The 227,926-nt window shown below is 60.1% G+C and carries 215 protein-coding genes, 1 pseudogene and 2 riboswitches (2 of these 218 cut by a window edge); of the genes and pseudogenes, 92 read left to right on the forward strand and 124 right to left on the reverse strand.

Translation table 11 applies throughout. The annotated features are described in order from the left end of the window. The 5 genes from FHT84_RS04035 to FHT84_RS04055 form a co-directional block, all read right to left on the reverse strand. On the reverse strand, positions 1 to 151 hold the start of the coding sequence (locus tag FHT84_RS04035) for a hypothetical protein (RefSeq protein WP_112343138.1). The gene continues 320 nt to the left of window position 1, outside the view; the window shows 151 of its 471 coding nt (coding positions 1-151); the start codon lies at positions 149 to 151; its stop codon lies beyond the left edge, outside the window. A gap of 69 nt (positions 152 to 220) precedes the next feature. Further along, positions 221 to 1,006, reverse strand: a complete 786-nt coding sequence (locus FHT84_RS04040; RefSeq protein ID WP_112343139.1) for an ATP12 family chaperone protein — start codon at positions 1,004 to 1,006, stop codon at positions 221 to 223. A 9-nt stretch (positions 1,007 to 1,015) separates the two neighbouring features. Further along, entirely contained in the window at positions 1,016 to 1,669 is a 654-nt protein-coding gene (locus tag FHT84_RS04045) for an HAD-IA family hydrolase (protein ID WP_112343140.1), read from the reverse strand. Then, positions 1,666 to 2,664, reverse strand: a complete 999-nt coding sequence (locus FHT84_RS04050; protein WP_113251575.1) for an RluA family pseudouridine synthase — start codon at positions 2,662 to 2,664, stop codon at positions 1,666 to 1,668. Before FHT84_RS04050 ends, FHT84_RS04045 begins: the two co-directional genes overlap by 4 nt. A gap of 186 nt (positions 2,665 to 2,850) precedes the next feature. After that, entirely contained in the window at positions 2,851 to 3,384 is a 534-nt protein-coding gene (locus tag FHT84_RS04055; RefSeq protein WP_112343142.1) for a copper chaperone PCu(A)C, read from the reverse strand. A 168-nt stretch (positions 3,385 to 3,552) separates the two neighbouring features. After that, positions 3,553 to 3,636: riboswitch (glycine riboswitch) on the forward strand. A 3-nt stretch (positions 3,637 to 3,639) separates the two neighbouring features. Beyond that, positions 3,640 to 3,717: riboswitch (glycine riboswitch) on the forward strand. Positions 3,718 to 3,788: 71 nt separating this feature from the next. Between FHT84_RS04055 and gcvT the strand changes: the two genes are divergently transcribed. The 5 genes from gcvT to FHT84_RS04080 all read left to right on the forward strand — a co-directional run bounded on the left by gcvT (position 3,789) and on the right by FHT84_RS04080 (position 9,172). Next, a complete protein-coding gene (gene gcvT / locus FHT84_RS04060) occupies positions 3,789 to 4,925 on the forward strand; it encodes a glycine cleavage system aminomethyltransferase GcvT (RefSeq protein ID WP_112343143.1) in 1,137 nt (378 codons plus the stop codon). A 25-nt stretch (positions 4,926 to 4,950) separates the two neighbouring features. After that, positions 4,951 to 5,313 (forward strand): glycine cleavage system protein GcvH, encoded by a 363-nt coding sequence (gene gcvH, locus FHT84_RS04065; RefSeq protein WP_112334775.1) that lies wholly within the window; start codon positions 4,951 to 4,953, stop codon positions 5,311 to 5,313. Beyond that, positions 5,313 to 8,177 carry an aminomethyl-transferring glycine dehydrogenase gene (gene gcvP, locus FHT84_RS04070; protein ID WP_113251574.1) on the forward strand — a complete coding sequence of 955 codons (2,865 nt, stop codon included), beginning with the start codon at positions 5,313 to 5,315 and terminating at the stop codon, positions 8,175 to 8,177. The genes gcvH and gcvP overlap by 1 nt, the downstream gene beginning before the upstream one ends. Positions 8,178 to 8,325: 148 nt before the next feature. Beyond that, positions 8,326 to 8,607, forward strand: coding sequence for an addiction module antidote protein (locus FHT84_RS04075; protein WP_112343145.1), 282 nt, complete (start codon positions 8,326 to 8,328; stop codon positions 8,605 to 8,607). A gap of 169 nt (positions 8,608 to 8,776) precedes the next feature. Continuing rightward, positions 8,777 to 9,172: a hypothetical protein gene (locus FHT84_RS04080; RefSeq protein ID WP_162737072.1), complete on the forward strand. Its 396-nt coding sequence runs from the start codon at positions 8,777 to 8,779 to the stop codon at positions 9,170 to 9,172. Positions 9,173 to 9,327: 155 nt separating this feature from the next. Here FHT84_RS04080 and sufA read toward each other — a convergent pair whose 3' ends face one another. From sufA to FHT84_RS04115, 7 genes are all read right to left on the reverse strand, one after another. Further along, on the reverse strand, positions 9,328 to 9,717 hold the full coding sequence (sufA, locus tag FHT84_RS04085; RefSeq protein ID WP_112343146.1) for a Fe-S cluster assembly scaffold SufA: 390 nt from the start codon (positions 9,715 to 9,717) through the stop codon (positions 9,328 to 9,330). Positions 9,718 to 9,846: 129 nt separating this feature from the next. After that, entirely contained in the window at positions 9,847 to 10,227 is a 381-nt protein-coding gene (locus FHT84_RS04090) for an SUF system Fe-S cluster assembly protein (RefSeq protein WP_183761385.1), read from the reverse strand. An 11-nt stretch (positions 10,228 to 10,238) separates the two neighbouring features. Beyond that, a complete protein-coding gene (locus FHT84_RS04095; RefSeq protein WP_112343181.1) occupies positions 10,239 to 11,480 on the reverse strand; it encodes a cysteine desulfurase in 1,242 nt (413 codons plus the stop codon). 15 nt (positions 11,481 to 11,495) lie between these two features. Next, positions 11,496 to 12,770 (reverse strand): Fe-S cluster assembly protein SufD, encoded by a 1,275-nt coding sequence (sufD, locus tag FHT84_RS04100; RefSeq protein WP_112343147.1) that lies wholly within the window; start codon positions 12,768 to 12,770, stop codon positions 11,496 to 11,498. A gap of 22 nt (positions 12,771 to 12,792) precedes the next feature. Further along, positions 12,793 to 13,548 (reverse strand): Fe-S cluster assembly ATPase SufC, encoded by a 756-nt coding sequence (gene sufC / locus FHT84_RS04105; protein WP_092716448.1) that lies wholly within the window; start codon positions 13,546 to 13,548, stop codon positions 12,793 to 12,795. A 71-nt stretch (positions 13,549 to 13,619) separates the two neighbouring features. After that, positions 13,620 to 15,089: a Fe-S cluster assembly protein SufB gene (sufB, locus tag FHT84_RS04110; protein WP_112343148.1), complete on the reverse strand. Its 1,470-nt coding sequence runs from the start codon at positions 15,087 to 15,089 to the stop codon at positions 13,620 to 13,622. Positions 15,090 to 15,235: 146 nt separating this feature from the next. Beyond that, positions 15,236 to 16,402, reverse strand: coding sequence for a cysteine desulfurase family protein (locus tag FHT84_RS04115; protein ID WP_112343149.1), 1,167 nt, complete (start codon positions 16,400 to 16,402; stop codon positions 15,236 to 15,238). A 233-nt stretch (positions 16,403 to 16,635) separates the two neighbouring features. Between FHT84_RS04115 and FHT84_RS04120 the strand changes: the two genes are divergently transcribed. Then, positions 16,636 to 17,313 (forward strand): alpha/beta hydrolase, encoded by a 678-nt coding sequence (locus FHT84_RS04120; protein ID WP_112343151.1) that lies wholly within the window; start codon positions 16,636 to 16,638, stop codon positions 17,311 to 17,313. A 114-nt stretch (positions 17,314 to 17,427) separates the two neighbouring features. On the opposite strand, the gene FHT84_RS04125 is transcribed toward FHT84_RS04120, so the two are convergent. Both FHT84_RS04125 and FHT84_RS04130 read right to left on the reverse strand, forming a co-directional pair. Then, complete coding sequence (locus FHT84_RS04125; protein WP_112343152.1) at positions 17,428 to 17,943, reverse strand: GNAT family N-acetyltransferase; 516 nt, start codon at positions 17,941 to 17,943, stop codon at positions 17,428 to 17,430. A 176-nt stretch (positions 17,944 to 18,119) separates the two neighbouring features. Continuing rightward, positions 18,120 to 20,444, reverse strand: a complete 2,325-nt coding sequence (locus FHT84_RS04130) for a caspase domain-containing protein (protein WP_183761382.1) — start codon at positions 20,442 to 20,444, stop codon at positions 18,120 to 18,122. A gap of 285 nt (positions 20,445 to 20,729) precedes the next feature. Between FHT84_RS04130 and tyrS the strand changes: the two genes are divergently transcribed. Next, entirely contained in the window at positions 20,730 to 21,986 is a 1,257-nt protein-coding gene (tyrS, locus tag FHT84_RS04135) for a tyrosine--tRNA ligase (RefSeq protein ID WP_183761379.1), read from the forward strand. 98 nt (positions 21,987 to 22,084) lie between these two features. Here tyrS and FHT84_RS04140 read toward each other — a convergent pair whose 3' ends face one another. Further along, on the reverse strand, positions 22,085 to 25,504 hold the full coding sequence (locus FHT84_RS04140; protein ID WP_112343155.1) for a DUF3971 domain-containing protein: 3,420 nt from the start codon (positions 25,502 to 25,504) through the stop codon (positions 22,085 to 22,087). A gap of 129 nt (positions 25,505 to 25,633) precedes the next feature. Here FHT84_RS04140 and FHT84_RS04145 point away from each other — a divergent pair, with 129 nt between their 5' ends. The 6 genes from FHT84_RS04145 (at position 25,634) to FHT84_RS04170 (ending at position 31,293) form a co-directional block, all read left to right on the forward strand. After that, the gene (locus FHT84_RS04145; RefSeq protein WP_112343156.1) at positions 25,634 to 26,116 is read left to right on the forward strand and encodes a peroxiredoxin; all 483 of its coding nucleotides are present in this window, start codon (positions 25,634 to 25,636) and stop codon (positions 26,114 to 26,116) included. Positions 26,117 to 26,120: 4 nt separating this feature from the next. Then, a complete protein-coding gene (locus tag FHT84_RS04150) occupies positions 26,121 to 26,951 on the forward strand; it encodes a ferritin-like domain-containing protein (protein WP_112343157.1) in 831 nt (276 codons plus the stop codon). 115 nt (positions 26,952 to 27,066) lie between these two features. Further along, a complete protein-coding gene (locus FHT84_RS04155; RefSeq protein WP_112343158.1) occupies positions 27,067 to 28,383 on the forward strand; it encodes a M23 family metallopeptidase in 1,317 nt (438 codons plus the stop codon). A 197-nt stretch (positions 28,384 to 28,580) separates the two neighbouring features. Continuing rightward, positions 28,581 to 30,101: a DEAD/DEAH box helicase gene (locus tag FHT84_RS04160; protein WP_112343159.1), complete on the forward strand. Its 1,521-nt coding sequence runs from the start codon at positions 28,581 to 28,583 to the stop codon at positions 30,099 to 30,101. A gap of 67 nt (positions 30,102 to 30,168) precedes the next feature. Beyond that, entirely contained in the window at positions 30,169 to 30,591 is a 423-nt protein-coding gene (locus tag FHT84_RS04165; protein ID WP_112343160.1) for an NUDIX domain-containing protein, read from the forward strand. Positions 30,592 to 30,660: 69 nt separating this feature from the next. Continuing rightward, positions 30,661 to 31,293, forward strand: coding sequence for a DapH/DapD/GlmU-related protein (locus FHT84_RS04170; RefSeq protein WP_112343161.1), 633 nt, complete (start codon positions 30,661 to 30,663; stop codon positions 31,291 to 31,293). Between the two features lie 27 nt (positions 31,294 to 31,320). Here FHT84_RS04170 and FHT84_RS04175 read toward each other — a convergent pair whose 3' ends face one another. The 7 genes from FHT84_RS04175 to FHT84_RS04205 are packed head-to-tail and all read right to left on the reverse strand — an operon-like array spanning position 31,321 to position 37,014. After that, positions 31,321 to 31,641, reverse strand: a complete 321-nt coding sequence (locus FHT84_RS04175) for a TfoX/Sxy family protein (RefSeq protein ID WP_112343162.1) — start codon at positions 31,639 to 31,641, stop codon at positions 31,321 to 31,323. Positions 31,642 to 31,644: 3 nt separating this feature from the next. Beyond that, on the reverse strand, positions 31,645 to 33,279 hold the full coding sequence (locus tag FHT84_RS04180) for a molybdopterin-binding/glycosyltransferase family 2 protein (protein ID WP_112343163.1): 1,635 nt from the start codon (positions 33,277 to 33,279) through the stop codon (positions 31,645 to 31,647). Continuing rightward, entirely contained in the window at positions 33,276 to 33,983 is a 708-nt protein-coding gene (locus tag FHT84_RS04185; RefSeq protein WP_112343164.1) for an XdhC family protein, read from the reverse strand. The genes FHT84_RS04180 and FHT84_RS04185 overlap by 4 nt, the downstream gene beginning before the upstream one ends. After that, entirely contained in the window at positions 33,983 to 34,312 is a 330-nt protein-coding gene (locus FHT84_RS04190) for an XdhC family protein (RefSeq protein WP_112343165.1), read from the reverse strand. Before FHT84_RS04190 ends, FHT84_RS04185 begins: the two co-directional genes overlap by 1 nt. Positions 34,313 to 34,319: 7 nt before the next feature. Continuing rightward, positions 34,320 to 35,567, reverse strand: coding sequence for a VWA domain-containing protein (locus FHT84_RS04195; protein ID WP_112343166.1), 1,248 nt, complete (start codon positions 35,565 to 35,567; stop codon positions 34,320 to 34,322). A gap of 3 nt (positions 35,568 to 35,570) precedes the next feature. Next, complete coding sequence (locus tag FHT84_RS04200) at positions 35,571 to 36,500, reverse strand: MoxR family ATPase (protein ID WP_183761376.1); 930 nt, start codon at positions 36,498 to 36,500, stop codon at positions 35,571 to 35,573. A 19-nt stretch (positions 36,501 to 36,519) separates the two neighbouring features. Next, positions 36,520 to 37,014, reverse strand: a complete 495-nt coding sequence (locus FHT84_RS04205) for a flavin reductase family protein (protein WP_169646110.1) — start codon at positions 37,012 to 37,014, stop codon at positions 36,520 to 36,522. 168 nt (positions 37,015 to 37,182) lie between these two features. On the opposite strand from FHT84_RS04205, the gene FHT84_RS04210 reads away from it, so the two are divergent. The 4 genes from FHT84_RS04210 to purB all read left to right on the forward strand — a co-directional run bounded on the left by FHT84_RS04210 (position 37,183) and on the right by purB (position 41,022). Further along, the gene (locus tag FHT84_RS04210; RefSeq protein WP_169646111.1) at positions 37,183 to 38,265 is read left to right on the forward strand and encodes an ABC transporter substrate-binding protein; all 1,083 of its coding nucleotides are present in this window, start codon (positions 37,183 to 37,185) and stop codon (positions 38,263 to 38,265) included. Positions 38,266 to 38,409: 144 nt separating this feature from the next. After that, entirely contained in the window at positions 38,410 to 39,096 is a 687-nt protein-coding gene (gene rpe / locus FHT84_RS04215; RefSeq protein WP_112343170.1) for a ribulose-phosphate 3-epimerase, read from the forward strand. Positions 39,097 to 39,193: 97 nt separating this feature from the next. Then, positions 39,194 to 39,607, forward strand: coding sequence for a hypothetical protein (locus FHT84_RS04220; RefSeq protein WP_246698477.1), 414 nt, complete (start codon positions 39,194 to 39,196; stop codon positions 39,605 to 39,607). 113 nt (positions 39,608 to 39,720) lie between these two features. Then, positions 39,721 to 41,022 carry an adenylosuccinate lyase gene (gene purB, locus FHT84_RS04225; RefSeq protein WP_112343171.1) on the forward strand — a complete coding sequence of 434 codons (1,302 nt, stop codon included), beginning with the start codon at positions 39,721 to 39,723 and terminating at the stop codon, positions 41,020 to 41,022. On the opposite strand, the gene FHT84_RS04230 is transcribed toward purB, so the two are convergent. Next, a protein-coding gene (locus tag FHT84_RS04230; protein ID WP_112343172.1) for an IS5 family transposase occupies positions 41,019 to 41,788 on the reverse strand; the annotation gives its coding sequence in 2 pieces (ribosomal slippage) (positions 41,019 to 41,474 and positions 41,477 to 41,788; 768 coding nt in all). The two genes, purB and FHT84_RS04230, sit on opposite strands and share 4 nt — an antisense overlap. Positions 41,789 to 41,907: 119 nt before the next feature. Here FHT84_RS04230 and FHT84_RS04235 point away from each other — a divergent pair. Further along, a complete protein-coding gene (locus FHT84_RS04235) occupies positions 41,908 to 42,489 on the forward strand; it encodes a hypothetical protein (protein WP_246698470.1) in 582 nt (193 codons plus the stop codon). 11 nt (positions 42,490 to 42,500) lie between these two features. Here FHT84_RS04235 and FHT84_RS04240 read toward each other — a convergent pair whose 3' ends face one another. Together FHT84_RS04240 and FHT84_RS04245 are read right to left on the reverse strand one after the other, a co-directional pair. Continuing rightward, the gene (locus FHT84_RS04240) at positions 42,501 to 42,941 is read right to left on the reverse strand and encodes a low affinity iron permease family protein (protein ID WP_112340017.1); all 441 of its coding nucleotides are present in this window, start codon (positions 42,939 to 42,941) and stop codon (positions 42,501 to 42,503) included. Positions 42,942 to 43,068: 127 nt separating this feature from the next. Then, the gene (locus FHT84_RS04245) at positions 43,069 to 43,875 is read right to left on the reverse strand and encodes a DUF2189 domain-containing protein (RefSeq protein ID WP_112340018.1); all 807 of its coding nucleotides are present in this window, start codon (positions 43,873 to 43,875) and stop codon (positions 43,069 to 43,071) included. 170 nt (positions 43,876 to 44,045) lie between these two features. Between FHT84_RS04245 and FHT84_RS04250 the strand changes: the two genes are divergently transcribed. The 6 genes from FHT84_RS04250 (at position 44,046) to FHT84_RS04275 (ending at position 47,811) form a co-directional block, all read left to right on the forward strand. Further along, the gene (locus tag FHT84_RS04250) at positions 44,046 to 44,600 is read left to right on the forward strand and encodes an alpha/beta hydrolase (protein ID WP_112339944.1); all 555 of its coding nucleotides are present in this window, start codon (positions 44,046 to 44,048) and stop codon (positions 44,598 to 44,600) included. 265 nt (positions 44,601 to 44,865) lie between these two features. Beyond that, positions 44,866 to 45,630: a phosphoribosylaminoimidazolesuccinocarboxamide synthase gene (purC, locus tag FHT84_RS04255; RefSeq protein WP_112339945.1), complete on the forward strand. Its 765-nt coding sequence runs from the start codon at positions 44,866 to 44,868 to the stop codon at positions 45,628 to 45,630. 17 nt (positions 45,631 to 45,647) lie between these two features. Then, positions 45,648 to 45,890 carry a phosphoribosylformylglycinamidine synthase subunit PurS gene (purS, locus tag FHT84_RS04260; protein ID WP_112339946.1) on the forward strand — a complete coding sequence of 81 codons (243 nt, stop codon included), beginning with the start codon at positions 45,648 to 45,650 and terminating at the stop codon, positions 45,888 to 45,890. A gap of 103 nt (positions 45,891 to 45,993) precedes the next feature. Beyond that, positions 45,994 to 46,665 carry a phosphoribosylformylglycinamidine synthase subunit PurQ gene (gene purQ, locus FHT84_RS04265; protein WP_113251374.1) on the forward strand — a complete coding sequence of 224 codons (672 nt, stop codon included), beginning with the start codon at positions 45,994 to 45,996 and terminating at the stop codon, positions 46,663 to 46,665. 123 nt (positions 46,666 to 46,788) lie between these two features. Then, positions 46,789 to 47,196: a hypothetical protein gene (locus FHT84_RS04270; RefSeq protein WP_113251373.1), complete on the forward strand. Its 408-nt coding sequence runs from the start codon at positions 46,789 to 46,791 to the stop codon at positions 47,194 to 47,196. Between the two features lie 81 nt (positions 47,197 to 47,277). Then, positions 47,278 to 47,811, forward strand: a complete 534-nt coding sequence (locus tag FHT84_RS04275) for an AAA family ATPase (RefSeq protein ID WP_113251372.1) — start codon at positions 47,278 to 47,280, stop codon at positions 47,809 to 47,811. Between the two features lie 39 nt (positions 47,812 to 47,850). Here FHT84_RS04275 and FHT84_RS04280 read toward each other — a convergent pair whose 3' ends face one another. Continuing rightward, positions 47,851 to 48,096: a DUF1127 domain-containing protein gene (locus FHT84_RS04280; protein WP_113251371.1), complete on the reverse strand. Its 246-nt coding sequence runs from the start codon at positions 48,094 to 48,096 to the stop codon at positions 47,851 to 47,853. 105 nt (positions 48,097 to 48,201) lie between these two features. On the opposite strand from FHT84_RS04280, the gene FHT84_RS04285 reads away from it, so the two are divergent. The 4 genes from FHT84_RS04285 to FHT84_RS04300 all read left to right on the forward strand — a co-directional run bounded on the left by FHT84_RS04285 (position 48,202) and on the right by FHT84_RS04300 (position 52,994). Next, positions 48,202 to 49,620: a PLP-dependent aminotransferase family protein gene (locus tag FHT84_RS04285; RefSeq protein ID WP_169645096.1), complete on the forward strand. Its 1,419-nt coding sequence runs from the start codon at positions 48,202 to 48,204 to the stop codon at positions 49,618 to 49,620. 120 nt (positions 49,621 to 49,740) lie between these two features. Then, positions 49,741 to 50,343, forward strand: coding sequence for an acyloxyacyl hydrolase (locus tag FHT84_RS04290; RefSeq protein WP_112339949.1), 603 nt, complete (start codon positions 49,741 to 49,743; stop codon positions 50,341 to 50,343). Positions 50,344 to 50,513: 170 nt separating this feature from the next. Beyond that, positions 50,514 to 52,745, forward strand: a complete 2,232-nt coding sequence (gene purL / locus FHT84_RS04295) for a phosphoribosylformylglycinamidine synthase subunit PurL (protein ID WP_113251369.1) — start codon at positions 50,514 to 50,516, stop codon at positions 52,743 to 52,745. A 15-nt stretch (positions 52,746 to 52,760) separates the two neighbouring features. Then, positions 52,761 to 52,994 (forward strand): BolA family transcriptional regulator, encoded by a 234-nt coding sequence (locus FHT84_RS04300; RefSeq protein WP_004108912.1) that lies wholly within the window; start codon positions 52,761 to 52,763, stop codon positions 52,992 to 52,994. On the opposite strand, the gene FHT84_RS04305 is transcribed toward FHT84_RS04300, so the two are convergent. Together FHT84_RS04305 and FHT84_RS04310 are read right to left on the reverse strand one after the other, a co-directional pair. Next, positions 52,980 to 54,179 (reverse strand): hypothetical protein, encoded by a 1,200-nt coding sequence (locus tag FHT84_RS04305; protein ID WP_113251368.1) that lies wholly within the window; start codon positions 54,177 to 54,179, stop codon positions 52,980 to 52,982. The genes FHT84_RS04300 and FHT84_RS04305 overlap by 15 nt on opposite strands. Positions 54,180 to 54,395: 216 nt before the next feature. Further along, positions 54,396 to 54,698: a hypothetical protein gene (locus FHT84_RS04310; protein WP_112339952.1), complete on the reverse strand. Its 303-nt coding sequence runs from the start codon at positions 54,696 to 54,698 to the stop codon at positions 54,396 to 54,398. A 384-nt stretch (positions 54,699 to 55,082) separates the two neighbouring features. On the opposite strand from FHT84_RS04310, the gene grxD reads away from it, so the two are divergent. The 3 genes from grxD to FHT84_RS04325 all read left to right on the forward strand — a co-directional run bounded on the left by grxD (position 55,083) and on the right by FHT84_RS04325 (position 58,088). Further along, positions 55,083 to 55,418, forward strand: coding sequence for a Grx4 family monothiol glutaredoxin (gene grxD, locus FHT84_RS04315; RefSeq protein WP_112334744.1), 336 nt, complete (start codon positions 55,083 to 55,085; stop codon positions 55,416 to 55,418). A 140-nt stretch (positions 55,419 to 55,558) separates the two neighbouring features. After that, positions 55,559 to 56,791, forward strand: coding sequence for a multidrug effflux MFS transporter (locus tag FHT84_RS04320; protein WP_169645105.1), 1,233 nt, complete (start codon positions 55,559 to 55,561; stop codon positions 56,789 to 56,791). Positions 56,792 to 56,804: 13 nt separating this feature from the next. Further along, positions 56,805 to 58,088 (forward strand): multidrug effflux MFS transporter, encoded by a 1,284-nt coding sequence (locus FHT84_RS04325; protein WP_183761373.1) that lies wholly within the window; start codon positions 56,805 to 56,807, stop codon positions 58,086 to 58,088. A gap of 117 nt (positions 58,089 to 58,205) precedes the next feature. On the opposite strand, the gene FHT84_RS04330 is transcribed toward FHT84_RS04325, so the two are convergent. From FHT84_RS04330 to rpsD, 6 genes are all read right to left on the reverse strand, one after another. Next, the gene (locus FHT84_RS04330; protein ID WP_113251366.1) at positions 58,206 to 59,135 is read right to left on the reverse strand and encodes an adenylate/guanylate cyclase domain-containing protein; all 930 of its coding nucleotides are present in this window, start codon (positions 59,133 to 59,135) and stop codon (positions 58,206 to 58,208) included. A 118-nt stretch (positions 59,136 to 59,253) separates the two neighbouring features. Then, positions 59,254 to 60,078 carry an inositol monophosphatase family protein gene (locus FHT84_RS04335; RefSeq protein ID WP_112339956.1) on the reverse strand — a complete coding sequence of 275 codons (825 nt, stop codon included), beginning with the start codon at positions 60,076 to 60,078 and terminating at the stop codon, positions 59,254 to 59,256. Positions 60,079 to 60,094: 16 nt separating this feature from the next. Then, positions 60,095 to 60,922 carry an inositol monophosphatase family protein gene (locus FHT84_RS04340; protein WP_113251365.1) on the reverse strand — a complete coding sequence of 276 codons (828 nt, stop codon included), beginning with the start codon at positions 60,920 to 60,922 and terminating at the stop codon, positions 60,095 to 60,097. Positions 60,923 to 60,995: 73 nt separating this feature from the next. Beyond that, positions 60,996 to 61,883 (reverse strand): tRNA 2-thiocytidine(32) synthetase TtcA, encoded by an 888-nt coding sequence (gene ttcA, locus FHT84_RS04345; protein ID WP_113251364.1) that lies wholly within the window; start codon positions 61,881 to 61,883, stop codon positions 60,996 to 60,998. 60 nt (positions 61,884 to 61,943) lie between these two features. After that, positions 61,944 to 62,873 (reverse strand): glutaminase, encoded by a 930-nt coding sequence (locus FHT84_RS04350; protein ID WP_112339959.1) that lies wholly within the window; start codon positions 62,871 to 62,873, stop codon positions 61,944 to 61,946. Between the two features lie 71 nt (positions 62,874 to 62,944). Beyond that, complete coding sequence (rpsD, locus tag FHT84_RS04355) at positions 62,945 to 63,562, reverse strand: 30S ribosomal protein S4 (protein ID WP_112339960.1); 618 nt, start codon at positions 63,560 to 63,562, stop codon at positions 62,945 to 62,947. A 281-nt stretch (positions 63,563 to 63,843) separates the two neighbouring features. Between rpsD and FHT84_RS04360 the strand changes: the two genes are divergently transcribed. Further along, positions 63,844 to 64,071, forward strand: coding sequence for a CopG family transcriptional regulator (locus tag FHT84_RS04360; protein WP_112340020.1), 228 nt, complete (start codon positions 63,844 to 63,846; stop codon positions 64,069 to 64,071). After that, the gene (locus FHT84_RS04365) at positions 64,068 to 64,508 is read left to right on the forward strand and encodes a TA system VapC family ribonuclease toxin (RefSeq protein WP_112339961.1); all 441 of its coding nucleotides are present in this window, start codon (positions 64,068 to 64,070) and stop codon (positions 64,506 to 64,508) included. Before FHT84_RS04360 ends, FHT84_RS04365 begins: the two co-directional genes overlap by 4 nt. A 7-nt stretch (positions 64,509 to 64,515) precedes the next feature. Here FHT84_RS04365 and FHT84_RS04370 read toward each other — a convergent pair whose 3' ends face one another. From FHT84_RS04370 to FHT84_RS04395, 6 genes are all read right to left on the reverse strand, one after another. After that, positions 64,516 to 66,033, reverse strand: a complete 1,518-nt coding sequence (locus tag FHT84_RS04370) for an ATP-binding protein (protein WP_113251363.1) — start codon at positions 66,031 to 66,033, stop codon at positions 64,516 to 64,518. A gap of 130 nt (positions 66,034 to 66,163) precedes the next feature. Next, on the reverse strand, positions 66,164 to 67,309 hold the full coding sequence (locus tag FHT84_RS04375) for an alpha-hydroxy acid oxidase (protein WP_113251362.1): 1,146 nt from the start codon (positions 67,307 to 67,309) through the stop codon (positions 66,164 to 66,166). A gap of 85 nt (positions 67,310 to 67,394) precedes the next feature. Continuing rightward, positions 67,395 to 67,859 carry a GNAT family N-acetyltransferase gene (locus FHT84_RS04380; protein ID WP_113251361.1) on the reverse strand — a complete coding sequence of 155 codons (465 nt, stop codon included), beginning with the start codon at positions 67,857 to 67,859 and terminating at the stop codon, positions 67,395 to 67,397. A 2-nt stretch (positions 67,860 to 67,861) separates the two neighbouring features. Further along, positions 67,862 to 68,662, reverse strand: coding sequence for a glutamate racemase (murI, locus tag FHT84_RS04385; protein WP_113251360.1), 801 nt, complete (start codon positions 68,660 to 68,662; stop codon positions 67,862 to 67,864). After that, complete coding sequence (locus FHT84_RS04390) at positions 68,643 to 69,485, reverse strand: RNA methyltransferase (RefSeq protein WP_112339965.1); 843 nt, start codon at positions 69,483 to 69,485, stop codon at positions 68,643 to 68,645. Before FHT84_RS04390 ends, murI begins: the two co-directional genes overlap by 20 nt. A gap of 176 nt (positions 69,486 to 69,661) precedes the next feature. Beyond that, the gene (locus FHT84_RS04395; protein ID WP_183761370.1) at positions 69,662 to 70,267 is read right to left on the reverse strand and encodes a hypothetical protein; all 606 of its coding nucleotides are present in this window, start codon (positions 70,265 to 70,267) and stop codon (positions 69,662 to 69,664) included. Positions 70,268 to 70,489: 222 nt separating this feature from the next. Here FHT84_RS04395 and FHT84_RS04400 point away from each other — a divergent pair, with 222 nt between their 5' ends. Together FHT84_RS04400 and FHT84_RS04405 are read left to right on the forward strand one after the other, a co-directional pair. Next, on the forward strand, positions 70,490 to 71,704 hold the full coding sequence (locus FHT84_RS04400; protein ID WP_113251358.1) for an NADP-dependent isocitrate dehydrogenase: 1,215 nt from the start codon (positions 70,490 to 70,492) through the stop codon (positions 71,702 to 71,704). 119 nt (positions 71,705 to 71,823) lie between these two features. Beyond that, the gene (locus FHT84_RS04405; protein WP_113251357.1) at positions 71,824 to 72,450 is read left to right on the forward strand and encodes a glutathione S-transferase family protein; all 627 of its coding nucleotides are present in this window, start codon (positions 71,824 to 71,826) and stop codon (positions 72,448 to 72,450) included. 46 nt (positions 72,451 to 72,496) lie between these two features. On the opposite strand, the gene FHT84_RS04410 is transcribed toward FHT84_RS04405, so the two are convergent. From FHT84_RS04410 to recA, 3 genes are all read right to left on the reverse strand, one after another. Beyond that, positions 72,497 to 73,336 (reverse strand): AraC family transcriptional regulator, encoded by an 840-nt coding sequence (locus FHT84_RS04410; RefSeq protein ID WP_113251356.1) that lies wholly within the window; start codon positions 73,334 to 73,336, stop codon positions 72,497 to 72,499. Between the two features lie 137 nt (positions 73,337 to 73,473). Further along, a complete protein-coding gene (alaS, locus tag FHT84_RS04415; RefSeq protein WP_113251355.1) occupies positions 73,474 to 76,134 on the reverse strand; it encodes an alanine--tRNA ligase in 2,661 nt (886 codons plus the stop codon). Positions 76,135 to 76,307: 173 nt separating this feature from the next. Continuing rightward, positions 76,308 to 77,393 (reverse strand): recombinase RecA, encoded by a 1,086-nt coding sequence (gene recA, locus FHT84_RS04420; RefSeq protein WP_095435028.1) that lies wholly within the window; start codon positions 77,391 to 77,393, stop codon positions 76,308 to 76,310. Between the two features lie 239 nt (positions 77,394 to 77,632). On the opposite strand from recA, the gene FHT84_RS04425 reads away from it, so the two are divergent. Both FHT84_RS04425 and FHT84_RS04430 read left to right on the forward strand, forming a co-directional pair. Beyond that, positions 77,633 to 78,577: a carbohydrate kinase family protein gene (locus tag FHT84_RS04425; protein WP_169645095.1), complete on the forward strand. Its 945-nt coding sequence runs from the start codon at positions 77,633 to 77,635 to the stop codon at positions 78,575 to 78,577. A 46-nt stretch (positions 78,578 to 78,623) separates the two neighbouring features. After that, positions 78,624 to 79,550: a pseudouridine-5'-phosphate glycosidase gene (locus tag FHT84_RS04430; protein ID WP_169645094.1), complete on the forward strand. Its 927-nt coding sequence runs from the start codon at positions 78,624 to 78,626 to the stop codon at positions 79,548 to 79,550. 60 nt (positions 79,551 to 79,610) lie between these two features. Here FHT84_RS04430 and trpS read toward each other — a convergent pair whose 3' ends face one another. Next, a complete protein-coding gene (trpS, locus tag FHT84_RS04435) occupies positions 79,611 to 80,630 on the reverse strand; it encodes a tryptophan--tRNA ligase (RefSeq protein WP_169645093.1) in 1,020 nt (339 codons plus the stop codon). 214 nt (positions 80,631 to 80,844) lie between these two features. After that, a complete protein-coding gene (locus FHT84_RS04440) occupies positions 80,845 to 83,463 on the reverse strand; it encodes a PAS domain-containing sensor histidine kinase (RefSeq protein WP_169645092.1) in 2,619 nt (872 codons plus the stop codon). 291 nt (positions 83,464 to 83,754) lie between these two features. On the opposite strand from FHT84_RS04440, the gene FHT84_RS04445 reads away from it, so the two are divergent. Continuing rightward, on the forward strand, positions 83,755 to 84,708 hold the full coding sequence (locus FHT84_RS04445; protein ID WP_169645091.1) for a flagellar biosynthetic protein FliO: 954 nt from the start codon (positions 83,755 to 83,757) through the stop codon (positions 84,706 to 84,708). Between the two features lie 87 nt (positions 84,709 to 84,795). On the opposite strand, the gene dksA is transcribed toward FHT84_RS04445, so the two are convergent. Next, the gene (gene dksA / locus FHT84_RS04450) at positions 84,796 to 85,215 is read right to left on the reverse strand and encodes an RNA polymerase-binding protein DksA (RefSeq protein ID WP_004109001.1); all 420 of its coding nucleotides are present in this window, start codon (positions 85,213 to 85,215) and stop codon (positions 84,796 to 84,798) included. A gap of 281 nt (positions 85,216 to 85,496) precedes the next feature. On the opposite strand from dksA, the gene FHT84_RS04455 reads away from it, so the two are divergent. The 4 genes from FHT84_RS04455 (at position 85,497) to FHT84_RS04470 (ending at position 89,345) form a co-directional block, all read left to right on the forward strand. Beyond that, positions 85,497 to 85,988, forward strand: a complete 492-nt coding sequence (locus FHT84_RS04455; protein WP_112339975.1) for a histidine phosphatase family protein — start codon at positions 85,497 to 85,499, stop codon at positions 85,986 to 85,988. 137 nt (positions 85,989 to 86,125) lie between these two features. Then, positions 86,126 to 87,601 carry a YcjX family protein gene (locus tag FHT84_RS04460; protein WP_169645090.1) on the forward strand — a complete coding sequence of 492 codons (1,476 nt, stop codon included), beginning with the start codon at positions 86,126 to 86,128 and terminating at the stop codon, positions 87,599 to 87,601. After that, complete coding sequence (locus FHT84_RS04465; RefSeq protein ID WP_169645089.1) at positions 87,598 to 88,689, forward strand: TIGR01620 family protein; 1,092 nt, start codon at positions 87,598 to 87,600, stop codon at positions 88,687 to 88,689. The genes FHT84_RS04460 and FHT84_RS04465 overlap by 4 nt, the downstream gene beginning before the upstream one ends. Positions 88,690 to 88,793: 104 nt before the next feature. Beyond that, entirely contained in the window at positions 88,794 to 89,345 is a 552-nt protein-coding gene (locus FHT84_RS04470; protein ID WP_183761367.1) for a hypothetical protein, read from the forward strand. Positions 89,346 to 89,417: 72 nt separating this feature from the next. On the opposite strand, the gene folK is transcribed toward FHT84_RS04470, so the two are convergent. From folK to folP, 3 genes are read right to left on the reverse strand one after another with little or no spacing between them, the layout of a single operon-like run. Beyond that, positions 89,418 to 89,936: a 2-amino-4-hydroxy-6-hydroxymethyldihydropteridine diphosphokinase gene (gene folK / locus FHT84_RS04475; protein WP_181592266.1), complete on the reverse strand. Its 519-nt coding sequence runs from the start codon at positions 89,934 to 89,936 to the stop codon at positions 89,418 to 89,420. Beyond that, positions 89,929 to 90,300, reverse strand: a complete 372-nt coding sequence (folB, locus tag FHT84_RS04480; RefSeq protein WP_112339979.1) for a dihydroneopterin aldolase — start codon at positions 90,298 to 90,300, stop codon at positions 89,929 to 89,931. Before folB ends, folK begins: the two co-directional genes overlap by 8 nt. Before the next feature lie 54 nt (positions 90,301 to 90,354). After that, positions 90,355 to 91,143, reverse strand: coding sequence for a dihydropteroate synthase (gene folP / locus FHT84_RS04485; RefSeq protein WP_245430229.1), 789 nt, complete (start codon positions 91,141 to 91,143; stop codon positions 90,355 to 90,357). A gap of 179 nt (positions 91,144 to 91,322) precedes the next feature. On the opposite strand from folP, the gene FHT84_RS04490 reads away from it, so the two are divergent. After that, positions 91,323 to 91,946, forward strand: a complete 624-nt coding sequence (locus tag FHT84_RS04490; protein WP_112340024.1) for a DUF922 domain-containing protein — start codon at positions 91,323 to 91,325, stop codon at positions 91,944 to 91,946. Positions 91,947 to 92,397: 451 nt separating this feature from the next. On the opposite strand, the gene FHT84_RS04495 is transcribed toward FHT84_RS04490, so the two are convergent. Both FHT84_RS04495 and FHT84_RS04500 read right to left on the reverse strand, forming a co-directional pair. Then, positions 92,398 to 92,718, reverse strand: a complete 321-nt coding sequence (locus FHT84_RS04495) for a 2Fe-2S iron-sulfur cluster-binding protein (RefSeq protein ID WP_112339981.1) — start codon at positions 92,716 to 92,718, stop codon at positions 92,398 to 92,400. A 148-nt stretch (positions 92,719 to 92,866) separates the two neighbouring features. Then, entirely contained in the window at positions 92,867 to 93,235 is a 369-nt protein-coding gene (locus FHT84_RS04500) for an Hpt domain-containing protein (RefSeq protein WP_112339982.1), read from the reverse strand. A 492-nt stretch (positions 93,236 to 93,727) separates the two neighbouring features. Here FHT84_RS04500 and FHT84_RS04505 point away from each other — a divergent pair, with 492 nt between their 5' ends. Next, on the forward strand, positions 93,728 to 100,474 hold the full coding sequence (locus FHT84_RS04505; RefSeq protein WP_183761364.1) for a hypothetical protein: 6,747 nt from the start codon (positions 93,728 to 93,730) through the stop codon (positions 100,472 to 100,474). Positions 100,475 to 100,613: 139 nt separating this feature from the next. Here the strand turns inward: FHT84_RS04505 and FHT84_RS04510 are convergent, their stop codons facing one another. The 10 genes from FHT84_RS04510 to FHT84_RS04555 form a co-directional block, all read right to left on the reverse strand. Next, the gene (locus tag FHT84_RS04510; protein WP_112339984.1) at positions 100,614 to 100,940 is read right to left on the reverse strand and encodes an RcnB family protein; all 327 of its coding nucleotides are present in this window, start codon (positions 100,938 to 100,940) and stop codon (positions 100,614 to 100,616) included. Between the two features lie 137 nt (positions 100,941 to 101,077). Beyond that, positions 101,078 to 102,688, reverse strand: coding sequence for a glycoside hydrolase family 43 protein (locus tag FHT84_RS04515; protein WP_183761361.1), 1,611 nt, complete (start codon positions 102,686 to 102,688; stop codon positions 101,078 to 101,080). Positions 102,689 to 102,769: 81 nt separating this feature from the next. After that, positions 102,770 to 103,801: an L-glyceraldehyde 3-phosphate reductase gene (gene mgrA, locus FHT84_RS04520; RefSeq protein ID WP_112339986.1), complete on the reverse strand. Its 1,032-nt coding sequence runs from the start codon at positions 103,799 to 103,801 to the stop codon at positions 102,770 to 102,772. A gap of 70 nt (positions 103,802 to 103,871) precedes the next feature. After that, positions 103,872 to 105,005 carry a Gfo/Idh/MocA family oxidoreductase gene (locus FHT84_RS04525; RefSeq protein WP_112339987.1) on the reverse strand — a complete coding sequence of 378 codons (1,134 nt, stop codon included), beginning with the start codon at positions 105,003 to 105,005 and terminating at the stop codon, positions 103,872 to 103,874. Between the two features lie 11 nt (positions 105,006 to 105,016). Next, entirely contained in the window at positions 105,017 to 105,778 is a 762-nt protein-coding gene (locus FHT84_RS04530; RefSeq protein WP_169645082.1) for a sugar phosphate isomerase/epimerase, read from the reverse strand. A 79-nt stretch (positions 105,779 to 105,857) separates the two neighbouring features. Next, positions 105,858 to 108,320: a glycoside hydrolase family 2 protein gene (locus FHT84_RS04535; RefSeq protein ID WP_169645081.1), complete on the reverse strand. Its 2,463-nt coding sequence runs from the start codon at positions 108,318 to 108,320 to the stop codon at positions 105,858 to 105,860. Between the two features lie 57 nt (positions 108,321 to 108,377). Further along, positions 108,378 to 109,469, reverse strand: a complete 1,092-nt coding sequence (locus FHT84_RS04540; protein WP_169645080.1) for an ABC transporter ATP-binding protein — start codon at positions 109,467 to 109,469, stop codon at positions 108,378 to 108,380. 3 nt (positions 109,470 to 109,472) lie between these two features. Beyond that, positions 109,473 to 110,402 carry a carbohydrate ABC transporter permease gene (locus FHT84_RS04545; protein ID WP_245430230.1) on the reverse strand — a complete coding sequence of 310 codons (930 nt, stop codon included), beginning with the start codon at positions 110,400 to 110,402 and terminating at the stop codon, positions 109,473 to 109,475. Positions 110,403 to 110,406: 4 nt separating this feature from the next. Then, on the reverse strand, positions 110,407 to 111,312 hold the full coding sequence (locus FHT84_RS04550; protein ID WP_112339992.1) for a sugar ABC transporter permease: 906 nt from the start codon (positions 111,310 to 111,312) through the stop codon (positions 110,407 to 110,409). A gap of 212 nt (positions 111,313 to 111,524) precedes the next feature. Beyond that, positions 111,525 to 112,760, reverse strand: a complete 1,236-nt coding sequence (locus tag FHT84_RS04555; RefSeq protein ID WP_169645079.1) for an ABC transporter substrate-binding protein — start codon at positions 112,758 to 112,760, stop codon at positions 111,525 to 111,527. Positions 112,761 to 113,220: 460 nt separating this feature from the next. Here FHT84_RS04555 and FHT84_RS04560 point away from each other — a divergent pair, with 460 nt between their 5' ends. After that, positions 113,221 to 114,252 (forward strand): LacI family transcriptional regulator, encoded by a 1,032-nt coding sequence (locus FHT84_RS04560; RefSeq protein WP_169645078.1) that lies wholly within the window; start codon positions 113,221 to 113,223, stop codon positions 114,250 to 114,252. Positions 114,253 to 114,313: 61 nt separating this feature from the next. Here the strand turns inward: FHT84_RS04560 and gndA are convergent, their stop codons facing one another. After that, complete coding sequence (gene gndA, locus FHT84_RS04565; protein WP_169645077.1) at positions 114,314 to 115,741, reverse strand: NADP-dependent phosphogluconate dehydrogenase; 1,428 nt, start codon at positions 115,739 to 115,741, stop codon at positions 114,314 to 114,316. Positions 115,742 to 116,014: 273 nt separating this feature from the next. On the opposite strand from gndA, the gene FHT84_RS04570 reads away from it, so the two are divergent. Further along, positions 116,015 to 116,413 carry an SRPBCC family protein gene (locus FHT84_RS04570; protein WP_169645076.1) on the forward strand — a complete coding sequence of 133 codons (399 nt, stop codon included), beginning with the start codon at positions 116,015 to 116,017 and terminating at the stop codon, positions 116,411 to 116,413. A 124-nt stretch (positions 116,414 to 116,537) separates the two neighbouring features. Here FHT84_RS04570 and FHT84_RS04575 read toward each other — a convergent pair whose 3' ends face one another. The 7 genes from FHT84_RS04575 to FHT84_RS04605 all read right to left on the reverse strand — a co-directional run bounded on the left by FHT84_RS04575 (position 116,538) and on the right by FHT84_RS04605 (position 123,817). After that, positions 116,538 to 117,152 (reverse strand): ABC-type transport auxiliary lipoprotein family protein, encoded by a 615-nt coding sequence (locus tag FHT84_RS04575; protein ID WP_112339997.1) that lies wholly within the window; start codon positions 117,150 to 117,152, stop codon positions 116,538 to 116,540. 38 nt (positions 117,153 to 117,190) lie between these two features. After that, positions 117,191 to 118,561 carry an MlaD family protein gene (locus FHT84_RS04580; RefSeq protein WP_112339998.1) on the reverse strand — a complete coding sequence of 457 codons (1,371 nt, stop codon included), beginning with the start codon at positions 118,559 to 118,561 and terminating at the stop codon, positions 117,191 to 117,193. Positions 118,562 to 118,570: 9 nt separating this feature from the next. After that, entirely contained in the window at positions 118,571 to 119,434 is an 864-nt protein-coding gene (locus FHT84_RS04585) for an ATP-binding cassette domain-containing protein (protein WP_112339999.1), read from the reverse strand. A 12-nt stretch (positions 119,435 to 119,446) separates the two neighbouring features. After that, positions 119,447 to 120,607, reverse strand: a complete 1,161-nt coding sequence (locus FHT84_RS04590; RefSeq protein WP_112340000.1) for an MlaE family lipid ABC transporter permease subunit — start codon at positions 120,605 to 120,607, stop codon at positions 119,447 to 119,449. 150 nt (positions 120,608 to 120,757) lie between these two features. Then, positions 120,758 to 121,975 (reverse strand): MFS transporter, encoded by a 1,218-nt coding sequence (locus FHT84_RS04595; protein WP_113251352.1) that lies wholly within the window; start codon positions 121,973 to 121,975, stop codon positions 120,758 to 120,760. Between the two features lie 166 nt (positions 121,976 to 122,141). Next, positions 122,142 to 122,948, reverse strand: coding sequence for a UDP-2,3-diacylglucosamine diphosphatase (locus tag FHT84_RS04600; RefSeq protein ID WP_112340002.1), 807 nt, complete (start codon positions 122,946 to 122,948; stop codon positions 122,142 to 122,144). A 113-nt stretch (positions 122,949 to 123,061) separates the two neighbouring features. Then, a complete protein-coding gene (locus FHT84_RS04605) occupies positions 123,062 to 123,817 on the reverse strand; it encodes a glycerophosphodiester phosphodiesterase family protein (RefSeq protein WP_169645075.1) in 756 nt (251 codons plus the stop codon). 192 nt (positions 123,818 to 124,009) lie between these two features. On the opposite strand from FHT84_RS04605, the gene FHT84_RS04610 reads away from it, so the two are divergent. Then, positions 124,010 to 126,322: an NADP-dependent malic enzyme gene (locus tag FHT84_RS04610; RefSeq protein ID WP_162737060.1), complete on the forward strand. Its 2,313-nt coding sequence runs from the start codon at positions 124,010 to 124,012 to the stop codon at positions 126,320 to 126,322. Between the two features lie 160 nt (positions 126,323 to 126,482). Further along, positions 126,483 to 127,235 (forward strand): hypothetical protein, encoded by a 753-nt coding sequence (locus FHT84_RS04615; RefSeq protein ID WP_169645074.1) that lies wholly within the window; start codon positions 126,483 to 126,485, stop codon positions 127,233 to 127,235. Positions 127,236 to 127,274: 39 nt separating this feature from the next. Here the strand turns inward: FHT84_RS04615 and FHT84_RS04620 are convergent, their stop codons facing one another. The 3 genes from FHT84_RS04620 to FHT84_RS04630 all read right to left on the reverse strand — a co-directional run bounded on the left by FHT84_RS04620 (position 127,275) and on the right by FHT84_RS04630 (position 131,725). Further along, complete coding sequence (locus tag FHT84_RS04620) at positions 127,275 to 129,026, reverse strand: ankyrin repeat domain-containing protein (protein ID WP_169645073.1); 1,752 nt, start codon at positions 129,024 to 129,026, stop codon at positions 127,275 to 127,277. 164 nt (positions 129,027 to 129,190) lie between these two features. Further along, positions 129,191 to 130,018 carry a PD40 domain-containing protein gene (locus FHT84_RS04625; protein WP_169645072.1) on the reverse strand — a complete coding sequence of 276 codons (828 nt, stop codon included), beginning with the start codon at positions 130,016 to 130,018 and terminating at the stop codon, positions 129,191 to 129,193. Positions 130,019 to 130,045: 27 nt separating this feature from the next. Then, positions 130,046 to 131,725 (reverse strand): NAD+ synthase, encoded by a 1,680-nt coding sequence (locus FHT84_RS04630; RefSeq protein WP_169645103.1) that lies wholly within the window; start codon positions 131,723 to 131,725, stop codon positions 130,046 to 130,048. A gap of 246 nt (positions 131,726 to 131,971) precedes the next feature. Here FHT84_RS04630 and FHT84_RS04635 point away from each other — a divergent pair. Both FHT84_RS04635 and FHT84_RS04640 read left to right on the forward strand, forming a co-directional pair. After that, positions 131,972 to 133,829: pseudogene (locus tag FHT84_RS04635) on the forward strand (LTA synthase family protein). Positions 133,830 to 133,921: 92 nt separating this feature from the next. Beyond that, entirely contained in the window at positions 133,922 to 134,458 is a 537-nt protein-coding gene (locus FHT84_RS04640; RefSeq protein ID WP_112340027.1) for a DUF1003 domain-containing protein, read from the forward strand. Between the two features lie 2 nt (positions 134,459 to 134,460). Here FHT84_RS04640 and FHT84_RS04645 read toward each other — a convergent pair whose 3' ends face one another. The 5 genes from FHT84_RS04645 to rpiA all read right to left on the reverse strand — a co-directional run bounded on the left by FHT84_RS04645 (position 134,461) and on the right by rpiA (position 139,410). Beyond that, positions 134,461 to 134,886 (reverse strand): GFA family protein, encoded by a 426-nt coding sequence (locus FHT84_RS04645; protein WP_112340008.1) that lies wholly within the window; start codon positions 134,884 to 134,886, stop codon positions 134,461 to 134,463. A 156-nt stretch (positions 134,887 to 135,042) separates the two neighbouring features. Beyond that, the gene (locus tag FHT84_RS04650; protein WP_169645071.1) at positions 135,043 to 136,416 is read right to left on the reverse strand and encodes a 3-deoxy-7-phosphoheptulonate synthase class II; all 1,374 of its coding nucleotides are present in this window, start codon (positions 136,414 to 136,416) and stop codon (positions 135,043 to 135,045) included. A 154-nt stretch (positions 136,417 to 136,570) separates the two neighbouring features. After that, complete coding sequence (gor, locus tag FHT84_RS04655; protein WP_169645070.1) at positions 136,571 to 137,956, reverse strand: glutathione-disulfide reductase; 1,386 nt, start codon at positions 137,954 to 137,956, stop codon at positions 136,571 to 136,573. Positions 137,957 to 138,137: 181 nt separating this feature from the next. Further along, positions 138,138 to 138,695 carry a DUF2059 domain-containing protein gene (locus tag FHT84_RS04660; protein WP_112340011.1) on the reverse strand — a complete coding sequence of 186 codons (558 nt, stop codon included), beginning with the start codon at positions 138,693 to 138,695 and terminating at the stop codon, positions 138,138 to 138,140. 13 nt (positions 138,696 to 138,708) lie between these two features. Continuing rightward, positions 138,709 to 139,410 carry a ribose-5-phosphate isomerase RpiA gene (rpiA, locus tag FHT84_RS04665; RefSeq protein WP_169645069.1) on the reverse strand — a complete coding sequence of 234 codons (702 nt, stop codon included), beginning with the start codon at positions 139,408 to 139,410 and terminating at the stop codon, positions 138,709 to 138,711. A 196-nt stretch (positions 139,411 to 139,606) separates the two neighbouring features. Here rpiA and FHT84_RS04670 point away from each other — a divergent pair, with 196 nt between their 5' ends. Together FHT84_RS04670 and FHT84_RS04675 are read left to right on the forward strand one after the other, a co-directional pair. Beyond that, positions 139,607 to 140,281 (forward strand): HAD family hydrolase, encoded by a 675-nt coding sequence (locus tag FHT84_RS04670; protein WP_112340013.1) that lies wholly within the window; start codon positions 139,607 to 139,609, stop codon positions 140,279 to 140,281. Between the two features lie 435 nt (positions 140,282 to 140,716). Further along, on the forward strand, positions 140,717 to 141,634 hold the full coding sequence (locus FHT84_RS04675) for a TIGR02281 family clan AA aspartic protease (protein WP_169645068.1): 918 nt from the start codon (positions 140,717 to 140,719) through the stop codon (positions 141,632 to 141,634). Positions 141,635 to 141,737: 103 nt separating this feature from the next. Here FHT84_RS04675 and FHT84_RS04680 read toward each other — a convergent pair whose 3' ends face one another. Beyond that, positions 141,738 to 143,636, reverse strand: a complete 1,899-nt coding sequence (locus tag FHT84_RS04680) for a L,D-transpeptidase family protein (protein WP_113249243.1) — start codon at positions 143,634 to 143,636, stop codon at positions 141,738 to 141,740. Between the two features lie 405 nt (positions 143,637 to 144,041). Here FHT84_RS04680 and fumC point away from each other — a divergent pair, with 405 nt between their 5' ends. From fumC to FHT84_RS04695, 3 genes are all read left to right on the forward strand, one after another. Further along, on the forward strand, positions 144,042 to 145,433 hold the full coding sequence (gene fumC / locus FHT84_RS04685; protein ID WP_113249244.1) for a class II fumarate hydratase: 1,392 nt from the start codon (positions 144,042 to 144,044) through the stop codon (positions 145,431 to 145,433). A 352-nt stretch (positions 145,434 to 145,785) separates the two neighbouring features. Further along, entirely contained in the window at positions 145,786 to 147,393 is a 1,608-nt protein-coding gene (locus tag FHT84_RS04690; RefSeq protein WP_113249245.1) for a fumarate hydratase, read from the forward strand. 199 nt (positions 147,394 to 147,592) lie between these two features. Then, a complete protein-coding gene (locus tag FHT84_RS04695) occupies positions 147,593 to 148,660 on the forward strand; it encodes a GGDEF domain-containing protein (RefSeq protein WP_113249246.1) in 1,068 nt (355 codons plus the stop codon). A 91-nt stretch (positions 148,661 to 148,751) separates the two neighbouring features. Here FHT84_RS04695 and FHT84_RS04700 read toward each other — a convergent pair whose 3' ends face one another. Together FHT84_RS04700 and FHT84_RS04705 are read right to left on the reverse strand one after the other, a co-directional pair. After that, a complete protein-coding gene (locus tag FHT84_RS04700; RefSeq protein ID WP_113249247.1) occupies positions 148,752 to 149,360 on the reverse strand; it encodes a pyridoxamine 5'-phosphate oxidase family protein in 609 nt (202 codons plus the stop codon). Positions 149,361 to 149,414: 54 nt separating this feature from the next. Further along, positions 149,415 to 150,380, reverse strand: coding sequence for an alpha/beta fold hydrolase (locus FHT84_RS04705; protein ID WP_113249248.1), 966 nt, complete (start codon positions 150,378 to 150,380; stop codon positions 149,415 to 149,417). A gap of 45 nt (positions 150,381 to 150,425) precedes the next feature. Between FHT84_RS04705 and FHT84_RS04710 the strand changes: the two genes are divergently transcribed. Beyond that, on the forward strand, positions 150,426 to 150,911 hold the full coding sequence (locus FHT84_RS04710) for a MarR family winged helix-turn-helix transcriptional regulator (RefSeq protein WP_113249249.1): 486 nt from the start codon (positions 150,426 to 150,428) through the stop codon (positions 150,909 to 150,911). Here FHT84_RS04710 and FHT84_RS04715 read toward each other — a convergent pair. Next, a complete protein-coding gene (locus tag FHT84_RS04715; RefSeq protein WP_113249250.1) occupies positions 150,905 to 152,104 on the reverse strand; it encodes a low temperature requirement protein A in 1,200 nt (399 codons plus the stop codon). The genes FHT84_RS04710 and FHT84_RS04715 overlap by 7 nt on opposite strands. A 34-nt stretch (positions 152,105 to 152,138) precedes the next feature. Then, the gene (locus tag FHT84_RS04720; protein ID WP_112344045.1) at positions 152,139 to 152,513 is read right to left on the reverse strand and encodes a DUF971 domain-containing protein; all 375 of its coding nucleotides are present in this window, start codon (positions 152,511 to 152,513) and stop codon (positions 152,139 to 152,141) included. Between the two features lie 133 nt (positions 152,514 to 152,646). On the opposite strand from FHT84_RS04720, the gene moaA reads away from it, so the two are divergent. Continuing rightward, entirely contained in the window at positions 152,647 to 153,696 is a 1,050-nt protein-coding gene (gene moaA / locus FHT84_RS04725) for a GTP 3',8-cyclase MoaA (protein ID WP_113249251.1), read from the forward strand. A gap of 55 nt (positions 153,697 to 153,751) precedes the next feature. Here the strand turns inward: moaA and FHT84_RS04730 are convergent, their stop codons facing one another. Further along, a complete protein-coding gene (locus FHT84_RS04730; RefSeq protein ID WP_112344043.1) occupies positions 153,752 to 154,150 on the reverse strand; it encodes a VOC family protein in 399 nt (132 codons plus the stop codon). 100 nt (positions 154,151 to 154,250) lie between these two features. Between FHT84_RS04730 and FHT84_RS04735 the strand changes: the two genes are divergently transcribed. Further along, positions 154,251 to 154,958 (forward strand): YafY family protein, encoded by a 708-nt coding sequence (locus FHT84_RS04735; RefSeq protein WP_113249252.1) that lies wholly within the window; start codon positions 154,251 to 154,253, stop codon positions 154,956 to 154,958. A 68-nt stretch (positions 154,959 to 155,026) separates the two neighbouring features. Here FHT84_RS04735 and FHT84_RS04740 read toward each other — a convergent pair whose 3' ends face one another. Next, the gene (locus tag FHT84_RS04740) at positions 155,027 to 157,576 is read right to left on the reverse strand and encodes a methyl-accepting chemotaxis protein (RefSeq protein WP_169645066.1); all 2,550 of its coding nucleotides are present in this window, start codon (positions 157,574 to 157,576) and stop codon (positions 155,027 to 155,029) included. A gap of 334 nt (positions 157,577 to 157,910) precedes the next feature. Here FHT84_RS04740 and FHT84_RS04745 point away from each other — a divergent pair, with 334 nt between their 5' ends. Genes FHT84_RS04745 through mobB form a run of 3 tightly spaced genes read left to right on the forward strand, consistent with a single transcriptional unit; the run spans position 157,911 to position 160,010 of the window. Next, positions 157,911 to 158,822 (forward strand): DMT family transporter, encoded by a 912-nt coding sequence (locus FHT84_RS04745; RefSeq protein WP_113249253.1) that lies wholly within the window; start codon positions 157,911 to 157,913, stop codon positions 158,820 to 158,822. 10 nt (positions 158,823 to 158,832) lie between these two features. Further along, positions 158,833 to 159,483: a molybdenum cofactor guanylyltransferase MobA gene (gene mobA, locus FHT84_RS04750; protein ID WP_112344039.1), complete on the forward strand. Its 651-nt coding sequence runs from the start codon at positions 158,833 to 158,835 to the stop codon at positions 159,481 to 159,483. Beyond that, positions 159,480 to 160,010 carry a molybdopterin-guanine dinucleotide biosynthesis protein B gene (gene mobB, locus FHT84_RS04755; RefSeq protein ID WP_112344038.1) on the forward strand — a complete coding sequence of 177 codons (531 nt, stop codon included), beginning with the start codon at positions 159,480 to 159,482 and terminating at the stop codon, positions 160,008 to 160,010. Before mobA ends, mobB begins: the two co-directional genes overlap by 4 nt. Before the next feature lie 48 nt (positions 160,011 to 160,058). On the opposite strand, the gene FHT84_RS04760 is transcribed toward mobB, so the two are convergent. Next, on the reverse strand, positions 160,059 to 162,536 hold the full coding sequence (locus tag FHT84_RS04760) for an OmpA family protein (protein WP_113249254.1): 2,478 nt from the start codon (positions 162,534 to 162,536) through the stop codon (positions 160,059 to 160,061). A gap of 480 nt (positions 162,537 to 163,016) precedes the next feature. On the opposite strand from FHT84_RS04760, the gene FHT84_RS04765 reads away from it, so the two are divergent. From FHT84_RS04765 to FHT84_RS04780, 4 genes are all read left to right on the forward strand, one after another. Further along, positions 163,017 to 163,799, forward strand: a complete 783-nt coding sequence (locus FHT84_RS04765; RefSeq protein WP_112344036.1) for a lysine/arginine/ornithine ABC transporter substrate-binding protein — start codon at positions 163,017 to 163,019, stop codon at positions 163,797 to 163,799. 118 nt (positions 163,800 to 163,917) lie between these two features. Beyond that, the gene (locus FHT84_RS04770) at positions 163,918 to 164,721 is read left to right on the forward strand and encodes an ABC transporter permease (RefSeq protein WP_095435085.1); all 804 of its coding nucleotides are present in this window, start codon (positions 163,918 to 163,920) and stop codon (positions 164,719 to 164,721) included. Further along, positions 164,718 to 165,548: an ABC transporter permease gene (locus FHT84_RS04775; RefSeq protein ID WP_112334674.1), complete on the forward strand. Its 831-nt coding sequence runs from the start codon at positions 164,718 to 164,720 to the stop codon at positions 165,546 to 165,548. Before FHT84_RS04770 ends, FHT84_RS04775 begins: the two co-directional genes overlap by 4 nt. A gap of 185 nt (positions 165,549 to 165,733) precedes the next feature. Next, complete coding sequence (locus FHT84_RS04780) at positions 165,734 to 166,000, forward strand: aspartate-semialdehyde dehydrogenase (protein WP_112344034.1); 267 nt, start codon at positions 165,734 to 165,736, stop codon at positions 165,998 to 166,000. A gap of 45 nt (positions 166,001 to 166,045) precedes the next feature. On the opposite strand, the gene FHT84_RS04785 is transcribed toward FHT84_RS04780, so the two are convergent. After that, positions 166,046 to 166,708, reverse strand: a complete 663-nt coding sequence (locus tag FHT84_RS04785) for a DUF2270 domain-containing protein (protein ID WP_245430435.1) — start codon at positions 166,706 to 166,708, stop codon at positions 166,046 to 166,048. A 208-nt stretch (positions 166,709 to 166,916) separates the two neighbouring features. Between FHT84_RS04785 and FHT84_RS04790 the strand changes: the two genes are divergently transcribed. The 4 genes from FHT84_RS04790 to FHT84_RS04805 all read left to right on the forward strand — a co-directional run bounded on the left by FHT84_RS04790 (position 166,917) and on the right by FHT84_RS04805 (position 169,360). After that, positions 166,917 to 167,741 (forward strand): methyltransferase domain-containing protein, encoded by an 825-nt coding sequence (locus FHT84_RS04790; RefSeq protein ID WP_112344032.1) that lies wholly within the window; start codon positions 166,917 to 166,919, stop codon positions 167,739 to 167,741. 116 nt (positions 167,742 to 167,857) lie between these two features. Next, positions 167,858 to 168,550, forward strand: coding sequence for a glutathione S-transferase family protein (locus FHT84_RS04795; protein WP_113249256.1), 693 nt, complete (start codon positions 167,858 to 167,860; stop codon positions 168,548 to 168,550). Next, positions 168,543 to 168,887: a metalloregulator ArsR/SmtB family transcription factor gene (locus FHT84_RS04800; protein ID WP_113249257.1), complete on the forward strand. Its 345-nt coding sequence runs from the start codon at positions 168,543 to 168,545 to the stop codon at positions 168,885 to 168,887. Before FHT84_RS04795 ends, FHT84_RS04800 begins: the two co-directional genes overlap by 8 nt. Then, positions 168,884 to 169,360, forward strand: coding sequence for an SRPBCC family protein (locus tag FHT84_RS04805; RefSeq protein WP_113249258.1), 477 nt, complete (start codon positions 168,884 to 168,886; stop codon positions 169,358 to 169,360). The genes FHT84_RS04800 and FHT84_RS04805 overlap by 4 nt, the downstream gene beginning before the upstream one ends. A 27-nt stretch (positions 169,361 to 169,387) precedes the next feature. On the opposite strand, the gene FHT84_RS04810 is transcribed toward FHT84_RS04805, so the two are convergent. The 4 genes from FHT84_RS04810 to FHT84_RS04825 form a co-directional block, all read right to left on the reverse strand. Further along, a complete protein-coding gene (locus FHT84_RS04810; RefSeq protein WP_113249259.1) occupies positions 169,388 to 170,188 on the reverse strand; it encodes an ATP-binding cassette domain-containing protein in 801 nt (266 codons plus the stop codon). Between the two features lie 10 nt (positions 170,189 to 170,198). Beyond that, a complete protein-coding gene (gene ssuC / locus FHT84_RS04815; RefSeq protein ID WP_112344027.1) occupies positions 170,199 to 171,035 on the reverse strand; it encodes an aliphatic sulfonate ABC transporter permease SsuC in 837 nt (278 codons plus the stop codon). 24 nt (positions 171,036 to 171,059) lie between these two features. After that, the gene (gene ssuD / locus FHT84_RS04820) at positions 171,060 to 172,235 is read right to left on the reverse strand and encodes an FMNH2-dependent alkanesulfonate monooxygenase (RefSeq protein WP_112344026.1); all 1,176 of its coding nucleotides are present in this window, start codon (positions 172,233 to 172,235) and stop codon (positions 171,060 to 171,062) included. Positions 172,236 to 172,431: 196 nt separating this feature from the next. Next, positions 172,432 to 173,400 (reverse strand): sulfonate ABC transporter substrate-binding protein, encoded by a 969-nt coding sequence (locus FHT84_RS04825; RefSeq protein WP_112344025.1) that lies wholly within the window; start codon positions 173,398 to 173,400, stop codon positions 172,432 to 172,434. 247 nt (positions 173,401 to 173,647) lie between these two features. Here FHT84_RS04825 and FHT84_RS04830 point away from each other — a divergent pair, with 247 nt between their 5' ends. Beyond that, positions 173,648 to 174,541, forward strand: a complete 894-nt coding sequence (locus FHT84_RS04830) for an NAD(P)-dependent oxidoreductase (RefSeq protein ID WP_348628025.1) — start codon at positions 173,648 to 173,650, stop codon at positions 174,539 to 174,541. Between the two features lie 58 nt (positions 174,542 to 174,599). On the opposite strand, the gene FHT84_RS04835 is transcribed toward FHT84_RS04830, so the two are convergent. From FHT84_RS04835 to FHT84_RS04845, 3 genes are all read right to left on the reverse strand, one after another. Continuing rightward, on the reverse strand, positions 174,600 to 175,088 hold the full coding sequence (locus FHT84_RS04835; RefSeq protein ID WP_069613098.1) for an Lrp/AsnC family transcriptional regulator: 489 nt from the start codon (positions 175,086 to 175,088) through the stop codon (positions 174,600 to 174,602). A 66-nt stretch (positions 175,089 to 175,154) separates the two neighbouring features. Continuing rightward, positions 175,155 to 175,787, reverse strand: a complete 633-nt coding sequence (locus tag FHT84_RS04840; RefSeq protein WP_112344068.1) for a uracil-DNA glycosylase family protein — start codon at positions 175,785 to 175,787, stop codon at positions 175,155 to 175,157. Further along, entirely contained in the window at positions 175,784 to 176,356 is a 573-nt protein-coding gene (locus FHT84_RS04845) for a thermonuclease family protein (RefSeq protein ID WP_210260608.1), read from the reverse strand. Before FHT84_RS04845 ends, FHT84_RS04840 begins: the two co-directional genes overlap by 4 nt. 126 nt (positions 176,357 to 176,482) lie before the next feature. On the opposite strand from FHT84_RS04845, the gene FHT84_RS04850 reads away from it, so the two are divergent. Beyond that, positions 176,483 to 178,012, forward strand: a complete 1,530-nt coding sequence (locus FHT84_RS04850; protein ID WP_112344022.1) for a HAMP domain-containing sensor histidine kinase — start codon at positions 176,483 to 176,485, stop codon at positions 178,010 to 178,012. A gap of 21 nt (positions 178,013 to 178,033) precedes the next feature. Here the strand turns inward: FHT84_RS04850 and FHT84_RS04855 are convergent, their stop codons facing one another. Both FHT84_RS04855 and cobT read right to left on the reverse strand, forming a co-directional pair. Continuing rightward, on the reverse strand, positions 178,034 to 178,426 hold the full coding sequence (locus tag FHT84_RS04855; protein ID WP_112344021.1) for a diacylglycerol kinase: 393 nt from the start codon (positions 178,424 to 178,426) through the stop codon (positions 178,034 to 178,036). A 183-nt stretch (positions 178,427 to 178,609) separates the two neighbouring features. After that, on the reverse strand, positions 178,610 to 179,626 hold the full coding sequence (gene cobT, locus FHT84_RS04860) for a nicotinate-nucleotide--dimethylbenzimidazole phosphoribosyltransferase (RefSeq protein ID WP_095435100.1): 1,017 nt from the start codon (positions 179,624 to 179,626) through the stop codon (positions 178,610 to 178,612). A gap of 127 nt (positions 179,627 to 179,753) precedes the next feature. Here cobT and FHT84_RS04865 point away from each other — a divergent pair, with 127 nt between their 5' ends. The 4 genes from FHT84_RS04865 to FHT84_RS04880 all read left to right on the forward strand — a co-directional run bounded on the left by FHT84_RS04865 (position 179,754) and on the right by FHT84_RS04880 (position 182,479). Next, positions 179,754 to 180,530, forward strand: coding sequence for an adenosylcobinamide-GDP ribazoletransferase (locus tag FHT84_RS04865; RefSeq protein ID WP_113249261.1), 777 nt, complete (start codon positions 179,754 to 179,756; stop codon positions 180,528 to 180,530). 19 nt (positions 180,531 to 180,549) lie between these two features. Then, positions 180,550 to 180,771 carry a DUF1289 domain-containing protein gene (locus FHT84_RS04870; protein ID WP_112344019.1) on the forward strand — a complete coding sequence of 74 codons (222 nt, stop codon included), beginning with the start codon at positions 180,550 to 180,552 and terminating at the stop codon, positions 180,769 to 180,771. After that, positions 180,768 to 181,469, forward strand: a complete 702-nt coding sequence (locus FHT84_RS04875; protein WP_112344018.1) for a TIGR02281 family clan AA aspartic protease — start codon at positions 180,768 to 180,770, stop codon at positions 181,467 to 181,469. The genes FHT84_RS04870 and FHT84_RS04875 overlap by 4 nt, the downstream gene beginning before the upstream one ends. Before the next feature lie 104 nt (positions 181,470 to 181,573). Next, positions 181,574 to 182,479, forward strand: coding sequence for an EamA family transporter (locus FHT84_RS04880; protein WP_169645063.1), 906 nt, complete (start codon positions 181,574 to 181,576; stop codon positions 182,477 to 182,479). A gap of 30 nt (positions 182,480 to 182,509) precedes the next feature. Here FHT84_RS04880 and FHT84_RS04885 read toward each other — a convergent pair whose 3' ends face one another. The 6 genes from FHT84_RS04885 to FHT84_RS04910 form a co-directional block, all read right to left on the reverse strand. Further along, the gene (locus FHT84_RS04885) at positions 182,510 to 183,034 is read right to left on the reverse strand and encodes a GNAT family N-acetyltransferase (protein ID WP_113249426.1); all 525 of its coding nucleotides are present in this window, start codon (positions 183,032 to 183,034) and stop codon (positions 182,510 to 182,512) included. Positions 183,035 to 183,041: 7 nt separating this feature from the next. After that, positions 183,042 to 184,367 (reverse strand): Mur ligase family protein, encoded by a 1,326-nt coding sequence (locus tag FHT84_RS04890; RefSeq protein WP_113249263.1) that lies wholly within the window; start codon positions 184,365 to 184,367, stop codon positions 183,042 to 183,044. Positions 184,368 to 184,515: 148 nt separating this feature from the next. Next, on the reverse strand, positions 184,516 to 185,277 hold the full coding sequence (locus FHT84_RS04895; protein WP_112344015.1) for an ABC transporter permease: 762 nt from the start codon (positions 185,275 to 185,277) through the stop codon (positions 184,516 to 184,518). Beyond that, on the reverse strand, positions 185,274 to 186,200 hold the full coding sequence (locus FHT84_RS04900; RefSeq protein WP_112344014.1) for an ABC transporter ATP-binding protein: 927 nt from the start codon (positions 186,198 to 186,200) through the stop codon (positions 185,274 to 185,276). Before FHT84_RS04900 ends, FHT84_RS04895 begins: the two co-directional genes overlap by 4 nt. Before the next feature lie 380 nt (positions 186,201 to 186,580). Beyond that, on the reverse strand, positions 186,581 to 186,835 hold the full coding sequence (locus FHT84_RS04905; RefSeq protein ID WP_113249265.1) for a hypothetical protein: 255 nt from the start codon (positions 186,833 to 186,835) through the stop codon (positions 186,581 to 186,583). A gap of 106 nt (positions 186,836 to 186,941) precedes the next feature. After that, a complete protein-coding gene (locus FHT84_RS04910; RefSeq protein ID WP_113249266.1) occupies positions 186,942 to 188,135 on the reverse strand; it encodes an extensin family protein in 1,194 nt (397 codons plus the stop codon). Between the two features lie 245 nt (positions 188,136 to 188,380). Between FHT84_RS04910 and FHT84_RS04915 the strand changes: the two genes are divergently transcribed. From FHT84_RS04915 to FHT84_RS04940, 6 genes are all read left to right on the forward strand, one after another. Then, positions 188,381 to 188,770, forward strand: a complete 390-nt coding sequence (locus FHT84_RS04915) for an acyl-CoA thioesterase (RefSeq protein ID WP_112344011.1) — start codon at positions 188,381 to 188,383, stop codon at positions 188,768 to 188,770. Positions 188,771 to 188,774: 4 nt separating this feature from the next. Then, the gene (locus FHT84_RS04920; RefSeq protein ID WP_113249267.1) at positions 188,775 to 189,365 is read left to right on the forward strand and encodes a hypothetical protein; all 591 of its coding nucleotides are present in this window, start codon (positions 188,775 to 188,777) and stop codon (positions 189,363 to 189,365) included. Positions 189,366 to 189,487: 122 nt separating this feature from the next. Beyond that, positions 189,488 to 190,972: a tetratricopeptide repeat protein gene (locus FHT84_RS04925; RefSeq protein ID WP_246698469.1), complete on the forward strand. Its 1,485-nt coding sequence runs from the start codon at positions 189,488 to 189,490 to the stop codon at positions 190,970 to 190,972. A 68-nt stretch (positions 190,973 to 191,040) separates the two neighbouring features. Next, a complete protein-coding gene (locus tag FHT84_RS04930; protein WP_210278795.1) occupies positions 191,041 to 192,093 on the forward strand; it encodes an SEL1-like repeat protein in 1,053 nt (350 codons plus the stop codon). Between the two features lie 133 nt (positions 192,094 to 192,226). Then, positions 192,227 to 193,063, forward strand: coding sequence for an RDD family protein (locus tag FHT84_RS04935; RefSeq protein ID WP_113249269.1), 837 nt, complete (start codon positions 192,227 to 192,229; stop codon positions 193,061 to 193,063). Positions 193,064 to 193,208: 145 nt separating this feature from the next. Then, entirely contained in the window at positions 193,209 to 193,700 is a 492-nt protein-coding gene (locus FHT84_RS04940; RefSeq protein ID WP_246698468.1) for a hypothetical protein, read from the forward strand. A 165-nt stretch (positions 193,701 to 193,865) separates the two neighbouring features. Here the strand turns inward: FHT84_RS04940 and FHT84_RS04945 are convergent, their stop codons facing one another. After that, the gene (locus tag FHT84_RS04945) at positions 193,866 to 195,116 is read right to left on the reverse strand and encodes an MFS transporter (protein WP_112344006.1); all 1,251 of its coding nucleotides are present in this window, start codon (positions 195,114 to 195,116) and stop codon (positions 193,866 to 193,868) included. Between the two features lie 283 nt (positions 195,117 to 195,399). Here FHT84_RS04945 and uvrB point away from each other — a divergent pair, with 283 nt between their 5' ends. The 3 genes from uvrB (at position 195,400) to FHT84_RS04960 (ending at position 200,048) form a co-directional block, all read left to right on the forward strand. Then, positions 195,400 to 198,186: an excinuclease ABC subunit UvrB gene (gene uvrB / locus FHT84_RS04950; protein ID WP_113249271.1), complete on the forward strand. Its 2,787-nt coding sequence runs from the start codon at positions 195,400 to 195,402 to the stop codon at positions 198,184 to 198,186. Between the two features lie 184 nt (positions 198,187 to 198,370). Beyond that, the gene (locus FHT84_RS04955) at positions 198,371 to 198,829 is read left to right on the forward strand and encodes an SRPBCC family protein (RefSeq protein ID WP_112344004.1); all 459 of its coding nucleotides are present in this window, start codon (positions 198,371 to 198,373) and stop codon (positions 198,827 to 198,829) included. Positions 198,830 to 198,989: 160 nt separating this feature from the next. After that, positions 198,990 to 200,048, forward strand: a complete 1,059-nt coding sequence (locus FHT84_RS04960; RefSeq protein ID WP_113249272.1) for an adenylate/guanylate cyclase domain-containing protein — start codon at positions 198,990 to 198,992, stop codon at positions 200,046 to 200,048. Here FHT84_RS04960 and FHT84_RS04965 read toward each other — a convergent pair. Next, positions 200,029 to 200,592 carry a nucleoside deaminase gene (locus FHT84_RS04965; RefSeq protein ID WP_113249273.1) on the reverse strand — a complete coding sequence of 188 codons (564 nt, stop codon included), beginning with the start codon at positions 200,590 to 200,592 and terminating at the stop codon, positions 200,029 to 200,031. The two genes, FHT84_RS04960 and FHT84_RS04965, sit on opposite strands and share 20 nt — an antisense overlap. A gap of 452 nt (positions 200,593 to 201,044) precedes the next feature. On the opposite strand from FHT84_RS04965, the gene FHT84_RS04970 reads away from it, so the two are divergent. After that, complete coding sequence (locus FHT84_RS04970) at positions 201,045 to 201,257, forward strand: cold-shock protein (protein WP_004109325.1); 213 nt, start codon at positions 201,045 to 201,047, stop codon at positions 201,255 to 201,257. A gap of 419 nt (positions 201,258 to 201,676) precedes the next feature. On the opposite strand, the gene dusA is transcribed toward FHT84_RS04970, so the two are convergent. Next, positions 201,677 to 202,690 carry a tRNA dihydrouridine(20/20a) synthase DusA gene (gene dusA, locus FHT84_RS04975; protein WP_113249274.1) on the reverse strand — a complete coding sequence of 338 codons (1,014 nt, stop codon included), beginning with the start codon at positions 202,688 to 202,690 and terminating at the stop codon, positions 201,677 to 201,679. Between the two features lie 136 nt (positions 202,691 to 202,826). Between dusA and FHT84_RS04980 the strand changes: the two genes are divergently transcribed. Together FHT84_RS04980 and FHT84_RS04985 are read left to right on the forward strand one after the other, a co-directional pair. After that, positions 202,827 to 203,522: a fumarylacetoacetate hydrolase family protein gene (locus FHT84_RS04980; RefSeq protein WP_113249275.1), complete on the forward strand. Its 696-nt coding sequence runs from the start codon at positions 202,827 to 202,829 to the stop codon at positions 203,520 to 203,522. A gap of 16 nt (positions 203,523 to 203,538) precedes the next feature. Next, positions 203,539 to 204,069 (forward strand): gamma carbonic anhydrase family protein, encoded by a 531-nt coding sequence (locus FHT84_RS04985; RefSeq protein ID WP_113249276.1) that lies wholly within the window; start codon positions 203,539 to 203,541, stop codon positions 204,067 to 204,069. 50 nt (positions 204,070 to 204,119) lie between these two features. Here the strand turns inward: FHT84_RS04985 and FHT84_RS04990 are convergent, their stop codons facing one another. The 3 genes from FHT84_RS04990 to FHT84_RS05000 are packed head-to-tail and all read right to left on the reverse strand — an operon-like array spanning position 204,120 to position 206,207. Beyond that, on the reverse strand, positions 204,120 to 204,518 hold the full coding sequence (locus FHT84_RS04990; protein ID WP_041677490.1) for a Fur family transcriptional regulator: 399 nt from the start codon (positions 204,516 to 204,518) through the stop codon (positions 204,120 to 204,122). After that, positions 204,515 to 205,342 (reverse strand): iron chelate uptake ABC transporter family permease subunit, encoded by an 828-nt coding sequence (locus FHT84_RS04995; protein ID WP_183761391.1) that lies wholly within the window; start codon positions 205,340 to 205,342, stop codon positions 204,515 to 204,517. Before FHT84_RS04995 ends, FHT84_RS04990 begins: the two co-directional genes overlap by 4 nt. Next, positions 205,335 to 206,207 (reverse strand): metal ABC transporter ATP-binding protein, encoded by an 873-nt coding sequence (locus FHT84_RS05000; protein WP_162736939.1) that lies wholly within the window; start codon positions 206,205 to 206,207, stop codon positions 205,335 to 205,337. The genes FHT84_RS04995 and FHT84_RS05000 overlap by 8 nt, the downstream gene beginning before the upstream one ends. A gap of 100 nt (positions 206,208 to 206,307) precedes the next feature. Here FHT84_RS05000 and znuA point away from each other — a divergent pair, with 100 nt between their 5' ends. Together znuA and FHT84_RS05010 are read left to right on the forward strand one after the other, a co-directional pair. Beyond that, positions 206,308 to 207,282: a zinc ABC transporter substrate-binding protein ZnuA gene (gene znuA, locus FHT84_RS05005; protein ID WP_112343995.1), complete on the forward strand. Its 975-nt coding sequence runs from the start codon at positions 206,308 to 206,310 to the stop codon at positions 207,280 to 207,282. A 92-nt stretch (positions 207,283 to 207,374) separates the two neighbouring features. Next, entirely contained in the window at positions 207,375 to 208,580 is a 1,206-nt protein-coding gene (locus tag FHT84_RS05010; protein ID WP_183761355.1) for a GTP-binding protein, read from the forward strand. A gap of 187 nt (positions 208,581 to 208,767) precedes the next feature. Here FHT84_RS05010 and FHT84_RS05015 read toward each other — a convergent pair whose 3' ends face one another. The 14 genes from FHT84_RS05015 to FHT84_RS05080 all read right to left on the reverse strand — a co-directional run bounded on the left by FHT84_RS05015 (position 208,768) and on the right by FHT84_RS05080 (position 222,013). Beyond that, on the reverse strand, positions 208,768 to 209,490 hold the full coding sequence (locus tag FHT84_RS05015) for a PAS domain-containing protein (protein WP_112343992.1): 723 nt from the start codon (positions 209,488 to 209,490) through the stop codon (positions 208,768 to 208,770). A gap of 273 nt (positions 209,491 to 209,763) precedes the next feature. Next, complete coding sequence (locus FHT84_RS05020) at positions 209,764 to 210,696, reverse strand: lipid A biosynthesis lauroyl acyltransferase (protein ID WP_112343991.1); 933 nt, start codon at positions 210,694 to 210,696, stop codon at positions 209,764 to 209,766. Between the two features lie 5 nt (positions 210,697 to 210,701). Next, positions 210,702 to 211,730: a zinc-binding dehydrogenase gene (locus tag FHT84_RS05025; protein WP_112343990.1), complete on the reverse strand. Its 1,029-nt coding sequence runs from the start codon at positions 211,728 to 211,730 to the stop codon at positions 210,702 to 210,704. Positions 211,731 to 211,784: 54 nt separating this feature from the next. Beyond that, a complete protein-coding gene (locus FHT84_RS05030; protein WP_183761352.1) occupies positions 211,785 to 213,065 on the reverse strand; it encodes a beta-ketoacyl-ACP synthase in 1,281 nt (426 codons plus the stop codon). A gap of 10 nt (positions 213,066 to 213,075) precedes the next feature. Continuing rightward, complete coding sequence (locus FHT84_RS05035) at positions 213,076 to 214,281, reverse strand: beta-ketoacyl-ACP synthase (protein WP_112343988.1); 1,206 nt, start codon at positions 214,279 to 214,281, stop codon at positions 213,076 to 213,078. Between the two features lie 46 nt (positions 214,282 to 214,327). Further along, positions 214,328 to 214,801: a 3-hydroxyacyl-ACP dehydratase FabZ family protein gene (locus tag FHT84_RS05040; protein ID WP_112343987.1), complete on the reverse strand. Its 474-nt coding sequence runs from the start codon at positions 214,799 to 214,801 to the stop codon at positions 214,328 to 214,330. A gap of 122 nt (positions 214,802 to 214,923) precedes the next feature. Then, positions 214,924 to 215,202: an acyl carrier protein gene (locus FHT84_RS05045; protein ID WP_041677496.1), complete on the reverse strand. Its 279-nt coding sequence runs from the start codon at positions 215,200 to 215,202 to the stop codon at positions 214,924 to 214,926. Between the two features lie 217 nt (positions 215,203 to 215,419). Next, a complete protein-coding gene (locus FHT84_RS05050; RefSeq protein ID WP_112343986.1) occupies positions 215,420 to 215,848 on the reverse strand; it encodes a L,D-transpeptidase in 429 nt (142 codons plus the stop codon). A gap of 119 nt (positions 215,849 to 215,967) precedes the next feature. Continuing rightward, the gene (gene cbiB, locus FHT84_RS05055; protein WP_112343985.1) at positions 215,968 to 216,948 is read right to left on the reverse strand and encodes an adenosylcobinamide-phosphate synthase CbiB; all 981 of its coding nucleotides are present in this window, start codon (positions 216,946 to 216,948) and stop codon (positions 215,968 to 215,970) included. Positions 216,949 to 217,038: 90 nt separating this feature from the next. Next, positions 217,039 to 218,058, reverse strand: a complete 1,020-nt coding sequence (cobD, locus tag FHT84_RS05060) for a threonine-phosphate decarboxylase CobD (protein ID WP_113249279.1) — start codon at positions 218,056 to 218,058, stop codon at positions 217,039 to 217,041. Continuing rightward, positions 218,055 to 219,362: a cobyrinate a,c-diamide synthase gene (locus FHT84_RS05065; protein ID WP_112343983.1), complete on the reverse strand. Its 1,308-nt coding sequence runs from the start codon at positions 219,360 to 219,362 to the stop codon at positions 218,055 to 218,057. The genes cobD and FHT84_RS05065 overlap by 4 nt, the downstream gene beginning before the upstream one ends. Next, entirely contained in the window at positions 219,359 to 220,207 is an 849-nt protein-coding gene (cobA, locus tag FHT84_RS05070) for a uroporphyrinogen-III C-methyltransferase (protein ID WP_112343982.1), read from the reverse strand. The genes FHT84_RS05065 and cobA overlap by 4 nt, the downstream gene beginning before the upstream one ends. A gap of 288 nt (positions 220,208 to 220,495) precedes the next feature. Continuing rightward, a complete protein-coding gene (locus FHT84_RS05075) occupies positions 220,496 to 221,455 on the reverse strand; it encodes a nucleoside hydrolase (protein ID WP_112343981.1) in 960 nt (319 codons plus the stop codon). A gap of 153 nt (positions 221,456 to 221,608) precedes the next feature. Continuing rightward, entirely contained in the window at positions 221,609 to 222,013 is a 405-nt protein-coding gene (locus FHT84_RS05080; protein WP_112343980.1) for a cobalamin biosynthesis protein, read from the reverse strand. A gap of 148 nt (positions 222,014 to 222,161) precedes the next feature. Here FHT84_RS05080 and FHT84_RS05085 point away from each other — a divergent pair, with 148 nt between their 5' ends. The 3 genes from FHT84_RS05085 to FHT84_RS05095 all read left to right on the forward strand — a co-directional run bounded on the left by FHT84_RS05085 (position 222,162) and on the right by FHT84_RS05095 (position 224,214). Beyond that, positions 222,162 to 222,947, forward strand: coding sequence for a TSUP family transporter (locus tag FHT84_RS05085; RefSeq protein ID WP_112343979.1), 786 nt, complete (start codon positions 222,162 to 222,164; stop codon positions 222,945 to 222,947). Between the two features lie 101 nt (positions 222,948 to 223,048). Then, positions 223,049 to 223,414: a nuclear transport factor 2 family protein gene (locus FHT84_RS05090; protein ID WP_112343978.1), complete on the forward strand. Its 366-nt coding sequence runs from the start codon at positions 223,049 to 223,051 to the stop codon at positions 223,412 to 223,414. Beyond that, the gene (locus FHT84_RS05095) at positions 223,411 to 224,214 is read left to right on the forward strand and encodes a helix-turn-helix transcriptional regulator (RefSeq protein WP_112343977.1); all 804 of its coding nucleotides are present in this window, start codon (positions 223,411 to 223,413) and stop codon (positions 224,212 to 224,214) included. The genes FHT84_RS05090 and FHT84_RS05095 overlap by 4 nt, the downstream gene beginning before the upstream one ends. Before the next feature lie 15 nt (positions 224,215 to 224,229). Here the strand turns inward: FHT84_RS05095 and cobO are convergent, their stop codons facing one another. The 3 genes in view from cobO to cobN are tightly spaced (each overlapping or abutting the next) and all read right to left on the reverse strand, a layout consistent with a single transcriptional unit that may run on beyond the window. Beyond that, positions 224,230 to 224,874: a cob(I)yrinic acid a,c-diamide adenosyltransferase gene (cobO, locus tag FHT84_RS05100; protein WP_112343976.1), complete on the reverse strand. Its 645-nt coding sequence runs from the start codon at positions 224,872 to 224,874 to the stop codon at positions 224,230 to 224,232. Continuing rightward, entirely contained in the window at positions 224,871 to 225,470 is a 600-nt protein-coding gene (locus FHT84_RS05105; RefSeq protein ID WP_112343975.1) for a dimethylsulfonioproprionate lyase family protein, read from the reverse strand. The genes cobO and FHT84_RS05105 overlap by 4 nt, the downstream gene beginning before the upstream one ends. After that, positions 225,467 to 227,926 carry the 3' portion of a cobaltochelatase subunit CobN gene (gene cobN, locus FHT84_RS05110; protein WP_113249281.1) on the reverse strand. It continues 1,521 nt past the right edge of the window, so 2,460 of the gene's 3,981 nt are visible here — the last part of the coding sequence; its start codon lies beyond the right edge, outside the window; it ends in the stop codon at positions 225,467 to 225,469. The genes FHT84_RS05105 and cobN overlap by 4 nt, the downstream gene beginning before the upstream one ends.

Consider the following 227,926-nt stretch of genomic DNA (forward strand, 5'->3'; position numbering starts at 1 on the left):
GCGATACCGGCGGCAGAGCCTGATCGGCGACGACGCTCGCACTGCGCACGGCATAGGTTGGAGGTGGAGGGTCGACGGACCAGCTAGAGCAGGCTGCCAGTACCAAACATCCTACGAGCGCCGAAACGGCACCCGACCTCAACCACGACATGATATCCGTCCAGACCTACGAACTTTTAAGATACGAAGATCGATATAAAGGACTGGAAATCAACAATGTTCAACTGCGAAGCGCTGAAAAAACATCGGTCGCGGCCTGAAATTCCTCAAAACGTTGTGCACGACGGAGCTCGGCCTCCTCGTCGCTGCCCCAATGCTCGATCGTCCAGTCCTCATCCAGATGGGCAAGCGACCAGACGTCGGTAAGCGGCAGGAAACCTTCGGCAAAGGCCAGCGCCAGGATCGCAGAACCGGTAAGCGTCGTAATCGTGTGGAGGCTGGCAAGTTCCATCGGTGTGTCGTACTTACGCAAGGCAGCCGAGAAGGCAGCGATGGCTTCACCGGGCTGTTCCTGGTGCATGACGCCTTCAGCCAGGATGAAGCGGGCGCCGAGGTCGCGCGCTGCCCATTCGACTACCGGGTTCCAGCGCTCCGACTGCCGCTCGACGAGGCGCTCCGGAGCGTCGGCGCGGTAGCAGAGCAGATCGCTGCCGGAGAAGCGGACGATTTCGTCGAATACCGCCCGGCTCTCCGTCGCAACGCCATCAATGGCGGTATTGACGAGGCGCGTCACAGGCATGGTCGCGGGATCGATGACATCAACCTGATGCGCCCATTCGACGGCCACCAGTCTGGCAAGCGCTTCCGTCGGCAGAGCCAGGGAATGCCGCGCCGGCGTCTTCACCACCTTGCCGTCGAGGGCAATGGCGTGGCCGCCCTCGTCCGCGCTGATCGTCACGTCCTTGTAGAAGCGTTTTGGCAAGGGCTTCTTCATCTGGATCTGCGCGCGGCGGATCGGATCGGGATGGCTGAGACCTTCGGAAAGATCGTTCAACAGGTCGCGCATGGCGTCACCTCAGAGAATATGGCTCAACAGATCGTTCGGATGGTGGGCGATGGCATCGGCGCCGGCCGCCAGCAACTCCTCGACGGAAGCATAGCCCCAGGCCACGCCGATGGCGGTCGCGCCCGCCGCCTTCGCCATCTGCATGTCGTAGATGGCGTCGCCGATCACGATCGTATCATGCGGATCCATGCCAGTTTCGTCGCAGCATTCCGTCACCATCGCCGGATGCGGCTTCGACGGGCAATCGTCCGCAGTGCGGGAGACGATAAAATAGGGCGTGAAATCGTTGACCTCAAGGATATGGGTCAAGCCGCGGCGGGATTTACCCGTCACCGCGCCGATCAGCAGTTCATCGCGGGCCGCAAGCGTCTCGATCAGTGGCTTGATGCCGTCGAAGAGCGGCGTCTGCATGTCCGCCTCATCCCGTACATCGGGAAAGATCGACTTGTAATGCGTCGTCATGGCAATCGCTTCGTCGTCGACATGCGGCTTGCCCTGCAGACGGGCAATGGCAATATCCAGCGTCAGGCCGATGATCGATTTGGTCGCCGAAACATCGGGGCGCTTATAGCCAAAGGCGACAAAGGTTCGCGCCATGACTTCGTGGATCAGCCGCGCGCTGTCGACCAGAGTGCCGTCGCAATCGAAAAGGACCAGCCTCATTCGTCGTCCGGCTCCTCTGCCGATTCCATATCGAAGCCGAGAAGGTTCCAGGTCTGCACCATGTGCGGTGGCAAAGGCGCGGTGACGCGCAGGCGTCCGCCGCTCGGATGCGGGATATCGATATGGCGCGCATGCAGATGCAGGCGCTTCTGCACACCACCGGGAAAATCCCAGTTCGGATCGTCATCGAAATATTTGGGGTCGCCGATGATCGGATGCCCCATATGCAGCGCATGGACACGCAACTGGTGAGTACGGCCCGTATAGGGCTCCATTTCCAGCCAGGCGAGGCTCTGCGCCGCGGTCTCGATCACGCGATAGTAGGAGATGGCGTGATCGGCGCCCTCCTCTCCATGCTTGGCGATGCGCATGCGGTCGCCATCCGGCGTCGCTTCCTTCACCAGCCAGGTGGAAATCTTGTCCTCGTGCTTGCGCGGCACACCCTTGACCAGCGACCAATAGGTCTTCTTGGTATCGCGCTCGCGGAAGGCTGCCGTAAGCTTCTGCGCGGCACCGCGGGTGCGGGCAACGACGAGTACGCCCGATGTGTCGCGGTCGAGACGGTGCACCAGGCGTGGCTTCTCGCCCTTCTTGCTCGTCCATGCCTCGAGCATCTTGTCGATATGACGGGTCAGACCGGAGCCGCCCTGCACCGCAAGGCCGGCCGGCTTGTTCAGCACATAGACCTTGTCGTCTTCATGCAGCAGCATGCGCGCAAGAAGCTCGGCATCACCGGAGTGTTTGAGGTCATTGCCAGCGATCGGACCGTTCTTCAGTCCCTTTGCATCAACATCGAGCGGCGGCACGCGCACCATCTGCCCCGGCTGCACGCGGGCATCCGTCTTGACTCGGCCACCATCGACGCGCACCTGTCCGGAACGCATCAGCTTCTGCAATTGTCCGAAGCCGAGCCCCGGAAAATGCACCTTGAACCAGCGGTCGAGGCGCATGCCGGCCTCGTCAGGCTCGACCTTAATATGCTCAATCCCGGCCATTCTTCTTCTTTCAAGTACCTCGGCATGTCCCGGAAAAGCGGCAAGGCGCATTGGGCGGGTCATGCAAATTCAAACAACGGGACGCTCAGCCCCGCGGCCGGAGATTTCCTAGCCTTTTGACGTGGCTTTAGAGCATTTCGAGGAAAAGTGGAAACCCGGAATTATACGGCAGGATAATTTTCTGGCTCAATTTCCCTTGGCCGAGACGACGGGCAGATTGATGTCGACCATGCCCGCCTTGTCGAACATCAGCATCACGGGCACCGTGCCGCCTTGCTTGAAGGGCGCCTTCACCTGCTTGAACATCATGTGCATCGTATTGGGTGCAAGCGTCACCGTCGCGCCGGCGGGAATGGCGATGCCGCCTTTTATCTCGCGCATCTTCATGATCTCGCCTTCCATCTTCATCTCATGCAACTCCACCTTGCCGGCGGATGATGAGGTCACGGAGGTGAGCTTGTCGTCGGTCTTGCCGGTATTGTGAATTGTAATATAGCCACCGCCGACCGGTTGGCCGGGAAGCATGGCGCGAACATAGCCGCCGCTGATGTCGAGGTCGCCCAGCTTGGCGGTTGCGGAGGCGGAAGGGGCCGCACCCGCATCCATGTGCATTCCGGGCATGGATTTCATCGCACCGCTGTCCTGCGCCATCGCACCGCTAAGGGATAGCGAAAACGCCCCTATCGAAATCAGCAATGCGGCGGCGTGGTTGCGGTTCATTGTCATCTCCTGCCCGGTTCCTCAATCGACCGGAAGGGATAGCCTCTCCGATGGCAGTTGCAAAGGCCCGTAATCACTAGGGAACGCAGGATTGATCCGCGCGACAAAAATTTGTTCAGCGGCGACATTTGCCCCTTGCCATCTTGGGCCGGGACCGGATAATGGCTCTCAACCCTGTTGGGAGAATCCGGTGCAAGCCGGTGCCGAAGGAGCAACCGCCCCGGAAACTCTCAGGCCAAAGGACCAGCAAGGGGCAGACGGAACTCTGGAGAGAAGCGCGCAAGCGTTCGCCGAAGGGATAACAATCTCAGGCAAACAGACAGAGGGGGCTCAACGCAAGGCGCAGTCGCGCCGAAAGTGTGAGCTCTGCGCTTCGAGATAAGCGCAAAACCCGGAGGCGTCATTTGGACGAGACCGCTGCCCTCAAAACAACACCCCTTCACGCCCTCCATTTGTCGCTTGGTGCCCGCATGGTGCCGTTCGCGGGCTACGATATGCCGGTGCAATATGCGCCGGGCGTGCTGAAGGAACATCTTTGGACTCGATCTTCCGCCGGCCTGTTCGACGTGTCGCATATGGGTCAGGTGACAATCCGCGCCCACTCCGGCAAATATGAGGATGCAGCGCTTGCGCTGGAAAGCCTGGTGCCGGTCGATATTCTCGGCCTCGCCGAAAATCGCCAGCGCTATGGCTTCTTCACCGACGACAAGGGCGGCATCCTCGACGATCTGATGATCACCCATATGGACGACTATCTTTTCGTCGTCGTCAACGCTGCCTGTAAAGAGCAAGATTTCAAGCATCTTCAAGATCATATCGGCGATAGCTGCGAAGTTACATTACTCGATCGCGCCCTCATCGCCCTGCAGGGACCACGCGCCGTCGACGTGCTTGCCGAGCTTTGGGCCGACATCGCCTATATGAAGTTCATGGATGTGCGCCATTGTCGCCTCCACGACGTCTCCTGCCTCGTATCGCGCTCCGGCTATAGCGGCGAAGACGGTTTCGAAATCTCCGTTCCCGCCGATAAGGCCGAGGATATCGCCAAGCGGCTGCTGGAGCATCCGGACGTCCAGCCGATCGGCCTTGGCGCCCGTGATTCACTGCGCCTTGAGGCTGGTCTCTGCCTCTACGGCAACGACATCGACCAGACGACGACGCCGATCGAAGGCGCGCTGGAATGGGCGGTCCAGAAGGCTCGCAAGACCGGCGGCGCCCGCACCGGCGGCTTTCCTGGCGCAACCCGCATCCTCGGCGAACTCGATCACGGCACATCGCGCCGCCGCGTCGGCCTGAAACCGGAGGGCAAGGCGCCGGTGCGCGGCCACGCCAAACTCTATGCCGATGCCGAAGGCAAGAGCGAGATCGGCGAAGTCACCTCGGGCGGTTTCGGTCCGAGCGTCGAAGCTCCGGTTGCCATGGGTTACCTACCGACCGAATTCACCGCTCCCGGCACCACCGTCTACGCTGAAGTCCGCGGCAAATATCTGCCCGTCGTCGTCAGCACCCTGCCTTTCATCAAACCAACCTATAAACGTTGAACGTCTTTTCCAGAGAGGATTATCCATGCTGAAATTCACCGAAGAACATGAGTGGCTGAAGGTCGAAGGCGATGTCGCAATCGTGGGCATTACGGCCCATGCCGCTGAACAGCTAGGCGATCTCGTTTTCGTTGAATTGCCCGAGGTCGGCGCCAGTTTCTCGAAGGGAGCCGACGCGGCAACCGTCGAATCCGTTAAGGCGGCTTCCGAAGTCTATTGTCCGCTCGACGGAGAGATCACCGAAATCAACGAAGCCATTACTGCCGATCCGGCCCTCGTCAACTCCGATCCGATGGGTGCCGGCTGGTTCTTCAAGCTGAAGCTGAAGAACGTCGGTGATCTCGATGGTCTTCTTGATGAATCCGGTTACAAGGAGCTGATCGGATAATGACGACGCCGACTGAGTTCACCTTCACAGATTACCAGCCATACGATTTCGCCAATCGCCGTCATATCGGCCCATCTCCGTCGGAGATGGCCGATATGCTCAAGGTGATCGGCTATAAGAGCCTTGACGGCCTGATCGACGCGACGCTACCGCCGGTAATCCGCCAGAAGGCGCCGCTCGCCTGGGGCGCTCCGATGACGGAGCGCGAGGCGCTCGACCGCCTGCGTGAGACCGCCAACAAGAACAAGGTTCTCGTTTCGCTCATCGGCCAGGGCTATTACGGCACGATCACGCCGCCGGTCATCCAGCGCAACATCCTGGAAAATCCGGCCTGGTACACGGCCTATACACCCTATCAGCCCGAGATCAGCCAGGGCCGCCTAGAGGCTCTGCTGAACTACCAGACGATGATCAGCGATCTCACCGGTCTCGATGTCGCCAATGCGTCTCTGCTCGATGAAGCGACGGCTGCGGCCGAAGGCATGGCGATGGCCGAGCGCGTCGCCAAGTCGAAGGCAAAGGCCTTCTTCGTCGATGCCGGCTGTCATCCCCAGACCATTGCGCTGATCAGGACCCGCGCCGAGCCGCTCGGCTGGACCGTCATCGTCGGCAATCCCTTCACCGATCTCGATCCGGTCGATGTCTTCGGTGCGATCTTCCAGTATCCAGGCACGCACGGTCACATCAACGATTTCAGCGGCTTGATCGCCCGCCTGCACCAGACCGGTGCAATCGCCATCATGGCGACGGATCTCCTGGCATTGACCCTGCTGAAATCCCCGGGTGAAATGGGTGCGGATATCGCTATCGGTTCCTCGCAGCGCTTCGGCGTTCCGGTTGGCTATGGCGGCCCGCATGCCGCGTTTATGGCCGTCAAGGACGACTACAAGCGCTCCATGCCGGGCCGTCTCGTCGGGGTTTCCATCGATGCACGCGGCAATCGCGCCTATCGCCTGTCGCTGCAGACCCGCGAACAGCATATCCGCCGCGAAAAGGCGACGTCCAACATCTGCACCGCCCAGGTGCTGCTCGCCGTGATGGCCTCCATGTATGCAGTCTTCCACGGTCCTCAGGGCTTGAAGGCCATCGCGCAACAGGTCCACCAGAAGGCCGTGCTGATGGCCAAGGGCCTGGAAAAGCTTGGCTATACCGTCGAGCCGGAGACCTTTTTCGATACGATCACCGTCGAGGTCGGTCACATGCAGGCTCTCGTCCTGCGCGCAGCCGTCGCCGAAGGCGTCAACCTGCGCAAGGTCGGCGAAACCAAGATCGGCATCAGCCTTGACGAGCGTACGCGCCCGGCGACGGTCGAAGCCGTCTGGCGCGCTTTCGGTGGCGATTTCCGCATCGCAGATTTCGAGCCGTCCTATCGCCTGCCGAAGACGCTGCTGCGCACCAGCGAATACCTCTCGCATCCGATCTTCCACATGAACCGTGCCGAAAGCGAGATGACGCGCTACATCCGCCGTCTTTCGGACCGCGATCTGGCGCTCGACCGCTCGATGATTCCGCTCGGCTCCTGCACCATGAAGCTGAACGCGACGGCGGAAATGCTGCCGATCACCTGGCCGGAATTCTCGGATATCCATCCGTTCGTCCCGGCCGATCAGGCACTTGGCTACCGCGAAATGATCGACGATCTGACGGACAAGCTCTGCGCGGTGACCGGTTACGACGCTTTCTCCATGCAGCCGAATTCCGGCGCGCAGGGCGAATATGCGGGCCTGCTGACCATCCGCAACTATCACATTGCCAATGGTCAGGGTCACCGCGACATCTGCCTCATTCCGACCTCCGCCCACGGCACCAACCCCGCCTCGGCACAGATGGCTGGCATGAAGGTCGTGGTCGTCAAGGTCAGCGATGACGGCGACATCGACATGGCCGATTTCCGCGCCAAGACCGAGCAATATGCCGACAACCTCTCCTGCTGCATGATCACCTATCCTTCGACGCATGGCGTCTTCGAGGAGACGGTGAAGGAGATCTGCGATCTCGTGCACAAGCATGGCGGTCAGGTCTATCTCGATGGCGCCAACATGAACGCTATGGTCGGCCTCTCACGTCCCGGCGATATCGGTTCTGATGTCAGCCACCTGAACCTGCATAAGACCTTCTGCATCCCGCACGGCGGCGGCGGTCCCGGCATGGGCCCGATCGGCGTCAAGGCCCATCTGGCGCCTCACCTGCCCGGCCATCCGGAAACGGACGGCCGCAGCGGTGCGGTCTCGGCAGCAGCCTTCGGTTCGGCCTCGATCCTGCCGATCTCCTGGAGCTATTGCCTGATGATGGGCGGCGAAGGCCTGACGCAGGCAACGAAGGTGGCGATCCTCAACGCCAACTACATCGCTGCCCGTCTCAAGGGTGCCTATGACGTGCTCTACAAGTCCAAGGACGGACGCGTGGCGCATGAATGCATCATCGACACCCGCCCGCTGGCCGCAAGCGCCGGTGTGACGGTCGACGATGTCGCCAAGCGCCTCATCGATTGCGGCTTCCATGCCCCTACCATGAGCTGGCCGGTTGCCGGCACGCTGATGATCGAGCCGACCGAATCGGAAACCAAGGCTGAGCTCGATCGCTTCTGCGAGGCGATGCTGGCAATCCGCGAGGAAGCCCGCGCCATCGAAGACGGCCGGATGGACAAGACCAACAATCCACTGAAGAACGCACCGCACACGGTGGAAGACCTGGTCGGCGAGTGGGATCGCCCCTATTCGCGCGAACAGGCCTGCTTCCCGCCCGGTGCCTTCCGCGTCGACAAATACTGGTCGCCGGTCAATCGCATCGACAATGTCTATGGCGATCGCAACCTGATCTGCACCTGCCCGCCGCTGGAGTCCTACGCCGAGGCCGCAGAATAGTATTTTTACAAAAAAGCGAAGCGGTTCAGTCGCTTCGCTGGAAACAGACATAAATCTATTGCGAAACTTGTCTATGAAAACGCCGCGTGTCCGAAAGGATGCGCGGCGTTTTTGATGACGTCACAGTGGGGTCTTGGAAATCAGATTTATGCCGGAACGATTCGACGTGGACAATCCCGACAGCTACATCGCCGCCGCCTTCGAAACCGACGATCCGGCCTCGATCGCCAAGGCGTTGGGTGAAGTGGCGCGCACGCGCAACATGAGCAAGCTTGCCAAGGATGTCGGCATGAACCGCTCGGCACTCTATCGCGCGCTCAGTGGCGACGGGAATCCGGAATTCGCAACGATCCTGAAGGTCGTCAGGGCACTCGGCCTTAAATTGACGCCGGTACCGGCCGCAAACTACGAATATCGACAACGCTCATGAGCTGAATTTCGACCCGTCGCGGAAATCATCTATTTTTCGTCGTTTGGAAGCCGCCAGGTGAGGGCCGATGTCCTCCCCTAATGAGGCATTCTTGCCATTAACGTCAAAATTGTATTGACTACCAGTGTTATTCGCCAACTGTCCTATGGATGGGAATATAGGAAATCAGGTGCTCAGAAATTACCTCCTTCATCTCGTTCCGGCTTTTTGTATCCCTGCAGGCTTATACCTTTTAGACAATAGCCTTCCATTGACTAATCTTTTTAAGGTTGGCTTGCTATTTCCGGCCCTACTGCTTGCGCTGAAGAGGTTACAGTTTTATTTCCCACCAGAAAACATAAAGGACCGCTCAATCGGCGGGACAGTTGAATACTCCATCCTGAATGGAATGGTCTACGCTACCTTCATGGTTGAATTTACAGGTCTCACACAGCCGTGGCTACAGCCAACAATCGTCGCGACATTGCGCACATTCATGATTGGCACCGCAGCCGTGACCGTATCCACTATAATTGTAAATCTAAACCAGCAGAAAAAGTTGCGTGATCTGAGCCGCGATGCATGACATTGGGCAGGATTTCGCCCGCAGTAGCTGCGAAACCGAACCCTGCCGCAAAAATACTGGATGGCGCTGATAAATTCATCACAGACTGCATGTTCACCGGAACGGCGATGTCAAAGCACGAAACGCATTGCGGGTGAATTATGGAGGAGCCAGCGTTAAGCGGGTTGCGCTGCCTGTCGCTGAGCCGCAAGGGCCGCAAGATCGGCGGGCTTCAGCTCGACGGATTCGCCGCAGCCGCAAGCCGATGTCTGATTGGGATTGGTGAAGATGAAGCCGGAACGCAGCGTCGTGGTCTCGAAGCCCATTTCCGTGCCGAGCAAATAGAGGACGGCCGACGGCTCGACCCAGACCTTTGCGCCATCGCGCTCGATCAGGTCGTCTTTGGGGTTCGGCTCGGTCACCAGGTCGATGGTATATTCCATGCCGGCACACCCGCCCTTTTTGATGCCGACGCGAACGCCCTTGGCATCGGGGCCGGAATTGCCGACGATCGCCTTGACGCGGGCTGCTGCCGCATCCGTCATGCTCATGATTGCGAAGCCCATGGGCTCATTCTCCTCTGGCATCGGCCCGAAAAGTGGTCCGGTTTTCGGACCAGCCGATGCCTACTTAAATGCAACCGGGGTCAAGATCCGGCGCTTCGAGTCTTAATGTAAAGCCGGCGGCTTAAAGCTTCAATACCAGCCGACGGCCACCTGTGCCTCTTCCGACATGCGATCCGGCGTCCATGGCGGGTCGAAGGTCATGCTGACGTCGACACCGGAAACACCTTCCACGGCGCCGACGGCATTTTCGACCCAGCCCGGCATTTCGCCGGCGACCGGGCAACCCGGTGCTGTCAGCGTCATGACGATCTTCACCATGCGGTCGTCTTCGATATCGATCTTGTAGACCAGACCAAGCTCGAAGATATCGGCGGGAATTTCCGGATCATAAACCGTCTTCAACGCGGAGATGATGTCGTCGCTGAGGCGCGTCAGCTCATCTGCGGGAATGCTGGAATGCACGATCCCTTCGCGTGCGTCGATCTTCTGTTCGCTTTCGTCGAGTGACATCGCTTGCCTCCTCAGGCAAAGAATTTCCGTGCATATTCCAGTGCGTCGGCCAGAGCATCCACCTCCGCGCGCGTATTGTACATGCCGAACGATGCACGGCATGTGGAGGTGACGCCGAAGCGTTTCAAGAGCGGTTGGGCGCAATGCGTGCCGGCACGAACGGCAACACCCTGCCGGTCGATCACCATCGAAACGTCGTGGGAGTGAATTCCCGCCAGCTCGAAGGAGAAGATGCCGCCCTTGCCTGGCGCCGTACCGATGACACGCAGCGAATTGATATCCCGCAGCCGTTCCGCCGCATAGGTGGCCAGATCGGCTTCGTGGCGCGCAATCGCTTCCCGGCCTATGCTGTCCATGTAATCGAGCGCATAACCAAGGCCGATCGCCTGCACGATCGGCGGCGTTCCCGCTTCGAAGCGATGCGGCGGATCGTTGTAGGTGACGTTTTCCTCGGTGACATCGAAAATCATCTCGCCGCCGCCCTGGAACGGCCGCATCTCGGCAAGCCGCTCCTTCTTGCCGTAGAGAACGCCGATACCCGAGGGGCCGTAAAGCTTGTGACCGGTCATGACATACCAGTCGCAATCGATATCCTGCACATCGACAGGCATATGCACAGCACCCTGCGAGCCGTCGATCAGAACCGGAATGCCACGCTCATGCGCAATGCGGCAGACTTCCTTCACGGGAACGACGGTTCCGAGCGCGTTCGACATATGGGTGATGGCGACGAGCTTGGTGCGCTCCGTCAGGCTCTTCTCGAAATCCTCGATATGGAACGCGCCCTCGTCGTCGACTGGCACCCACACGAGTTTGGCACCCTGCCGTTCCCGGATGAAATGCCAGGGAACGATGTTGGAGTGATGCTCCATGATGGAGACGACGATCTCGTCACCCTCGCCGATCTTCGGCATGCCCCAACCGTAGGCGATCGTGTTGATCGCCTCGGTCGAGTTCTTGGTAAAGACGATATCGTCGACCGACGGCGCATTCAGGAAGCGGCGCACCTTTTCGCGAGCCGCTTCATAGGCTTCCGTGGCAGCGTTGGACAGGAAATGCAGGCCGCGATGCACATTCGCATATTCGTTGGAATAGGCGTGAGAGATGGCATCGATGACGACCTGCGGCTTCTGCGCGGAAGCGCCATTGTCGAGATAGACGAGCGGCTTGCCATGCACCGTCTTCGCCAGGATCGGAAAATCCCGGCGAATGGCTTCGACGTCATAGGCTGTTGCCGGCACGATCTTGTCCACGAGCTTTGCCTCCAATCAGGCGTGCTTTTCCAGCCAGGCTGAGATAACGCCTTCCAGCGCCTCGACCAGGGCTTCGTCTTCCAGTTCCTCGACGATCTCGGCCACGAAGGCATTGACCAGCATGGCCCGCGCCTTGTTCCGCGGAATGCCGCGAGCCATCAGGTAGTAGAGATGGTTCTCGTCGATGTCGGCAACCGTTGCACCATGGCCGCACTGGACGTCGTCGGCGAAGATTTCGAGCTCCGGCTTGACGGAGAATTCAGCGTCGTCCGACATCAGCAACGTGTTGCATGCCATGCGTGCGTCGGTCTTCTGTGCATCGGGCGCAACCCGGATCATGCCCTGGAACACGCCGCGAGCGCGGTCGAACACCACGTTACGGACGATCTCGGTCGACGCAGTATGCGGAACGTCATGGCCAAGCACCAGCGTCACGTCCGTATGGGTGTCGCCGCCCAGCAGGTTGATGCCGCGCAGCGTCAGATCGGAACCCTCGCCCGTCACCTTCACATGCAGCTCCTGCCGCACCAGCTTGCCGCCGGCATTGATGACGAAGAGCTTCAGCTTCGCATCGGCGCCGAGATCGACGCGGATCTGACCGAGATGCGTATCCTCGGATCCCTGCTCCTGCAGGATGATCCAGATCACTTCCGCACCCTTACCGATCTTGATTTCACTCACCGACGAGACGAGAGCGGCAGCACCTTCGACAGCCTGGTGGCGTTCGATGACCGTCGCCTTCACGCCGGCCCCGAAGGAAACCGGCAAGCGGCTGTGGATCTGCCCGCCGGCGTGTACGAACTGCACCTCCAGCGGCGCTTCGAGTTCGGTGCCATCGGGAACGTCGATGACATAGCCATCGCGCACGAAGCTCGCATTGATGCGCCCGATGGCGTCATCCTTGCCGAGTGCTTCGAGCCCGGCGGCTGCCGTGCCATTGATCAGGCTGTCGGCGTAGCGTCCGACCGCCAGATTCTTGACGGAAGCCTTTTCGTTCGCCTTGCCCTGGAGGACCGCAAGAACCGGAGATCCCTCGACCGTCGGCGGCAGCGCCTCCACAAGACCCTTGCCGATGTCGCTGGGAACCAGGCGCAGCAGGTTCTTGAAATCGGTATAGTGCCAGGCTTCGACGCGGCGCGTCGGCAGGCCTGCCGTCTTCAGCTCGTCCAGCAGGCGGTCGCGGACGGCGAAAACCTCGCCATCACCAGGCAGATCGCCCATCTGGTCGTTATACGCCTCGATCAGCGCCGTTTCGGCTGATGTCAGGCGGTTCGTCGTCTGAATGTTCATCGACGTGTCCTTTCCGCCTCGATCAGGCTGCAGCTCCGATGATGTCGGCATAGCCGTTGGCTTCGAGCTCATGCGCCAGCGTCTTGTCGCCGGACTTGATCACCTGGCCCTTGTAGAGGACGTGGACGGTGTCCGGAACGATATAGTCGAGCAGGCGCTGGTAGTGGGTGATGACGATCACGGCGCGATCCGGGGAACGCAGCGCGTTGACGCCGTCGGCGACGATCTTCAGCGCGTCGATGTCGAGGCCGGAATCGGTTTCGTCGAGCACGCAAAGCTGCGGCTCCAGGAGCGCCATCTGCAGGATTTCGGCGCGCTTCTTTTCACCGCCGGAAAAGCCGACGTTCAGCGGGCGCTTCAGCATGTCCATGTTGATCTGCAGCTTGGCAGCGGCATCCTTGACGCGACGCAGGAAATCCGGCGTCGTCAGCTCGTCTTCGCCACGCGCCTTGCGCTGTTCGTTGAGCGCCACCTTCAGGAACTGCATGGTGGCAACGCCGGGGATTTCGACCGGATACTGGAACGCCAGGAAGATGCCCTTGGCGGCGCGCTCGGCGGCGTCGAGCTCCAGAATGCTCTCGCCGTTATAGAGGATGTCGCCCTCGGTGACTTCATAGTCCTCACGGCCGGCGAGAATGTAGGAGAGCGTCGACTTGCCGGAGCCGTTCGGGCCCATGATGGCAGCGACTTCGCCGGCCTTTACGGTCAGGTTCAGGCCACGGATGATCTCGGTGCCGTCTTCGGCGATACGGGCGTGCAGGTTCTTGATTTCAAGCATTTTAGTATCCTATCGCAGGAATGAGTGTGCGGCGCGCGTGGCGCGCCAAAGCTAGTTCTGGTTCGTGTGCGTCAGCCGACGCTGCCTTCGAGCGAGATGCCGATCAGCTTCTGCGCTTCGACGGCGAATTCCATCGGCAGCTCCTGCAGCACTTCCTTGACGAAGCCGTTGACGATCAGCGCAATCGCCGCTTCCTCCGGAATGCCGCGCTGCAGGCAGTAGAACAGCTGGTCTTCGGAAATCTTCGAGGTCGTGGCTTCATGCTCGAACTGCGCGGACGAATTCTTCGCCTCGATGTACGGCACCGTATGCGCGCCGCACTTGTCGCCGATCAAAAGCGAGTCGCACTGCGTGAAGTTGCGGGCGTTGGTCGCGCGGCGATGCGCCGAGACCTGGCCGCGATAGGTATTCTGCGAGACACCGGCCGCGATACCCTTCGAGATGATGCGGCTCGACGTGTTCTTGCCGAGATGGATCATCTTGGTGCCACTGTCGACCTGCTGATGGCCGTTCGAAACCGCGATGGAATAGAACTCACCACGGCTGTCATCGCCGCGCAGGATGCAGGACGGATACTTCCAGGTGATGGCAGAGCCGGTCTCGACCTGTGTCCAGGAAATCTTGGAGCGGTGGCCGCGGCAATCGCCACGCTTGGTGACGAAGTTGTAGATGCCGCCCTTGCCGTGCTTGTCGCCCGGATACCAGTTCTGGACGGTCGAATACTTGATCTCGGCGTCATCGAGCGCAACCAGCTCGACGACAGCGGCGTGCAGCTGGTTTTCATCGCGCTGCGGCGCCGTGCAGCCTTCCAGATAGGAGACATAGGCACCTTCTTCGGCGATGATCAGCGTGCGCTCGAACTGGCCGGTATTCTTTTCGTTGATGCGGAAGTAGGTCGACAGTTCCATCGGGCAACGAACGCCCTTCGGCACGAAGACGAACGAACCGTCGGTGAAGACGGCCGAATTCAACGTCGCATAGAAATTGTCCGTCGTCGGCACCACGGAGCCGAGGTACTTGCGCACCAGCTCGGGATATTCGCGGATGGCTTCCGAGATCGACATGAAGATCACGCCGGCCTTCTTCAGCTCTTCCTTGAAGGTCGTGACGACCGAAACGGAATCGAACACCGCGTCGACGGCGATCTTCGGCTTCTCGACGCCGGCGAGAATTTCCTGCTCGCGCAGCGGAATGCCGAGCTTCTCGTAGGTCTTCAGAAGCTCCGGATCAACGTCGTCGAGCGACTTCGGACCGGCGAATTTCTTCGGCGCGGCATAATAGTGAATATCGTTGAAGTCGATCTTCGGATAGTCGACGCGCGCCCATGTGGGCTCTTCAAGCGTCAGCCAGCGGCGATAGGCCTCGAGGCGCCATTCCAGCATCCAATCCGGCTCCTGCTTCTTGGCGGAGATGAAGCGGATAATGTCTTCGGAGAGGCCCTTGGGAGCCTTTTCCACCTCGATCGTGGTCTCAAAACCATACTTATACTGGTCCACGTCAATCAGGCGAACCTGATCGACCGTTTCCTGGACTGCAGGCATTTCGTTCTCCAATCTCGCCGGATCCAAGGTCCGGCAGCTTGTCAACGTTGCGGCAGACTTATGTCTACCCCCTATGTAGTCGGCCAAAAGGGACTTTTCACCCCGATTGGCAAGCGGAAATTTCGGTTTCCGCAAAATTGTGGCCGTCAGGCCGCCGCACCCGCCAGCTTGCGCCTTGCCGCGATGCGGGAAAACGCGGCGATTGCGCGATCAATCTCCGCTTCGGTCGTGGTTGGACCCAGCGAAATGCGCAACGCTCCAAGCTTGGGATCGCATCCCATCGCCACGAGCACATGGCTCTCGCCGACCTTGCCGGACGAGCAGGCGGACCCGGCAGAAATCGCCACCCCTTCCAGGTCGAAAGCGATCTGGCCGGTTTCGGATTTCAGTCCCGGCAGCGTGAAAAAGCTGGTGTTCGGAACGCGCGCACCCTGCTCGCCATGAATAATGACATCCGGTGCGCTCTGCCGCATGCCTTCTTCCAGCCGGTCGCGTAGTCTGGCAATTGCGACATTCCGTTCTTCTAGCCTGTCGAACGCGGCAGCGGCAGCCGCACCGAAGCCAATGATGGCAAGCGTGTTTTCCGTACCCGAGCGATGGCCCTTTTCCTGGCCGCCGCCATGGATCAACGGTTTCGGCATCAGCACCTCGCCACGCGAGACGAGCGCGCCGGCACCCTTGGGACCGCCAATCTTGTGCGAGGAGACGATCAGGAAATCCGCACCGATCGCATCGATATCGAGCGGAACGCGGCCGGCGGCCTGAACTGCGTCGACCACGAAGAGCCCGCCCGCCGCCTGAACAAGCTTCGCGGCTTCAATCACAGGCTGGAGAATACCGGTCTCGTTATTGGCAAACATGATGGCGACCATCGGTAAGCCGGCCGTTTTGTCATGCGCCGACAGCAACGCTTCCAGTGCGGCAAGATCGACCGTGCCTTCCGGCGTTACCGGTATTTCGCTGACATTATCTCTGGCAAACCGCCCGCCTTCGCGCACGGCCGGATGTTCGACGGCCGATATATAAAGATGGCTGACGGCAAGCGGCGTCCGGCCCATGCGAAATTCCGGCGTCAACACCATATTGGCCGCCTCGGTGGCGCCGCTGGTGAAAACGATGTGCGCGGGTTCCGCGCCCGTCAGGCTTGCCACTTGCCTCCGGGCGGCCTCGACAGCGGCCCGCGCTGCCCTACCTTCGCCGTGAACGGAATTGGGGTTGCCTTGAATATCCATTGCACGCAACATCGCATCGCGCGCCGCCGGATGAAGCGGCGCGGTAGCATTCCAGTCGAGATAGAGGCGTGTTGCCGCCATAATCTTCTTCCTGCGCGACTTTGCTTTACTGCGGCCGGCTCATTTTCCTTGAAATTTCAGCCGGGCATGCCTTATGACACGTTCCACAAACCGTTGCACAGACAACAGGCGGAACACCGCATCAAGTTTCGAATTGTTCTAAACTGCGTTCTAGAAAAGATGAGCGCATTCGTCAAGTCAACTTGCTGCGTGCCGTTGGATTTGGACGCAGAAAAAGAAGAGCCGGAGTATCAATGCCCGAAGTAATTTTCAACGGCCCCGCAGGCCGCCTTGAAGGCCGCTATCAGCCCTCCAAGGAAAAAAGCGCCCCGATCGCCATTATTCTCCATCCGCATCCCCAGTTCGGCGGCACGATGAATAATCAGGTGGTCTACCAGCTCTTCTATATGTTCCAGAAGCGCGGTTTCACCACACTCCGCTTCAATTTCCGCGGCATCGGCCGCAGCCAGGGTGAATTCGATCACGGCGCCGGCGAGCTTTCCGATGCGGCATCGGCACTCGACTGGGTCCAGAGCCTCCATCCCGATTCGAAGAGCTGCTGGGTTGCCGGCTATTCCTTCGGCGCCTGGATCGGCATGCAGCTGCTGATGCGCCGCCCCGAGATCGAAGGTTTCATGTCGATCGCGCCGCAGCCGAATATATACGATTTCTCCTTCCTTGCTCCCTGCCCGTCATCCGGCCTGATCATCAACGGCGATGCGGACAAGGTTGCTCCGGAAAAGGATGTCAACGGCCTTGTCGAGAAGCTGAAGACGCAGAAGGGCATCCTGATCACGCACAAGGTCGTGCCGGGCGCCAACCACTTCTTCAACGGCCAGGTCGAAACGCTGCTCAGCGAATGCGAGGATTATCTCGACCGCCGCCTGAATGGCGAACTGGTGCCGGAACCGGCCGCCAAACGCATTCGCTAAGAAGCGGTACCCGTCTCAGAGCGTTTCCGCGTTTCTTTGAAACACGGAAACGCTCAATTTTACCGTTTACGCATTCCGGTCGAAAATCGTTGCAAACTTTTCCCGGAACTCCTCCTAGCGCGACATCCTGAAGCAAAGGCCTGAAGTGCCGCTGACAACGATCGGCGCTTCGTACTGCATTCCGATTTTCTGGAGAACTCGCTGCGAAGCAGCGTTTTCCGGATGCGTGAATGCGATGAACCGATCGGTAAAGCCGCGGCGGAAAAACCACTGCGCGAGCGCGCCGGCGATTTCGGTGGCATAGCCATTGCCCCACGCGTCCTGCCGAAGCGAATAGCCGAGTTCGAACTCGCCTCGCCCTCTCTCCTGGAAGCGCGAAAATCCGGCACGGCCGATAAAGCGTCCATCCTCGCGCCGCAGCAGCTTGTATTTGGTCGTGCCATCTCGCGCATGTTCATCGAACCAGCTTTTCAGCCGTTCCTCGGCCTTCTCCAGCGTCCAAGGAGCCGCACCCGAGAGATAGCGCGTCGTGTCGATCGTCGAATGCAATTGCCGAATTACTTCGGCATCACCCTTGTCCCACATCGTCAGAACGAGGCGCGGGGTTTCGAGTATGATGGTGTCACTCATCTGCCTGCCTATTTTCGTGATGGATCTGCAGCCTGCTGGGTGTATGGCAGCGCCGATTGACGACCGGCCGGTCAGTGCTAACCGCTCGGGCCGATTTCAACAAGCCGATCAAGTGACAATATCGCGTGCGAAGGCCCGCCGAAGCGAGCCTTGAAATTATCGCTTGATATCATCGGTCAGTGACATGCCGGCAGGCCAGGAGCGCCGCACTTCTTCTTTTCCGGAGACTTCTGCGGCGGAAGCGGTCTTTTAACCTGTTGCACGACCTTCGCCTGCGCCACGACATGCGGCAAGGGTCTGGGCTGCGCAGGAGTCGGATTGGCTCGCCTGGGCGGGGCGGCGGCCACATGAGGTTGACTGCTGATCCGAGGTTGGTTGTTGGAGATGGCCTTGGGCTTCGCCGGAGTTCGGGCGGCAACAGCGGGAGCGTGGGCACTGGGCTTCGGTGCAACTGCAACCGTTTTCGGTTTGCCACTCGGCGCTGTTTGCTGTGCCGGGGTCTTGGCAATCTGGTTTTGCTCCTTGGCACCGGGAAGTGCATGAGCATTGGCGTTCGGTGCAGCCTGAGGCTGTTGAGCCTGTTTCGTCTGCGCTCCGCCCGGATTGGCCAGCTTGCCCGTGGTTGGCAAAGGCTGACCATTTGCGCCGGGAAGCGCGTGTACATTGATATTTGTGCCTTGCTGAGCAGGTTGCGTGGCGACAGCCGGATTATGCGATGCATTCGGTGCGACTTGTGGCGATTGCCCCTGCTTCGTCTGAGCGGCTCCCGGCAGTGCATGAGCTGCAGCATTTCCGGCTTGCGGCTGGGCCGAAGGTGCGGCCGCCGGAGCCGTTCCGGGCGCCGCCTTGACCGCTGCGGCCGGATTCTGCTTTTGCAGAATCGCCGCCTTCTTCTGCACTGATGGCGGCAGGGCGACATGCAGCGCCACGGCGCCTGCTCCGGCAATGACGGCTGCGCCGCCAAGCTTCTGGCCCGTCGTCAGCCCGGGTGCTGCAGGCGCAGCGCCATTTTCATTGACGACAGTATTGTTATTGATGACCGTCGTGTTGTTCACGACCGTATTGTGGATGTTGTTGAAGATGATGTTGTTTTCGGGCGGTGCGATATCGCGCGGCGGTTCGACCCATCGAGGGACCGGAACGAAGACTGGCGCCGGCAATACATAGAGATTGACCGAAGGCTGCGGCGGTGCCAGCACGACGAAATCCTGTGGCGGCGGCGCGAGGAAAACGAGGGGCGGCGGCGGTGCATAGCCGAAGTCGGCATCATCGAAATAAAGCACTGGCCGCTCGACATAGACCACCTCCGGCGGCGGTGGTGGCGGCACGTCATATTCGATGACGGTGAAGGACGGCGGCGGCTCAAGCGCTGCCTCGAAATGTTCGAGACTGCGGCGGGCATCCCACACATGGGGACCGCGCGGATAACGCCTGAGATAGGACCAATAGGCCTCCGGCGTATCGGCAATCCAGGTCTCGCGCCAGGTGATAGCCTCGCGGCGGGCAGCGACAATGGCGCGCACGCGCCTTGCCATGGAGTCGTTGGGATAGGCTGCCAGAAAATCCTCATAGCCCTGTAGCGTGTCGCGATCGAGCGCGGCGAAATAGGCATCCCGCTCGTCGAAATCGCGGATCGCCTTCGTGCGGATTGCCGCGTTATCGTAGCTCACCACCTGGGTGGCCGGCGCATCGGGACCGCGATCGAAGAAGGTAAGGGCATTTCTGAATTTGGAGGCATCCCAGGAGATCTGCGCGCCCTTGGTCAGATCGCTGACGCGCAGGCGCGTGCGATCGAATACGTCGTCAAGGGGCAGACCGCCGACGCGGATCATCTCCGCCAGCGCATGCGCGTAGGAACCATAGGGACCGGCCTCCTGCGGCGCCACCGTGCCGGGCGCTGCATTGAAGGCGATCAGCTGGTTGGCGTCTGGATCGACCAAGGCCAGACCGCCGGCCAGCGGCTGGCTGGACTGCACGAATGGATTGGCCCTCGCCGCATCCAGCACGACGATGCTGCCGCGATTGTTGATCGCGGCCAGCGACTTCGTGAAGTCGCTCACGCGGATCGCCTGAACGGGGACATCCGTAGCATTGGTGATCTGTGCATCGACAGGAACGAAATAATTGTCGCCCTCATATTGCACACCATAGCCCGCCAGATACACGAAGACGACGGTGTTGGGGCCTGATGCGTTGGCTTTCGTCAGAAAGTCGCGCATGGCGTCGCGCAGCCCGTTCTGGTCGAGGTCGCGCGCGCCGATCACATCGAAGCCCGCGGCCTGCAGCGTCTGCGCGATCAGGCCGGCATCATTGGCCGGCGTCGGAAGCGCGCCAGCCTTGTAGACGGCATTACCCACGACGAAGGCTATTCTCTTTTCGGGAGAACCCTGCGCTTCGGCCGGACTCGTAGCAGCGATACCGGCCAAAACCAACATCATGGCAAGAAATGCCCAGATCGTCCTTTGAGATGACAATCCCATCATCGAGAGCAGAGGTGACATACCGGCTTCTTTCGCGAAACATGTGACGCACACGGGATGAATGGGAAATGGCTAGGATTGGATTTGGGCGGATACGCGGCATATTCCCGGCGGCATGGCGGCGATGTCGCGGTCTATTCACGTTCAGACGCGCTCGGTTACAAATCCCGCCTCAATCGAAACTTGCCACCCGCGACACCAAAATGATGACGTGCCGGCAAATCGGTGCTAAACGCGCCTCCGCAATATTCAACAACAGCGACTTCGCCGCATCCTTCATCGATGCGGCTTCGAGAGACCAAGATCATGGCTGAGTTCAAATCCGATTTCCTGCGCACCCTGCACGAGCGCGGCTTCATTCATCAGATTTCCGATGAAGCCGGCCTCGATGACCTTTTCGCCAAGGAAACCGTGACGGCCTATATCGGCTTCGATCCGACTGCATCAAGCTTGCATGCGGGTTCGCTGATCCAGATCATGATGCTGCACTGGCTGCAGGCGACCGGCCATCGACCCATTTCGCTGATGGGCGGCGGTACCGGCATGGTCGGTGATCCCTCGTTCAAGGACGAAGCCCGCCAGCTGATGACGATCGACACGATCGAGAGCAACATCGCCTCGATCAAGCGCTGCTTCTCGAACTACCTCACCTATGGTGAAGACCCGAAGGACGCGTTGATGATCAATAACGCCGAATGGCTGCGCTCGCTCAACTACCTGGAATTCCTGCGCGATGTTGGCCGCCACTTCTCGGTCAACCGCATGCTGTCCTTCGACAGCGTCAAGACGCGCCTGGATCGCGAGCAGTCGCTGTCGTTCCTCGAATTCAACTACATGATCCTGCAGGCCTACGACTTCGTCGAGTTGGCCAAGCGTTACGATTGCCGCCTGCAGATGGGCGGTTCGGACCAGTGGGGCAATATCGTCAACGGCATCGACCTCGGTCACCGCATGGGGACGAAACAGCTCTTCGCCTTGACCTCGCCGCTGCTGACGACGGCGTCCGGCGCCAAGATGGGCAAGTCCGCCACCGGCGCGGTCTGGCTGAATGCCGACCTGCTTTCGGCCTACGACTTCTGGCAGTACTGGCGCAACACCGAGGATGCCGATGTCTCGCGCTTCCTGAAGCTCTACACGACGCTGCCGATGGATGAGATCGCACGGCTTTCGGCCCTGGCCGGCTCCGAGATCAATGAAGTCAAGAAGATCCTCGCGACTGAAGTGACCGCGATCCTGCATGGCCGCGCGGCAGCCGAACAGGCCGCCGAAACGGCCCGCAAGACCTTCGAGGAAGGCGGCCTGTCCGAAAACCTGCCATCGATCGACGTTCCGGCGTCCGAACTCGAAGCCGGCATCGGGCTTCTCTCGCTGATCGTGCGCGCCGGCCTTGCCGCTTCCAACGGCGAGGCTCGCCGTCATGTTCAGGGCGGCGCGGTTCGTATCAACGATGAAGCCATCAGCGACGAACGCAAGATCATTGGCAGCGGCGAAGTGACGGCCGACGGCGTCATCAAGCTGTCGCTCGGCAAGAAGAAGCACATCCTGATCCGCCCGGCTGCCTAAACCGCGGAACAGTCTGAGAATGAATAAAGCCGGCGTCCCCTCGCCGGCTTTATGGTTTCTGCATGAAAGAAAGCCGCGGTCGCCCTGCAGCACATTCGTCAATATTCAAATATCTGCCTGAAGACACCCGGCGCGATGATCGACAACGGGTTGATCTGGAGGTTCGATTTTTCCAGCGTGCCGGTCAGCCTGAAGGTGATGCCGATGAGGCCACGGTCGCTGCCGTTGCCGAGGATGAAGCCGACGATCGGAACCTCTGCGAACAGCCGGTTCAGGCCGTAGGCAGGCATGAAGGTTCCGGTCATGTCCATCTTGCCGCTGGCATCCTTCAGCGTTCCCTGGAACGTCGCGCCGAGCTGCACGCCGCGCACCACGCCGTTTTCGACCGATAGCGTGCCGTCACGCATGACAAGCCGCGCAAAGCCCCGCTCGAAGCTCTGCGAACGCGTATCGATATTCTGCTTCACCGCCGCATTCAGGCTCTTTCCGTTCTTGCCGCTCGGGGTCGAGACGATGGTGGACAGCTTCTTTTCATCGATGATCGCGAAGTTGCGGATATCGAGCGAACCATCCCAATCATCTCGGCCGGTCGACCGCAGCGATAGGTTGAGGAGCCCCCCCTGCAGGTGCTTGTAGAGATCGGTGAAGCGCGCGACTGCGCCGGCGTCGCCGCTCGTGATGCGAATCACACCATTATTGCCTTTGCTCATCTGGGTGACGAGCGCCTCGCCGCTACGCGTCACGCCGGAAAAATCCGCTGCCGTCGTCTTGCCGCCGGCGATCGAGTAGACGCCCTTGACGTTGCCCACGGTCTCGTCGTTGAAACCGATGACCTTGTCGATATTGGCGCGAACGGTCGCGCTCGCCGAAGCATCGCTATCCGAATTTTGCTGGCCACCTGAGGTCGACGACTTCAGACGCGCCAGGATCGGACGTATGTCGGCGGAGTTGCCCGATATGGCGACATCGTAACTGCCGCTTTTGCTCCGCTTCAGGGAAAGCGCAAAATCGTCGAGCGCGGAAAGCTTGACGCTGTCGAAACTCGCGGATGTCAGAGTCCCCTTGCTGATCAGCAGATCGCCGCTGACGCCGAAGCCGTCGCCCTTGAGCGTGAAATTCTTGAGCGTCGTCTGATTGTCGGGGCCGGATGCCTCGAACTGCGCGACCGCTCCAATACCGCTGCCCTTCGACCAGCCGACCCAGGGCACCGTCAGTGCCGCCTTGCCGAGATCGACCTTGACGCCCTGGCGATCCTCGTCGAGGCGCGTCAACTCCACCTTGACGGGTCCATCGATTATATCGCGAAGGCCGGGCAGAACTGCATTGCGCTGCGCATCCGTCAGCGTGGCCGTAATCACACGCGTTCGCTTTACCGGCGATTTGCTGTCGGTCGGCTCGACCATGTCGATCTCTGCGGGAATGCCATCGATCTGGGCTTCGGCCTGCAGATGAACCGATTGCGGATCGGCTGAAATCTCACCCGTCAGATTGTCGATCTTGCGATTGTTCATCGGCTTCAGCAGATCGACATTGTCAAGCTCGAGCTTCGCCTGCCAGTCCGGCGGAGGCGGCTGCTGATCCCTGATCAATCCGATCCTGGCATCGACCTTGGCGACGATCTTGCCGTTGAAATCCTCCGGCTTGAACTCGGTCCGCTGCAGCACCTCGAGCGGCTTATAGGTCAGGAGCTCGCCTATGGCGTCACCGGAGCCCGATATCGTCAGGTCGAGATCGGCCATCAACGGCTTGTCGTATGTCGCCGGGATCGAGAAGCTGCTGTCGTTTAGAGTGATCGTCCGACCAGTGGCGAAATAGGAGGTTGCCGTCGCGATATTGACGGCCATGTTCGGCCCGGTCAAATCGAAATGGGCCTTGGTGTCTCGCAACGGCGGGATGTCACCCGGGACGTTCATGCGCGCGCCGGCGATGTCGAAGGCGATATGCAGCTCGTTCTTGCCGAGCTGCAGCTTGCCGTTTTGTGAAGCTTCCCTCAGCCTTCCGGCAGGAATAAAGACGGATATGACGGCATTGGTCACCGAGCCACCAAAGAGATTGGCCTCGACCCACGTCCTTGGTTTCGAGGCCATCCAGAAAGGCCAAAGCTGCTTGACGACGGTCGTATCCAGTTTGTCGGCACGGCCGCCGAAGCTGATTTCCGGCGAGCTGTCACCGAGCTTCACGTGCAGGGAACCGAACAGCGCGCCTTGCGGTGTCGATATACCGAGGTTTTCGAGCTGGAGTTCCTTGGTCTCGGAAAGAAAGTGCCCGGTGGCGCGACCATCGAAGCTGACCGGTTTTTCCCCGGAGATCGATGATGCGGCAACGCCATCCTTAATGACGAAATCGATGCCGAAACCCTTGCCCGCATTGGCATTGACACGATCGAGATCGATGACCGCACCGGAGAACGGCACCATGGTGCCGACGAATTGCACCTTCGAAGGCGCAATCTCCAGCGTCTGATGATCGAAATTATAAGCGAGGTTGATGTTGCCCTGTGTCAGGTCCTGGACGTCGCGGTCCATATAGAGGGTGCCGGGCTGCACGTCGATCGAGGCTTCCAGCTTCGGATCGATGCCGGCATCGCCCTTGACGGCGGACAGTGTCACATCGGCGAAACTGATGACGCCCTGCCGCGGCGCGCCGTTCGCATCATAGGCCATGGTCAATGGCTTGAGATCGAGATTGGAGATCTTCGCCGTCAGCGAAGAACTGTGGCCGGGCTGCTGCTGCGTCGCCTTCACATCCAGTGTCGCCACCGACCCGTTGACGGCAACCTCGCCAAAGAGATGCAACGCGTTCGGCTCGGCGCGTTCGAAGGTAAGATTGTCGACCACGAGAGAGATCGGATCGCCTTCCTGGCGCGCCAGCTTCATCGAGAATCCGGAAATGCGCACAGAATTCGTGCCGCCGCGCTGCACGAAATGCTCCAGGAAATCGAGATTGTCGAAGGCAGCGTTCAGCGCCTGCGGCAGCGCATCGACCCGCAGCTTCGTCAGATCGACGGGATCCCCTTGGGGCAGAAGCGACGTATCGAGCGCGATGCCCTCCGCCGCCACGCTTGCAACTTCCACCCGGCCATCAAGCAAAGCCAGCGGATCGAGCTCCATGTTGACGGCAGACATGGTCGACAGATGCTTGCCGCTTTCCTGATCGACGACGTTCACGTCATGGGCTTCGAGCGTCAGCCGCAGGCCGGATGTAAATCGGATCACGGTTGCGCCGACTTCGGCCTTGTAGCGAGGACCAATGGCATGATCGAGCGCCGTCTGCGCCTTCTGCGACAGCGGCGCGTCGAAAATACCGCCCTCAATGGTCGCGACGACGGCTCCAAGGATGATGGCGAGAAATGCAAAGAAAACCAGTGTGATACGGCAAACATGCCAGATATGCGAGCGACGACGGCGAACGCGCTCCGGCACGTGCACGATCAGCGGATCTTCGGCCTGGGCGGACGGCAGATTGTCGAGCGGCACGAGATCCTTTTTGCGGAATGTTATCTTTTCGCCTCGGATCACTCCTGCGCGTGCCTTTCGCTCTCTACAATTTTGTTGGTGACGCTGCGTCCCATTGGACGGCACACGTGGGCAGTATATATGGCTTCCCTCAAGTGTCATCTAAAAAACCGGCAAAAGAAAGGTTTTCCCGTGGCGGAAGTTTTTCCAGTTCAACTCGGCATCGGCGACAAGGCACCGGCTTTCGATCTCCCGCGCGATGGCGGCGGCAGAATTCGTCTTGCCGATTTTAACGGGAAACCGCTGGTGGTCTATTTCTACCCCAAGGACGACACCACCGCCTGCACGACGGAATCAATTTCCTTCACGGCGCTCGCGGCCGATTTCGCCAAGGCGGGCGTTGCCCTCCTCGGCGTGTCTCCAGACCCGGTCAAGAGCCACGACAAATTCGTCAAGAAGCACGCGCTCTCCGTGCCGCTCGCCTCAGACGAGGAAAAGACCATGGCGACGGCCTACGGCGTCTGGCGGGAGAAGAGCATGTATGGCCGCACCTATATGGGCGTCGTACGCTCCACCTTCCTCATCGGTGCCGATGGTCGCATCGCCAGAATATGGGACAAGGTCAAGGTGGCGGGGCACGCCGAGGCCGTTCTTGCCGCCGCCACGGAACTCTGACGGCATGACCGATACCACCGAGATGATCACATCGCTTCGCGGCGGTGCCATCGCCGCCATCCGTTCGGCCGATCTCGATCGTAAGACCGAACTTGCCCAGGAATCGGCGCGACGCTGGTTTGCCCGGACCCTGTCGCTGCGTTCGCCGCTCGATCCGCCGCTCGCCGATCGCCCCGGCCGCCCCGACAAGCCGGATCTGGTGCCGCCAAAACACATGGAGAAGCGTTCCCTGCATACGCTCAAGGGCCGCATCGCACTCCTGCACGCCATCGCCCATATCGAGCTGAACGCCGTCGACCTGGCACTGGATATCGTCGCACGCTTCGCGACGGGGCCGGTTCCGAATTCGTTCTTCGACGGCTGGATGCAAGTTGCCTTCGAGGAAGCCAAGCATTTCCGCATGGTGCGGGCGCGGCTACGCGAACTGGGTGCCGATTATGGCGATCTTCCAGCCCATGACGGCCTGTGGCAGGCAGCTCATGCGACCCGCACCGATCTGACCGCCCGCCTCGCCGTCGTGCCGTTGATTCTCGAAGCCAGGGGGTTGGACGTGACGCCGGCGCTGCAGGCGAAGATGCGCGAAACCGGCGACCTGGAGAGCGCTGCCATCCTTGACGTCATCTATAATGATGAAAAAGGCCACGTCGCCGTCGGTGCCAAATGGTTCCGATTCCTGTGCGCACGGGAGAAGCGTGATCCAGCCCGAACCTTCCAGGAATTGGTGCGCGCCAACTTCCGCGGCTCCCTCAAAGCGCCATTCAATGACATTGCAAGGGCGGAAGCGGGACTGACTCCCTCCTTCTATCGCTCGTTAACCTCTACGAACAGCGCATAATCCACTCACATTAAAGGCTTTTTCCGGTATCTAACGATGCGCCGGAAAGTATTCATTAACCATAATGCCGTGTACTTCCAGACAATGCCACAAGGCATCGATTGGGAGATTCTCGGTGACAGCAAAGCCTCAGCATCGGGTTTTCGGCAAGCAACGGCGACACCACACCATTATTCTCGCCAGCGGCGATACGGTGCGCCATATGACCGTGCGTCCATGGATGGCCGCCATTGCCGTCTGCCTAGTCGGGATATTTTCAATCGGCTATCTGCTTGCGACCTCTTATCTCGTGCTGCGCGACGATCTGATCGGCGCGACGATGGCCCGCCAGGCGCGCATGCAATATGACTATGAAGACCGCATCGCCGCACTGCGCGCCCAGGTCGACCGCGTCACGTCCCGCCAGCTCCTCGACCAGCAGGTCGTGGAAGAAAAGGTCGACAAGCTGATCGAACAGCAGCAGCAGTTGTCGTCCCGCAACGGCAAACTCGGCACCTTGCTCGACAGGGCCGAAAGCTCCGGCCTGACCGACAAGAGCCAGCATCCGGAGGCAAATGCCACCGTTCCCGGCAACGAGCATGCCCGACTGACCGCGCCGAAGGCGATCGAGACACTTCTTCTGGGGGACAAGCCGGCCGATGCGACGCCCGATAACTCCACCCTCGCATATGTCCCCGCGCCGGAAACGGTCGCCGATCGCGCCGATCGTGTCTTCTCGAAAGTAACGTTGTCGCTGAAGCATGTCGAACAGGATCAACTGATCCGTATCCGTAACCTCACGGCCGATGCCTCCGAGACAGCGAGCGAAATCCAGGCGATCATGCACAATGTCGGAATCAAGGTTCCGAACGAGGTCGTGGCCGCGAAGGGCGAGGATGCGGACAACGGCGTGGGCGGGCCTTACGTGCCGCCCGAAAATGTAGATCAGTTCGAGCGGTCGATGGCGAACCTCGATACGGCATTGACGCATCTGGAAACCGTGCGAGGCACGGCCGAAAGCCTGCCCTTCCGAAATCCGGCAGCGGGCAAGCTCGTCACCAGTCCCTTCGGCAATCGCAAGGATCCATTCTTCGGCACGCTGGCGCTCCACACCGGCACGGATTTCCATTTCAGCCCCGGCGAAAAGATCAAGGCCACCGCCCCCGGCAAGGTGGTTTCGGCAGGCTGGACCGGCGGCTACGGCAACATGGTGGAGATCGACCACGGCGACGGCATCTCCACGCGCTATGGCCATATGGAGCAGGTGCTCGTCAAGGTCGGCGACAAGGTCGGTGCAGGCGCCGTCGTGGGTCTTGCCGGCAGCACCGGACGTTCGACGGGAACCCATCTGCATTATGAAGTTCGCGAGAACGGGCATCCGGTAGACCCGATGTATTTCATCAATGCCGGCACGAAACTCGCAAGTTACATTAGCGGCCTGGGCGCAATTTAGCTGCCGGAATTGTGACAAACGCGCAACAAAGATGGCACTAATCCAAAAATTGCGTTATGAATGAACTTCAGGTCCGTTGAAGCGCCTGCTTTCCTTGACTTCACGGGTATTTGGTTCTATGTCGCGCTGCGTTGCGGCACGTTCCTGCGTGTCGACTCACAGTGTTCGACTGAACCAGGACGGAATTAGATTTCCCTTTGACAACATTTGCTGACCTTGGCCTGAGCCAAAAAGTCCTTTCCGCGGTGACTGACGCGGGCTACACCACACCGACTCCGATCCAGGCCGGTGCCATCCCGTTTGCGCTTCAGCGCCGCGACATTTGCGGCATTGCCCAGACCGGAACCGGCAAGACGGCCTCTTTCGTGCTGCCGATGCTGACGCTGCTCGAGAAGGGCCGCGCTCGTGCCCGCATGCCGCGCACGCTGATCCTCGAGCCGACCCGCGAGTTGGCGGCCCAGGTCGCCGAAAACTTCGAGAAGTACGGCAAGAACCATCGCCTCAATATCGCACTGCTGATCGGCGGCGTCTCCTTCGAAGAGCAGGATCGCAAGCTTGAGCGTGGCGCCGATGTGCTGATCTGCACTCCTGGCCGCCTGCTCGACCATTTCGAACGCGGCAAGCTTCTGATGAGCGGCGTCGAAATCTTCGTCATCGACGAAGCCGACCGCATGCTCGACATGGGCTTCATTCCGGATATCGAGCGCATCGCCAAGCTCATTCCCTTCACGCGCCAGACGCTGTTTTTCTCGGCCACGATGCCAGCGGAAATCCAGAAGCTGGCCGATCGCTTCCTGCAGAATCCGGAACGCGTCGAAGTCGCCAAGCCGGCATCGACGGCCAAGACCGTGACGCAGCGTTTCGTTGCCTCGCATGGCAAGGACTACGAGAAGCGCGCCACGCTGCGCGACCTCATTCGCGCCCAGACGGATCTCAAGAACGCGATCATCTTCTGCAATCGCAAGAAGGACGTCTCCGACCTCTTCCGTTCGCTGGACCGCCATGGTTTCTCGGCCGGCGCACTGCACGGTGACATGGACCAGCGCTCGCGCATGACCATGCTGCAGAATTTCAAGGACGGAAACCTGCAGCTGCTCGTCGCCTCCGACGTTGCTGCTCGCGGTCTCGACATCCCCGATGTCAGCCACGTCTTCAATTTCGATGTTCCGATCCATTCGGAAGACTATGTTCACCGCATCGGCCGCACCGGTCGCGCCGGCCGTTCCGGCGCCGCTTTCACCATCGTGACGAAGCGCGACACCAAGCACGTCGACGCCATCGAGAAGCTGATCGGTGAAGATGTTCAGTGGCTGAACGGCGATCTTTCGGCTCTGCCACCCGCAGACGAGAGCAGCGACGACAACCGTTCGTCCCGCCGTCGCGACCAGAAGGGTAAGGGCCGCGACCGGGATCGTAGCCGTGGAGGCCGCAATGCCTCGAGTCATAAATCTGATATCGACGTCGAGGATAATGACGTCGTAGCGATCGAAGCAGCACCAGCAAAGGCCGAAAGCGTGAAGAACGAGCGCAAGTCTGAGAACAACAATAACAGGTCCCATAACGGTTCTCGCAACAGCCACCGGCCCTTCCCTGCTGCCAATGACGATCATCGCGAGCGCCGCAACCGCTATCGCGATCAGGATGACGGCCCGACGCCGGTCGGCTTCGGCGACGATATCCCGGCTTTCATGCTCATCGTGGCAAACGCCAAGGGCTGATAATCTTCACCTGCCGCCGATCCGAACCACTGCGCCGGAAAGTCGCGGCAAATCTCGGAAGTCCGGCATGGGCAAGCCTGGCATCGATTTCCCAGGACTAGGAACCGGTCTCGCAATCTTGCGGGACGGCAAGCTTTTGCTATATCGGCGCCTCAAGGCACCGGAAGCCGGATGCTGGAGCATCGTCGGCGGCAAGGTCGATCACATGGAGCCGGCCGCCAAGGCAGCCATTCGTGAGGCTGAAGAGGAAAGCGGCCTCGCCATCGGCAGGATCGACTATCTCTGCACGGAAGAAGTCATCATCGAGGCCGATCGGCAGCACTGGATCTCGCTGATCTATGTCTGCAGGGATTTTTCCGGAGAGCCGCGACTGATGGAACCGGATAAGCTCTCCGATTTCGGCTGGTTTGGCCGCGACGAGCTGCCGGCTCCGCTTTCCGAATTCGCCAGGGCAACCATCGCCCATCTCAGCGAAGACGATTTCCACTGACGTCCGAAGTCCTGCGTCACATGCCCTTCATCGTCTCCGGTTAGGCAGGCCGAAATCCGGAGATTATCCATGCATTCGACCGCACAAGAAAATCGCCCCAAGATCGCCGAGACCGTGATCCATCCAACGGCGACTACAAGAGATTCGAGCATCGGCAAGTGCTGCGAGATCTTGGCAAACACATCCTTGCACACGGTCGATCTTGGGGATTACTCCTATCTGGGGCCTCGCTGCATGGTCGGTGATGCAACGATCGGGAAATTCTGCGCCATTGCGGCAGAGGTCAGGATCGGCGCCCCCAATCACCCGATGGATCGCCCTTCCATGCACCGCTTCACCTATTGCCCTGAATATTACTCGGCGGGCGCCGTGCGCGACGTTTCCTTTTTCGAGCAGCGCAAGCAAGACCGCGCTATCATTGGCAACGACGTCTGGATCGGCCACGGCGTCATCGTCTTGCCGGGCGTAACAGTCGGAGACGGTGCCGTTCTCGCAGCCGGAGCAGTCGTCACCAAAGACGTCGAACCTTATACGGTCGTCGGCGGCGTTCCCGCGAAATTCATTCGCGAGCGGTTTACGCGAGCCACCGCGGAAAAGCTTGCATCCATCGCCTGGTGGGACTGGCCGTTCGAAACCATCATGGAACGGCTTGCAGATTTTCAGTCAAGCGACATCGAGGCATTTTGCGAACGTTGGGCGTAGCGCTACCATCAAGCTCCGCGAGATTCGCTATTTTTCGGCGCGCAAGGCTGCTTCATAGGCAAGCCTTACCCAGCGCGCCATTTCATCCGGATCGTCGAATGCATCGTCGGGTATCGACCAATAGGGCATGTTGACCGCCTTGCCTTTCTTGCCCTCGTAAGCCCAGCGCCGCGCGCCGGCCGCTTCAAATTCTGAAGCACTGGTATCGTCCGCCTTCAGGAGGATTTCGTCGCCAACTTCCAGAGCCAGGATTCGACCCATGTGGTAGATGCCCTTGCCGCCAAACATCCGTTTGATGGTGATCGGCCCGAGAGACTGAAACATCTCTTCGATATCGATATTGTCCATTCCCTACCCCTTCAAAATCCCGCCGGCCGCGACAACGGCCTCAGGCGTATCGACATCGAGATGAGCCGCCTCGCCGATCTCGACGTCAACCACCGGAAGCCCCGATGTTTCGATGATATGCCGGGCGCCCACATCGCCTTCCAGACGCATTACCGCATTCAGCACGGCGCGCGGCAGGATGACGGGATTGCCGCGCTTACCACCGGATACCGCCCGCACGATCGCGTGGCCATTCGCCTTGCGAAAGGCGGCAGCCAGTTTTTTTAGATCGTCGCTGGTGACACCAGGCATATCGGCCAGCATGACAAGAACACCATCGGCCTTTTGCGCCGCGCCGGTACTCACGCCGGCAACAAGCGAGCTCGCCATGCCCGAGGCATAATCCGGATTGAATACCGGTTCGACGGCAAGATCGCTTAAAGCACCTTCGATCTCGTCGCGGCGATGCCCGGTGACTGCCACGACATCCGATGCACCGCTCGCAATGGCAATCGATGCCGAACGGCGAACCAACGGTACACCGTCGAACTCCGCTAAAAGCTTGTGCGCACCGCCCTCGCCCATGCGGCTCGCCTTTCCGGCAGCCAGCAAAACGACAGCTACCGAAATTTGCGACGCCGGCTTCGCAGCGATGTCGCGTGGCCGCGGCCGTGACTGAATTTCCATGAGCAACCCTCCAACGCCCATGCCGGTGATATCCCGCGACGCCGGTCGTTCGCCGGCTAAGATACGATCGAGCACCCAGTCGAAACCATTCTCCTTCGGGCTGCGCGCGCATCCGGGTGCTCCGACGACGTAGACGTCGCCTACGCTGCCGAGCACCAGCAGATTGCCGGGATCGACGGGCATCCCAACCTGAATGACCTCGCCGCCGGCAAACCGGATCGCTTCGGGAATGACATCACCGGCGTCGATGACTGCGGACGCGCCGAAAACGATCACCAGCTTCGGCAATCGGTCCGGTGCTGCCAGGGCGCGGCGGATCGCGTCGGCAACGGCGGTCGCCTGATGTGCAACCCGCTCTTCCCGCTGCAGCACGCTGCCCGAAGGCTGCAGCCGCTGCGACAATATCCGTGCCGTCTTGTCCATCACCGAAGCCTTCAGCGACGGCAGTTCCGTGGCGACGAGCGATATAGCGTGCGGCACGAACGGCTTGACCTCGAAGACCGGCTTTCGCTGAAGAATTTCGACGCCTTCGCGGACTTTGGCCCCGGAAACGGCGAGCGGAATGATCTTGAAGGTCGCGACCATGTCGCCGGCGCGAACCGGCACGTGATCGGCAAGACAGGCAAGGGTAATCGCCGGATCAATGCTGTTGATCCGATCGACCGCTGCACGATTTGCAACGAAAAGGCCATCGACGGCGCTGTGGACATTGACGCGCCCAGTCGCCGCCTCAGAGAAGGTCAGATGATCGGGCGCAACTGCCCGCGCCAGCCGTTCCGCTGCCTCGTCCTCCATGAGATCGCCCGGCTCGATCCGCGCGGCAATGATGCGCTCAATTCCAGCGGCGGTCAGCACGTCTATATCGTCACGACCGAGCCTGTGCCCTTTGGAAAAACTGCCATCAGGCAGCCGAAGAGAATGCGCGAGAACCGCACCTTCAGCCTCTATCGTCGGAAATTCACCGAAGATCATGGCTTGACGCTCTTTGGCGAAGACACGTCGCGCCCACGAAGGGAGCCGATGATCTCGGCCAGAATGGCGACTGCGATCTCGGCCGGGCTCGCGGCTCCGATGGGGAGCCCGATCGGCGCGTGGATGCGGGAAAGCTCCGCCTCGCCCAACCCCTCGCGCTTCAAGCGTTCCAGCCGGCCGGCATGCGTCTTGCGGCTGCCGAGTGCCCCTACGTAGAAACAGCCCGTTCTCAGCGCTTCTATGATCGGCTCATCATCGATCTTCGGATCGTGAGTGACAGCAACCAGCGCCATATAGCTATCCAGCGGCCGCTCCTTCAGCGCATCGACCGACCAATCCGCGGTGAGGTCGATGCCTTCGAAGCGCTCCGACGTTGCAAAGGCGGTGCGGGGATCGATGATCGTCACGTCGAAGCCCGCAAGTGCGGCCATCCGCGCCAGGATCTGGCTGATATGCACGGCACCGATGATAACGATGCGCGGCGGCGGCAGATGCACGTTGAAGAACAGGCTCTGTCCGTCCACCTCGAGTGCTGCGGACTTGCCCGAGCGGAATGCCGCTGCAGCGGCATCGGCGAGCGCGCCTTCCAGCGCATCGCCTTCGACGATGAGCCGATCCGGCCCTCCGGAGAGATCGGTGACGAGGATTGCTGCCTGCCGCTTGCGCCGCATTTCATTCAGCCGCGCCAGTATCTGACGGTCCATCAGGCGAGCCTTTCGACATAGACGCGGATGCGGCCGCCGCAGGAGAGTCCCACGCGCCAGGCCGTTTCGTCGGCAACGCCGAATTCCAGCATGCGCGACTTGCCCGTTTCGATGACGTCGAGCGCCTCGGTGATGACAGCGCCTTCGACGCAACCGCCGGAAACGGAACCATGGAAATTGCCGTCGCCGTCGATCACGAGATGACTGCCCGATGGGCGCGGCGCGGAGCCCCAGGTATCGACGACTGTCGCCATGGCCACATTGCGGCCCGCCGACACCCATTCCTCCGCAATCACGAGCGGATCCAGACTTTCGGATATATCTGACATCGGAGCCTCATTGCTTGCCGAGAAACCGCTTGGGATCATAGAAATCCGCGCGGCCGGCGGTGAGAGCCGATACGAGATCGGCCAGAGATAATAGATTGTGAACGGGACGGAATTCGTCAACATGCGGCAGCATCGCTTTTACGCCGCGCGCCCGAGCTTCGAAACCCTCGAAGCGCAGGAGCGGATTGAGCCAGATGAGCCGCCGGCAGGAGCGATGCAGACGATCCATCTCTTGCCCGAGCAATTCCACGCCTTCGCGCTCCAGCCCGTCGGTGATCAACAGTACGATCGCGCCCTGCCCCAGCACGCGGCGCGCCCATAGCCTGTTGAATTCCTTCAGCGTCTCGCCGATCCGCGTTCCGCCAGACCAGTCGCGCACCGCCGCCGCGCATTCATCCAGCGCTTGATCCGGGTCCTTGTGGCGCATCGCTCTGGTGACGTTGGTCAGGCGCGTTCCGAACAGAAACGTATGCACACGCCGGCGGCGTTCGGTGAGCACATGCAGAAAATGCAGAAAGATGCGCGTATATTGGCTCATCGAGCCGGAGATATCCGCAAGCACGACCAGCGGCGGCTGGATTTCCTTCGGCTTCCGGAAGCGCGGAAGGATCAGCGCCCCTCCCGTACGCAAGGCCGAGCGCATTGTGGCGCGCGGATCAACCTTGGCCACTGTGCGAGATGGTGCGAAACGGCGCGTGCGCACGCGGTCCAGCGGCAGTTGCAGCTTCCCTAGTTCCTTCTTGGCGACGGCAATTTCCGCCGCCGACATCTGCGCGAAATCCAGATGGCGCAATACCTCGCTGCCAGAACTGGTAAATCGCGCATCGATTTCGATATCCGGCGTCTCGCGCGGCGGGCGCTGGTCGTTGCGGTCATTGAGCAAGGCATCGCTTGCGCGGCTTTCGCCCGGCTTCGGTTTTTCCTTCTCTCGATAATCGGGCGCGACGGGCGACATCAGCGCAATCATTTTCGCGACGAGATCACGCGAGCGCCAGAATAGCCGGAATGCCTCGTCGAATACGGCCAGATCTTCATGCCGCTTGACGAAGACCGAACAGAGGGCGGCATGGAACTCCTCGCGAGAACCAATGCCGATCGCTTCGACCGCCTCGATGGCATCGGCAATCGCCCCAGGACCGATCTTCAGGCCGGCCTTGCGGAGCACCCTGCCGAACAGCACGATATTGTCGGCGAGGCGCCCGTCACCGGGCGGTGACGGCGCAACGACGATGCCATCCTGCGCGCCCGGTTCCATGGTTCATCCCGCTGCAAGCAGTTCGGATTTGACGTCGTCCAACACCCGCTTGCCCTCAGAGCCCTGAATACGGGCGATATCGTCCTGATATTTCAGCAAAGTGCCGAGCGTATCCGATACCGTCTCCGGATCGAGGGCCAGCCGATCGAGTTCCGTCAAGGCGGTCGTCCAGTCGATCGTCTCGGCGACGCCCGGATTCTTGAAGAGGTCGAGCGTCCGCAGCTTCTGCACATAGGCGACGATCTGGCGCGACAGCGCTTCATTGCAGCCTGGCACCTTGCGCCGGATGATTTCAAGCTCCTGCTCGGCCCCGGGATAATCGACCCAATGATAGAGGCAGCGCCGTTTCAGGGCGTCGTGCACTTCGCGCGTGCGGTTCGTCGTGATGATGACGATAGGCGGTTCGGCGGCCCGGATCGTCCCGAGTTCCGGCACCGTTACCTGAAAATCGGACAGCACTTCCAGCAGGAATGCTTCGAAAGCTTCGTCGGTGCGATCAAGCTCGTCGATCAGGAACACCGGCGCGCGTCCACCGACATCCGACAGCGCCTGCAGCACCGGCCGGCGGATGAGATAGCGCTCGGAGAAGATATCGGCCTCGATGCGATCGCGATCGGTGAGACCGGAGGCTTCCGCGAGACGGATTTCCAGCATCTGCGCCGGATAGTTCCATTCATAGACGGCCGAGGAAACATCCAGGCCTTCATAGCATTGCAGGCGGATCAGCGGCCGGTCGAGCGCCTTCGACAGGACCTTGGCAATTTCGGTCTTGCCGACACCGGCCTCGCCCTCGAGAAAGAGCGGCCGCTTCATCTTCAATGCGAGAAACAGGACCGTGCCGAGCGCGCGCCCGGCCAGATAGTCGTGCGCGCCGAGCAACGCCATCGTTTCATCGATGGAACCCGGTAGCGAAGGTAATGTCTGATCCGCCATGATAACTCCCTTGAAGGGGTTATAGCGTGTGATAGCCCCGGTTCATATAGAGCAATGCCGGCTTCGGCTCGCTGTAGCGTATGGCCATCACCTCGCCGAAGATGATGTTGTGCGTGGAAGCCTGCTTGATCTCGATCACGCGGCAATCGAAAGCGGCAAGCGCGTCGCTGAGGACAGGCGCACCAGTCACCAGCGTTTCGAACTTGCCGGTTGCGAAGCGCTCGTCGGCGGTCAGCTGCGTCTTCCCGGAAAAGGCATCGGCCAGGGACTGATGATCGGCACCGAGCGTATTCAGGGCAAAAATGCCGCTCTTGAAGAAGATCTCGTTCTTGGCGTTGCTGTTGTTGACGCAGATGAGAACCGTCGCAGGGCTGTCCGACACCGAGCAGGCAGCCGTGATCGTCACGCCGCGCCGCTCCGAGCCGAGCGCCGTCGTCACCAGCTGCACATGACCTGCATAGCGGCTCATGGCATCTCGATAAAGCGCCGGATCCATACGCTGCCTGTCTAGCATCACCGTCTCCATATTCCTGTGACACCTTATCTTTCGCTCAATATGGCGGCCAGGTGTTAGCTTTTCTACAATAACGCCATTGAAAACAGAGCGATTTTGTTGCTTTTTCTTTGACGATGCCCATCAGGCGGATAAATAGAGCGGAAAATTGTCCGGGATAATCCATCGATGAACGTTCTACGCCGCCTTCCGCTTCTGCTCGTACTGCTTTCTGCGGCCGGCGGCAGCCATGCCGCGGGAATCCATATCGGCGTGGTGGCGCCGCAGAGCGGCAATTTCGCAATGCTTGGCGCCGAAATCACCACCGGGGCCAATTTCGAGATCCAGGCCCAAAAGGATACGGCGACGGTCATCGACGAATCTTGCACCGAGGATGGCGGCCGGGCTGCCGCCGAAGCATTGATCGCGGCGAAAGTGCAGATCGTGATCGGCTTTCTGTGCACGGAAACATTGGAAGGTGCGCTTCCACGCCTTAAGGAGGCCGGCATACCGGCCATCACCGTTTCCATCCGTTCCCGCATTTTGATGGAGGATGCGCTGAAGAATGGCTGGCCGCTGTTTCGCCTCGCACCCGTGGATAGTGCCGAGGCCGCCATCGCGATCAATACCATCCTAAAAAACTGGGTGGCCGAGCCGATTGCGCTGATCGACGACGGCACGATCCATGGCCGCGAACTGGTGGGCGCGATCCGCAACGCGCTTGAGGAAAAGGGGCTGAAGCCGGTCTTCACCGATACCTACCGCCCCGGCCAGGATCAGCAGATCGCGCTTGTCCGTCGATTGAAGAAGGCCGGCGCCACGCATGTCTTCATCGGTGGCGATCGCAGCGATGTCGCGGTGATCGCGCGTGACGCCAGGAACGAAAACATTCCGCTGGCGCTGATGGGGGGCGATGCGATGCGTGCTGCCGATGCGCCCGTGCCTTTGCAGGAAGGCGTGCAGGCGATTGCGCTGCCTGATTATGCCACTCTGCCTGCAGCACAACAGACCGCACAGGCCATGCGTGCCGGCGGCATCGAGCCGGACGGCTATACCCTGCCGGCCGCGGCCGCGGCGCAGATCGCCAGCCAGGCAGCCGAAGGCGCGAAGGCGGAAAACAAGCCCGTTGCCGAAAAGCTCCTTGGCGCGACATTCCAGACGACGATCGGCTCGATTACCTTCGGCCAGAACCACGAATTGAACGAAAACCCCTATCGCCTGCTGCAATGGCGCGGCAACGCTTTCGTGCCGGTGACGACGCCGTCGAACTGAGGTGATCCCCTCGGGCGGTTGTTTGCCCGCGACAGCGGTGCTAATCCAGACACCACTGCATAATTTAAAGCGCTATAGCGACCTCAGCGCGTCACATGTGACGCGCTCAGGTCGCTATAGAAATCAGTTGGAGCTCAGCCACCCATGACCTTGCCGATCCGCATCGCCCCTTCCATTCTCGCCGCCGACTTCGCCAAGCTTGGGCAGGAAGTCAAGGACGTGACCGAAGCCGGAGCCGACTGGATCCATCTGGATGTCATGGACGGGCATTTCGTGCCGAACATCTCCTTCGGCGCCGATGTCATCAAGGCGCTGCGCCCCTATACGACCGCGACCTTCGACTGCCATCTGATGATCTCGCCCGCCGATCCTTATCTGGAAGCCTTCGCCAAGGCCGGCTGCGACCGCATCACCGTTCATGCCGAAGCCGGCGTGCATCTGCACCGCTCGCTGCAGACCATCCGTCATCTCGGCAAGAAGGTCGGCGTCACCCTCAATCCGGCAACACCGCTTTCCGTGCTGGAAAATGTACTCGACGATATCGACCTGATCCTGATCATGTCGGTCAATCCCGGCTTCGGCGGCCAGAAATTCATTCCCGCCATGGCCGACAAGATCCGCAGCGCCAAGTCTCTGATCGGTGACCGTCCGATCGAACTCGAAGTCGATGGCGGCGTTTCGGTCGACACCGCACCTCTCATCACGGCTTCCGGCGCCAACGTGCTCGTCGCCGGCTCTGCCATCTTCAAGGGCGAATCGGTCGATGCCTACAGACAGACGATCGGCGATCTCCGGGCCGCTGCCGAACGAGGCCGCGTTGGATCAAACTAATCCGACCAATGCCTTCATCGCGACGACGGGCCGGACACGGACCGTCGCTTCGCATTGCCTCGAAGTTTTGGGCAACGCCGTCGGCTGGGGCGCGGCCATGGCCGCTGCGGCGCTCGCCGCCCTCTATTGGCGCAACGGCCTTCTGACCAGTCATCTCACGGCTCTTACCCTTGTTTACTTCTTCGGCGGCACCCTCGCCTGGGCCATCCTCGTGCCGCTAACCCGCCGGTTCACCCGTAGCCGACCGGCAAGCGCGCGCTTCGCCGCTTTCTTTCTTGTGCTCTCCATCGGCACCGCGGCCATGACGGCGTTTCTCTTTGCCATGGACTATCGCTGGTTCTATTCGCGCTGGCATGCGCCGTTCGGCTCACTCATCTGGACATTCCAATTCCTGTACACCGGCGCCAGCGCCGTCTACCAGTTCGCTATTTTCGGCTTGCCTCTGTTTCTGCCGTTCGGCCTTCTATGCCTGGTCGCCGTTTCAGCCTATCTTGCGCGACGGACGCGTTGAAGCGTACGAAGGATTGGCCCAACAAACATTGTGCCAAACATTGTGATTGCCGCTCGTCTTTGTTATGGGGGCGCCGAGGTTTCCTTTCCATTAGCCAAGAAAGCTTTGAGCCCATGATCCCGCGCTACTCCCGACCGGAAATGGTCGCCATCTGGTCGCCCGAAACCAAGTTCCGTATCTGGTTCGAGATCGAGGCCCATGCCTGTGATGCGCTGGCAGCTCTCGGCGTCATCCCGAAGTCGGCGGCGGACACCATCTGGGAAAAGGGCGGCAAGGCCACGTTCGATGTCGCCCGCATCGACGAGATCGAGGCCGTCACCAAGCACGACGTCATCGCCTTCCTGACGCATCTGGCCGAAATCGTCGGACCGGACGCCCGCTTCGTTCACCAGGGCATGACCTCCTCGGACGTGCTCGATACTTGCTTCAACGTCCAGCTCGTGCGCGCCAGCGACCTGCTGCTTGCCGATATCGACAAGCTTCTGGAAGCCCTGAAGCGGCGCGCCTTCGAGCACAAGGATACGGTCACCATCGGCCGCTCGCATGGCATTCATGCCGAACCGACAACCTTCGGCGTCAAGCTGGCGCTTGCCTATGCCGAATTCGAGCGTTGCAAGCAGCGCCTGATCGCGGCTCGCGAGGAAGTCGCCACCTGCGCCATTTCCGGTGCGGTCGGCACCTTCGCCAACATCGATCCCCGCGTTGAGGAACATGTCGCCGCCGCCCTAGGCCTGAAGCCGGAGCCGGTCTCCACCCAGGTCATCCCGCGCGACCGTCATGCAATGTTCTTCGCCACGCTCGGCGTCGTCGCCTCCTCGATCGAGCGTCTCGCCACCGAAATCCGCCACCTGCAGCGCACCGAAGTTCTGGAAGCCGAAGAATATTTCTCTCCGGGCCAGAAGGGCTCGTCTGCTATGCCGCATAAGCGCAATCCGGTATTGACGGAAAACCTGACGGGCCTTGCCCGCATGGTCCGCTCATACTCCATCCCAGCCATGGAGAACGTCGCCCTATGGCACGAGCGCGATATCTCGCACTCCTCCGTTGAGCGCATGATCGGCCCGGACGCGACCGTCACGCTCGATTTCGCGCTCGCCCGCATCACCAGCGTCATCGACAAATTGCTCGTCTATCCGGACAATATGATGAAGAATTTGAACAAGTTCCGCGGGCTTGTTCATTCACAGCGCGTGCTGCTGGCGCTGACCCAGGCCGGCGTCTCCCGCGAGGATTCCTATCGGCTCGTCCAGCGCAACGCCATGAAGGTCTGGGAAGAAGGCAAGGACTTCCTCGAGGAGCTGCTGGCCGACCAGGAAGTGCGCGCAGCGCTTTCCGAAGAGGATATCCGCGAGAAATTCGACCTTGGCTACCACACCAAGCATGTCGACACGATCTTCAAGCGGGTTTTCGGCTAGGACACCGACTCATAAGATCGTAGCCAGATACGAATTGAGGCGAGCTGGATCGATGCGAGGAAATTGTCGTCGCGTTTGTCGTATCGGGTTGCGATAGCTCGGAAGTGTTTGAGTTTATTGAAAAACCGCTCGACAGCGTTGCGTTGTTTGTAAAGCCATGAGCTGAAGTCGGGAATATTGACCCTGTTTGGCATGGGGCGGATACAGCCCCATGCTCCGCGTGCTTTGAGGTCTTGTCGCAGCCTGTCGCTGTCATAAGCGCGGTCAGCCAGAAGTGTTTGACCGGCCCCGACAGTCGCCAACATATCGGTCGCCGAGCGTCCGTCATGGGCCTGGCCGGCTGTCAGCTTTAAGCGGATCGGTCGACCATCGGCATCGACAAGAGCATGAATTTTGGTTGTCAGCCCGCCGCGCGAGCGACCCATGCAACCGGATCGCTCGTCTTTTTTTGACCGTTGGCAGCATGTTGGTGAACGCGGATTGACGAGCTGTCGATCATCTGGATATCGCCATCGTAAGCTTCTGATATTGCGTCGAGAATACGCCCCCAATGCCCCGCATGACGCCACCGGTTAAAGCGGTTTACGCAGGTCGTATAGGGGCCATAGCGCGCTGGAATATCCGCCCACGGCGCACCAGTTCTCAGCCGCCAGAAAATCCCATTCAAGACGCGCCGGTCATCAACGCGGGCCTTACCCCGAACCTTGGTCGGCAGAAGAGGTTCGATCACAGACCATTCGAAATCCGTCAAATCAAAGCGCGCCATCACTGCCTCCAAGCCTCAGAGACAATGAGAATCACAAATTCTTCAAATCCAAAACTATTTTATGGGTATGTGACCTAGAGCAATTCCAGGAAAAGTGCATAGCAGTTTTCCGTCCGGAATTGCGCAAATACAAATGGATAGAGCGTTTTCGCGATTCGAAGAAAAGCGAGAAGGCTCTAGGCTCGCACGGCCATCGATCTGATTTTGAAGAAGCGGCGCGGAAAACGCGCCGCTTCTCCTGTTTTGCGGATAAGATCCCGGCAGTATTATTCCAACGCAGTGTGCAGGCAATGATCTGGTTCGACGCAGTTCTGGAACATCCGGCGGACGATGACCTGCTGAGAGGCCGCATCGCGGCGATGCTTGATCTGCGCACGCAGAGCGTGGACATCGTCCACGACATCGGCGAAATGCGCGATGCGCCCGTCACTTGCGTGGTCGGTGGCGCATCGGAAGACGCCTATTCGCAAATCGTGACCATCTATCTTTCGGGGGATCTTCAACAGCCCGATATCATTGAAAGTGGCGCACGCCTTGCACGACTGCTCGGCAGATCGTTGCTTCTTGCGGATGACGCCACCTCGGACCCCTACTCGTTCATTCTCGTGTCCGAGACCGGGGTTCGGTCGGTCGTATCGGTCGATCCCGGCGAGCTGGACATGCACGACCGTTACGTGATCCAGGCGCGACAGGAGCGTTAGGCGACTGGAGTCTATCGGCTCGGCGCCTCTACGTTTCGCGTCTGATTTTTCCGGCGGACCGACCTTTGCGGCGATCCTCTATTGCTGTTGTCGTCACGCCTGGCCGCCTTCTCCACCAGACGGTCGAGATGCTTCAAATCCTCCTCGTCCAGGTTCTCGATGCCGATGAAGCGATTCTCCGCGGCACTGGTCAGGATGAGTTCGTTGAGCTTGGCCTGGATGGCACGCGTATCGCGCGTCTGCGCGTTCTGCAACAAAAAGACCATCAGGAAGGTGATGATCGTCGTGCCTGTGTTTATGATGAGCTGCCAAGTCTCGGAAAAGCTGAAGATCGGCCCGGTCAAGCCCCAGACGACGACCGACAGCAGCGCCAGTATGAAAACAACCGGTTTTCCCGCCCCTTCTGAAACCACCGTGGCGAAACGAGCGAAGATATGTTTAAGCCTTGCCATGAACCTCATCCTCGGCTGAACCCACCTATCTCTCGAACTATTCCAGTTCCCGGGATAGACGCAGATCAACGCTGCAAGGTCACGCTGGTTCCCGCCTAGGAGACGGGAACCAATGACAAGCCGGCGCCTAGTGAGGCTCGGCTGGCACCACAAGCTTGCGATAGAGATGCCAGGTGGCATGCCCGAGTATGGGCATGATCACGGCCAGCCCCGCAAAGATCGGAATCGTGCCGATCACCAGCAGTGCCGCCACAATCAGGCCCCAGACCGCCACCGGTATCGGATTGATCAGCGTCGCCCGGATGCTGGCGTCGATCGCGGCCACGACGCCGACATCGCGGTCCAGCAGCAGCGGGAAGGTAACGACCGTGGTCGCCAGCACGACAAGCGCAAAGATGAAGCCGAGGAGATTGCCCCAGAACATCATCGCTATGCCTTCGGGCGTGGTCAGGATAGTCGACACGAAGGATGTGAGCTTCGGCGGCGCGCCATCACCGAAATAGAAGAAGTAGAGATTCTGCGCCACGAAGAGCCAGACGATGAAAAGGCCGAACAGCAAGAGGCCGGCAACGATGATCGACGGCAAGGCTGGTGAGAAACGGACCTCGAAAGCATGGCTCCATGACGTATCCAGCCCCTTCTCCCGCCGTCGGCTGATCTCGTAGAGGCCGATTGCCGCGATGGGACCCAGCAGGGCAAAGCCTGACATCAATGGAAACAGCAGTGGCAGCAGGTTCTGGTCCGTGCTCCAGATCGCAAGCGCAATGCCTGCAATCGGATACATCAGGCACAGGAACACATAGTGCGATGGCTTTTCGCTGAAGTCGTCCAGCCCCATTTTCAGGGCATCGACGAGGTCAGCAATGCCGATCTTGCGGATGGCCGGGCGGCTGAATGTATGGTCCGCTCCTGCCATGACGTGAAAGGCCGTCATGATGCTCTCCTCCTCAACCTCGATGTGCTCGGCTGGCGGCGCAAATGGCGGCAAAATTGGTTGCCGACATCCTCATTCGCTACCGGCAGCCGCGATATTAGCAAATTTTGCCGCAATTGTCGCCTTTCTCACTTGACAGTTGAGCTCCCCTTTTCCACATCGGCGCAATCATGAAAGCCTCCGACGCAAACATTCTCATCATTCCCGGTTATACGAATTCCGGCCCCGACCACTGGCAGACGCGCTGGGAGCAGAAGCTCTCGACCGCGCGGCGCGTGGACCAGGCGGAATGGTCGAAGCCGGTGCGCGATGACTGGGTCGCCCGCATTGCCGAGGAAGTGAACGCTTCGGATAAGCCCGTTGTCCTCGTCGCGCATTCGCTCGGCGTCCCCTCGGCGATCCATGCGATCCCGCATTTCCGCAACAAGATTGCCGGCGCCTTCTTCGTTGCACCGCCCGATGTCGCCAATCCGGATATCCGGCCGAAGCATCTGATGACCTTCGGTCCCTATCCGCGCGATCCGCTGCCGTTTCCCTCTGTTACCATTGCAAGCCGCAACGATCCTTTCGGCAGTTATGAGCATGCGGATGATGTTGCCAGCAGCTGGGGTTCGCTGCTGATCGATGCCGGTGAAGCCGGTCATATCAATACCGAATCCGGGCATGGTCCCTGGCCTGAAGGCACGATGGTCTTCGCCAAATTCCTCAGCCAGCTGAAGCCTTGATTGCGGTGGAACAACGGTGGGTAGAAGCACGCCTCGCCTCACTAGCCTGTGAAGTAGCAGGCACCTTCATTCCATCGTCAGATAAAAGCCTGTAAAACAGGCTAGCAAAGGATCCCGATTCCCAGCATTGGCACCCCGTCAAGGCCGGAATTCCGAGGAAGGAGGCGCAGGCGGATTGTGAATTCGCTTCTTATCCGTTATGGGGACGCCCACATATGATCCACTTGCGCTATACCGTAAGCGCCAAAGACAGAGAACAATACCAATGAACCGTCGCCGCCGTATTTACGAGGGCAAGGCCAAGATCCTTTATGAAGGGCCTGAGCCTGGCACGCTGATCCAGTTCTTCAAGGACGATGCCACCGCCTTCAACAAGAAGAAGCACGAAGTCATCGATGGCAAGGGTGTTCTGAACAATCGCATCTGCGAATATATTTTCAGCCATCTGAACAAGATCGGCATTCCCACGCACTTCATCCGCCGCCTCAACATGCGCGAGCAGCTGATCAAGGAAGTGGAGATGATTCCGCTCGAGATCGTCGTGCGCAATGTCGCCGCCGGCTCGCTCGCCAAGCGCCTCGGCATCGAGGAAGGCGTCGTGCTGCCGCGCTCGATCATCGAGTTCTACTACAAGTCCGACGCACTCGAAGATCCGATGGTCTCCGAGGAGCACATCACGGCTTTCGGCTGGGCCAATCCGGCCGAACTCGATGACATCATGGCACTCGCCATCCGCGTCAACGATTTCATGACCGGCCTTTTCCTCGGCGTCGGCATCCAGCTCGTCGATTTCAAGATCGAATGCGGCCGCCTCTTCGAAGGCGACATGATGCGCATCATTCTGGCAGACGAGATCTCACCGGACAGCTGCCGTCTCTGGGACATCGAAACCCGGGAGAAGATGGACAAGGATCGTTTCCGCCGCGACCTCGGCGGCCTGTTGGAAGCCTATTCCGAAGTGGCGCGCCGCCTCGGCATCATCAATGAAAACGAACCCGTGCGCGGCACGGGCCCGGTTCTCGTCAAGTAAGTTCAGAAAGGACAATCGTGATCAAGGCTCGTGTAACCGTCACGCTGAAGAACGGCGTTCTCGATCCGCAGGGCAAGGCAATCGAAGGTGCGCTCGGCGCTCTCGGCTTTGACGGCGTCCATCAGGTCCGCCAGGGCAAGGTCTTCGACCTCGAGCTGGAAGGTGCCGACAAGGGCAAGGCCGAGGCGGACCTCAGGGCCATGTGCGAGAAGCTTCTCGCCAACACGGTGATCGAGAACTTCAGCATTTCGATCGACTGATTGTCCTCTTTCGCGAGCCGTGCTTCCTTTGCCTGAGGCAATGGGGTATGGCTCACGAAGCCCATTCCAGCGATTACTCTTCGCCTATTGCGGGACCAGCATCATGAAATCAGCAGTCGTCCAACTCCCCGGCCTCAATCGCGATCGCGACATGATAGCGGCACTGACCAAGATTTCCGGTCATGCGCCGGTGACGGTCTGGCAGACCGAAACCGAAATCCCTGATGTCGACCTGATCGTCATTCCCGGCGGTTTCTCCTATGGCGATTATCTGCGCTGCGGAGCAATTGCCGCCCGCATGCCGATCATGCAGGCGATCAAGGACAAGGCCGACAAGGGCGTCAAGGTTTTGGGCGTCTGCAACGGTTTCCAGATCCTGCTCGAAGCCGGCATGCTGCCTGGCGCGCTGATGCGCAACGCCTCGCTGAAATTCGTCTGCCGCGAAGTGAAGCTGGAAGTCGTCAATGCCGAGACGGACTTCACCGCCGCCTACGCCAAGGGCCAGATCATCCGGAGCCCGGTCGCACATCACGACGGCAACTATTTCGCCGATGCCGAGACGCTGAAGGCGATCGAAGACAACGGCCAGGTGGTCTTCCGCTACGCTGAAGGCACGAACCCCAACGGCTCGGTCAACGACATCGCCGGCGTGATGAACGCCAAGGGCAACGTGCTTGGCATGATGCCGCATCCGGAAAACCTGATCGAAGCCGCCCATGGCGGCAGCGACGGCCGCGGATTGTTCGCCTCCGCGCTCGGTGTGGTCGCCGCCTGACACCGGGCCGATCCTATATCGAAACCAAGAAATTGGCGCCTTCGCATAAAACGGCACGGCGCCGAACCATGATCCGGCAGACCTCGGCAGAACAGCCCTAACCGCCTCACTGGAAAGAGATTGATGCGCCCTCGCCTCCTGACAGGACTTTATTCCGCCGCCGCCATCGCGACGCTTGGGCTGCTGGTAACTTCGTGCGGCCCGCGGCCGCCGGCCATCACCGCGACGGATCACAGCGCCCTGTCGACGATGGAACGTGTCATGCTCAATGCCAGCGCCTGCTGGTTCAAGTCGTCGGACCCGGCCTTCGCTGGTTATCAGCTCTCTCCGGAGCTCAACTCCTTTACCGGTCGCCCGCGCATTCTTGTGGTCGACAAGAAACACCCGACCGGCCGGCCGTCGCTCGTCGTGCAAGCGGAAGGCAATCCCGCACAATTGCAGGCCTTCGGTCCGATGATGTCGGGTGCCTCCGGTGGCCGCATCACCGGCGACGTCAATCGCTGGGCTGGTGGCTCCAAGGCTTGCAGCTAGGCCAAAGGCCCGAGGCTGTTTTCCGCCTGAGCCACAATTACAACGGCGCATGACGTCCCCTCACTCTCAGGGATCATGGTCATGGACAGGTTTGTCATTCTTTCCGGCTGCTCGGGAGGTGGAAAATCCACCCTATTGGAAGCGCTCAAGCGCCGCGGGCACCAGGCTATCGAAGAGCCGGGGCGACGCATCGTCGTCGAGGAGTTGGAAAGCGGCGGCTCCGCTTTGCCATGGGTCGATGCACCGGCATTCGCGCGCCGGGCAATCGCCATGTCGCTCGCAGATCGCGAGAAAGCAATAGCGTTTCCGGGGATTGTCTTCTTCGACAGAGGCTTGATCGACGCCGCATCGGCTCTCGAGCATTTGACGGGCGAGCCCGTGCTGGCTGCACTCGGTCAACTGCACCGCTCCAACAGGCATGTCTTCCTGACCCCGCCATGGCCAGAAATCTATGTCGGCGATCGCGAAAGAAGGCACGATTTTACGGCGGCGGTTGCGGAATACGACCGATTGACCGCCGCCTATCCCGCGCTCGGCTATGAGGTGCATGTCCTGCCGAAGATCGGCATCGAGGAACGCGCTGGCTTCATATATTCCGTTCTGGACCTCGAATAGGCGGCGGACAGGCAGGGCTGCCCAGGTTTATCCGCCCGTTCAATCCCAGAAGAACGACTTCTTGGCTTCCGTCGCCGCCTCGAGCCGCGTCAGGCCGATGTCGCGCAGCTGATCATCCGTCAGGTCTCGCAGGACCCAGCGGCTCTCGCGCTTTTCCAGCCAATGCAGATAAATATTCCAAAGCCGAAGCACCGGATGCGGCCTTGGCTGCGCCGTCCGGACTTTTACGCCTGCCGAGGACGCGTCTTGCGCCTTGGTCGCGCAGATTGCATCTATTGTACTCATCTTCATTCTCACATGATGGTGACAATTTTCGCGCATCGAGCCAAACGATACAAATTGACTCATACGCTTGACTCCATAACAGAGACAATCTAGGAAATTGTCCTTATGACAAATTGGCTTCCTGACATTTCCAGCGGAACCGGCCCGGTCTATATCCGCGTCGCCGATGCCATCGAACACGCGATTACCCATGGCGTTTTGCCGCCCGGCACCAAGCTGCCGCCACAGCGCAATCTTGCCTACGACATCGGCGTCACCATCGGCACCATAAGCCGGGCCTATGCGCTCGTGCATGAACGCGGCCTCGTGGCCGGCGAAGTCGGCCGCGGCACTTATGTGCTGGAACGCTCGAACGGCAAGCAGATCGAGCTCGTCGATCCGATCACTCAGGCGCTTGCCGGCACGCGCGGCCTGAATACGCCGGAAGCGAAGATACGCTTCGACACGACCGCGGCGCCCGACATTGGCCAGGGCGAAATCATCGGCAGGCTCTTTGCCGACATCAGCAGCGAGCATCAGACGGAAATTTCCTCCTATTCCCGGAATTTCCCGGCAAGCTGGTTCCAGGCGGGACAAATCTGGCTCGCCCGCAACGGCTGGCAGCCGGCAATCGAGACGATCGTGCCGACGCTCGGCGCCCACGCCGCCGCCATCGCAGTCATTTCGGCCGTCACGTCGCCGGGCGACAAGATCGTCTTCGAGAACCTGACCTATACGCAGATCAGCCGCGCCGCGCGCCTGCTCGGGCGCCGCTCGATCCTGGTGGATTCAGACGAGCACGGCATGATCCCGGAGGATTTTGAGCGCCTTTGCCAGCAGCAGCATCCGCGCCTCGCCTTCGTGATGCCGACGGCACATAATCCCACGCTGGTGACGATGCCGGAAGCCAGACGCCGGGCAATCGCCGCCATCGCGCGCCGGCACAGCGTCTGGCTGATCGAGGACGACCTCTATGGCGGCATGACCGGTGACCCCAATCCGCTTATGGCTGCCATCGCGCCGGAACGGACTTTCGTGGTCAGCAGCCTGTCGAAGTCGGTGACGGCGGGGGTACGCGGCGGCTGGGTCGCCTGCCCGCCGCATTTTGCCCAGCGCATCAAGGTCACCCACAAGATGACGACCGGCGGCCTGCCCTTTATTCTGGCGGAGACCTGCGCCCGGCTCGTACTTGGCGGTCACGCACTGGAACTGCGCCGTAAATCGGTCGAGGAGATCAGGGCGCGCGAATTGATCGCGCGCGAGGCGCTCGCCGGTTTCGAGTTCAACTCGCATCCGCATCTGCCGTTCCTATGGCTGAAGCTACCCGAGCCCTGGCTTTCGGGCACATTCAAGAACGCCGCCCTCGCCGAGGGGGTGCTGATCGATGACGAAGACGAATTCAAGGCAGCACGAATCGAACGGGTTTTCCACAGGGTCCGCATCGCCTTCTCCTCACCACCGCAACGAGAAGATGTTGCAGACGGCTTCATAATATTGCGTAGGTTGTTGGAAAACGGTTCATCGACATACGATAGTCACATTTAAGCAAGTCTTATCAATTTATCGACGGACATCTTGCGGAAATACTATTGCATCATCTCGACTCTTAGAACGCTACCATTCTATCAATAAGTCAGGATTCGCCCGCCACACCAGGGGGAGTGCATGGCTATTGCAGGCTATTTAAGCAAGCGTTTAGTTACGAGTTTTCTGGTAATCAGTTCCGCATTCATAGCAGGTCAATCCATCGCAACCGCCGCAGACACGGTTGCGGTTGCCCCTCAAGCCAAGATCTTCGATGAATTGCGATTTGGCGCGAGCGGATCGGTTCAGAGCGGATATGATCACGAAAATGGCGTCTTTCCGGACGTCCAGGTGTTGTTCAATCCGTTTGGTTACAATCCGACCGCGGATTGGAAAGACCAGCTGACCCATCCGCGTATTCATCTGGGAACTTCGATCGGCACCGGAGGGTCGGCGACCCAGGTCTATGGTGGCCTTTCCTGGACACTCACGCATAGCAACGGCATCTTCACGGAAGTCGGCTTCGGCGGCACGGTGCACACCGGCAATCTCCACGATTGGCAGGATCATGGCCCGATGCTCGGCTGCCGCCTGCTGTTCCACGAATATGCCGGCCTCGGCTATAACTTCGACAGCCATTGGAACGTGATGGCGCAGATCGCGCATGCGTCGCATGCCAATCTCTGCGATGGTCCCAATGGCGGCATGACGCGCGCAGGCGTCATGGTTGGCTATAAATTCTGACGATCTCGCGCGACCTTCAATGGCCGCGCAACCGACTTCTCCAGCATCAATGCCGGCGTGTTGTGAACGCCGGTGATTTTCCTGTCGCACGACAGGGAGAGTTGCGCTAAAGAGACCCCGATCCCTGACCGGTCTTCAAATCCTTTACAGGCAAGGACACTCGAGCGCCCATGACCATTTCCAATTCGATCCAGATCACCCCCGAACTGATTGCCGCCCACGGCCTGAAGCCGGATGAATATCAGCGCATTCTGGATCTGATCGGCCGCGAGCCCTCCTTTACCGAGCTCGGCATCTTCTCCGCCATGTGGAACGAGCACTGCTCGTACAAATCCTCCAAGAAGTGGCTGCGCACGCTGCCGACCAAGGGACCGCGCGTCATCCAGGGTCCGGGCGAGAATGCCGGCGTGGTCGACATCGATGACGGCGATTGCGTCGTCTTCAAGATGGAGAGCCACAACCACCCCTCCTACATCGAGCCGTATCAGGGCGCTGCGACCGGTGTCGGCGGCATTCTGCGCGACGTCTTCACCATGGGCGCTCGCCCGATCGCTGCCATGAACGCCCTGCGTTTCGGCGAGCCGGATCATCCGAAGACCCGCCATCTCGTATCCGGCGTCGTCGCCGGTGTGGGCGGCTACGGCAATTCCTTCGGCGTTCCCACAGTCGGCGGCGAAGTCGAATTCGATGCGCGCTACAACGGCAATATTCTGGTCAACGCCTTTGCGGCCGGCCTTGCCAAGTCCAATGCGATCTTCCTGTCGGAAGCTAAGGGCGTTGGCCTGCCGGTCGTCTATCTCGGCGCCAAGACCGGCCGTGATGGCGTCGGCGGCGCCACCATGGCGTCCGCCGAATTCGACGAATCGATCGAGGAAAAGCGCCCGACCGTTCAGGTCGGCGACCCCTTCACCGAAAAATGCCTGCTGGAAGCCTGCCTGGAACTGATGCAGACGGGTGCCGTCATCGCCATTCAGGACATGGGTGCCGCCGGCCTCACCTGCTCCGCCGTCGAAATGGGCGCCAAGGGCGACCTCGGCATCGAGCTCGATCTCGACAAGGTGCCCGTGCGCGAAGAGCGGATGACGGCCTATGAAATGATGCTGTCGGAAAGCCAGGAGCGCATGCTCATGGTGCTGCAGCCGGAAAAGGAAGCCGTCGCCAAGGCGATCTTCGTCAAGTGGGGTCTGGATTTCGCCATCGTCGGCAAGACGACGGATGATCTGCGCTTCCGCGTCATCCATCAGGGCGAAGAAGTCGCCAATCTGCCGATCAAGGATCTCGGAGATCAGGCACCGGAATATGACCGCCCGTGGCGCGAGTCAGACAAGCGCGCAGCCCTGCCGGCCGATCTCGTCGCAGCCCCGGAAGACTACGGTCAGGCTCTGCTGACGCTCGTTGGCTCCGCCAACCAGTCCAGCCGCCGCTGGGTCTATGAGCAATATGACACGCTTATCCAGGGCAATTCGCTGCAGCTTCCCGGCGGTGACGCCGGCGTCGTCCGCGTCGAAGGCCATGCGACCAAGGCTCTCGCCTTCTCCTCCGACGTGACGCCGCGCTATGTCGAAGCCGATCCGTTCGAAGGCGGCAAGCAGGCCGTGGCCGAATGCTGGCGCAACATCACGGCGACCGGCGCCGAGCCGCTGGCTGCGACCGACAATCTGAACTTCGGCAATCCGGAAAAGCCCGAAATCATGGGCCAGCTCGTCGGCGCCGTTAAAGGCATCGGCGAAGCCTGCCGCGCGCTGGATTTCCCGATCGTTTCGGGCAATGTCTCGCTCTACAACGAGACCAATGGCGTCGCGATCCTCCCGACCCCAACCATCGCCGGCGTTGGCCTGCTGCCGGATTGGAAGGCCATGGCCCGCATCGGCTCCGCTTCGGAAGGTGACCACGTTTTGATGATCGGTGTCGACGGCAGCCATCTCGGCTCCTCGATCTATCTGCGCGATATCGTCGGCTCGACCGATGGCCCTGCTCCGGAAGTCGATCTCTTTGCCGAGCGCCGCAACGGCGATTTCGTCCGCTCCGCCATCCGCAACGGCCAGGTCACGGCTTGCCACGACATATCGTCCGGCGGACTGGCATTGGCACTCGCAGAAGTGGCAATGGCATCCGGCAAGGGTCTGCGTGTCGACCTCGCGGAATGCAAAACTTTGCCGCATGCAGCGCTTTTCGGTGAGGATCAGGCCCGTTATGTCATCGCCGTTCCGGCCGATGTCGCCGATTTCGTCTGCATCAATGCGGAAAGCGCCGGAGTGCCCTTCCGCCGTCTTGGAACAGTCGGCGGCGATGCGCTTGCCATCAGTGGCCTGTTAACGCTTCCGGTTGAACAGTTGCGCGAGGCGCATGAATCGTGGTTTCCTGCCTTCATGGATGGCGGCTCGCTTGCCGCTGCTGAATAAATCGAGGTACCACTCATGCCCATGAACCCCGGCGATATCGAAGACATGATCAAGGCCGGCATTCCCGGCGCCAAGGTGACGATTCGCGACCTGGCCGGGGATGGCGATCACTATGCCGCCGAAGTTGTCGCGGAAGCCTTCCGCGGCAAGAGCCGCGTGCAGCAGCACCAGATGGTCTATGATGCCCTGAAGGGCAATATGGGCGGTGTGCTGCACGCCCTGGCGCTGCAGACGTCAGCGCCCGACTGAGAGCGCCTGCGCCTCTTCGCCGGAGTTGAAGCTCAGCTCCGGCAATCTCTTCGGTGAGAATTCAGCGAAATCCGACACCGGCAGCGGACCGGCCGTCATCAGCGTGAAATCGAAGAAGGCTTTCACATCGGGGCCGAGGACATATTGCCGGTGAACCCGCAGGAAATCGCGCTTGATCTTCCTGTAATGCTTCTGCGACAGCATCTGCTTGAAACGCACGAAGAGGATCGAAGCCTGCGCCGCATCCGTATGCCCGCAAACGGCGGCGACCTTCGCCTTGTAAAAGTGAATCGCGTCGGTCAGACAATGAACATCGAGCCAGAAAATCTCCTTGCAACGTGCGATCAGCCCGACACGCGAGCGCAGCTCGGATGCCGGCCGCATGAGGGCGCATTGCAGAATGGCGCTGCCGAGCGTCATGAATACCACGCGCTTGCCCTGCAATAGTTCCGGCTCCCGCTCGAGCAGCAGGCCGATCACATGAGTGGCAACGGACGAGCCCATGCTATGTGAGGAAATAACGAATTCGTCGATATCGGGCTCATCCAGGGCCTGACGCACGCTGATCGCGCTCGCCTCCAGCCATTGCTTGGCGCCGAGCCCGTTCAGTCCCGCCATGGCCACCGCCATTTCCCAGTCGGAGAAAAGATGCAGCGTATGCAACTTCTCCGCCTGCGGCAGAAATATATAGACGAAGAATGCGACGGCCAGCGCGATGCTGCCGATATGGCTCCAGGCCGGCAGGCCGAATACGAACGGCGTGAAGGCGATGGAAAGGCTGATCGACAGCCCCGCGAGCATCAACAGAAAGGGAAAGACGAAAAACAGGCCGAAGCGCCAGGCGTGACGGAAATAACCCACCATCCCGCCCGAAACGGCAACCCTTGCGGCGGCAAGATATCCCTGCATGAGCCGCGTAAAGAACGGCCTGCCGTTCAAGGCGGAGACAAGATCGTTGTGATCGACGATATGAATGCGGCTCTGCGTCTGCCAATCCGCAGCCGTTGCGGTCACATCGAAACAGGGTGCCCGGCCGAAATTTTTCAGCTCGTCGACGGAAACCGAAAAATCCCAGACTGCGGCGCTCTGCTGCGCCGAACGCCCGTAGCGAGCCCGATGCGCTGCTGCATCCAACGGCTCGAAACCAGGGAAGTGGAGAACCACCCTCTTCTTGATATTATTCATCTGGCAGTCTGTCCCTGGGCGCACGAGCGGCATCGAAAATACTGGAAATCGCCAAAACCACGAGCTGCGGGCTTTTTCATGGCGGCGCCCACAATTCATCTCAACATAAAAAGATTGAAATCAAGTGTTTAAGGTCGTGGCCGTTGTCGGGAAAGAAGAACGCTTATAGATGTCACCCGACTCGCCGCTGTACCGCACGGTGACAAGAAGGCGACCTCAGCATTCGCGGCCAGGATAGGGAGAACTGTCTGCACAGGGGTCCGCCGGCGGCGCGATCATGATTTTTTGGACGATCGGCGGCACCGCTGGTTGCGGTGTTGGAGCAGTCGAAGCGCGGTAGCCGAAGGCAATGCTCAAAACGAGCACGATGGCACAGACGGTCACGGCACTGTTCAGAATGGAAGCCCTTGGCGTGCGCACATGCTCATAATATTCCCGCTCGCCCTCGCTTCTTTCCTCCGAACTGTAAAATTCCCGCTCTTCACCAACCTGCCCGTCGGAATAGTGATGGTGGCTCATGGTGTCCGCTCCCTCAAAAATACGAATGCAATGTCAACAAGGGACCGATACGCGCCAAATCGCATCAATCGACAAACTCTAACAAACATACCGGCCGTTTGTAAATTAAGTAGCGGCCTAATATTAATCGTCCCTTGCTTGAAATTTTCATTTGTGTTGTTCAGGCTTGGAGTTGAAGAGGCGTTTTCAAAACGCACTGTTCAGAAAAGATTGCCAATGAGCCGTTTCGACCATCTTTCTTAACAGCTGATGCTGGAAATCCATTCATGCGATGAAAAAGGAAAAGCCTGCGTTTTGCCGCTGGAAATCGCGCCTGGCGCTTGCTATTTAAGGAACAGATTTAACGCTGCGGACCTTGACCCCGCATGTGAAAGGAACTGGACAATGAGCGGTATTCACGAATTCATCGACAACGAAGTCAAGAACAACGACGTCGTTCTTTTCATGAAGGGCACGCCCCAGTTCCCGCAATGTGGCTTCTCAGGCCAAGTGGTCCAGATTCTCGATTATATCGGCGTCGACTATAAGGGCGTCAACGTCCTTGCCGATGCCGAGATTCGTCAGGGCATCAAGGACTATTCCAACTGGCCGACCATTCCGCAGCTCTATGTAAAGGGCGAGTTCATCGGCGGCTGTGACATCGTACGCGAAATGTTCCAGGCGGGCGAGTTGCAGCAGCACCTCCAGGAACACGGCATCAGCGTTCGCGGCGCCGCCTGAACGGGCACCGGGCTCCCCCGTCCGGTTTCCATAGTTCAATTGGATCGAAAAGGCGCTGCCATCGGGCGGCGCCTTGACATGTTTATGGGAATAAAACCGTGACGACTACATCCCAGGCTATGTCCCATGGGCAGCTGCCCATGGGCAAACGCGAGTTCATCGCGCTCGCGGCCTTCCTGATGGCGATCAATTCGCTCGCGATCGACATCATGCTCCCCGCCTTGCAGCAGATCGGCTCCAGCCTTGGCGTGATAAACGAGAATCATCGGCAATATGTGGTGACGGCCTATCTCATCGGCTTCGGCTCGGCGCAGCTCATCTACGGCCCCCTGTCGGATCGCTTCGGCCGCCGCCCGCCCCTGCTGATCGGCCTTACCGTTTACGTCATCTCCGCTTTCGGCATTGCCCTTATCCCGTCTTTTGCAGGCCTGCTCCTCCTGCGCTTCATCCAGGGTCTCGGATCGGCGGCGACACGTGTTATCACCATTTCGATCGTTCGTGACGTCTTCGGCGGCCGTCTGATGGCGGAGGTCATGTCGCTGATCATGATGGTCTTCATGATCGTGCCCGTCATCGCGCCCGGAAGCGGCCAGATCATCTTGCTGGTCAGCACCTGGCACATGATCTTCGTCTTCATCGGCACGATGGCGACACTTGTCGGTCTCTGGATGTACTTCCGGCTTCCCGAAACGCTGAAACCGGAAAACGTCCGGCCTTTGACGGTCAAATCCGTTGCCGCGGGTTTCCGCATCGTGCTGACGAACAGGGTGGCCCTCTGTTACACCCTTGCCAGCACGTTCCTGTTTGGGGCGCTGTTCGGCTTCATCAACTCGGCTCAACAGATCTACAGCGGCATTTACGGACTCGGCGTCTACACGCCCGTCGCCTTCGGCGGCGTGGCGCTGTTCATGGCCTTGTCATCCTTCATCAATTCGCAACTCGTCGGCCGTTTCGGCATGCGGCGTCTGTCGCATGCGGCGCTGCTCGGTTTCTCCGTCGTCACCTTCATCTGGATGATCGTCCAGCTTTACGGCCCGGCGCCGATGCCCTTCCCGCTCTTCATGATCTTTTTCGCGCTGGCGATGTTCCAGTTCGGCTGGATCGGCTCCAATTTCAACTCGCTCGCCATGGAGCCGCTCGGCCATGTCGCCGGAACCGCTTCCTCGGTGCTCGGCTTCATGAGCACGGTCGGCGGCGCATCGATCGGCGCCGGCATCGGCCAGTATTTCAACGGTACGGCGACGCCGATGGTCATCGGCTACTTCACCGTCTCGCTGATCGGTTTGATGTTCGTGCTGATTGCCGAAAGGGGTCGCCTCTTCCGCCCGCATAATGCGCCCCCTCCGGCCGACCAGTCCCTCGCTTTGCATTGACAGGCATATTCAAATGACAACCGCGCCTCAGTCTCACCAGCCGGAACAGTCCGGCTCCAGCCGCATCGGCCTCGGCATCGTGGAATTCATCCTGCTGATCGCCCTGATGACGGCCAGCATCTCCATGGGCATCGACAGCATGCTGCCGGCACTGCCAAACATCGGCCAATCGCTTCATGTCGCCAACTCGAATGACACTCAGCTCGTTATCGGCGTCTACTTCCTCGGCTTCGGCATCTGTCAGCTGTTTTTCGGCAGCCTGTCGGACACTTACGGCCGTCGGCGCATCCTGCTCGGCGGCCTCGCCTTCTACACGGCGACGCTGTTTGCGGCGGCCTGGAGCGGCAATCTCTTCACGCTGCTCGTCCTGCGCTTCGCCCAGGGTGTCGGCGCCGCAGCCGTGCGCATCACGACGCTTGCCATCGTGCGCGACTGCTTCGGCGGGCGCGAAATGGCCCGCGTCATGTCCTATGTCATGATCGTCTTCATGATCATGCCGATGGTTGCCCCTTTCGTCGGCCAGATGATCGTTGCCTATTCAAACTGGCAATGGATCTTCATCCTGCTCGGCATCGTCAGCGCTGGCCTGTTCCTGGTCGCCTTCTTCCGCATGAAAGAAACGCTTCCAGCCGAGGAACGCCTGCCGCTTTCGGTCGCCTCTGTCCTGTCCGGCTTCAAGACAGTGCTGACCAATCGCATCACCTGCGGCTACACGATCGGCCTGACGCTCTATACCGGCATCATCTGTGCCTACATCGTATCCGTGCAGCAGGTTTTCGGTGAAGTCTACGGCCTTGGGGACACGTTTCCGATCGCCTTTGCGGCAACGGCAGCCGGCACCGCCGTGGCGCAGTTCGCCAATGGCTATTTCGTCCGCAGCTTCGGCATGCGCCGTATTTCTCATGCCGCCATGATCATTTTCACCGTTTTAGGCGCCATCGGCTACATCGTCGGCATGTTCGGCCAGCCGAGCTTCACCTTCATCTATGTACTGGTCTCGGTGATGCTGATGATGTTTGCAGTGATCACCACCAATTGCATGGCGATCAGCCTCGAGCCGATGGGGCATCTTGCGGGCACGGCAGCCGCCATCACCAGCTCGATCTCCACGACGGTCGGCGTTCTCATCGGCGGCATCGTCGGTCAGATGTTTGATGGCACCGCGCAACCGCTGCTCGCCGGCTTCACTGTATTCGGTGCGCTATCGATCGTCGCGACGCTTTGGGCGGAACGTGGCAAGCTCTTCACTCATCCCGGCGATACACCGGCGCTGGAGCCGGGCATGGGGCATGTCTGAACGACGTGCCTTCCTTCCTTAGAGCGGTTCAGTTTTCACGGAATCTCTGAACCGCTCTATCTCTTTTTTCACGCAATTCCGGACGGAAAACCGCTGCGCACTTTTCCTGGAATTGCTCTAGGCGCCGCTGCGCGGCCGACTGACCCAGCGCACAGCCGCAGCGATCGCAAGCCCGAAGAGCGGCCACATCGCCCATGGTGTTCCGTGCCAGGTGAAAAGGTTGATGGTAACGATCCCGATACCTGTGATGACAAGGCTCGCGATCGCCATATCGATCTGCGGGTTGCTACGGACGTAACGATACGCGTTGACCCACAAAATCGCGAGTATGGGCCATTTCGCCCAAAATTCGCCATCCCAGGTCAACCCGTTAAGAACGGCTAGGCCGATGCACACGACTAGAGCAACACCGTAGCTCCGCCGCCAGTCCTGCGGCACGGATTCCCGCATCGCCGCTTCGGGCGCCCGCACTGGAGCCGGCTCCTGGGCCGACCGATAACCGGATGTGGTGTCGACAACCTGCACGCCGCCGATCCGCACTGCATAGCTTGGCACGCCGCCTTCGATGTTCTTGACCTCGAGCTGCCCGAGAAAATCGAAACCGACCGCCACCTTATTGCGCACCTGATCATAGACGGTGTTGGAAATGACAATGCCACCCGGAGCAGCGCGCGACTGCAGCCGAGCGGCAATATTGACGCCGTCACCATAGAGATCGTCGCCATCGGCGATCACATCACCGAGATTGAGGCCGATGCGAAAGAGCATCTGCTTGTCGGGATCGGTCACTGCATTGTAGCCGGCAAGCTCGTTCTGCGTGTCGATCGCAGCGCGCACAGCTTCGACGACGCTCGGAAACTCGGCAAAGACGCCATCGCCCCAGGTGTTGATGACACGCCCGCCATGCGCTTCGATCAGCCGTTTCATCGCCTCACGGTAACGACGAAGGGTCGAAAGTGTCCCCTCCTCGTCTCTGCCCATGAGGCGCGAATAATCCTGCACGTCGGCGCAGAAGATGGTGGTCAGCTTGCGGCTCGTCTCGGACATTTGTCTTCATCCTCGCGGCAAGCACCGACCAGGGCTCTTGCCTGTTACAGCGAAGATAGCCCTCCAGCCGGCACTTTCCAAGTAGGGCACCGTCGGCAATTCAACCGCGAAACCCGCTTTAGAGGGTGAAGACCTCACGCCGTAGCAATTCCCAGGTATCCTTGTCCGCCGCAATCAGCAGCCCGCCGTCGAGGTGGTGCGGCAAATAGGGAGAGCCGTCGAAACGTCGGACATAGGCGCCAGCCTCGGCAGAGATCAGCGCCCCCGCCAGATGATCCCAGGGCATCAGCTTGTTGTACATGAGATAATGCACATAGCCGCCGGCAAGCGTGCGGTATTCGTGGGCCGCGCACCGATAGCAGGTCGTGTAGCGTACCTTGGCGAGATTACCCATGATCTCGGCGCGCTTTTCCTTGGGCAAAAAGCCTGTAGCCGCCATGCCGACCAACTCTTCCAGCGCGACGGAGGGCGCAACGTTGAGACGCAGCGTCTCGCCGTCCGGCCGCCGCAGCCATGCGCCGCTGCCGCGCTCTGCCAGCACCCAGTCGTCGCCCATCGGGTCGAAGATGATGCCGGCAACCGTTTCTCCCTTGGAGACGACCGAGGCCATGACACCGAAAGCCGGAATGCCGGCTGCGAAATTGAATGTGCCGTCGACTGGATCGACGATGATGGCAAGATCGGCATCCGCCAGCTTGCCAAGCAACGACGGATCGGCGGCAACCGATTCCTCGCCGACGAACAGCGCCTCGGGCCAGAGCCGCGAAACCTCGGCCTTGATCATGCGCTCTGCACGTTCGTCGGCTTCCGTCACCAGATCCGTCGCCTCGCTCTTGGCGCGGATATCGTCGCTGCCAAGCCTGCGAAAACGCGGCAGGATCTCCGTCTGTGCCGCGCGGCGCAGCACATGAGCAAGCGTGGTAACGTCAACAAGCGATGTCATGCTTTGTCCTTTCCCATCAGGCACCAATGATGTCGCGACGAATCATCTGCCAGCTTTCTTCATCCGGCGCAGAAATAATGCCGCCCACGGTTTCACCGGGCCTGTAGGGCGTACCATCGAATTTGGCGGTATAGCCGCCGGCTTCCTGATGCGCCAGCACGCCGGCAAGATGATCCCATGGCATAAGCTTGCAATGGCCGATGAAATGGCATTTGCCTGAAGCCACCATCCAATATTCATAAGCTGAGCAATTCAGCGAGAATGCCATGCGGGTCTTGGACAGGTTGGCGCTGATGCGGGACCGGTCAGGTTCGTCCATGTGCCCCCAGGATATGGCGCCCGTCATGGCGCTTAAGGGCGCGGGTCTGGCAACGGAAAGCCGCCTCACTTGTCCCGTTCTCCGGCGCAGGAAAGTGCCGCCGCCCTTCATGGCGGTAACGGTGTCGCCCAGTACGGAATCATGAATGATGCTGCCGATGGTCTCACCATTGGCGACAATTGCCAGTATCGTCCCGAAGACCGGCAGGCCGGCAGCGAAATTGAATGTGCCATCTACCGGGTCGATAGCGAAGGCAAGCTCCGCATGCGCCAGAGCAGGCACAACTGTTTTGTCCGCCTCATAGGCCTCTTCACCAACGATAAGGGCAGCCGGGAAGCGCGCCTTCAGCGCCGTGGTGATATGCTTTTCGGCCAGTAGATCGGCCTCGGTCACGAGGTCGATAGCCGAGGTCTTTTCCGATATGTCGCCGGCATCCAGATTGCGGAAGCGCGGCATGATCTCCTTTGACGCCGCTTCTGCAACGATCGTCATCACATAGTCGAAATCAGCATCGGAGAAGGTCATCGGAAGCCTCCGTTTTGAAAGGGCTTCCTCTTATGCCCGATTCGATGACATCGGTGTGGCAAAAGCCCTGAATTTACGCTGGATCGCTCGAAGAACCCTGCGTCATCAAACCCGCAAAATCGAACAGCTTTGGATCGAGCAGGTGCGACGGGTTCACATGCGCCAGGGCGCGCAGCATCGTATCCTTGCGGCCCGGCATGCGCCGCTCGATATCGGCGAGCATGTCCTTCATGGCATTACGCTGCAATCCGTCCTGCGAGCCGCAGAGATCGCAGGGGATGATTGGAAACTGCATGGCCGCGGCAAACTTGGCAAGATCGTCCTCCGCGGCATAGGCGAGCGGACGAAGAAGCATCAAGTCGCCTTCGTCGTTGAGCAACTTTGCGGGCATGGAAGCCAAGCGGCCGCCATGGAAGAAGTTCATGAAGAAGGTTTCGAGAATATCCTCGCGGTGATGGCCAAGCACCAGCGCATCGCAACCTTCCTCGCGGGCGATGCGATAGAGATTGCCGCGGCGCAGGCGCGAACAGAGCGAGCAATAGGTTGCTCCCTCCGGCACCTTCTCCTTCACGATGGAATAGGTGTCGCGATACTCGATGCGATGCGTGACACCGATCTTCGTGAGGTATTCGGGCAGGATATGCTTTGGGAAATTCGGCTGCCCCTGATCGAGATTGCAGGCGATCAGCTCTACCGGCAGCAAGCCGCGCCATTTCAGATCAAGGAGCAGCGCCAGCAAACCGTAGGAATCCTTGCCGCCGGAAAGGCCGACCAGCCACCGCTTCTGGCCCTTCAGCATCTGGAAGTCTTCCATTGCCTGGCGCACTTGCCGCAACAGGCGCTTGCGAAGCTTGTTGAAGGAGACCGAACGCGGCGCATCGAAAAACATCGGATGAACGGCAGAGCCGCCATCTTCAGCCTCGATATCGATGTCGTCTTTCACCGTGGTCGCGATATTCATTGCGTCATTCCTTGCATCTCGCCACGCTGATAGCAGAAAGCGGAACGAGAAGACACCGTATCAATCGCCGAACACCGACCAGCCGGTGCGCGCAGCCAGCATTTCCAGTGCCACGGCGCCGAGTTGCGAATTGCCGACCTTGTTCAGCCCCGGCGACCACACGGCGATCGAGCCGATGCCCGGCGCCACCGCCAGAATGCCGCCACCGACGCCGCTCTTGCCCGGCAGGCCGACATGATAGGCGAAGTCCCCCGAGCCATCATAATGGCCGCAGGTCAGCATGAGCGCATTGATACGCCGCGCCCGCTTCGGCGAGACGACGGAGTGGCCGGTGATCGGATTGCTGCCGCGCGCAGCGAGATAGAGCCCAGCCTTGGCAAGCTGCTGGCAGCTCATGGACAGCGCGCATTGATGGAAATAGACACCGAGCACATGCTCGACCGGATGGTGGAGATTGCCGTAGGCGCGCATGAAATTGGCGAGCGCGAAATTTCTATAACCGGTTTGGGTCTCTGAACGCGCAACCTTGTCATCGATGGTGATCGTCTCGTCGTCAGCTACATAGCGCACGAAGCGCAGCAGCTCGCCGATCGCCTCGCGCGGCTCGTGCCCGGCCAGCACGACGTCGCTGATGGCGATCGCGCCCGCATTGATGAAGGGGTTGCGCGGTATCCCCTCTTCGCGCTCCAGCTGGACGATGGAGTTGAAGGCCGTGCCGGACGGCTCGCGCCCTACACGATTCCACAGGCTCTCGCCGACTTTGCCCAACGCCAGGGTCAGCATAAAGACCTTGGAAATACTCTGGATAGAGAAAGGAACGCCGGCGTCGCCGATGCTGTAGACATCGCCGTCGACCGTCGCGATTGCCATCCCGAACTGCTTCGGGTCGACCTTTGCCAGTTCCGGGATGTAATCGGCGACCTTGCCCTCGCCGATGCGCGGCGAAAGCTCCGCATGAATGCCGTCGAGAATAGCCTGCAAATCCGTCATGAGGCGCTCCAAAGACAAAAAAGCCGCTCGAACCGAGCGGCTTTTCATTCATCAAGAAAGTTATCCGCTTATTAACGCGAATAGAATTCGACGACCAGATGCGGTTCCATGACAACGGCGTACGGTACGTCGCCGAGAGCCGGAACGCGAGCGAAGGTCGCAACCATCTTGTTGTGATCGACTTCGATGTACTCCGGAACGTCACGCTCAGCGAGCGAAACCGATTCGAGAACGGTTACGAGCTGCTTGGACTTTTCGCGAACTTCGATAACGTCGCCGGCCTTGCAGCGGTAGGAACCGATGTTGACGCGAACGCCGTTGACGGTGACGTGGCCATGGTTGACGAACTGACGGGCTGCGAAGACGGTCGGAACGAACTTGGCGCGGTAGACGATCGCGTCGAGGCGCGATTCGAGCAGACCGATCAGGTTTTCCGAAGTGTCGCCCTTGCGGCGGTTGGCTTCATCGAAGATGGCGCGGAACTGCTTTTCACGCAGGTCGCCGTAGTAGCCCTTCAGCTTCTGCTTAGCGCGCAGCTGCACACCGAAGTCCGAGAGCTTGCCCTTGCGGCGCTGGCCGTGCTGGCCCGGGCCGTATTCGCGGCGGTTCACCGGGGACTTCGGACGACCCCAGATGTTTTCGCCCATACGGCGGTCAATTTTGTACTTGGACGATTCGCGCTTGCTCATCGCATTTCCTTTCAAGTGTTATGGCGGCCCGTTGCCGAACCGCGAAGGAAACACGCCCTCCTCTGAACTCCGTTTTCGAGCTCTGACAGGCCTCTCACGTTAGCGAACGGACGAAGCCACGGGACATGTCAAATGAAACACCGGACATTTCTGCCCGGCGTTGGCGCGGTCTGTAAGGGGTCGTCATGAAAATGTCAACAGCCGCACGCGACGCTGTTGAGAATGAAGCAGCGAATGCTATATTTGATGCTTGATGCTTGATGACCGATCAAGGTGCAATGATGCGAACAACCCTTGCAATTGACGACGACGTACTTGCCGCGGCAAAGGCGATGGCAGAACAGCAGCACCGCAGTATCGGTGATGTCATTTCCGACCTGGCTCGCCGGTCGCTCAACCGTCCGCAGCCGGTAAAGGAGCGGAATGGTATTCCGTTGCTCACGCCTAAGACGGGCAATCCCCCTGTTACGCTCGATCTTGTCAACAAACTTCGTGACGAACTTCCGTGACATTTTTGTTGGACGTCAATGTTCTGATCGCTTTATTCGACCCTGGCCATGTGTCGCATGATATGGCCCATGAGTGGTTTCACTCCCTAGCCGGCGATAGTTGGGCAACGTGTCCGTTAACGGAAAATGGGGTTGTGCGGATTCTTAGCCAGCCCAACTACCCTAATTCTCCTGGGCCGCCGTCAACAGCTGCGGTTCTTGTTGCCCAACTTCGCAGCTTGCCGGGTCACCAATTCTGGGCCGACGATATCAGTCTGCTGGATGATACTTTGGTGGATTCGACACGCATTCTGACTCCTGGACAAATCACCGACACCTACCTGTTGGCATTGGCGAAATTCCATGGGGGCCAACTGGCAACGTTCGACCGGCGCCTATCAACTTCGGCCGTCAAGGACGGCAAAGCCGCACTCCACATCATCGCCAGCAACGTGTAACCGGCAGCTATTCAGCCGCCGCCTGCTCACCGCCGTCGAGATCGGGCGCATTGGCATCGCCGGGCGCAGTCTGCGAACCCATGTCCGGAAAGGCAACGATACGCTTGCCCGAAAAATCCGTGTGGACGACGACGCTGCCCTGCTCTTCGAAATAGCTCAGCAGTCGACGCGCGCGCCGGGCCGAATGAGTACCATAGGCGCGGGCGATGCGGGCGTCGGACGGGCATGGCTCGCCGCTGATAGCGGCCTTCGCCAGCATCAGGAAAACACCCTGCAGATCGTCGGTGACGCTGGCAGATAGCGAAAGCGCCGTTGCCCATTGATCCGTCGCCATGACTTCTTCGTCCGCACCGGAACGGGCAATCGCCACGCGTCGACGGAACTCCGAAAGGCTCGTGGGTGCGCCGGGAACACGGCGCATGCGCAAGCGCACAAGAAACTCCTGATAAAGCACCGAATCCGTTCGGAAGCCCGAGGCCGGGTCGTCGAGGATTTCGGAGAGCACGGCGCTCACTCTCGCCTCGCGATCCTCGCTCGATAGTTCCGGCTGGCTGACCTTCGGTTCCGAAGGTGCCGGGCTTGCCGCCGGTACGGAGCGGGAAAGCTCTGCCAGAATATCGGTCGTCGGACGCGGCGCCGGTGTGGTACGGCGGACAACGGGACGCGTGAACTCTTCCGGATCCGGCGTGAAGATCAGATCTTCGATATCCTGCGGTGCATCCGGCAGCGGCATCAGCTTCGGGCTGGAGGAACGCGCCGATGTTTCCACCGTGCCGATGGTGATCGGCAGCGGGCGACGCGAAAGTGCCGGCCCGAGGGCGACGAAATTGCCACGCTTGAGGTCGCGAAACATTTCCGCCTGCCTGCGATCCATGCCGAGCAAATCGGCCGCGCGGGCCATGTCGATATCGAGGAAGGTACGGCCCATCAGGAAGTTGGAGGCTTCTGCGGCAACGTTCTTGGCAAGCTTCGCCAGGCGCTGCGTCGCGATGACGCCGGCAAGGCCGCGCTTTCGGCCGCGGCACATCAGATTGGTCATGGCGCCTAGCGACATCTTGCGCGCATCTTCCGAAACGTCGCCGCCGACCGAGGGGGCAAACATCTGCGCTTCGTCGACCACGACCAGCACGGGATACCAGAATTCGCGGTCGGCATCGAACATGCCATTGAGGAAGGCGGCTGCGGCGCGCATCTGCTGCTCGATATCGAGCCCCTCCAGCGTCAGCACGCAGGAAACGCGATGCTGGCGAATGCGGTTGGCGATGCCGGCAAGTTCGGCTTCCGTACGCTCGCCATCGACGACGACATGCCCGAACTTGTCGGCCAGCGTGACGAAATCGCCTTCGGGATCGATGATGACCTGCTGCACCCATTGCGCCGACTGCTCCAGCAGCCGCCGCAGGAGATGCGATTTTCCGGAGCCGGAATTGCCCTGCACCAGGAGACGCGTCGCCAGCAGCTCCTCGATATCGAGCTGGGCGCTGGTCCCGCCGGACGCCGTTCCCATGTCGATGCCGACCTGCAATGCACTTCCCCTATGAGCAAGAATCAAATGTGAATACGTCCCATCTTTCTGAAAGGACGCGCCCTCGTCTAGCAAAGATTTCCAAGCTTCGCGCCCGTGGATTGAAAAAACCCACAGACGATTACAGATGTCAACGGAACCGCAAATTTGCCCGCGACAGCTCGCTGACCGAGGTGCAGCCCATCAGCTTCATGTCGCGCTCGACTTCGGTGCGCAGATGTCTGAGCGCCCGCTCCACACCAGCCTGACCGGCAGCGGCGAGCGGATATAGATAGAAACGGCCGAGACCGACCGCCTTGGCGCCGAGCGAAAGCGCCTTCAATACATGTGTGCCGCGCTGGATACCGCCGTCCATCATCACATCGATGCGATGACCGACGGCGTCGACGATCTCCGCCAGCTGGTCGAACGCGGAACGCGAGCCGTCCAGCTGCCGGCCGCCATGGTTCGAGAGCACGATGCCAGTGCACCCGATATCGACGGCGCGCTTGGCATCCTCAACCGACATGATACCCTTCAGGCAAAACTGCCCGTTCCAGTGCTTCACCATCTCGGCAACGTCGTTCCAGTTCATCGACGGATCCAGCATCTCGGTGAAATACTTGCCGATCGACATCGCACCGCCGCTCATGTCGACATGCTCGTCGAGCTGCGGCAGGCGGAACTTCTCGTGGGTGACGTAGTTCAGCGCCCACGCAGGCTTGATGGCGAACTGGGTGATCCCGGCTAGATTGAGCTTGAACGGAATGGAGAACCCCGTGCGAAGATCGCGCTCGCGATTGCCGCCGGTAATGCTGTCCACCGTCAGCATCATCACGTTGACGCCGGCTTCCTTCGCCCGCTCCATCATTGCCCGATTCAGGCCACGATCCCTATGGAAATAGAACTGGTAGACCTGCGGTCCCACATGCTTCTTGCGGATTTCCTCAAGACTGACGGTGCCGAGCGAGGAAACGCCGAACATGGTGCCGAGCGAAGAAGCTGCGGCAGCAACCGCGTTCTCACCCTGATGGTGGAAGAGACGCTGCAGCGCCGTCGGCGAGCAATAAAAAGGTGTCGCGAGCTTTTGTCCCATGACGGTGACAGACAAATCAATCTCGCTAACCCCACGCAGGACGTTGGGAACGAGATCGCAGCTTTCGAAGCTGGCTGTGTTCCGCCGGAGCGTCACTTCGTCGTCGGCTGCGCCGTCGATATAGTTGAAGATCGGGCCGGGAAGACGCTTTTTCGCAAGAAGGCGAAAATCATGGAAGTTGTGGCACTCACGCAGACGCATGGCTTGCCCCGACAACACTGTAATCAATCTCAAAAGACATCAAATATCACCCTCCCAATATTCCGCCACTCAGCCCAATCCTGCATTACAACCGATGCAAGCGTGCCTCCCACTTGTAAAGCACATCCGGCTCCTTTTCCTCATTGCCTGCCCCATCCGACTCGTCAACCACGAAGAAGCCATGCTTCTCGTAAAAGCGGCGCGCAGGCTCGTTTCTCTGGAACGTCCAGAGCGACAGCGCCGGATACGTCGACTTGGCGATATCGAGAAGGCGGCTGCCGATGCCGCGCCCCTGCGCCTCAGGCAGAACATAAAGCTGGTCGATCCAATCCTCGAGAAAGGCGATGACGCCAACAAGACGACCGCCCTCTTCCGCACCCCAAATCTGGCAATCTTTGAAAACGACAGCGCTCCAGAAGCCAACATCTTCTTCGGGCGTATGAAGTCCGGCAAGCGCCGGCAGCCGCTCGTTGAAGGAAGCGCGATGGACAGCGGCTGCCGCCGGCATATCCGCGAGATCGAGTTTTCGCAGCGAAACCTTGTCTTTCATCATCAAGCCTTGAGTCCAAAACCCTGCATCAGCCGGCGCGTGGGGAAATCGGGTGCCCCGGAGGTAAACACCGCAAAGTCGAAATTGTCGGGATGCACAGCATCGGCCATCTGCGGCACCAGGCTGCGGGCGCGCCTTGCGATGGCTTCAGCCGGATCGAGCCAATCGACCGGCCAAGGCGCAAGGCGACGGAAAATATTCGCCATGAAAGGGTAATGCGTGCAGGCAAGCACCACGATATCGGTCTTGCGGTCATCCATCTCGACGAAGCACTGATCGATCTCGGTCATGACGGCCTCGTCTGTAATTGCATCGCCGCGAATATAGCTCTCCGCCAGGCGCGCCAGATTTTCCGATCCGACAAGCCGCACATGGCATTGTGTGGCAAAGGACTGGATCAGATCGCGCGTATAGGCGCGCTTGACGGTGCCCGGTGTCGCCAACACGGAGACCAACCCGGAGCGCGTGCGCTCCGCAGCTGGCTTGATCGCCGGCACGGTACCCACGAACGTCATCTGCGGAAAGGCGGCACGAAGAGCGGCGCCGGCCAGCGTGAACGCCGTGTTGCAGGCGATGATGCAGACTTCCGGATCATATTGCGCGAGCAGCTTTGCGAAGAGACCGACAATGCGCTCTTTCAAGGCTGCTTCTTCCCAACTGCCATAGGGAAATGCGGCATCGTCGGCGATATAGATGAAACCCCGCTCCGGCATCAGCACGCGTGCTTCGCGCAGCACGGTCAAACCGCCGATCCCTGAATCGAAAACAAGGACCGGTTTCAGCTCATTCGCCGCTGCTGTCATCGTTCGTGGTTTCCTTGGGTGCTTTCGAGGATCGGGGATGCGAGCCACTGCCGCGCGGGGACTTCCGCGAGAAGCGGTCGAGAGACGAGATCACCCCGCGCAAGACGCTGATTTCCTGTTCGGTGAAGGCCCGGCGCGAGAGGACGGCCCGGAGATTGTCGACCATTTTCGGCTTTTTCCCGGCGGGATGGAAATAATTGCGCGCATCCAGCGCCTCCTCGAGCTGGTCGAAAAGGCCGAAAAGCTGCTCCTTCGTCGAAGGCCGCTGCTCGATCGCCTGGAAAGGCACATCGCCGAGATCCTCCATGCCCGACTTCATCCACTCATAGGACATCAGCAGCACGGCCTGCGCGATGTTCAAAGAAGCAAAGGCGGGATTGACAGGAAATGTCACGATCTCGTCGGCCAGCGCCACTTCCTCGTTCGTCAGGCCCCAGCGCTCCCTACCGAAGAGGATGCCGGTACCCTCACCTGCTTGGAACTTGGCACGAAGGGTTTGCGCGGCAATAACAGGCGAACGCACCGGCTTGTAACCATCCCGCTCCCGCGCGGTTGTCGCATAGATGAAATTGAGATCAGCGATCGCCTGCTCCAACGTCTCGTAGACTTTGGTCGCTTCGATGATGTGATCCGCCTTGGAAGCCGTCGCCTGTGCCCTCTCGTTCGGCCAGCCGTCGCGAGGATTGACGAGGCGCAACTCGGCAAGGCCGAAATTCGCCATGGCGCGCGCCACCATGCCGATATTTTCGCCCATCTGCGGCTCGACCAGAATGATGGCCGGCCCTTCGGCCAGAAGTTGACGCTCGCTGTTCGTGCCTGCCATGATGCCTAAATCTCCGCGCGCGAAACCAATCGCGCTAATTCGAGCATGATGCCGAAAAGTGTTAGCGATTTTCGGACGACATCATGCTCAATGTCCTGATTCCGGTGTCGCAATAGCGAGACGCCAGCCGATCGGCAAGGTTTTTGCGCTTGAACGGCAGAACGAATCCGGCCCGATTATTGTGGATTGGCGGGCTTCTTCTGATCCGACGGTTGCTGCGTCTGGTCTGTCGGCTGTTGCTGCTGTTGTTTGACGAGATCCACCATCACGCTCTTGAGCGAGCTCGGATTGCCGTTGTCATCGTTGGTGACGATATCGTCCACCAGGGGCCTGCCGCCCTCTTCGATGACCTCGAAACGAACCGTGGTCACCTTCTGATAATCGGCATCCGATCCCATGCAGGTGGATTTCTTGAAGGTCGCCAGCACCTCGGTCACATTGTTCTTCGGCGGCTGGGCGGCAATCTTCACCTCCTCCAGCGGACACGCATCCTGCGCATTGACGATGACATCGTAGTCGAAGGGCGAGATACCATCCTCGTCGGCGGCGGGAAATTGCGCCGCCGCCTGATATTTCGCCGCGAAATCCTTGCTGTAGATATCCTTGAGCTTGCTCTCGTCGAAGATATCCTGCCAATCGCTGTCGCCGCCCGCCCAGTTCGAGACAGTCGCATCCATGATGGCCTTGACCGGCGTCGTCGCATCGGCGGCCAGTGCCATATGCGCGCCTAGGGAGAACTGAAAGAGCGTGAAGGCAAGCGCGGATGCGGCAAATTTCTGCATGACGTGATTCCGTAATAACAGGCAAAACATGCGCGACCTTAGCCCCATCGACCGCTTTGGCAATGGCCGGATCGCAAAAAGCGGATGATGTCACGAATGATCAAAAACACTATGCCCAAGGCTCTATCGGCTTTGCGTTCCGCACTTGCGGTGCTATAGCCCTCGGGACTTCATATTACTCACAGGACCATCGGGTCCCATCAGCTTAAACGAGGCAGAAGCATGAAGAAGATCAAGGTCGCAAATCCCGTTGCCGATCTCGATGGCGACGAAATGACTCGCATCATCTGGCAGCTCATCAAAGAAAAACTGATCTTCCCCTACCTCGACATCGATATCGATTATTACGACCTCTCGGTCGAAAACCGCGACGCCACCAACGACCAGGTCACCGTCGACGCCGCCAACGCCATCAAGAAATACGGCGTCGGCATCAAGTGCGCGACGATCACGCCGGACGAAGCCCGCGTCAAGGAATTCAACCTCAAGGAAATGTGGAAGAGCCCGAACGGCACGATCCGTAACATCCTCGGCGGCGTCATCTTCCGCGAGCCGATCATCTGCAAGAACGTTCCGCGCCTCGTTCCGGGCTGGACGCAGCCGATCGTCGTCGGCCGTCACGCTTTCGGCGACCAGTACCGCGCCACCGACTTCAAGTTCCCCGGCAAGGGCAAGCTCACCATCAAGTTTGTCGGCGAAGACGGCACGGTCATCGAGAAAGAAGTCTTCAACGCTCCTGGCGCCGGCGTTGCCATGGCCATGTACAACCTCGACGAGTCGATCCGCGAATTCGCCCGCGCCTCGATGATGTACGGCCTGATGCGCAAGTGGCCGGTCTACCTCTCGACCAAGAACACCATCCTCAAGGCCTATGACGGCCGCTTCAAGGACATCTTCGAAGAAGTCTACCAGAACGAGTTCAAGGCTCAGTTCGACGTAGCCGGCATCACCTATGAACACCGCCTGATCGACGACATGGTTGCCTCGGCTCTCAAGTGGTCCGGCGGCTACGTCTGGGCCTGCAAAAACTACGACGGCGACGTCCAGTCCGATACCGTTGCCCAGGGCTTCGGCTCGCTCGGCCTGATGACCTCGGTTCTGCTCACGCCGGATGGCAAGACGGTCGAAGCCGAAGCCGCACACGGCACGGTGACCCGCCACTATCGTCAGCACCAGAAGGGTCAGGAAACCTCGACGAACTCGATCGCTTCGATCTTCGCCTGGACCCGCGGCCTTGCCCATCGCGCCAAGCTCGACGACAATGCCGAACTCGCGAAGTTCGCTTCCACGCTCGAAAAGGTTTGCGTCGACACGGTTGAAGCCGGCTACATGACCAAGGACCTGGCGCTGCTGATCGGCCCCGATCAGCCGTGGCTCTCGACCACCGCCTTCCTCGACAAGATCGACGAAAACCTCAAGAAGGCCATGGCTGCCTAAGCCTCGTCATCATCTGGACATAAGAAAACCCGGCCTCAGCGCCGGGTTTTCTTTTGCGCGGAATCTTGCCGCCGGGGCGAACCGGTGGCAAAAATGCGCGCAACAAAAGGGAGAGGCAGATGGCTGAGGAACTCGTTTTCTATACCAATCCGATGTCGCGCGGACGCATCGCTCGCTGGATGCTGGAGGAAATCGGCCAGCCCTACCGCACCGAATATCTCGACTACGGCACGACCATGAAGTCGCCGGAATATCTTGCAGTCAACCCAATGGGCAAGGTGCCGGCCATCAAGCACGGCGACACCGTCGTCACCGAAGGTGCCGCCATCTGTGCCTATCTGGCCGAAACCTTCCCGCAGGCAGGCCTTGCCCCGACAGCGGCCGAGCGCGGCCGCTATTTCCGCTGGATGTTTTTTGCGGCCGGCCCGTTCGAGATGGTGATCACCAATCGCGCCCTCGGCTTCGAAGTGCCGCCGGAACGCCTGCGCATGGCCGGCTGCGGCAGCTTCGCGAATGTGCTTGATGCGATGGAGTACGCCGTCACGACCTCGCCGTTTATCGCCGGCGACCGCTTCACGGCCGCCGACGTCTATGCCGGTTCGCATATCGGCTGGGGTCTCAATTTCGGGACGATCGAAAAGCGGCCAGCCTTCATCGACTACTGGAGCCGGGTCAGCGACCGCGACGCCTACTGGCGTGGCAACGAGATTGACAATGCCGCCATGCCGAAACCGGCTAATGCCTGACAATACAAGGTATTGAAAGGAAACCCTCTATCGGGATCTTATGCCGCTACTGAAGCGGCATATAGATATCCGTCAGCAATTCCGTCGGCGGTACATCACGCGGATTGTTTATATATTCCTCGAACATGAGGGTATCGCGCAGCTGCCGCCCGGAAGCCGGAAGCCATTGCGCATAGAGCCACTGATAAGCCCTATGCATGTTCGCATAAGGCCCCTTGTGACGCAGCACGGCATATTCACCGCCCTCCAGCGAGCGCCGTTCCAGTGGGACGGCAGTCGCAACGGCCTCGCTGGCAGTAACACAGGCACAGGAGCGCAGATTGTCCGCTTCCACGACATCGGGATCGTCGAGATAGACGCCGATCATGCGCATGTCCGGCCCTGCCAGACCGCGGGCGAAGATGGTGCCGAAGAGTGTTTCAAAAGCCTGACCTATCTGCATGTAGGAGCCGCGATGGGCGACACCGACCAGTGACATCGGGGGAATGGTGCGAAGCGTAACGTCGAACATGACCGTGATCCTTCCTTGGGTACTGGGTTCGAAGATCCTGTGGCTTCCCTCATTCCGATATCGCGCCGGCGGCATGCCGTAGACGGATCTGAAGATGCGGTTGAACGATTGGAGGTTGGGATAGCCCGACCGCTTTGCAATGTCGCTGACGGATAGACGGGTGTTGACGAGATCGCCGGCGGCACGGTGCAGCCGCAGCCGCTTGACGGTCGCCGCCGCCGTCTCGCCATAGATCCTGTGCCAGTGATAGCTGGACATGCAGGCGATCTCGGCGAGCTTTTCCATATCGAGCTCTTCATCCAGATGCTCATGGATACAGGCCGAAACTCGCCGCAACCGGGTCTCGTAAAGCGTCCACGCCGTTCCACCACTCATGTCTAACCCCCTTGCAAATCGATCGGCCGACAAGAGCATAACCCGATTTGACAAATCCTGCGGAATTGCCTGCATAAACAAAAATGGCGGACACCGAAGCATCCGCCATCCTTGATTATCTATCGGAAATCAGCGTCTTAGCCAGCAAGTGCTGCAGCAATTGCCTCGATCGCTTCATCAGCCTTGGCGCCATCCGGGCCCCCGGCTTGGGCCATGTCGGGACGGCCGCCGCCGCCCTTGCCGCCGAGCGCAGCCGAAGCAACGCGCACGAGATCGACGGCGCTGAAGCGGCTCGTCAGGTCCTCCGTGACGGCGACGACGGCGCTGGCCTTGCCATCATCCGAGACGCCGATCAGCGTCACGACGCCGGAGCCGAGGCTTGCCTTAGCCTCATCCGCCAGACCCTTGAGATCCTTGGGATCGACGCCGGAAACCGGCTTGCCGAGGAATTTGACGCCATTGACTTCGCGGACAGCATCGGCCGAACCGCCCTGACCGCCGCCCATGGCAAGCTTGCGCTTGGCATCCGCCAGTTCGCGTTCCAGCTTGCGGCGCTCGTCCATCAGCGCTTCAACGCGCGTGACGACATCGGCCGGCTGTACCTTCAGCGCCGAGGCGAGGCTCTTCACGCGATCGTCCTGCTCGGCGAGATAGTCGCGCGCGGATTCGCCGGTCACGGCTTCGATGCGGCGCACGCCGGCACCGACGGCACTTTCGCCGAGAATGCGGACGAGGCCGATCTGGCCAGTGGCGGAGACATGCGTACCGCCGCAAAGCTCGACGGAATAGGGCTTGCCGGCCTTGGCACCCCGCACGCCCTGCCCCATCGATACGACGCGGACTTCGTCGCCATACTTCTCGCCGAACAGTGCCATCGCACCTTCCGCGATGGCATCGTCTACGCTCATCAGGCGGGTCGTCACCGGCGAGTTCTGCAGGATGATCTCGTTGGCCATCTCTTCGACGACCTTGAGCTCCTCGGCCGACATTGGCTTCGGATGCGAAACGTCGAAACGCAGCCGCTCGGGGGCAACCAGCGAGCCCTTCTGCGCGACATGCGTGCCGAGTACTTCGCGAAGTGCCTCGTGCAGCAGATGGGTGGCGGAGTGGTTGGCGCGCAGGCGCGAACGCCTTTTGTGATCGACGGTCAGGACGACGGCATCGCCGACCTTGATCTTGCCTTGCGAAACTTCGGAGCTGTGAACGAAGAGGCCCTCGCCCTTCTTCTGCGTATCGCTGACAGCGAGCTTGCCGTGATCGCTGGAGATCACGCCCGTGTCGCCCATCTGGCCACCGGATTCACCGTAGAACGGCGTCTGGTTGACGACGATCTGCACCTTGTCGCCGGCAGAGGCGCTGTCGACCGCGACACCGTCCTTGACGATTGCCTGGATGACGCCTTCGGCGGTTTCCGTGTCATAGCCCAGGAATTCGGTCGCACCGTTCTTTTCCTTGAGCTCGAACCAGATGGTTTCGGTCGCCTTGTCGCCGGAGCCGGTCCAATGCGAGCGCGCCTCGGCCTTCTGGCGCTCCATGGCATCGGTAAAGCTGGAAATATCGACACCGATGCCGCGGGCGCGCAGCGCATCCTGCGTCAGGTCGAGCGGGAAGCCGTAGGTGTCATAGAGCTTGAAGGCGGTCTCGCCGTCCAGACTGTCGCCCTTATGCAGATCCGACGTGGCATCGTTGAGCAGCGAAAGGCCGCGTTCCAGCGTTTTGCGGAAACGGGTTTCTTCGAGCTTCAGCGTCTCGGAGGTCAGCGCCTCGGCGCGCACCAGCTCCGGATAGGCGCGGCCCATCTGCTGGATCAGCGCCGGCAGCAGCTTCCACATCAGCGGCTCTTTGGCGCCGAGTAGCTGCGCGTGGCGCATGGCGCGGCGCATGATGCGGCGAAGCACGTAGCCGCGGCCTTCATTTGACGGCAGCACGCCATCGGCGATCAGGAAAGCAGACGAACGCAGATGGTCGGCAATGACGCGATGGCTGGCACGATGCTCGCCCTCGGCCTTCACGCCGGTCGCCTCTTCCGAAGCTTCGATCAGCGCGCGGAAGAGATCGATATCGTAGTTGTCATGCTTGCCCTGCAGCACGGCGGCAACGCGCTCGAGGCCCATGCCGGTGTCGATCGACGGACGCGGCAGGTCGACGCGCTGCTCCTTGGTGATCTGCTCAAACTGCATGAAGACGAGATTCCAGATCTCGATGAAGCGGTCGCCATCTTCTTCCGGAGAGCCGGGAGGGCCGCCCCAGATATGATCGCCGTGATCGTAGAAGATTTCGGAACAGGGGCCACACGGACCGGTATCACCCATCGCCCAGAAATTGTCGCTGGTGGCGATGCGGATGATCTTGTCATCGGAAAGACCGGCAATCTTCTTCCAGAGATTATAGGCGTCGTCATCGGTGTGATAGACCGTGACCAGCAGGCGCTTGGCATCGAGACCGAATTCCTTGGTGATCAGGTTCCAGGCAAGCTCGATGGCGCGCTCCTTGAAATAGTCGCCAAAGGAGAAGTTGCCGAGCATCTCGAAGAAGGTGTGATGGCGCGCAGTGTAGCCGACATTGTCGAGGTCGTTGTGCTTGCCGCCGGCGCGCACGCATTTCTGCGCCGTCGACGCCGTCGTATAGGGACGCTGCTCCAGGCCGGTGAACACGTTCTTGAACTGCACCATGCCAGCATTGGTGAACATCAATGTCGGATCATTGCGCGGCACCAGCGGGCTCGACGGCACGATCTCGTGGCCGTTTTTCTTAAAATAGTCGAGGAAGGTCGACCGGATTTCATTCACACCGCTCATATGGGGCCCTTCAGTCCTGCGCTCAGCAACTTGCATCAAAGTCAGTGGCTTTTATCGTCCGCTCCCGGCGCTGTCCAGCCGCACGAACAAAACCGGCCGCACATCCCTTGGACAATACGGCCGGTTTCGAATTTTAGTCTCGGTCTTGGATGGGAAATTGCTCCCGAAAATCCTTATTCGCCGGAGGCGTCGCCATCGTCGGCATCGGGGCCGCCATTCTGCAGGAAGCGATCGGCGATCAGGCCGGCATTCTGGCGTAGCGACAATTCAATCTCGCGGGCGAGATCCGGATTGTCACGCAGGAAGAGCTTCGCGTTTTCGCGGCCCTGGCCGAGGCGCTGGCTGTTATAGGAGAACCAGGCACCGGACTTTTCGACGATACCGGCCTTGACGCCGAGATCGACCAGTTCGCCAGTCTTGGAAACGCCTTCGCCATACATGATGTCGAACTCGACCTGCTTGAAGGGTGGCGCCATCTTGTTCTTGACGACCTTGACGCGGGTCTGGTTACCGATCACTTCCTCGCGCTCCTTGACGGCGCCGATGCGGCGGATGTCGAGGCGAACCGAGGCGTAGAACTTCAGCGCGTTACCGCCCGTCGTCGTTTCCGGCGAGCCGAACATGACGCCGATCTTCATGCGGATCTGGTTGATGAAGATCACCATGCAGTTGGACTTGGAGATCGAAGCCGTGAGCTTGCGCAGCGCCTGACTCATCAGACGGGCCTGCAGACCCGGCAGGCTGTCGCCCATCTCGCCTTCGATTTCGGCACGCGGCGTCAATGCCGCAACGGAGTCGACGACGAGAACGTCGATCGCACCGGAGCGCACCAGCGTGTCGGTGATTTCGAGCGCCTGCTCGCCGGTATCGGGCTGCGAAATCAGCAGGTTTTGCAAGTCGACGCCGAGCTTGCGGGCATAGACCGGATCGAGCGCATGTTCCGCGTCCACAAAGGCGCAGATGCCGCCCTTCTTCTGGGCCTCTGCAATGGTCTGCAGCGCCAGCGTCGTCTTACCCGAGCTTTCCGGCCCGTAGATTTCGATGATGCGCCCCTTCGGCAAGCCGCCAATGCCGAGAGCGATATCGAGGCTCAAAGAGCCAGTGGAAACCGTTTCGATTTCGACCACGTTCTCGTTAGAGCCGAGCTTCATGATCGAGCCCTTGCCGAACGACCGCTCAATTTGAGAGAGTGCCGCTTCAAGTGCCTTGCTTTTATCCACCGATTTGTCCTCTACAAGCCGCAAAGAATTCTGAGACATCCGATCCACCTTTAGGTTATTGAAGCCGCTCTAGCAATGTCGCCGCCGATGAGAATTGTGTACTCGATTTGTTCTCATATCGCAAGGCCACAACAAGCAATTGAAAGAAAAAGGTAAAATGAATTCCGTTCTATTTTTGTTTTCTTCTTTCTTCCCAGGCACTTGCATGACCGAGGCGGTGAATTGCCAGATGTTACCGACCCGTCCGATTCGTCCTTTCGACCGCTGAGGAAAACCATATGGCGAAGAAGATTCTCGTTCTCGGCGGCGCCCATATCGACCGGCGCGGCCGTATCTTCGGCGAGACCGCACCCGGCGCCAGCAACCCCGGCGCCTGGTTCGAGGAACCCGGCGGCGGCGGTTTCAATGCGGCCCGGAATCTCGCCCGCCTGGGCTTCGACGTAAAGCTGATCTCGCCGCGCGGCGGCGACCCTTCGGGCGAAATGGTGGCGGAAGCGGCAAGCCATGCCGGCATCGACGACAAGCCCTTCGTCTTCCTCGATCGCAAGACGCCGAGCTATACGGCGATCCTCGAACGCGACGGCAATCTGGTCATCGCGCTTGCCGACATGGAACTCTATAAGCTGTTCGTCCCGAGGCGTCTGGCGATTCGCGCCGTGCGCGACGCTTTCGAAGAAACCGACCTTGTTCTCTGCGACGCCAATCTGCCGGCGGAGACCTTGGCCGCAATCGCAGCAAGGGCTGCCGCCTGCGGCAAGCCCGTCGCGGCAATCGCGATCTCGCCGGCGAAAGTCGTGCGGCTGAAGCAGAGCCTTGCCGGCATCGACCATCTCTTCCTTAATGAAGCCGAGGCCGCCGCGCTGACCGAAAGCCGGCCTGAAGATCCACTCGAATGGGTGAGCGGATTGCGCGCCCTTGGCTTGCGCAATGGCGTCATCACCCGCGGCAGGTGGCCGCTGATCGCATTTTCCCGGGATGCCGTCGTCAGCCTGCAGCCACCTGTCGTCGACGATGTCGCCGATGTCACCGGAGCGGGAGATTCGCTCGCTTCCGGCGTGCTGTCGGCCCTGCTTGACGGACATGATCTCGCAGAGGCTGTCCGCCACGGTGCTGCAGCCGCAGCGATCACCGTGCAATCGCCCTTCGCCACCGCCGAAAATCTGTCTCCCGAGCTTTTGGAGACGATGTTGGCCCTTGTTCCCAAGGCCGAAATTCTGTCATGAAGCCTGCTCAGAACGCGTATATTGTTTCAGTGAATTGGAAACGACAATGACCCAGCCTATCTCGCCACTGCTTCCGATCTCCTATTCGAAGGAAGTCGCCGCCGCCAAGCTGCGCGGCGCCCCGCTCGTGGCACTGGAATCGACCATCATCACCCACGGCATGCCTTATCCCGGCAATATCGAGATGGCTCGCAGCGTCGAGGCGATCATCCGGCAGGAAGGCGCAGTGCCAGCGACTATCGCCGTCATCCATGGCACGCTGCACATCGGTCTTGAGCCGGAAGAGCTGGAAGCCCTTGCCAAGACGGAAGGCGCGATGAAGGTTTCCCGCGCCGACATCGCCTTTGCGATCGCCGAGCGGCGAACCGGCGCGACCACCGTCGCCGCCACGATGATTGCCGCCGCCCGCGCCGGCATCAAGGTTTTCGCCACCGGCGGCATCGGCGGCGTCCATCGTGGTGCCGAAGAGAGCTTCGACATCTCTGCCGATCTTGAAGAGCTTGCGCGCACGGGCGTCATCGTCGTCTGCGCCGGCGCCAAGGCGATCCTCGATATTCCGAAGACGTTGGAAGTGCTGGAAACCCGCGGCGTTCCGGTCGTAACCTACGACAGCGCCGAATTTCCGGCCTTCTGGTCGCGTTCTTCCGGCCTGGCAAGCCCGCTGACGCTGAACAGCCCGGCTGCCATCGCCAATTTCCAGTCCACTCGCGAGCAGCTCGGCATCGATGGCGGCATGCTGATCGCCAATCCGGTGCCGGAAGCCGACGAAATCCCGCGCGAGGAAATGGAAATCTATATCGAGCGCGCCCTCGACAGTGCCGAGCGCGACGAGATCACCGGCAAGGCCGTAACGCCCTATCTGCTCAGCACCATCTTCGATATCACCGAAGGCCGCAGCCTCAAGACGAACATCGCGCTTGTCGAAAACAATGCGCGCCTGGCCGCCGAAATCGCGGTCGCTCTGGCAGAATAATTAGATAAGCAGTTACGAAAACGGCCGGGCGCTTCAAAAGATCGTCCGGCCTTTTTCGTTTCAGATCAGGGAGAACAGACCCAAGGCGTCGCGTAATTCCGCAAGCGTTGCCTCCGTCCGTTCCCTCGCCTTTCTGGTCCCCTCTCGCACGACTTCCATCACATAGTCCGGCTCGGCAGCATAGTGTGCTCGGCGTGCGCGGATCGGAGCGAGCAGCGCCTGCAGGATATCATCAAGACGTCTCTTTAAGGTGACATCACCAAGTCCACCGCGGCGATAATGCGCCTTCATGTCATCAACCAACTGCCGGTCCTCGCAGAAGGCATCCAGATAGGTGAAGACGACGTTTCCCTCGACCCTGCCGGGATCGCCGACGCGCAGATGATCGGGATCGGTATACATCCGCCGTACCGCATCGCTTATTTCATCCGGCGAGGAGGAAAGCGGGATGGCGTTGCCCTGGGATTTGCTCATCTTCGCCTTGCCGTCGACGCCTGGCAGGCGCCCCACGCTCGGCACCATCGCCGTTGCTTCCACAAGAACATCGCGCCCAATCTGCCGATTGAGACGGCGAACGATCTCGTTCGTCTGCTCGATCAATGGTGCCTGATCCTCGCCGACGGGAACGATCGTCGCCTTGAAGGCGGTGATATCGGCAGCCTGTGAAACCGGGTAGCAGAGAAAGCCGGCAGGCACGTCACGTTCGAATCCGCGCAGCTGGATCTCCGTCTTGATCGTCGGATTACGCTCCAGGCGACTGACCGTGACGAAATTCAGATAAAGCAGCGTCAGCTCCGCCAGCGCCGGCAAAGCGGATTGGACGCAGATCGTCGTCAGCGCCGGATCGATACCGACTGCAAGATAATCGGTAGCGACCTCGAGAACGTTGCGACGGACCTTCTCGGGATCATGGGCATTGTCGGTCAGCGCCTGGGTATCCGCCAGCAGCAGGAATTGCCGATGGCTATGCTGAAGCGCAACGCGGCTCTTCAGCGACCCGACATAATGGCCGAGATGAAGCGGACCGGTGGTCCGGTCGCCCGTCAGGATGACGGGGCGAGTGTCGGTAGGAGAATGCATTTGGTTGCTCCGCAAAAGGAGCCGCCGCAATCGGGAAGGGAAAACGGAAAATGGACCATGCCTGCCGGATCACGGCGGCAGGGTCGATTTCAAGACATGACGACTGCCGCTCCTAGAAGGAGCGCCACCACAAACGGCAAATGGGTTCGGGGAGGTCGATCATGAGGCTGTCGATAGCATCCTTTCGCCGCCATCGGCAACAGCTGCTTCTCGCTTAGTTCTTGTCCAGCGTCTCGCGCACGACGACGGCAAGCTGCTTCAGCGAGAACGGCTTCGGCAGGAAACCGAACTGCGCATCCGCTGGCAGATTGCGGGCAAAGGCATCCTCGGCGTAGCCCGAAACGAAGATGAATTTCAGGTCCGGATATTTCTTGCGCAGTTCCCGCAGCAGCGACGGGCCGTCCATCTCAGGCATGACGACGTCGGACACGACGACATCGACCTGGCCGTCGAGCTCGTCCATGATGTCAAGCGCCTCGACGCCGGAGCCGGCCTCGTAAACGGTATAGCCCCGCGTCTCAAGCATGCGCTTGCCGCCGCGCCGCACCGCCTCCTCATCCTCGACCAGCAGCACGACTGCGGACTTGCCGGTAAGATCGGCCGGCTCTTCCGGCGGAGCGACTATGCCGACACTCTGATCCATGGCCGCGACATCCCGGCTCTCCGGCGCCTTGACATCGGTTACGGCCGGCATTTCGACGACATGGCGCGGCAGGAAGATGCGGAAAGTCGTCCCCTTGCCCACTTCCGATTCCGGCTGGATATAACCGCCGGACTGCTTGATGATGCCATAGACCATCGCGAGGCCCAGACCCGTGCCCTTGCCGACTTCCTTGGTCGTGAAGAAGGGCTCGAAGATCTTGTCCATGATTTCGGGCGCAATGCCGGTGCCGGTATCGCTGACCTCGACAAGCACCATGTCTTCATGCGGCAGGAAGGGATAGTTGAAGGCGCTGACATCAGCCGCAAGCAGATTGCGGGTGCGCAGCGTCAGCTGACCGCCGCCGGGCATGGCATCGCGGGCGTTGACACAGAGATTGATCAGCACCTGCTCGAACTGCGAGAGATCGGTTTTGACAGGCCAGAGATCGCGGCCGTAATCGACATCCAGCTTGACATGCGTGCCGGACAGAAGCCGGTCCACCAGCATGCGCAAGTCGCCGATCACGTCGGTGAGATTCAGCACTGTCGGCCGCATGGTCTGCTTGCGCGAGAAGGCGAGCAACTGCCGCACCAGCACGGCCGCACGATTGGCATTGCGCTTGATTTCCATCAGATCCGCGAAGCTCGCATCCGAAGGCCGCGCCTGTAGCAGCAGATGGTCGGAAGACAGGAGGATAGCGGTCAGCACATTGTTGAAGTCGTGCGCGATCCCGCCTGCAAGCGTACCGACGGCATTGAGCTTCTGCGTCTGCGCCATCTGCGTCTCGAGCGCCTTCTGCTCGGTCACCTCGACGGCATAGACGATGGCGGCTTCTTCCGGCGCCTCGTCGGTCTGGTCGATCACCGCATTGATGTAGAAGCGGAAATGCCGTGCCTCATCCTTCGGATTGCGGGAGTCGATCGGCGGAATGTCGCCCTGCCGGTCCTTTGCGGCCGCCAGCGCCTGCTGCAGCCGCGGCCGGTCGCTTTCATTGACGACGCTCTCCAAGGCCGCGCCACGCTCGATATCGTCGCGCGAGACGAGATCCGAGAAAAGCTTCAGGAACGGCGCATTCGTCCGCAGGATGCGGCCGTTGCCATCGACGGAAGCAATCGCCATCGGCGTATTGTTGAAGAAGCGGCTGAAGCGCATCGCCGCCGCTGAAGCAGATTGCTCGGTATCCGCGCCGTTCTGCCGGGTGAGGACGATAGTGCGGCTCTCGCCGGGAGCGCCGTCGCGCATCGAGGTGACGCTGTGGACGATCTGCACCGGCAGGCTCTGGCCGTTGGCGCGACGCAGATCGAGATCGAGCGTCACCGTTTTCTTCAAGCCCGGTTCCGCCTGAACGGACTGGATCAGCGCCAATCCCTCGCCGGCCACCAGATCGCCGATTGTCATCGAGCCTGGCACGAACTTCGTGAGGTCTAGGCCCAGCCACTCGGCCAGCGTCGCGTTGAGATAGAAGATTTCGCCCTTGCGGCCGGCGGAGAAGAAGCCGGCGGGCGCATGATCGAGATAGTCGATCGCGTTCTGTAACTCCTTGAAGAAGCGCTCCTGGTCGTCGCGTTCGGAGGTGATGTCGGTGATCTGCCAGATATGCAGCACCTTGCTGCTGCCCTGCTCCGGCGGCAGCACACGGGCCTTCAGCCGATACCAGTGCGCCCCGTTGCCGCTTCCATCCGCAGGGCCGAGCGGCTTCAGCAGGCGAAACTCTTCCGATCCCTCCTTGCCGTCGCGCAGACCATTGGCGAGACGGTACAAGGCCTCGTTGGATTCGCGGTTTCGCGACAGCAGCATTTCCAGCGACTGCACTTCCGTCGCCTTGGTAGCGCCGGTCAGCCAGCCATAGGCGGCGTTGGCATAGACGATGCGCCCCTTCTCGTCGGTGATCAGCGTCCCGTCCGGATGGCTGTTGAGAAATGAACGCGCCAGGCTATCGGATTGCGGCTGCGGCATAACCTCGACGAAGCCGATGATCGAGGAAACGAGGAAGAAGATGCCGACCATGGCAAGAATGCCGAGGCCGCCGAGAACCGCTTCATTGTCGAGCTGGCTTTTGAAGACAACGAAGGCGGCGGCGGCAGCCACGAGAACGAGCGCCAGCAGAATGATGCGCATCACCGTTCCCGAACGAACTCCGCGATCCACCAGCGGCACGCTATACTCGTCGGATGGACGCTGCTTCGTCATAAACCCCTCGTCTCCGCCGTTCTCCTCGCGACATGTCATACACGTTAAGGATCGCCGGAGTCGGACCTTTCGAATCTTCTTTACCAATTTGCGTCATCGGCAAAAAGCTTTGCCGAGCCAGAAAGGCTTGAATTCACAGGCAATAGAGCACAAGACGTATCAATCGCATCTTGTCTCAGCCGCGATCCTGCTCATATGATCGCCGCATAGGAAGGCCAAGTTCAAGGCATCTACCCGCCGGAGCTGCATAATAGGCCGCGACGTCGGGGACAAATACGGGAGCATCTCGACATGTTGGACGACATCGCCGGAGCCTATGGCAGCCGTTTCCTCCTCGCAGCCGGTGGGGTTGGCATCGCCCTGATCGTGTTGATCGCCATTCTGTGGGTCCTGCGCAATCGAGCGCCTTCTCCCTTCGTGCGCGGCGGCAAGAACCGCCAGCCGCGTCTGCAGGTGCTGGATGCCGCCGCCGTCGATGCCCGCCGCCGTCTCGTGCTCGTCAGGCGCGACGGCATCGAACACTTGATCATGATCGGCGGCCCGACTGATATCGTCATCGAGTCCGGCATCTCCGATCCCGCGCGCGCGGCCGTCGCGGCGACGCCCGTCAATCCTCCCGTAGCCGCGACGCCTGTCGATGTTCCCCTGGCCTATGAAAGCAGGCAGCAACAGCCGGAAAAAGCTTCCGAACCCGATGCCACTCCCGCGGCACTTCCACAGGGTCGGCAATCCACCGAAGACAGGATCGAAGCCTATCTGCGCTCCGAAACGCCTACTGCTGCCCCTCGGGCTCCGGAGCCAGCACCGCGCGCGGCTGCCGAACGTCCGCAACCGGCTGCCGTCAGTCCGCCGCAGCCAGCTCCCCAAACCGCTCCGACCATCAGCGAAGCCGAAGCCGCAGACATACTGGACGCCGCCCGCCATGTCGTCCTGCCGCAGCAACAGCCGGCTACCGCTCGCCCAGTGCCCGTCGAGCCTGCCATTGCATCTCCGCGCGCCCCCGAGCCTGGCAACGATTTCCAGCGCATATTAGAAGCCGAAATGTCGAAAAATCTGACTGCCGAGCGGATTATTCCCAATGCGCCGACGCCGCGGCAGGTGCAACAGCAGCCCGTTCCATCGCCGGCACCAAGCCCGGCACAGAGGGTCGAACCCGAGCTTGCGCCGCTGACCGGGGCCGACAGCGCCCTCCAGCAGGAAGTGGCGCGCATCTTTGGTGAAATGAGCGTCAGTCGCGACAAATAATGCGCGACGCGAAATGCCGGAAATGAAAAAGCACGAAGAATGAATTCCTCGTGCTTTTATTTGTATCCAGTCGAGCCGACAGCTCGATTATTCGTCGCGATAAACCTTTTCCCGGCGCTCGTGGCGTTCCTGCGCCTCGATCGACAGGGTCGCGATCGGACGAGCATCCAGCCGCTTCAGGCCGATCGGCTCGCCGGTCTCTTCACAATAGCCGTAAGTACCGTCTTCAATACGCTGCAATGCGGCATCGATTTTCGAGATGAGTTTACGCTGGCGGTCGCGAGCCCGAAGCTCAATGGCCCGGTCTGTTTCCGAAGAGGCCCGATCGGCCAGATCGGGATGATTTGCGCTTTCTTCCGCCAGATGATCGAGGGTCTCGCGCGCTTCTCTAAGGATATCGTTTTTCCATGCTATCAGTTTCGCTCGAAAATAAGCTCGCTGATTCAGATTCATGAACTCCTCGTCTTCCGAGGGAACATAATTGCTAAGATCGATCTTCTCACTCAACGCGATTCTCCTGAAGAACATCTCATATGGCTGGGCTGTATATCCCAACCAATAGTGCCGGTTCAAGCCAAATAGATGCTGTCAACTGATTTTTAAATTTGTCATAAAATTCGGCTAAGCGTCTATTTTTTCATCATTTCTTCTCATTGAGCCGGAATCACGTCTCTCGTAACCTTCGCGTGAAGGTAGGACATTTCGCCGTTCGACGGATCGCGCCGCAGTTGACTGAGCATACAAACAGACGTTACCTCATTGAGGAAATCGAGCTCCGGAATTTCGCCATGGTCAGCATTTCGCCGCCGCCCTCCAGGATCTATCTCCTGCGTCATGCCGAGGCCCAGCAGGCCGCTCCCGGCCAGAAGGATTTCGACCGTCCTCTGAGCGACAACGGCTATGCTGCGGCCGAGATCGTTGCGGACGAGGCCGCCGACAAGGGCTACAAGCCGGACCTCGTCATTTCATCGACGGCCACGCGCTGTCGCCAGACTGCCGACGCCATGCGCCGTGCCGTCACGCCCTCGACAGAGTTCCGCTTTGTCGATGCGCTCTACAACGGCACGCCGGACATCTACCTGTCGCTCATATCAGCGCAGACTGATCAGGACTCGGTCATGCTGGTTGCGCACAACCCGGTCATCGAGCTGACGCTCGCAGCCTTGATCGGGCGCGAGGCCATGGCCGGCGCGCTCCCGCGCGGCTTTCCAACGGCCGGTCTTGCCGTCGTCGATTCGACACCGTCAGGCTGGGTGCTGACCGACTTCATCACTGAATAGGGATATTCGCCGAGCCGCTTGTCTCGCTCGCCCGAAAACGTACCCTGCCCCTGATTGCAGACGTTTGCGTCTTCATCTTTTCGGGGCAAGTTTCGATCCCTATATTCACGGTCACGCTGTCATCCAGGGATCCCGCCTTGCCCCCAAGCCTGACCTCTTTTACTGACGACGCCCTCATTGCCTTTGACAATCTTGCCGATCGCGCAGCAGGCCTCGTCAATCCCACAATTCGTCTGGGCGTCACGGGCCTCTCCCGTTCGGGCAAGACCGTCTTTATCTCCTCGCTGGTGCATAATCTTCTGAACGGTGGGCGTCTGCCGCTGCTCGAACCGGTGCAGTCCGGCCGCGTGTCCGCCGTTCGCCTCGAGCCGCAGCCGGACGATGCCGTGCCGCGTTTTCAATATGAGGATCATATTCGCGCGCTCGTCAAAGACCGCATCTGGCCGGATTCGACGCGTGCCATCTCCGAACTGCGTATCACGCTGGATTATCAAAGCGCCAGCGGCTGGAACCGCCTGTTCTCGCCAGGCCGCCTCTCCATCGATATCGTCGATTACCCTGGCGAATGGCTGCTGGACCTGCCGCTGCTTGCCAAGGATTTCCGCATCTTCAGCGAGGAAACGCTGGCTCTGGCCAAATCAGGCATTCGCGCCGAACTGTCACGTCACTGGCTGGAGATAACGGAACAGGCCGATATCGTGGCACCTGCGGATGAAATGAAGGCACGCGACCTTGCGACCGCCTTCGCCGATTATCTGAAGGCCTGTAAATCCGACGAACGCTCGCTTTCCACACTGCCGCCCGGCCGTTTCCTCCTGCCCGGCGATCTCGACGGCTCGCCTGCCCTCACCTTTGCGCCGCTGAAACTGCCGGCCGAAGGCAGCGCTCCGAAAGGTTCACTCTGGACGATGATGGAGCGCCGCTATGAGGCCTATAAGTCCGTCGTCGTCAAACCCTTCTTTCGCGAGCATTTCGCTCGTCTCGACCGGCAGATCGTCCTCGTCGATGCCCTGCAGGCCATCAATCGTGGCCCCGAAGCCGTGCAGGATCTGGAACGGGCGCTGACGGACGTTCTGGCATGCTTCCGTCCCGGCACGAACTCGCTCCTTTCCTCGCTGCTCGGCCGGCGCATCGACCGCGTGCTGGTCGCCGCCACCAAAGCCGACCACCTCCATCATGAAAGCCATGACCGGCTGGAGGTCTTGACGCGCCGCCTCGTCGAAAGGGCCATAGAGCGCATCGGCATGGCCGGAGCCGGTATCGAGGTCATGGCGATCGCCTCCGTGCGCGCGACGCGGGAGGCAACCGTGACCCGCGACGGCCAGACGCTCCCTGTCATCGTCGGCACGCCGATGGACAAGGAAACCATCGCCGGCGAGCTGTTCGACGGCAATCGGAAGACCGCGATCTTTCCCGGCGACCTGCCGGAAAATCCGCGTTGGCTGTTCGAAGCCCTTGAATCGGATGGGTCCAAGGTCCATCTGCCCGAGGTGAACGTCGTGCGGTTCCGCCCGCCGGAACTGGATGAAACCGGCGGCGGCATCAAGCTGTCAGTGCCGCATATCCGCCTTGACCGCGCCATGCAGTTCCTGTTCGGAGACCGTCTCGCATGACGAAGCCGACCGAAAACGAGCCGAACGGTAATCGCCGGCCCGCCGCCTTTGCGCTGGAACCGGACGTCTCCGGAAAAGATGCCGATCTCAGGCCCATCCCGCCGACAGTGCGCAAGCCGCAAAGCTTCAATACCGATGTCGTCCTGACTCCGGACGAAGAAGATCCTTTCATCAATCCGACCCTTGGCGCCGAGGCGGACGGAACCGCCATTGCCAGGCCTCGCCGCACAGGTTTCTCCTTCGGCAAGGTGGCGCTCGGCGCGCTCGGAATTCTCGTTTCGCTCGCCTTCGGTCTCTGGACCGATCAGCTCATCCGCGACTTGTTCAGCCGAGCTGACTGGCTGGGCTATACCGCGCTGGCGACTGTCGGGATCGGCATTCTCGCCGTGCTTGCCATCGTCATCCGCGAAACAGCCGGCATGATGCGGCTCGCCGCCGTGCAGACCATCAAGGCCGAAGCGGAGGCGGCTATCGTGGAGACCCGACCGACCCGCGCCAAAGCGCTGGTGAAGCGTCTCTGCACGCTGCTGGAAGCCAACCCGGATACGGCCAGGGGCCGTGCGACGTTAAAGGCGGCAGAGGATGACATCATCGATGCGCCACAGCTGATCGACCTTGCGGAGCGCGAACTGCTCGGACCGCTCGACCGACGTGCCCGCGCGCTGATTCTTGGCGCCTCGAAGCGGGTGTCGGTCGTGACGGCCGTCAGCCCCCGTGCCCTCGTCGACATTCTCTACGTCCTCTATGAGGCGGCAAAACTGGTCCGCGCCATGGCGGAACTCTATGGCGGCAGGCCGGGCACGCTCGGCATGATCAGGCTGATGCGCGACGTGATCGCCCATCTCGCCGTCACCGGCTCCATCGCCGTCGGCGACAGCATCATCCAGCAGCTGATCGGCCACGGGCTCGCATCGAAGCTTTCAGCGCGTCTCGGCGAAGGTGTCGTCAACGGCATGATGACGGCGAGGATCGGAATAGCGGCAATGGATCTTTGCCGCCCGCTTGCCTTCAGGGCGCTCAAGAGGCCCGGCATCGCCGATTTTGCCGGCGACCTCACGCCGACTATCACCGGCCGCAACACGACGTGACGACCTGAAAATCAGGTGCTTTAGCATCACGGAAACCAAGCATTAACCATTCTGCGGCAAAAGTGGGAACCAGTTTTACGGTTCCGCCTCGCTAGGAAATATCCATGTTTTCGCGTCGATTTCTTCTTGTAAGCAGCTTTGCCGCCGCAGCCCTGTCTACGGGCGCTGGGGTGCAATCAGCCGACGCGGCGCCCCGCGACAAGGCCTTCTTCCAGTCGATCTCAGGCACCTGGAGCGGCCCCGGCGAAATCGTGGCCGGCAAGTACAAGGGCACAAAGTTCACCTGCAATCTCACGGGCAAGCCCTCCGACGGCGGCAATGCCGGCGTCAAGCTCGACGGCACCTGCCGCGTCGGGGTCTTCCAGCAGCCGATGTCGGCCGAGATCACGCAAAACGGCGGCTCCTACAGCGGAAAATTCCTTGACGGCGCGGCCGGCAAGGGTCTCGACGTCACCTCGGGCACGGTCAATGACAATACCGTCGTGCTCGGACTGATCCGTCAGAAGCTGAACGGCGCCATGATCGCTCGCGTTTCGGACAACAAGTCGATGAACGTCACCATCTCGGTGAAGCTCGGCGAACAGATGGTGCCTGTCATCGGCGTCACCTTGAAGCGGGCCGATGTCGACCAGATGGCAGTCGGATCGATCCAGTAAGCTTTGAATATCAATGCCCAAAAGCAAAAGGCCGGCAAACTCGCCGGCCTTTTGCTTTTTTCATATTGCGATTCAGACGGTTCGCCACCAGTCACGGTTTTCATCAGCGACCTCGATGCCCTCGACGTCGACCTCCCGCAACCAGTCGCTGATCTTGCGGCCGTTGACGACGAGATCCGCTGCAAAATCGGCAAGCGGCATCAGCACGAAGCCACGTTCGACCATCCGCGGATGGGGTATGGTCAAGAGCGGCTCAGCCCGCTGCAGATCGCCATAAGTCAGCACATCGATATCGATCGTCCTTGGCCCCCAGCGTTCGATCCGCACCCGCTTCATCTGCCGCTCTATATCGAGGCATACGTCGAGCAGTGCTTCCGGCGCCAGGGTGGTATCGATGGCCGCGCAGGAATTATAGAAAAAGGACTGGTCCGTCTTGCCCCAGGGCGGTGTGCGATAAAGCCGCGACACCGAAACCACATGGCAATCGGCGCGCTGATCCAGTGTGCGAAGGGCGAGCGCCATGGCGCGGACAGGATTGTCCAGATTACCGCCAAGACCGAGCGTCGTCCGCACCGCCAGGTTTTCAGGCAAAATGCTCAATGCTCACCTGCACATAATCGAGGACGCCCGGAACAGGGGCATTGGGTTTGCGCACCGTGATCTTGGCGCGGCGGATACTGGGAAAGCGCCGACACAGCTCCTTCGCCACATCGAGCGCCAGCGCTTCGATCAGGTAGCGGCGGCGTCCGGTCACGATCTCCTCGATGACGGCGAATGCGACTCCATAATTGACGGTATCGTCGATCGAATCGCGCTCCAGCGCATCGCCCGCTTCGACGTCCAGCTCGGCATCGACGAAGAAGCGCTGACCAAGGAATTCCTCCTCGTCATGCACGCCGTGGCGGGCAAAGAAAGCGCAATTCTGCAGAGTAATGGTGTATGTCACGGCGCTCATGGCGTCCCTCCGTTTCGAACAGGCACGACGGCGTCCGAAAAACGCTCCCTACCTTCAAGGATCATGTTTAAGTCTCGCGCGCGTCCTGAGAATAGCATCCGCGACCGCCAGCGCGTCCCTGTTGATTGCGACATTGTGTACGCGGAATAGCGCAGCTCCCTGCAGGCGCAGGATCGCGCTGGTCGCAGCCGTTCCGACATCCCGATCGGACGCATCACGGCCCGTGACGGTGCCGACAAACCGCTTGCGCGAGGTGCCGACCAACAGCGGCAGCTCGAAGCGGAGCAGCGCATTGAACCGCACCATCAATTCCAGATTCTCCTCCGCACTCTCCTTGGCAAAACCAAAACCGGGATCGAGCACGATATTCTGCTTGTTGACGCCCGCCGCCGCGGCGATATCGAGCGATCGGCTGAGGAACAGCATCTGGTCGTCGATCACGTCGGGCAGCTTCGTTCTGTCACGACCGGTATGCATGATGCAAAGCCCGGCACCCGTTTGCGCTGCCACCGCGGCAATATCCGGCTCGCGCTGCAGGCCGAAGACGTCGTTGACGATGTGCGCACCGGCACCGACCGCCAGCCGCGCCGTATCGGCACGATAAGTATCGACCGAGATCAGGGCGTCAGTCCTGCCCCGCAAGGCTTCGATGACGGGCAGCACCCGCCCCTGCTCCTCGCTGGCGCTGACGGCGGCAGCACCGGGCTTCGTCGATTCGCCGCCGATGTCGATGATGTCGGCCCCCTCCTGGACACAAGCCAAGGCATGCCCAACCGCCGCGTCGACGGCCTCGTAATGTCCGCCGTCGGAAAAGGAATCCGGCGTCACATTGACGATCGCCATGATGACACTCTCTTTGCCGAGCTCGAGGCTGCGGCCATGGGCGACATGCCAGGTTTGGCTGCGAAGCTCCGTCACGAACCGTCCCATCCCATTGAAAATGAAAAAACCTTGCGCTTGATATTGCGCTCACAGTGGCTATGCCGCAAGGTTCGCCGAAGTTCAACATGGTAGCGACACGAATGCCGCTTGCGTTCCATAAGATAAGTATTTCGTGTGCTCTGTTGCTCGCGTTCTGCATACCCAGCGTGGCCGATGCGGAAGTCGTCGCCCGCAAATCCATTTCCTATTTCGACATCAAGGGCAGCACGGCCGACGAGCTCGATGCGGCCCTGAACCAACGCGGACCGCTTGCGATGGGTTCCAGCAGCCATCATCCCGGCGCGACGAGAATTCGCTTCGGCGGCAACGCGACCTACAGCGAGGCAAATGGGCGCTGCTATATCTCCAGCGTCAAGGTCACGGTCGATACCGAAATCATCCTGCCGCGCTGGCGCGACCGGCGGCATGCCAGCAAGCAGCTTTCGACGATATGGGACACGTTGGCCGCCGATATCCGGCGCCATGAGGACCGGCACGTCGAGATCGCCCGAGAGCACGCACGAAGAATGGAACGGCAAATCCTGTCCCTGCCGTCGGCGAGCAATTGCGATGCGCTTCAGGAAAAAGCAAATGACGTGACGACGCGGGAAACCGAGCGGCACGACGCCGACCAGGCCCGCTTCGACCGGATCGAGGCGATCAATTTCCAGAACCGGATACAGCGGTTGCTGTACTATCGCAGTCGTCACGGCGGCCAGCGATAGATCACGTCTCCCGCTATTTCAGGGAAATCGCCCACGCACGAGCGCCGACTGTGGGAAAACAGCCACTATTTCTGTGAATCGTCCGGCCGCGCTGCTCTTTGAACTTTACGAGAATCTGAAATAGGTTTTTGCTATCAATTACAGAGATAAACGCACCGGATGATTCGAAAAATACTGGGCGGGATCTCGAAAAAGATCGATTGAGAGTGCCTGCGGCGGCGGGTTTGTTTGCTCTTCGGCGCAGTCGGGTTTGTTTTTCAAAGCATTTGGTAAGTGTTCTCCTGGCGCGTCCTTAAGCCGCAGGTGTTTCCTCCCTTGCCTGTCGGTGATGCGCCCGCCTCGCCTCGCTCGCTAATCAGCTGAGCGAGGCATCTTTTTGGTATAGGACCCCGAAATAAATTGTCCGGTGAGTATCAAGAACTTCGGCGCAGGAAGCGCGCCGGGGAAAGCGTCAGGCCTGACGTTCCGGCACATGCACGACGAGTCCGTCGAGAGCGCTCGTCATCTTGATCTGACAGGAGAGACGCGAATTCGGCCGGACGTCGAAAGCGAAGTCCAGCATGTCCTCTTCCATCGCCTCGGGGCTGCCGACCTTTGCGGTCCAGTCCTCGTCGACATAGACATGACAGGTGGCGCAGGCGCACGCACCGCCGCATTCTGCTTCGATGCCGGGAACGGAGTTTCGTACGGCATTTTCCATCACGGTGGATCCCTCGTCGACATTGAGGTCAAAGCGCGTGCCGTCGAAGGCGACGATGGTCAATTTGGTCATGTGGGTGAATTCCGATATTCGTGAATGAAGGATGATCGGAATTTTACTTCCAACAAATCGCTGGGGCAGTCAACATTTGCGCCGCCGAAACGGTCTACCCGTCTGGCGGCGCTGGCATCAAGTTCAGTTGACCTTCAGGCGGCTCGGTTCAGCGCGAGAGCTTCAGAATGAAATTCTCGGCCTCGACGACACAGGTCGTTACCGCCGCCATGCGCGCGGCATCGCCGGCATCGCTTTCGAGCGCGCCAGCTGCATCGGCCACGCGGAAGGCGCCGACGGCGCCGGCCGCCCCCTTCAGCTTATGCGATGCCGCCTCGATGCGCTTGGGGTCACCGCTGCCGATCTCCTGCAGGCAGGAACGGGCCTGCCTCGCAAACATCTGCAACACCTCGACCTCCAGCGCCTTGTCGCCCATCGTTTGCTTGCCGAGATGGACGAGATCGATCGCCCGCTCCCGCGACGGGGCAGCGCCCCTCGAATTATCGGGAGATTCAAACGCGATATTCAAAGCTGCCATGTGCCAATGCTCCCGTCATTTATCTGTGACTGTTTTAGGGACATGCCGCATAGTTGCGGCCCGGGCATGGCCATCCAGTTAAATTTTGGCACATTGAGGGCCGAAAACTCCAGACATGGTTAACGTCCGTTAAACATGCTCAAAATCTTGAGTTTTCATGGCGTTGAACAGGCAAACAGGGTTAATGCGCCCTTAACGATCCACTGCCTTTAAGGTGGAATTAATTGTCATGACTGGGGGAATGTGTCACTACGATACTAGTAAATTGGGCTTATGGCACATGTCTTTGCCCAGGAAGTGGATGATGGTAATGTTTTCATAACATCCGTTTGAAAAACCAGTTATCCACTCTGAAATGTAACGGGAAATCCAACCTCGATATTGATCGACAGCGGAGGACCCAACGGGAGGCAGGGGTCGTCTTTTCCGGAGCGGCGGAATTACCGGAAAAGACACGGCAAGCCCGAGTGAGTTGTAACGAGGCGTAACCGCATGGCGAACAAAAAGTACATCGAGTCGGTCGAGGACAAGGCCTTCCAGGCATTGGACGAAGCTCTGCAGATCGATTTCAGTGACGAGAGCTTGGAGTCTCGCAGTGCCCCTACACCCGATGTCCCGGAGCAAAAAGTGTCTGAGCCGCCGAAACAGCCGATAAAGCAGAGCAGGGATGATGCAGCCCGCAATACCGGCGGCATGCGCAGCACTGCAGCCCCCGCCGCAACACCTCGCTCCGCCGAGGCGCCGAGAAATCCCAACCTTGCGGCTGCCAATGATGGCAATCGGGCAAGTTCCGCCAGCATCCTGAAGGCGCTGGACAGCGGCTCTCAGAGCCGGGCGGTGCGCAATGCCACGATCTTCTCGCTGTTCTGGATCATCGGCGGCGCCGGTCTCGCCTTCCTCCTCTACGGCACCCAGATCCGAAATATCCATTCCTTCGCCGATCTGGCCGCCCTGCCCGGCGTTATCGCCTGCATCGTCGGCATCATCGTTCCGGTCCTTCTTTTCTATGCTTTCGGCATGATGATCTCGCGCGCGCATGACATGCGCAACGCGGCCCGCTCCATGGCGGAAGTCGCTTTGCGCCTGGTCGAGCCGGAAACGGTCGCCTCCGAGCGCATCATGACGGTCGGCCAGGCGGTACGGCGTGAAGTCTCGGCGATGAATGAGGGTATCGAGCGCACCATTGCGCGCGCCACCGAGCTGGAAACCCTCGTCCATTCCGAAGTCAACGCCCTGGAGCGCAGCTACGCCGACAACGAACTGCGCGTACGCGGCCTCGTCCACGAGCTCGGCACCGAACGCGACGCGATCATCAATCACGCCGAGCGAATCCGCTCGTCGATCGTCGGTGTACACGATCAGATCAAGGAAGATCTGTCGCTGGCGACCGAAGAGATCGCGGTACGCCTTTCCACCTCGGGCGAAGCCTTCGCGTCGATGATCGACACGCGCGCGGCCGTCTTGATGGAAAAGTCGGATTCTGCAGTCGAGGCGCTCGGCACGCTGCTTGCCGCCAAGACCGACAGCCTGTTGCAGAACCTCAATGCCTCCGGTCTGGCGCTGAGCCACGAATTCGATACCCGCCTGGAATCCCTGTCGTCGACCCTTTCCGAACGCGGCAAGGAACTGCTCGGCCACTTCGAAACACGCGCCTCAACCCTTGACGCGAACACCGAAAAGCTGAACTCCGCGCTCAATGAACGTGCCCGCCAGCTCAATGAAACGCTGGTCGCGCGCACGAAGGAAATCAGCGAAAGCCTCACCGGCGGCGAGCGGTCCATCACCGGGACGCTGGACAATGTGCTGTCCCGCCTCAACACTGCGCTCGATGAAAAGGGCGCGAGCTTCCGTCAGAGCCTGCAGTCGACGGCCGATGACGCCATCATGGATATAGACCTGCGCTCCGGCTTTTTCGACGAGCGCTTCCAGTCGACCATCGCGCAGCTTTCGACCGCCTTCGACGAACGCGTATCGGAATTCACCTCCGCCTTCGACAAGCGCGCCGGCTCGCTGGACAGCAAGCTGTCTGAAAGCCTGGCCCGCATCAATCAGAGCCTCGGCAGCAATTCGGATGCATTGGAAGGCATTCTGACCTCCAGCATCGAACGTCTGGGCTCGCATCTCACCGATCAGTCTCTCGCGCTCGCGACCACTCTTGCGACCGGCCAGGAAGTGCTGGAAAGCGCAATCGGTTCCAGGGCCGGAGAGATCACCTCCGCGCTTCAGAATGCCACCAGCGGAATTTCCTCCGCCCTGGCATCGGGCACGAGCGAACTGAACACCACCCTCGCCTCGCATGCCGACGCCTTCACCTCGGCGGTACAAGGGGTCACGCGGGATGTCTCGACCGCGCTGCAAAGCGGCACGGAAGAACTCACCACGGCCTTTGCCGGCCGCGCCAGCGAGATCAACAACACGCTCTCTTCCCGCACGAGCGAAATCACCCAGGCGCTTGGCTCCGCGCATGAACGCATCGATGCCGTTATGGCCGCACGCAGCAGCGCGCTTTTCGGCGCGCTGACCGACAACCAGTCGCGGTTTGAACAAACGCTTGCCGAGCGTTCGCAGGCAATCACCGATGCCGTCAGCGGCTCTCACGAGCACCTGACCGCCGCCCTCGACGAACGCACATCGATGCTGGCGATTTCGCTGGCGGAAAACCAGCTCCGCCTCGAAAATACGCTGGCAAGCCGCGCCGACGCCATCACCGGCGCCGTTACCGATATGCATGGCAAGCTTGCCGACACGCTCGACGACAAGACGATGGCGCTTGCCATCGCCCTTTCCGAAGGTAAGTCCCGCTTGGAAGACGCTGTGTCCGGCCACGCGGATCATGTCGCCGGCACCATGGACGCAAAGACCAAGGAGTTCGCACGCGCGCTTGCCGAAGGTCAGGCGCGTCTCGAAAGCACCGTTTCCGGCCACGCCGAAAGCGTCACGAACGCTCTGGACGACAGAACCATGGCGCTCGCCATCGCGCTTTCCGAAAGCCAGGCAAGGCTGGAGGAAACCGTTTCCGGCCATGCCGAACGTGTCGCCGACACGCTGGACGGCAAGACCGGCGCGCTTGCCGCCGCCCTGACCAGCGGGCAAAGCCGCCTCGAAGAAACGCTCGCCAATCGCGCCGAGGAGATCATCAAGGCGTTTGCCGGCAATCATGCTTCCCTGGTCGACGCTCTCGATGACAGGGCAATGGCGCTCGCCATTGCGCTTTCGGAAAGCCAGGCTCGTCTTGAGGGCGCAATCTCGGGTCACGCCGACCAGGTCACCACCACGCTCGACGACAAGACGATGGCTCTGGCTATCGCCCTTTCGGAGGGTCAGGCACGACTGGAAGACACTGTCGCCGGCCACGCCGAACGGGTTGCCGATACGATGGACAGCAGGACGAAGGCACTGTCCGACGCGCTGACGTCAGGCCACTCCCGCCTCGAGGCCACGCTTGCCAACCGCGCCGAAGCGATCACCAGCGCCTTCACCGGCAATCATGCTGCTCTGGCGGATGCTTTGGACGAAAAGGCGATGGCTCTCGCCATTTCCCTCTCCGATACGCAGTCTCGGCTTGAGGATGCCGTATCAAGCCGGCTGGACGCACTGTCCGAAACGGTTGCCGGAACGCACGACAAGATCGTCAACAGCCTTGACGACAAGACAATGTCCCTGGCGATCGCCCTTTCGGAAAACCACGCGAAACTCGAGGAAACCCTGGAGAACAGCGCCAAGGCCATTGCCCACACCGTCGCCAGCGGCCACGAGGCATTGACCAATACGCTCGATGACAAGAGCATGGCCTTTGCAATCTCGCTCGCCGAAAACCAGAACCGTTTCGAAAGCACTCTGGAAGAGCGCGCCAATGCCCTGCTCGATAGCGTCTCCGGCGCTGAAGCACGGGTTGCCGGCGCCTTCGGCGACAAGGCGGACGCAATCCGTGCCGCCTACAGCGAAAATCAGGATCGTCTCGATCGCTCGCTCGCAGTTCATACAGAAGCCCTGTCCGGCTTGCTCGGGAGCAGCAGCGATCGTATCGAAACCGTTCTCGGCTCCACGACGCGCCAGCTCGAAAATACGCTTGGTGTCGGTCTGTCTCAGATGGACGAGAACCTTGCTTCCGCCTACGAGCGCATGCGCTCGACACTGGAAGATCGCAGCAACGCGATCAGCCTGACTCTGCGGGACGCCCATGAGCAGATCGACAACACGCTTATGGAGCAGACGACAGCCATCGGCACCTCCATCGCCACAAGCGCCAGCATGCTCGAAATGTCGCTGGAGGACCGCGAGGCATCGCTGCGTCGGACCATCGATGCAAGCGCAAGGACATTGGAAGAACGCCTTAACAGCGGCGCGGGCGACGTTGCCGGCCGCATCCAGCAGGCCGCCGGCGACATCCAGCGTTCGGCCGAGACCTTCTCGTCCAACCTCAACCAGACGATCGAGGGCATGACCGGCCGCTTCGCCGAGACCGGCTCCCGCGTCGAGGCGAGCCTGTCGGCTCTTGAGAACCGGATCCACGAAGGCGTCACGGGCGTCACGGCCCAGGTCGACGCGGCCGGCAACCGTCTCTCCGAAACGCTGGCGAGCGGCGCCGCCCAGATCGACAATAGCGGCAGCCAGGCCGCGGCCCGCATCGAAGAGCGCCTGTCGACCATGGATCGCGCCCTCAATGTCGGCCTTGAAGCCGTCAACCGCACGATCGAGGGCAAGGCCGCCAATCTCGCGACAACGCTGCGCACGGCCGTTGCCGATGCAGCCCAGGGCATGGATACGGAGGCAACGCGTACGGCCGAGCTGCTTGCCAATACCGGCCAGCAGTTCGCGGACAACCTCGGCAATCACAGCGACGCGTTCGCACGCGCCATGACCGAGCGCTCCAACGATCTCGTCAATCGCGTCTCGGAAACACAGAACCGCTTGGCGAGCCAGGCCGCGGCTGTCGCCCAGACTTTCTCGGAAGCGGGCAACGCAATCGTCAACAAGGTTGCCGAAGCCGAAGGCCTCGTCAGCAACCAGGTCAACACGATCTCGCAAGCCCTGTCTTCGGCAGAACAGTCGCTGGAAGCGCGTGGCGCGGCCATCCGCAATACGCTGACCGGCGGCAGCGAGCAGATTGCCGCCACGATGGCACAGGTCGAGCGCGCGCTCGACGAGCGCAGCACGGCCATCCGCACCTCCCTGGAAGAGCGTGCCCGCGAGATCGACGCAACCCTTACCGGCGTCGACAACGCGCTGGAAGCCCGCGGCGCATCCATCCGCACATCGCTCGACGAGCGCACCCGCGAGCTCAATTCGATGCTGGCTGGACGCTCCACGGAGCTCTCCCGCCTCATCGACGAAAAAGCCCGTCCGATCGTCGATCGCTACGCGGCAACAGGCCAGGAAGCGGCAGCCCTGATCTCGGCAGCCGCCCAGGAAAGCACGGAACGCCTGCGCGCCGAAAATGCCGCCTTGATCAACGCGATCGCATCGCGCACGGAACATGCGGTCAATACGGTCAGTGCGCTCGAGAACAACCTGCTTGCAAGCGTCAACGGCATCATCGCCCGCCTCGCCGAGAACAATTCCGCGATCGCTGGACTGCTGACCAATGCCGCGACCGAGTTCGCGACCGTTGACGATCGTCTCACCGCGACGTCGACGCGCTTCGCCGAATCCGCGGCGAAAGCCGGCGAGATGGTTTCAGCCTCCAGCCGCCTTCTCGAAGGCAAGGTCGACAAGCTGTCCGAAATCACCGGCCAGACGCTGTCGCAGGTCGGCAGTATCGTCGGCCGCTTCGACGATCACTCCAAGGTTCTGACGCAGGCTTCCCAGCTTCTCGGTGCGGCACAGTCGAACCTCGTCTCGACGCTGGAAGAGCGTGAGACAGCATTGCAGAACCTTGCCGTCGGCCTCGTTCAGCGATCGGAAGAGATCGAGAACACCATGCGCGCCCTCGGCACCATGGTGGAAACCGCCTTCGACCGTGCCGAGCAGCGCTCCAATCAGGTCACCGGCAATCTGCGCCAGAGTGTCCAATCCTCCTTCGCAGACATCGGTCGTGTCCTCTCCGAGACGGAGAAGCGCGCCGAAGATGCCGCGGAGAACATGCGCGCCGCATTGCACAAGGCCGGCGAGGACGCGAGCCAGGCTGTCGAAAGCACCTTCGCCAATACCGAACGCCGCTCCAGCGAACTGACAAACCGTCTGCGCGGCGGCCTCACGGCGTCGCTCTCCGAGGTCGAGCAGATGCTCGCCGATGCCGGCAAGACTTCCGATACGGCCGCACAGCAGCTGCGCGAGACGCTGCGTGTCGCCGTCGATGACGCTATCGGCCGCTTCGCCGGTGCGACGGACGAGATCCGTCGCTCGGCCGGCGATATTCGCCGCGAACTCGACCTTACCCGCAGCGAATTGAAGCGCGGTGCCTTCGACCTTCCGGAAGAAGCGAAGGAAAGCGCTGCTGCCATGCGCCGCGCCGTCGCCGAACAAATCAAGGCGCTGCAGGATATCTCTCAGATCGTTGGCCGCTCGACGCAGCAGCTGGAGATTTCCGAGCCGTCGGCCCGCGCTCTGGCGGATGCACAGCCGGCCCAGCGCCCGCAGCCGGCGGCTCCCGCCCCGGCTCCGGCTGCCGCCGCTCCCCGACCGCAGCAGCCTGCCCCCCAGCAGCCGGTGCCGCAGCAGCCTTCGATCGAGTCCCTGGGTCTGCGCGGCTCCATCCCCGCAGAGCGTCCGGCGGCTCAGCCGCAACGTCCCGTCGAAACGCCAGCCGCTGCCCGCCAGGAAGCAGCCGGCGGCGGCTGGATCAGCGACCTGCTGCGTGGCGCCTCGCGTGACGAAAACGCCGGTCTGCAGCCGGCGCGCCAGGCAACATCGAAAGCACCGGCGGAACCGGCACCCGCCGCACGCAATCCGCGCCATGTCGTGGAATCGCTGAACTCGCTCTCGGTCGATATCGCCCGCGCCATCGATCACGACGCGTCGGTCGACCTGTGGCGCCGCTACCAGCGTGGCGAACGCGATGTGTTCACCCGCCGCCTCTACACGCTCAAGGGCCAGCAGACCTTTGACGAAATCAAGCGCAAGTATGACCGCGAGCCCGAATTCCGCACGGCAGTCGATCGCTACATCGCCGATTTCGAAAAACTGCTCGCCGATGTCCAGCGTACGGACCGCGATCGCACCGTCACGCAATCCTATCTCACGTCGGATACCGGCAAGGTCTACACGATGCTGGCCCACGCAGCCGGCCGCCTGAACTGAGGCAAAGATAAGAAACGAATACTCAATCCCCGGCTCGAGAGCCGGGGTTTTGATTCAATGCCTTCTTCCCATTTGACGGCATGAAAAAGGGCGGTCCCGAAGGCCGCCCCTGCTTCGCCTGCCAATGATTGCGCCCGATTTACCGGGCCTCATGCACCTTCGAAATCAGCCCGCTGGTAATGCCGACAAGCAGGAAGCTGTTCTTGAGGCGAACCCAGTGATAGCCGCGCGGAGGCGTGGACAGCCGGTAGGCGCGGTAGTCGATTTCCGTTGCGCGGCGGCGGTCGGAGGCCGACAGGCGGCGCCCCTTGACCCAACCGCCCTTGCGGATAACGACCTTCTTCTTCACCGCCTCTTTCTGAACGACGGCCTGCTTGCCGGCAGGAGCCGGCTTGACCTGCGCTGTCGCAGCCAGCGGCATCGCCAGAACGGAAGCCGCAAGAAGGGCGGTGAAGATTTTTCTCATTGGTTGTTTCCTCATTTCAGAATCTGCACGCGAACTTACCGTGACAGACATGAAACGAGTCTGACAGTCGAATTACAATTCCGTAATAGAGGCGACGGCAGGCAGGTTTTCCATTGCATTGCCGGAAGTCATCGCCCTCACAGTTCATCGTAGTTGAACCAGTCGAAATCCGCTGTCTTTGCCCGGCCGGATGTGTCGAAGGCAAACATGCCGACGAAAGCACCGGTGAAGGAACCGTGCTCGCCGCGCCCGCCCTCATCCGAGATGACGCCGGCATCGAGGACCGGCCCGATAGCCTGCCATGCGCCCATCCCTTCCGCCTGCCAGAAGAACTGTAGGTCGTTGTCGCGCACCTCCATGGCAAGCTGGATCCTTCCATCGGACACGGCAACCCCGCCCTCGATCGGAAAACTCAGGCGGCCGTTCGGATAATCGCCCGGGCAGGTCATGATGGTGACGCAGCGGCCGAGCTTCTCGTGCTGGGTCACGGCAATGGCATGCAGCTTGAAGCGATTGTAGTAATGCGTCAGGCCAGCGACCTGCTGATAGGTGTCGGGCTCGAAATCGACGACGGTTTCGGCCCGAAAGCTGTGATGCTCCTGCCGGCGGGCGACAAGCGCTTGCTCGAACCAGGAACCGATGCTCTCGCGGGCGATAAGCCGCAAATGGCCAGGACGTTCCGTTACGCTGAAGATGCGTTCAGGCTGCGGTGTGCGCAGCCATTGGAAATCCATCGGCAGTCTGGCCTCATCGAAATTGTAACCGCTGCGGCGCGGCTTTTGGACCAGCACGGCACCGTTCAAGCCTGCGACCTCGACATCTGGAACGCTGGTGCCGTTTTCGAGATAGAGCCAGCCATCCTCCTTCCACACACATTTCTGCAGAGCCGTCTCGCGGCCGAGCGTGCAGCGACGATGCGGCGGCAGAGGCCGCCCGCAAAGATGCGTATGGTAGAACTGCCCGTCATGCGTCTCGACATACTGGCCATGGCCCGCACGTTGCAGCGCCGCCTCCGGATGATCCTTCGAGGTAATCAGGTGCTTGTTCGGATGCAGTTCGTACGGCCCGGCAATATCGCGGGATCGGGCCATGGTCACGGCATGATCGTAACCGGTGCCGCCCTCCGCCGTGGTCAGGTAGTACCAGCCGTTACGCTTGAAGAGATGCGGCCCCTCGACCAGCCCCAGTTCCGTGCCGGCAAAAATGTTCCTGATCGGCCCCTTCAACGATTTCGTCGCCGGGTCCCATTCCTGCAGCAGGATGCCGTCGAAGGCCGGTGTCTTCGGCGAGCCACCATAGCTCTCGGTACGATGGTTCCATTGCATGTTGACGAACCACTTGCGGCCGTCATCGTCATGGAACAGAGACGGGTCGAAACCGGAGGAGTTGACATAGGCCGGTTCGGACCATTCGCCTTCGATGGTCGGCGAGGTCACGATGTAGTTATGGGCATCTTTAAAATTGCCGTCATAACGTTTGACGTCGGTATAGATGAGCCAGAACAGCCCGTCCGCGTAAGAGAGGCAGGGCGCCCAGATGCCGCAGCTATCGGGTTCGCCGCGCATGTCGAGTTGCGAAGCGCGCTCCAGCGGCCGCCTCACGAGCGTCCAGTTCACCAGATCGCGGGAGTGATGGATTTGGACGCCCGGATACCATTCGAATGTCGAGGTGGCGATATAGTAGTCCTCGCCGACGCGGCAAATGGACGGGTCGGGATTGAAGCCCGGCAGGATCGGATTGCGGATCATGAAATTCTCTCCTCCGGAGACCGTAACAAGCGGCAATTAAGGTAAAACGCCCGGAAACCGGTTCCGGGCGCCTTGGGATGATCAATCGCGTTCGGCGGATTTGGCCCAGAGATTGATGTCGGCCTCCTTGGCATAGACATCGATCTGCTTCAGCTCTTCGGCCGTGAAGTCGAGATTATCGAGCGCCTTGACACAATCGACGATCTGCGACGAACGGCTGGCGCCGATCAGAGCCGATGTGATGCGGCCGCCCCGCAGAACCCAGGCGATCGCCATCTGCGCCAGCGTCTGGTTGCGCTTCTCTGCGATCTCGTTGAGCTTTCTGATGTTGTCGATAATCGACGGGCGGATGAAGTCGCGCTTCAGGAAGTGGTTCTGCGCCGCGCGGCTGTCGTCCGGAATACCGCCGAGATACTTGGTCGAGAGCATGCCCTGAGCCAGCGGCGAGAAGACGATCGAACCGATACCGAGATCTTCGAGCGTGTCGACCAGACCGTCATCCTCGACCCAGCGATTGAGCATGGAATAGCTCGGCTGATGGATCAGGCATGGCGTGCCGAGGTCCTTGAGGATGGCGGCAGCCTCGCGCGTGCGCTGCGAATTATACGAGGAAATGCCGACATAGAGCGCCCTGCCCGAGCGAACGATATGGTCGAGCGCGCCGCAGGTCTCCTCCAGCGGCGTATCCGGATCGAAACGGTGCGAATAGAAGATATCGACATAGTCGAGGCCCATGCGCTTCAGGCTCTGGTCGCAGGAGGCAATCAGATACTTGCGGCTGCCCCACTCGCCATAGGGACCCGGCCACATGTCATAGCCTGCCTTGGAGGAGATGATCAACTCATCGCGCAAGCCCGCGAAATCGGTGCGAAGAATCTCGCCGAACGCCGTCTCGGCGCTGCCGGGAGGCGGTCCGTAATTGTTGGCGAGGTCGAAATGGGTAATGCCGAGATCGAAGGCCGTGCGGCACATATCGACCTTGCGGTCATGCGGCGTATCGCCGCCGAAATTGTGCCAGAGCCCCAGCGAGACCGCCGGCAGCTTGAGACCGGAACGGCCGGTCCTGTTGTACTTCATTTTTGAATAGCGATCGGATGCCGGTTGCCAGGCCATGATGGAATTCCTTCGAGATGAAAAAGCGCGCGGGGTTGGTCACCCGCGCGCAAACTAGCTCTTCCAGCGCCTACTTCAAGAGCGCCTGAGCCTCTTCGATGCCAAGCGCTGCCGGCTGCGTGCAGGTCGTGCTGAGATCGATGAAACGGCCCTCTTCGCCCGACTTCAGGATCGATGTCATGACATCGACGCCATGCAGCGTGCGATCGAGCGAGCAACGGGCATCACGTCCGTCGATCAGCGAGGCAGCAAGATCGGCGAGGCCGGCCGTGCGATAGTTGGCGCGCGGACCGCTCGGGCTTTCCTGATTGGCGATACCGAAAGGATGCGCCCAATTTTCCAGCGGCTTGATGTCCTTGTCTCGGCCGCTCGCCTCGACGGTGCCGCCGAAGAAGTTCGGATCGGGCACGTAGAGCGAGCCCTCGGTGCCGTAGAGCTCCATATTGGCATGGCGGTGCGACCACACATCCCAGCTCGCCGTCAGCGTGATCCGGGCGCCACTGACGAATTCCAACAGCGCCTGGATCGTCGTCGGGGTCTTAACCGGAATGATCTCGCCATGACGCGGCTGGCTGGTAATGGTGCGGGTCGGCGATGCCATGGAGGTCATCGCACCAACACGCTTCACCGGGCCGATCAGGTTGATCAGATTGGCGATATAGTAAGGGCCGAGATCGAGGATCGGGCCGCCGCCGGGCAGGAAGAAGAAGTCCGGGTTCGGATGCCACATTTCCATGCCTGGGCTCATGACATAGCATGCGCCCGAAGTGACACGGCCGATGCCGCCGTCGTCGATGAATTTGCGGGCGAGCTGATGCGCACCGCCGAGGAAGGTATCGGGAGCGCAGCCGACTGCCAGCCCCTTCTCTTTGGCGATGCGGCGCAGCTCCTCGCCCTGCTCCAGCGTCAGCACGAGCGGCTTTTCGGAATAGACATGCTTGCCGGCTTCGAGGATGCGCTTGGAAACGGGGAAATGCGCATCCGGGATGGTCAGGTTGACGATGACGTCGAGCTCGTCATTGGCGAGCAGTTCGTCGATGGTCTGGGCCTTGACCTTGTATTCCTCGGCGCGCAAACGCGCCGCATCCATGTTGATATCCGCGCAGGCCAGCACCTTCAGGCCCTTGAAGAGCGGCGAGAGCGAGAAATAGGTCGTTGAGATGTTGCCGCATCCGATGATGCCGACGCCAAGTTCCTTAGCCATGTGGAAATGCCTCAAAAGCTCTTGAAGGATGCGATGGAGCGCGTGATCAGACGATCGACATCGCTCGGATTGTCATGTTCGACGACGAAGTGCTTGGCCTTGGTGCCGGCGAGCGCCTTGAGCAGCCTTGCCCATGGAACAGTGCCGTGTCCGACATCGGCCCAGCCGTCTTCATTCTTGTTCTCGCCCGCCGGCGCAATGTCCTTCACGTGAACGGCGGTGATGCGCGGACCGAGCTTTTCGATCCAGGCGAAGGGATCGCCGCCGCCACGGATGACCCAAGCAATATCGGCTTCCCAGGAAATATCCGGAGCGCCTTCGAAGATCTGTTCGATCGGCAGCGAACCGTCGGCCTGCTTGACGAATTCGAAGTCGTGGTTGTGCCAGCCGAATTCGAAGCCCGCATCCTTGTAGGGCTTGCTCATTTCATGCAGGCGCTTGCCGAAGGCGCGCCAGCCGGCGGCATCCTTCGGGCGCTGATCAGCAGCGATATGCGGCGCATAGATCGAATCCATGCCGAGCGTCTTGGCAATGGTCAGCGACTTCTGCACTTCGCCGTCAAGGAAATCCGGGCTGAAATGGCCGCTTGCCATCCGCAGGCCGTTCTTGTCGAGTTCGGCGCGCAGGTTCTTGAGGCCCGCCTCATCGAGATCGGCATAGATGCCGCCGAAGCCTTCGACTTCGGCGTAGCCGGCCTTGCCGAGCTTGACGAAGATCTCCGAATAGGGCTGGAAATTGCGGGCGCTGTAAATCTGAAATCCAAGTTTCGTCATCAATAGTCCTCCAATGGCCTTCGGGCCGTCTATCTTGGGGCTTGGGGCCCCGAAAGCGCCGCCACTGCGACGCGATGGCTCAATCCACCGACTGGCTGGATTGCAAATCGTAGATGCGGAATTCGGGCACGCCGCTTGCGAGCGGCTTGGCTGGCGTGAACACGACGCGGCGGCTTTCGCCGGCGGCAAGATCGAAGGCGTTGTCGGAATAACGCCCTTCCGCCTCGCTCTCGATCATCACGAACAGCGCAAGTCCCTTGGTGGTGACAGTGAGTTCCACTGTCCCGTTTTCCTCTTTCTCCTCCCGCAGCACCGTCAGCCCGGCAGGCTGAAGCTCGAGCGCCTTATAGGTGCCGTGGACATAGTGCCCCTCGCCGCCCATGCCGTTCGATGCGGTGAAGCGCCACGCCAGCAGGCAATCCGCCGGCACTTGATCCGCGTCGATCGATAATGCCGTGACGGCAGCATCCGGCGTGCAGACGGCATGCGCCGTCGTCAGCGGCACACGCTCGCCGTCGAGCTTCAGCAGCGATACCGAAATATCGGCCATGATGTCGGCATTGGTATCGTTGACCAGAGAAAAGCGGATCGTCTTGTTGTCTTCGGAGGGAATTGCCGCGACGGATACGGGCTGGAAGAAGCGCCGCACCAGATAGTGCATCACCTTCCATCGGCCGCCGTAATCCAAGCTGGACCACGAAGCGACAGGCCAGGTGTCGTTGAGCTGCCAGTAGATCGTACCCATGCAATGCGGCTTCAGCGACCGCCAATATTCCACCGCCGTCTTGATGGCGAGGCCCTGCTGGACCTGGCTCAGATAGACGAAATTCGGGAAATCCTTCGGGAAGCGAAAATAGCGGAACATCGTGCCGGCAATCCGCTCGTTGCCGCCGGCGTTCTTCTGGTGCAGCTCCATGACCGGAGAGGCGATATTCATATCCTTCGCCTCGGCATAGGTCTTGATGACGGGCAGTGAGGTGTAGGACTGGAAGCCGAATTCCGAGCAGAATCGCGGCCGCACGGAGCGATAATTGTCGAAGGATTTGTTCTCGTGCCAGACCGACCAATAATGCATGTCGCCGGAGCCATCGGCATGCCAGGCGTCGCCGAAATTGAGATAACCCGAAGCCGGGCTCGACGGCCACCAGATCGCATCCGGCAGGGCCTTCTTCATTGCCGTCTCGATCGTCCTGTTCAGGCGATCGTAGGAGACGAGATAGCGATCCCGATCTTTGCGGGACTCCTCGAACCAGGTGAGCGCGCCCACCAACTCATTATCACCACACCAGAGAACGATGGAGGGATGCGTCGCAAGCCGGCGAACCTGATAGCCAACCTCCTCCTCGACATTCTCAAGAAAATCACCCGTCGACGGGTAGAGATTGCAGGCGAACATGAAATCCTGCCACACCATCAACCCCAGTCGGTCGCAAGTATCATAGAACCAGTCATGCTCGTAGAAGCCGCCGCCCCAGACGCGGATCGCATTCATATTGGCATCGACGGCGGATTGCAGCAGATCCTCGGTCGCGGCCGGGTTGGAGCGGGAAAACAGTGCGTCGGCGGGAATCCAGTTCGCGCCACGGGCAAAGATCTCGCGGCCATTGACCTTCAAGGCAAAACGGCTGCCCGCTTCATCCTCCGTGGTGATCAACTCCACCGTGCGCAGGCCGATCTGGCGGGTGACGGTTTCGAAATTGGTTTCCACCGAAAGCGTATAGAGCGCCTGTTCGCCATTGCCGGCCGGCCACCAGAGCTTCGGCTTGTCGACATGGAAGAAGTGAGTGATTGAGGTTTCGCCGGCATTGACGCCGACGTCGAGGCGCACGCGCTCGTCGCCGAGCGAGAAATAGAGTTGCGCAATCCCCGTTCCCTTGGCAAATAGCGCCACCGTCACCTTGAGATCGACGGAGCCGTCGTCATTATGGATCTGTTGCGTGACGACATTCTCGATACGGGCGATCTCGAGCTTTTTCAGTGCAATGGTGCCGTAAAGGCCGAGCGGCGCAATCGCGATGTTCCAGTCCCAGCCGAAATGGCACTGCGGCTTGCGCAGCATGTTGCCGTTCGGGATCGGCGAATTACCGGTGCTGTAGGGAATGTAGAAGGGCTGCTTCGCCTGCAGGGCGGCTCCGGCAGCGATACTCGAATGCAGGACGATGCGAATGGTGTTCTCACCCGCCCTCAGCGCCTTCGAGACATCGGGACGATAACGCTGGAAGCAATTATCGGCCTCCAGCACCAGCGTATCGTTGACATAGACGCTGGCGACGGTGTCGAGATAATCGATATCGAGATACCAGTCGCCGCCCGCGTCATCCAGCGTGAAGCTGCGTGTCAGCTCCCAATCCTGCTGGGCGACCCACTGCATGACCTCTTCGTTGCGGCCGAAATAGGGATCGGGAATAAGCCCTTCCGCATGCAGGGCCGTGTGGACGTCACCGGGCAGCGACATGGCAAGCGAATGATCGCTGTCGGGAGAGGTCAACCTCCAGGATCCGGCCAGATCGACGGTGAAGTTATCATTGAGCGAAGACGACATCGGACCTCCTCGGACCGCTGTAAGACGGAGGCGGCAAGGCCACCTCCTTGCATGTGATCAGATTCTGAGCTCCGTCTGCGCATCAAAGAGCGATGCGAGAGACATGTCAAAGCCGAGCTTTACGGCCGAACCGGGGCCAAAGCGCCTGGCGCCGTTCACGCGAACCGACATCGTATGGCCGGCATGCTTCAGCCACAGAAGGTTGTCGGCACCCATCGGCTCCTCGATATCGACGGTGGCATCGTGGATCTCGGCGCCGGCCGCGGCCTCTTCATTGACCTTGATGTGCTCGGGACGGATGCCCAGCACGACCTTGCGGCCAGTCTGCAACGCCTCGCCGGCCTTATAGCCATCGAGAGAAAACAGCACGTCATTGGTCGCGAACACAACCTTGCCTTCGCGATTGACCAGCTCGCCCTTGAGGAAGTTCATCGATGGCGATCCGATGAAACCGGCCACGAAGAGATTGCGCGGTTCATTATAGATCGTCGTGGGATCATCGAGCTGCATGATGACGCCGTTCTTCATGATCGCGATGCGGTCGGCGAGCGTCAGCGCCTCGATCTGGTCATGGGTGACATAGATCATCGTGTTCTTCAGCGACTGATGCAGCCGCTTGATTTCGACGCGCAGCTCCGAACGCAGCTTGGCATCGAGGTTCGACAGCGGCTCGTCGAAAAGGAAGACGTCGACATCGCGCACCAGGGCCCGGCCGATCGCGACGCGCTGACGCTGGCCGCCCGAAAGCTCGGCCGGCTTGCGCTTCAATAGCGGCTGGATCTGAAGGATCTCGGCGGCACGCGCGATGCGCTTATTGATCTCATCCTGCGGCACCTTGGCAACGCGCAGGCCGAAGGACAGGTTCTTTTCGACCGTCATCTGCGGATAGAGGGCATAGGACTGGAACACCATGCCGATGCCACGATCCTTCGGCTCTTCCCAGGTGACGTTCTTGTTCTTGATGAATATCTGCCCCTCGGTGATGTCGAGCAGGCCGGCGATGCAATTGAGCAAGGTCGACTTGCCACAGCCCGACGACCCCAGGAGCACCAGGAATTCGCCGTCATTGATCTCGAGATTGAGGTTCTTCAGAACGGTGACCGAGCCGAAATCGAGCGACAGGTCTTTGATGGAAACGCTGCTGTTCATGGATCACCCCTTCACTGCGCCGGCGGCGATGCCCCGAACGAAAAGCCGTCCGGAGACGAAATAGACGATAAGTGGAACCAGACCCGTCAGGATCGTTGCCGCCATGTTGACGTTGTATTCCTTCACGCCCTGGACGGAATTGACGATATTGTTGAGCTGGACGGTCATCGGATAATATTCCGGCCTGGTGAAGACGACGCCGAACAGGAAGTCGTTCCAGATACCCGTAATCTGCAGGATCATGGCGACGACAAAGATCGGCAGCGACATGGGCAGCATGATGCGCAGGAAAATCTGCCAGAAGCCGGCGCCATCGATGCGCGCAGCCTTGAAGAGCTCCGCAGGAAGCGACGCGAAATAGTTGCGGAACAGCAAGGTCAGGATCGGCATGCCGAAGATGCTGTGCACCAGGATAAGACCGCTGAGCGTCCCGTAGATACCGATTTCGCGCAGCACGATGACGATCGGATAGATCATCACCTGATAGGGGATGAACGCGCCGATGATGAGGATCGAGAAGAAGAAATCCGCGCCCTTGAACCGCCAGTTGGCGAGCGCATAACCGTTGACCGAAGCAATCGCGATCGAAAGGATGGTGGACGGCACTGTGATGCGTACGGAATTCCAGAAGCCGCGGGAAAGACCGTCGCAATTGAGACCGGTGCAAGCCGTTGCCCAGGCTTTCACCCATGGTTCGAATGTGATCTCGAGCGGCGGCGAGAATATGTTGCCAAGCCGGATTTCCGGCATTCCCTTCAGGGAGGTGACGATCATCACATACAGCGGCAACAGGTAATAGGTCGCGGCAACGAAGAGCGTGCCGTAGAGCATGATGTTGCGGCCGGAAATCACCCGGCGCGGCTTGCGGCCGCTCGGTCCGGAGAGTGTCTTGTCCGTCAAGGCAGCACCGCCGTTCGCATTCTTGAGAGTAATGGTATCAGACACGTTTGCGCCCTCCGCCGAATTCCAGGTAAGCCCAGGGGATGACGACGATCGCCACAGTGACCAGCATCATGGTGGAAGCTGCAAATCCCTGACCGAGGTTCTGCGCCTGGAACATGTAATCGTAGACGTATTTTGCCGGGACTTCCGAAGCGATGCCGGGCCCGCCGCTCGTTTGCGCGACGACGAGGTCATAGACCTTGACGATACCGCTGGCGATGATGACCAGAGTAGTGATGAAGACGGGGCGCATCATCGGAATGATAACGAACAGATAGGTCTTCCACATGGGTATCCCATCCACACGCGCTGCTTTCCAGATGTCCTCGTCGATGCCGCGAAGGCCGGCGAGCATCAGGCACATCACCAGGCCCGTTCCCTGCCAGAGTGCAGCGATCAGCACGCCATAGATGACGATGCTTGGCGTATAGAGCGGATCGAAAGTAAAGGTCGTCCAACCGAGCGAACGCACCACGGACTGAATGCCGAATTCGGGGTTGAGCAGCCACTGCCATACGAGGCCGGTGACGATGAAAGAGAGGGCGAAAGGATAGAGGAAAATCGTACGGAACGTGTTTTCGAACCGGATCTTCTGGTCCATCAGCGCGGCCAGCACGAAGCCGATGACGAGACTGAATATCATGGAAAGAATGCCGTAAACGGCAAGGTTTTCGATGGACACGACCCAGCGCGGCGCTGCCCACAAACGATGGTATTGGTCCAGCCCGACAAAGCTGAGACGTGGCAGCAGCTTTGAATTGGTGAAGGAATACACCACGGTCCAGATTGTGCCGCCCAGGAAGATGACGACGGCCGTCAGGATCATTGGAATGGATGCAATCTTCGAATTGAGATTGCGCAGCAGTTGATTTGGCCGGCCGGCTTTCGCATGACCCGTCATTGTAGCTCCTTCTAAAGCGCTATTGCTTCGACGATCAGGAACTCTGGGATCATGGCCCGGCTCCTGTCGCTCTCTCCTCATTCACGGCCAACGTCACATCTCTATGGGTCGGTCGCCTGAGGCGCCGTAGCCGGCCGGGTCACAGAACGTGTCCCGGCCATGATACCGACCCGCAGCGCGAGGCCGGTATCACTACAGCGAGAAGATAGAGATCAATCAGCAGCGGTGATGATCTCGACGAAGCGCTTCTGGGCAGCTTCCGGCGTCATCGAAGGATTGGCGAAGAACTCGGAGAACAGATCCTCTTTCTGCTTCTGGCTGTCGGCAGAGAGAAGCTGGTCCGTACCCTGGATCACATTACCCTTCTGCAGGATCTCCAGGCCCTTCTTCATGCAGTCGTTGGCTGCTGCGAGGTCCACATCGCCGCGCACCGGCAGCGAACCCTTCTTCAGGTTGAAGGCAACCTGGGTCTTCGGATCGAGAAGCGTCTTGGCGAGAGCTTCCTGAGCCTTCGACTTGGCCTCATCCTTCAGCAGCGGGAAGTAGAATGCGTCGCCGCCTGTGGAGATGACTTCATTGACACCGAGACCCGGAAGGCAGGTATAGTCCGTGCCTGCCTTCTGGCCTGCCAAGGCGAACTCACCCTGCGCCCAGTCTCCCATGATCTGGCCGCCGGCCTTGCCGGTGATGACCAAATTCGTGGCCTGGTTCCAATCCTGAACGTTGGAGCCCTTCGACATCTTGCGGGCGTCGTCTGCAGCCTTGAAGACCTTGGCGATCTCCGGCCCAGCAGCTACTTTCGCATCCTTGTCCTTGAACACTTTCTCGAAGGTATCCTTGCCGGCGATGGCGACCATCAGGACGTCGAAGGCGCCTGCCGCCTGCCATGGCTGACCGCCGACAGCGAGCGGAACGATGCCTGCCTTCTCCAGCGCAGGAGCGGCGGCAACGAACTCGTCCCAGTTCTTTGGAACCGCGACGCCGGCCTTCTTGAAGGCTGCATTCGAAAGCCAGAGCCACTGCCAGGAATGAATATTGACCGGTGCGCAATAGATCTTGCCGTCGATCGTGCAGGAATCGAGCAAGCTGGATGGACGAACGATATCCTTCCAGTGCTCCTGCGTCGCGACATCGGTCAGGTCGCGCATGAGGCCCGCCTGCACCAGTTCCTCGGCCTGACGTCCGTGGTTGAATTGAGTGGCGCCCATCGGATCACCGCCGGTGATACGGCTGATCATGATCGGACGCGCAGTACCGCCGGAGCCGGCGATCGCGCCATCGACCCAATGATTGCCAGTTGCGTCGAAAGCCTTTGCCAACTCGGCCACGGCGGCTGCTTCACCGCCCGAAGTCCACCAATGGGTTACCTCCAGGTCGGTCGCCTTGGCCGCACCAAGTGGCAATACGACGGAAGCAGCCAGCGCAGCAGCTATCAAACGAATATTCATGAGTTCTCCTCCCTCACTGAAACGTTGCCGGAAAAACGTAGTCGAATCATTTTCGCTGCGCAACCGCCAACTCGAGATTTTTTCGATAATGGGCGATTATACAACCTGTGGCTAAATTTCCGTCTACAAAATTAGGCCGAACGCATTGACTTTTCAACAGGCAGACTCAAGGACCTTTCCGCGTAACTAACTGATTATAAAGCACTATAATTGTAGGAATCTGTAACCACCCCCTCGTCCTACGCTACGAATGAAACCCGATCCGTTCGCAGGTTCGAATACAACCGCTGGAAATATTATCGAAGGACGCATCCAAAATAGTGCTCGACATTCGTACTGTATCGTTACAGTTTCTATTCAGAGCGAGGAGGCGCCGCGTTTCGCCCGTGCTTGCGATGCAGGCCTGGGCAATATAAGCGGATTGGCCGCGGGAGGCGGCCGGGAGGCGGGCTTGAACGGAATGGACAATAAGAGAACTTCAGGCGGCAGCACGCAGTCTGGGCCGGAGCGGCCAACACTGAAAACGATCGCCTTCATGACGGGGCTTGGAATTACCACTGTTTCACGCGCGCTGAAGGATGCTCCCGATATCGGTGCCGAGACCAAGGAACGCGTGCGCATGGTCGCCCGCCAACTGGGTTATCAGCCGAACCGGGCCGGCGTGCGCCTCAGAACGGGCAAGACCAATGTCATCGCGCTGGTGCTGAGCATCGACGAAGAAATCATGGGCTTTACCAGCCACATGGTCTTCGGCATTTCCGAGGTCCTTGCCGGCACGCAATATCACCTGGTCATCACGCCGCACTCGCATAGCAAGGATCCGCTGGTGCCGGTGCGCTACATCCTCGACACCGGCTCCGCCGATGGTGTCATCATATCACGTACTGAACCGGATGATCCGCGTGTCGAGCTGATGCATGATCGCAACATGCCGTTCGCCACGCACGGGCGGACGGATATGGGTATCATCCATCCCTTCCATGACTTCGACAACGAGGCCTTCGCGCACGAGGCCGTCCGTGCGTTGGTTGCAAGAGGGCGGCGTCGCCTGGCCCTGCTGCAGCCCTCAAGCAAGCTCACCTACTATTCGCATACCCGCATCGGCTTCCAGACGGGCCTGCATCAATATGGTGCCGAGGAGATTCCGCTCAGGATAACCACCGACAATGCGCTTGCCGATATCAAGGACGCGACCGAAGCACTGATGCGCTCTCCGCATGCGCCCGATGGGATCATCTGCTCCAGCAGCGGCGGCGCCATCGCCGTCAATGCCGGCATCGAGGCAGCAGGCTTTCGTCTCGGCCGCGACATCGACATGGTCTCCAAGCAATCGGCCGATGTCCTGAGCTGGATCAGGCCCGAGATCATCACGGTATCGGAAGATTTCCGCCACGCCGGCCGGGAACTCGCCAAGGCTGTCATCGCCCGTATCGACGGGGTGGAGCCGGAGCTGCTGCAAAGCATCAGCCCGCCCGTCTGGCCGAAGAACTGATAGCGAAAAGCCCGCCGGATTTTTCCAGCGGGCCTCTTCATTTCAGATCTTGCAGTTTCTTTTAGCCGTTGGCGCCGCTGCCCCAAGGGCCGTGATGGATATCCTTGCCGTCGACACGGTCGAAACCGTGCGCACCGAAAAAGTCGCGCTGGGCCTGGATGAGGTTGGCGGTGCCGCGAGCCTGGCGATAGGCGTCGAAATAGGTCAGCGCCGAAGCAAGGGCCGGAACAGGAAGGCCGGCAGCGGTCGCAGCCGAAACGATGCGGCGCAGCGACGGGATCGATTCCTTGACCATCTCGGCAAAGGCCGGCGTGACGATCAGGTTCGCCGCATCCGGGGTCTTGGTGAAGGCGCTGGTGATTTCGTCGAGGAACTGCGAACGGATGATGCAGCCGGCGCGCCAGATCTTGGCGATCACAGGCATAGGCAGCGACCAGTTGAATTCCTTCGAGGCCTCCGCCATGACGGCAAAGCCCTGTGCATAGGCGCCGATCTTGGCTGCAAACAGCGCAAGCTCGAGGTCCTTCAGCAGGTCCGGACCAAAGCTGATCGGGAATTTGTAATCCGGCGTGCCGAAGATCTTCTCGGCAGCTTCGCGCTGGCTCTTGATCGCGGACAGGCTGCGGGCCGCAACGGCCGCCTCGATCGCGGTCGCGGGAATGCCCATGTTCTGCGCTTCGATGGCAGACCACTTGCCGGTGCCCTTCTGGCCGGCTTTGTCGAGAATGACATCTGGCATGGCACTGCCGGTCGCTGGGTCCTTGGCGGCCAGAACCTTCTCGGTGATCTCGATCAGGTAGGAATTCAGGCGGCCCTTGTTCCAGTCGCCGAAGATCGAGCTGATTTCAGCGGCGTTCTTGCCGAGGCCGTCACGCAGAATGCCGTAGATTTCGGCGATCATCTGCATGTCGGCATATTCGATGCCGTTGTGGATGGTCTTGACGAAATGTCCGGCGCCGTCATTGCCGAGCCATGCGACGCATGGATCGTCATTGTACTTGGCAGCAATCGACGTCAGCACCTTCTCGACGCGCTTGTAGGAATCCTCCGTGCCGCCGACCATGATGGAGGGGCCATGACGCGCACCTTCCTCGCCGCCGGATACGCCCATGCCGATGAAGGTCAGGCCGGTATCTTTCAGGCGATCGAAACGGGCGATCGTATCGCGGAAATTGGCATTGCCGGCGTCGATCATGATATCGCCCTTGTCCAGATGCGGCTGCAGCGCCGCCATCTGCTGGTCGACCGGCTCGCCGGCCTTGATCATGATGATGATCGGCCGCGGCGGACGGATTGCCTCGACGAATTCCTCGATCGTCTTGCAGGGAATGATCTTGTCCTTGAGCGCGCCCGCATTCGCGTAGAATTCATCCGTTACCTGCGGCGTGCGGTTGAACACGGCGATTTTATTGCCTTTTTCGGCAATGTTGAGCGCCAGATTCGATCCCATTACCGCGAGACCGATCAGCCCGATTTCTGCCTTTTCCACGACAATCCTCCAATGAGTCTTTGACTGCGCCCGGCCCTATCCTGAAGACGCATCAACATCCGATATGACGCAATGCCCTCGACGTGACCTGCGACAGCCCTACGTTCGGCGTTGTTGTTGCACTCCGGACGGAAAACGGCAAGCCTTCGCAAGCCATGAATCGTCCCCTTTGCAGGACTGTGCAAGAATGTTGCTGGATTCGTGATTTATCCATTTCCCGAAGCTGCAATGACCGATCGTCAGCCCATGAGGGATATAGAGGAGGAAGACACCATGTCGACCATGAGTGCGAAGATCGTGCATATCTCCATCGATCGCAACTGGAAGGAAGTCTACGGCTATGCCAGCCGTCCGGAAAACATGCCTTTCTGGGCCTCGGGCCTGGCATCGGGATTGACGCAGGATGGAGACGATTGGATCGCGGAAGGGACGCTCGGTACTGTCCGCGTGCACTTCTCGCCCCGCAACGATTTCGGCGTCATCGACCATCGGGTGACGCTCGAATCCGGCCTGCAGGTGCACAATTCCCTGCGCGTCGTACCGAATGGCGGTGGCTGCGAGGTCATGTTCACCCTGCTCCGGCTGCCCGGCATGACCGAAGACCAGTTTGCAGCCGATGCCGCGCACATAATGAGGGATCTGAAGACGTTGAAAGAGCTTATGGAGCGCTGAAGCAATTCCAGGAAAAGTGCGCAGCGGTTTTCCGTCCGGAATTGCGTAAAGCCCTGGACTTGCAAAAACGGAAGGATAGAGCAGCTCGGATATCCCGCGAAGAACTGAACTGCTCCGGGCGCCCTTACAGCGAACGCAACGTCCAATCGACGAGCTCGCCGGCCACGCCTGCAAACGCTGCATCGAGCGCGCGGACGAAATCTGGATTGCTGCCACCGCTGACCGGCACGACCTTGCGGAAGACATTCTGTGCCTTCACCGTACCGGTGCGGTCGTTCAGGATCTTTTCCGAGATTTCGACCGTCGCCGTCTTATGGCCGCCGGAGGCGTTGATCTCGAAGGAGCGGATGTCGGTGACGATCTGATAGTCGATCGCAAGGCCCTGCCCCGGTACGCCGACGCCGCCGAGCTTTCCGGTATTCTCGAAGGCCTCCACCAGCTTCGACTGCACCATCTTGCTCAGCTTGTCGCTCCATTGCGACTTTCCGAGATACTGGATTTCCGAAGGCGAGACGCGGATGACGATCTGGTTGCTGTCCAGTGCCTGCAGCGCCGTCGGCGGCGGGATGAGGATCTGGCGGTTCTTGACCGAGGGCCCGTTTGCCTTCACCGACGCGGAAAGATCGTAGGTGTCATTATTCGAGGCGGTTCCACAGCCTCCGAGCAGGGCTGCGAGCACCGGCAATACGATCACAGCTTTCCACACCTGATGACGCTCACTCGACACGCAACCGACCATATTCCGCTTATCCCCTGGAAATCAGATATCGCTATTCATCAATGCCGCGCGCGGCCATCATATGTCTTGACCGTATCGCCGCCGAAGATCAGTCGCTGCGGATTGCGGTCGAAATTTGTGATTGTAGTATTCAGATTGTCAACCGTGCCCCGCATGTCGTTGATCAGAGTCTGTGCGTCGCGCAGGCCACCGCTTGAGAACTTCTGCAGGTTGTCGGCGATCGGCCCGATGCGGGAGTTGAGATTGTCAGCCGTCTTCTTGAAGGATTCGAGCGTCTCCCTGGCCTGGACAAACAGCGACTGGGTACTGTCGTTACCGAGCAGGGAATCGACCTTCGTCAGAATGCCGTCGACCTTGCCGGATGCCGTATTGAGCTTGGTGGAGATATCGCGGGCATTGGCAATCGTCTGATCGATATCCCGCTGATGGGAAGCAACGGAGCTGGCGACATCGCGGATAGAGGCGATGGCTGCGCGCGCCTGCTTCGTCACCTCGGCAACGTCATCGACCGATCCCTTGACCTTTGCCGGATCGATCGATGCAATGATCTGGTCGACGCGCTCAAGCGTCTTCTGCGCCTTCTGGCCGAAAGCATTGTAGGTGTCGGCCGTCTCCTTGAAACTGGCAACGGTCGCCTTCAGATCGGTCGTGGCATCCGCCACGTTCGCCGTGATCTTGTCGGCATTGGCAATGACGTCGTTAACCTTCTGGGCATCGACTGCACGCACCAGCTTCTCGATCGCATCCAGTGTCGAGTCGACGCGGACCGAGACAGTCCTGAAGGTATCGGACAATTGTCCGACGCTTGCCAGGAACTTATCGATATTGTCGGAATTGTCGGCAATGGCCTTGGAGAATTTCTGCGCGTTGCGCACCGTGTCGGTCAAAGGTCCGCGCGAATCCGAAACGAAGCCCTGGATGTCGCCGATCGTGTCATTGGCACGGTTGAGGATCTTGTCGGCCGTCGTCAGCAGGTTCGTCACGCTCGACTGATCGGCGAGCAGCACCGCGCGCTTGCCGGTATCGACCGAACGCTTCAGGATGTTCTCGTCGCCGTTGCGCCCGCCGGAGAGCTCGATATAGGCAGCACCCGTCAGACCCTGAATTTCCAGGATAGCCTTGGTCGAGGTATAGACCGGCGCATCGGCGCGTACCTGGGTGAAGGCCAGAGAATAATTGGGATCGTCGGCGTCAATCGACAGCCCCTGCACCGAGCCGACCTGAATGCCGTTGAAGCGGACCGGCGAACCGACGCTCAAGCCGTTTGCCGAGCCGGGAATGCGCACCACGAGCTCGACCATCGGGCCGCCGCGGCCGTACTCGGCCATCCAGTAGACGAAACCGAAGGCAGCCGCGATAACCAGCAGCGTGAAGAATCCGACGATCGTATAATTCGCTTTGGTTTCCATTGTCTCCAGTCACTTCTCGCGGCCGTTGGCGACTGCGCCCTTGTCGTCGTTGTGCCCCCTGATGTCTTCCCGCGGCACGATCGAACGTGCGCGCTTGCCCCTGAAGTATGATTGCACCCAGGGGTCATCACAGGCGAGCATGTCCTCAACCGTACCTTCCACCAATACCCGCTTCTGTCCCAGGACAGCAATACGGTCGCAGACGGAAAACAGGCTGTCGAGGTCGTGAGTCACCATATAAACGGTCAGACCGAGCGTGTCGCGCAGCCTGGCAATCAGCTCGTCGAATTCGCTGGCACCGATCGGATCGAGGCCGGATGTCGGCTCATCGAGGAAAACGAGGTCCGGATCGAGCGCCAGGGCTCTCGCCAGCGCTGCGCGCTTGATCATACCGCCGGAAAGCTCGGAAGGATATTTGTCGGCGGCATCCGCGGCGAGACCCACCATCCGGATCTTCATCAGCGCCAGTTCGTCCATCATCTCCTGCGGCAGGTCCAGATATTCCCGCATCGGCACCTGAATGTTTTCCTTTACCGTCAGGGACGAGAACAGCGCACCCTGCTGGAAAAGGACGCCGAGCCGCATGTCCAGCTGGTTTCGTTCCGGCTCGGAGAGCGTGTCATAGTCCTCGCCGAGGATCTCGATCTTGCCCGAGCGCCGCGGCAACAGCCGCAGCACCGTGCGCAGCAGCACCGACTTGCCCGCGCCTGAAGCCCCGACGAAACCAAGGATCTCACCGCGATAGATATTCAGGTTCAATTTATCCAGGACGACTTTCGATCCGAAAGCGACGGTGACATCCCGCGCCGACAGCACGATATCGCGGCCATGCTCATCTTTCTGCAGCGGAATGTCCGAGTGAAGCGCGCTCATCCCTGCCATTCCTCAGAAGTCGATTGCTGCGTAGAACATGGCAAAGAGCCCGTCCATCAGGATGACGACGAAGATCGACTTCACCACGGACGAGGTCACATGCTGGCCAAGCGATTCGGCGCTGCCTCCGACCTTCAATCCCTCCACCGCCGCGACGATGCCGATGACAAGCGCCATGAACGGCGCCTTGATCATGCCCGAAATGACCGTCGACAGGCTGATGGCCTCGTGCAGGCGCGAGATGAAGGTCGCAAAAGTGATGCCGGAATAGGCCCAGGCGACCATCGCGGCGCCAAAAAGCGAAGCGAAGTTGGCAATGACCGTCAGCAAGGGCAAGGCCACGGTCAGCGCCACCAGCCGCGGGAAAATCAGCACGCCGATAGGGTTCAAACCCATGACCTTCAGCGCGTCGACTTCCTCCCGCATCTTCATCGAGCCGATTTCCGCGGTGATCGCGCTGCCGGAACGGCCGGCGATCATGATCGCGGTCAAAAGCACGCCGATTTCGCGCAATTGCAGGATGCCGACCAGATCGACGACGAAGACTTCGGCGCCGAAATAGCGCAGCTGGAAAGCGCCCTGCTGCGCGATGATGGCGCCGATCAAAGATGACATCAGCAGAATGATCGGAACAGCGCGCACCGCCATGTGATCGATCTGATTGACGATCGAGGCCGGCGAAACGCCGCTGCCGCGCCCGAATTTGAGCTGCGCGCCGCGCACGGCCGAACCCAATATATACATGGCGGCGATAAGATTGCCCCAGATCTCATAGACGCTCTTGCCGATGGGCGCGAGAATCCGCTCCGCCAAGGATGTCTTCGGTTTCGGCTCTCCGGTTTCCGCGTCGGGATCTTCATCGAATGCCGTCAACAATTCGTCGATATGCGGATTGGAGCCTTCGATGGTGACGTGGGCTTTATGTGCTTCCTGGCTTTCCTTGAGCCGGCGGATCAGCAGCGCACCCGCCGTATCGACATCCGAAAGACCGGAAACGTCGATCACGACCTCGCCGCCGGAACTGCGCTTCGACAGCTGCTCGATCTGCCGCAGTACGCCATGCACATTGGCGCTGCGCCAATTGCCTTCCAGCCGATAGCGATGACCCGCACCCTCGGGCGCATCGTCGATTCTCGGTGCATCGGACTTTTGTTCGGCCGCTTTCAAATTCACGCGTCTTTCAAATCTGGCACAACATGCGCCGACTCAGAGAGCCTGCATGGTCGATGTTTAATACACCGACTAGGCAGGGAATTTCCATCTCGCGCCGGCGCCAACATATGTCACGGCTTTTTGATATCCAAATGAATTTGTTGCACCGCGTTAGGACACGCCGTGAGCGCCTCCGCCTATCGCCGTCTTTCGGGTCTGCAGCCCATAGGCGAAAATGACCATGCCCAGGCCGAAAGCGGCAATGCCGGCCATGACATAATAGCTTTCAATGTCCAGCCACGCGTAGAGATAGCCGGACGCCAGCGTCATCAGGCCGAGGAACATACCGTTATAGAAATAATAAGCGCCCTGAGCCGATGACTCCTGCGTTTCATGGACCGAGGCGACGATGCGTCGCTGAATGCCGGTATGAACGCAGGCATAGGTGCAGGAATGGAAGCACTGCAGCACGAAATAGCCCAGGAAACCGAAATTCATCGGAAACAGAATCCAGCGCAGGATGCACATGGTCGAGCCAAAAAAGATCAGCGTCCACGCGCTGAACCGCCGGCTTAGCTTTTTCGAAAGGAAGAAGACCATCACCTCCGCCGCAACGCCGATACTCCAGAGAACGGCGATCTCCGCACCGGAAAAGCCTAGCTTGCGCCAATAGATCGACGCGAAGGTGTAAAGCATCGCATGGCTCGACTGCTGTATCGATACCCCGATCATGGTGACAAGCAAATGTGGGGAACGCAGGTTTCCGATTGGCGGTTGCAGATTGATCGGCTGGTTGCGGCGGCGCGTCGGCCCGATGCGCGGAGCAAACAGGCCCATCAGAGTCGTCAGGATGAAACCTGCCACCATGACAGGCAATACGGTCGCTCCGCCCCACATGCCGATCAGTTGACCGCCGAGAAGAGTCGACACGATGAATGTGATCGAGCCCCACACGCGCATGGAGCCGTAATCGAAGCCCCAGCGGCGCACCCCCGACATGGCGATCGATTCCACCACCGGCACGTATGGCGCATAGGTTGCGCCCTGGATGCCATAGACCAGGAGCACCGGCCAGAAGTCGCTGGTCCAGTAGAGCGCGATCGCCGTCAGGAGCGACAGGGCGCCGGACCACAGCAACACATCGGCACGTTCCGTCATATGATCGGCAAGCACGGCGATGACAGGCGTCACCAGCACGCGCACGACCATGGGGATCGCGATCACGAGACCGATCTCGTGGTCGCTGAAATTCAGCCCCGCCAGCCAGACGGGAAAGAACGGCAGGGCGATTCCGTTCACGAATAATGGCGCGCAATAGGACAAGGCGGTGCGCAGGCGGAAATATGGGGGCGCACCCTCGCCCTGGAAGGATTTGATCGCGGGAATCATGACAGACCTGAAGGGGAACTGATTTGTCCCTATCATGCTATCGAGAGTACGACTATGGCGAGAAATGGCCAAAATCGTAACGTTTCGGATAAATCCGAAGCTTTGGCGGTTCCGCGACGATCAATAATTATGACAGGCCATTATCAAGCCCGTGAAAAGATGTGGATCAGGCCGCCTGGGCACCGAGCGACTGTGGCATTTCCTCGACTGGCGAACCGACCGGCTGCGTATCGAGAATGCTTCGCCAGGTGATGAGTTCGAACGTGCCGTCCTCATGCTCCGCGATCGCCGTGCAGCTTTCCACCCAGTCGCCGGTATTGATATAGCGCACGCCGTCGAGATCCTCGATGACGGCATGGTGGATGTGACCGCAGATGACGCCATCGGCATCGTTGCGCTTGGCTTCCTCGGCGACGACACGCTGGAACTCGCCGATGAAGTTGACGGCATGCTTGACCTGCAGCTTCGCCCAGGCCGAGAACGACCAATAAGGCATGTTCAGGCGACGGCGGACTGCGGCAAGACCGACATTGATCAGGATGGCCATGTCATAGGCCCAGTCGCCGAGATAGGCGAGCAGGCGGGCGTTGCGCACGACGACGTCGAATTCGTCGCCATGCAGGATGAGATACTTCTTGCCATCGGCCGTTTCATGCATGGCGCGCTGCGCCACCTCGATGCCGCCGAAATGCATGCCCGGGAAATCACGCAGGAATTCGTCGTGATTGCCGGGAATGTAGACGATCCGCGTGCCCTTGCGCGCCTTGCGCAGGAGCTTTTGCACGACATCGTTACAATCCTGCGGCCAGTACCAGTTGCGCTTGAGGCGCCAGCCGTCGACGATGTCGCCGACCAGGAAGATGGTATCGGCCTCGTGGTGACGGAGGAAGTCGAGCAGGTAGTCCGCCTTGGCGGCCTTCGAGCCCAGGTGCACGTCAGAAATGAACAGCGTTCGGAATCGCCGGGTGTCCATGTTTTCATTCACGAACTTTAACGTCCGTGCCCTATCTACCTTGGCTATTCCAAAACCAGACTCGTGTTTCAGGAAGATGACAAACCCTGTGTCTGCCGCCTAATCGAGACGGATCAGCCGCGTTTGGCCGTGATTGCAAGGTCTGGACGGTCGCTTGTAAAGCTGGCGACACCAAGGCGAAACATGGCGCGCGCCGCCTCCTCGGTATGTGCGGCCCATCCATGTACCTTCATGCCGCCCTTGCGGAAAAACTCCACGATCTCTGCATCCAGCGCATCGGCGCGGATTGCGATCTCCCGCACTCCAGAGCTGCGCAGAGCCGCCATGATCCCATTCCAGCCCAGCTGTGCGGCAGCCTGGAGCGAACAGAGGAAGATGAAGCCGAGCAGTTCGCCGACATTCCAGCCACGTTCATCAAGCGCCACGGCAAAGGCCTCCAGGCGCGGCAAAGCGAAACTCGTCACCATGGTGCGCGTCAGCATGCCCGTCACTCGCAGCTCATCGACAATTCGGGCTTCCATGCCCTCATAGGGCGAACCATCGGCCTTGGTCTTGATCTCCAGCCGGAGGTCGACGGCGGACGGTCCGAAGATCTCGATGGTTTCCATCAGCGTCGGGATGGTTTCGCCGCCACTTCCGATCACGATATGGCGCATCAGCTTCGCATAGCTGAAATCGGCAATCGCACCCTTACCGTCCGTCATCCGGTCGATCAGCGCGTCGTGGTGAACGACGAGCTTGCCGTCCCGGGTCTGATGGACGTCGAATTCGACGAGATCGATGTCGAGCTTGGCGGTCTCCGAAAAGGCGAGCCTGGTGTTTTCGGGCCACAGATGGGCACCACCGCGATGGGAAGCAATCAAAGTCATGAGAAAATCTCCGCGTGAGAACGTCATAGGCCGCGGTAGTGAACTCCTGATGACGCGGCTGCCGTGGCGCGACCTGCGGCAATCCGTGCTTTGCCACGACAAAAACGCGCGGGAGCATCAATTGCATACTGTGAAGGCGAAGCGATTGATGTATGGAGGGGCTCTAGCGCAGGCAGGAAATGGAGACGCGAGTTGGATACGAACGACACTTCGAAAGCAGCCAAGAACATGCCGAGCGGCAATTTCGACGATCAGGCGCTTTATTTCCATCGCTATCCCCGCCCCGGCAAGCTTGAAATTCAAGCCACAAAGCCGCTGGGTAATCAGCGCGATCTGGCGCTTGCCTATTCTCCCGGCGTCGCCGCCCCCTGCATCGCCATCCGCGACAATCCCGAGATGGCTGCCGACTATACGTCCCGCGCCAATCTCGTGGCCGTGGTCTCGAACGGCTCCGCAGTGCTCGGTCTCGGCAATATCGGCCCGCTCGCGTCCAAGCCGGTCATGGAAGGCAAGGCCGTCCTCTTCAAGAAATTCGCCGGCATCGACGTCTTCGACATCGAAATCGCAGCGCCGACGGTCGATGAGATGGTCAATACCGTTTCGGCGCTCGAGCCGACCTTCGGCGGCATCAATCTCGAAGACATCAAGGCGCCTGAATGCTTCGACGTCGAGCGCCGTTTGCGCGAGAAGATGGAAATCCCGGTTTTCCACGACGATCAGCACGGCACGGCCATCATCGTCGCCGCCGCCATCCTCAACGGACTGGAACTGGCCGGCAAGAAGATCGAAGAGGTCAAGATCGTCGCCTCAGGCGCAGGTGCCGCGGCCCTCGCCTGCCTCAACCTGCTCGTCATTCTCGGCGCCAAACGCGAAAACATCTGGGTCCACGACATCGAGGGCCTGGTCTACAAGGACCGCAACGTCCTGATGGACGAGTGGAAGTCCGTTTACGCCCAGGACAGCGACAAGCGTGTGCTGGCCGAATCCATCCCAGGCGCCGACGTCTTCCTTGGCCTGTCGGCAGCCGGCGTGCTGAAGCCTGAACTCCTGGCGCAGATGGCCGAAAAGCCGCTGATCATGGCGCTCGCCAACCCGACGCCGGAAATCATGCCGGATCTCGCCCGCGCCGCCCGACCCGACGCGATGATCTGCACCGGCCGCTCGGATTTCCCGAACCAGGTCAACAACGTCCTCTGCTTCCCCTATATCTTCCGCGGCGCGCTCGATTGCGGGGCCAAGACGATCAACGAAGAGATGAAGATGGCGGCCGTGCGCGCCATCGCCGCGCTTGCCCGCGAAGAGCCTTCCGATGTTGCCGCGCGCGCTTATTCCGGCGAAACGCCGGTCTTCGGACCCAACTACCTGATCCCCTCGCCCTTCGATCCACGCCTGATCCTGCGCATCGCGCCGGCCGTGGCGAAGGCCGCCGCCGACAGTGGCGTGGCACTGCGTCCAATCACCGATTTCGACGCCTATATGGACGAACTCAACCGCTTCGTCTTCCGCTCAGGCTTCGTCATGAAGCCGATCTTCGCCGCTGCGAAGGTTGCCGAGCGCAAGCGCGTCGTATTCTCCGAAGGTGAAGACGAGCGGGTGCTGCGCGCAGCCCAGGTCCTGCTGGAGGAAGGCACTGCCGTCCCGATCCTCATTGGCCGCCCGTCGGTCATCGAAACCCGACTGAAGCGCTACGGCCTGAAGATCCGTCCACATACCGATTTTGCCGTCATCAATCCGGAAGACGATCCGCGCTTCCGCGAATATGTCGATCTCTATTTCTCGCTCGTCGGCCGCGCCGGCGTCATCCCCGAGGCTGCACGCACGATCGTTCGCACCAACGCGACGGTGATCGGCGCGCTTGCCCTGAAGCGCGGCGAAGCCGACGCGCTGATCTGCGGCCTGGAAGGCCGTTATGAGCGCCATCTGCGCATCGTCCGGCAGATCATCGGCAAGCGGCCTGACGTTCGGGATTTTTCGGCACTGAGCCTGCTCATCTCGCAGCGCGGCGCTACCTTCTACACCGATACCTATGTGACGTTTAATCCGACCGCCGAGGAAATCGCGGAATCGGCCATCCTGGCAGCGGAAGAAATCAAGCGTTTCGGCATAGAGCCGCGTGCCGCTCTCGTTTCGCATTCCAACTTCGGCTCGCGGGAATCGGAAAGCGCCACCAAGATGCGCGATGCGCTGGCGCTCGTTCGCGCGGCCGCGCCGGAACTGGAAGTCGACGGCGAAATGCATGGCGACAGCGCCATCTCCGAAAGCCTGCGCCGCCACGTCATGCCGGACAGCACGCTTTCCGGCGAGGCCAATCTGCTCGTTTTCCCGAACCTCGATGCCGCCAATATCACGCTCGGAGTGGTCAAGACCATGACCGACGGCCTGCATGTCGGCCCGATCCTGCTCGGCACCGCGCTTCCGGCCCACATTCTCTCTCCGTCGGTCACCTCCCGCGGCGTGGTCAACATGGCGGCTCTGGCCGTGGTCGAGGCATCCCAGCTCGTCTAACGCCAGATGCTCCAGGTAAGAATTCTCGCAGCCGTCATCGGGCGGCTGCGAGCTATAATTTCATGAAAATCCTCTCGAAATCCATGCGTTTTCATGGATACGTTGTTAAGCTACACCATGTAATCTTCAGCGACTTCAAACCGCTTTCGAGAGCAGAACCGTGAATCGCGGCACCCATCTAGTTTCCTTTGCCCTGCTATCCCTGCTGACGGCCACACCGAGCCTCGCACAGGTGAATTTCTGCGACGAATTGCGCGGCCGCTATACAGACATCGATGAAGTGATCGGCGCGAGCCAGGAAACACGCCAGCTCTCGCGCGCCATCGTGCAGCAGAATCTATTGATCCGCCGGACGATGAGCGATCTGCGTAGGCAAGGCTGCGTCGAGGATGATGACGCGCCATTCGGCGGGGAAAACAATCAGGGCGCCTGCGACGACATGCGAATGTCCTTGAATCAGATGCGGGATGATCTTGCGACGCTGATGGATCGACGCGAGGAAAGCGTCGGCCGCGTCGATGCCGTCGCCATGCAGCGCCGGCAGTTGTTGGATGCGATGCAGCGGAATGGCTGCAGCCTGCCGGCTTCGGCAACGCCGGATATCGTCATCGATACCCACACGAAGCTGGATGCCTACGCACCAAATCAGCAGTCCCTGGCGCAGCCCGACAGCTCCATCACCGTCATCGAAACGCCAAGGCTTCAGAAGGACTCCAGCCTGGAGCAGAAGCAGGCCCCCGCAGCAAAAGCGCCGATGGTGACACAAGCCGCGCCGCAGCAGTTTCCGCCGGACCGGCCCTACGACCCGTCCGAAAAAAAGGTCCGTCAGGTCGGGCCGCAATTTCTCGCGACCGACCAAGGCAGTATCGACCTGAAGCATCCGAAGGCAGCCGGCCCTCAGCCGGCGCAATAAGCAGCCGGGGCGTTTTGCATGGCCGCCCGCTTCATCTATTTATTGTCTGCCAATTCCGCGCTGACGTAACAGCGAGATAATCACGTCGTCTCCTTCTTCCTCCGCGAGATCGCGATAGGACCGTCCGGATGCGTCCCTGACCGACCGATCCGCACCATGCTCCAACAGGAAGCGCACGGCATCGGCGCGCCCGTTGACGATGGCAAAACCGAGAGGCGTCATCCAATCGCGGTCGAAAGGTTGGCCGCGAGGGTGGAGATCACCAAAGCGGAGATCTCTCACTTCGGGGTGTTTGGCGAGATGTTCGGCCAGCTGATCGAGTTGCCCAAAGGCAGCCGCCGCGAAGATATCGAGCGGATAGGTCTTCAGAAACTCGACCATGTCCAGCTTGCCATTGTAGTCCGCCCAGCCGATCGGCGGTGCGTGGAAATTGGGATCGCGAACAGTGGTATCGGCGCCATTCTCGATCAGCAACTTCGCCATCTCGATATGGCCATGCAGCGCCGCTTCATGCAGCGGCGTGCGGCTGGTCATCGCGTTGACGTCGAGACCTAAAGCCAGCATCCGGCGGACAGATTCAAGGTTGTTTTCGCCAGCAGCGTCGTGCAGCATGGCGGGGTGAGCCCTGTGCATTGCAGCGGCTATATCGAGATTGCGCCCGCCAGGCATCTGCTGGAAAACTTTCTTGATCTGCTCGGCGTCGATATCCTCGGCCTTTACTTGAATGTAGGCCCAATCCTCAGGCTTCAGGCGAACTGCCACAGCCCCCTTCTGCACGAGATATAGTACCAGCTCATTATCGCCGCCCAAGCGAGCCCATTCGTAAGGTGTTCGGCCGTTGACCGGCTTGTTGAAATCAGCACCATTTTCCACCAGCAGGCGCACCCGGTTACCCATGCGATGTTCCAGCGCCCATGCGAGCTGATAATCGAAAACGGTCTGCGAGTTCGCAACAAATCTGCCGTCCTCGCGCACCAGCCAATTGTTGGTATCCGTCGCCGACAAGCCGTATTCCAGCAGCAGCTTCAGGCACGTGTCATCGGGCTCGAATATGCGGTTGTAGAGCGCCTGGCTGTCATTGGCTTCGGCGCCTGCATCGAGCAAAAGCCGTGCGAAAGCCTCACAATCCGGATGCGGAGGCTGCCGATCCTTTCCCGCCTCGCCCTCGCCGAAGACGCCTGTCAACACAGTGAATCGGTACTGTCCGCCATCGAGGAAGAAAGCATTGACGTCAGCCCCGCGCCTGACCAATTCGCGGGCTGCCGGCAAGCTGGAACGACCCGGCACGCGGGCATAGGCGGCGCACATCAGCGGCGTTAGATCATGCGGCCCGCCCTTGCGATCGAGAAGCTGCGGCTGCCGATCGAGCCAGCGAGCTATGCCGTCGGCATCGCCGAGCGCGGCAGCGACATGGATACTGTCTCCAGCAATCTCAGGATTCGCTTCCAGGAGCTCCAGCGCCTCATCGAAGCGTGCGGGATCGACCGGTATATCGGCAAAATAGGAAACTGTTGCCAGCGACAGGAAGCGGTTGGCGAGCTGATCGGGCGAAACACGCTTTCGATCGCCATTCTCCAGATGCACCTTGAGTTTGGTCCAGCTCGAAAAGCCGAATTCGCGGGCAAGGATCATCTGAATGTCCTGGAGCCCGACGCTGGCTATGTCGGCAAAATAGGGTGCAACGCGGCCGCGTGCCGAAGCATCGCCGGCCTGTACGGCCTTGAGGAAAGACTTGGCCTGCTTTTTCAGGGAATCGAGAGTGGCTGTGCTCGCCAAAGAGCGCGTGGTCACGATAGACCTCCTTCCATTTACGTCCGGTATCCGCGCCCACAGACTGAAAAGAGGTGTGGTAGTCTCATTCTACATGCATCAGGTGGGCTCTGCCCTTCCCGCGGATCGGATGCGCCCTGCGAACGGATCCAGATCTATAGCGCCGGTTGCAATCTGTCCAGAGCTCAGGCCGGCTCGTATCGCACATAGGCGAAGGAATCACCATCCGGTGACCAGTTCGGCACGTTGATCGATCCCTGCCCGCCGAAGAGCTCGAACAGCGTCGTGATATTGCCGCCATCCATGTCCATCAGCCGCATCCGAACACTGAGATCGCGCGGATGATCGAAGACATCGGGATCGTAGGAGATCAGCACGACCTTGTCGTTCTTAGGCGATGGATGCGCGAACCAGTTGCCGTAATTGTCGTGGGTCACCTGCTGCAGGCCGGTGCCGTCCGGATGGATGCGCCAGATCTGCATCAGGCCGGTACGGCTCGAATTGAAATAGATCCATTGCCCGTCGGCGGAGAAATCCGGCCCGTCATTGCGGCCCTCGCCATGCGTCAGGCGCGTCTCTTGGCCGCCATCGATCGAGATCGTATAGATATCGAAGATGTCGTTGCGGATGCCGCAATAGGAAAAACGCTGTCCATCCGGCGACCATCCGTGCCAGTAGGACGGCAGATTGGTCGTGACCTGCCTCGGCGTGCCGCCCTCGGCCGGCAGAACATAGATGCAGGACTTGCCATGCTCGGTCTTGTCGGAAATGGCAATCAACGAGCCGTCAGGCGAAATCCCGTGGTCGTTGTTGCACCGCGTTGCAAAGCCGGTATCGACGCGGACAACGTCACCGCTGCCATCCAGCGGCAATCGATAAAGCAATCCGTCGCCGTTCAGCAGCAGATAGCGTCCGTCGGGCGCATAGTTGGGCGCCTCGACAAGCTCGTCCGTCTGCCAGACGACGCGATTTTCACCCGTGCGGATGTTGTAGATCTCGACCGAGCTGCGCATTCATCCTCTTCCTGTGCCAGCGTGCGATCAGCGATCGCGGAACCGGTTGGTGATCGGATAGCGGCGATCGCGACCGAAATTCTTCTTGGTGATCTTCACGCCCGGCGCCGACTGGCGGCGCTTGTATTCCGCGAGATAGAGCAGGTGTTCGACGCGATGCACGGTCGCGACATCATGGCCGCGCGCCACGATCTCCTCGACCGACATTTCCTTTTCCACGAGGCATTCGAGGATATCGTCAAGCACCGGATAGGGCGGAAGCGAATCCTGGTCGGTCTGGTTCGGCCTCAGCTCGGCGGAAGGCGCCTTGTCGATGATGTTGTAAGGGATAACCTCACCTGACGGACCGAGCGCACCCGGCGGCACATGCAGGTTGCGCCAGCGCGACAGCGCATAGACCTGCATCTTGTAAAGATCCTTGATCGGGTTGAAGCCGCCGTTCATGTCGCCATAGAGCGTGGCGTAGCCAACGGACATTTCCGACTTGTTGCCTGTCGTCACCACCATCGAACCGAACTTGTTGGAGATCGCCATCAGAATGGTGCCGCGGGCGCGGCTCTGCAGGTTTTCCTCCGTAATGCCGCTTTCTGTGCCTTCGAAGAGATCGGACAGAGCCGAGGTGAAGCCGGTGACGGGATCCTCGATCGGCACGATATCGTAACGGCAGCCAAGCGCCCTGGCGCAATCGGCCGCATCCTTCAAGGAATCCTGCGAGGTATAGCGATAGGGCAGCATGACGGTGCGCACGCGCTCCTCGCCCAATGCATCGACGGCAATCGCGGCACAGATCGCCGAGTCGATGCCACCGGAGAGGCCGAGCACGACCGACTTGAAGCCGTTCTTGTTCACATAGTCGCGGAAACCCAGCAGGCAGGCGCGATAATCGGCCTCCTCGCCTTCCGGGATATGCGCCATCGGACCTTCGGCGCAATGCCAGCCATCGCCATTCTTCTTCCAGGTGGTGACCGCCAGGGCAGTTTCGAACTGACTCATCTGGAAAGCCAGGGTCTTGTCTGCGTTGAAACCGAAGCTTGCGCCATCGAAAACCAGCTCATCCTGGCCGCCGAGCTGAGCGGCATAGATCATCGGCAGGCCCGTCTCGATAACCTGCTTCAGCACCACCTGATGACGCACATCGACCTTGCCGCGATAATAGGGCGAACCGTTCGGCGACAGAAGGATTTCCGCACCGCTCTCAGCCAGTGTCTCGCAGACGCCGAGCTCGCCCCATATATCCTCGCAGATCGGGATACCCAGCCGCACGCCGCGGAAATTGACCGGCCCTGGCATGGCACCTTGGTCGAAGACACGCTTTTCATCGAACTCGCCATAATTGGGCAGGTCTACCTTGTCACGGACCGCGATTACCTTCCCGCCGTCGAGCACGGCAATCGAATTGTAGCGGCCGGTTTCGTCCTGCCGGGGAAAGCCGATGATCACGCCCGGTCCGCCGTCGGCGGTATCTGCAGCGAGAGCTTCCACTGCTTTCCAGCAGGCGCGGATGAAGGCCGGCTTCAGCACGAGATCTTCCGGCGGATAGCCGGAAATGAACAACTCCGTCAGCAGGACGATCTGCGCGCCTTCGCGCGCCGCTTCGGCGCGTGCCTCGCGCGCCTTGGCGAGATTGCCGGAGACGTCACCGACCGTCGGATTGAGCTGCGCGACGGCGATGCGGATGGTGTGGGTGATCGGGCTTTGCTCTGTCATGCCATACATTTAGCGATGGCATCCTCCTTCCGCAACCGACTTCCGCCGCCCGCAGGCATCAAAGATCGCGAAACGCGCATAGGCCGTGTTCCTACACGGAAAAATACTAAGCCTGCCTTGCAGTTCATCCGTCGTTCATGACAGAAGCATGACAATTATATGAAGAGCTTTTAGCATTTGGAGACGGCATTGGTCGCACTGGTCATTGAGTCCGCCCTCGCGGGCAGGCTTGCCCTTTTCCAGAAGATCGGCGCAGCGAGACAAAAGTCCGCAGCTCTGCGCCTGCTTCTGAGCCTCCTGCTGACCCTGCTTTTCTCCTTATCCCTCGTCGTGGCAGTCGAATGGATCGCACGCGGCGAGCTTACGCCGGTCTGGCCTTATCTCATGTCGCCGTCCCGCCCCGGCCTCGCCACGATCGGCCTCGTCATGCTGGCGATGCTGATCCTCGATGCTCTTGCCGGGCGCGCGCATTTGTCGGCCCTGGTCGTCACGCCTCTGCTGCTCGTTCCCGCCTTGATCTCCAGCCAGAAGCAGCACTTTCTATCCGATCCGCTCTATCCGTCCGATTTCCTGTTTGCCCGGCAGATTGTGGAGCTTATGCCCGTCATGGTGCGTGATCGTCCCTGGGCCGCCGTGGGGCTTGGCATCGGCATCGTCGTCGGCCTGGCTGCCACAGCCCTGCTCGGGCGCTATGTCTGGAAGCACGCGGCCGCACTTTCCCGTCGGGAGCGCATGGGGCGGCTTTCGGTCTGCCTGCCATTTGCGGCGCTGTTTGTCTCGCAGATGGATCCGACGCAATATTCCTTCATCCGGGAAAAACTGGGTATCATTCCGATCGTCTGGGATCAGACCGAAAACTATAATCACAATGGCTTCATCATCGCCTTCGCGCTCAACCTGCCGATGGCCGACGTCAAGTCACCGGTCGGTTACGGACCCAATGCGATCGATGCGATACCGGCGCGGAACTACGGCTATCTTTCCGGCCCGCGCGAAAAGCCCGACGTCATCATGCTGATGAGCGAGTCCCTTTGGGATCCGACCCGACTTTCCAACGTCACCTTCACGCCCGATCCGATGCCGACCATCCGCGCCAGACAATCGGGCAATGTCTTCTCGCCGGAATTCGGCGGCATGACTGCCAATGTCGAGTTCGAAGCACTGACGGGCTTTTCCAACGCCTTCCTCCCCTATGGCAGCATTCCCTATCAGCAATATGTGCGCCGGCCGCTGCCGTCGCTTGCCACCTTCTTCCGCGGCGAAGGCTATACGGCACGCGCGCTTCATCCCTTCAGCGGCTGGTTCTGGAATCGCAACGAGGTCTATCGCGCCTTCGGCTTCGAGGAGTTCCACACCGAGGAAACCCTGCCGACCATGGACAAGCGCGGCATGTTCGCCGCCGACGATTCCCTTATGAAGGAGATCATGCGCGAGGGAGACGCGGCCTTTCGCAGTCACCTTGCAGGGACATGGGCCTTACGAAGCCAACCGCTATGCTGAGAATACCGTCCATATCGACGGCAATCTGAGCGAAGACGACCGCGAAACGCTCGCCACCTATGCACAGGGCGTGCGTGAAGCCGATGGCAGCCTGAAAATGCTGATGGACTGGGCCGAAAGACGCAACCGCGAAACCATCATCGTTCTCTGGGGCGATCATCTGCCGCCGCTCGGCAATGTCTATCCGAACACAGGCTACATGCCGCAGGTGGTGGCAGCCCGGAAAGCTCCGCTCGATGTCATGAGGAAGGAACACGAGACGCCGCTGGTCATCTGGTCGAGCAAGAAGGGCCTCCGTGCGGACATCGGCACCATCAGTCCGTCGCAGCTCCCCTACCAGCTGTTGAAAACGGCGGGTTACGAGCATCCTTTCTACACGGGCTTCCTCGGCCGCGTTCAGAAGAAATACAGCATCGTCGACCGCTACCAACTGGCTACACGCGACAATCAGGCTTTCCCCGATTGGGCGCGCAAGGAGCAGGATATCGATCCGATCATACGCGAGTACCGCTATCTGCAATTCGACATGATGTTCGGCCGGCAGCAGGGTTTGGAACGCTTCTTCCCATCACATGCGCAACTGATCGGCCAAGAGAACAGCTAGACCTATTGTTGATTAAAGCTCTTCCGTCGTTGCATTTTTGCATGTTGGTCGAATAGTTGCGTTCAACGCCATTCAGGATGCCGGAGCTTGCCATGCACAGCCTGCCTAATTTCATTCATCTGCATTTCGACAAGACGGCCGACGAGCTCGGTGACATCGAAAAGCGCGTTCTCAAGAAGGCGCATGAACGAAAAATCATATCCACCGATATCAACGCGGCCCTCTCGGCGGAAGCGTCCACGGGGCAGCGCCTGGCGGACGGCATTGCCCGTGTCGGCGGCTCCTGGTCCTTTATCATCGCCTTTCTGGTGTTCCTGGCGTTCTGGTGCATCGTCAACACCATTGTTCTCGCCACGCGGGCCTTCGACCCCTACCCCTTCATCTTCCTGAACCTCGTCCTCTCCATGCTCGCCGCCATCCAGGCGCCGATCATCATGATGTCGCAGAACCGCCAAGCCGAACGCGACCGCTTCGAAGCCGCCAAGGACTATGAAGTCAATCTCAAGGCGGAACTGGAAGTGCTATCCTTGCATCAGAAGATCGATATGCATGTGCTGACGGAGCTTGCGGTCGTGCGCGAAGACATCGCCAAGCTGAGCAAGCTGGTTGCCGAAAAAAGCGGAATCTGAGGTCAATCGGACGGGCCGGCCGTCAGCAATCCGGGCCGCCCCTGCCGATACTGCGGCAGTCCATCGCCGATCTCGTAATAATCGCCCTTGTCGGCGCAGTAGATGTGATAGGCCAGCTTCAGATCGCTCGGCTGATCGAACAGCCCTGCCATGATCGATATTTCGTCGACGTCATCCGCCGCCCAAAACAGGGCCGAGCCGCAGGTCTTGCAGAAGCCGCGGCGGGCGAATGTGCTGGCGCGATACCAGGTGATCGCGTCTTCTCCTTCGATCGTAAGGTTGGCGATCGGCACGTTGGTGGCGGCATAATAAAGCCCGGTCTGCTTGCGGCACTGCGAACAATGGCAGGCCACCACCTCACGCAATTCGCCGCGTGTTTTGAAACGCACGCCGCCGCAAAGACAGGCTCCGCTGTGTTCGTCTGTCATGGTCGCTCCTCTTTTTCGAGAAGCCTTCCCGAGAACGATCTTCGGGTCAATCTCAAAGAAATGAAGCGTCATTCAACCGAATTGATCCGCCGGCCACAAAAGCAGACAGGCCGGCGATAGGCCGGCCCGTCTGATGAATATCGGCCCTGCGTTCGCTCAGCCGTGCGCGCGCATGCGCTTTTCGTCACGGCCGCCCTTCATCCGCTCGGCGAGCAGGAAGGCAAGCTCGAGCGCCTGGTCGGCATTGAGGCGCGGGTCGCAATGCGTATGGTAGCGATCCTGCAGGTCTTCGGCGCCGACAGCGCGGGCGCCACCCGTGCATTCGGTCACGTCCTTGCCGGTCATCTCGATATGGATGCCGCCCGGATGCGTGCCCTCGGCGCGATGGATCTGGAAGAAGCTTTCGACTTCCGACAGGATGCGCTCGAACGGACGCGTCTTGTAATTGTTGAGCGTGATCGTGTTGCCGTGCATCGGATCGCAGGACCAGACGACCTTGCGGCCTTCCCTCTCGACAGCGCGAATGAGGCGCGGCAGGTTGTCGGCAACCTTGTCGTGGCCGAAACGGCAGATCAGCGTCAGGCGACCGGCTTCGTTCTGCGGGTTCAGGATGTCGATCAGATTAAGCAGATCGTCCGCCTGCAGCGAAGGACCGCATTTCAGACCGATCGGGTTCTTGATGCCGCGGAAATACTCGACATGGGCGTGGTCGGCCTGGCGCGTACGATCGCCGATCCAGAGCATGTGGCCCGAGGTCGCATACCAGTCGCCGGTCGTGGAATCGACACGCGTGAACGCTTCTTCATAGCCGAGCAGCAGCGCCTCGTGGCTGGTGAAGAAATCGGTTTCGCGCAGGCTCGCATTGCTCTCGGCGGTGATGCCGATCGCGCGCATGAAATCCATGGTCTCGCCGATGCGATCGGCGAGCTTGCGGTAACGCTCGCCCTGCGGGCTGTCCTTGACGAAGCCGAGCATCCATTTCTGCACGTTTTCCAGGTTGGCATAACCGCCCATGGCGAAAGCGCGCAGCAGGTTCAGCGTCGCGGCAGACTGGCGGTAAGCCATCAACTGACGTTCCGGATTGGGAATGCGCGCTTCTTCGGTGAAGTCGATGCCGTTGATGATGTCGCCGCGATAGCTCGGCAGCGAAACGCCGTTCTGCGTTTCGATGTTCGAAGACCGCGGCTTGGCGAACTGGCCGGCGATGCGGCCGACCTTGACGACCGGCAGCTGCGCGCCGAACGTCAGCACGACAGCCATCTGCAGGAAGGCGCGGAAGAAGTCGCGGATCGTATCGGCGCCGTGCTCCGCAAAGCTTTCGGCACAATCGCCGCCCTGCAGCAGAAAACCGTTGCCCTCTGCGACATTGGCAAGATGTGCCTTCAAACGACGAGCTTCACCGGCAAAAACGAGCGGAGGATAGCTTGCAAGCTGCGCTTCCGTGTCTGCAAGCGCTGCCTTGTCCGGAAAATCCGGCACCTGCTGGATCGGTTTCTGCCGCCAACTGTTCGGTGTCCAATTCTGTGCCATCTCACTCACCTGCTTGTGCGCCCGGTCTCCGCCGGGCGTGCCGTCGTCGTAAATAACGCGCGCTTATAAACCTTTGCCGCCCCCTTGCATAGGCAGGCAAACTACTGTGCTGATCTTTTGTGGTGCAGCCGATATTTGCGTGAAAACGGGCGCGTTACACGCACTCGCCGTTGCGAATGCGATAGCTCGGCGAATACATCGTCACCAATTCTTCCGCCGCCGTCGGATGCACGGCCATGGTGCGGTCGAAATCATCCTTGGTGCAGCCGGCCTTTATGGGAATGCCAAGAAGCTGCGCCATCTCGCCGGCATCGTGGCCGAGAATGTGCGCGCCAATCACCTTGCGGTCGGCGGCATTGACGATCAGTTTCATGATCATCTTCTCGCTGCGGCCCGAAAGCGTCGCCTTCATCGGCCGGAACTGCGCGCGGTAGACTTCCAGTTCCGGATAACGCTTTGCGGCGTCTTCCTCTGTCAGGCCGACCGTGCCGATCTCCGGCTGCGAAAAGACCGCCGTCGGGATCAGCTCGTGATCCGGGCGGGTGGGATTGTTCTTGTAGACGGTCTCGATGAAGCACATGGCCTCGTGGATCGCCACGGGTGTCAGCTGTACCCGGTCGGTGACGTCGCCGAGCGCATAAATATTCGCAACGGAAGTACGCGAATATTCGTCGACGATAACGGCGCCCTGCTCGTTGATCGCGACGCCAGCAGCCTCAAGCCCAAGATTTTCGGTATTCGGCGTACGGCCGAGCGCCAGCATGACAGTATCGACCGTCAGGAGCTTATCGTTCTTCGTCCGAACGCTGAGCCTGCCCTCTGCCTTCTCGACGTTCTCGATGATGTCATGGCAGAGAATGCGGATGCCCTTTTCCTCCATCGCCTCGTGAAGACCCTTGCGCAGGTCCTGATCGAAGCGCGAAAGGATCTCGGCACCGCGATAGATCAATGTCGTCTCGACGCCGAGACCATGGAAGATATTGGCAAACTCGACGGCGATATAGCCGCCGCCGGCAATCAGGATCGACTTCGGCAATTCTTTGAGATGGAAAGCCTCGTTGGAGGAGATGCAAAGCTCATGCCCCGGCAGGGCGGTATGCAGGTTCGGCCGGCCGCCGGTGGCGATGACGATGGTTTCCGCAGTGACGGTCTGGCCGGTCTTCAAAAGCTTGATCGTATGAGCGTCCACCAGCTCGGCGCGGGTATCGAAGATTTCGGCCTTGGCGTTGTCGAGCCCCTTGCGATAAAGCCCCTCAAGCCGCGCGATCTCCTTGTCCTTCGCCTCGATCAGCTTCTTCCAGTCGAATGTGCTTTCGCCGACCGTCCAGCCGAAACCGGCCGCATCCTCAAAATGCTCGCTATATTGCGAGGCGTAGACGAACAGCTTTTTCGGCACGCAGCCGCGAATGACGCAGGTGCCGCCGTAGCGGTATTCCTCGGCAATACCGACCTTCTTGCCCAACGAGGCCGCGACGCGCGCACTGCGCACGCCGCCGGAGCCGCCGCCAATCACGAAAAGGTCGAAATCAAACGAAGGCATCGGTGGCTCCAGTCGAAATGAACATGCGCAAAAGCATCATTGAGGGTTCGCACTCATATAGGGAGCCGCGATACAAAAAGAAAAGCCCGGATCTCGCCCGGGCTTCGAATTTGCAATTGTCAACCGATCATTCCGACAACGCAAGACGTCGCGCCGAAAATGGCCGGGCAAGAATTTCTGCTTACTGCTTCGGCGCGGGCTGCGCTGCGGCGGCACCGGCGTCCGGGGCTGCGACGGGCTGCTTGACGACCTTTTGCAGAGCGTCGTTGCTCTGCTTTGCGAGATCGCGCGAAATGCCCTGGCTCCAGATGTCGGCCGCCTTGTAAAGCTCGCGGGTGGCGAGCGGACCATCCTTGAGAAGCTTCTTGCCGGCCGGCGAATTGTAGAAATCGGCAATCGCCTTGAGCTCGTCGGCAGAGAAGGCCTTGGCGTAGGTGACCGCCGCTTCGCGCTCGAGATCGGCACGACGCGGAGCAAGCGCCAGAGCGGTCGCGTCGACGGTCGAGTTGATCGCATCACCGAAATTCGGGTTTGCCTGGATCATCGTGCTCTTCAGCTGCTCAGCGAGATTAGGCAGAATATTATCGAACTGGTTGGTGATGCCGAGAGCGTTGATCGCAGCGCGCGCAGCCTTGATCTGATCTTCGGAGACTTCCTGAGCGTTCACGGAACCGAAGGCAATGCCCGAAAGAAGGATGGTTGCAGCGGCAAGACGGCCAAGACCCGCAAGTTTGATCATGAGATGAGTGCTCCTATGTATTGTTCGCCTGCAACGTACGCGCACCGGCAGGGCCGGCAATGATCGCTAATGTCGCCATATGGATAAAGAGCCCGTGTTCGACAACGCCGGGAATCGAATAGAGCTCGCTCGACAGCGCCTCTGCATCAGGAATGCGGCCGAAAGATGCATCAACGATGTAATGCCCCCCATCGGTGACAAAGAGGCTGTCGCCCGAGCGGCGCATGTTGAGAGCGCCGGAGAGCCCAAGACGCGAGGCCGCCTTCTCGATGAGGATGCGAGTGGAAACGAGACCGAAAGGATTGACCTCGATCGGCAACGGAAAGGCCCCGAGCGTCTCGACGACCTTGCTTTGATCCGCGATGACGATCATGCGGGCCGAGGAAGCAGCAACGATCTTCTCTCGCAGCAGCGCGCCGCCGCCGCCCTTGATCAGCGTCAGCGCGCCATCCAGCTCATCGGCCCCATCGATGGTCAGATCAAGTTCCGGAAGCTCGTCCAGCGATTTTAACGGTACACCGAGCTCGTTGCAGAGCTTGGCGGTCCTTTCAGACGTCGGAACGCCCTCAATCGAGAGGCCAGCCGCGACCTTTTCCGCGAGAAGGCGAACGAATTCCTCCGCCGTGGTGCCGGTGCCGATCCCGAGCCGCATGCCACTTTCGACATGAGCGAGTGCAGCTCTCGCAGCCTCGATTTTCATCTGGCGGGCGTCCATGCGCCACCTGCTCCCATTGTTACGTTGGTCTGCTGTTTACACGGCTCTCCAGCCAAACGAAAGCCAAAATAACGGCATGATATAGAAATCCCCGCCCCCTCTTCATCGGGGCTTCGGGGGTGCTTCGGTTGCAATTGCCCGCGCGATCTTTTAACTCCGAAAGACGCACTCTTTTCTCTGCAAAGGCCGATTCCTCGTGAAATCCCCCCTTGTCGTATTCGATCTCGACGGCACGCTGCTGGACACGCATGCGGACCTTATCGTCAGCCTGAACCATACGATTGCCGCGCTCGAGCTTCCGCCGGTCAGCTACGACGACGTGACGCATCTTGTCGGCAATGGTGCGCAGGTGATGATCGAGCGGGCCTGCAAGCTGCACGGCTATGCGCTGACGTCGGAAGAATTGCCGGCTCTGCTGCAGCGCTTCATAACCCATTATTCCGAGACGATGCCCGGCGTCACCCAGCCCTATCCCGGGCTTCTGGCCGCGCTTACGACGCTGCGGAACAAAGGCTACAAGCTGGCCGTCTGCACCAACAAGATGGAATCGCTGGCGCGCACGCTTCTCGACCGGCTCGAACTCACCCAATACTTCGAGGCTATCACCGGCGGGGACACCTTCACCGTGCGCAAACCGCATGCCGAACATCTGATCGGCACCGTAGAGCGCGCCGGCGGCGATATCGGCCGAACGGTCATGATCGGCGACAGCATCAACGATATCCTCGTTGCCCGCAACGCCGGCGTACCTTCGGTCGCCGTCCCCTTCGGCTATTCCGACGTGGGCGTAGAAACGCTCGGCCCGAACCGCATCATCTATCACTATGACGAGCTAACGCCGGAACTGGTCGAGGGATTGCTGGCGGCCTGAAAATACCAAAATCCCTGTTGGTTCGGATGGCGTGGTTGTAATGGGCCTTGCGCGATTCCCGCGCTTGCGCCACAACCTATCGACGTTCTGCGATCAGCATCGCGGCCGCGCGAGGAAAACGATCCCTGCGCGATGTTGTCGAGGCGGGACGATCACTCGATAGCGGAGCGCTCCCCCTTGCTCGTAGCAGATCCCGAAGACCGTAATGCCGGTAGATTGCCAAGCCGCAGAGGGTGGTTTGCTCCTATTGTCCGAACGCTGATCATCTGCGCTGCACTATGCGCAGGTATTTGGTTCTACATCTACGGCGACCGTATTATCGGGTACGTCGAGACGGAAACCGGAGCTGGTGCCAAACCCGATCCTGCTCTGACCGCGGTCTATGAGCATTTCGACATCCCGCCTTTGCCGAACATTGTTGCAGGCAGGCCTGCGATGGCAGCCGATCTCGATATGTTGCGGCGAGAGCATTGTGATTGGAATGCGGTCTACAAATTCGCAGACGAGCTGGCAAAGCAGGGCTATCGCCGCGAAGCGGCCAAGGTCTTCATTGCCTTTTCCAACAAATGCAAACCGTCGAATATCGCCTTGAGCTCAGCCGCCCAAATTCTGGACGATCTCAGCGACTTCGACGAAGCGCTGAAAGTCTCGAACCAGGTGATAGCAATGTCACCGGGAATGCCCGATTTCTATTTCCAGCGTGCGCGAATTCGCCAAAATGCCAAGAAATATCGCGACGCCATCGATGACTACTATTCGGTTATCGGCCTTACCGACAATATCGCGATACTGAATAGCGCCGTATTCGAGGGAATCTCCGCCAGCTACCGCGAGCTTGGTGAATATTGCGAGGCGATCGGACCGCTGCAGCCTTGGGTTTCCACCAATCCCGACCGTAACGACACAGCGGTCGTGCGTGGGATCATTAAGCTCTATGAAACCATGGGCAAATGCGCCTCGACTTATGCCACCGGCAGCGATCGATTTCCGACGCAGGGCAAGAACGTCATTCTTGCCAAGGTCTCGGTCAACGGTACGGAGGGCATGTTCATCGTCGACACCGGCGCAAGCTTCGTGGCGGTGAGCAAAACCTTTGCCGCACGAGCCAAGCTGCCGGTCGACGGCAACAATGGAATATCTCTTCAAACGGCAAACGGCGTTTCTCAAGCCACGCGCACAACGGCGACTACCGTGAAGGTCGGGCACGTCCAGGCTAGCGATATTACGGCCGTGGTTCTCGACGACAACGCAGCGCTCGGCCCTGAAGTCGACGGGCTGCTCGGTCGTTCCTTCCTCTCGCGCTTCGACGTCACCTTCGGCAGCCGGGAGTGGCGGATCGAGGCAAAGAATTGAACTGAATTATCCGCTGACGCCGCGTGACATTCTCATATGACAGGCAAGAAAAAGGGCGGCCTCGACGGGCCGCCCTTTGCGTATTTCCTGATCGAACCGAAGCTCAGATCTGAGCGGTGCGTGCCTTTGAGGTCGCATCGAGCGCCTTCAGCGTTGCCGCGTCGCGATCGTAGACATCGTTGAAATACTGGATGACACCGTCCTTGTTCGGCCAGGCGGTGAAGTAGGCGATGTAGATCGGGAATTTCTGCGGCACGGGAACGGCCTTGTTCTGGCCGGTTGCGATCTGCTTGGCAACGTCATCGACCGTGGTGTTCAGCACGGCCGCTGCCATTGCGCGCGGATCGGCAAGGCGGACACAGCCATGGCTGAGCGCGCGCATATCCTTCTTGAAGAAGCTCTTCTGTGGCGTATCGTGCATATAGATCGCATGCGAATTCGGGAAAAGGATCTTCAGCTCGCCCAGCGCGTTGTCGCTGCTCGGCGGCTGGCGAACCGAGATGCTCTTGGTCGAACCGTACCAGTCGACGCTCGATGATGCGACGGCGCGGCCGCCGACTTCGACTTGATAGCCCATACGATCGAGATAGTTCGGATCAGAACGCAGCTTCGGCAGCATCTCGTTGATGATGATCGACTGCGGAACACCCCAGAAAGGATTGAACTCGACCGTCTGCACCTGATTTTCGAAGAAGAAGGTCTGGTGCTGCTTGCTGCCGACGACGACGCGCATCGACAGCTGTTCCTGGTTATTGTTGTGGTAATAGACCATGAACGCCGGCTGGTTGATGAAGACGTAGCGCGGTCCGAGTTCGGCCGGCAGCCAACGCAGCTGCTCCATGGCCACGACCAGCTTCTGGATCTTCGTATCGTTGTTCTCTCCAACCATCGCCCGGACGGAGGATGGACCGATCACGCCGTCAGCTGTCAGCCCTTTTTCCCTCTGAAAGTCTTCAACCAGCGACACGAGCTCTGGCGTGTAATCAGGCGTACCCAGATAGGCGGCGAAAAGATCGGCATGGGCAGTCTTCAGTGACTCCGATCCGCGATGCTCGATCGCCTTGACGATATTGGCCATTTCCGGCGAATTGCCGCCCGGCTTCAGGATACCAGTCAGGGAAATGGAAATGTGGCTGCCGTCCGCTCCCGATTCGGCGCGCAGCTTTGCAAGCTCCGTCTTCAACAACTGGAACTGCTGGCTGGACGGGCTACGGCTGTTGAGATAGGCGGCAGCATCGGGGCTGGCGCGCAATACATCGAGCATAGCCGCCAGGTTGACGTCCTTGCGCTTGAAGTCGTGATAGCCGGAGATCTTGTTCGGGTCGAGACGACCGCGAACCGTATCCTGGACGAACATCAGCACCTTGCTGGAGAGCGTGAGCTCGAACTGCATGAGAGCCCGATCACGCAGCACCGGATCGGCATTCGCGGCATTGTCGCCGGGCAGCGTCACCGCATAGTCGGCGGGATCGAGGCCGACGGAACCGGCGTCGGCAAGAACCGCCATCGCGGCCTTCGCCTTGTCGCTGACACCGTGATCGGCAACCCAGAGAAGCGGTTTGCTCTGATCGGCATAATAGGATTCGATCGCCTTGGCGATATCATTCGTCGCCATGACGCGCGCATCGGAAAGATACCGACGCTGCGAAATCTCGGTATCGACCGCTGCCGGCGTCGGGGAGGCATCGGCGACCGCGCCCGTTACCATCGGGTCGGCAAAATGCGTGGTCGAAACCAGACGCATCGCATCTGCCTTGTAGGTATAGTATTTCGGCGCATCGACCGTCGGCAACGGCTGTTTTACCCGCGGAGGCTGATCGGGATCCAGCGTCTGCATCGGATTGACGGGAACCGGCGCCGAAACCTGCGTGCTCTGCTGGCGCCCCTGGCCGCCACGGATGAAATCCATGAGGGTCATCGCGTTCGCGGAGGTTACGCCGATGGAGGAAAGGCAACAGGAAAGAGCCAGGACGGATGCTGTGGCTTTGGTGGCAAGTTTCATTCTCTAATCGGGTCCCTGTATCGTGCGGTAACTTCGAGCCTGGCGGGCTGTTTTCAACTCGGCCGCGATGTCTAAAGACATCGTATACCCACTAGAATGAAAACGGCGAGACCCGCCTTTCGTTCAATGCCTCAACTTCGCTTTACGAAGCAGCGGCGTTTTCCGTGGTTCAGTTCACACAAAATTATGAAATTATTGGTTAATCTTTTATTGAAATTTCCCGGGCTTTTTAAGCGTCGGAAAATGCAATCCTGCGAATATATGGAGAGCGTGTTAAAAAGGGCACGCCGGCGCACGAGAAAAACATGACTAAACGGATCATGAAATAGTGCTTTGATATTTTCATAGGCGCCGTTCGGGCCTATATGGCTGCTATCTGTCTCAATGGAAAGCAGGACCAGTAACATGACGTCCACCCGCACAGAAACCGATACCTTCGGCCCGATCGAGGTTGCCAGCGACCGCTATTGGGGCGCGCAGGCGCAGCGCTCACTCGGTAATTTCAAGATCGGCTGGGAAAAGCAGCCGCTGTCGGTCGTCCGCGCGCTCGGCATCGTCAAGCAGGCGGCGGCGCGCGCCAACATGGAACTCGGTCAGCTCGATCCGACGCTCGGCAAGACCATTGTCGCCGCCGCGCAGGAGGTCATCGACGGCAAGCTCAACGATCATTTTCCACTGGTCGTCTGGCAGACCGGCTCGGGCACGCAGTCGAACATGAATGCCAATGAGGTGATTTCAAACCGTGCGATCGAAATGCTCGGCGGCGTCATGGGCTCGAAGAAGCCGGTGCATCCGAACGATCACGTCAATATGAGCCAGTCGTCCAACGACACCTATCCGACGGCCATGCACATCGCCTGCGCCGAGCAGATCGTCCATCACCTGCTGCCGGCGCTCAGACATCTGCATGAGGCCCTGGAAAAGAAGGTCGCCGACTTCGCCCATATCATCAAGATCGGCCGCACCCACACGCAGGATGCAACGCCGCTGACGCTCGGCCAGGAGTTTTCCGGCTATGCCGCGCAGGTCGCCTCCTCCATCAAGCGCATCGAGCTGACACTGCCGGGTCTTTGCGAACTCGCCCAGGGCGGCACGGCGGTGGGAACCGGCCTCAATGCGCCGATCGGCTTTGCCGAGAAGGTTGCTGACGAGATCGCCAAAATCACCGGCCTGCCCTTCGTTACCGCTCCGAACAAGTTCGAGGCGCTGGCAGCCCATGATTCGATGGTCTTCAGCCACGGCGCTATCAATGCGGCGGCAGCCGCGCTCTTCAAGATCGCCAACGACATCCGCCTGCTTGGCTCCGGCCCGCGCTCCGGTCTCGGCGAACTGGCGCTGCCGGAAAACGAGCCAGGTTCGTCGATCATGCCGGGCAAGGTCAACCCGACCCAGTGCGAGGCGCTGACGCAGGTTTGCATCCACATCTTCGGCAACAACGCCGCCCTCACCTTTGCCGGCAGCCAGGGCCATTTCGAGCTCAACGTCTATAATCCGATGATGGCCTACAACTTCCTGCAGTCAGTGCAGTTGCTCGGCGACGCAGCCGTCTCCTTCACCGACAATTGCGTCGTCGGCATCGAGGCGCGCGAGGACAACATCAAGGCCGGTCTCGAACGTTCGCTGATGCTGGTAACGGCGCTCGCCCCGAAGATCGGCTACGATAACGCAGCCAAGATCGCCAAGACGGCGCATAAGAACGGCACGACCCTGAAGGAAGAGGCGCTGGCAAGCGGACTGGTTTCCTCGGAAGAGTACGACGCTATCGTCCGGCCAGAGACGATGATCGGGCCAAAGTGATATCACTGGACGGTGATCGTCCGGGCATGTTCTCCGATGTTGCAGCCATGTGCATGGCCCCTCACCCCGCATCGCGGGGAGAGAGAGCTGATCATGCGACATCAGCAGCCTTATTAATAGGTGCCGCAAACACAGAATAGGTCCCCTCACCCCGCATCGCGGGGAGAGGACTAGGGTGAGGGGCCGGGCACGAGGCTTAGCCATCGGAAGACCCACCTGACCTGAGTATGCCCAATCAACGAACCCCACTTTGAAGTTTCGACTTATCAGCCAAACAATTGCTTTTGCCTCAAGCGGGATTTAGATCGTTTCCAAACATCTTCCCCGCCATCCGGCTTGAAAGGTTTCCCAAATGGCTGACGATCTGTTTCCCCTCGGTGACGACACGACCCCCTATCGCAAGATTTCCGGCGATTACGTTTCCGTCGACACCTTCAAAGGCCAGGAAGTCCTGACCGTCGACCCCGAGGGCATCCGCTTGCTGGCTGAAACCGCTTTTGCCGACATCAACCACCTGTTGCGCCCCGGCCACCTGAAGCAGCTCGCCTCGATCCTCGAAGATCCCGAGGCTACCGATAACGACCGCTTCGTCGCTTATGATCTGCTGAAGAATGCCAATATTGCCGCCGGCGGCGTGCTTCCGATGTGCCAGGACACGGGCACCGCCATCATCATGGGCAAGAAAGGCCGCCGCGTCTGGACCGAGGGCGGCGACAGCGCAGCGCTCGCCAAGGGCGTGCTCGATGCCTACGAGAAGAAGAACCTGCGCTATTCGCAGCTCGCGCCGATCAAGATGTTCGAGGAAAAGAACACCAAGAACAATCTGCCGGCGCAAATCGATATCTATGAGGAAGGCACCGACGCCTACGAATTCCTCTTCGTCGCAAAAGGCGGCGGTTCGGCCAACAAGACCTTCCTCTATCAGGGCACGCCGTCGCTGCTCACCCATGACCGCATGCTGGATTTCCTGAAAGAGAAGATCCTGACGCTCGGCACGGCAGCCTGCCCGCCCTACCATCTCGCCATCGTCATCGGCGGCACCTCGGCCGAGATGAACCTGAAGACGGTCAAGCTCGCCTCGACGCGCTATCTCGACTGTCTTCCCACGGAAGGCTCCGAAAGCGGGCATGCCTTCCGGGATATCGAAATGGAGAAGGAAATCCATAAGCTGACGCAGAGCCTCGGCGTCGGCGCCCAGTTCGGCGGCAAGTATTTCTGCCATGATGTCCGCGTCATCCGCCTGCCCCGCCATGGCGCCTCGTTGCCGATCGGCCTTGGCGTTTCCTGCTCCGCCGACCGCCAGGCCAAGGGCAAGATCACGCGCGACGGCATCTTCATCGAGCAACTCGAGACCGATCCCTCCAAATACATGCCTGAGATCGACGAGGCGAAGCTTTCCGAATCGATGGTCCGCGTCGACCTCAACCGGCCGATGGCGGATATTCTGGCCGAACTGTCGCAGCATCCGGTCAAAACGCGCCTCTCGCTCACCGGCACGATCATCGTGGCGCGCGACCTGGCGCATGCCAAGATCCGCGAACGCCTGGAAAAGGGCCAGGGCATGCCGGACTACCTCAAGAACCACCCGGTCTATTACGCCGGCCCGGCCAAGACGCCCGCCGGCTACGCCTCCGGTTCCTTCGGCCCGACGACGGCCGGTCGCATGGACAGCTATGTCGACCAGTTCCAGTCCTTCGGCGGCTCCATGGTGATGCTCGCCAAGGGCAACCGCTCGCGCGCCGTACGCGAAGCCTGCAAGACGCATGGCGGTTTCTATCTCGGCTCGATCGGCGGTCCGGCCGCCCGCCTCGCTCAGGATTGCATCAAAAAGGTCGAAGTTCTGGAGTATCCCGAACTTGGCATGGAAGCCGTCTGGAAGATCGAGGTGGAGGATTTCCCGGCCTTCATCGTCATCGATGACAAGGGCAACGACTTCTTCCAGGAACTCAACCTGGGGTAAATATTCCGGCTCATTATTGCCCGACTCGGACGAAGGCGCTGACAGCGCCTTCGTATGTAAAAATATACTTTAATTGTAATACTTTTGAATAAAACTTTACGGGCCGACAATTTCTCATTATCAAGACCTTAATATTTTTTCAAAGATTCTTTGTATAAGTAAAAAAGGGATTTAACCAATACATGTTACGGAGCTCACGATGAGTACGGCGATTGCGCCAAAGGCGCATAATCCCGACGTGGCGGGGCAGATTACCTATGCCATGCGATCCATGGGCATCGCACCTATTCCGCGTAATTACGAGCTTTTCTATGAAGCCTATATCGGCTCCAATCCCGCTCTCACGCGTGCATTGGCGGCACTCGGCAGCAGCGCCACCCAGGAGGAACTGGATGCGATCGGAGCCAAGTATTTTCCGCATCACGCGAGCCGTGTTTTCGATGACGCACATGCCCGCCTGACCATCGGGCTCGATACGGTCCTGCGCGCATTGCGGCAGGAGCAGGCTACGCTTCAGAGCTACAACCGCCTGCTCGGCGAAACCTATGACAACATAAGCTCGAGAAGCCACAACAGCGCCGAACTGCTGCGGGGCGCTATCGACATGCTGACGGCTGCGACCGGCGATACCATGGCGCAGGGCGAAAAAACGGTGGAGAACGTCGTCCAGCGCAGCCAGGAAATGGATCAGGTTCGCAAGGAGCTGGATGAATACAAGCGCATTGCCAATACCGATGCACTGACCCGCCTCGCCAATCGGCGCGCTTTCGAGGATCGCCTGGCCTCCATCTTCGACAATCGACTGACAAGGCCCACCACGGCGCTGGTGCTGGCCGATATCGATCATTTCAAGCGGATCAACGATACGTTCGGCCACCCGGTCGGTGACAAGATCCTTGCGACCGTCGCATCTGTCATCCGCGCCAGTGCCCGGCGTGACATTTTCGTGGCCCGCGTCGGCGGCGAGGAATTCGCCCTCATTCTGGAAGCCACCACTATCGAGGAAGTCGCCACGGTCTGCGAACGGATCCGCCATACGCTCGAGACGACGCCGTTCAAAAATTCGCGAACACGGGTCGATTACGGTCCAATTACGCTGTCGCTCGGCGCCTGCATGGCCTCCGAAGCTGTCGATTCCGGTGAACTATACAACAAGGCCGATCTGGCGCTCTATTGTGCCAAGAATGCCGGCCGCAACTGCTGCAGCATCTATCAGGAAGGCATGCAGAAGGACTTCACCAAAAGTTGGCTCATCTACAAGAATTAGAAGCACAACCAACCGACCGCCGGCCCTGCCTTCCCATACAGGCCGGCGGCCTTGCTTTCCAAGCGAGTCTCGAGCTTACAAGAGCGTCTTGTTACCAGAGTGTCTTGGCAGCCCTCGCCGGCGCTTCGCGATCATAGGTTTCCTGATCGAAATCGTCTTTCGCCGCCTTCAGCATCATGCCCGGACTCGGCAGGCTGGATGGATCGGCGAACCGCTCCGCATTCCACAGCTCGGCCCGCATCACCGCTCGCGCGCACTGGAAATACACTTCCTCGATCGCGATCACGACGACGCAGCGCGGATGCTTGCCGTCCATCTCGAAGCTGTCCAGCAGGGCCGGCTCGACGGAGACCACCGCTCGGCCGTTGAGGCGCATCGTCGTATTCGATCCTGGAACCAGAAACATCAACGCGATGCGCGGGTCGCGCACGATATTCGCAAGTGAATCGACGCGGTTGTTGCCGCGCCAATCCGGGAGATGCAGCGTCTTTTCGTCGACAACGCGAACGACGCCGCCCTGGTCACCGCGCGGTGAACAATCGAGCCCTTCCGGCCCCACCGTTGCCAGTGCCATGAAGGGAGAGGCTTCGATCATCTGGCGATAGAGCGGCGTCAGCACCTTCGTCACCTTGGTGATCGACGCCTCGCCCGCATCACCATAGAGCTCCTTTAGTTCCTCGACTGACGTGACGATATGCATGCTGCCTCGCGTTTTTCCAGCGACTTGCCCAAAGTCCGCGCGACGCAAGTTCTGCTAGAAGGAGCGACGATGCGGGGTTCGGTAAAACGATAGCACCGTATCGTCTTCATTTTCGAGCGGATTTTCCGTATTCGCGGTTTCCGACAGAAAAGCGTCGATCGCCTCGAACACCGGAGCGGCGGCGACAATACGGCGATGCCCAAAGCCGTTGGCCCATAACAGACGCACATGCGGCCCTTGTGCAGCATAGGCGCGTGCATGTTCGGCACTCACCTCCTTGTCGTCCTCGGCGTGAATGACGAGGACCGGCCGGCCTGGATCGAGCATGCCGCGCTTCTGGTCGTAGGAGGCAAGCGTCCTGCCCGTCACACGGCGAACTTCGTCCTCCAAGGCAGCTTGTGCCGCAGGCCCGAGCCTCATCAGGCGTCCGAAATCCTTGAATAGCCATCCCATGGCGCTCGGCGCGCCGATCAAGACCAATTTGCCGGGATCAACCGCGTCGACATCAGGCAGAAAGCCCGCGCAGGCCAGCGCTAGCGATGCGCCGCCGAAGGAGTGCCCAATGGCGGCGTCGAAGCCGCCGAAGCGGGCAAACGCTGCGGCAATGGCGGAAACGGCCAAACGCACGTTCAGGAACCGCCCGCCCGAGCGGCCGTGGCCTGGAAGATCGAGCGAGACGACTTCCGCTCCGCTTTCCGCAAGAAATACCGTCAGCTCGGACATATATTCGCTGCTGGAGCCCCAACCATGAACCACGAGATAGCGCTTTCGCGGGCCTTTCGCTCCGCCGTTGAAGCGATAGGCCATTGCGCGGCCACCTGGGAACGGCAGCATCACCTGCTCCGCCGTCAGAAGGCGTTCCCGGCCCTCCATATGGGCTGCCCTGGCCTTGGCGCCGCGCGGACGGCGCGAGGGCGTCAGGCAGAAAAGCCGGAACGCGGCTTTGCCGGCAAGCTGCGGCGATAGCCTTCCGAGGCCGGACAGACCCGACCGGGTGACCTTGAGCGCAAAGGATGGCATAGTGGGAATCCGATAATGTTCAACTATGAACAATAAAGTACAGCGATGAACAAAAATCAACCCCTTCCCTGGGACCATCCGCGTTTTCGAAGCTGGGTCGCCGTGGCGCGCGCCTGCCAATTGATGCAGCAATCGCTCACACGAGCCCTGGCCCATCTGGACATCAAGCCGCCGCATCTGGACATCCTCGTCAACCTGTTTCGTTTCGAAGGGATTTCGCAGCAGGAACTTGCCCGCAAGCTGCTGGTCGGCCGCTCCAATATGAGCATGCTTCTGCCGCAGATGGAAAATCGCGGGCTGATCGAACGCCGGGGCGACAAGCACGACAAGCGCGTGCTGCGCCTCTATCTGACCGAGGAGGGGCGGCGCATCACGGAAGAAGCGATGACCATACAGACCGCCCTCATCGATCGGACGCTCTCAGACGCGCCGATCGAACAATGCGAGGCAATTGCGGTGCATATGGAGAGGATAATCGGCCTCCTGATGCAGGAGGAACGGCAACCGCTGGAGCTCGCCGGCGATCAATGATCGCCGGCCGATCGCGCCGAGGGGACGACCCGGTTCAGAGACGCGAACTCCCAGATCGCCACGACGATAAGCACGGCCGTGGCGAGAATGCCAAGCTGGTAGACCACGACCATCGGCAGGGTGAAAAGCAGCAGCGCCAATCCGACGATACCAGCTATATGCGACAGTGGCGGCCGGCCTGTGGTCGCCCCCTTGAACCATAGATTTCCGATCAGAAACACCGCCGGGCCGCCGAGGATGGCGGCCGCAACATGCATATCGGCCTGTTCATGCGGATGCGCGAACAGGAATTCGTCGCCGACGACGCTGAGGATGATGCCGCCAAGGATGAGAATATGCGCATAGGTAAAGGCCTCGCGCGCCAGCCTGCCCGGCGCATCGTCGTGCTCGATACGGTGGGACGCCCGTTCATGCCCGAATTGGAAGTAGATCCACCATAGGGCAACGGTGCCGACGAAAGCAGTGATGAACACCGCCACGATCAGGGGCGTGACCGGCTGCTCGGCAAAGGTCTTGCCGGCCTGCAGCACCGCCTCACCGAGGCAGATGATGATGAACAGCGCGCAACGCTCCGCCAGATGCGCGCCAGATACGTCCCAATCCTCGGTCGTCGACTTGCCGAGACCGGGTACCCGAAATCCGAGCGCAGGCGCTGAATACTCGATAATGAGGGCAACCAGCCAAAATATGAGCCGCGTCTCGCCTTCCAGCAGGGCGCCTGATATCCAGAAGATGCCGGACAGGACGAGCCAGCTGGTGATGCGCAGGAAATTGCGATGATTGGCCTGGCTGACATTCTTCAGAGCATAAGCGGTGAACAATGACCGGCCGACCTGCATGAAGACATAGGCGCCGGCAAAATAGATGGCCTTTTCGCCGAAAGCCTTGGGGATCGCAGCCGAGAGGATAAGCCCAGCAAACATCAGCGTGAACAGCATGATACGCACCGGCATCCGATCGGGATCCAGCCAGTTCGTCACCCATGCCGTGAAAACCCAGACCCACCAGACTGCGAAGATCAGCATGATCGCTTCAAGCGCGCCGAGCGGAGTGAAATGCTCCGCCAGCGAATGTGCAAGCTGCGAAATCGAGAAAACGAACACCAGATCGAAAAACAGCTCGACGAAGGAGACCTTGCTCTCGTTCTTGCTGCCCTTGGCGCGAAGCCAGTTTTCCCTACCCCCAAGGATCATGCCTACGCCCCCTCTCCGGTCTATGACGCCAATATCAATGCGGTCTTCCCGCCGCATCGCGGCTGAGACCCTTTTCCTTCAATTCGGCCTCATAAGCCGCGAAAAGCTCATGTCCCTTCTCGCCGAGCTCGCGCAGATAGGTCCAGGTGAAGATGCCTGTGTCGTGCATATCGTCGAAGCCGATACGCACGGCATAGTTGCCCGTAGGCGTCATGGACATGATGCCCACATTGCGCTTGCCGGGCACGGTGACTTTCTGTCCCGGCCCATGCCCCTGCACCTCGGCGGAAGGCGACAGCACCCGCAGCATTTCCGCCGGAAGATCGAAGCTCGTGCCATCGTCGAATGTCACTTTGAGGTGATGCCGGTCCTTCGAGACCCGCAATTCGGTCGGCCAAACGTCGCTCATCGGTTTTTCCATGCCTTTCAGTATCTTTTCGAGAATTAGGCCGCCGCTCGTTCACGCGCAAGTGTAATCGAGAAGCATTTTCCTTGACGCAACAATCGCCTATGCCCACATTAGACGTCTAATGGAGGCATGAGTGAACAGCATCGTCGGCAGCATAGGCAACGCATCACCGCTTCAGGCGGACACAGCCCCCATGATCGACCCTTTCGGGCGCGCCGTCACCTATTTGCGCGTTTCGGTCACGGATCGCTGCGATTTCCGCTGCACCTATTGCATGGCCGAGAACATGACCTTCCTGCCCAAGAAGGATCTGCTGACGCTCGAAGAACTCGATCGGCTCTGTTCCGCCTTCATTTCCCGGGGCGTGCGCAAGATCAGGCTCACCGGCGGCGAGCCGCTGGTGCGCAAGAACATCATGTTCCTGGTGCGCGAACTCGGCAAGCACGTCCAAAACGGCGCGCTCGACGAACTGACCCTGACGACCAACGGATCGCAGCTCGCGCGCCACGCAGACGAACTCTACGACTGTGGTGTCCGGCGCATCAATGTTTCCCTCGATACGCTCGACCCTGACAAATTCCGAACCATCACGCGCTGGGGAGACTTCTCCAAGGTGATGGAGGGGATCGACGCGGCGCAAAGAGCCGGTCTGAAAATCAAGCTGAATGCCGTTGCGCTCAAGGATTTCAACGAAGAGGGAATTCCGGAACTGCTGCGGTTCGCTCATGGTCGCGGCATGGACCTGACCGTCATCGAGACCATGCCCATGGGCGAGATCGACGAGGATCGCACCGACCAGTATCTGCCGCTTTCGCAGCTGCGCGCCGATCTGGAACGTCAGTTCACGCTAACCGATATTCCCTACAAGACGGGCGGCCCGGCCCGCTATGTCGACGTCACGGAGACCGGTGGCCGCCTCGGCTTCATCACGCCGATGACCCATAATTTCTGCGAGAGCTGCAATCGCGTGCGGCTCACCTGCACGGGCACGCTTTACATGTGCCTCGGTCAGAACGACGCGGCCGACCTGCGCACGGCGCTGCGCGCAAGCGAGAGCGACGCGCTCCTCCATGCCGCGATCGACGAGGCGATTACCCGCAAGCCGAAAGGTCACGATTTCATCATCGACCGTACGCACAACCGACCGGCGGTCGCACGCCACATGAGCGTCACCGGCGGCTGAACGCTCCATTCCGTCCGATGATCTGATTGACCGCAGGACGATGCACGCCTGCAGCCTAGCGCGATGCGAAACGCTTCCTCGCCTCATCGGTCGCAGGCATATACAGCGAAACTGCCGTTCCCTCAGGGTCGCGGAACTGGAAGGTCTTGTTGCCCCAGGGCATCATCTTCAGTTCGTGGACGAGAGAGACCTTGTCCTTCAGGCGCTCATATTCCACATCGATGTCCTTCACCTGGAATTCGAGGCAGGCGGTGCGATTGGAACCGGGCTCGGCGCTACCCTCTTTCCAAAGCACGACAGTTTCGACGGAACCGATCGCCAAGGTTGCCGCCGGGGTCTCGATCTCGGCAAAGACCGGAGCAAGCCATTGGGCCTGGAACCCCGTTACCATCTCATAAAAGGCAACCATGGCCTTGATATCGCCTGCGATAAGGCGGGTGGAAGCCAACTTCATAACTGATCCTTTCGACTGACTGCAGAACCTTCGCGGTCACGCAGAGCCTCTTGTCGCACGCCCCTGCTGCCAGCATACTGTCAGCAGGAGTAAGTATGCGATGCGCCGTGCCGACCGACTGTTTCAGATCATCCAGATTTTGCGCCGATCGACCCGGCCAGTGACGGCGAGCGCGCTGGCGGCGGAACTGGAGGTCTCGAAGCGCACCGTCTATCGTGACGTGGCGGATCTGATTGGCCAGCGGGTCCCGATCGAGGGTGAGGCTGGCTTGGGCTACCTGCTCGCTGCCGGCTACGATATGCCGCCTTTGATGCTGGCGCCTGATGAGCTGGAGGCGGTGGTATTGGGGGCGCAATGGGTCTCCGCCCATTCGGACAAGGCGCTCGCCAATGCGGCGCGCGATGTCGTAGCAAAGATCGCCGCCGTCGTCCCCGAGCGCCTCCGCCTTTTCGTCATCGAGCCGAGCGTGGGTGCAAAGCCGACAAATGGCAAGCCTGAGGAACGTGTCGATGCATCCCTGCTCAGATCGGCAATCCGCAACGGCATGAAATTGCGGCTACGCTACAACTCGGAGGCAAGCGAGGAAACCGAACGGACGGTCTGGCCGGTAATCCTCGGTTATGCCGAAACGAGCAGCCTGCTGGTTGCCTGGTGCGAGCTGCGACAGGGCTTCCGCCATTTCCGCACCGACCGCATCGCCGCTGCTGAAATACTCGATGAACCCATCGGCTTGCGGTCGGGCGAATTGCGCCGCCGCTGGCAGCGCTGGCGCGAAGAACAGGTTCGTCTATCTCCACACCTGTCATGATCGATAAAAAACGCCGGCACGTTGGCCGGCGCTTTCAATAGATTATAGGTTTTTGCTAATATGTTGATTTAGGCAGCGCGATACCGTGTTTCGGCATCGCTATAGCCTTGGTAATCCACTTCGCCCTCGCCGGTCCGGAAACGGTCGATCTTCTCTGACAGCATGTCGACGCGTTGGCGCAGGCCATGGATCTCGGCATTGTTCTCCTCGACCATGGAAGCATTCCGCTGCGTGATAAGCTCCACCTCGGACACCGCGCGGGTGACTTCCTCGATACCGGTCGATTGCTCGGTGGTCGCCGACGAAATATCGGCAACCAGCCTTTGGACGCCGGTAACGTGACTGATGATCTCCGACAGCGCGGCACCGGTCTGCTCGACCAGATGAACGCCGTTCTGGACCTGGGCGGAGCTTGCGGAAATCAGACCCTTGATCTCCTTCGCCGCATTGGCGCAGCGCTGCGCCAGCTCGCGCACTTCCTGCGCCACTACGGCAAAGCCGCGGCCCGCTTCACCGGCACGGGCAGCTTCGACGCCGGCGTTCAGCGCCAAAAGATTGGTCTGGAAGGCGATCTCGTCGATGACGCCGATGATCGTGGCGATCTTCTCCGACGACCGATTGATCTCGCTCATGGCACCGACGGCCTTGGCGACCACTTCGCCGGATTGGGTCGCATAGGCCTGCGTTTCGTTGACGGAGGTCGCCGTCTGCCGCGCGCGCTCGGCCGTCGAGCGCACCACGTCACTGAGACGATGCAGGGCGCGCGAGCTTTCCTCGAGAGCGGCCGCCTGCTGTTCGGTGCGCCGCGCCAGATCGTCGGCCGACATGGCGAGATTGCCGGTGCCACCCTTGATTTCCTCGGCGGTGTAGCGCACGTCCGTCAGGGTCTCGCGCAGCGCTTCGACCGCATGATTGTAGGTAAAGGCCATTTCCACGAAATCAGCGGAGAGATCTTCGCGCATACCCTCTTCCAGATTGCCGTCGGCAAGCTTGGCAAGGACATCCGCCAGCGCATTGAGTGCCTGCTTCTGCTCGGCCTCGATGCGGGCACGCTCAGCGGCTCGGCGGGACGATTCCTCGGCGGAAAGCGCACGCGCGCTCTCCGCTTCTCGCTCAAGCCGGACATTCTCAAGCGCGGCATCGCGGAAAACGCTGACGGAGCGCACCATGTCGCCGATCTCGTCGCCACGATTGCGTCCGTCGATCGCTACGTCCAGATCGCCGCTCGCAAGGCGCGTCATGATCTCGGTAACGCGCTTCAGCGGACCACGCAGGGTTTCCACCAGCATCAGGCCGCCGACGATCGCAAGCAGCGTGCCGACGATCATGGCAATGACCGAGACATTGGCGGAGCGTTCGCTGTCTTCCTTGCCGAGTTCCTGTGCCTGGGCGACGAAGCCGCGCAACGAGGTCATGGCATCGGCGAGCAGGCCGTTCGACTGAACGCGCGTCGTTTTCCAATCGGTTGCGGTCTGCAGCAAATCGGCCGATCCATTGGTGAGGCTGTCGATCAGCGGCTTCATGTGGGCGGAAAAATCGCGCATCGTGGCATTGGTCTGGCCAAGTTCCGAGATCCGGGCCGCAACGGCTTGCAGGTCCTTGAGGTCGGCAAGCACTGGTTCGCGCGAGGCGCCATCCCGGACGTTTTCCATGCGCGACGCATGAAGCGCCAGGCGATCGACGATGCCGAGCGCCTGGTCGACATAGTCCAGAAGTTCTTTCTGGCCGTCGATGATCTTGTCCAGGCTGACAAAGCGATCGGCTGCGGTGTCGCTGTTCTTTGCCGACTGCAGGGTCATGTCGCCTTCGATTTTCACGAAGCTCTGCAACACCGGTCCCATCGCCTCGACCTTCTGGTCCGGCGTGTCCGAACCCTTCAAGACGGCATCAAGCTTGTCGGCGGCATCGGAAGCGTTGGCGACGAGAGCGGCACCGCGCCTGGATACGAGAGCCTTTGAAACCTTTACCTGCTTCAGGATCGCATCGGCATAGGTGCGCGCATCCGAGATTTCTTCCGTGGAATCGGCAGCCATCTGCACCTGGATGCGCAGATTGCTCATCTTTTCCGACAGCCCCTTATAGGCGGCGGCATCGTAAAGCAGTTCCTTGGCGAAAGTTTCCTTGTCGCTGAAATCCTTGCGGATGATGTCGATCTGTTTGCCGGCAGCCTTGGCCGTCGCCTCGATGTTTTGCACCGCCTTCTGAATGGCGCTGACATCGCTGTCCTGCTTCTGCCTGATAGTCCAGAGCGTGGCCTGCTGCGTCCGCATCTTGGCGGCAAGCTCGCTGACTGGAACGATCTTGGCGCGCTGATCGTCGCTCAGCAATCCGCTCAGCCGATGGACGCCCTGTTCCTGGGCATCGATCTTCGCCGCGAGCGCCTGGCGCGTGTCCTCCGAAGGCGAAGCGGTGAACTCCTGCAAGGCAGCCTGCAGGTTTTCGAAGTCGCTGATATTTTCAATCGTCGCGCGCGTCACGGTCATATGGCCGTTCAGAATATTGGCCGTGTGATAGCCGACGAGACCGACACCGGCGATAAGGACCACCAGAGGCACCACAAAAATGAGGACTTTGGTGACAATCCGACGGCCTTGCAAAAGACGATCAATGAAAAACATGCGGCGCCTCAACTGGATTATAAAGATATCCGGCGAAGGCGGGATCGTCATTCCTGCTGCGCTGCGGTAAGTGCTTCTGCCTCATGCAAAACCGCAGCGAGCGTCGGAAAATAAGATTGAATAAGAATTAATTGCCCACCTAAAAGCCGTTGTATCGGCGAAAAATTTGCAACCGCTGTGTCATTCCGCGACCATGGGCCGAAGAAGCTGCATTCCCTGGGCAACAATTCTACCGCAACGCACAATCGATTTCGGCCCTCGCAGCCGGACAATCGATTCCAATTTGCGGAAAACGGCGCTAATCGAGAGTAGATATCGGGGACTCATCTTTCTCATGCGACTGACCAAGAATACCCAGGGCGCGCTCTTCATGGCGGCATCCATGGCTGCTTTCTGCTGTGGCGATGCACTGTCCAAAACAGTTATCGCCGCGATGAATGCCGGCGAGATCATCTTCATCCGCGGCCTTTTCACCAGCTTTTTCGTCTATCTGGTGGCTCGCCGGATGGGCTCGCTGCGCTCCTGGAAGGTCATATTGCAGCCGATGATCGCGCTGCGCATCGCCTGCGAGGCAATCGCCGCCGCGACCTATATCACCGCTCTCGGGATGATGCCCATCGCCAATGCCGCCGCCATCCAGCAGGCCGTGCCGCTGGCGGTCACGCTTGGCGCGATGATCTTTCTCAAGGAACCCGTGGGATGGAGGCGATGGACGGCGATAGGGGTCGGCTTCATGGGCGTGCTGATCATCATCCGGCCCGGTCCGGACGGTTTCACCACGGCTGCGTTGCTCGTCATCGCCTGCATGTTTGCGACCGCCGCCCGCGATCTGGCGACGCGCTGCATCGACAAGGAAGTGCCGTCGCTGATGATCACCCTCTGCACCGCAATTTCCATATCCGTCTTCGGCGCCTTGTGCATCGTTCCGTTCGGCGGGTGGCAGCCGGTGAGCACAACGTCGCTGATGCAGATCCTGTTGGCCTCCGTTCTCGTGCTGATCGGCTATCAGGCGGTGATCCTCGCGATGCGCACCGGCGAAATCTCCTTCGTTGCACCGTTCCGCTATCTGAGCCTCATCTGGTCTGCCTTGCTCGGTTTGATTGTCTTCGACGAAGTGCCGGACGGCTGGTCCATTTTCGGGGCGGCGATTGTCATCGCTTCTGGCATCTATACCTTCTATCGGGAAAGCAAACGGCGCGGTGTCGATCCGGTCGCGCAGGAATCAGAACCGCGTGTCCCGGCCTGAGGTCCCGAACATGTCCAGCTTCATCGCAAACGCAGAGGATATTCCGGTCGTCCTTCTTGCCGGGGGCCGGTCGAGCCGCATGGGTGCGAACAAAGCCTTCGCTCTGCTTGGTGGCGAAAGCCTGATCAGCCGCATCTCTTCGCGGATCGCTCAGCGCCAAAACAAGCCGATCGCCTTGAATGCGGACATCGATTGGCCCGACAGCATGGGGATGCGGCTAGTTCCGGATAAAATTGGTGGCAAACTCGGCCCTCTGGCCGGCGTGCTTGCCGCGATGCGGGATACGGCACGCAACTATCCAGGGGCTTCGCATGTCGCCACGATCCCGATAGACAGCCCTTTTTTCCCACACGACCTCGTCGCACGGCTCGCCCATGCCGTCGAACGTCCCGATGAGATTGCGATTGCCGCATCCCTCGGGCAGGACCATCCGGTTTTCGGCCTCTGGCCGGTTTCTGCTGCAACGAATCTGGAGACCTGGATCGTTTCGGACGACAAACGGCGCGTCAGGGATTTTCTCGCGCGCCACAAGGTCCAGCGGGTGAAATTTCCCGCAATCGAAACGCGGATCGGTCCGCTCGACCCTTTCTTTAACATCAATACGCCCGCGGAACTGCTCGAAGCGGAGACATGGCTGGCAGCATTGGAAGGCACATCATGACCAAACCCCGACCGAAGATTTTCGGCATTGCCGGCTGGAAGAACTCTGGCAAGACCGGCCTTGCCGTGCGTCTGGTGACGGAATTCACCCGGCGAGGCTATCGGATTTCGACGATCAAACATGCGCATCATGATTTCGATATCGACAAGGTCGGCGCCGACAGTTTTCGCCACCGCGAAGCGGGCGCGCACGAAGTCACCATCGTTTCCGGTACGCGCTATGCCATCATGCATGAATTGCGCGGCGACCCCGAGCCGAGTTTTGAAGAAATACTGGCGCGCCTCGCCCCTTGTGATCTCGTGTTGATCGAGGGGTACAAGCGAGAGCCCATCCCGAAGATCGAAGCCCGCCGCCTGGAAGCTGCCAAGCGCGAACCGCTTGCCCCGCAGGATCCCCATATCGTCGCCATCGCCGCCGATCATTCGGTGGAAGACGCCGGCTTGCTCTCCGTTTTCGATCTCGACGATACTCTCGCGATCGCCGATTTCATCGCCGCCGCCGTCGGCCTCGGCAAACCGGCAAAATAAAGGGCCGCCGGTTTCCCAGCGGCCCCTCGGCAAAATGTAGGCTAATGCTTACCGATTGGAGGCAACCGGGCGTACCAGCGGCGTGATGCGGCGGATGGTGACGCGGCGGTTCTCCTGCGACGGTCCAAGCGTATTCACCTTGAGATATTGCTCGCCATACCCTTGGGTGACCAGGTTCGCGGCCGGAATGCCATAGACATCCGTCAGAACATTGGCGACCGATTCCGCGCGACGGTCGGAGAGGATCAGGTTGCTCTCCGCCGAACCTACGGCATCCGTATGGCCCTCGATCAGGAAGGTTTCGGTCGGATCGCGCTTGACGATCTTCGATATGCCGTCGGCCACACCGCGCAGCGTGCTCGCCTGGCTCATCGGAATATCGGAACTGCCCGTCGCGAAGGTGATCGTATCGAGGTCGATGCGGCGGATCTTGTCGCGGATACGGGCCGAATAACGGACCTCGTTGACCGAGTAGATTCGCTCGACCGGCTCGACCGGCGGTTCGCGCAGGAAGTCGTAATAGTCCGCATCGCGGTTCGACGCCGTATCGATGATGTACTGACTCAAGGGGATGAGCAGGCGCATCGGCGGCAGATCGTCGCCCGGATCACGGAAATAATCGTCATTGTCGGGACGATCTTCCAGTTCCGGCGAGTAGAACAGCACATATTCGCGGCCGCTGGCATCGATGCGCGAACGCTGGATGATATCGCCATAGCGATTGCGGATCGTCACGACGCGATCGCCGTCAGGCTGATCGATCGTCTCGCGATAGCGGTCCCGCTGCAACTGTTCATAGATCGGCCGTTCGCCGCCACGAACGAAACGCTCGGTATCGTCATGCCGGACGACATAGGTGTTGTCGACATTCACCACCGTGCGATTGTCTTGATTGATGATGGTCTGGACCGTCGTTCCCTGCGGCGGGGCAAAATCCGGCCGGCGATCGATCCGACGGCCCTGTTCGCTGGTGACGGCCTCCATCTTGATCGGCGGCTGCGGCTGACCGCCTGCCGCTGCGCGTTGCGCTTCGGCGTCGGAGGTCGGCGGTTTGGTGTAAGCCGGTGGCGGCTGCTGGGCCGGAGCATTCTGCGCCTGCCCGCTCTGCTGGCTCTGACCGGCCTGTACGCCGCCGCTCTGGGCACCGGGATTCTGACCTCTGTTCAGATGCTCTCCCCGACGAACCGCGTCCTTCTGGCTATCCAGAACCGCACTGCCGTTTTCAACGGGCAGGATGACGGGCCCATTGGCGGAAGCCGGGTTTTCCGCAATCTTCTTGCGGCGTTCCAGCTCCTGTGGCGAGACCTGCTCGGCCGGTGGCAGCTGGATTTCGCCGGCCTGCTGGCCGTTGCCATTGGCAGGTGCGGTTGCTGCATTGCCTTGAGCCGGCACCTCGGCGCCGTTCGTCGGCTGCTGCTTACCGGGCTGCGGCGCTGCCTGGTTACCGGTCTGTGCTGGCTGTCCCTGCGGCTCGCCCTTCTGGGCCGGCTGTTGCGGGTTGGCGCCAGGCTGTTCACCCTGCTGCTGGTTTTGCGGCTGCTTGCCGTGGGTCTTGTCGCCACCCTGCTTCTGCCCCTGCTGGGTGCCTGGCGTGACCACCGTTCCGGGCTGTGTTTCAGGCTGGACCTGCGTCCCGGGCTGCGCCTCTGTCCCCGATTGAGCCTTGTGACCTTGCGAGGGCTCGCCCGCGGGCGCCGGCTGCTGTTCGGTTGGCTGCTTCGCCGGATTTCCGGCCTGGCCCTGCTGCTTGGGATGAGCGTTTTGCTCCGGCTGCGCCTGCTTTCCAGGCTGGGCTTCCTGGCTCTGCGGCGGCTGCGCGGCGGGAGCTTCCTTCTGAGCCGGCGCGGGCTGCTCCTTCGGCTCAGGCTTGGCTTTCGGCTGCACTTCCTCGGCAGGCTGCTGCTTGATCTTCGGCTGCGGAGCCTCGGCCGGCTGCTCTGCCGCGGGCTGCTTCGCCTTCGGCTTGGGCTGCTTGGTTTCCGGCTCTGCTTCAGGGGCTGCAGCCTTCGGCTGCGGCTTGGTTTCGGGTTGAGTCTGAGGCTCCTCCGCCGGCTGCTGGCGCTGCTTCTTCGGCTCCGGCTGGGCCTCTGGAGCCGGCTGGCGCTGAGGCTTCGGCTGCTCCTGCTCAGCGGGCTGCTGACGCTCCGCCTTTGGCGGCTGAGCTTCCGGCTGCACCTTCGGCGCCTTCTGCTGCGGCTCGGCCTCCGGGGCGGCCTGCTTCATCTGATGCTGCTGCTGTCCACCACCCTGCTCTGCCGGTTCGCCGCGATGTTTTTGGCCCTGCGGCTCACCTTCACCGCCCTCGGCGGGCTTCTTGCGCTTGAGCTGCGGCTCTTCTTCTGGCTGGGCGGACGGAGCCTCCTGCTGCGCAACTTCGAAACTGGCGTTGGGGGCAGCCGCGATACCGGTGTTTAACGGCGCGATGGGCTGTTCGCGAAACGCCGCCGCCGCTGCCGGCTCGAATGCGAGCGATAACGAGAGCAGCGGAAACGCGGCGCTGGCAAATAGTCTGGATCGCTTTCCCATATGGGGTCTCCTCTTATCTTCTTTGTCCGCCGAATTGCGAATCTCAGCAGGCATGCCGATGCCTTAAGATCCCGGCCGATTTTCGGTTCTGATGAGGCTGAATCGCGGCAGGCGGCTATATGTTCCAGAACTATTAGGTGGCCGTAATTAACCCTGGCTGAATGCGCCGGACGGCTTACGTTCAGAATTCTCGCCAGGCCATGATGCCGAAAAGTCGAAACGGTCTTCAGACGACATCATGCGCTAGCCATTTGTTTCTACCGCGGATTCAGATTTAGGTCGTTTCGACATAAAACCGTCCGGCGCCAGCGCATTCGTATTGCCACGCGATCGGGCTGCAATCATCACCCTCGTAATTCCAGTTGCATTTTTCGGAAAAAAAGTACGAATATCGCCGCAAGGCGGGCCACCGGCCCGCTCCACTTGAGCCGTCTGCCAAAAACAATAATGGGCTGCCGGCCGCCAACAGAGAGGGTCAATATGCGCATCTCCACTCGTCTTTTTGCCGCTGCGTCTTTCGCCGTGATGTCGCTTGTCGCCGGTGCGGCGCTTGCCGACGGCGACACGATCGTCTTCGGCACGGACGCGACCTACCCGCCTTTCGAATCGCTTGACGCCGGCGGCAAGTTCACCGGCTTCGATATCGATATAACCAATGCGCTTTGCGATCACATGAAGGTCAAGTGCACCTTCGTGAACCAGGATTTCGACGGCATCATCCCCGCCCTGCAGGCCAAGAAGTTCGACGCGATCATCTCGTCCATGTCGATCACGCCCGAGCGCGAGAAGATCGTCGATTTCACCAACAAGATTTACAACACGCCGCCGGCAATCGCCATTCCGAAGGACTCCACTCTCAAGGAAGCGACCGACGAAGCCCTGAAGGGCAAGACCATCGGCGCACAGTCCTCCACGACGCATGCCAACTACGCGTCCGCCCACCTGAAGGACGCCGAGCTCAAGCTCTATCCGTCGGCTGACGAATACAAGCTCGACCTCAGCAATGGCCGCATCGATGCCGCCATCGACGACGTCGTCGTGCTGTCCGAATGGGTGAAGTCCGATGCAGGTAACTGCTGCAAGATGCTCGGCACGCTGAAAAGCGACCCGGTCATCAACGGTGTCGGTGCGGGTATCGCTATCCGCAAGGGCGATACGGCCCTCAAGGACAAGCTGAACGCCGCGATCGCTGCGATCCGTGCTGACGGCACCTACAAGAAGATCCAGGACAAGTATTTCGATTTCGACGTCTACGGCGACTGATCGCCCGTCGATTCCCTGGGAAAAGACGACGGCGGAAGCTTGCCCTTCCGCCGTTTTTGTTTGACAACGAGAAGAATATAAGCAGAAACGCGGCAAAAGCCGCTAGGGGAAATATGGCATGAGCGGATTGTTTTCCGCCCTTGGTTCCTTGTGGACCTGGTTGAGTACGATTTTTGACCCGTTGTGTGGTCCAGCCGGACTGTTCACTCTGTTCGGCCAAAATACGATGCTCGCCTGTGGTGACACGGGATGGGGCGACGAGCTTGCCGGCGGGTTGAAGATTACCATCACCGTCTCGGTCCTGACGCTGCCGCTCGGCATCGTCATCGGCTTCTTCGTCGCGCTCGCGCAGCAATCGGAAGAGAAATCGCTGAGGCTCGCCGCTGGTGTCTTCACGACGATTTTCCGGGGCCTGCCGGAGCTGCTGACGCTCTTCATCATCTATTATGGCATGCAGATCCTCTTGCAGTCCGTGCTTGCCAAATTCGGTTATGACGGACCCGTTGAGATCAATGCCTTCGCGGCCGGCATGGTGGCGCTGGCAATCGTCTTTTCCGCCTATTGTTCGGAAGTCCTCCTCTCTGCCTTCAAAGCCATTCCCAAAGGTCAGTATGAGGCAGGTGATGCACTTGGATTTCATCGGGCGCGAACCATGCGGCTGATCATCGTGCCGCAACTCGTCCGCATTTCCCTGCCAAATCTCGGGAACCTCTGGATGAACCTGCTGAAGGATACGTCTTACGTGTCCATCATCGGCCTTGCCGACATAATCAGGCAGACGGGGATCGCCGTCCGCGCCACCAAGGCGCCCTTCACCTTCTATTCCATCGCCTGCCTGTTTTATCTTACATTGGCCGTCATCTCTTCCGTCGGCCTCTTCTATCTCGATCGATGGGCTAAACGTGCGGAGGTCCATCGATGAGCCATGCCGAAGTTCTGATCGCGGCGCAGCCGGCACCGCCGAAGACGGTCACGAAGCTGTCCAAGGCCCGTATCGCCGGTTATTTCTTTCTGACCCTATGGGCCATTCTCGGTATTTCGCTGCTGGCAATGATTATAAGCGGGTGGGATGTCGATAAGCTCGAAACCTATGGGCCGCGGCTGCTTCACGGTCTCTGGATCACGGTCAAGTTGGTCGCCACATCCTTTATCCTGGGTGCGATTCTCTCGATACCGCTGGCCTTTGCCCGTATGTCGAGCAACAAGATCCTGAGCACGCTGACCTATTGCTATGTCTATCTGTTCCGCGGCACGCCGTTGCTGGCACAGATTTTCATGGTCTATTACGGTTTCCCGAGCTTTCGCTGGTTCTTCGAGGATATCGGCCTCTGGTGGTTCTTCAAGGACCCCTTCTACTGCGGCGTCTTCGCCATGACGCTGAACACGGCGGCCTATCAGACGGAAATCGTCCGCGGCGCCATTCAGAGCGTACCGAAGGGCCAGCGGGAAGCGGCCAGCGCCCTTGGTATCCATACCTGGATCGCTTTCCGCAAGATCATCATTCCCCAGGCGCTCATCGTGGCGCTGCGCCCCTACGGCAACGAGATCATCTTGCTGATCAAGAGTTCGGCAACCGTCTCCATTATTACGGTCTTCGACCTGATGGGCGAAACACGCTACGCGTTCTCGCGAACCTACGACTACCAAATCTATCTCTGGGCTGCGATCTTCTATCTCGTGATCGTCGAACTCATGCGAAACGGCTGGGCGCGGATGGAAGGCGGGCTGACACGCCACCTCAAGCGCTGATCCCGTCAAGGCTGCACCTAGCCGCAGCCTTGGCAGCACTCCCATGCAGTCGCTGCTAATGCATTGATTTCTGTGAATAAATTTCCATCATGACATTTTTGTAAAGCTTGAGTTTACCATCTGTTGTTTCCATATCTAAGTGACCATGAGTCACGAACAAGAATGGGAACGGAAAGAGAAAGCTCATGCATAACGACATGCAAAAGCAGTTGCAGGGTTATGGGTTGACGACGGCGCAGATCTTCTACCGCCTGCCAGATCATCCGCAATTCCTGCAGACCTATATTTGGCAGGATTATGATCTCGCCCCGAACTTCCCGGAAATGCGCGGCTTCCTGAAATTCTGGCAGGAAACGCTGGATGGGCCGTTGCACTCCGTGCGCTATGTCCATCGCAAGCTGATTTCGGCAACCGAATGGCGTGCGATGAAAGGAGAATTCATCCTGCACTAAGGCAGCCGGATCGCGTGGGCGGCCTCGCGATCGACCGTACTGCCATCAGACATGCGCCTCGCCATGGATGAAATCTCCGTCATGCGAGCCGCGATGGAGCGTGCCGTAAAGGACGAAGGCATAAAAGACCGCGACGAGGATGAGGACGATCCAGCCGGGGATCGGTCCGAGCGCCGCATTGTCGGTGATATAGCTCCATGAATGCGGCTGCTCCTGCGCCAGGCCCTCCGTCTGTAGCCTGGGCGTCGAAATCTTCAGGATCCACGCCAGGAGCAGGATCGCATACATCCAGCAGTAATTGCGCTGCAAGCGCCGCTGCGCTGCCTCGACATAGCTGAGCAGCAGCCGCGGCGAACGCAGGCTGGCGGCGACCGACAGCGCCCAATCGGGATTGAGCTCCGTTTGTGGCGCCAGAATTTGCGCGAAGTAGTGGCGCTCCAATTGCCGCACACGCGAGCGATAGACATCGAAGAACCGATATCGCCGCGCCTCGATCAGCAACAGCAGCGTGATCAGCATCATTCCGAACAGCAAAACGCCATGATGCGACGTCGGCGTCGAAAGCGATACGGACAGCAATGCCGCAACCACCGTGATCGCCCAATTCGATGTCCGGTCGATGCGATCGCGCCAGCTTGTCATCCTCCCCAATTCACCCCGGTAATAGTGGGTCACCGTGTTGGTGACTTCGGCCGATGTCGACGGCATGGAGGGACAGCCGCGTCCCGCCGGGCTGCTCGTCGGGTTTGGTGTGGTGAGTTCATTATCCATGATTTTCCTCCCTTGTTCTTCTGTTCGGATAGCGTCCCCCCAAGTCGCCTTCGCCGAAGGTCATATTCTGCGCCTGCGCGGCAAGCATTGCAAAAGCCGATCAAGCGCCTTAATGCCTGCCTGACAAAAGGAAGGGCCGGCAATCATGGCAAAGAAGAAGATCGACGAAGATGCGCTGGCGGAAGCCTATAACCAGGCCTTGGCGCTGGAAAAGGCGGGCGATATCGACGCTGCCGTGAAGGCCTATGAGAAAGTGCTGGCGCTCGACCCGGAAGATCACGGCGGCGCGGCGGTGCGCATAGCATCCATGGGGCGCGGCGAGACGCCGGTGAAGGCCCCGGACGCCTATGTCGAGACCCTATTCGACCAGCATGCGGAAGTCTTCGAAGACGTGCTGGTGGAACAGCTCGGCTATCACGTGCCGGTCCTCGTTCGCCAGCGCCTGCAGGCGCTCGGCCTGGGCCCCTTCAAGCGCATGCTCGACCTTGGCTGCGGCACGGGTCTTACGGGCGGCACGCTGCGCGATATCGTCGAGGATATTACCGGCATCGACATTTCCGAGAACATGGTCGAAGTCGCCCATGAAAAGGATATCTACGAAACGCTCTTCGTCGCCGAGGTCGAGGATTTCCTTGATGATAATGATGAAGACGCCTTCGATCTGATCACGGCAACGGATGTACTGCCCTATCTCGGCGCACTGGAGCCTCTCTTCTTCGGTGCCGCGGAAAACATGACGCCAGGCGGTCTCTTCATCTTCTCCTCCGAGACCCTGGCGGAAGCGACCATGGCCGGACGCCCCTATATGGTCGGCCCACACCAGCGTTTCGCCCATTCCGAAGCCTATGTGCGCGAACGGTTGGCCGCGACCGGCTTCGAACTCGTCGAAATCACCGATATCAATGTCCGCATGGAAGACGGGCAGCCGACACCGGGCCATCTGGTTATCGCACGCCTGATTGCCGATTGAGGCGAGCGACGCAGAATAGTTATCCATTTGGGTAACTATTCTGTTGCTTCGCGCCCGCTGAGCTGATACTTATCCATTTAGATAAGTATCGGCTTTGATCTCGGAAGGCTCGTTGCATGTCCCTTATTCTCTACCAGCATCCCCTCGCCTCATTCTGCCACAAGGTGCTGATGGCGCTCTATGAAAACGGAACGCCCTTCGAAAGCCGCATCATCGATCTAGGCAATGAGGAATCCCGCGCCTCACTGGTGCGTCTCTGGCCGCTCGCAAAATTTCCGGTGCTTCGCGACGAAGCCCTCGACAGCACAGTACCCGAAACCAGCATCATCATCGAATATCTGGATCGGCATTATCCTGGGCCAACGCCGCTCCTGCCGGCGAATCCGTCGGATGCCTTGTGCGTTCGGCTTTGGGATCGTTTCTTCGATCTCTATGTTCAGGACCCGATGCAGAGGATCGTCGCGGACGTGCGCCGCACTGAGAAGGACCGGAGCCCGCAGGGCGTGTCCGAAGCCCAAGCACTGCTACGCACTGCCTATGGAATGATCGAGAAGCAGCTCGATGGGAAGATCTGGATCAGCGGCGACAGCCTCACCATGGCCGATTGCGCCGCTGCCCCGGCTTTGTTCTACGCCGAAACCGTCGTTCCCTTCGCCGAAGAGCATAGCCGGCTGAAGGCGTATTATCGACGTCTCCTCGAGCGACCGTCCTTCGCCCGCGTCCTCCAGGAAGCCATGCCCTACTTCCATTTCTATCCCTACAGCGAGAAATTGCCGGTACAATTCCGGCCGGAAAAGCCGAATGCTTGAGGAACCGCAGGCACTCGACCGCATGTTCCAGGCTCTTTCCGATCCAAGCCGGCGCGGCATGATCGACCAGCTCGGACATGGATCTGCATCCGTTACGGAACTGGCGCAACCTCTGGGCATGGCACTGCCGACCGTGATGAAACATTTGCAGGTACTGGAAGCAAGCGGCCTGGTGCTATCGGAAAAAGCCGGCCGGGTGCGCACTTATCATCTTCGCAAGGAGGCGCTTGCCTCCATCGAACGATGGATTGCCGAACGCAAGGCATCCTGGAACAAGGCTTTCGATCGACTCGACATATTTCTCGCAGACACATCGACGGAGACGACGGACGAATGAGCGAACGATCGACAGAGCATACGACCATCACCATAGAGCGCCACTTCAAGGCGCCACTGTCGCGTGTCTTCAACGCCTGGGCAATACCGGAGCAGAAGAAACAATGGTTTGCCTGTCATGGCGAGTGGAAGCAGCTGGAATTCCAGCTCGATTTCCGCACCGGCGGCAGCGAAAGCAATCGGACCGCCTCGACGGATGGCGTCGTGCATGCCTATCAGGCGCGCTATATCGACGTCGTCCACAACGAGCGCTTCATCTATGCCTTCGACATGATGCTCGACGACGTCAGAATTTCCGTTTCGCTGGCAACGGTCAACTTTGCCCCGGAACCCGGCGGCACGAAGATGACCTTTACCGAACAGGTCGTGTTTCTCGACGGTTACAGCGACAACGGCTCGCGGCTGATGGGCACGGAAACGGGCTTCGACAATCTCAGGCTTTATGTCGAGGGAGACGATAGCAGGCCGAACTAGAGCAATTCCAGGAAAAGCGGAAAAGCTCTAACCCCGTGCGTCGCCGAGGATCGCCGCCAGCAGCTGCCCTTCGAGCTCTGCCAGGGCCGGATTGCCGTGGCGGCGCGGATGCGGATAGGGAACGGCGAGATCGAGCACGATCCTGCCCTCGTCCAGGACGACGACGCGGTCGGCCAGATGCACCGCCTCGCTGACGTCATGCGTCACGAGCACCGCGGTAAAGCCGAGTTCGCGCCACACGCGATTCAGCAACTCCTGCATGCTGATGCGGGTCAAGGCATCCAACGCGCCGAGCGGCTCGTCGAGCGCAAGCACGCCGGGTTTGCTGACGAGCGCGCGGGCAAGTGCCACGCGCTGCTTCTGTCCGCCGGAAAGGCTGGACGGCCATTCGCCGGCCTTCTCGGCAAGCTGCACCTCGGAGAGAACCGAAGCCGTTTCCTTCTTCGATACGTCTTGCGGCACGCCCTCCCCCAGGCCGACGGCAACATTGTCAGCAACGGAAAACCAGGGCAGCAGGCGCGGCTCCTGAAAGACGATGCGTGTATTCGGTCGCGCGTCGATGCCGTCGGCGGCCTCGAAGCGCATATGGCCGGCACTCGGCTCTTCCAGACCCATCAGGATGCGCAGCAGCGTGCTCTTGCCGCAGCCGCTCTTGCCGATGACAGCGACGAACTGCCCAGCCGGAATATCGAGATCGATGCCGCGCAGAACGCGGTTGTTGCCGAAACTCTTCTCCAATCCTTTGATATGAATGGCCGCAGCACCCGCAGCCTGCGAAGCCACATTTTTGACTTCCGCCTGTGGGCGATCGAGTGTGTTGACGCTCATGGCAGGCTCCTCAATTCTGATAGGCCGGATTCCAGCGCAAAGCCCTGCGCTCGATCGCCCGCGCAACGACATCGGCGAGCTTGCCGAGGATGGCGTAAATCACCAGCGTCAGAACGACGACATCGGTCATGCCGAACTCGCGGGCATTATTGGCCATGTAGCCGATGCCCGATGATGCCGCGATCGATTCAGCCACAATCAGCGTCAGCCACATGATGCCGAGGGCAAAGCGCAGACCGACGAGAATGGACGGAAGCGCGCCTGGGAAGATGACCTTCCGGAACAACGTCCAGCTGCTCATGCCATAGACCCGTCCCATCTCGATCAGCCCGCGGTCGACATTGCGCACGCCGTGATAGGTGTTGAGGTAGATCGGGAACAGCACGCCTAGCGCCGTCAGGAAAAGCTTCGATTCCTCGCCGATCCCGAACCAGAGGATGACGAGCGGCACCATGGCGAGATGCGGGATGGTGCGCAGCATCTGCAGCGTCGTATCGGTCAATTGCTCCGAGTGCCGCGATACGCCGTTGGCAATGCCGAGCAGAAAGCCGATCGACCCGCCGACCAATAGGCCGGCGAAAGCGCGGCCGGCGCTGACGAGAATGTTGTTCGGTAATTCCCCGGAGATCGTGGTCTGCCAGAAGGCGACCACGACTGCCGCCGGCGACGGCATGATGCGGGTGGAGATCCATCCAAGCGACGAGCCGAGCTGCCAGGCCGCGATCACGACGACCGGCAACAGGAAGGGCAGAAATCTCTGGATCGAGATTGATTGCCGCGCGGCCTTGGCCGGGCGCGTGCGGCGTTCCGAGCCTACGCGTACGAAGGATGTGTCGAATGCCGACATGGGAATCTCCCTTCAAAGGTGGCGTTACGAGCCGGAAACAACCTTCAGATTGCCACCGTGGCTGCCGCCCGCGAAGATCTGCTTGGCACCGAATTCGTTGCGGAATCCGGCGCGCTGCTGTTCCTGATTCAGGCCAAGCTCCGGGAACAGAAGCTCCGCCACACGATAGGCTTCTTCCAGATGCGGATAGCCGGAGCCGATCACGGTTTCGATGCCGAGCTCCTGATATTCCCGCAGCCTTGCAGCCACAGTCTTCGGCGACCCAACAAGTGCCGTACCGGCACCGGCGCGCACCAGGCCGACGCCGGCCCAGAGGTTCGGCGACACTTCGAGCTTGTCGCGCCGGCCGCCATGCAGGGCCGCCATGCGCTTCTGCCCGACGGAGTCGGATTGCGTGACGAACTGCTCCTGCGCCTCGCGGATCGTCTCGTCGTCCAGCTTGGAAATCAGCTTATCGGCCGCAGCCCATGCCTCCTCATCCGTTTCGCGGACGATGAAGTGAAGGCGGATACCGAAGCTCACCTCGCGCCCGCGCTTGGCGGCGGCGGCCCGCACCTTCTCGATCTTTTCGGCCACCTGCGCCGGCGGTTCGCCCCAGGTCAGGTACTTGTCGACGCGGCCGACGGAGAATTCGATGCCGGCATCCGAGGAACCGCCGAAATAGAGCGGCGGCCGCGGCGATTGCACGGGCGGCAGGCCGAGACGTGCGTTGGTCGCCTTGATATATTTGCCCTCGAAGGTGGACGACCCGGTTTCCAGAAGCTCCTCCCAGACATGGAAGAATTCATCGGCATGGGCGTAGCGCTCGTCATGTTCCAGGTGGATGCCGTCACCGGCGAGCTCCGCCGGGCTGCCGCCAACGACGATGTTGAGCAGCACGCGGCCGTTGGAGACGCGATCGAGCGTCGAGGCAAGGCGTGCATAATAGGCAGGAGATGCCGTACCGGGACGGATCGCAACCAGGAACTTCAGCTTCTGCGTATGCGCCGAAAGCGCCGCGGCCGTCACGAAGGACTCTTCGCAGGAGACCCCCGTCGGCAGCAATACGCCGGTATAGCCAAGCCTGTCGACAGCCTGTGCGATCTGCTGGAGATAGCCGATCTCCGGTCCGCGATTGAGATCGGCCGTGCCGAGATAGGTGCCGTCGCCGGAGGTCGGAATGAACCAGAGGAAATCGATGGGTTTTGCAGTCGCGGTCATGAGATTTTCCTGCCTTCTGGGTGCGCGCGGTCGGGAGCCACTTCCCGATGTTCAGCATGGATAGTGACATACGCCATCGATTATATCGACAATATGGATTTTCTAATCGCTGGTATTTGACGAAAAATTTTTGCCGGCAGAGCCCGCGCCCGTAGTGTTTGGAAGCGCAGGCGATATCTGCAAGCGGTTATCAGCCTCAGCTTGCCTTCGGCCGCCAGACGATGTCGGTCACGTTGAGCTTCTTGGGAACGATCCCAAGATTATAGAACTCGTCAGCCAGCCCCTGCTGATAGGCGATCGCCGCGTCCGTAATGGTCGAGGCACTCCCCAGATTTGCACCCGGACGCGTCAGCGTCACCCGCGTCACCCCGGCAGGAACGCCGGTGATTTCGGAGAGGGCTTTAACGGTGCCGTCCAGATTCGATTGCGCCGCCGCCCCCACCTTGGCCAGTTCATCGATGACATCGACGATGACCTGCGGATTGCTCTTGGTGAAATCGCCATTCGCCAGGAAATAGCTGAAGGAATCGACAATCCCACGCGCCGTCGTCAGGATGCGTGTATCCGGATCGGCCTCTGCAATTGCGAGATAGGGATCCCAGATGGACCATGCATCGATGGCGCCGGTCTTGAAGGCGGCGGACGCATCCGGAGGCGCGAGATCGAGCGGCTGGATATCTTTGATCGTCAGACCACCCTTGCGCAAAGCCTTGACGGTGACATTGTGAGCGCTGGAGCCACGCTTGAAGGCAACCTTCTTTCCCTTGAGATCGGCAAGCGTCTGGATCGGCGAATCCTTGCGCACGAGAATGGCGGAGCCTTCGGGGCTGCCGGTATAAAGGCCGACATAGAGCAAATTGCCGTTGGCCGCCTGTGCGAAGAGCGGCGGCACATCGCCCGTGGCGCCGAAATCGAGAGCGCCTGCGCCAAGCGCTTCAAGCAAAGGCGGACCGGACGTGAACTCCGACCATTCGACGGATATGCCGCGATCGGAAAGGCGCTTTTCCAACGCCCCTTGACGCTTTGCCAAGGCCAACACGCCATTCTTCTGCCAGCCGATGCGAAGCGTCCTCGCGGCGGCCGCCCTTGCCGGGCGGAGAGAAGGCAATGCCAAGGCTGCTGCCGTGGCGCCGAGAAGGCCGAGTGTCTGTCTGCGCGAAATCATCGAAGATCCCCTTTTCATAAGGCCCCGGCGCTTCCGCAGCCATCGGCTCGTTGTCGATGGCTTAAAGATCGCAAATCCATAGATTATATCGACAAAGGATATTATGAAGATTCCCACCAAAGACGAAATTGTATTCCAATAAACGAAAAAACTAGAAATCAGATTTCAAATCATATGCCATGGTGACAAGTTACCCGAGAAATCGGTCTTCCGTCCTCCTGGCCTTTCCGCTAAGCCTTCGAAACAAATTCGGTCAGGGAGTTATGAAATGGCAAAGGTCTCGTTCATCGGCATGGGCGTCATGGGCTATCCCATGGCCGGGCATTTGAAGGTCAAGGGCGGGCATGACGTCACCGTCTATAACCGGACCGTTGCCAAGGCCGAGGCATGGGCCAGACAATTTGAGGGCAAGTTTGCCCCTACTCCGGCTGAAGCCGCCGAAGGCGCTGACTTCGTCTTCACCTGTGTCGGCAATGACGACGACCTGCGCTCGGTGACGACGGGTGAAAACGGTGTCATTTCCACCATGAAAGCCGGTTCCGTCCTCATCGACAATACCACGGCAAGCGCCGAAGTCGCTCGCGAGCTTTACGCGGCCGCCAAGGAAAAGGGCGTCGACTTCATCGATGCTCCCGTCTCCGGCGGCCAGGCCGGCGCCGAGAATGGTGTTTTGACCGTCATGTGCGGCGGTGACGAAGCCGTCTTCGAAAAGGCTCGTCCCGTCATCGGTGCCTATGCCCGCATGGTCGGTCTCATGGGGCCTGTCGGCGCAGGTCAGTTGACCAAGATGATCAATCAGATCTGCATCGCGGGCATCGTTCAGGGCCTGGCCGAAGGCATCCATTTCGGCAAGCAGGCCGGGCTCGATATCGAAAAGGTGGTGGAGGTCATTTCCAAGGGCGCCGCCGGTTCGTGGCAGATGGAGAACCGCCACAAGACCATGACTTCAGGCAAATATGATTTCGGCTTTGCGGTTGACTGGATGCGCAAGGATCTCGGCATCGTGCTCGAGGAGGCCCGCCGCAATAAGGCCAAACTGCCGCTTACGGCCCTCGTCGACCAGTTTTATGGTGATGTCCAGACAATGGGAGGCAATCGCTGGGATACCTCGTCGCTGCTCGCGCGCCTGGATCGGAATTAAAAACAAAAAGCGCTCAGCCGAAATCGATTTCGGCTGAGCGCCCTGCAAAAAATGCTGCTCAGTCCTCGTTGGACTTTGCATTCTCCAGCAGCATGTAATCCAACGGCAATTCCGTCGAATACTTGATCTGTTCCATCGCAAAGGCGGAGGAGACGTCGCGGATTTCGATCTTGGCGATCATGCGCTTGTAGAAGGCGTCATAGGCGGCGATGTCAGGCACGACGACGCGCAGCAGATAGTCGACATCGCCGCTCATACGATAGAATTCCACCACTTCCGGAAAATCGGCGATCACTTCGGAAAAGCGCTTCAGCCATTCGATGGAGTGGCTGTTGGTGCGGATGGACACGAAAACCGTGACCTTCGTGTTGACCTTTTCGGGATCGAGCAGCGCAACGCGGCGGCGAATAACGCCATCCTCTTCCATCTTCTGGATACGGCGCCAGCATGGCGTCGTCGACAGCCCGACCTTCTTTGCGAGGTCGGCCACGGCCAGAGTGGAATCCTCCTGCAGCAGGCGCAGGATTTTGCGGTCAAGACGGTCCATTTAAGCATCCCTTCGAATTATATTCTCTCTATAGCTTATTTTTAGCGGGAGAAAAGAAACTTTTTCTCAAGGAAGCAGGCTTTTCACACGTTGTTGTAATACCGGAAGCAACTCGGTCTCGAACCACGGATTCCGTTTCAGCCAGCCGCTGTTGCGCCAGCTCGGATGTGGCAACGGCAGGACAGACGGCGACCGGTTGTTGAGAAGGTAACGCCGCCACTGCGCGACCGTCTCGGTCATCGAACCCATGCGCTCCGTGCCGAGATGCCAAGCCTGCGCATATTGACCGATGGTCAGGATCAATTCGATCTGCGGCATCGCATCCATCGCCCGCTGCCGCCACAAAGGCGCGCACTCCTTGCGCGGCGGCAGATCGCTTCCCGCCTTGTCATAGCCCGGAAAGCAGAAGCCCATGCCCATTATGGCGAAATGGTCCGGATTGTAGAAACTCTCGCGATCCACAGCGAGCCACTGACGCAAACGGTCACCCGAAGCATCGTTGAAGGGTAGACCGCTCTCGTGGACGCGCAATCCTGGCGCCTGCCCTGCGATGAGTATCCGTGCTGTGGACGATAGTGTCGCAACCGGACGCGGCTCATGCGGCAGGCGATCCGCCTCGCCCCTGGCCGGTGCGTCCCGACAGAGACGGCAGGCCGCAATCGCTGAACGCAGGATCTGCAATTCGCTCTCCTGTTTCACGGCGCGCTCCATCCGACAAGTCGGTGCAAATAGCTGAACAATCCCGCAATCGGATCATAGTCATTGCCATCAGCCATACGCTCCTCGCGCCGATAGTCGCCAGGTTTCTCGAATTCACCGGCCCAAAGTCCGGCTTTCGCCTGCCGTGCGATCCGTTCCTCGCTCGCATAGGCACCATAGGAAACCGCCATGCCGTTGCGCACCATCGCGGCATTGATATCGAGATCGCCGGCGACGCATGTCACCAGCAGGCGACCATAGCGATCCCTCTCCCGCCCCCGGCATTCGGGCGCTCCCGTTTTAATCATTGTGGCGAGCGCCTCGCGTGCTTCCTCGCCGCAGGCCCAATCCGCTCCGTTGCGTTGGCAGCGCTGCCGATATTCGGGAGCATCGATACCTTTCAGCCTCAAACGCTCGCCGTTGGCGGAAAGCGTGTCGCCATCGATGACATAAAAGCTGCCGTTTTGAACGATTTCCGGTCGATTGTTCATTTTCAACGCGAGCAACGCAATGATGGCGAGCAGAGCGAAAGTGGCCACGCCGTCACGAAACAGGCGGCCTGACCGCATCACGTTCTTGCCTCCTTTAACAACAAATCCTTGGCGAAGATGGCAAACAAATCATTTCAGCGCAGTATCTTCTTAAGGATTGGACGCTAGTCTGTAGTCTCAGGCAGGCCAAGTTTCAATGTAACCATGAGCACCGGCGTCAGCACATCGACAGATAAGAATATCGTCGACCGATCGCGCAGTCACCGCAACCGGGCTGTGTCGAAGGCCGTGCGGCAGACGCGCGAGCGCCTGCAGAACGGCCACAGCCGCAATTTCGACCGCGAAATGATGCTCATGCATATCGACACGCTGCTGCAGGGCGCCGCGGTCGTTCCGATTTTTGCCGTCATCGTTGCCGTGCTTGGCGTCTACCTGACGCGGGACGCGCAGATCTTCTTCTGGACTATCCCGATCCTGACGGCACATGCCATCAACATGCTGCTTGGCCGCAAGGCACGGAAGCAGGAAATCTCGGCGGAAGGCGCCAGGAAATGGCGGCAGATCTTTCTGCTCGGACAATTGCTGACGGGTCTCTGCTGGGCGATCTTTGCCTTGCAGGGCTGTTCCACCTGCGGCGGCGACAGTTTCGCACTCTATAAGGGCACTACCCTGCTGGTCGCGATCGGCATCACGGCGATGTCCAGTTTCATGCTGCCGCGTGCTGTGCCCTTTTCCTTTGCGCCGGTCACCGTCGCGCTGGTCGTGACCGCCATCCTTACACGAAGGCCATCGGACATCGCGCTGACCGCCGCCATCTCCGTCGCCGTCGTATTCTTCACCTTCATCACCATCCGCATGTATCAGTCAAACCTCAAGATCCTTTCCTTCCAGTCGGAGAAGGACGACCTGATCGCAGAGCTGGAAGTCGCAAAATCCATGTCGGACGAGGCTCGCCGGCGTGCCGAGGAAGCAAATCTTGCCAAATCGCGCTTCCTCGCCTCCATGTCGCACGAGCTCAGAACGCCCCTGAACGCCATCCTCGGCTTTTCCGAAGTCATGTCAGCGGAAGTCATGGGGCCATTGAACAACCCGACCTATCGCGAATACACGACCGACATCCATCGCTCGGGACAGCATCTGCTCAATCTGATCAATGAAATCCTCGACCTCTCGCGCATCGAGGCCGGCAAATACGAATTGAACGAGGAAGCGATTTCGCTCCTCGATATTGCCGAGGATTGCATTGGCATGGTGCAGTTGCGCGCACGCGCCAAGAACATTTCGATCTCGTCGCAATTCGAAGCGCTGCTACCCTCGGTCTGGGCCGATGAGAAATCGTTGCGCCAGGTGATCCTCAATCTGCTGTCGAACGCAGTGAAATTCACGCCGCAGGGCGGCGAGATTGCCGTCAAGGTCGGCTGGACGGCCGGCGGCGGGGAATATGTGGCGATCAAGGACAACGGACCGGGCATTCCCGAAGAAGAGATACCCGTCGTGCTTTCCGCCTTCGGGCAGGGCTCGATCGCCATCAAGAGCGCCGAGCAGGGCACGGGCCTCGGTCTGCCGATCGTGCAAGCCATTCTTGCCAAGCATGATGGTCAGTTCGTGCTGAAATCCAAGCTGCGGGAAGGCACCGAAGTCATCGCCATCCTGCCAGCCAAGCGCGTGCTGCAAAGCCTACCGGCAATCGAAGACGCCCCGCTTGTCGAGCGGCGCAAGAAGAGCTTTGCTTAAACGAAGCTCGGGTGCTGATCTCTAGCGGAAAAGCAGGTGGCCGCCGATGATATAAAGCAGGTAGATACCGGAAGCGACCAGCATGCACAGAACCGCAAACGAGCCGAGATCCTTGGCATGCTTGCCGACATTGGAAATCTCCGGCGATATCCGGTCGATGACCTCTTCCACCGCCGTATTCATGGCCTCGATCGCGAAAACCCCCAAAAAGAGTACCATGGCGATGACGATTTCGCCGATGGTCGCACCGACGGCGATCAACAGGATCAAGGAAACAGCCGCAAAAAGGAGTTCCTGCCGGAAGGCCGATTCCTGCAGCAGCCGCTGAAAACCACCCCAGGAATAGCCGGCAGCGGCGAAAAAGTGCCGAATCCCGGTCTCCTTGTTGACCGCTGATTTTGAAAACTCAGCCATTCGCGCTCCGCCCGTATTGTCCCGGTTGCATCTGGATGCTTTGCGAATACCGCCTCACCGTGAGCGAAGCAAGGCAGCGCGTTCCGCCCACCCAAAATTCATTACAGATTTATGACGAAAACAGATCGTCTACAGGAAATTTAGCGGCGAAACGTCTATTTCAACGCCTCGCCGCCGCGATTCTCAGTGCTTGTTCGTCACGCCGGCACTCTCGAATGTCGCCATGCCCGAATGGCAGGCGGCCGCGGCCTTGACGATGCCGGCGGCCAGCGCCGCCCCCGTGCCTTCGCCGAGCCGCATGCCGAGCGCCAGAAGCGGCGTCTTTCCAAGCTTCTCGATGGAGCGCAGATGTCCCGGCTCCGCCGAGACGTGACCGATCAGGCAGTGATCGAGCGCAGAGGGATTGGCGGCCTTGAGAATGGAAGCGGCAGCCGTCGCGACATAACCGTCGATGATGACGGGGATACGTTCCATGCGTGCGGCGAGAATGGCGCCGGCCATCGCAGCGATCTCGCGGCCGCCAAGGCGGCGCAGAATTTCCAGCGGATCGTTGAGATGATCGCGATGCAGCGCCACCGCCTTTTCGACGGCAGCGATCTTGCGCTTCAGCATCTCACCTTCCGAGCCGGTGCCCGGGCCAACCCAGTCCTCCGCCTTGCCGCCATAGAGCGCGTAATGAATGGCCGCGGCGATCGTGGTATTGCCGATGCCCATTTCGCCGATACAGAGCAGATCCGTACCGCCGGCAATCGCTTCCATGCCGAAGGCCATGGTCGCGGCACAGTCGCGCTCGCTCAATGCCGGTTCTTCGGTGATGTCGCCCGTCGGGAAATCGAGGGCTAGGTCGAACACCTTGAGGCCGAGATCGTAGGCAACGCAGATCTGGTTGATCGCGGCTCCGCCGGCTGCGAAATTTTCCACCATCTGCTGGGTTACGGAAGGCGGAAACGGCGTAATTCCCTGCTTGGTGACGCCGTGATTACCGGCAAAGATCGCCACCAGCGGCCGGGTCACGGCCGGCGCACGACCGGTCCAGGCGGCCAGCCAGAAGGCGATTTCCTCCAGTCTTCCAAGCGCGCCCGGCGGCTTGGTGAGTTGCGCATCACGCTCGCGCGCTGCCACGAGTGCCCGGGCATCCGGCCCCGGAAGGTCGCGCAGCAATGCGCGGAAATCGTCGAATGGGAGGCCGCTGACGCTCATGAATGCGTTCCTTGTCTTTTGGTCTCAAATCGGGTTCTTTGCGTGCAACTCTATTAGTCTTCGGAATCGGCGCGAACAACTCCAAAAGCGCCCGATGCTGTCGCGCGCATGGCGAGGAGAGGAAGAAATGCGGGAATATATGCGCGATATCGCGCGCGCGGTCGCTTTCTTGAGCCGTATTCCCGTACCGGCGTCGTTCTTCGAGGGCTATGACGGCAGGCTTGCGCGCGTTTCCCGCACATTCCCCGTTGCCGGCCTGCTGGTCGTCCTGCCTGCAGCCTTGATCTTCGCGACACTGCTTGCCGTCAATGCCGATCCGTTGATGGCGGCTCTGCTGGCGCTCACCGTGCAGACGATTACGACAGGCGCTCTTCATGAGGACGGGCTCAGCGATACCGCCGACGGAGTTGGAGGCGGCAAGGACCGCGAACGCGCACTCGAGATCATGAAGGACAGCCGCATCGGCACCTATGGCGCGGCGGCGCTGATCCTGTCCTTCGGACTGCGCGCTGCGGCTCTTGCCGCTCTCGCCCGCCATCTTCCACCTTCGGAATCCGCTATCGCCTTACTCGCAAGCGCCGCCTTGAGCCGCAGTGCGATGGTATGGCACTGGTATGCCCTGCCGCCCGCCAAACCGGATGGAATAGCGGCTTCGGCGGGCAAGCCGGATGGCGATGCCATGCAGCTGGCATTGATTGCCGCACTTAGCCTCGCGGTGCTCCTCATCGGACCTGCGCTTGGTGTTCCCGCGCTCGTTGCCTGCCTTCTTGCGACCTGCGCAACAACATTTTTCACCACCAGATACATGCGGCAAAGACTGTCAGGTCACACCGGCGACACGATCGGCGCAACGCAGCAGATTTGCGAGATCGTCTCCCTCTGTACCCTTGCCATGTGCGTTTGAAGCCTCGATATATGATCTCATGCTGACACCTTGCATCCTTGTCTGCTCCATCGATCAAACGACCGGCTATTGCTTCGGTTGCGGCCGCACATCGGCCGAAATCGGCGCCTGGATGAACTATAGCGACGACGAACGCCGTGAGATCATGGAAGCGCTTCCGGAACGCCTGACGCAGATCGAGCGCAAGCCGCGCAGGGAAACCCGCCGCCAAAGGATGGCACGGGAGCGCAGTGCCGTATGAACCGCCTGAACATCGTTCTCGCCATTCTCGGCATCGGCCTTGCTCTGCTCGTCTTCAACAGCAATACCGGCACCACTTTCGGCATGCGCAATGACGATTTCGCTCGTATCGTCTATCTCCTGCCGATTGCCCTGATGATGAGCGCCGCCGTCTGGGCAAGCCGCCATACCGTCAGCCAGTCTGTCCGCAATCTCCTGATCTGGCTGGTCATCATCATGGCGCTCGCGACCGCCTATATCTATCGCCGCGATGCGGAACAGGTCGGAAATCGTGTCTTCGCCGGTCTGATGCCCGGCCATGCCGTTGTCGTCACGACAAGCGAAGGCGGCCAGGAGGTCATTCTTCACAAGCGTTCGAACGGACATTTCGAGGCCCAGGTCTTGATCAATGGCCAGCCGATCGACATGCTGATCGACACCGGTGCCAGCACGATTGCGCTGTCACAGGAAGACGCCGAGCGTGTCGGCATCATTCCGGAAAATCTCACCTATTCGATGAGCGTGCTGACGGCCAACGGCCGCGCCATGGCAGCCCCCGTTGAACTCGGCTCCGTCGCCATCGGGCCGATCAAGCGCAAAGATGTCGAAGCGAGCGTGGCCGAAGCGGGCAAGCTGGACCAGAGCCTGCTCGGCATGAGCTTTCTCGAAACCTTGGGATCGATGCAGATGCAGACCGACGAACTTCGGCTTCGCGACTGAGGCAGACGAACGATCGGCTCAATAGTTCGGCGTGGACCGAAGCATTCCTCGTTCTTTTCGCTCTAAAGACGGTCACATCCGAACCGCATAAAGAGTGACACATCATGGCGCCTGCAAAGTCAAATATAACGACGGAACTTCTGCTTCTGCTTGCTCTCGCGACCTGCTGGGGCGCCTCCTACACCTTCATCCACGTCGGAGTAGCAACCATTCCGCCGATCACGCTGATCGCGGCCCGCACCTTGATCGCCGGCCTTGTCCTGCTTGCAATCATTCGTTGGCGTGGTCTGAACCTGCCGCGTGAGGCCGCCACCTGGAAGCGCTTCCTCATTCAATCCTGCCTCAACAGCGCCATCCCCTTCACGTTAATTGCCTGGGCGGAACAGACCGTCGATGCCGGCCTTGCGACCATATTGAATTCCACGACACCGATTTTCGCCTTCCTGATTGCCGCTTTCCTGCTGCGCAGCGAACCGCTGACGGGCCGCAAGCTGTTCGGCGTGATTGCCGGCATGGCTGGTATCTGCCTGATCATCGGCCTCGATGCGCTGCATGGTATGGGCCGCCAATTGCTGCCGCAGCTTTCCGTTGTCGCTGCATCCATCTGCTATGCCTGTGCCGCCTTGTTCGGCCGTAATTTCAAGGGGCTCGACCCGATGATGCCGGCCGCCGGCTCACTGCTATGCGGCGCGGCCCTTCTCATTCCCGCCAGCCTGATTGTCGAACATCCCTGGCAAAATGCGCCGTCGACAGCCTCGATCCTGGCACTGCTCGGCCTGTCGGTTGTCTCTACCGCGCTTGCCTTCAGCATCTATTTCCGGCTCATCCAGACCCTCGGTTCGGTCGGCACGACGGCGCAAGCCTATCTGCGCGTCCCGATCGGCGTCGGGATTGGCGTCATCTTCCTTGGCGAACCTCTATCTCCGACCGCAGCCATAGGTCTTGTCTGTGTCGTAGCAGGCGTCATGGCGATGACCTTCGCGCCACGCAAGAGCGTCGCAGCCGGGTGAAATCGCCGTTCATCGGCTTGCATGGGATAATCAGATCAGAACGGACAGCTCGTCCCACGCGAAAATGAAATTGTCAGAACGCCAAACCGGACCCGGATCCGTGTACCGGCCGATCAATTGCCCTCCGAGCGCACGATAGAAGGCGATTGCCGGTTCATTGCCGACGACGACGCCAAGCGCAGCGCCCGAATAGCCCATGGATAAAAGTTCTCGCGCCAATTCTCGCATTAGACGGCGGCCAAGTCCCTGGCGTTTGATGGAAGCATCGATATAGAGCGACTTAATCTCGCCTCGCCCCTCGAACACGGCATCGGACGGCGCGTTGATCGCGCCGATGCCGACAAGCCGCCCGCCTTGCTCAGCCAGAAGTACGCGTTGATCCGTACGGGGATTTGCGAGTATATTCGCCCATCGCAGACGACGGAAATCCTCGTCGAGAGCCTCATAGATTTCTGCAGACACCAGATCGCGATAGGTGTCGCACCAGATTGCGCGATGCAGCCTCGCCATCTCGGTGACATCGTCGGCAAGAGCATGCCTGATCGTAATTTCCATCGTCACCCTACACTCCCTGGACAGTGCCGCGCAGAGCGCCGACAAGATAGAGCGAGCCCGTCACCAGGATCCAGCCGCCCACCTCCTCAGCTTTCGCGACGGCATGATGAAGCGCTTTCTGCGGATTGGGCTCGGCTTCGCAGTCCATACCCATCGAGATCGCCAATGCCTCCAGCTCCGTCGCCGCATGGGCTCGACCCGATCCGGACGCCTCCGTAAAGACGGCATGTGCCGCATATCGCGAGAGCACATTCAAGAAGCCGCGAGCATCCTTGTCGGATGCAAGTGCGACGACGGCAACGCAATCGCCGCTGACGCTGGACGAGCGCGTGATATCGCGAAGGACAGCCTCGATGTTGAACGGCACATGCGCGCCATCCATGATAACGGGCAAGCTCTGTCGCCCGCTGCGCAGCGTGGATGGTAGGGCAAGATCGAAGCGCTCCATCCGCCCCGGCAGCCGCGCCTTATCGATAACGGCCGGTTCGAGCAGCCACGCGCCGACCGGCTGCACCTTTTCGCTTGCCGTCCGCACGCTCTCGCCTTGTCGTCCCAGATGATCGAACACAAGTCCGACCAGCGAGATATTCGTCTCAGCAATCGTCGCATCTTCGGGAAGATCGGTTCGCAGGACCTGGCAGCCAAGCTCATCGGCACGCTGCTGTAAGACCTTTCCCGCAGCATCGTCGACGGCAAGCGTGGTGACAAGCGTCGCACCCGGTTTCAATATGCCGACCTTCTCGCCCGCGATCGCCTCGCGCGTGATCCCAAGGATTTCCGTGTGCTCGAGCCCGATATTGGTAACGATGGCAACTTCGCCGAAAACCACATTCGTCGAATCCAGCCTGCCACCGAGCCCGACTTCGACAACGACCCAGTTCAAGCCCGCATCTCTGAACACGACGAAGGCGGCGGCCGTTATCACATCGAACCAGGTGGCATCTTCGCCGGCAGTCGCGGCCTGCTTCGCGCTTTCATAGCCATCGAGAACGCGCATGATCGCGCTGGCCAGCGCATCATCCCCGACCTCCTGGCCCAGAACACTGATGCGCTCGTTCACCCGGTCGACATGCGGTGATGCGTAGCGACCGACGCGCCAGCCGGCCCGCAGCAATCCCGCTTCGAGGAGCGCCGAGACCGACCCCTTGCCCTTGGTGCCTGCGACATGGATGGCGCGAAAGCTCCGATGGGGATTGCCCAGCCGCTGCATCAGATCGAGCATGGGCTCAAGACCGACGCGCATCTCCCCACGCGGCTTGCGCTCCCAATTGGTCAGTTGGTCGAGCCGGGAGAGTGCTCGGGATAGCGCGGGGCTCGGATCGGATTGCGGCATTGGATACCTTCGGAAGATTTCAGACTGACACCAGGAAGCAGCGTGAGAACCTCTCACCACTATGGACACCCGGCCGCCTGGCTCCGTCAAGTCACGACCAGTGGAGCCCAAGCGGCCACGCGCGCGGCAAAACCAGAAGGCTCCGCCCTCAGTTCCGCAGCCGGTAGCCCGTCCGGAAAATCCATCCGAGGATCACCAGACAGATGACGAGGAAGAGCGTGATCATTGCGAGGCTTAGGATCGGATTGACATCGGCGATGCCGTAGAAGCTCCAGCGGAAGCCGCTGACGAGATAGAGAACCGGATTGAGATGGCTGGCCGCCTGCCAGAAAGGCGGCAGCATGTTGATCGAATAGAAGCTGCCGCCAAGGAAGGTCAGCGGCGGCACGACCAGCATCGGAATGAGGTTCAGTTGCTCGAAATTTCCGGCCCAGATGCCGATCATGAAGCCGAACAGGCTGAAGGTGACCGCCGTCAGCACGAAGAACAGGATCATCATAAGGGGATGCTCGATCCTGATCTCGACGAAGAAGCTCGCCGTGGCGAGGATGATCAGGCCGATCAGCATGCCCTTGGTCGCCGCCGCGCCGACATATCCGAGAACGATCTCGGCCATGGCAACGGGCGCCGATAGCACCTCATAGATCGTGCCCGTGAATTTCGGGAAATAAATGCCGAAGGAGCCGTTGCTGATGCACTGGCCGAGCAGGGTCAGCATGATCAGGCCGGGGGTGATGAACGCCCCATAGGACACGCCCTCGACGAGATTGATGCGCGATCCGATCGCCGCACCGAAGACGATGAAATAGAGTGAGGTGGAAATGACCGGCGAGACGACGCTCTGCAACAGCGTGCGGCGCGTGCGGGCCATTTCGAAAGCGTAGATGGACTTGATCGCTTCGAAGTTCATTTGCCTGCTCCCACCAGCGAGACGAAAATATCCTCGAGCGAACTTTGGCGCGTCGAGAGGTCCTTGAAATGAATTCCCTCGGCCGCGAGCTTCGACAGCAGCGCCGCGATACTGGACTGTTCGTGCTGCGCATCAAAGTCATAGACCAGCGTCAGGCCATTCGGCCCAAGCGAAAGCCCGTTGCCGTCAAGACGATCGGGAACGGCGCCCAGCGGTTCGTTGAGATCGAGGATCAGCTGCTTGCGGCCAAGCTTGGCCATAAGCGCCTTCTTCTCTTCCACCAGCAGCAGCTCGCCGCCATTGATGACGCCGACGCGATCCGCCGCCTCTTCGGCCTCTTCGATGTAATGCGTCGTCAGAATGATCGTAACGCCGGAAGCACGCAGGCGCTCGACCACATGCCACATATCCTTGCGCAGCGTCACGTCGACGCCGGCCGTCGGCTCGTCGAGAAAAAGAATCTTCGGTTCGTGCGAAAGCGCCTTGGCGATCAGCACGCGCCGCTTCATGCCGCCCGAAAGCTGCCGAAGCGTGTTGTCCTTCTTCTCCCACAGCGAAAGATCGCGCAATATCTTCTCGATATATTCCGGGTTCGGCTTCTTGCCGTGGAGCCCGCGCGAAAAGCTCACCGTATTCCAGACGGTTTCGAACTGATCGGTCGTCAGTTCCTGCGGCACGAGGCCGATCATGCTGCGCGTGGCGCGGAAATCGCGCACGACGTCATAACCGCCGACCGTTACCGTACCGCCGCTCGGATTGGCGATCCCACAGACGATCGAAATCAGCGTCGTCTTGCCTGCACCGTTCGGCCCGAGCAGAGCCAGGATTTCGCCTTGTTCGATATCGAGATCGACGCCTTTCAGCGCCTGGAACCCGTTAGAGTATATTTTGGTGAGATTACGGATGGAAATGATCGGAGCCATGGTGAGGCAGAGTCCGGCTTTTGTGATGAATTTCGCGGCGTTTGCCCGCTATATAGCCGGTCCCGGGCTTTTACCACCCCACGGTGGTGAAACACAGCGTTCGCCTAAGCCAAATAAGCTGTCATCAAATCGTGACCTTCGTCGGGCATATAGCTCCTTAGGTGAGCAACGTTTGTCGCAACTCCGCCCAATGCCTCTTGGCGACACGTCAGCGCCTGTCGTACTGGCCGATTTATTGCCCTCGTATCCATATTGCATGCATCATTGCAACATGAAGGTCTTTTCTGGAGCAGGCAAGGATCCCCCGTCGTTGCCATGCACCGCTCAAGCCGGCATCAGCCGGCTTTTTTCTTTTTTGCCGGCTTACGATCGATGTAGCGCTACCAGTTGCCGTTGACGCCGCAGCCGGCCGGCGGCAGCGTCCTGTGCTCGAAGCGAGCCCTCAGCATTTCGCAACCCTTGTCACGGAAGGGGGCGGGCATCATCGAGTTGAGGTCGATACCGACCTCGTCGAACGGATCGTCGGCATAGGCGACATAGGCGTACCAACGACCACCAATAACGATGACGATGGCAATCAATGCGGCAAGGAGCGCCCTTCCCAGGCTTCTCTTTCGTCTTGGTGCTTCTTCCATGAAACCTTCTCCTGCCCTCGGCCCACACGAGTAAACGCAATTTCCTCGACAGGTAAATCAGCTTCCCCGCTCGGCAAGTGTGGATGCTGCCCCGGCGCAACGCCTATCAGAGGCTGCAATAGCGTCGGCCGCCTTTCCGGTCCCGGAGATCGAAGTGGAAATGGTTCCAATGTTCCGGATTGCTGCCCGGGCCGAGCACCGTATCGAAGTAGCGGCAGCTGTCGCTGCGCACGGCTTTCAGCAGCCGCCCTTCCCGGAAGGAGAAGAGCCCCTTCTTGCGCACGTCGATCACATGGCCATTCTTCAACACGAAGGTGCCGACATCGATGGCATTGCCATGGGCATGTTCCGACATCGGATTGTAGCGCTGCCGGCTATTGTTCATCCTGCGGCAGGAATAGCCGCCGAGCGGCACGATCGTGCCGATGCCGGACCAGTAGCGTGTGCGCGCAGCCGGAGCCAGCTCGTTCTTCACCCATTTGGCAAAGGCGAGCGTCACCTGGCAATTCAATGTGACGGCTGGACTGACGGCGATGTTGCCCGAGAGACCGCTGAGCGAAACCGGATAGGGAACCTGGCAGGAGGGACCGTTCGAAATCGCCGGCTTGTCCGTATAGATGACGCCCATGCGCCTGAGTTCCTGACGGCAGGCAACTTCCGACGGCGGCATCATGCCGGGTGTCGATTGTGGCGCTTCGAATTCCTGATCGAGGCGCGGCACGGGATTTTCGATACGCGGCAGCATGGCGACCTGCGTTCCCGGTTGCTGCCTCGGTATCCGCGACTGGCCGAGTTCAGCCTGCGCGGCAGGCCGCTGAAGGACGGAGCGGTTGGTCTGGACCGGCGCGTCGGTGCCGATGCCATCGACAACAGGCTGATCGGACTCGCCTTCGGCAATATTCTGCTGCTCTTCCTGCGCCAGCCCGACCACCGATGGAGACTGCGCCTCCTCGCTCGGCCCGACGCCGAGTTCGGCATCCATGTTGACGCCCTGCGGCGGAACATTCGATTGCTGCGCCAGACCGACTTCGACATCGGACGTGGTCACCGCCTCGCCGGTTCCGGTGGAACGGAGAGGACCACCATTCCTATAGTTGTTCGAGGTGGAAACGACCGGATCCTGGACGCCTGGATAGGCGAACTGCCGCTGCGGCACGCTTCTATGCGGCTTGATGGAGCCGACGCGCGAGGAACTGTCGATGCCGGAAGGGGGCACGAGGCTGTCTGCCGTGCAGGCAACAAGCGCCGACGACAATAGCAATGGCAGCGCGACCCGCCGTAGATTGGGTAAAATGGTCATACTCCTGATCCGCTGCCCCAGCCACGGTCGGTAACGATTACAAATCCTAAATGGGAAGGGTGAACGAATGCTTACCGTCGCCACTCGGGATGTTTCAGCCTGGCGCTGCAAAGTGACGAAACCGCACGGAACATGCCCTCCGGCCCGTAGAGGTTCAAAGCAGAAAACTCAACATTGTCTTTTCCATCGCGCCTGGATTGCATAGGCTGAAAAGGGGAATCGAGCCGAGAAACAGGAGCAGATGAATGAACGACAGCGTCAAACCCAGAGGCGAGCTGACATTGCGCACGCTTGCCATGCCCGCCGACGCCAACCCTGCCGGCGATATCTTCGGCGGCTGGGTCATGGCGCAAATGGACTTGGCAAGCGGCATCCGCGCGGCCGAACGCGCCCGTGGCCGCGTTGTCACGGCGGCTGTGAAAGAGATGGCTTTCGAGCTGCCGGTCAAGATCGGCGACACGCTGAGCGTCTTCACCGACATCGACCGCGTCGGACGCACCTCGATCACGCTGAATGTCGAAGCCTGGGCGCACCGGGCGCGCTTCAACGCGTTGGAAAAAGTCACCGCTGCAACATTCATCATGGTCGCGCTTGACGAGAATGGAGCGCCGAAGGCCGTACCGGAGGAGAGCTGACGCGATGGATTCCGCGCATACACCGGAAGTCTACGTCTACATCAGAACGGTCATGAGCATGGTGATCGGCCTTTCGCTGGCTCAGCTTCTGACCCGGCTTGCCGGTTTCGTGCAGGCGCCGGGCAAGAACAAGATCTACCTCGTCCATATCGGCTGGGTATTGTCCATGTTCCTGTTCATCATTCATTTCTGGTGGTGGGAGTACCGGCTGCAATCGGTTGCGCAGATCAATTTCGGCGTCTACCTCTTCCTCATCTGCTTCTGCTGCCTCTTCTATTTTCTCTGCGTATTGCTCAATCCGCCGTCCGTCGAGGATTATGGCGGCTTCGAGGAATATTTCATCTCCCGCCGCCATTGGTTCTTCGGCCTGCTCGCCGTGACCTACGCGGTAGACCTCATCGACACATTGCTGAAGGGAGAAGCCTATTTCCGGTCGCTCGGCTGGGAATATCCGATACGCAATGTCGTCTATGTCATCCTTTGCATCATCGCCTCGATCACCGCCAACCGGCGTTTCCAGGCGGCATTCGTGATCGTCGGCCTGATCTATCAGATCACATGGATCTTCCGCCTTTACGACGTGCTTCCGGTATAGCGATCGCATCCGCCACCGGGCATTTAATCCGCCGCCATTTAGGTTCCCGCGATCTTTGACCAAGACATCGCCATATTGTTCAGATCGATTGTCGTCTGGGACATCGGCGGGGGACTCAAGCCTTGAAGACAAAGAGCTATGCATTGGGATTGGCGCTCGCTCTTTCGATGCCTTGGCTTGCCCATGCCGAAGACCCCGCTCCGGGGCCGGCCAATACTACGATCGATCTGAAATACTGGGTGGAATTCGCCAACCAGGGCAATCCGGCCGCGCAGTACGGTCTCGGCTATCGCTATGCCAACGGCCAGGGCGTGGAGCGGGATGATGCCCGGGCGGTCGATTGGTATCGGAAATCGGCCGACCAGGGCAATGCACAGGCGCAGTATGCGCTGGCTTATATGTATGCCAGCGGCCGCGGCGTCGATGCCGACCTGAAACAGGCGAACGACTGGTATCTGAGGGCGGCACAGCGGGGCAATGCCGATGCCCAATATGCCATCGGCTACTCCTACGCCAATGGGCGGGGCATGGATGTCGATAGAGGAAATGCCCTCGCCTGGTATCGGAAATCCGCCGACCAGGATCAGGCGCAGGCCCAATATGCTCTCGGCTACATGTATGCCAACGGCCTCGGCATCGATGAGGACAAGGCCGTCGCACTCGGCTGGTATCGCAAGGCGGCCGACCAGGGCCGTTCCGACGCCCAATACGCGGTCGGCTATATGTATGACAACGGCCAAGGCACGGAAGAGGATCAGAAGCAGGCCGTCGCCTGGTACAAAAGAGCGGGTGATCAAGGAAGTGCGCAAGCCCAATATGCCGTCGGCTACTCCTATGCCAATGGCAGGGGTGTCGAGCGGGATGATGCCGAAGCCTATTCCTGGTACCTGAAAGCCGCCGAAGGGGGCCGCGCCGATGCGCAATATGCCGTCGGCTATAGCCTGGCGAACGGAACGGGTGTCGCCCGGGACTACAGGCAGGCACTCCAATGGTATCGCAAGGCGGCCGATCAGGGCCGCCCCGACGCTCAACATGCCATCGGCTATCTCTATGCCAACGGTCAGGGCGTGAAGGCCGATGAAGAGAGTGCGGCGAGGTGGTATCGCAAGGCCGCCGAGCAGGGCGACGCGCAAGGCGAATACGCCCTTGCCTACATGTATGCGGGCGGGCGCGGCGTCGCAAAGGACAATACCAAGGCGTTCGAATGGTATGGGAAGGCCGCCGACCAGAACAATGCACGGGGCCAGTATGCCCTCGCCTATCTTTATTATCAGGGCGCCGGCGTAACCAAGGACTATGGCCAGGCTGCCGACTTGTTTCGCAAGGCCGCCGGTCAGGGCGACGCCCGCGCGCAATATGGCCTTGGATATATGTATTATAACGGCTATGGCGTGCCGAAGGACTCCACAATTGCCGCAGATTGGTTCAACAAGGCGGCGGCGAAAGGATTGCCGGAAGCGCAGCACGGCCTCGGCTACATGGAAGCCAATAGCGAGGGTCCGATCAAGGATCTCGGGCCATTGGGACAGGGAGCCGCCGGAAAGAAGGGTGCCGGCGACATGACGGGCTGGATCATATTTCACTTGCTGATGGCGCTCTTGCCCTGACGGTCGCGAAGAGCTTGTCATCTCGAAAGAACGGATTTTCGACTGCGGGGTAGATCGTGAATTGGAAAATGGGGGCAGTAGCTTTGCTCTTCGCGCTGGCGCCGATGGGGACGGCGCATGCCGATGTCGGGCGCAACAGCTATGATCGTGGAGATCTCAAGACAGGCGCGGACTACTGGCGCCCCTTGGCAAACAGGGGCGACGTCGCGGCCCAGCTGAAACTCGGGCAAATGTACGAGCAAGGTAGCGGCGTCGAGAAAGACTACGCACTGGCGCTCAGCTGGTACAAGAAGGCCGCCGAGCAGGGCAATGCCGAAGCGCAGTTCAACGTCGGCACCATGTACGATCAGGGTGAAGGCGTCACCGCCGACAAGAGCCAGGCCGTTCTCTGGTACAAGAAGGCGGCTGCGCAGGGATACCTCAACGCACAATACAATCTGGGCGTCGTCTACGACACGGGCGAAGGCGTTCTCAAGGACAAGCCGCAGGCTTTTGCCTGGTACAGCAAGGCCGCCCAGCAGGGCGATATGGATGCGCAGTTCAATGTCGGCACCATGTACGACCAGGGCGAAGGCACGGACAAGGACAAGCGCAAGGCCGCAATGTGGTATCTCAAGGCCGCCGAGCAGGGTAAGATCGAGGCGCAGTACAATCTCGGCATCATGTATCGTGACGGCGAGGGTGTCGCCAAGGATGGCGCGACAGCCCTTTCCTGGTTCAAAAAAGCGGCCGACCAGGGCGATCCCAGCGCACAGTTCAATGTCGGCGCGATGTATGCCGATGGTGAAGGGGTGAAACAGGACGATGGCCAGGCAATCGCATGGTTCCTCAAAGCCGCAGCGCAGAACGATGTCGAAGCCGAATATAATCTCGGCGTCATGTTCCGCGACGGCGAAGGTGCCGCCAAGAACGGTCCTCAGGCGATCTACTGGTTCGAACGGGCGGCGGCGCATCGCTATGCCGATGCGGCCTACAATCTCGGCATGATGTATCGCGACGGTGACGGCGTTGCGTCGGATTCCGCCAAGGCGCTGGAATGGTTCCGCAAGGCAAAGCGCTTGAGCTATGAGGGCGACTCCGACAAGGATGATCGCTCGAACGAACAAGGCATCCCGATCTGATCCGGTTGGGAGATCGATCACCGCTCAATCTTCGTTCCCCAGCGAATCGCAGCAAAGCGTGCTAACTCCTGCAACTTGAAGTGCCTAAAGCTTATGCCTGACTGCCGCAAAGCGCATTGAACCGGGGGAATTTATGAGTTTTGCCGCATCCGACCACCAGAAGGCCTCCCTTCCGCCTCGCCATTTCTGGCGGCGGTTCAGTGCTTATGCGATCGACATCGTCATCTTCCAGATCGCTTTCGTACTCCTGTTTCTCGCACTATCGGCGGTGATGCCGTGGGACCTGACCTTGCCGTTTCTTCGCGAGCAGCAATGCCAGGAGACCACGGTAGGGCCGCTCATTCCGAAGATAGAAGCTGAGTGGCCTCTGCAGCCCGGCGAGACGAGAAGCAATCAGCTTTGCCGCATATCCTGGCTGGGCAGCAAGGGATACACCGTTTTCGTTTCAGCCGCTGTTTCGCAGCGGGGACCGACCACGGTAAAGCATGCTTTTTCCGTGCCGGTCGACAGCAACGGCAATCCGATCGATCCGACTATAACGGTGAGACCGAGTTCCAGCATCATGCTGTTGCTCCTTCCGTTCGCCTTCGCCTATTGCTCGACCCGCGGCCGGCGGACGCCAGGCAAGCGGGCGACGTCGCTGCGGGTAACGACGATTGAAAACGGCGCCCTGCCCTTCGGACTTGCCGCCAAGCGCGAAATGCTCAAGTTTCTACCATTGATGCTTCTGGCAACTTTCGATCTGGCCAGCCTGTTCCTGTCGCGCCTGTATCTTCCTCCGATCGAAGAGATGATCCAGCAGGCGCGAGATATAAATCCTCTCAGCGCCAGCGATTTCCTGGCCGTTACCGGGGCGTTGACGCCGCTTCTGTTGGTGTTCGCGCTCATCTGGTGGCTCTTCCCATTGATTATATGGCGTGGGCAGACCTTCTATGACCGCTTCTGCGACACGATGGTCGTGAAGAATTGATCGTCGGTCCAAAGCTGTGGAGTTTATCGCCATAGCGTTGGGGATTGCCTTGGCGCAGGAAGAGATGGAAGAGTAGCGCCATGCCGGGCCTCAATTGCTGCTCCTTCTCCTGCGAGGATAGATCGCCGTGAACCTGAAATATCTCATGTCCCCCCGCTTGCCCCTGCCGTCGCTTCGCATGGCTTTACTTGCCTCGGCGGTCGTCCTGTCGCCGTTGCCGCTGACGGCAACGTCGGCGAAAGCCGCGCCCGGCTCATGCTGGTCGCTGCTGCAGAGCAAGTTCGGCCCGGAGATCGAGAAATCGGTGAATGAAGCCGATCCGTGCAAGAAGCTGCCGGGTGTCGATCACAAGGACAAGTTCGAGGTGAAGTCGCTCGATATCTGCGACGCTCCGAATGGAGGCGTTCAGATCAACGCCCGTGCCGAAATGGCCTGCAAGTCGCATGGGGTCCTCAAGACGACGATCAAGGGCGAGCTGGACGCTTCGATGACAGTCGATGTCGGCGCCTGCCACATTACCGACCTGCACGTCGGTATCAACGGCCCCATCGGTGAGCTGATATCCTCCGTCGGTGGCCTGCAGGATCTGGCGCGCGGCTTTGCCCAGGCCAAGATCTCGGAAATCTGCGGAAAGTGAAAAAGGGCCGGTAAAGATCGCCGGCCCTTCGAGCATTCCAGTTGGTGGCGGTTTTCCGTCCGGAATTGCGAGAAAACCCGGAATTACGAGAAAGCATAGAGATTGAGCGGTTTAGAGCTTTCGCGAAGAGCTAAACCGCTCGGGTCTATATGATGGCAAACCGGTTCAGGTCTGCATGACGCTATCGGGTTGTCCGGCGTCCTTGCCGCCAAACCGAACTCCCTTTTTCTCGAACCCGAAGCCGGCGAACAACGCCACGACGACGGCGACGATGCAGGCGACGATCAACAGCGCCAGCGCATAGTCGCCGTTCCACTGCTTCGCCAATCCAGCCTGGATCGAGGCATTGCCCGACGCCAGCAGATTGCCGAGCTGATAGGCAAATCCTGGGAACGTACCGCGCACCTCGTCCGGCGACAATTCGTTGAGATGTACGGGGACGATGCCCCAGGCGCCCTGGACGAAAAGCTGCATCAGGAAGGCGCCGATCGCGAGCATCACAGGCCCCTGACCCCAGACCCAGAGCGGGGCGACGGGAATAGCCAGCAGTGCCGCGATGACGATCGTCCGTCGCCTGCCCCAGCGCTGCGACAGGGAACCGAAGGTCAGGCCGCCGATGATCGCGCCGATATTGTAGACGATGGCGATAGCGCCGACCGTATAGGAATCATATTGCCGTTGGGTTTCCAGGAATGTCGGATAGAGGTCCTGGGTGCCATGGCTGAAGAAGTTGAACGCCGTCATCAGAAGCACGGCCCAGATGAAGAGCGGAATATTCTCCCGCAGTACGGTCAGGAAAGGCCGCTGCGGTTTGGATTGCCGCTGCAGGAACGCCGGCGATTCCTGTACGTTGCGTCTGATGTAAAGCACCAGCAGCGCCGGCAGCGCGCCGACGATGAACATGCCGCGCCAGCCGATGATCGGAAACAGCAGGAAGAACACGATCGAGGCGAGCAGATAGCCTGAAGGATAGCCAGCCTGCAGGATGCCGGACACGAGGCCGCGCGATTCCTCCGGGATGGTCTCCATCGTGAGCGAAGCACCGACACCCCATTCGCCGCCCATGGCCACGCCGAAAAGCGCGCGCAAAACCAGGAACATCGTCAATCCGGTCGAAAAACCGGTCAGAAACTCGAAGATGGAATAAAGCAGCACGTCGACCATCAACGTCGTGCGCCGGCCGAAGCGATCCGCCGCAAGGCCGAAGATCAGCGCGCCGAGCGGCCGCATGGCGAGAGTTAGAAAGATCGCCACGGCGACCGCCGGAACATCCGTGTGAAATTCTTCGGCTATATGCTTGAGGACGAAAACCAGAATGAAGAAATCGAAAGCATCCAGCGTCCAGCCCAGATAGGCTGCGATCACGGTGTTTCGTTGCTGGGGGGACAAGGAACGTAAGCTATCCAATGCGGTCATCATGATCCTCCGACCGGATGGCGGCGGCGAGGCGGGCAATACCGGATGCCGTCGAAGCTGGGGGAACCCGGCGCTGGCCGGGCATGTCGACGTTGCGGCTGGTTCCTCCCTTGGCGCCTGCGAGGATCGCGCTATGCGGACTTTGGATCAGCGATAACGCATTGGCCGCCCTTGGGTTGTAACATATCTGACATCTCCGGCGAATGGAAAAATCCGCTATTCTGTTTCCCTTTTGTACCCTTTACCCCTTCACATCTGCGCGATCTGTCGCCATATTCGCCCCATGGCCAAATCACCGAAAAAATCCGCCGCCCCGACCGGTTTCGAAGAGGCGCCGCAGGCACCGTTCGAAGGTGCGCCGCTCAGCGGCAGCGTCGCCGATTGGGTGAAGCAGCTCGAAGCGGATGCAGAGGCATCGAGCGTCGAAACCCAGCGTGAGATCGCTTCGAAGGCAGGCAAGCACCGCAAGAAGGTGGAAATCACCGCCGGCAAGACCGCGCGTGGCGTCTCCATGGGTGGGTCGACCGACCCCAAGACGCGTGCCGCCGCCGGTCTCAATCCAGTCTCAGGCCTCGATATCGCTCTTGAGGATGCCGACAAGATTTCGACCGGCGGCGTAACGGCAACGGTAGAAGCCCTGTCGAAGCTGATCGAGAGCGGCAACCCGCTGCATAAGAACGGCAAGATCTGGACGCCGCACCGCCCTGCCCGACCGGAAAAGTCCGAAGGCGGCATCGAGATCCGCATGGCCTCGGAATACCAGCCGGCCGGCGACCAGCCGACGGCGATCCGCGACCTCGTCGAAGGGCTGCAAAACGGCGACCGTAACCAGGTGTTGCTCGGCGTCACCGGTTCGGGCAAAACCTTCACCATGGCCAAGGTGATCGAGGCGACGCAGCGCCCGGCCGTCATCCTCGCGCCGAACAAGACGCTCGCGGCACAGCTCTATTCCGAATTCAAGAATTTCTTCCCGGATAACGCGGTCGAGTATTTCGTCTCCTACTACGACTACTACCAGCCGGAAGCCTATGTGCCGCGCTCGGACACCTATATCGAGAAGGAGAGCTCGATCAACGAGCAGATCGACCGCATGCGCCACTCGGCGACGCGTTCGCTGCTGGAACGCGATGATTGTATCATCGTCGCCTCGGTCTCGTGCATCTACGGTATCGGCTCGGTCGAGACCTACACCGCCATGACCTTCCAGATGAATGTCGGCGACCGGCTCGATCAGCGGCAGTTGCTGGCCGACCTCGTGGCGCAGCAATACAAGCGCCGCGATATAGATTTCACGCGCGGCTCCTTCAGGGTTCGCGGCGACACGATCGAAATCTTCCCGGCCCACTTGGAGGATGCCGCCTGGCGCATCTCCATGTTCGGCGACGAAATAGACGCCATCACCGAATTCGATCCCCTCACCGGCCAGAAGACCGGCGACCTGAAATCGGTGAAGATCTACGCCAATTCGCACTATGTCACGCCGCGCCCAACGCTGAACGGCGCCATCAAGGCGATCAAGGAAGAGCTGAAACTCCGCCTTGCCGAGCTGGAAAAGGCCGGCCGCCTGCTGGAGGCTCAGCGCCTGGAACAGCGCACCCGCTATGACATCGAGATGCTCGAGGCCACCGGCTCCTGCCAGGGCATCGAAAACTATTCGCGCTATCTGACCGGCCGCAATCCCGGCGAGCCCCCGCCGACGCTGTTCGAATACATTCCCGATAACGCCATCATCTTCATCGACGAGAGCCACGTCACCGTGCCTCAGATCGGCGGCATGTATCGCGGCGACTTCCGCCGCAAGGCGACGCTGGCCGAATACGGCTTCCGCCTGCCCTCCTGCATGGACAACCGCCCGCTGCGCTTCGAGGAATGGGACGCCATGCGCCCGGACACGATCGCGGTATCGGCAACGCCCGGCGGCTGGGAGATGGAGCAATCCGGCGGCGTCTTCGCCGAACAGGTCATCCGCCCGACCGGCCTCATCGATCCGCCGGTCGAGGTCCGTTCGGCCCGCACGCAGGTCGATGACGTCCTTGGCGAAATCCGCGAGACCGCCGCCAAGGGTTATCGCACGCTCTGCACGGTGCTCACCAAGCGCATGGCCGAGGACCTGACGGAATATCTGCATGAACAGGGCGTGCGCGTGCGCTACATGCACTCCGACATCGACACGCTGGAGCGAATCGAGATCATCCGCGATCTTCGCCTGGGTGCCTTCGACGTGCTCGTCGGCATCAACCTGCTGCGCGAAGGCCTCGACATTCCCGAATGCGGCTTCGTCGCCATTCTCGATGCCGACAAGGAAGGCTTCCTGCGTTCGGAGACGTCGCTGATCCAGACCATCGGCCGCGCCGCGCGTAACGTCGACGGCAAGGTCATCCTTTATGCCGATAACATCACCGGTTCGATGCGGCGGGCGATGGACGAGACCAATCGCCGACGCGAAAAGCAGATGGCTTACAACAAGGAACACGGCATCACGCCGGAATCGGTCAAGGCGAAGATTTCCGACATTCTCGACAGCGTCTATGAGAAGGACCATGTCCGCGCCGATATCGGCGGCGCCTCCGGCAAAGGCTTTGCCGATGGCGGCCATCTCGTCGGTAACAATCTGCAGGCCCATCTCAACGCGCTGGAAAAATCCATGCGCGATGCCGCCGCCGACCTGGATTTCGAAAAGGCGGCACGGCTGCGCGACGAGATCAAGCGCCTCAAGGCCGTCGAACTCGCCGCCATGGACGACCCGCTCGCCCGCGAGGAGGCGAAGAGTCTCGAAAGCCGCGGGTCTGCAACGGGCAAGCGCGCACCGCCAGCGCCGGATTCCCGCTCCTATTTCGCCAAGCCGAGCCTTGACGAAATGGGTCCGGGCGGCGATGCCGGCACGCCGCTTTTCCGCAAGAACACATTGGACGAGATGACCGTCGGCCGCACCGAAAAGCCTGTCACAGGCAAGGTGCCGGACAAGCCTATCATCCGGGCGAAGCCGGGTGTCGGCTCCTATGAGGATGCGGTGGACGAAAAACAGCGCAAGGGACGGACGAAGGGCAAGACGGGGCGGCCTGGGCGATAAGGCGACAGCCGCCAAAGTCTGCTAACCGCAGTTGCCGGCTTATGAGGAGTGACGCCCTGCAAGTTATGGAATGACGCCTTGCTGCCGGGGCAATGGCTCCTACATGCCGGCACATAGGAGGCCCACGGCGGGGCGAAGGTATTCGTCACGGTGGGAAGCGACAGCAACCACGGGAGAGAGACCGATGCCAGAAGCTTTAATCGTTCGTCGCGAGACCCATGTCTCCGCGCCGCCTGCGGCCGTCTTCGCGCTGCTGACCGATCCCGAAAAGATCCTGCGCTGGATGGGCACGGAAGCCAGGACGGAGCCGCAGCCGGGCGGCATCTATCTGGTCAATGTCACCGGCGCCCGCGTCGCGCGCGGCTCCTTCCGCGAAGTCGTGCCGGTGCATCGCCTCGCCTACAGCTTCGGCTGGGAAGGCAGCGAAGAAGTGCCGCCGGAGTCGAGCCTGGTGGAGATCGATCTGATCGAGCAGCCCGACGGGACGCTGGTGCGCCTCACCCATTCGGGCCTGCCGACGCCGGAGCAATGCGAAGCCCATGCAAAGGGCTGGGCGCATTATCTCGACCGAATGGCGGAAGTGGCAGCCGGACGGGATCCGGGTCCGGATGTGATGCGCGGTCACGACGGCCAGAAACAATAATGCCTTAGGGCTGCTCCATCCGGCTCGATGGCTTGAGGAACAAGGAAGTCACCGCCCAGGGACAATAATTTCGCGCGCTGGAACTTGATGACCTCTGCGCAGTCGGGAAGGTTGCGCCGGCAAGGATGACAGCTCGCGAGCGGCGTGGCATGATCGCTGCATGGATTTACCCGCCCCCCTTGCCTGGCTGGTCGACGAAGCCGGTACCGCGCTCAGCCCCGAACGCTTCCTGGCCGATCTGGCCGGACACCTGCTGGCTGCCGGATTGCCGCTGACCGGCGGTGCCCTGACGCTTGCCGCGCCGCATCCGATCATCACGCAGCGTTCCTGGCTTTGGCGAGCCGAGACGGGCACGGTGATCGAAGCCCTCGGCTTCGCCGGCACATCGCTCGGACAGGCCGGCCGCGACTGGCTCGGCGAACTCGGTCCGACATGCGAGGAAACGATCGGCACCGCGCCCGGCAATTCCGTGCTCGCCTGGGCCGGAACCCGGCCCTTCACCTCCCCCGAAACGGACAGGCTGCGTCAGGTCGCGCGCTTTGCCGCCGCCCCCCTGGCCGGCCTTGCCGCGCGGGCCACTCTATCGACCCTACTCGAAGCTTATCTCGGCCGCAGAAGTGCGGCGCGCGTGCAAGCAGGCGCGCTCAGCCGCAATAGCGGCGAGACCATTCGCGCAGCGCTGCTTTGCGCCGACCTTCGGGATTTCACGGCTCTCTCCGAAGCGACGGAGCCGACCGTCGTCATCTCGGCCCTCGACGCCTGGTTCGATCGCGTCGCCGGCGCCGTGCATGCCTTCGGCGGCGAGGTGCTGAAGTTCATCGGCGATGGGGTGTTGGCAATCTTCCCTGTCAATGAAAGGCCGGCGGAAGCCTGCGAAGCGGCACTGCGCGCCGTCACCGCCATCCGCGCCGGCATGGTGCATCTCGACGCGACCCGGGCAAACCAAGGCCTGCCGCCGCTCCCCTTCGGCGCCGCGCTGCATTTCGGCGACATGCTCTGGGGCAATATCGGCGCCGCCGACCGCCTGGACTTCACCGCCATCGGCCCCGCCGTCAACCTCGTCAGCCGGCTGGAGGGGCTGTGCAGGCCGCTCGGCCGCACCGTGCTGGTCTCCGGTGCGCTTGCGGCGGAGACGACGACGCCGCTGGTGCCTTTAGGGGATTATGAGCTACGGGGGATTGCCGAGCCTTGTTCGGTGTTTACGTTGGCGGAGAGCTAGGTCCGCACCACCTGCGCTGCAATACATCGTCGTCAAGCTCGGCTCTCACGGCGGCCTGAAAATGCGAAGCTCCGCCTGTAATCCAGAAGTCTTCCGTCGTCGTCGCAAGAAACTCCGCAAAAAGCTTGGAAGCCTCCTGACGACGCACGCCTCCGACGATCTCCACCGTTCTCGAGAGGTGTCTTGGAGGCGAATTTACCAGCCTAACGTGAGCGCATCCGCCATGCGCATCGGTCATAGCGAAAACAAGCCGCGTTATCGGCAAGTGCATCATCGTACCGAAACACATGATGCAAGGCTCGAGTGTCGTATACAGCGTCAGGCCATCGTTTCGCGAAAAACTATAGTTTCCCTTGAATACCTGATGAAACAAATTCATTTCCGCATGATTCAAATGATTCGAAATCATGGTTTTATGAGAGCGTCCCAAAAGCTTGTTTCCCATGCATAGAACTGCGCCTACGGGAAACACGCCTTCATTCAGCGCGATCCGGGCTTCATCAAGTGCGAAACCCATCATATATTCGTCACTCGATTGAGCCATGTAGTTCCCTCAAACCCCATAAAGATTGTGCCTAAGGTAATGACCTTCGTTACAGCCGCGTGACGATTTATCGCTTCTTCGATCATCGCCGGCGCCTTCTCGTCAGGCAACGAATACATTCATCATGTAACTTCGCCGGCGCCTGAGGCACCAGCCTCTCGTCAACCCCTTGAAATTCCCACCCTATCCTACCCGTTTGCCACCCGGCCCTAATATTGCCCCTTGCCTTTTTCCACAAACCCTGTCACCCATATGCATGCTCGGGCATTTGCATGCCGGTGACTGGACTGATTTGGTGATCCGCTTGCGACAGGCAGCGGTTGGGTCTTCTGACCCGCGCAGACGTTCTTTCCCCGTACGTGACTTCTCGACTGGCTTTCGCATGTCGCGGAAGCAAAGCCGTCCGGGTTTATCCGGATAAACTAAGACTGATGGGTAAAGGACTATCCCCCATGGCCACCAAGGGCACCGTAAAATTCTTCAACCAGGACAAGGGTTTTGGTTTCATCACTCCTGACGGCGGCGCAAAGGACGTTTTCGTCCACATCTCCGCTCTTCAGGCTTCCGGCATCCAGTCGCTGCGCGAAGGCCAGCAGGTCACGTTCGACACCGAGCCGGATCGCATGGGCAAGGGCCCGAAGGCTGTCAACATCCAGGCTAACTAAGCCCTGGGTGACTGCCTGAATGAAGTTTCGACGGCGCGGTGCAAACCGCGCCGTTTTTCGTTTGTGAGGATAGCACCCTCGCCGTGAAGCAAGCCTGGCTATGCCCTTTACCGCAAGCCCGTTGTCTGCCCTGGACCATCCCAACATTCCGTCATCCTCGGGCTTGCCCCGAGGATCCAGGCACAAGCCTCACCGTCTCCTCTGGCGAAAAGGGATACAGTCGCAAAGCGAAACCAGCACTCTCGTCGATTTAGGCGCGTCAACGTGCCTAGGCGGATCCTCGGGTCAAGCCCGAGGATGACGGGTGAGTGGTGATCTTTTCAACACCAAACTACTTCCTCAACTCCCAGCCGATCACCCGCTGAGGTGGGACCGACAGCTGCCCTCGAAGGACGAAGGCAGTTGGAATCATCGTCACCTCAAGCGCTGACCCGCTCGGAATCCGCGCTGAAATCCACCGCCGCGAAGGCCACCGCAATCACCTCCGGCCCCGCCCCCGGCTTGTTGGCGTCGGTTGAGAGGATCTGGCGATAGCGGCGCGAGCCGGGCAGGCCGGTGAAGAGACCGACCATGTGACGCGCAACATGCTGCAGGCGGCCGCCGTTGGCGATATGGCGCCCTACATAATCCATCATCCGGTCGCGCAGCGCGTTCCAATCGGCCTGGGTGGCCGGTTCGCCATAAAAGCGATGGTCGACATCGGCAAGGATCGCGGCATTCTGATAGGCGGTACGGCCGAGCATGACGCCATCGACATGGGCGAGATGCGCCTCGGCCTGATCCAGCGTCTGGATGCCGCCGTTGATGCCGATGAACACATCAGGCCAACGCTGCTTCATGCGATAGACGATGTCGTAATCCAGCGGCGGGATTTCGCGGTTCTCCTTCGGCGACAGGCCCTTCAGCCAAGCCTTGCGCGCATGGATCCAGATCGCGTCCGCACCGGCATCGAGCACGCGCTTCATCAGCTCAGGCAAAGCCTCTTCCGGCTCCTGCTCATCGACTCCGATACGGCATTTCACGGTAACGGGCGCCTTCGATACCGCCTTCATCGCGGCGATACAGGATGCCACCGTTTCCGGCGTCAGCATCAGGCAGGCGCCGAAGGTGCCGGATTGCACGCGATCGGATGGGCAGCCGACATTCAGGTTGATCTCATCATAACCGTAGGCTTCCGCGATGCGCAGCGCCTCGGCAAGCTTCGCCGGATCGGAGCCGCCCAACTGCAGCGCGACGGGATGCTCGGTGGCATCGCGCCCCAGCAGCCGGTCGCGCGGCCCATGGATGATTGCGTCGGCCACCACCATCTCGGTATAGAGCAGCGCATGCCGGCTGATCTGCCGGTGCAGATACCTGCAATGGCGATCAGTCCAGTCGATCATAGGGGCTACCGCAAAGATTTTGCGGCCGTTTTTCAGCGCGTCGCTATACATGGGAAACCTTTCTGATCCGCGCTCTACACCAAATCCCTCAAAAAGGCCAGTTTTCGTGGCTGTAACAATGATGCTAGTTTGCCGGACGGAGTCGGACGCCAGCAGCCACCGAAAAGAGAAAGTTTCGAAAGCCCATATGAACGCCCCCCTGACGACAGTCATTCCCCTACCCGCCGCCGTTCTTCTGCCGATCGAGGGCGAGACCGAGTTTTTCCCCGTGCGCCGCGTCTATTGCGTCGGCCGCAACTACGCCGACCACGCCATCGAGATGGGGCATGACCCGAGCCGCGAACCGCCATTCTTCTTCCAGAAGAATCCGGACAATCTGCTTGTATCGAGCGATTTCCCCTACCCCGCACTATCATCGGACGTGCATCACGAGGTGGAGCTCGTGGTGGCTCTGCGCAGCGGCGGTGCGGATATCCCGGTCGAAAAGGCGCTGGACTGCGTCTATGGCTATGGCGTCGGCATTGATTTCACCCGCCGCGACCTGCAGGGCGAAGCCAAGAAGCTCGGCCGTCCCTGGGAAATCGGCAAGGCCTTCGATCATTCCGCGCCCGTCTCCGCACTTGTGCCCGCCACCCGCGCCGGCCATCCCGACAAGGGCGGCATCTGGCTGATGCGCAATGGCGAGGCCACCCAGAGAGGCGATCTCTCTCAGATGATCTGGAAGGTGCCTGAGATCATCGCTGAGCTCTCCAAGCTCTTCACGCTCGCACCGGGCGATATCATCATGACCGGCACGCCGGCTGGCGTCGGTCCCGTCGCGCGCGGCGACCGGATCAGCTGTGCCGTCGATGGCGTCGCCAATCTTGTGCTGAACGTCGTCTGATCGAGGAGGATCGACCATGCCGCTCTACGCCCTTGCCGGCCTGACGCCGAAAACGCCCGGTCCGGACCGATACTGGATCGCGCCGGATGCAAGCGTCATCGGCAAGGTCGAGATCGGCGAAGATGTCGGCATCTGGTTTGGCGCGGTGCTGCGCGGCGACAACGAGCCGATCGTCATCGGCAAGGGCACGAACATCCAGGAAGGCACAATGGTTCATACCGACCCGGCCTTCCCCGTTACCATCGGCGAAGGCTGCACCGTCGGGCATCACGCCATCATCCATGGCTGCACCATCGGCAACAATTCGCTGATCGGTATGGGTGCCACCGTGCTGAACGGGGCGAAAATCGGCAATAATTGCCTCGTCGGCGCCAATGCTCTTGTTACGGAAGGCAAGGATTTTCCGGATGGTTCGCTGATCGTCGGTGCACCGGCGAGAGCCATCCGCACGCTGGACGAGGCCGCGATCGAAGGCCTGCGCCGCTCGGCCAGCAACTATGTCGCCAACTGGCAGCGCTTCGCGCGTGATCTTAAAAGATTAGATTAGAAAAATCTCATAACTTCTGGCACGCAGCGGAATAAACCGTTGCCCACAGTTCACGCAGCGCAGTTGGCGCAATGGCCGCGGATTTCGATGGTCGACTTTTCCGCCTTGAACTTCTGTGATTTCAGCCAGTCCATCAGCCGATGATCGACCTCGTGATCGTGGAATTCGATCACCTGCCCGCAGCTCTCGCAGATGGCGAAGGCGACGAGGCCGTGACTGTGGCAATCCTCGTTCGGATGGGCGCAGGCGACGAAGGAATTGATGCTCTCGAGCCGGTGCACCACGCCATATTCGAGAAGCTTGTCGAGCGCGCGATAGACCTGCAGCGGCGCGCGAAAACCCTGATCGCGCAGCTTGTCGAGAATGGTATAGGCGCTGAGCGGCGCTTCCGCCTTGGTCAGGATATCGAAAACGAGAGACTGGTTCTTGGTGAGCATCGGAGTGGTCATGATGACTGTCCTCTCTGTTGCGCCGCTGGCATGCCGCTCCTGCGAACGAGGGGCAGCAGACTGATGATAAACAGGACGAGCGCCGCAACCACGATGGAAGGCCCGGACGGCGTGTCGTAGCGCAGCGATCCGAAAAGTCCGCCGACAACGGCGATGGCGCCAAGCAGCGAAGCAAAAATCGCCATCGTTTCCGGCGTCGAGGCAAAGCGGCACGCGGTAGCGGCGGGAATGATCAGCAGCGCAGTGATAAGCAAAATACCGACGATCTTCATGGCAATCGCGATCACCACGGCCATCAGCAGCATGAAGAACAGTCTTGCGCGCTCCGGCCGCAACCCCTCAGCCTCGGCAAGCTCGGGATTGACGGTCGAGGCCAGCAGCGGCCGCCAGAGCCAGACGATCGCCGCCAGCACGAGAATGCCGCCGCCCCAGATCACCGCGATATCGGATTGGCTGACGGCCAGAATATCACCGAAGAGGAAAGCGATGAGATCGATCCTCACCCAGCTCATGAAGGCGACGATGACAAGACCGATCGCCAGCGTCGCATGCGAGAGAATGCCGAGCAACGCATCCGCCGACAGCGCCTGCCGCCTCTGCAGCAGCAAGAGCAGGATCGAGACGAGCGCGGCAACCGCAAAGACGGAGAGAGTCAAATTCAGCTGGAAAAGCAGCGAGAGCGCCACGCCGAGCAGTGCCGAATGCGAGATCGTATCGCCGAAATAAGCCATACGGCGCCAGATGATGAAGCAGCCGAGCGGCCCGGTCGTCAGCGCCAGCCCAACGCCGGCGACGACGGCGCGCAGGAAGAAATCGTCAAACATGGCGCTCTCCCTCGGCATGGTCATGGCCGTGATGATGATCATCGTGATCGTGCTCATGATGGTGATGGCCATCGTCAGCATGGCAATGGTCCGTAATCGAACCGTCCGCATGCTGCACGCGGCCATCCGGCAGATGCGTATGGTCGTGATGATGGCTGTAGATCGCCAGCGACTGCGCCGCCCGCGTGCCGAACAGCCTGACATATTCGGGACTCTGGCTAACGGTCTGCGGCGTGCCGCGGCAGCAGACATGGCCGTTCAGGCAGACCACCGTATCCGTCGCCGCCATCACGACATGCAGATCATGCGAGATCAGCAGGATGCCACAGCCCTGCGAATTGCGGATCGACTTGATGAGATCGTAAAGCGCGATCTCACCACTGAAATCCACCCCCTGCACCGGCTCGTCCAGAACAAGCAGATCGGGCTTGCGGGCAATGGCGCGCGCCAACAGCGCCCGCTGGAATTCGCCGCCGGAAAGATGCTGCACCTCGGCTTTGGCGAGATGCGCGATGCCGACTGCTTCAAGAGCAGCGATCAGCTCGCGCTCAGGCAAAGGCCCGGTCAGCGTCATCAATCGCTGCACGCTGAGAGGCAAGGTCCAATCGATGGCGAGCTTCTGCGGCACGTAGCCGACCTTCAGATTGGCAATACGGTCGACGCGCCCTTCGTCCGGCTTCAGCACGCCGATTGCCGTTTTGGCGCTCGTGGATTTGCCGGAGCCGTTCGGGCCGATCAGGGTGACGATCTCGCCGCGGCTCACGGAAAAATCGACGCCGCGCACCAGCCAGCGGCCGTCACGGCGGACGCCGACATCATGGAGCGACACCAGCGGCCGGTTCTTGCTGTCGAGGGAAGAAAGCATGAAATTTCCAATTGCACTATTGCGCCATGCTATCGCACACGTTATAGCATAACGCAATTGATGTAATAACATAACAGACCCATTCAAGGGCATTTCTAGCATGAACGCAGCAAAAGCTTTTATTCCCCTCGCCGCCACCCTCCTGCTTTCCGGCCTGCTTGCCGGTACCACTGCGACGGCAGCCGACGCACCAAAGGTCGTCGTCTCCATAAAGCCGATCCATTCGCTTGTCGCCGCGATCATGCAAGGGGTCGGAACACCTGATCTGATCGTTGACGGCGCCACCTCGCCACATACCTATGCGCTCAAGCCGTCGAATGCCCGCAGTCTCCAGCAGGCGCAGGTGGTTTTCTGGGTCGGACCAGGCATGGAAGCCTTCCTGGAGAAACCGCTCGCATCCCTCGGCGCCAACGCCACCGTCGTCGAACTCGACGATGCGCCCGGCATCACCAAGCTCAAATTCCGCGAAGGCGGCGCCTTCGAGCCGCATGACGACGGCGATGAAGCGGCGACCGGGGAAAACCATGCACATGATCATGGTGACCACGATCATGATCACGGCGAGTTCGACACCCATCTCTGGCTCGATCCACACAACGCCAAAGCGATGGTCGCCGAGATCACCACGTCGCTGGTCGCAGCCGACCCTGCCAATGCACTGACCTATGAAGCAAACCAGAAGGCTCTGAACGATAAGCTCGATGCTCTGGATAGCGAAATCGCCGCTGCCGTCGCGCCGGTGAAGGACAAACCTTTCATCGTCTTCCACGACGCCTATCAGTATTTCGAGCATCGCTATGGCGTGCGCGTTTCCGGCTCGATTACGGTTAGGCCGGAAACCATTCCGGGCGCACAGCGCGTCGCCGAGATCCACAGCAAGGTCGCCGATCTCGGCGCGACCTGCGTTTTCGCGGAACCGCAATTCGAACCGAAGCTGGTCAATGTGGTGCTGGAAGGTACGCCCGCAAAATCTGGTGTCCTCGATCCTGAAGCCGCAACGCTGCCGCAAGGGCCGGATCTCTATTTCGACCTGATGCGCGGTATCGCAAGTTCTCTGAAAGAGTGCCTCTCCTGAATAAGGCTATGTAGCGCCGAAGGAAGCGAGCCCTATGCTCGCTTTTTTTATCTTACCAGATGTAATGATATTACATTACGAGCGAGGTTATCATGAACAAGAAGCTTCCGGTCACCGTCCTCTCCGGTTTCCTTGGCGCCGGCAAGACGACGCTGCTCAACCATATCCTCAACAATCGTGAAGGCTTGCGTGTCGCCGTCATCGTCAACGACATGAGCGAAGTAAATATCGATGCGGCGCTGGTGCGCGATGGCGGCGCCAATCTCTCGCGCACGGAGGAACAGCTCGTCGAGATGACCAATGGCTGCATCTGTTGCACATTGCGCGACGACCTGCTGAAGGAAGTCCGCCAGCTCGCGGAGCAGGATCGCTTCGACTATCTGCTGATCGAATCCACAGGCATTGCCGAGCCCCTGCCCGTTGCCACCACCTTCGAGTTCCGCGACGAGGATGGCAGCAGCCTCTCCGACGTTGCCAGGCTTGATACGATGGTGACCGTCGTCGATGCGGCCAATCTTCTTGCCGACTATGGTTCGACGGTTTTCCTGGCCGACCGAGGTGAAACCGCCGGCGACGGCGACAACCGGACCATCGTCGATCTCCTGGTCGAGCAGATAGAATTTGCCGATGTCGTGATCCTGAACAAGGTCGGTTCGGCAACGGCTGGACAACGCGACGCCGCCCGCAAGATCATCGTCGGCCTCAACCCCGATGCTCGTCTCATCGAGGCGGATTTCGGCGCGATCGAACCGACGGAGGTTCTCGGCACCGGCCGCTTCGACATCGATCGAGCCGAGACCCATCCGCTCTGGTACAAGGAACTGCACGGCTTCAAGGATCACGTTCCCGAAACGGAAGAATACGGCATTCGCTCCTTCGTCTACCGCGCGAAAAAACCGTTCGATCCCACGAAATTTCAAGCCTTTCTCAATCGCTCCTGGCCGGGCGTCGTCCGCGCCAAGGGCTTCTTCTGGCTTGCAACCCGGCCCTTTTATGTCGGCGAGATGAGCCAGGCCGGCGCGCTTGTCCGCACGAGCAAGATGGGTCTCTGGTGGGCTGCCGTGCCTGAGGATCAATGGCCGCGCGATCCCTCCTTCAAACGCGCCCTCGCGCCCTATCTCGATCCGATTTGGGGCGATCGCCGCCAGGAATTGGTATTCATCGGCGCCGACCCGATGAATGAGAAGCAGATCACGACCGAGCTGGACGCTTGTCTTGTCGAGGCGGATCGTTTCACGCCGGAACGTTGGCGGGACCTGCCCGATTCCTTTGCAAGCTGGAACGGGCCGACGGCATGAAAAAGCCGAAAGTGATCAGGTTTCGCTGCCAATGCTTCGAGTGCGGGAGCGATGACACTCCCGAGGACGACGGATTGCGATCCGCTGCGGCCGAGCCGGACCAGACAGACAGAAAATCAGGCGAAACGAATCCTCGCCTGATGACGGATGTGGTCGGAAAATTGCTGTTTGGGGCCTGAACGTGCGTTCAGGCCACCAGCATGCCGGTGGGAACGGCGATGATCTCATGCATGACGAGTAGCGCGCCGATCACCTCTGTCTTGGCACGCAGCGGCGTCATCGTGCAGTGAAGCACCTTGCCGGACTCCACCTGACGAAAGGATGGATAGAGACACTCCACCTTCTCGCCGGCAAAGCAGGCATCGAGCTTCGCCTTCACACTGCTTTCGAAATAGTCGGAACCGATGAATTCGGAGATATGACGCCCGACGAGCTCCATCGGTTTCGATTTCAGAAATTCCGAATTGGCCGCGTTGCTGTAGAGATAGCGATAGTCCTGCGTGACGACCGCAACGCGATCCGGCAAGCTATCCAGAATGACATCGTTCAAAACGCTGCCTTCCCCGAATCCCAACTCATTGTCGAGACTGGTTTTCTCACTCGAAAATGCCCGTAGGACTTCGCTGGCCGCTTGGTTTGCGCCACCGAAATAACGGTCGATCAGCACCGAAAGCGAAGCGGAATTATGCATCACTCGCGACCGATCATCCGCTTCTTCCCGGATGAGATTGTTCATGAACTGGAGCTGCATGTAGATTTCGAGCAGACTCGTGGCCTTATAGGCCAGGATCGCCGCGATAAGTGGCTCTAATTCGCTATCAAGCGACGCTACAAGCTCATCGTCGCCAAGTTTTATCGCACGCTGAATCTGATTACATTTCGTGGAGAAGGCATGAAAGAGTGCCAGCAAAATTGCCCTCCTGTCCCTGAACACAACAGGACGCAGGGGCCTCGTTTCCCGGCGTTGCCATGCCCAAGGATATTCAGTTTGGTGTCCGCATTCTCACCAAACTTTCTACATTGTGAATTAACATGACTTACCTCCACTTTCAATCCGGATGAACGGAAGTTCTCGGGAAAGGAGAATTTTCTGGAAAGCAAGGCTTACCGACAGCAACGACTGCATGAAAGACAGGATGCAAATCCGCGCACAGATTCGTCGCGCACGCGCCGGAATTCGGGCCTAGAAAACGGTTTTCTTGATATTCCAGCGATCGTGATACCAGAGCCACTGCTCGGGATTTTCCCTCACCCAGCTCTCCACCTTGTCGTTCAGCATCTGCGCCGTTGCCGTCAGATCGAGACCGCCGGCCTCGTTGCGCGGCATCTCTAGCTTCGGCTCGATTTCCAGCCGGTAGCGATTGCCGGGCAGCCGGATGCAGCGGGCCGGGTAGACCTCGCAATTGAACTGGCGCACAAGTTTCGGCAAAAGCGGATTCGTCTTCACATCCCGGCCAAAGAATCGGGTTTTCAGGCCCTTGCGAAATTTCTGATCGACCAGCACGCCGACACCGCGACCCGCCTCCAATTCTCTCGCAAGGCTGAAGGATGATCCGGCGTGGGACGGTACAAGATTGCCCATGCGCTTGGCGCGAAAGTCAAAGACCTTCTTCGCGACATAGGGGTTGTTCGGCGGACGGAACAATACGGTCACCGTCAGGCCGAAAGCGGCGCCCGCGACAGGCAGCAGCTCGAAATTGCCGGTATGTCCGGTAAAGACGATGAACGGCCGAGGATTGTCCCTGAGATCGAGGAAGATCGGAATGCCTGAAACTTCGATTCGCCCGGGCTTGTCGCTATGGGGATCGAAGTCGAAAAGCCGGTCGAGAAAGACATATTCGGCCGCGAGCCGGCCCATATTCCCCCAGCTTGCGCGTGCGATCTCCTCGATTTCGCTCTCGCTCTTTTCCGGAAAGGCATTGCGCAGATTGGTCAGCATCAGCTGATGCCGGCGCATGCGCGGGCCAATCCTGCGGGTCAGCCGATCGGCAAAATTGATGCCCGCATCTGCCGGAAACAGCTTCAGGAAATTGAGAAATCCGAAAATGACCTGCGCCACCAGCCACTGCCGGAAATTTCTGAGCGCAAGGACGATCCGGGTGATGAAAAGCTTCACGCGGCTCAGTCCATCTTCAGGATGATCTTGCCGAAGATCTGGCGCGATTCCATCCGCTCCAGCGCTCGATCGATATCATTGAAGCCGACTTCGGTATCGATCACAGGGTGAACGAGGCCGCGCGCCATCTTCTGCATGGCATTGGCCATGTTCTCCATGCGGCAACCGAAGGAGCCGAGCAGCTTCAATTGCTGCTGGAACAGCATCATCAGATTGATATCGGTCGAAACGCCCGAGGTCGAGCCGCAGGTGACGAGACGTCCGCCACGCTTCATGCAGAGCATGGAGCCTGCCCACGTATCCTTGCCGACATGTTCGAAGACCACGTCGACCCCCTTCTTCTTCGTCAGCTTGCGCACGACGCCCTCGAAGCGGTCGGTGCGGTAATTGATGACGTGATCGGCGCCGAGTGCCTTCGCCTTTTCGATCTTGTCATCGGAACCGACGGTGGTGATCACGGTGCAGCCGATCTTCTTGGCAAGCTGGATTGCGGCGGTACCGATACCCGAGCCGCCCGCGTGAACGAGGATCGTCTCGCCCGGTTCGAGCTTGGCATTGTCGAAGAGCATATGCTCGACGGTGCCGAAGGTGACGGGAGCAAGGGCCGCGCCGATCGCGTCGACGCCGGGAGGCGCCGGGACAAGCAGGCGAGCCGGGAGATTGACCTTCTCCTGCGCGAAACCATCGAGATGGAAGCCGTGCACACCGCTGACATGTTCGCAGAGATTGTCGCGGCCTTCTCGGCAATGGCGGCAAAGCCCGCAGGTCTGCGCACCGTAGATCGATACGAGCTGCCCAGGCAGGACGTTGGCAACGCCCGGGCCGATCGCTTCGACGACGCCAGCAGCCTCGGCGCCGATGACCAGCGGCATCTTGCGCTTGGCGAACGCCATGCCGCGCCATCCCCAGACATCGATATGGTTGAGCGCGACGGCCTTGACGCGCAGGGTCACCTCACCTGCGCCCGGCGCATCCGGCTCCGGCAGATCGGTGATCTCAAGTTTGCGGTCGTCGATCAGTTGCAAAGCACGCATGGCAAAGTCCCTCGCCCCTCGGGCGCAGTTGTATTCTGTTTTTCAGACGTCCGATTAAGCCGGTTCAAGCGCCATGACAAGGCTGGCATTCTGGCCGCCGAACCCGAAAGAATTCGAAAGAACGGCATTCACCTGCTTTTCACGCTTCTTGTTCGGCACCACGTCGAGGATGATCGACGGATCCGGATTGTTGTAGTTGATGGTCGGCGGCAGAGTGCCGGTCAGCATGGTCTGCAGCGAGAACACCGCTTCGACTGCGCCGGCCGCCGTCAGCGTATGCCCGATCATCGACTTGTTCGATGAGACGGGGATGTTCGGAAGCCGCTCGCCGAAGACCGCGGACATCGCACCATATTCCATCTTGTCGTTCTCCGGCGTCGAAGTGCCGTGAGCGTTGATGTAGCCGATATCGGCCTCTGCCATGCCGGCATCGGCAAGTGCCGCCCGGATCGTCGCAATCGCCGGGCCGCCATCGGGCGAAGAGCGCGTGCGATGGAAGGAGTCGGCCTTGTCGCCCGCACCCTTCATGATGCCCAGGATCTTCGCACCGCGCGCGACTGCCGCTTCGAGCGATTCCAGCACCAGCGTCGCCGCCCCTTCGGCGATGACAAAGCCGTCACGATCCTTGCTGAACGGCTTGGAGGCCTTGGTCGGCGGATCGTTCTGCGTCGACAGCGCCGACAGCAGCGAGAAGCGGATCAGTGCTTCGGCACTCAACGAACCATCGGTCGCAACCGTCAGCGCCCGCGTCGTGCGGCCCTGCCGGATCGCCTCGATACCGAGCTGAATGGCGGTCACACCCGATGCACAGGCTGTCGACAGCGTCACCGGCAGGCCGCGCGTGCCAAAGCGATCGGCAAGGCGTTCGGAAATGGCGCCGAAAAGTGCCGCTTCATGGAAGGCCGGATCCGGACGCTGGCGCATGGCCGCAAGGAAACGCTCATAGGCGTCGCCCTGATGATCGGCCGGCGGCGAGCGGTCGGCGAGCTCGAAACGCGCGCTCCATTCCGGCTCGATCGGCGGTGCAGCCAGGAACAGCGGCGCGTCGAAATCGCCAGAAATCCCGGCCTGGGCCAGCGCTTCGATGGTTGTTTCGCGGGCGAAGGCGTAGGAGCGCTCGACAGCGTTCGGGACGGGAATATCGATGAAATCCACCGTGCCGGCGATACGCGTCGAAAGGCCGTCCGTCGGGAAGCGCGTGATACCGTGAATGCCTGACGTGCCGGAGGAAAGCGCGTTCCAGTTATCCTTCAGGCCCTGCCCCAGCGACGTGATGATCCCCATGCCGGTGACGGCGACGATCGGACGTCCAAGATGATCCTTGTAAGCGGTCATATCCTGCTCCTCACGCTTCAGCGGAAATTACGGCGATGCCTTCACCGCGCGAATGCCCGACGGTCGTCACCACAGCCTTGCGAGCACCCGTCGCCATCGGCTTTTCATGCGCGGCATCGAAGGGCGGCACCTTGGCCTGGCTGGCGACGGCGAGCGCCGCAAAGGCGAGCCCGAGCGGGAACTGGCTTTCCAGCCCGTGTCCGGAAATACCGGAATAGGCGCGGATGGCCGAGCCCGGAAGCTGCGCCTCGAGCACCGTCTTTTCGCGCTGGGCCAAGCCGGGGATGGCCGTCGTGCCGGAAAAAACGACTGTCGCGTCGCCCGACGCCTGCTTGGCTGCCGGTGCGAGCAGGCGCTCCAACCGCGCTTCGAACTTGCCCTCGTCGCGCCGGCCGCGATCGCCCTCGACGGCATCGATGGTTGCATAGATATGCGCGCCGCGGCCTTCGGCATGGGCACGCGATTCAAGAACGAGGAAGGCGCTCAGCGATCCCATGATCATGCCGCCGTCTTCCGGCTTGCGCGACCAGACGGGATGCCAGTCACCCTGAGCGTGGGCATTGATCGCCTCGATCAGCAGGATCATGTCCAGTCTTTCAGCGGAAAAGGCGCCCCCCACCAGGGCATGGCTCGATTCGCCCGACTTGATGCGATGAAAAGCGGTCTCGACGGCGGAAATACCAGCGGCTTCCTCACCCATGAAGGTGCGCGACGAGCCCGTGACCTTGTGGACGATCGAAATATTGCCGGCAAGCAGGTTGGAAAGCTGCGCCAGGAACAAAGTCGGCCGCAGTTCGGTGGTCAGCTTCTCGTTCAGAAGCAATTCGCGATCATTGCGCTGCAGGCCTTCGTTGACGATCAGCGTATCGACATTGATGTCGCGCTCGCCGCCGCCGGCTGCAACGATCATGTCCATGGTGCCGCAGGCTTCCAGATCGTCCTTGAAGCCGGCGTCGTCAAGAGCAAGGCCGGCGGTGAAGACGCCAATGCGCTGCCAGTTTTCCATCTGGCGCTGATCGCCCCGCTTTGGAATCTGTTGCGACCAATCGATCTCAGGCAGCGGATGCACGGGATAGGGCTTGAATTTCTCGGTTTCGACGATGGTCGCCGGCGCCTTGTCCGCCTTCAAAAGGGCGACATGCGCGTCCTTGCCAACGCCCTGACAGGTAACGATGCCGATACCCGTGATCACCACATCATTCTGAGCCTTGCTCATTCATCAATCCTCTTCGAATGCGGCGGCGCCGAACAAGCCGGCAGCATCAACCGTTGGCGGCGATGGCGTCGAGAAGCCCGACTTCGCCTGCCCGCTTGCGCACGATATCGCCAAGCGGCAACTCATTAAACGGCATGGTCCGCAGCTTCAACTGCGCATCGCAGACCTTCTTTCCGGCGATGGTGATGCGCGCCTTGGTGACGGCGAAGCCCGAACCGTCATGCTCGAGTTCGGCCTCGATATCAAGTTTGGCTTCCGGCTCGACGAACGTCCGCATCTTGGCACCGTCCACCGACATCAGGAATGGCATATAGGCGAATTTCGTCGCGGCAAGCACGAGCATGCCCGAGGCCTGCGCCATTGTTTCGATCAGCAGAACACCCGGGACAAGCGGCATGCCGGGGAAATGGCCTTCGAAAACCGGGCTTTTCGCCGGAACGACGGAATGCGCCTTCAACAGGCCCTTGGACAGATCGACCGATTCGACCCTGTCGATCATCTGGAAATATTCCAGCAGCATTAACGCCTCCGCTCCAACCCGATAACGCAGCATGCGTCGGGCGGGATACGCTATTTAAGAATGAAACCGCCCGGCCGCCATGTTCAGGGGCGGCTGGGCGTCAAAAAATGCAAGGATGTTGCTCAGCCCTTGGCGGCGCGCAATTCATCGATCTTGGCGCAGAGATTCTTCAGGACGAAGTACTCTTCGGTCGAGACCTTGCCTTCGTTGACTTCCTGCGTCCACTTCTCGAGCGGGATCTTGATGCCGAACTCCTTGTCGATAGCAAAGACGATATCCAGGAAGTCCAGGCTGTCGATACCGAGGTCGTCGATCGTGTGGCTATCCGGGGTGATCGTGTCACGATCGATTTCGCTGGTTTCAGCGATGATGTCGGCAACTTTGTCAAATGTAGCAGTCACTGCCCATACCTCTTGAAATAATAATTCACCCCCTCATAGGGAAATCCATATCAAAAGCCAATGGTTTCCACCAGAAACTCCGGCAATTTGGCGAAGCACTGTTGCGCAAACAGCAAAGTGACGATCGCGTCACAATTGCGGAATCAAGGGCGACATGCGCGCAAGATGCGGCAGTATTGCGGCTACAGCGAAGCGAAAGGCTTGCCGCGTTGCGGCGCTAATCGCTGATCACGATGCGGGTATTGTGAAGCCCCGCATCCGACGTCATCGCAAAGAAAGTGGCGGCGTTGCGTGTGTCGAGCCGCACGCAGCCATGCGATGCCGGCCGGCCAAGTCGCCTCACCTCGTAAGTGCCGTGAATGGCATAGCCGCCGTTGAAGAACACGGCATAGGGCATCGGCGCATCGTCATATTTCTTCGAGCGGTGATCCCTGGACAACCATTTGGCGGTATAGGAGCCGACAGGCGTCACATAACCCGTGCGAGCCGTCGATACGCGCCAGCGATATTTAAAAGCCCCGTCCTCGGAAACGGTCATTGTTTGCGATCGAAGATCGACCACTGCAAGAACAGTTCCGGCATGAGCCGAAATGGCATGAAACTGCATGAACAGACATGCCGTTGCTACGAATGCGACACGCTTCATCTTGCCCCCTCCGACTGTTTGCTTCCTTCCAGAGCAATTCAGACGATGGGGAATTCTATCGCTATGCTAATTATACCAAATTAATACATATAGTGAGCGATTGCTTAATTTAGGGGCGCTCACAGCAGCAGCAGAAATCCCAAAAAGGCGAGAAATGTCAGCATCGAGCATGCGGAATAGAAGATGGAAATACCGGCTTCGATATCGCTGACGGTAGCGGTATCGCGGCCGGAACCGTTGATCATCGGTTCACGCACGAGTTCCCCGCCATAGATTCTCGGACCGGCGAGCTGGATATCAAGCGCGCCTGCCATGGCGGCCTCCGGCCTGCCGGAATTGGGCGAACGGTGCAGTCCGCCGTCCCGGACCCCGATGCGGATCGCATTTCCAAGCGCGGAAATCCCCCGCTTGGCCAAGGCTCCGGCAGCAATCAGCAGAATGGAGAGCCGTGCAGCCGGCCAGTTGGCAATATCATCCAGGCGCGCGGCGGCGCGGCCGAAATCTATATAGGTCTCGGACTTGTGGCCGATCATCGAATCGGCGGTATTGAGCATCTTGTAGAAGAACAGGCCCGGAAGGCCGAAAAAACCGTACCAAAGGGCGGGGGCAACGACGCCGTCGGAAAAATTCTCGGCGAGGCTTTCGATGGCCGCGCGGCAAATCCCGGGTTCATCCAGCGTCTCGGGGTCGCGGCCGACGATGCGCGATACGGCCAACCGACCGCCTTCCAGACCGTCCGCACGCAGCGCACGCGATACCTCGCCGACATGATCGGCAAGGCTTTTCTGCGCCAGGAAAACCGCCGCGAGTATCGCTTCTGCCAATATGCCAAGCCAGCCGAAGAAGGCGAGAAATCCATGAATGGCCCAGCCGGCGATGGCAGCTCCCATGAGCAGCGCGACGATGGACATGATCCCGTTGCGGCGGCGGAGCACTCCGGGCAGATGCTTTGCATTGAACCGGCCGTCGAAATATGAAATCGCCTTGCCGAACAGCACGACCGGGTGCGGAAAGCGCTTCCACAACCAGTGGGGATCGCCGACGATACGGTCGAGCAGCAAGGCAAGGACCAGAATGAGCAAATGTTCGTCGGCGGTCATTGCGAATAATCCTTTAGAGCATGATGCCGAAAAGTATTTGAGCGGTTTTCGGACACCATCATGCTCTACTTCTTTGTTTCTAGAGCGGATTCAGATTTTAGGTCGAACAGACCTAAAATCATCCGACTCTAGCACCCCGGCGAGTCTTTGATCAGCCTCCTCGTCCGGGGTCAGTCCGAAGCGCAGCCAATTGCGGGCGTAATCGAACTTGCGGACCAGGATACGATGGCGGCAAAGATGCGTATATAGGCCCTCGGCGCGGTCGTCTGCAACCAGTGCAAACAGGGGGGTGCCGCCGGCGATCTCAAGCGTCGATCGACGAAGAACTCCTTCCAGCGCCGAATACCGTTGAAGAATGCGGTTTCGGATGGCGCCTGTATCGCCTTCCATGAGCGACGCGGCGATCGAAAGAGCCGGCCCGGAAACCGCCCAGGGACCGAGCCAATCCTCGAAACGGGTTAGGATCGCGGCCTCGGCAATCACGAACCCGAGACGAAGGCCGGCCAGGCCGAAAAACTTTCCGAACGAACGGAAGATGATGAGATTCGGCATCGAGGCGGCAAAAGGCGCCACGCTCGCTGCCGGCTCCATATCGCCGAAGGCCTCATCGACAAGAAGGCTCCCCCCTTGGCTCCGTAGCCTGTCGTGCAAATCCCGCAACTGCTCGATGGGCAGTCTCCGCCCATCGGGATTGTTGGGATTGACGGCAACGACCAGCCTGTCGTCGGCGGTGAGTTCGGCAATCGTCGAAACCTGGCGGACCCGCAGCCCCGCCAGCGTAAAGGCTCTCGCATATTCGCCATAGGTCGGCGAGAGGATCGCGACGCTGCCACCGGGAACCAGCCTCGGAAGCAATTGAATGACGGACTGCGTGCCGGGAACCGGCAAGGGCAGAATATCGCCGCTGCGGTAATAGTTCCTCGCCGCTTCCCGCGCCCGCTCGTGCAAATGCTGGTCAGGCAACCTGTGCCATGCCGCGACAGGGATTTCCGGCAGCGTCACCGGATTGGGATTGATGCCGGTGGAGAGATCCAGCCATTCCTCCGGACGACCGCCATATTGGCGTGCCGCAGCCGTGATGCCGCCTCCATGGACGATCCTGTTGGTCATACGGCGTCACCGGCGAGATCGATCAAATGCATGTAGGAGCCGGCAACGTTGCCACGCTGCAAGCCGGCGGCACCGAGATCGTTATTGAGCGCATCCCTCACTGCAAACAGACGGTCCGCCTCACCTTCCGAGACGATGGTCGAATAATGAAACTCATGGGCCGTCATCGGCTTGTCGAAAAAAGAGCCGGCAAGCGGCACCACGCGCCGATAGCCTAAATGACGCTGCCGCTTCTCATAACTGGTGACCACGGGCAAGAGGCTCAGCATTTCGTGGCGCGCACCTGCCGCATCTACAAGCCCCTCGCCGAGCACCATATAGCCGCCGCACTCGCCATAGATGCGCACCCCGCGGGAAGCCGCCGTCTTCACGCCATCCCGGAAATGCTGAGCGGCAGCAAGCTTAGGGGCGTGCAATTCCGGATAGCCGCCCGGCAGATAGATGGCATCGGCATCGGCCGAGGGGGCTTCGTCCGCGAGCGGAGAAAAGAAGGATATTTCCGCGCCACGCCGCTTCCAACCGAGCAGCATATGCTCATAGCAGAAGGCGAAAGCGATATCCCGCGCGACCGCAATGCGCTGGCCGAACGGCATAAGCCGCGCAATATTGGCCGCTGAGGTGCGAACGAGATGCTGGTGCGCCGCCCTCAACAGCAGATCGAAATCGCAGGCTTTCGAGACGACCTCGGCAGCCGCCTCGATAAACTGCTCCAGTGCACCGTGCTCTCCCGCCTGCACAAGACCGAGATGCCTCTCCGGCAATGCCAGGACGGCATCACTGCGGATAACCGCGACAACAGGCATATGCACCGCATTCAACGCCTGGCGCAGCATTCTCTCATGCCTGTCGCTGGCGACGCGATTGAGCACGACACCGGCAATGCGGATATCGGCACGGAAATTGGCAAAACCGGTAACGATGGCGGCAACCGATTGCGACATGCGCGAGCAGTCGACGACGAGCACGACGGACAAGCCAAGCAAGGCGGCAAGATCCGCCGGCGTGCCCGTACCGTCAGCAGCACCGTCGAACAGGCCCATCATCCCCTCGGTGACGAGCATCCTTCCGCCGGCGCGATGAAGTGCCGCGTTAGCGGAAATGAGTTCGGCGCGCATGGCCCAGGGATCGAAATTGAGGCAGGCCGATCCGACCGCTGCCGCATGAAAGGCGGGGTCGATGTAATCCGGTCCGGCTTTGCCGGATGCGACCGCGACACCCCTGTTTCGCAGTGCTCTCAGCAGACCGAGTGTAAATGTGGTCTTACCGGAGCCTGATGAAGGTGCCGCGATCAGAAGCCCGCTCATGCCGACACCTTGCGTCCGCTTTCGCCGGGCCTTTCAGCGGCCGGCACCAGCGTGCGGCCGGATAGGGCGCCAAGCCAATCGAGCGATGACCGCAATTTCACCACCTCGCCGACGACGACGATAGCCGGCGGCTCGAGACCGGAAGCTTCGACATCAACAGGCGCTCGCCCGAGCGTCGTCTCCAGGACTTGTTGAGAGGATGTCGCCGCATTGCAGACGAAGGCAACGGGTTCGTCCGCCGAACGGCCGGCGGCAATGAGATTGGCGCTGATCTGGGCGATGTGCTTCATCGCCATATACATGACGATGACGGGCGATCCCCTGCCGATGGCCTCCCAATTGATGGCGTCTGGCACAACACCGGACGAATCATGGCCGGTGAGGAAGGTGACGGCGTGATTGACGTCGCGATGGGTGACGGGAATGCCGGCATAGGCCAAACCGCCGATCCCAGCCGTAATGCCGGGCACGATGCGGAAGGGAATTCCGTGCTCGACGAGTGTCAACGCCTCCTCACCGCCGCGCCCGAAAACGAAAGGATCGCCGCCCTTCAGGCGCAGCACGCGCTTGCCTGCCCGCGCTAGCTCCACCAGCCGCAGAGAAATATCCCGCTGCTTGGCAGAAGGCTTGCCGCCGCGCTTGCCGGCATATTCCAGCACCACACCCGATCGGGCGAGCTTGAGGCAATCCTCGTTCACCAGGGCGTCATGCACGATGATATCCGCCTCAGCCAGCCCTTTGGCCGCCAGCAGGGTCAGGAGCCCCGGATCGCCCGGCCCGGCGCCGACGAGCCAGACGGAGCCCGGCTCCAAGGCCGGCAGAGTGGAAAAAGCGGTATCGTTCATCCCATGTGTCCTATGCCCGGATGGGCGAAATTGCAATGTTGAGAACGGGATAAGACAGCCTCGGTTCGACATCGTTCCCATTGCCGACATTACGCCATAGGACTGCCCAGCGTGAGCGATAGCACGCTATGAGCTTTTCCAACGGCGACAGGAAATGAAAAACCTATTGATTGATCGTATGACATTCCGGACTTGGTATGTCCGGAAACTTAAATAGGCCCACAATAAGCTGAGGAAATGGCTCTTCAGCGAGATGTGAAGGGGGCACGCGCCCCCTTCAGAGAGAATTTAATGTCTGATCTTGCCCAGGATCACGTCGCGGATCAGATCGACGACCTGCTGTGAGCGAATGCCGGTGCAGACGATCTGGCTCGGCAGATTGTCCCAATCGCCCGGCGGGAAATGACGGCCGTTCGGCTTGACGATCGTCTGACCATCGGCAATGCCGCCGCAGACGACGCGGACCGAACCTTCGATCGTGTCGAACAGCTCCGGCGCGACGACATAGACGCAGGCGCAGCTGTCGTGCACCATCATGCCGTCTTCGACGGCGTGCTTGTAGAAATCGATATAGGATTGCGATAGATCCGACAGCAGCTGCACCGAAGGTCCGCCGTCCCTCGCCATATCGGCCAGATAGCCGCGGCTCATGGTCGTCACCGCCGTCACGTCGAGGCCCACCACGACCACTTTCCAGGCCGCCGTCATGACGAAATCGGCGGCTTCCGGATCACCGTGAATATTGGCTTCCGCAACCGGAGAGACATTGCCCGGCACATAGAAATTGCCGCCCATGATGACCACACCCTTCACGAGCTTGGCGATATCCGGATCGTGCTTCAGCGCCAGAGCCAAATTGGTCATGCGGCCGACGGCGACCAGGGTCACCTCGCCCGGATTGGCGCGAACGGTGTCGATGATGAACTGGTAAGCCGGCCGCGGATCGGCCGGCAGGTCGATCGTATCGGGCACATCGATGTCGCCGAGGCCGTTATGGCCGTGAACCATTATCGGCCACGGCCGCTCGTGCCGCGAAGGATCGAAAGTGACGCTGGCGCCGCGCGCAACCGGACACGCAATATTCCACTCGCGCTTCAGGAACAGCGCATTGCGGGTCGTCGTATCCACTGAGGCGTTGCCGAACACCGTCGTCACGCCAAGAAGGTCGATATCCGGGTGACGATGCAGGAAGAGAAGCGCCATGGCGTCGTCAACGCCCGGATCGGTATCATAAATGACCTTATGCATGATTTTTCCTTACCAACATGCTGAATAAGCTTGATCTTTCGGAATTTTCGTCATCGCGGATCGCGCTTGAACTACCGGCATACACGAGAACCGCAGACGGCGAAATGCCCCACCGATATCGCACGGACCATTTAAGTCTGACAGCGTTAGCCCTCAGGCAATTCTAGCGATCGCCGCCGTCGCAAAACTGGATTTGATCTTCGGGAGCACAAGCTCCGAATCCGGCCCGGCCGCCGCAAGCGCCGCAGCTTCCGCGACGCCATGACAACCGGTATGGGCGAAAACGAGTTCGGACGGGTTCTTCAGCCTGGGTGTCTCCCGCTCCAATGCGGCCGCCTTGAAGAAGCGGACTGGCAGACGGAAATGCGTGGCGGTCTCGAGGATCGCCTGCTCATTCATGCGCGTATCGATCGACACGACGGCCAGAACCTGCTGGCTCCCGATCCCAACCTCCTGAAAAGCTCTTTCCGCAAGCATCCGCACGTCGTTCCAGTCGGTGCCGCGCTCGCAGCCAAGACCCAGAAGATAGCGGCGGGTGGAATTGGCATAGGTCGTCATGTTCACTCCCAACAGCATCAACCGATATCACAGCTGTAACGAGCGCCTTTCGACGCGTCAATTTCGCCTGGTGTGTCTCGATAGCAATTGCCTTGCGACAAGCGAAGTGCCAGAAGGCCGCTGATTTCCCGCCTCCGAGTTCCCCGCCTTGCCAGACATTACAGTTCAACTCCTGCTTTTGCTTTTTGCCGCCGCGTTCTTCGCCGGTTTCGTCGATTCGATCGCCGGCGGCGGTGGGCTGATTACCGTGCCTGCCATGCTGCTGGCCGGCATTCCGCCGCTGCAGACCCTTGGCACGAACAAGGTGCAGTCGATCTGCGGCGCGGCTTCGGCAACGATCGCCTATGCCCGGCAAGGACATGTCGAGCTTCGCGAGCAGCTTCCGATGGCGGCGATGGCTGTGATCGGAGGCATGCTCGGTGCATTGCTGGCGACCATCATGCCGAGCCAGGTTCTGCGCATCATCCTGCCCTTCCTGCTGATCGCAATTGCGCTCTATTTCGCCCTGAAACCCAACCTCGGCGATGTCGAAAAGCATCGGCGCATGAGCGCCAGACTCTTCGGCGTAACGTTCGTGCCGCTGATCGGCTTTTATGACGGCGCCTTCGGCCCCGGAACCGGTTCGTTCCTGATGCTCGCCTTCGTCACACTCGCCGGCTTCGGCCTGCTGAAGGCGACGGCGCATACGAAGCTGCTCAATTTCGGCTCGAATCTTGGTGGCCTGATCGTCTTCATCTCCTCCGGCGCCATCCTTTGGAAGGTCGGTCTGACGATGGGGCTCGGCCAATTCCTCGGCGCGCAGCTCGGCTCGCGGCTTGCCATGCGCATCGGTGCGAAACTGATCAAGCCGCTGCTCGTCATCGTCTGCATAGCCTTTGCGATCAAGCTGCTGGCGGATCCCACCCATCCCGTCAGGATCTGGCTTGGGCTGTAAGAAACGCGCCTTTGATTACCTCCGACGTAATTGATAGTGCTTCGGTACGCGCCGATGATCGCCCTGCCTGAACGGTTCAGGCGATCCAAAGGAGTTGACCGATGACTGACGCGAACACCATTGCAGACCGCTATATCGCCATCTGGAACGAGGCCGACGCCGAACGTCGCCGCGCGCTCATTGCCGAGGCATGGACGGAAGACTGCAGCTATGTCGACCCGATGATGCACGCGGACAATCGTGAAGAAATCCACGCGCTGGTCACGGCGGCGCACGAGCGCTTCCCCGGCTTCCGCTTCACACTCATCACGAACGGCGATCGCCACGGCGACAATCTTCGCTTCTCCTGGGGCTTCGGTCCGGCCGATGCCGAACCGCTGATCAAGGGCACGGATTTCGCCATCCTCGAAGGCGAGCGACTGAAATCCGTTCACGGCTTTATCGACCAGCTGCCGGTTGCCGCATGATGAACCCGGCCCGCTCTCTCGGCGACCATCTGCGCGAATGGCGGCAGCGCCGCCGCCTGAGCCAGCTCGAATTCGCCCTTGAAGCTGATATATCGCAGCGACATCTGAGCTTCATCGAGAGCGGGCGGGCGCTTCCAAGCCGCGAGATGCTGATGCATCTCGCCGAACGGCTCGGCGTACCATTGCGCGAACGCAATCCGATGCTCCTCGCTGCCGGATTTGCCCCGGTCTTTCCGGAGCGCAAACTGAATGATCCGGCGCTTGCTCCGGCACGCCGCGCCATCGACATGCTCCTGAAGGGGCACGAACCCTTCCCGGCTCTGGCCGTCGACCGGCATTGGACGCTGATCGCTGCCAATGCCGCCGTCGCACCGCTGCTTGCCAGCGTGACCGATACCTCGCTGACCGAAGGACCGATCAATGTCCTGCGTCTAAGCCTGCATCCGCATGGCCTGGCGCCTCGGATCGCCAACCTCTCCGAATGGCGTGCGCATCTATTGGAACGCCTTCGCCAGCAGATATCGGCAACCGGCGATCCCGTTCTGACAAAACTGCTTGAGGAATTGTTGGCCTACCCCGCACCTGCGGCACCGAAATCGGTGGCTCCGGAACGGGATTTTGCCGGCATCGCCGTGCCCCTCGAACTTGTCACCGAGGCAGGCCAGCTCTCCTTCATCTCGACCACGACCGTCTTCGGAACGCCCGTCGACGTCACGCTTTCGGAACTCGCAATCGAATCGTTCTTTCCCGCGAACTCGCAGACGGCAGAAGCTCTGAAGGCGATGCTGCTGGGCGATTGAACGCCTGGGAAACGATCAGAACTCGACGCCAGGCTGCCCCTTGATACCCGAGCGGAAGGGATGCTTGATCAATTCCATCTCGGTGACGAGATCGGCGATCTCGATCAATTCTTCCTTGGCGTTGCGCCCGGTCAGAACCACATGGGTCATGTAGGGCTTCTCATTCTTGAGGAACTCAAGCACTTCGTTGATATCGAGGTAGTCGTAGCGTAGCGCGATATTGATCTCGTCCAGCAGCACCATGGAGTTGCGCTCGTCCCGGATCAGCTCCTTGGCCTTTTCCCAGGCGGCAGAGGCCGCGGCCACGTCGCGGGCGCGGTCCTGTGTTTCCCAGGTGAAGCCCTCACCCATCGTATGGAACTGGCAAAGATCGGAAAAATGCTTCTCGATGAGGTCGCGCTCGCCGGTCCACATGGCACCCTTGATGAACTGCACCACCGCACTCGGCTTTCCATGAGCGATGTGGCGGAAGATCATCCCGAAAGCGGAGGAGGATTTTCCCTTGCCCTTGCCTGTATGGACGATGATCAGTCCCTTCTCGTCGGTCTTGGTCGCCATAATCTTGTCGCGCGCGGCCTTCTTCTTGGCCATCTTGTCGGCGTGACGGGCATCGTCGTTCTTCGGCGCGCCCGCACCGGTTTCGGCCAATTCGTCGCTCATTGCATTCTCCCTGATATGATCGTTTTCTGTGCCAGCGGCCCGCCGCGCCAAAGGTAGAGCGCGACAAGCGGCTGGTCTTCCGTGCGCATGGCGTGGCGGATGTTGGAGGGATGATGGATGATCTCGCCCGACCAGCGCGGCAGGAATGGCTGCGCGTCCTTGCTCCAGAGCGAACCGTCTGTCAGCGGAATATAGATCTCTTCCGCTTCGTGATGATGATCCGGGTAATGCACACCGGGACCGAGCAGCAGGAAACCGCCGGCCATCTCTTCGCTTGCGAAATGTCCGCGCGTGCCGAACAACTCGACCCAGCCATATCTCTGCAGGAAATCCGCACCGAAATCTGTGATGCTGTAGGTCTGGGCCCAATGCAGCATAGCCGCCGCATTCGAAAGCTTCTCGAAAAGAGCGCCTTCCGCCCCATCGACCGGTCGCTCTAACTCGCGGAGATAGGTAACGACCGGCAGATCGCGCGGTGCTAGCACCCGCTCTTCAGCCGGCCAGTCAAAACCTTGGATAAAATGCTGAAGCATCAGGTCGCTACGCGACAGCAGGTAATCTCGAAAAGCAACCAGAAGCTCGGCGACCGGACTCATTCCGCCGCCTCATTGCCCTTATCCAGGCTTTCGAGATCGAACCGCGCCGAATTGCTTCTCGGCGTCCAGAGCTTGCGATCGATTGCCTCCAGCAGACGTTCCCGCATCTCCCTCAGCGCCGCCGGGTTCTTCTCCGCCATGAAATCGCGCACATGCTGATCGACGACAAAAGCCTGGTAGACGGCCTCGAAGTGATGATTGCCGACAACGCCCGTCGTCGCGGCAAAGGCAAAAAGATAGTCCACCGTTGCAGCGATCTCGAAGGCGCCCTTGTAGCCGTGACGCATGATGCCCTCGATCCACTTGGGATTGACGACCCGCCCGCGCACGACCCGGCCAATCTCCTCTTCAAGCGAGCGGATCACCGGCTTTTCCGGCCTCGAATGGTCGTTGTGATAGATCGAAGGACGCGCGCCGCCAAGCTGCTCGGCCGCCGCCGCCATGCCGCCCTCGAACTGATAATAATCGTCGCTGTCGAGCAGATCGTGTTCGCGATTGTCCTGGTTCTGCACGACCGCCTGGATCGAACGCAACCGCTCTTCGAAGACGCCACGCTCGGCCCTTCCTTCCTCGCCGGCGCCATAGGCATAGCTTCCCCATACGAGATAAGCTTCGGCCAAATCCGCACGCCGCTCCCATCCCTTCTCGTCGATAAGCGCCTGCAGACCGGCGCCATAAGCCCCAGGCTTGGAACCGAAGACGCGATAACCAGCCCTGCGGCTGGCAGAGGCAGCGTCGAGGCCGGCAGCTTCGAGCCGCGCGATCTCGCCGCGCATACGCGCCGCAATCGGATTGTCCGCCGCATCTTCATCGAGCATGCCGACCGCGCGGATGGCCTTGTCGAACAAGGCGATCTGTTCGGGAAAGGCATCACGGAAGAAGCCGGAGATGCGCAGCGTGACATCGACACGCGGCCGCCGGAGCATGGCCGGCGGAATGATCTCATAGCCGGTGACGCGCCGCGAGGTCATGTCCCAGACGGGCTTGACGCCGATCAGCGCCAGCGCCTGCGCGATATCGTCGCCACCCGTGCGCATGTTCGATGTGCCCCATGCCGTCAGGCCGAAGGAAACGGGCCATTCGCCATGGTCCTGAACGTAACGGCGGATCAGCAATTCAGCCGATTTCCTGCCAAGCTCATAGGCGGCCGGCGTCGGAACCGCACGACTATCGACCGAATAGAAATTCCGCCCTGTCGGCAGAACATCCGGCCGCCCGCGTGTCGGCGCACCGGATGGGCCGGGAGGTACGAAACGGCCATCGAGCCCCTTGAGCAGGGCCGAAATTTCGGCATCGCCGCAAGCGAGGATGGAGGGCTGGAGTTTTGAGGCAATCTCGCCGAGAACCATGCGGGTGTTTGGCCAACTTTCAGGGCAGGCTGTTTCGCCATCCACGAGCTTCGCGGCCAGGAGTTCGATGCGCTCGACAGTGTCGCCCTGAGTGCGCCAGGGGGTATCGGAAGCATCCTGCAGGATGAAGGGGCGCGGGCCGGTCCATTCGGCGGCCACGTCGCAGTCAAGCGGATCAAATGGCTTATGTGGAGAGATACCCCCCTCTGTCCCTTTCGGGACATCTCCCCCACAAGGGGGGAGATTGTTCGCTCGCGGCACCTCCTCCGTCCGAAGCGAGATCGAAGCCGCTGATACTGTTGATGGAGAGGCAAAGGAACCAAGCGGCATACTCCCTCCAATCTCTCCCCTTGTGGGGGAGATGTCAGCAAAGCTGACAGAGGGGGGTATCGCACGCTCCACACCCTCAAAAGCATCCCACGCAATCGCCCGCTGCAAACTCTGATCGCCACCCTCGCCCACTCCGCGCGGCACCCTTGCCAGCGCCACCGTCAAATCCGTCAGCAGCCGTCCGGACGGCGAAACGCCGAAGATGTGCAGGCCGTCGCGGATCTGCATTTCCTTGAGGTCGCAGAGATAGGCGTCAAGCTTGCGCAAGGCCTCGTCTTCGCCCTCGCCCTTGGCAATACCCGCATCCTGATCCAGCCCGATATCGGCGACGAGATCGAGGATCTGCTTGCGGAGCAGACGGATGCGGCGGGGATCGCCGCCCGAAGCCTCGTAATATTCGTCGACGAGCGCCTCAAGGTCCTTCAGCGGGCCATAGCTTTCGGCGCGCGTCAGCGGCGGCGTCAGATGATCGATGATGACGGCGCTCGTGCGGCGCTTGGCCTGCGTACCCTCGCCGGGATCGTTGACGATGAAGGGATAAAGGTTCGGCAGCGGCCCGAGGATCGCTTCCGGGTAGCAGCTTTCCGACAGCGCCAGCGCCTTGCCCGGCAGCCATTCGAGATTGCCGTGCTTGCCCATGTGGATGACCGCATGCGCATCGAAGGAACGGCGAAGGAAGGCATAGAAGGCGAGATAGCCGTGCGGCGGCACGAGATCGGGAGAGTGGTAACTCTCTTTGGGATCGATGTTGTAGCCGCGCGCCGGCTGAATGCCGAC

The organism is Rhizobium sp. BK289, assembly GCF_014193575.1.
Lineage (GTDB): Bacteria > Pseudomonadota > Alphaproteobacteria > Rhizobiales > Rhizobiaceae > Rhizobium > Rhizobium tropici_C.

Excerpts from the sequence above, each read along its gene's own strand:
- FHT84_RS04040 (WP_112343139.1), bottom strand. The coding sequence starts at position 1,006 with ATGCGCGACCTGTTGAACGATCTTTCCGAAGGTCTCAGCCATCCCGAT.
- FHT84_RS04045 (WP_112343140.1), bottom strand. The coding sequence starts at position 1,669 with ATGAGGCTGGTCCTTTTCGATTGCGACGGCACTCTGGTCGACAGCGCG.
- FHT84_RS04050 (WP_113251575.1), bottom strand. The coding sequence starts at position 2,664 with ATGGCCGGGATTGAGCATATTAAGGTCGAGCCTGACGAGGCCGGCATG.
- FHT84_RS04055 (WP_112343142.1), bottom strand. The coding sequence starts at position 3,384 with ATGAACCGCAACCACGCCGCCGCATTGCTGATTTCGATAGGGGCGTTT.
- gcvH (WP_112334775.1), top strand. The coding sequence starts at position 4,951 with ATGCTGAAATTCACCGAAGAACATGAGTGGCTGAAGGTCGAAGGCGAT.
- gcvP (WP_113251574.1), top strand. The coding sequence starts at position 5,313 with ATGACGACGCCGACTGAGTTCACCTTCACAGATTACCAGCCATACGAT.
- FHT84_RS04075 (WP_112343145.1), top strand. The coding sequence starts at position 8,326 with ATGCCGGAACGATTCGACGTGGACAATCCCGACAGCTACATCGCCGCC.
- sufA (WP_112343146.1), bottom strand. The coding sequence starts at position 9,717 with ATGGGCTTCGCAATCATGAGCATGACGGATGCGGCAGCAGCCCGCGTC.
- FHT84_RS04090 (WP_183761385.1), bottom strand. The coding sequence starts at position 10,227 with ATGTCACTCGACGAAAGCGAACAGAAGATCGACGCACGCGAAGGGATC.
- sufD (WP_112343147.1), bottom strand. The coding sequence starts at position 12,770 with ATGAACATTCAGACGACGAACCGCCTGACATCAGCCGAAACGGCGCTG.
- sufC (WP_092716448.1), bottom strand. The coding sequence starts at position 13,548 with ATGCTTGAAATCAAGAACCTGCACGCCCGTATCGCCGAAGACGGCACC.
- sufB (WP_112343148.1), bottom strand. The coding sequence starts at position 15,089 with ATGCCTGCAGTCCAGGAAACGGTCGATCAGGTTCGCCTGATTGACGTG.
- FHT84_RS04115 (WP_112343149.1), bottom strand. The coding sequence starts at position 16,402 with ATGGCGGCAACACGCCTCTATCTCGACTGGAATGCTACCGCGCCGCTT.
- FHT84_RS04120 (WP_112343151.1), top strand. The coding sequence starts at position 16,636 with ATGCCCGAAGTAATTTTCAACGGCCCCGCAGGCCGCCTTGAAGGCCGC.
- FHT84_RS04125 (WP_112343152.1), bottom strand. The coding sequence starts at position 17,943 with ATGAGTGACACCATCATACTCGAAACCCCGCGCCTCGTTCTGACGATG.
- FHT84_RS04130 (WP_183761382.1), bottom strand. The coding sequence starts at position 20,444 with ATGTCACCTCTGCTCTCGATGATGGGATTGTCATCTCAAAGGACGATC.
- tyrS (WP_183761379.1), top strand. The coding sequence starts at position 20,730 with ATGGCTGAGTTCAAATCCGATTTCCTGCGCACCCTGCACGAGCGCGGC.
- FHT84_RS04150 (WP_112343157.1), top strand. The coding sequence starts at position 26,121 with ATGACCGATACCACCGAGATGATCACATCGCTTCGCGGCGGTGCCATC.
- FHT84_RS04165 (WP_112343160.1), top strand. The coding sequence starts at position 30,169 with ATGGGCAAGCCTGGCATCGATTTCCCAGGACTAGGAACCGGTCTCGCA.
- FHT84_RS04170 (WP_112343161.1), top strand. The coding sequence starts at position 30,661 with ATGCATTCGACCGCACAAGAAAATCGCCCCAAGATCGCCGAGACCGTG.
- FHT84_RS04175 (WP_112343162.1), bottom strand. The coding sequence starts at position 31,641 with ATGGACAATATCGATATCGAAGAGATGTTTCAGTCTCTCGGGCCGATC.
- FHT84_RS04180 (WP_112343163.1), bottom strand. The coding sequence starts at position 33,279 with ATGATCTTCGGTGAATTTCCGACGATAGAGGCTGAAGGTGCGGTTCTC.
- FHT84_RS04185 (WP_112343164.1), bottom strand. The coding sequence starts at position 33,983 with ATGGACCGTCAGATACTGGCGCGGCTGAATGAAATGCGGCGCAAGCGG.
- FHT84_RS04190 (WP_112343165.1), bottom strand. The coding sequence starts at position 34,312 with ATGTCAGATATATCCGAAAGTCTGGATCCGCTCGTGATTGCGGAGGAA.
- FHT84_RS04195 (WP_112343166.1), bottom strand. The coding sequence starts at position 35,567 with ATGGAACCGGGCGCGCAGGATGGCATCGTCGTTGCGCCGTCACCGCCC.
- FHT84_RS04200 (WP_183761376.1), bottom strand. The coding sequence starts at position 36,500 with ATGGCGGATCAGACATTACCTTCGCTACCGGGTTCCATCGATGAAACG.
- FHT84_RS04205 (WP_169646110.1), bottom strand. The coding sequence starts at position 37,014 with ATGCTAGACAGGCAGCGTATGGATCCGGCGCTTTATCGAGATGCCATG.
- FHT84_RS04210 (WP_169646111.1), top strand. The coding sequence starts at position 37,183 with ATGAACGTTCTACGCCGCCTTCCGCTTCTGCTCGTACTGCTTTCTGCG.
- rpe (WP_112343170.1), top strand. The coding sequence starts at position 38,410 with ATGACCTTGCCGATCCGCATCGCCCCTTCCATTCTCGCCGCCGACTTC.
- FHT84_RS04220 (WP_246698477.1), top strand. The coding sequence starts at position 39,194 with ATGGCCGCTGCGGCGCTCGCCGCCCTCTATTGGCGCAACGGCCTTCTG.
- purB (WP_112343171.1), top strand. The coding sequence starts at position 39,721 with ATGATCCCGCGCTACTCCCGACCGGAAATGGTCGCCATCTGGTCGCCC.
- FHT84_RS04240 (WP_112340017.1), bottom strand. The coding sequence starts at position 42,941 with ATGGCAAGGCTTAAACATATCTTCGCTCGTTTCGCCACGGTGGTTTCA.
- FHT84_RS04245 (WP_112340018.1), bottom strand. The coding sequence starts at position 43,875 with ATGACGGCCTTTCACGTCATGGCAGGAGCGGACCATACATTCAGCCGC.
- FHT84_RS04250 (WP_112339944.1), top strand. The coding sequence starts at position 44,046 with ATGAAAGCCTCCGACGCAAACATTCTCATCATTCCCGGTTATACGAAT.
- purC (WP_112339945.1), top strand. The coding sequence starts at position 44,866 with ATGAACCGTCGCCGCCGTATTTACGAGGGCAAGGCCAAGATCCTTTAT.
- purQ (WP_113251374.1), top strand. The coding sequence starts at position 45,994 with ATGAAATCAGCAGTCGTCCAACTCCCCGGCCTCAATCGCGATCGCGAC.
- FHT84_RS04270 (WP_113251373.1), top strand. The coding sequence starts at position 46,789 with ATGCGCCCTCGCCTCCTGACAGGACTTTATTCCGCCGCCGCCATCGCG.
- FHT84_RS04275 (WP_113251372.1), top strand. The coding sequence starts at position 47,278 with ATGGACAGGTTTGTCATTCTTTCCGGCTGCTCGGGAGGTGGAAAATCC.
- FHT84_RS04280 (WP_113251371.1), bottom strand. The coding sequence starts at position 48,096 with ATGAGTACAATAGATGCAATCTGCGCGACCAAGGCGCAAGACGCGTCC.
- FHT84_RS04285 (WP_169645096.1), top strand. The coding sequence starts at position 48,202 with ATGACAAATTGGCTTCCTGACATTTCCAGCGGAACCGGCCCGGTCTAT.
- FHT84_RS04290 (WP_112339949.1), top strand. The coding sequence starts at position 49,741 with ATGGCTATTGCAGGCTATTTAAGCAAGCGTTTAGTTACGAGTTTTCTG.
- purL (WP_113251369.1), top strand. The coding sequence starts at position 50,514 with ATGACCATTTCCAATTCGATCCAGATCACCCCCGAACTGATTGCCGCC.
- FHT84_RS04300 (WP_004108912.1), top strand. The coding sequence starts at position 52,761 with ATGCCCATGAACCCCGGCGATATCGAAGACATGATCAAGGCCGGCATT.
- FHT84_RS04305 (WP_113251368.1), bottom strand. The coding sequence starts at position 54,179 with ATGAATAATATCAAGAAGAGGGTGGTTCTCCACTTCCCTGGTTTCGAG.
- FHT84_RS04310 (WP_112339952.1), bottom strand. The coding sequence starts at position 54,698 with ATGAGCCACCATCACTATTCCGACGGGCAGGTTGGTGAAGAGCGGGAA.
- grxD (WP_112334744.1), top strand. The coding sequence starts at position 55,083 with ATGAGCGGTATTCACGAATTCATCGACAACGAAGTCAAGAACAACGAC.
- FHT84_RS04320 (WP_169645105.1), top strand. The coding sequence starts at position 55,559 with ATGGGCAAACGCGAGTTCATCGCGCTCGCGGCCTTCCTGATGGCGATC.
- FHT84_RS04325 (WP_183761373.1), top strand. The coding sequence starts at position 56,805 with ATGACAACCGCGCCTCAGTCTCACCAGCCGGAACAGTCCGGCTCCAGC.
- FHT84_RS04330 (WP_113251366.1), bottom strand. The coding sequence starts at position 59,135 with ATGTCCGAGACGAGCCGCAAGCTGACCACCATCTTCTGCGCCGACGTG.
- FHT84_RS04335 (WP_112339956.1), bottom strand. The coding sequence starts at position 60,078 with ATGACATCGCTTGTTGACGTTACCACGCTTGCTCATGTGCTGCGCCGC.
- FHT84_RS04340 (WP_113251365.1), bottom strand. The coding sequence starts at position 60,922 with ATGACCTTCTCCGATGCTGATTTCGACTATGTGATGACGATCGTTGCA.
- ttcA (WP_113251364.1), bottom strand. The coding sequence starts at position 61,883 with ATGAATATCGCGACCACGGTGAAAGACGACATCGATATCGAGGCTGAA.
- FHT84_RS04350 (WP_112339959.1), bottom strand. The coding sequence starts at position 62,873 with ATGACGGATTTGCAGGCTATTCTCGACGGCATTCATGCGGAGCTTTCG.
- rpsD (WP_112339960.1), bottom strand. The coding sequence starts at position 63,562 with ATGAGCAAGCGCGAATCGTCCAAGTACAAAATTGACCGCCGTATGGGC.
- FHT84_RS04360 (WP_112340020.1), top strand. The coding sequence starts at position 63,844 with ATGCGAACAACCCTTGCAATTGACGACGACGTACTTGCCGCGGCAAAG.
- FHT84_RS04375 (WP_113251362.1), bottom strand. The coding sequence starts at position 67,309 with ATGCGTCTGCGTGAGTGCCACAACTTCCATGATTTTCGCCTTCTTGCG.
- FHT84_RS04380 (WP_113251361.1), bottom strand. The coding sequence starts at position 67,859 with ATGAAAGACAAGGTTTCGCTGCGAAAACTCGATCTCGCGGATATGCCG.
- murI (WP_113251360.1), bottom strand. The coding sequence starts at position 68,662 with ATGACAGCAGCGGCGAATGAGCTGAAACCGGTCCTTGTTTTCGATTCA.
- FHT84_RS04390 (WP_112339965.1), bottom strand. The coding sequence starts at position 69,485 with ATGGCAGGCACGAACAGCGAGCGTCAACTTCTGGCCGAAGGGCCGGCC.
- FHT84_RS04395 (WP_183761370.1), bottom strand. The coding sequence starts at position 70,267 with ATGCAGAAATTTGCCGCATCCGCGCTTGCCTTCACGCTCTTTCAGTTC.
- FHT84_RS04400 (WP_113251358.1), top strand. The coding sequence starts at position 70,490 with ATGAAGAAGATCAAGGTCGCAAATCCCGTTGCCGATCTCGATGGCGAC.
- FHT84_RS04405 (WP_113251357.1), top strand. The coding sequence starts at position 71,824 with ATGGCTGAGGAACTCGTTTTCTATACCAATCCGATGTCGCGCGGACGC.
- FHT84_RS04410 (WP_113251356.1), bottom strand. The coding sequence starts at position 73,336 with ATGAGTGGTGGAACGGCGTGGACGCTTTACGAGACCCGGTTGCGGCGA.
- alaS (WP_113251355.1), bottom strand. The coding sequence starts at position 76,134 with ATGAGCGGTGTGAATGAAATCCGGTCGACCTTCCTCGACTATTTTAAG.
- recA (WP_095435028.1), bottom strand. The coding sequence starts at position 77,393 with ATGTCTCAGAATTCTTTGCGGCTTGTAGAGGACAAATCGGTGGATAAA.
- FHT84_RS04425 (WP_169645095.1), top strand. The coding sequence starts at position 77,633 with ATGGCGAAGAAGATTCTCGTTCTCGGCGGCGCCCATATCGACCGGCGC.
- FHT84_RS04430 (WP_169645094.1), top strand. The coding sequence starts at position 78,624 with ATGACCCAGCCTATCTCGCCACTGCTTCCGATCTCCTATTCGAAGGAA.
- trpS (WP_169645093.1), bottom strand. The coding sequence starts at position 80,630 with ATGCATTCTCCTACCGACACTCGCCCCGTCATCCTGACGGGCGACCGG.
- FHT84_RS04440 (WP_169645092.1), bottom strand. The coding sequence starts at position 83,463 with ATGACGAAGCAGCGTCCATCCGACGAGTATAGCGTGCCGCTGGTGGAT.
- FHT84_RS04445 (WP_169645091.1), top strand. The coding sequence starts at position 83,755 with ATGTTGGACGACATCGCCGGAGCCTATGGCAGCCGTTTCCTCCTCGCA.
- FHT84_RS04455 (WP_112339975.1), top strand. The coding sequence starts at position 85,497 with ATGGTCAGCATTTCGCCGCCGCCCTCCAGGATCTATCTCCTGCGTCAT.
- FHT84_RS04465 (WP_169645089.1), top strand. The coding sequence starts at position 87,598 with ATGACGAAGCCGACCGAAAACGAGCCGAACGGTAATCGCCGGCCCGCC.
- FHT84_RS04470 (WP_183761367.1), top strand. The coding sequence starts at position 88,794 with ATGTTTTCGCGTCGATTTCTTCTTGTAAGCAGCTTTGCCGCCGCAGCC.
- folB (WP_112339979.1), bottom strand. The coding sequence starts at position 90,300 with ATGAGCGCCGTGACATACACCATTACTCTGCAGAATTGCGCTTTCTTT.
- folP (WP_245430229.1), bottom strand. The coding sequence starts at position 91,143 with ATGGCGATCGTCAATGTGACGCCGGATTCCTTTTCCGACGGCGGACAT.
- FHT84_RS04490 (WP_112340024.1), top strand. The coding sequence starts at position 91,323 with ATGCCGCTTGCGTTCCATAAGATAAGTATTTCGTGTGCTCTGTTGCTC.
- FHT84_RS04495 (WP_112339981.1), bottom strand. The coding sequence starts at position 92,718 with ATGACCAAATTGACCATCGTCGCCTTCGACGGCACGCGCTTTGACCTC.
- FHT84_RS04500 (WP_112339982.1), bottom strand. The coding sequence starts at position 93,235 with ATGGCAGCTTTGAATATCGCGTTTGAATCTCCCGATAATTCGAGGGGC.
- FHT84_RS04505 (WP_183761364.1), top strand. The coding sequence starts at position 93,728 with ATGGCGAACAAAAAGTACATCGAGTCGGTCGAGGACAAGGCCTTCCAG.
- FHT84_RS04510 (WP_112339984.1), bottom strand. The coding sequence starts at position 100,940 with ATGAGAAAAATCTTCACCGCCCTTCTTGCGGCTTCCGTTCTGGCGATG.
- FHT84_RS04515 (WP_183761361.1), bottom strand. The coding sequence starts at position 102,688 with ATGATCCGCAATCCGATCCTGCCGGGCTTCAATCCCGACCCGTCCATT.
- mgrA (WP_112339986.1), bottom strand. The coding sequence starts at position 103,801 with ATGGCCTGGCAACCGGCATCCGATCGCTATTCAAAAATGAAGTACAAC.
- FHT84_RS04525 (WP_112339987.1), bottom strand. The coding sequence starts at position 105,005 with ATGGCTAAGGAACTTGGCGTCGGCATCATCGGATGCGGCAACATCTCA.
- FHT84_RS04530 (WP_169645082.1), bottom strand. The coding sequence starts at position 105,778 with ATGACGAAACTTGGATTTCAGATTTACAGCGCCCGCAATTTCCAGCCC.
- FHT84_RS04535 (WP_169645081.1), bottom strand. The coding sequence starts at position 108,320 with ATGTCGTCTTCGCTCAATGATAACTTCACCGTCGATCTGGCCGGATCC.
- FHT84_RS04540 (WP_169645080.1), bottom strand. The coding sequence starts at position 109,469 with ATGAACAGCAGCGTTTCCATCAAAGACCTGTCGCTCGATTTCGGCTCG.
- FHT84_RS04550 (WP_112339992.1), bottom strand. The coding sequence starts at position 111,312 with ATGACGGGTCATGCGAAAGCCGGCCGGCCAAATCAACTGCTGCGCAAT.
- FHT84_RS04555 (WP_169645079.1), bottom strand. The coding sequence starts at position 112,760 with ATGAATATTCGTTTGATAGCTGCTGCGCTGGCTGCTTCCGTCGTATTG.
- FHT84_RS04560 (WP_169645078.1), top strand. The coding sequence starts at position 113,221 with ATGGACAATAAGAGAACTTCAGGCGGCAGCACGCAGTCTGGGCCGGAG.
- FHT84_RS04570 (WP_169645076.1), top strand. The coding sequence starts at position 116,015 with ATGTCGACCATGAGTGCGAAGATCGTGCATATCTCCATCGATCGCAAC.
- FHT84_RS04575 (WP_112339997.1), bottom strand. The coding sequence starts at position 117,152 with ATGGTCGGTTGCGTGTCGAGTGAGCGTCATCAGGTGTGGAAAGCTGTG.
- FHT84_RS04580 (WP_112339998.1), bottom strand. The coding sequence starts at position 118,561 with ATGGAAACCAAAGCGAATTATACGATCGTCGGATTCTTCACGCTGCTG.
- FHT84_RS04585 (WP_112339999.1), bottom strand. The coding sequence starts at position 119,434 with ATGAGCGCGCTTCACTCGGACATTCCGCTGCAGAAAGATGAGCATGGC.
- FHT84_RS04595 (WP_113251352.1), bottom strand. The coding sequence starts at position 121,975 with ATGATTCCCGCGATCAAATCCTTCCAGGGCGAGGGTGCGCCCCCATAT.
- FHT84_RS04600 (WP_112340002.1), bottom strand. The coding sequence starts at position 122,948 with ATGGACACCCGGCGATTCCGAACGCTGTTCATTTCTGACGTGCACCTG.
- FHT84_RS04605 (WP_169645075.1), bottom strand. The coding sequence starts at position 123,817 with ATGACTTTGATTGCTTCCCATCGCGGTGGTGCCCATCTGTGGCCCGAA.
- FHT84_RS04625 (WP_169645072.1), bottom strand. The coding sequence starts at position 130,018 with ATGCGCAGCTCGGTCGAGATCTACAACATCCGCACGGGTGAAAATCGC.
- FHT84_RS04630 (WP_169645103.1), bottom strand. The coding sequence starts at position 131,725 with ATGACAGAGCAAAGCCCGATCACCCACACCATCCGCATCGCCGTCGCG.
- FHT84_RS04640 (WP_112340027.1), top strand. The coding sequence starts at position 133,922 with ATGCACAGCCTGCCTAATTTCATTCATCTGCATTTCGACAAGACGGCC.
- FHT84_RS04645 (WP_112340008.1), bottom strand. The coding sequence starts at position 134,886 with ATGACAGACGAACACAGCGGAGCCTGTCTTTGCGGCGGCGTGCGTTTC.
- FHT84_RS04650 (WP_169645071.1), bottom strand. The coding sequence starts at position 136,416 with ATGGCACAGAATTGGACACCGAACAGTTGGCGGCAGAAACCGATCCAG.
- gor (WP_169645070.1), bottom strand. The coding sequence starts at position 137,956 with ATGCCTTCGTTTGATTTCGACCTTTTCGTGATTGGCGGCGGCTCCGGC.
- FHT84_RS04660 (WP_112340011.1), bottom strand. The coding sequence starts at position 138,695 with ATGATCAAACTTGCGGGTCTTGGCCGTCTTGCCGCTGCAACCATCCTT.
- rpiA (WP_169645069.1), bottom strand. The coding sequence starts at position 139,410 with ATGGACGCCCGCCAGATGAAAATCGAGGCTGCGAGAGCTGCACTCGCT.
- FHT84_RS04675 (WP_169645068.1), top strand. The coding sequence starts at position 140,717 with ATGGCAGCCGATCTCGATATGTTGCGGCGAGAGCATTGTGATTGGAAT.
- FHT84_RS04680 (WP_113249243.1), bottom strand. The coding sequence starts at position 143,636 with ATGAAACTTGCCACCAAAGCCACAGCATCCGTCCTGGCTCTTTCCTGT.
- fumC (WP_113249244.1), top strand. The coding sequence starts at position 144,042 with ATGACGTCCACCCGCACAGAAACCGATACCTTCGGCCCGATCGAGGTT.
- FHT84_RS04690 (WP_113249245.1), top strand. The coding sequence starts at position 145,786 with ATGGCTGACGATCTGTTTCCCCTCGGTGACGACACGACCCCCTATCGC.
- FHT84_RS04695 (WP_113249246.1), top strand. The coding sequence starts at position 147,593 with ATGAGTACGGCGATTGCGCCAAAGGCGCATAATCCCGACGTGGCGGGG.
- FHT84_RS04700 (WP_113249247.1), bottom strand. The coding sequence starts at position 149,360 with ATGCATATCGTCACGTCAGTCGAGGAACTAAAGGAGCTCTATGGTGAT.
- FHT84_RS04705 (WP_113249248.1), bottom strand. The coding sequence starts at position 150,380 with ATGCCATCCTTTGCGCTCAAGGTCACCCGGTCGGGTCTGTCCGGCCTC.
- FHT84_RS04710 (WP_113249249.1), top strand. The coding sequence starts at position 150,426 with ATGAACAAAAATCAACCCCTTCCCTGGGACCATCCGCGTTTTCGAAGC.
- FHT84_RS04715 (WP_113249250.1), bottom strand. The coding sequence starts at position 152,104 with ATGATCCTTGGGGGTAGGGAAAACTGGCTTCGCGCCAAGGGCAGCAAG.
- FHT84_RS04720 (WP_112344045.1), bottom strand. The coding sequence starts at position 152,513 with ATGAGCGACGTTTGGCCGACCGAATTGCGGGTCTCGAAGGACCGGCAT.
- FHT84_RS04730 (WP_112344043.1), bottom strand. The coding sequence starts at position 154,150 with ATGAAGTTGGCTTCCACCCGCCTTATCGCAGGCGATATCAAGGCCATG.
- FHT84_RS04735 (WP_113249252.1), top strand. The coding sequence starts at position 154,251 with ATGCGCCGTGCCGACCGACTGTTTCAGATCATCCAGATTTTGCGCCGA.
- FHT84_RS04740 (WP_169645066.1), bottom strand. The coding sequence starts at position 157,576 with ATGTTTTTCATTGATCGTCTTTTGCAAGGCCGTCGGATTGTCACCAAA.
- FHT84_RS04745 (WP_113249253.1), top strand. The coding sequence starts at position 157,911 with ATGCGACTGACCAAGAATACCCAGGGCGCGCTCTTCATGGCGGCATCC.
- mobA (WP_112344039.1), top strand. The coding sequence starts at position 158,833 with ATGTCCAGCTTCATCGCAAACGCAGAGGATATTCCGGTCGTCCTTCTT.
- mobB (WP_112344038.1), top strand. The coding sequence starts at position 159,480 with ATGACCAAACCCCGACCGAAGATTTTCGGCATTGCCGGCTGGAAGAAC.
- FHT84_RS04760 (WP_113249254.1), bottom strand. The coding sequence starts at position 162,536 with ATGGGAAAGCGATCCAGACTATTTGCCAGCGCCGCGTTTCCGCTGCTC.
- FHT84_RS04765 (WP_112344036.1), top strand. The coding sequence starts at position 163,017 with ATGCGCATCTCCACTCGTCTTTTTGCCGCTGCGTCTTTCGCCGTGATG.
- FHT84_RS04770 (WP_095435085.1), top strand. The coding sequence starts at position 163,918 with ATGAGCGGATTGTTTTCCGCCCTTGGTTCCTTGTGGACCTGGTTGAGT.
- FHT84_RS04775 (WP_112334674.1), top strand. The coding sequence starts at position 164,718 with ATGAGCCATGCCGAAGTTCTGATCGCGGCGCAGCCGGCACCGCCGAAG.
- FHT84_RS04780 (WP_112344034.1), top strand. The coding sequence starts at position 165,734 with ATGCATAACGACATGCAAAAGCAGTTGCAGGGTTATGGGTTGACGACG.
- FHT84_RS04785 (WP_245430435.1), bottom strand. The coding sequence starts at position 166,708 with ATGCCGTCGACATCGGCCGAAGTCACCAACACGGTGACCCACTATTAC.
- FHT84_RS04790 (WP_112344032.1), top strand. The coding sequence starts at position 166,917 with ATGGCAAAGAAGAAGATCGACGAAGATGCGCTGGCGGAAGCCTATAAC.
- FHT84_RS04795 (WP_113249256.1), top strand. The coding sequence starts at position 167,858 with ATGTCCCTTATTCTCTACCAGCATCCCCTCGCCTCATTCTGCCACAAG.
- FHT84_RS04800 (WP_113249257.1), top strand. The coding sequence starts at position 168,543 with ATGCTTGAGGAACCGCAGGCACTCGACCGCATGTTCCAGGCTCTTTCC.
- FHT84_RS04805 (WP_113249258.1), top strand. The coding sequence starts at position 168,884 with ATGAGCGAACGATCGACAGAGCATACGACCATCACCATAGAGCGCCAC.
- FHT84_RS04810 (WP_113249259.1), bottom strand. The coding sequence starts at position 170,188 with ATGAGCGTCAACACACTCGATCGCCCACAGGCGGAAGTCAAAAATGTG.
- ssuC (WP_112344027.1), bottom strand. The coding sequence starts at position 171,035 with ATGTCGGCATTCGACACATCCTTCGTACGCGTAGGCTCGGAACGCCGC.
- ssuD (WP_112344026.1), bottom strand. The coding sequence starts at position 172,235 with ATGACCGCGACTGCAAAACCCATCGATTTCCTCTGGTTCATTCCGACC.
- FHT84_RS04825 (WP_112344025.1), bottom strand. The coding sequence starts at position 173,400 with ATGATTTCGCGCAGACAGACACTCGGCCTTCTCGGCGCCACGGCAGCA.
- FHT84_RS04835 (WP_069613098.1), bottom strand. The coding sequence starts at position 175,088 with ATGGACCGTCTTGACCGCAAAATCCTGCGCCTGCTGCAGGAGGATTCC.
- FHT84_RS04845 (WP_210260608.1), bottom strand. The coding sequence starts at position 176,356 with ATGCGGTCAGGCCGCCTGTTTCGTGACGGCGTGGCCACTTTCGCTCTG.
- FHT84_RS04850 (WP_112344022.1), top strand. The coding sequence starts at position 176,483 with ATGAGCACCGGCGTCAGCACATCGACAGATAAGAATATCGTCGACCGA.
- FHT84_RS04855 (WP_112344021.1), bottom strand. The coding sequence starts at position 178,426 with ATGGCTGAGTTTTCAAAATCAGCGGTCAACAAGGAGACCGGGATTCGG.
- cobT (WP_095435100.1), bottom strand. The coding sequence starts at position 179,626 with ATGAGCGTCAGCGGCCTCCCATTCGACGATTTCCGCGCATTGCTGCGC.
- FHT84_RS04865 (WP_113249261.1), top strand. The coding sequence starts at position 179,754 with ATGCGGGAATATATGCGCGATATCGCGCGCGCGGTCGCTTTCTTGAGC.
- FHT84_RS04870 (WP_112344019.1), top strand. The coding sequence starts at position 180,550 with ATGCTGACACCTTGCATCCTTGTCTGCTCCATCGATCAAACGACCGGC.
- FHT84_RS04875 (WP_112344018.1), top strand. The coding sequence starts at position 180,768 with ATGAACCGCCTGAACATCGTTCTCGCCATTCTCGGCATCGGCCTTGCT.
- FHT84_RS04880 (WP_169645063.1), top strand. The coding sequence starts at position 181,574 with ATGGCGCCTGCAAAGTCAAATATAACGACGGAACTTCTGCTTCTGCTT.
- FHT84_RS04885 (WP_113249426.1), bottom strand. The coding sequence starts at position 183,034 with ATGGAAATTACGATCAGGCATGCTCTTGCCGACGATGTCACCGAGATG.
- FHT84_RS04890 (WP_113249263.1), bottom strand. The coding sequence starts at position 184,367 with ATGCCGCAATCCGATCCGAGCCCCGCGCTATCCCGAGCACTCTCCCGG.
- FHT84_RS04895 (WP_112344015.1), bottom strand. The coding sequence starts at position 185,277 with ATGAACTTCGAAGCGATCAAGTCCATCTACGCTTTCGAAATGGCCCGC.
- FHT84_RS04900 (WP_112344014.1), bottom strand. The coding sequence starts at position 186,200 with ATGGCTCCGATCATTTCCATCCGTAATCTCACCAAAATATACTCTAAC.
- FHT84_RS04905 (WP_113249265.1), bottom strand. The coding sequence starts at position 186,835 with ATGGAAGAAGCACCAAGACGAAAGAGAAGCCTGGGAAGGGCGCTCCTT.
- FHT84_RS04910 (WP_113249266.1), bottom strand. The coding sequence starts at position 188,135 with ATGACCATTTTACCCAATCTACGGCGGGTCGCGCTGCCATTGCTATTG.
- FHT84_RS04915 (WP_112344011.1), top strand. The coding sequence starts at position 188,381 with ATGAACGACAGCGTCAAACCCAGAGGCGAGCTGACATTGCGCACGCTT.
- FHT84_RS04920 (WP_113249267.1), top strand. The coding sequence starts at position 188,775 with ATGGATTCCGCGCATACACCGGAAGTCTACGTCTACATCAGAACGGTC.
- FHT84_RS04930 (WP_210278795.1), top strand. The coding sequence starts at position 191,041 with ATGGGGGCAGTAGCTTTGCTCTTCGCGCTGGCGCCGATGGGGACGGCG.
- FHT84_RS04935 (WP_113249269.1), top strand. The coding sequence starts at position 192,227 with ATGAGTTTTGCCGCATCCGACCACCAGAAGGCCTCCCTTCCGCCTCGC.
- FHT84_RS04940 (WP_246698468.1), top strand. The coding sequence starts at position 193,209 with ATGTCCCCCCGCTTGCCCCTGCCGTCGCTTCGCATGGCTTTACTTGCC.
- FHT84_RS04945 (WP_112344006.1), bottom strand. The coding sequence starts at position 195,116 with ATGACCGCATTGGATAGCTTACGTTCCTTGTCCCCCCAGCAACGAAAC.
- uvrB (WP_113249271.1), top strand. The coding sequence starts at position 195,400 with ATGGCCAAATCACCGAAAAAATCCGCCGCCCCGACCGGTTTCGAAGAG.
- FHT84_RS04955 (WP_112344004.1), top strand. The coding sequence starts at position 198,371 with ATGCCAGAAGCTTTAATCGTTCGTCGCGAGACCCATGTCTCCGCGCCG.
- FHT84_RS04960 (WP_113249272.1), top strand. The coding sequence starts at position 198,990 with ATGGATTTACCCGCCCCCCTTGCCTGGCTGGTCGACGAAGCCGGTACC.
- FHT84_RS04965 (WP_113249273.1), bottom strand. The coding sequence starts at position 200,592 with ATGGCTCAATCGAGTGACGAATATATGATGGGTTTCGCACTTGATGAA.
- FHT84_RS04970 (WP_004109325.1), top strand. The coding sequence starts at position 201,045 with ATGGCCACCAAGGGCACCGTAAAATTCTTCAACCAGGACAAGGGTTTT.
- dusA (WP_113249274.1), bottom strand. The coding sequence starts at position 202,690 with ATGTATAGCGACGCGCTGAAAAACGGCCGCAAAATCTTTGCGGTAGCC.
- FHT84_RS04980 (WP_113249275.1), top strand. The coding sequence starts at position 202,827 with ATGAACGCCCCCCTGACGACAGTCATTCCCCTACCCGCCGCCGTTCTT.
- FHT84_RS04985 (WP_113249276.1), top strand. The coding sequence starts at position 203,539 with ATGCCGCTCTACGCCCTTGCCGGCCTGACGCCGAAAACGCCCGGTCCG.
- FHT84_RS04990 (WP_041677490.1), bottom strand. The coding sequence starts at position 204,518 with ATGACCACTCCGATGCTCACCAAGAACCAGTCTCTCGTTTTCGATATC.
- FHT84_RS04995 (WP_183761391.1), bottom strand. The coding sequence starts at position 205,342 with ATGTTTGACGATTTCTTCCTGCGCGCCGTCGTCGCCGGCGTTGGGCTG.
- FHT84_RS05000 (WP_162736939.1), bottom strand. The coding sequence starts at position 206,207 with ATGCTTTCTTCCCTCGACAGCAAGAACCGGCCGCTGGTGTCGCTCCAT.
- znuA (WP_112343995.1), top strand. The coding sequence starts at position 206,308 with ATGAACGCAGCAAAAGCTTTTATTCCCCTCGCCGCCACCCTCCTGCTT.
- FHT84_RS05010 (WP_183761355.1), top strand. The coding sequence starts at position 207,375 with ATGAACAAGAAGCTTCCGGTCACCGTCCTCTCCGGTTTCCTTGGCGCC.
- FHT84_RS05025 (WP_112343990.1), bottom strand. The coding sequence starts at position 211,730 with ATGCGTGCTTTGCAACTGATCGACGACCGCAAACTTGAGATCACCGAT.
- FHT84_RS05030 (WP_183761352.1), bottom strand. The coding sequence starts at position 213,065 with ATGACCGCTTACAAGGATCATCTTGGACGTCCGATCGTCGCCGTCACC.
- FHT84_RS05035 (WP_112343988.1), bottom strand. The coding sequence starts at position 214,281 with ATGAGCAAGGCTCAGAATGATGTGGTGATCACGGGTATCGGCATCGTT.
- FHT84_RS05040 (WP_112343987.1), bottom strand. The coding sequence starts at position 214,801 with ATGCTGCTGGAATATTTCCAGATGATCGACAGGGTCGAATCGGTCGAT.
- FHT84_RS05050 (WP_112343986.1), bottom strand. The coding sequence starts at position 215,848 with ATGAAGCGTGTCGCATTCGTAGCAACGGCATGTCTGTTCATGCAGTTT.
- cbiB (WP_112343985.1), bottom strand. The coding sequence starts at position 216,948 with ATGACCGCCGACGAACATTTGCTCATTCTGGTCCTTGCCTTGCTGCTC.
- cobD (WP_113249279.1), bottom strand. The coding sequence starts at position 218,058 with ATGACCAACAGGATCGTCCATGGAGGCGGCATCACGGCTGCGGCACGC.
- FHT84_RS05065 (WP_112343983.1), bottom strand. The coding sequence starts at position 219,362 with ATGAGCGGGCTTCTGATCGCGGCACCTTCATCAGGCTCCGGTAAGACC.
- cobA (WP_112343982.1), bottom strand. The coding sequence starts at position 220,207 with ATGAACGATACCGCTTTTTCCACTCTGCCGGCCTTGGAGCCGGGCTCC.
- FHT84_RS05075 (WP_112343981.1), bottom strand. The coding sequence starts at position 221,455 with ATGCATAAGGTCATTTATGATACCGATCCGGGCGTTGACGACGCCATG.
- FHT84_RS05080 (WP_112343980.1), bottom strand. The coding sequence starts at position 222,013 with ATGACGACCTATGCCAATTCCACCCGCCGCTATCTTCTGGGTCTTGGC.
- FHT84_RS05090 (WP_112343978.1), top strand. The coding sequence starts at position 223,049 with ATGACTGACGCGAACACCATTGCAGACCGCTATATCGCCATCTGGAAC.
- FHT84_RS05095 (WP_112343977.1), top strand. The coding sequence starts at position 223,411 with ATGATGAACCCGGCCCGCTCTCTCGGCGACCATCTGCGCGAATGGCGG.
- cobO (WP_112343976.1), bottom strand. The coding sequence starts at position 224,874 with ATGAGCGACGAATTGGCCGAAACCGGTGCGGGCGCGCCGAAGAACGAC.
- FHT84_RS05105 (WP_112343975.1), bottom strand. The coding sequence starts at position 225,470 with ATGAGTCCGGTCGCCGAGCTTCTGGTTGCTTTTCGAGATTACCTGCTG.